At 45.4% G+C, this 230,686-nt stretch carries 211 protein-coding genes, 4 tRNA genes, 7 pseudogenes and 4 riboswitches (1 of these 226 cut by a window edge); of the genes and pseudogenes, 65 read left to right on the top strand and 157 right to left on the bottom strand.

Annotated features, from left to right (window positions below):
- The 7 genes from licH to ICW23_RS07720 form a co-directional block, all read right to left on the bottom strand.
- A protein-coding gene (licH, locus tag ICW23_RS07745) for a 6-phospho-beta-glucosidase LicH (RefSeq protein ID WP_047475960.1) crosses the window boundary here: on the bottom strand, positions 1 to 1,139 show its 5' portion. The gene continues 190 nt to the left of window position 1, outside the view; the window shows 1,139 of its 1,329 coding nt (coding positions 1-1,139); its start codon is at positions 1,137 to 1,139; its stop codon lies off the left edge, out of view.
- A complete protein-coding gene (gene licA, locus ICW23_RS07740; RefSeq protein ID WP_016937491.1) occupies positions 1,136 to 1,468 on the bottom strand; it encodes a PTS lichenan transporter subunit IIA in 333 nt (110 codons plus the stop codon). The genes licH and licA overlap by 4 nt, the downstream gene beginning before the upstream one ends.
- 18 nt (positions 1,469 to 1,486) lie before the next feature.
- Positions 1,487 to 2,845 (bottom strand): PTS lichenan transporter subunit IIC, encoded by a 1,359-nt coding sequence (gene licC / locus ICW23_RS07735; protein WP_016937490.1) that lies wholly within the window; start codon positions 2,843 to 2,845, stop codon positions 1,487 to 1,489.
- Between the two features lie 15 nt (positions 2,846 to 2,860).
- On the bottom strand, positions 2,861 to 3,169 hold the full coding sequence (gene licB / locus ICW23_RS07730) for a PTS lichenan transporter subunit IIB (protein ID WP_003150863.1): 309 nt from the start codon (positions 3,167 to 3,169) through the stop codon (positions 2,861 to 2,863).
- A 98-nt stretch (positions 3,170 to 3,267) separates the two neighbouring features.
- Positions 3,268 to 5,223, bottom strand: a complete 1,956-nt coding sequence (gene licR, locus ICW23_RS07725; protein WP_064779134.1) for a transcriptional regulator LicR — start codon at positions 5,221 to 5,223, stop codon at positions 3,268 to 3,270.
- Between the two features lie 146 nt (positions 5,224 to 5,369).
- A complete protein-coding gene (locus ICW23_RS19095; RefSeq protein ID WP_255034120.1) occupies positions 5,370 to 5,495 on the bottom strand; it encodes a hypothetical protein in 126 nt (41 codons plus the stop codon).
- Between the two features lie 60 nt (positions 5,496 to 5,555).
- Positions 5,556 to 6,146 carry a DNA-3-methyladenine glycosylase gene (locus tag ICW23_RS07720; protein WP_047476042.1) on the bottom strand — a complete coding sequence of 197 codons (591 nt, stop codon included), beginning with the start codon at positions 6,144 to 6,146 and terminating at the stop codon, positions 5,556 to 5,558.
- 242 nt (positions 6,147 to 6,388) lie between these two features.
- Here ICW23_RS07720 and ICW23_RS07715 point away from each other — a divergent pair, with 242 nt between their 5' ends.
- The 6 genes from ICW23_RS07715 to katX all read left to right on the top strand — a co-directional run bounded on the left by ICW23_RS07715 (position 6,389) and on the right by katX (position 12,809).
- Positions 6,389 to 7,387 (top strand): FecCD family ABC transporter permease, encoded by a 999-nt coding sequence (locus ICW23_RS07715; protein WP_050544528.1) that lies wholly within the window; start codon positions 6,389 to 6,391, stop codon positions 7,385 to 7,387.
- Positions 7,388 to 8,401 (top strand): FecCD family ABC transporter permease, encoded by a 1,014-nt coding sequence (locus ICW23_RS07710; RefSeq protein ID WP_060963944.1) that lies wholly within the window; start codon positions 7,388 to 7,390, stop codon positions 8,399 to 8,401.
- 16 nt (positions 8,402 to 8,417) lie between these two features.
- Positions 8,418 to 9,314, top strand: coding sequence for an ABC transporter substrate-binding protein (locus ICW23_RS07705; RefSeq protein WP_016937484.1), 897 nt, complete (start codon positions 8,418 to 8,420; stop codon positions 9,312 to 9,314).
- A 102-nt stretch (positions 9,315 to 9,416) separates the two neighbouring features.
- Positions 9,417 to 9,767: an ArsR/SmtB family transcription factor gene (locus ICW23_RS07700; protein WP_064779136.1), complete on the top strand. Its 351-nt coding sequence runs from the start codon at positions 9,417 to 9,419 to the stop codon at positions 9,765 to 9,767.
- 13 nt (positions 9,768 to 9,780) lie between these two features.
- Positions 9,781 to 11,079: an arsenic transporter gene (locus ICW23_RS07695; protein WP_188154290.1), complete on the top strand. Its 1,299-nt coding sequence runs from the start codon at positions 9,781 to 9,783 to the stop codon at positions 11,077 to 11,079.
- A 116-nt stretch (positions 11,080 to 11,195) separates the two neighbouring features.
- Positions 11,196 to 12,809: a catalase KatX gene (gene katX / locus ICW23_RS07690; RefSeq protein WP_188154289.1), complete on the top strand. Its 1,614-nt coding sequence runs from the start codon at positions 11,196 to 11,198 to the stop codon at positions 12,807 to 12,809.
- A gap of 38 nt (positions 12,810 to 12,847) precedes the next feature.
- On the opposite strand, the gene ICW23_RS07685 is transcribed toward katX, so the two are convergent.
- Positions 12,848 to 13,834, bottom strand: coding sequence for a choloylglycine hydrolase family protein (locus ICW23_RS07685; protein WP_045925522.1), 987 nt, complete (start codon positions 13,832 to 13,834; stop codon positions 12,848 to 12,850).
- A 316-nt stretch (positions 13,835 to 14,150) separates the two neighbouring features.
- Here ICW23_RS07685 and ICW23_RS07680 point away from each other — a divergent pair, with 316 nt between their 5' ends.
- Complete coding sequence (locus ICW23_RS07680; RefSeq protein ID WP_188154288.1) at positions 14,151 to 15,509, top strand: purine-cytosine permease family protein; 1,359 nt, start codon at positions 14,151 to 14,153, stop codon at positions 15,507 to 15,509.
- A 13-nt stretch (positions 15,510 to 15,522) separates the two neighbouring features.
- On the opposite strand, the gene ICW23_RS07675 is transcribed toward ICW23_RS07680, so the two are convergent.
- From ICW23_RS07675 to ICW23_RS07655, 5 genes are all read right to left on the bottom strand, one after another.
- Positions 15,523 to 16,353: an NAD(P)H-hydrate dehydratase gene (locus ICW23_RS07675; protein ID WP_095241141.1), complete on the bottom strand. Its 831-nt coding sequence runs from the start codon at positions 16,351 to 16,353 to the stop codon at positions 15,523 to 15,525.
- Positions 16,354 to 16,443: 90 nt separating this feature from the next.
- A complete protein-coding gene (gene cydC, locus ICW23_RS07670; RefSeq protein WP_188154287.1) occupies positions 16,444 to 18,174 on the bottom strand; it encodes a thiol reductant ABC exporter subunit CydC in 1,731 nt (576 codons plus the stop codon).
- Complete coding sequence (cydD, locus tag ICW23_RS07665) at positions 18,171 to 19,874, bottom strand: thiol reductant ABC exporter subunit CydD (RefSeq protein ID WP_188154286.1); 1,704 nt, start codon at positions 19,872 to 19,874, stop codon at positions 18,171 to 18,173. Before cydD ends, cydC begins: the two co-directional genes overlap by 4 nt.
- Positions 19,874 to 20,890, bottom strand: coding sequence for a cytochrome d ubiquinol oxidase subunit II (gene cydB / locus ICW23_RS07660; protein WP_016937475.1), 1,017 nt, complete (start codon positions 20,888 to 20,890; stop codon positions 19,874 to 19,876). Before cydB ends, cydD begins: the two co-directional genes overlap by 1 nt.
- Positions 20,874 to 22,280, bottom strand: a complete 1,407-nt coding sequence (locus tag ICW23_RS07655) for a cytochrome ubiquinol oxidase subunit I (protein ID WP_188154285.1) — start codon at positions 22,278 to 22,280, stop codon at positions 20,874 to 20,876. Before ICW23_RS07655 ends, cydB begins: the two co-directional genes overlap by 17 nt.
- A 502-nt stretch (positions 22,281 to 22,782) precedes the next feature.
- Here ICW23_RS07655 and cimH point away from each other — a divergent pair.
- A complete protein-coding gene (gene cimH / locus ICW23_RS07650; protein ID WP_045925528.1) occupies positions 22,783 to 24,126 on the top strand; it encodes a citrate/malate transporter CimH in 1,344 nt (447 codons plus the stop codon).
- Positions 24,127 to 24,161: 35 nt separating this feature from the next.
- Here the strand turns inward: cimH and ICW23_RS07645 are convergent, their stop codons facing one another.
- The 4 genes from ICW23_RS07645 to ICW23_RS07630 form a co-directional block, all read right to left on the bottom strand.
- A complete protein-coding gene (locus ICW23_RS07645) occupies positions 24,162 to 25,004 on the bottom strand; it encodes a polysaccharide deacetylase family protein (RefSeq protein WP_045925529.1) in 843 nt (280 codons plus the stop codon).
- A 99-nt stretch (positions 25,005 to 25,103) separates the two neighbouring features.
- Positions 25,104 to 26,204, bottom strand: a complete 1,101-nt coding sequence (locus ICW23_RS07640) for an ABC transporter ATP-binding protein (RefSeq protein WP_045925530.1) — start codon at positions 26,202 to 26,204, stop codon at positions 25,104 to 25,106.
- 117 nt (positions 26,205 to 26,321) lie between these two features.
- Entirely contained in the window at positions 26,322 to 27,215 is an 894-nt protein-coding gene (locus ICW23_RS07635; protein WP_188154284.1) for a PucR family transcriptional regulator, read from the bottom strand.
- A 165-nt stretch (positions 27,216 to 27,380) separates the two neighbouring features.
- Positions 27,381 to 28,217, bottom strand: a complete 837-nt coding sequence (locus ICW23_RS07630; protein ID WP_003150818.1) for a YitT family protein — start codon at positions 28,215 to 28,217, stop codon at positions 27,381 to 27,383.
- Positions 28,218 to 28,282: 65 nt separating this feature from the next.
- Positions 28,283 to 28,384: riboswitch (guanidine-I (ykkC/yxkD leader) on the bottom strand.
- 346 nt (positions 28,385 to 28,730) lie between these two features.
- Between ICW23_RS07630 and ICW23_RS07625 the strand changes: the two genes are divergently transcribed.
- Positions 28,731 to 29,270 carry a DUF4352 domain-containing protein gene (locus tag ICW23_RS07625; protein WP_141228469.1) on the top strand — a complete coding sequence of 180 codons (540 nt, stop codon included), beginning with the start codon at positions 28,731 to 28,733 and terminating at the stop codon, positions 29,268 to 29,270.
- 46 nt (positions 29,271 to 29,316) lie between these two features.
- On the opposite strand, the gene galE is transcribed toward ICW23_RS07625, so the two are convergent.
- Positions 29,317 to 30,333, bottom strand: coding sequence for a UDP-glucose 4-epimerase GalE (gene galE, locus ICW23_RS07620; RefSeq protein ID WP_188154283.1), 1,017 nt, complete (start codon positions 30,331 to 30,333; stop codon positions 29,317 to 29,319).
- A gap of 193 nt (positions 30,334 to 30,526) precedes the next feature.
- Here galE and pepT point away from each other — a divergent pair, with 193 nt between their 5' ends.
- The 4 genes from pepT (at position 30,527) to ICW23_RS07600 (ending at position 34,470) form a co-directional block, all read left to right on the top strand.
- Positions 30,527 to 31,759, top strand: a complete 1,233-nt coding sequence (gene pepT / locus ICW23_RS07615) for a peptidase T (protein WP_045925533.1) — start codon at positions 30,527 to 30,529, stop codon at positions 31,757 to 31,759.
- A gap of 578 nt (positions 31,760 to 32,337) precedes the next feature.
- A complete protein-coding gene (locus tag ICW23_RS07610; RefSeq protein ID WP_003150808.1) occupies positions 32,338 to 32,505 on the top strand; it encodes a hypothetical protein in 168 nt (55 codons plus the stop codon).
- Positions 32,506 to 32,607: 102 nt separating this feature from the next.
- The gene (locus tag ICW23_RS07605) at positions 32,608 to 33,084 is read left to right on the top strand and encodes an LURP-one-related/scramblase family protein (protein WP_188154282.1); all 477 of its coding nucleotides are present in this window, start codon (positions 32,608 to 32,610) and stop codon (positions 33,082 to 33,084) included.
- An 84-nt stretch (positions 33,085 to 33,168) separates the two neighbouring features.
- Positions 33,169 to 33,255: riboswitch (SAM riboswitch) on the top strand.
- A 78-nt stretch (positions 33,256 to 33,333) separates the two neighbouring features.
- Positions 33,334 to 34,470: a 5-methyltetrahydropteroyltriglutamate--homocysteine S-methyltransferase gene (locus tag ICW23_RS07600; RefSeq protein ID WP_188154281.1), complete on the top strand. Its 1,137-nt coding sequence runs from the start codon at positions 33,334 to 33,336 to the stop codon at positions 34,468 to 34,470.
- A 33-nt stretch (positions 34,471 to 34,503) separates the two neighbouring features.
- Here the strand turns inward: ICW23_RS07600 and ICW23_RS07595 are convergent, their stop codons facing one another.
- Positions 34,504 to 35,385: a methyltransferase domain-containing protein gene (locus tag ICW23_RS07595; RefSeq protein WP_188154280.1), complete on the bottom strand. Its 882-nt coding sequence runs from the start codon at positions 35,383 to 35,385 to the stop codon at positions 34,504 to 34,506.
- Between the two features lie 361 nt (positions 35,386 to 35,746).
- Positions 35,747 to 35,847, top strand: a riboswitch (purine riboswitch).
- Positions 35,848 to 35,986: 139 nt separating this feature from the next.
- Between ICW23_RS07595 and ICW23_RS07590 the strand changes: the two genes are divergently transcribed.
- Positions 35,987 to 37,180: a NupC/NupG family nucleoside CNT transporter gene (locus ICW23_RS07590; protein WP_188154279.1), complete on the top strand. Its 1,194-nt coding sequence runs from the start codon at positions 35,987 to 35,989 to the stop codon at positions 37,178 to 37,180.
- Between the two features lie 46 nt (positions 37,181 to 37,226).
- On the opposite strand, the gene ICW23_RS07585 is transcribed toward ICW23_RS07590, so the two are convergent.
- The 4 genes from ICW23_RS07585 to ICW23_RS07570 all read right to left on the bottom strand — a co-directional run bounded on the left by ICW23_RS07585 (position 37,227) and on the right by ICW23_RS07570 (position 41,287).
- On the bottom strand, positions 37,227 to 37,901 hold the full coding sequence (locus tag ICW23_RS07585) for a DUF3298 and DUF4163 domain-containing protein (RefSeq protein WP_188154278.1): 675 nt from the start codon (positions 37,899 to 37,901) through the stop codon (positions 37,227 to 37,229).
- A gap of 141 nt (positions 37,902 to 38,042) precedes the next feature.
- Positions 38,043 to 38,291 (bottom strand): hypothetical protein, encoded by a 249-nt coding sequence (locus ICW23_RS07580; RefSeq protein WP_065982944.1) that lies wholly within the window; start codon positions 38,289 to 38,291, stop codon positions 38,043 to 38,045.
- Between the two features lie 74 nt (positions 38,292 to 38,365).
- Entirely contained in the window at positions 38,366 to 39,049 is a 684-nt protein-coding gene (locus ICW23_RS07575; RefSeq protein ID WP_188154277.1) for a hypothetical protein, read from the bottom strand.
- Between the two features lie 186 nt (positions 39,050 to 39,235).
- Entirely contained in the window at positions 39,236 to 41,287 is a 2,052-nt protein-coding gene (locus ICW23_RS07570) for a catalase (protein WP_016937458.1), read from the bottom strand.
- 199 nt (positions 41,288 to 41,486) lie between these two features.
- On the opposite strand from ICW23_RS07570, the gene citH reads away from it, so the two are divergent.
- A complete protein-coding gene (gene citH, locus ICW23_RS07565) occupies positions 41,487 to 42,767 on the top strand; it encodes a citrate transporter CitH (RefSeq protein ID WP_188154276.1) in 1,281 nt (426 codons plus the stop codon).
- 41 nt (positions 42,768 to 42,808) lie between these two features.
- Here citH and bglS read toward each other — a convergent pair whose 3' ends face one another.
- Positions 42,809 to 43,540: a beta-glucanase gene (gene bglS, locus ICW23_RS07560; protein WP_188154275.1), complete on the bottom strand. Its 732-nt coding sequence runs from the start codon at positions 43,538 to 43,540 to the stop codon at positions 42,809 to 42,811.
- A 194-nt stretch (positions 43,541 to 43,734) separates the two neighbouring features.
- Complete coding sequence (gene licT / locus ICW23_RS07555; protein WP_188154274.1) at positions 43,735 to 44,568, bottom strand: BglG family transcription antiterminator LicT; 834 nt, start codon at positions 44,566 to 44,568, stop codon at positions 43,735 to 43,737.
- A gap of 170 nt (positions 44,569 to 44,738) precedes the next feature.
- Between licT and ICW23_RS07550 the strand changes: the two genes are divergently transcribed.
- Positions 44,739 to 46,025, top strand: coding sequence for an MFS transporter (locus tag ICW23_RS07550; RefSeq protein ID WP_188154273.1), 1,287 nt, complete (start codon positions 44,739 to 44,741; stop codon positions 46,023 to 46,025).
- Positions 46,026 to 46,043: 18 nt separating this feature from the next.
- Here the strand turns inward: ICW23_RS07550 and ICW23_RS07545 are convergent, their stop codons facing one another.
- From ICW23_RS07545 to ICW23_RS07460, 19 genes and pseudogenes are all read right to left on the bottom strand, one after another.
- Complete coding sequence (locus ICW23_RS07545) at positions 46,044 to 47,483, bottom strand: DEAD/DEAH box helicase (protein ID WP_188154272.1); 1,440 nt, start codon at positions 47,481 to 47,483, stop codon at positions 46,044 to 46,046.
- Positions 47,484 to 47,515: 32 nt separating this feature from the next.
- The gene (locus tag ICW23_RS07540) at positions 47,516 to 47,911 is read right to left on the bottom strand and encodes a hypothetical protein (RefSeq protein WP_188154271.1); all 396 of its coding nucleotides are present in this window, start codon (positions 47,909 to 47,911) and stop codon (positions 47,516 to 47,518) included.
- Positions 47,912 to 48,213: 302 nt separating this feature from the next.
- Positions 48,214 to 48,474 carry an SMI1/KNR4 family protein gene (locus ICW23_RS07535; protein ID WP_223152278.1) on the bottom strand — a complete coding sequence of 87 codons (261 nt, stop codon included), beginning with the start codon at positions 48,472 to 48,474 and terminating at the stop codon, positions 48,214 to 48,216.
- Entirely contained in the window at positions 48,417 to 48,578 is a 162-nt protein-coding gene (locus ICW23_RS18940) for an SMI1/KNR4 family protein (RefSeq protein ID WP_223152351.1), read from the bottom strand. Before ICW23_RS18940 ends, ICW23_RS07535 begins: the two co-directional genes overlap by 58 nt.
- 50 nt (positions 48,579 to 48,628) lie before the next feature.
- The gene (locus ICW23_RS07530) at positions 48,629 to 49,090 is read right to left on the bottom strand and encodes a DUF2716 domain-containing protein (RefSeq protein WP_188154270.1); all 462 of its coding nucleotides are present in this window, start codon (positions 49,088 to 49,090) and stop codon (positions 48,629 to 48,631) included.
- A 63-nt stretch (positions 49,091 to 49,153) separates the two neighbouring features.
- A complete protein-coding gene (locus tag ICW23_RS07525; protein WP_188154269.1) occupies positions 49,154 to 50,023 on the bottom strand; it encodes a hypothetical protein in 870 nt (289 codons plus the stop codon).
- Complete coding sequence (locus tag ICW23_RS07520) at positions 50,011 to 50,289, bottom strand: DNA-binding protein (protein ID WP_188154268.1); 279 nt, start codon at positions 50,287 to 50,289, stop codon at positions 50,011 to 50,013. Before ICW23_RS07520 ends, ICW23_RS07525 begins: the two co-directional genes overlap by 13 nt.
- A 17-nt stretch (positions 50,290 to 50,306) precedes the next feature.
- On the bottom strand, positions 50,307 to 50,672 hold the full coding sequence (locus tag ICW23_RS07515) for a YxiJ family protein (protein ID WP_188154267.1): 366 nt from the start codon (positions 50,670 to 50,672) through the stop codon (positions 50,307 to 50,309).
- Positions 50,673 to 50,853: 181 nt separating this feature from the next.
- Positions 50,854 to 51,333, bottom strand: a complete 480-nt coding sequence (locus tag ICW23_RS07510; RefSeq protein WP_188154266.1) for a hypothetical protein — start codon at positions 51,331 to 51,333, stop codon at positions 50,854 to 50,856.
- A gap of 85 nt (positions 51,334 to 51,418) precedes the next feature.
- Positions 51,419 to 51,826 (bottom strand): YxiG family protein, encoded by a 408-nt coding sequence (locus ICW23_RS07505; RefSeq protein WP_188154265.1) that lies wholly within the window; start codon positions 51,824 to 51,826, stop codon positions 51,419 to 51,421.
- 10 nt (positions 51,827 to 51,836) lie between these two features.
- Positions 51,837 to 52,251 (bottom strand): annotated as a pseudogene (locus tag ICW23_RS07500) (WapI family immunity protein).
- A gap of 198 nt (positions 52,252 to 52,449) precedes the next feature.
- Complete coding sequence (locus ICW23_RS07495; RefSeq protein WP_188154264.1) at positions 52,450 to 52,896, bottom strand: hypothetical protein; 447 nt, start codon at positions 52,894 to 52,896, stop codon at positions 52,450 to 52,452.
- Positions 52,897 to 52,910: 14 nt separating this feature from the next.
- Positions 52,911 to 59,870 carry a DNRLRE domain-containing protein gene (locus tag ICW23_RS07490; RefSeq protein WP_188154263.1) on the bottom strand — a complete coding sequence of 2,320 codons (6,960 nt, stop codon included), beginning with the start codon at positions 59,868 to 59,870 and terminating at the stop codon, positions 52,911 to 52,913.
- Positions 59,871 to 60,030: 160 nt separating this feature from the next.
- The gene (locus tag ICW23_RS07485) at positions 60,031 to 61,095 is read right to left on the bottom strand and encodes a polysaccharide lyase family 1 protein (RefSeq protein WP_016937452.1); all 1,065 of its coding nucleotides are present in this window, start codon (positions 61,093 to 61,095) and stop codon (positions 60,031 to 60,033) included.
- A gap of 140 nt (positions 61,096 to 61,235) precedes the next feature.
- Positions 61,236 to 62,165, bottom strand: a complete 930-nt coding sequence (locus ICW23_RS07480) for a DMT family transporter (RefSeq protein ID WP_188154262.1) — start codon at positions 62,163 to 62,165, stop codon at positions 61,236 to 61,238.
- 130 nt (positions 62,166 to 62,295) lie between these two features.
- Positions 62,296 to 62,742, bottom strand: a complete 447-nt coding sequence (locus ICW23_RS07475) for a universal stress protein (RefSeq protein ID WP_016937450.1) — start codon at positions 62,740 to 62,742, stop codon at positions 62,296 to 62,298.
- Between the two features lie 81 nt (positions 62,743 to 62,823).
- Positions 62,824 to 64,221: an aryl-phospho-beta-d-glucosidase gene (gene bglH, locus ICW23_RS07470; RefSeq protein WP_188154261.1), complete on the bottom strand. Its 1,398-nt coding sequence runs from the start codon at positions 64,219 to 64,221 to the stop codon at positions 62,824 to 62,826.
- Positions 64,222 to 64,239: 18 nt separating this feature from the next.
- On the bottom strand, positions 64,240 to 66,075 hold the full coding sequence (locus ICW23_RS07465) for a beta-glucoside-specific PTS transporter subunit IIABC (protein ID WP_188154260.1): 1,836 nt from the start codon (positions 66,073 to 66,075) through the stop codon (positions 64,240 to 64,242).
- A gap of 488 nt (positions 66,076 to 66,563) precedes the next feature.
- Positions 66,564 to 66,989, bottom strand: coding sequence for a very short patch repair endonuclease (locus ICW23_RS07460; RefSeq protein ID WP_045925557.1), 426 nt, complete (start codon positions 66,987 to 66,989; stop codon positions 66,564 to 66,566).
- 177 nt (positions 66,990 to 67,166) lie between these two features.
- Between ICW23_RS07460 and ICW23_RS07455 the strand changes: the two genes are divergently transcribed.
- The 5 genes from ICW23_RS07455 (at position 67,167) to ICW23_RS07435 (ending at position 76,051) form a co-directional block, all read left to right on the top strand.
- Positions 67,167 to 68,960 carry a DNA cytosine methyltransferase gene (locus tag ICW23_RS07455; RefSeq protein WP_064779160.1) on the top strand — a complete coding sequence of 598 codons (1,794 nt, stop codon included), beginning with the start codon at positions 67,167 to 67,169 and terminating at the stop codon, positions 68,958 to 68,960.
- 135 nt (positions 68,961 to 69,095) lie between these two features.
- Positions 69,096 to 70,553, top strand: a complete 1,458-nt coding sequence (locus ICW23_RS07450; RefSeq protein ID WP_064779161.1) for an ATP-binding protein — start codon at positions 69,096 to 69,098, stop codon at positions 70,551 to 70,553.
- Complete coding sequence (locus ICW23_RS07445) at positions 70,550 to 73,231, top strand: Z1 domain-containing protein (protein ID WP_188154259.1); 2,682 nt, start codon at positions 70,550 to 70,552, stop codon at positions 73,229 to 73,231. Before ICW23_RS07450 ends, ICW23_RS07445 begins: the two co-directional genes overlap by 4 nt.
- Positions 73,212 to 74,231, top strand: coding sequence for a PD-(D/E)XK motif protein (locus tag ICW23_RS07440; RefSeq protein WP_045925561.1), 1,020 nt, complete (start codon positions 73,212 to 73,214; stop codon positions 74,229 to 74,231). Before ICW23_RS07445 ends, ICW23_RS07440 begins: the two co-directional genes overlap by 20 nt.
- A gap of 8 nt (positions 74,232 to 74,239) precedes the next feature.
- On the top strand, positions 74,240 to 76,051 hold the full coding sequence (locus ICW23_RS07435; RefSeq protein ID WP_188154258.1) for an AIPR family protein: 1,812 nt from the start codon (positions 74,240 to 74,242) through the stop codon (positions 76,049 to 76,051).
- 85 nt (positions 76,052 to 76,136) lie between these two features.
- Here ICW23_RS07435 and ICW23_RS19215 read toward each other — a convergent pair.
- Positions 76,137 to 76,451 (bottom strand): annotated as a pseudogene (locus tag ICW23_RS19215) (lipocalin-like domain-containing protein); the annotation flags it as partial.
- Between ICW23_RS19215 and ICW23_RS18935 the strand changes: the two are divergent.
- Positions 76,447 to 76,590: pseudogene (locus ICW23_RS18935) on the top strand (amino acid permease); the annotation flags it as partial. The pseudogenes ICW23_RS19215 and ICW23_RS18935 overlap by 5 nt on opposite strands.
- A 72-nt stretch (positions 76,591 to 76,662) precedes the next feature.
- On the opposite strand, the gene ICW23_RS07420 reads toward ICW23_RS18935, so the two are convergent.
- The 7 genes from ICW23_RS07420 to ICW23_RS07390 form a co-directional block, all read right to left on the bottom strand.
- Positions 76,663 to 77,964: a pyrimidine-nucleoside phosphorylase gene (locus ICW23_RS07420; protein WP_045925563.1), complete on the bottom strand. Its 1,302-nt coding sequence runs from the start codon at positions 77,962 to 77,964 to the stop codon at positions 76,663 to 76,665.
- Positions 77,965 to 77,991: 27 nt separating this feature from the next.
- Entirely contained in the window at positions 77,992 to 79,173 is a 1,182-nt protein-coding gene (locus ICW23_RS07415; RefSeq protein WP_045925564.1) for a NupC/NupG family nucleoside CNT transporter, read from the bottom strand.
- Positions 79,174 to 79,265: 92 nt separating this feature from the next.
- Entirely contained in the window at positions 79,266 to 79,934 is a 669-nt protein-coding gene (deoC, locus tag ICW23_RS07410; protein WP_188154257.1) for a deoxyribose-phosphate aldolase, read from the bottom strand.
- A gap of 90 nt (positions 79,935 to 80,024) precedes the next feature.
- Complete coding sequence (locus ICW23_RS07405) at positions 80,025 to 80,966, bottom strand: DNA-binding transcriptional repressor DeoR (RefSeq protein ID WP_004393275.1); 942 nt, start codon at positions 80,964 to 80,966, stop codon at positions 80,025 to 80,027.
- 70 nt (positions 80,967 to 81,036) lie between these two features.
- Positions 81,037 to 81,849 (bottom strand): sugar-phosphatase, encoded by an 813-nt coding sequence (yidA, locus tag ICW23_RS07400; RefSeq protein ID WP_016937439.1) that lies wholly within the window; start codon positions 81,847 to 81,849, stop codon positions 81,037 to 81,039.
- Positions 81,850 to 81,917: 68 nt separating this feature from the next.
- Positions 81,918 to 82,442 (bottom strand): hypothetical protein, encoded by a 525-nt coding sequence (locus tag ICW23_RS07395; RefSeq protein WP_188154256.1) that lies wholly within the window; start codon positions 82,440 to 82,442, stop codon positions 81,918 to 81,920.
- Entirely contained in the window at positions 82,432 to 82,851 is a 420-nt protein-coding gene (locus ICW23_RS07390; RefSeq protein ID WP_045925567.1) for a lipocalin family protein, read from the bottom strand. Before ICW23_RS07390 ends, ICW23_RS07395 begins: the two co-directional genes overlap by 11 nt.
- A 111-nt stretch (positions 82,852 to 82,962) precedes the next feature.
- On the opposite strand from ICW23_RS07390, the gene ICW23_RS07385 reads away from it, so the two are divergent.
- Positions 82,963 to 83,343: a hypothetical protein gene (locus ICW23_RS07385; RefSeq protein WP_016937436.1), complete on the top strand. Its 381-nt coding sequence runs from the start codon at positions 82,963 to 82,965 to the stop codon at positions 83,341 to 83,343.
- Between the two features lie 161 nt (positions 83,344 to 83,504).
- Positions 83,505 to 83,867 carry a hypothetical protein gene (locus ICW23_RS07380; RefSeq protein ID WP_045925569.1) on the top strand — a complete coding sequence of 121 codons (363 nt, stop codon included), beginning with the start codon at positions 83,505 to 83,507 and terminating at the stop codon, positions 83,865 to 83,867.
- Positions 83,868 to 83,918: 51 nt separating this feature from the next.
- On the opposite strand, the gene ICW23_RS07375 is transcribed toward ICW23_RS07380, so the two are convergent.
- Positions 83,919 to 84,311 carry a hypothetical protein gene (locus tag ICW23_RS07375; protein WP_188154255.1) on the bottom strand — a complete coding sequence of 131 codons (393 nt, stop codon included), beginning with the start codon at positions 84,309 to 84,311 and terminating at the stop codon, positions 83,919 to 83,921.
- Between the two features lie 128 nt (positions 84,312 to 84,439).
- Here ICW23_RS07375 and ICW23_RS07370 point away from each other — a divergent pair, with 128 nt between their 5' ends.
- Complete coding sequence (locus ICW23_RS07370; RefSeq protein WP_064779168.1) at positions 84,440 to 85,402, top strand: iron-hydroxamate ABC transporter substrate-binding protein; 963 nt, start codon at positions 84,440 to 84,442, stop codon at positions 85,400 to 85,402.
- A gap of 38 nt (positions 85,403 to 85,440) precedes the next feature.
- On the opposite strand, the gene ICW23_RS07365 is transcribed toward ICW23_RS07370, so the two are convergent.
- The 15 genes and pseudogenes from ICW23_RS07365 to iolA form a co-directional block, all read right to left on the bottom strand.
- Entirely contained in the window at positions 85,441 to 85,788 is a 348-nt protein-coding gene (locus ICW23_RS07365; protein WP_016937432.1) for a YxeA family protein, read from the bottom strand.
- Positions 85,789 to 85,801: 13 nt separating this feature from the next.
- Positions 85,802 to 87,670 carry an ABC transporter permease YxdM gene (yxdM, locus tag ICW23_RS07360; RefSeq protein ID WP_188154254.1) on the bottom strand — a complete coding sequence of 623 codons (1,869 nt, stop codon included), beginning with the start codon at positions 87,668 to 87,670 and terminating at the stop codon, positions 85,802 to 85,804.
- The gene (gene yxdL / locus ICW23_RS07355; protein ID WP_047477474.1) at positions 87,645 to 88,418 is read right to left on the bottom strand and encodes an ABC transporter ATP-binding protein YxdL; all 774 of its coding nucleotides are present in this window, start codon (positions 88,416 to 88,418) and stop codon (positions 87,645 to 87,647) included. The genes yxdM and yxdL overlap by 26 nt, the downstream gene beginning before the upstream one ends.
- A 144-nt stretch (positions 88,419 to 88,562) precedes the next feature.
- The gene (yxdK, locus tag ICW23_RS07350) at positions 88,563 to 89,540 is read right to left on the bottom strand and encodes a two-component system sensor histidine kinase YxdK (RefSeq protein ID WP_045925574.1); all 978 of its coding nucleotides are present in this window, start codon (positions 89,538 to 89,540) and stop codon (positions 88,563 to 88,565) included.
- Positions 89,537 to 90,226, bottom strand: a complete 690-nt coding sequence (yxdJ, locus tag ICW23_RS07345; RefSeq protein ID WP_047477471.1) for a two-component system response regulator YxdJ — start codon at positions 90,224 to 90,226, stop codon at positions 89,537 to 89,539. Before yxdJ ends, yxdK begins: the two co-directional genes overlap by 4 nt.
- A 107-nt stretch (positions 90,227 to 90,333) precedes the next feature.
- Positions 90,334 to 91,206, bottom strand: coding sequence for a 6-phospho-5-dehydro-2-deoxy-D-gluconate aldolase (gene iolJ / locus ICW23_RS07340; protein WP_049627678.1), 873 nt, complete (start codon positions 91,204 to 91,206; stop codon positions 90,334 to 90,336).
- 2 nt (positions 91,207 to 91,208) lie between these two features.
- Positions 91,209 to 92,051, bottom strand: coding sequence for a 2-keto-myo-inositol isomerase (gene iolI, locus ICW23_RS07335; RefSeq protein ID WP_188154253.1), 843 nt, complete (start codon positions 92,049 to 92,051; stop codon positions 91,209 to 91,211).
- A 66-nt stretch (positions 92,052 to 92,117) separates the two neighbouring features.
- Positions 92,118 to 92,987 (bottom strand): sugar phosphate isomerase/epimerase family protein, encoded by an 870-nt coding sequence (locus ICW23_RS07330; RefSeq protein WP_064779175.1) that lies wholly within the window; start codon positions 92,985 to 92,987, stop codon positions 92,118 to 92,120.
- Positions 92,988 to 93,006: 19 nt separating this feature from the next.
- Positions 93,007 to 94,041, bottom strand: coding sequence for a bifunctional inositol 2-dehydrogenase/D-chiro-inositol 1-dehydrogenase (iolG, locus tag ICW23_RS07325; protein WP_188154252.1), 1,035 nt, complete (start codon positions 94,039 to 94,041; stop codon positions 93,007 to 93,009).
- Between the two features lie 22 nt (positions 94,042 to 94,063).
- Positions 94,064 to 94,216: pseudogene (locus tag ICW23_RS07320) on the bottom strand (MFS transporter); the annotation flags it as partial.
- A gap of 56 nt (positions 94,217 to 94,272) precedes the next feature.
- A complete protein-coding gene (gene iolE / locus ICW23_RS07315; RefSeq protein ID WP_188154251.1) occupies positions 94,273 to 95,169 on the bottom strand; it encodes a myo-inosose-2 dehydratase in 897 nt (298 codons plus the stop codon).
- Between the two features lie 15 nt (positions 95,170 to 95,184).
- A complete protein-coding gene (gene iolD / locus ICW23_RS07310) occupies positions 95,185 to 97,098 on the bottom strand; it encodes a 3D-(3,5/4)-trihydroxycyclohexane-1,2-dione acylhydrolase (decyclizing) (protein WP_188154250.1) in 1,914 nt (637 codons plus the stop codon).
- Positions 97,099 to 97,122: 24 nt separating this feature from the next.
- A complete protein-coding gene (iolC, locus tag ICW23_RS07305) occupies positions 97,123 to 98,115 on the bottom strand; it encodes a 5-dehydro-2-deoxygluconokinase (protein WP_188154249.1) in 993 nt (330 codons plus the stop codon).
- Positions 98,116 to 98,138: 23 nt separating this feature from the next.
- A complete protein-coding gene (gene iolB / locus ICW23_RS07300) occupies positions 98,139 to 98,954 on the bottom strand; it encodes a 5-deoxy-glucuronate isomerase (RefSeq protein WP_188154248.1) in 816 nt (271 codons plus the stop codon).
- A 72-nt stretch (positions 98,955 to 99,026) separates the two neighbouring features.
- Entirely contained in the window at positions 99,027 to 100,490 is a 1,464-nt protein-coding gene (gene iolA, locus ICW23_RS07295) for a methylmalonate-semialdehyde dehydrogenase (protein WP_188154247.1), read from the bottom strand.
- A gap of 443 nt (positions 100,491 to 100,933) precedes the next feature.
- Here iolA and ICW23_RS07290 point away from each other — a divergent pair, with 443 nt between their 5' ends.
- The 3 genes from ICW23_RS07290 to ICW23_RS07280 all read left to right on the top strand — a co-directional run bounded on the left by ICW23_RS07290 (position 100,934) and on the right by ICW23_RS07280 (position 104,220).
- Complete coding sequence (locus ICW23_RS07290; RefSeq protein WP_188154246.1) at positions 100,934 to 101,689, top strand: DeoR/GlpR family DNA-binding transcription regulator; 756 nt, start codon at positions 100,934 to 100,936, stop codon at positions 101,687 to 101,689.
- 84 nt (positions 101,690 to 101,773) lie between these two features.
- Positions 101,774 to 102,706, top strand: coding sequence for an aldo/keto reductase (locus ICW23_RS07285; RefSeq protein ID WP_188154245.1), 933 nt, complete (start codon positions 101,774 to 101,776; stop codon positions 102,704 to 102,706).
- 125 nt (positions 102,707 to 102,831) lie between these two features.
- On the top strand, positions 102,832 to 104,220 hold the full coding sequence (locus ICW23_RS07280; protein ID WP_016937415.1) for a sugar porter family MFS transporter: 1,389 nt from the start codon (positions 102,832 to 102,834) through the stop codon (positions 104,218 to 104,220).
- Between the two features lie 43 nt (positions 104,221 to 104,263).
- Here ICW23_RS07280 and htpG read toward each other — a convergent pair whose 3' ends face one another.
- Positions 104,264 to 106,144, bottom strand: a complete 1,881-nt coding sequence (gene htpG / locus ICW23_RS07275) for a molecular chaperone HtpG (protein ID WP_188154244.1) — start codon at positions 106,142 to 106,144, stop codon at positions 104,264 to 104,266.
- Between the two features lie 547 nt (positions 106,145 to 106,691).
- On the opposite strand from htpG, the gene ICW23_RS07270 reads away from it, so the two are divergent.
- Positions 106,692 to 107,513: an SDR family oxidoreductase gene (locus ICW23_RS07270; RefSeq protein WP_188154243.1), complete on the top strand. Its 822-nt coding sequence runs from the start codon at positions 106,692 to 106,694 to the stop codon at positions 107,511 to 107,513.
- 54 nt (positions 107,514 to 107,567) lie between these two features.
- On the opposite strand, the gene ICW23_RS07265 is transcribed toward ICW23_RS07270, so the two are convergent.
- The 4 genes from ICW23_RS07265 to ICW23_RS07250 form a co-directional block, all read right to left on the bottom strand.
- On the bottom strand, positions 107,568 to 108,167 hold the full coding sequence (locus ICW23_RS07265; RefSeq protein WP_016937411.1) for a response regulator transcription factor: 600 nt from the start codon (positions 108,165 to 108,167) through the stop codon (positions 107,568 to 107,570).
- Positions 108,164 to 109,300 carry a sensor histidine kinase gene (locus tag ICW23_RS07260; protein ID WP_188154242.1) on the bottom strand — a complete coding sequence of 379 codons (1,137 nt, stop codon included), beginning with the start codon at positions 109,298 to 109,300 and terminating at the stop codon, positions 108,164 to 108,166. The genes ICW23_RS07265 and ICW23_RS07260 overlap by 4 nt, the downstream gene beginning before the upstream one ends.
- A gap of 118 nt (positions 109,301 to 109,418) precedes the next feature.
- Positions 109,419 to 110,468: a Delta(5) desaturase DesA gene (gene desA / locus ICW23_RS07255; protein ID WP_016937409.1), complete on the bottom strand. Its 1,050-nt coding sequence runs from the start codon at positions 110,466 to 110,468 to the stop codon at positions 109,419 to 109,421.
- Positions 110,469 to 110,688: 220 nt separating this feature from the next.
- Positions 110,689 to 111,846 (bottom strand): TetR/AcrR family transcriptional regulator, encoded by a 1,158-nt coding sequence (locus ICW23_RS07250; protein ID WP_188154241.1) that lies wholly within the window; start codon positions 111,844 to 111,846, stop codon positions 110,689 to 110,691.
- 141 nt (positions 111,847 to 111,987) lie between these two features.
- Between ICW23_RS07250 and ICW23_RS07245 the strand changes: the two genes are divergently transcribed.
- On the top strand, positions 111,988 to 113,325 hold the full coding sequence (locus tag ICW23_RS07245) for an aldehyde dehydrogenase family protein (protein WP_188154240.1): 1,338 nt from the start codon (positions 111,988 to 111,990) through the stop codon (positions 113,323 to 113,325).
- A gap of 37 nt (positions 113,326 to 113,362) precedes the next feature.
- On the opposite strand, the gene ICW23_RS07240 is transcribed toward ICW23_RS07245, so the two are convergent.
- Together ICW23_RS07240 and ICW23_RS07235 are read right to left on the bottom strand one after the other, a co-directional pair.
- Positions 113,363 to 114,583, bottom strand: coding sequence for an outer membrane protein assembly factor BamB family protein (locus tag ICW23_RS07240; RefSeq protein ID WP_188154527.1), 1,221 nt, complete (start codon positions 114,581 to 114,583; stop codon positions 113,363 to 113,365).
- Between the two features lie 130 nt (positions 114,584 to 114,713).
- Positions 114,714 to 115,136 (bottom strand): DUF5391 family protein, encoded by a 423-nt coding sequence (locus tag ICW23_RS07235; RefSeq protein WP_016937405.1) that lies wholly within the window; start codon positions 115,134 to 115,136, stop codon positions 114,714 to 114,716.
- A gap of 142 nt (positions 115,137 to 115,278) precedes the next feature.
- Here ICW23_RS07235 and ICW23_RS07230 point away from each other — a divergent pair, with 142 nt between their 5' ends.
- From ICW23_RS07230 to ICW23_RS07220, 3 genes are all read left to right on the top strand, one after another.
- Positions 115,279 to 115,590 carry an ArsR/SmtB family transcription factor gene (locus ICW23_RS07230; RefSeq protein WP_015240918.1) on the top strand — a complete coding sequence of 104 codons (312 nt, stop codon included), beginning with the start codon at positions 115,279 to 115,281 and terminating at the stop codon, positions 115,588 to 115,590.
- 78 nt (positions 115,591 to 115,668) lie between these two features.
- A complete protein-coding gene (locus ICW23_RS07225) occupies positions 115,669 to 116,835 on the top strand; it encodes an MFS transporter (protein ID WP_016937404.1) in 1,167 nt (388 codons plus the stop codon).
- Between the two features lie 69 nt (positions 116,836 to 116,904).
- On the top strand, positions 116,905 to 117,360 hold the full coding sequence (locus tag ICW23_RS07220) for an RDD family protein (RefSeq protein WP_188154239.1): 456 nt from the start codon (positions 116,905 to 116,907) through the stop codon (positions 117,358 to 117,360).
- Between the two features lie 36 nt (positions 117,361 to 117,396).
- On the opposite strand, the gene ICW23_RS07215 is transcribed toward ICW23_RS07220, so the two are convergent.
- Positions 117,397 to 118,083: a VOC family protein gene (locus ICW23_RS07215; RefSeq protein ID WP_016937402.1), complete on the bottom strand. Its 687-nt coding sequence runs from the start codon at positions 118,081 to 118,083 to the stop codon at positions 117,397 to 117,399.
- A 299-nt stretch (positions 118,084 to 118,382) separates the two neighbouring features.
- Here ICW23_RS07215 and ahpC point away from each other — a divergent pair, with 299 nt between their 5' ends.
- A complete protein-coding gene (ahpC, locus tag ICW23_RS07210) occupies positions 118,383 to 118,946 on the top strand; it encodes an alkyl hydroperoxide reductase subunit C (protein ID WP_004393188.1) in 564 nt (187 codons plus the stop codon).
- Positions 118,947 to 118,959: 13 nt separating this feature from the next.
- Entirely contained in the window at positions 118,960 to 120,489 is a 1,530-nt protein-coding gene (ahpF, locus tag ICW23_RS07205) for an alkyl hydroperoxide reductase subunit F (protein WP_045925591.1), read from the top strand.
- Between the two features lie 473 nt (positions 120,490 to 120,962).
- Here ahpF and ICW23_RS07200 read toward each other — a convergent pair whose 3' ends face one another.
- A complete protein-coding gene (locus tag ICW23_RS07200) occupies positions 120,963 to 122,306 on the bottom strand; it encodes an amino acid permease (RefSeq protein WP_016937400.1) in 1,344 nt (447 codons plus the stop codon).
- Between the two features lie 144 nt (positions 122,307 to 122,450).
- A riboswitch (glycine riboswitch) is annotated at positions 122,451 to 122,531 on the bottom strand.
- A gap of 292 nt (positions 122,532 to 122,823) precedes the next feature.
- Here ICW23_RS07200 and fbp point away from each other — a divergent pair.
- Positions 122,824 to 124,749, top strand: coding sequence for a fructose-1,6-bisphosphatase (fbp, locus tag ICW23_RS07195; RefSeq protein ID WP_045925592.1), 1,926 nt, complete (start codon positions 122,824 to 122,826; stop codon positions 124,747 to 124,749).
- 59 nt (positions 124,750 to 124,808) lie between these two features.
- Here the strand turns inward: fbp and ICW23_RS07190 are convergent, their stop codons facing one another.
- Genes ICW23_RS07190 through ICW23_RS07165 form a run of 6 tightly spaced genes read right to left on the bottom strand, consistent with a single transcriptional unit; the run spans position 124,809 to position 131,138 of the window.
- Positions 124,809 to 125,273: a (2Fe-2S)-binding protein gene (locus tag ICW23_RS07190; RefSeq protein WP_045925593.1), complete on the bottom strand. Its 465-nt coding sequence runs from the start codon at positions 125,271 to 125,273 to the stop codon at positions 124,809 to 124,811.
- Positions 125,266 to 126,108 carry an FAD binding domain-containing protein gene (locus ICW23_RS07185; RefSeq protein WP_064779195.1) on the bottom strand — a complete coding sequence of 281 codons (843 nt, stop codon included), beginning with the start codon at positions 126,106 to 126,108 and terminating at the stop codon, positions 125,266 to 125,268. The genes ICW23_RS07190 and ICW23_RS07185 overlap by 8 nt, the downstream gene beginning before the upstream one ends.
- Positions 126,095 to 128,425, bottom strand: coding sequence for a xanthine dehydrogenase family protein molybdopterin-binding subunit (locus tag ICW23_RS07180; RefSeq protein WP_188154238.1), 2,331 nt, complete (start codon positions 128,423 to 128,425; stop codon positions 126,095 to 126,097). The genes ICW23_RS07185 and ICW23_RS07180 overlap by 14 nt, the downstream gene beginning before the upstream one ends.
- Positions 128,426 to 128,430: 5 nt before the next feature.
- A complete protein-coding gene (locus ICW23_RS07175; RefSeq protein ID WP_188154237.1) occupies positions 128,431 to 129,051 on the bottom strand; it encodes an NTP transferase domain-containing protein in 621 nt (206 codons plus the stop codon).
- Positions 129,048 to 130,061, bottom strand: a complete 1,014-nt coding sequence (locus tag ICW23_RS07170; RefSeq protein WP_188154236.1) for an XdhC family protein — start codon at positions 130,059 to 130,061, stop codon at positions 129,048 to 129,050. The genes ICW23_RS07175 and ICW23_RS07170 overlap by 4 nt, the downstream gene beginning before the upstream one ends.
- A 60-nt stretch (positions 130,062 to 130,121) precedes the next feature.
- Positions 130,122 to 131,138, bottom strand: a complete 1,017-nt coding sequence (locus ICW23_RS07165) for an FUSC family protein (protein WP_188154235.1) — start codon at positions 131,136 to 131,138, stop codon at positions 130,122 to 130,124.
- 218 nt (positions 131,139 to 131,356) lie between these two features.
- Between ICW23_RS07165 and ICW23_RS07160 the strand changes: the two are divergent.
- A pseudogene (locus tag ICW23_RS07160) lies at positions 131,357 to 131,619 on the top strand (fructose-bisphosphatase class III); the annotation flags it as partial.
- 97 nt (positions 131,620 to 131,716) lie between these two features.
- On the opposite strand, the gene ICW23_RS07155 reads toward ICW23_RS07160, so the two are convergent.
- The gene (locus ICW23_RS07155) at positions 131,717 to 134,746 is read right to left on the bottom strand and encodes a DEAD/DEAH box helicase (protein WP_188154234.1); all 3,030 of its coding nucleotides are present in this window, start codon (positions 134,744 to 134,746) and stop codon (positions 131,717 to 131,719) included.
- A gap of 192 nt (positions 134,747 to 134,938) precedes the next feature.
- Here ICW23_RS07155 and ICW23_RS07150 point away from each other — a divergent pair, with 192 nt between their 5' ends.
- Positions 134,939 to 136,585: a DUF2075 domain-containing protein gene (locus ICW23_RS07150; RefSeq protein WP_188154233.1), complete on the top strand. Its 1,647-nt coding sequence runs from the start codon at positions 134,939 to 134,941 to the stop codon at positions 136,583 to 136,585.
- On the top strand, positions 136,582 to 136,887 hold the full coding sequence (locus ICW23_RS07145; protein WP_188154232.1) for a nucleotide pyrophosphohydrolase: 306 nt from the start codon (positions 136,582 to 136,584) through the stop codon (positions 136,885 to 136,887). The genes ICW23_RS07150 and ICW23_RS07145 overlap by 4 nt, the downstream gene beginning before the upstream one ends.
- Before the next feature lie 374 nt (positions 136,888 to 137,261).
- On the opposite strand, the gene ICW23_RS07140 is transcribed toward ICW23_RS07145, so the two are convergent.
- The 8 genes from ICW23_RS07140 to ICW23_RS07105 form a co-directional block, all read right to left on the bottom strand.
- Entirely contained in the window at positions 137,262 to 137,822 is a 561-nt protein-coding gene (locus ICW23_RS07140) for a hypothetical protein (RefSeq protein WP_188154231.1), read from the bottom strand.
- A 557-nt stretch (positions 137,823 to 138,379) separates the two neighbouring features.
- Entirely contained in the window at positions 138,380 to 139,441 is a 1,062-nt protein-coding gene (locus tag ICW23_RS07135; RefSeq protein WP_223152276.1) for a hypothetical protein, read from the bottom strand.
- Positions 139,442 to 139,476: 35 nt separating this feature from the next.
- Positions 139,477 to 140,145 (bottom strand): hypothetical protein, encoded by a 669-nt coding sequence (locus tag ICW23_RS07130; RefSeq protein WP_188154230.1) that lies wholly within the window; start codon positions 140,143 to 140,145, stop codon positions 139,477 to 139,479.
- Positions 140,146 to 140,205: 60 nt separating this feature from the next.
- A complete protein-coding gene (gene rlmH, locus ICW23_RS07125) occupies positions 140,206 to 140,685 on the bottom strand; it encodes a 23S rRNA (pseudouridine(1915)-N(3))-methyltransferase RlmH (RefSeq protein ID WP_188154229.1) in 480 nt (159 codons plus the stop codon).
- An 80-nt stretch (positions 140,686 to 140,765) separates the two neighbouring features.
- On the bottom strand, positions 140,766 to 140,936 hold the full coding sequence (locus ICW23_RS07120) for a CxxH/CxxC protein (RefSeq protein WP_004393147.1): 171 nt from the start codon (positions 140,934 to 140,936) through the stop codon (positions 140,766 to 140,768).
- Between the two features lie 153 nt (positions 140,937 to 141,089).
- Entirely contained in the window at positions 141,090 to 141,260 is a 171-nt protein-coding gene (locus tag ICW23_RS07115) for a hypothetical protein (RefSeq protein WP_004393146.1), read from the bottom strand.
- A gap of 304 nt (positions 141,261 to 141,564) precedes the next feature.
- Complete coding sequence (locus tag ICW23_RS07110) at positions 141,565 to 142,728, bottom strand: hypothetical protein (RefSeq protein ID WP_188154228.1); 1,164 nt, start codon at positions 142,726 to 142,728, stop codon at positions 141,565 to 141,567.
- A 10-nt stretch (positions 142,729 to 142,738) separates the two neighbouring features.
- Complete coding sequence (locus tag ICW23_RS07105; RefSeq protein ID WP_047477375.1) at positions 142,739 to 143,488, bottom strand: YiiX/YebB-like N1pC/P60 family cysteine hydrolase; 750 nt, start codon at positions 143,486 to 143,488, stop codon at positions 142,739 to 142,741.
- Between the two features lie 403 nt (positions 143,489 to 143,891).
- Between ICW23_RS07105 and ICW23_RS07100 the strand changes: the two genes are divergently transcribed.
- The gene (locus ICW23_RS07100; RefSeq protein WP_188154227.1) at positions 143,892 to 144,083 is read left to right on the top strand and encodes a hypothetical protein; all 192 of its coding nucleotides are present in this window, start codon (positions 143,892 to 143,894) and stop codon (positions 144,081 to 144,083) included.
- Here the strand turns inward: ICW23_RS07100 and ICW23_RS07095 are convergent.
- The 6 genes from ICW23_RS07095 to ICW23_RS07075 all read right to left on the bottom strand — a co-directional run bounded on the left by ICW23_RS07095 (position 144,061) and on the right by ICW23_RS07075 (position 149,741).
- Positions 144,061 to 144,534 carry a GNAT family N-acetyltransferase gene (locus ICW23_RS07095; RefSeq protein ID WP_016937383.1) on the bottom strand — a complete coding sequence of 158 codons (474 nt, stop codon included), beginning with the start codon at positions 144,532 to 144,534 and terminating at the stop codon, positions 144,061 to 144,063. The genes ICW23_RS07100 and ICW23_RS07095 overlap by 23 nt on opposite strands.
- Positions 144,535 to 144,580: 46 nt before the next feature.
- Positions 144,581 to 144,715 carry a hypothetical protein gene (locus ICW23_RS19090; protein WP_007407881.1) on the bottom strand — a complete coding sequence of 45 codons (135 nt, stop codon included), beginning with the start codon at positions 144,713 to 144,715 and terminating at the stop codon, positions 144,581 to 144,583.
- On the bottom strand, positions 144,702 to 145,817 hold the full coding sequence (locus tag ICW23_RS07090; protein WP_016937382.1) for a response regulator aspartate phosphatase: 1,116 nt from the start codon (positions 145,815 to 145,817) through the stop codon (positions 144,702 to 144,704). The genes ICW23_RS19090 and ICW23_RS07090 overlap by 14 nt, the downstream gene beginning before the upstream one ends.
- A gap of 130 nt (positions 145,818 to 145,947) precedes the next feature.
- Entirely contained in the window at positions 145,948 to 146,838 is an 891-nt protein-coding gene (gene rocF / locus ICW23_RS07085) for an arginase (RefSeq protein ID WP_016937381.1), read from the bottom strand.
- 73 nt (positions 146,839 to 146,911) lie between these two features.
- Complete coding sequence (locus ICW23_RS07080) at positions 146,912 to 148,312, bottom strand: amino acid permease (RefSeq protein ID WP_016937380.1); 1,401 nt, start codon at positions 148,310 to 148,312, stop codon at positions 146,912 to 146,914.
- A gap of 223 nt (positions 148,313 to 148,535) precedes the next feature.
- Positions 148,536 to 149,741 carry an ornithine--oxo-acid transaminase gene (locus tag ICW23_RS07075; protein ID WP_016937379.1) on the bottom strand — a complete coding sequence of 402 codons (1,206 nt, stop codon included), beginning with the start codon at positions 149,739 to 149,741 and terminating at the stop codon, positions 148,536 to 148,538.
- Positions 149,742 to 149,949: 208 nt separating this feature from the next.
- Here ICW23_RS07075 and ICW23_RS07070 point away from each other — a divergent pair, with 208 nt between their 5' ends.
- Positions 149,950 to 151,365, top strand: a complete 1,416-nt coding sequence (locus ICW23_RS07070; RefSeq protein WP_050544525.1) for a sigma-54 interaction domain-containing protein — start codon at positions 149,950 to 149,952, stop codon at positions 151,363 to 151,365.
- Positions 151,366 to 151,457: 92 nt separating this feature from the next.
- Here ICW23_RS07070 and ICW23_RS07065 read toward each other — a convergent pair.
- From ICW23_RS07065 to dnaB, 16 genes and pseudogenes are all read right to left on the bottom strand, one after another.
- Positions 151,458 to 152,093 (bottom strand): annotated as a pseudogene (locus ICW23_RS07065) (MFS transporter); the annotation flags it as partial.
- A gap of 173 nt (positions 152,094 to 152,266) precedes the next feature.
- Positions 152,267 to 153,691: a sensor histidine kinase gene (locus ICW23_RS07060; protein WP_188154226.1), complete on the bottom strand. Its 1,425-nt coding sequence runs from the start codon at positions 153,689 to 153,691 to the stop codon at positions 152,267 to 152,269.
- On the bottom strand, positions 153,688 to 153,888 hold the full coding sequence (locus ICW23_RS07055; protein WP_188154225.1) for a hypothetical protein: 201 nt from the start codon (positions 153,886 to 153,888) through the stop codon (positions 153,688 to 153,690). The genes ICW23_RS07060 and ICW23_RS07055 overlap by 4 nt, the downstream gene beginning before the upstream one ends.
- Before the next feature lie 450 nt (positions 153,889 to 154,338).
- The gene (locus tag ICW23_RS07050) at positions 154,339 to 155,535 is read right to left on the bottom strand and encodes a S1C family serine protease (RefSeq protein WP_188154224.1); all 1,197 of its coding nucleotides are present in this window, start codon (positions 155,533 to 155,535) and stop codon (positions 154,339 to 154,341) included.
- 86 nt (positions 155,536 to 155,621) lie between these two features.
- Entirely contained in the window at positions 155,622 to 156,416 is a 795-nt protein-coding gene (locus ICW23_RS07045) for an MBL fold metallo-hydrolase (RefSeq protein WP_016937374.1), read from the bottom strand.
- A gap of 14 nt (positions 156,417 to 156,430) precedes the next feature.
- Positions 156,431 to 157,270 (bottom strand): two-component system regulatory protein YycI, encoded by an 840-nt coding sequence (locus ICW23_RS07040; protein WP_016937373.1) that lies wholly within the window; start codon positions 157,268 to 157,270, stop codon positions 156,431 to 156,433.
- The gene (gene yycH, locus ICW23_RS07035) at positions 157,257 to 158,615 is read right to left on the bottom strand and encodes a two-component system activity regulator YycH (RefSeq protein ID WP_045925615.1); all 1,359 of its coding nucleotides are present in this window, start codon (positions 158,613 to 158,615) and stop codon (positions 157,257 to 157,259) included. Before yycH ends, ICW23_RS07040 begins: the two co-directional genes overlap by 14 nt.
- Complete coding sequence (gene walK / locus ICW23_RS07030; RefSeq protein WP_016937371.1) at positions 158,605 to 160,440, bottom strand: cell wall metabolism sensor histidine kinase WalK; 1,836 nt, start codon at positions 160,438 to 160,440, stop codon at positions 158,605 to 158,607. Before walK ends, yycH begins: the two co-directional genes overlap by 11 nt.
- Positions 160,441 to 160,446: 6 nt before the next feature.
- Entirely contained in the window at positions 160,447 to 161,154 is a 708-nt protein-coding gene (gene walR, locus ICW23_RS07025) for a cell wall metabolism DNA-binding response regulator WalR (protein ID WP_004393104.1), read from the bottom strand.
- A gap of 336 nt (positions 161,155 to 161,490) precedes the next feature.
- Positions 161,491 to 161,563, bottom strand: a tRNA-Phe gene (locus tag ICW23_RS07020).
- A gap of 36 nt (positions 161,564 to 161,599) precedes the next feature.
- Positions 161,600 to 161,676: transfer RNA gene (locus ICW23_RS07015), tRNA-Asp, on the bottom strand.
- Positions 161,677 to 161,760: 84 nt separating this feature from the next.
- Positions 161,761 to 161,832: transfer RNA gene (locus tag ICW23_RS07010), tRNA-Glu, on the bottom strand.
- Between the two features lie 8 nt (positions 161,833 to 161,840).
- Positions 161,841 to 161,916 (bottom strand) — tRNA-Lys (locus ICW23_RS07005).
- A gap of 202 nt (positions 161,917 to 162,118) precedes the next feature.
- Positions 162,119 to 163,411, bottom strand: a complete 1,293-nt coding sequence (locus tag ICW23_RS07000) for an adenylosuccinate synthase (RefSeq protein WP_016937370.1) — start codon at positions 163,409 to 163,411, stop codon at positions 162,119 to 162,121.
- Positions 163,412 to 163,649: 238 nt separating this feature from the next.
- Positions 163,650 to 164,063 carry a VOC family protein gene (locus ICW23_RS06995; RefSeq protein ID WP_016937369.1) on the bottom strand — a complete coding sequence of 138 codons (414 nt, stop codon included), beginning with the start codon at positions 164,061 to 164,063 and terminating at the stop codon, positions 163,650 to 163,652.
- Between the two features lie 117 nt (positions 164,064 to 164,180).
- Positions 164,181 to 165,545, bottom strand: coding sequence for a replicative DNA helicase (gene dnaB / locus ICW23_RS06990; protein WP_016937368.1), 1,365 nt, complete (start codon positions 165,543 to 165,545; stop codon positions 164,181 to 164,183).
- Between the two features lie 170 nt (positions 165,546 to 165,715).
- Here dnaB and ICW23_RS06985 point away from each other — a divergent pair, with 170 nt between their 5' ends.
- Entirely contained in the window at positions 165,716 to 165,913 is a 198-nt protein-coding gene (locus ICW23_RS06985) for a DUF2188 domain-containing protein (RefSeq protein ID WP_016937367.1), read from the top strand.
- Between the two features lie 30 nt (positions 165,914 to 165,943).
- Here ICW23_RS06985 and ICW23_RS06980 read toward each other — a convergent pair whose 3' ends face one another.
- Positions 165,944 to 166,153, bottom strand: a complete 210-nt coding sequence (locus tag ICW23_RS06980; RefSeq protein ID WP_016937366.1) for a hypothetical protein — start codon at positions 166,151 to 166,153, stop codon at positions 165,944 to 165,946.
- A 118-nt stretch (positions 166,154 to 166,271) separates the two neighbouring features.
- Here ICW23_RS06980 and ICW23_RS06975 point away from each other — a divergent pair, with 118 nt between their 5' ends.
- Entirely contained in the window at positions 166,272 to 166,415 is a 144-nt protein-coding gene (locus ICW23_RS06975; RefSeq protein ID WP_016937365.1) for a YycC family protein, read from the top strand.
- Positions 166,416 to 166,545: 130 nt separating this feature from the next.
- Here the strand turns inward: ICW23_RS06975 and ICW23_RS06970 are convergent, their stop codons facing one another.
- The 10 genes from ICW23_RS06970 to ICW23_RS06925 all read right to left on the bottom strand — a co-directional run bounded on the left by ICW23_RS06970 (position 166,546) and on the right by ICW23_RS06925 (position 176,664).
- Positions 166,546 to 167,844: a glycosyltransferase family 4 protein gene (locus ICW23_RS06970; RefSeq protein ID WP_188154223.1), complete on the bottom strand. Its 1,299-nt coding sequence runs from the start codon at positions 167,842 to 167,844 to the stop codon at positions 166,546 to 166,548.
- Positions 167,845 to 167,866: 22 nt separating this feature from the next.
- Entirely contained in the window at positions 167,867 to 168,922 is a 1,056-nt protein-coding gene (locus tag ICW23_RS06965) for a phosphotransferase (RefSeq protein ID WP_016937363.1), read from the bottom strand.
- Positions 168,915 to 170,102, bottom strand: a complete 1,188-nt coding sequence (locus tag ICW23_RS06960) for a carboxylate--amine ligase (protein ID WP_188154222.1) — start codon at positions 170,100 to 170,102, stop codon at positions 168,915 to 168,917. Before ICW23_RS06960 ends, ICW23_RS06965 begins: the two co-directional genes overlap by 8 nt.
- Entirely contained in the window at positions 170,099 to 171,427 is a 1,329-nt protein-coding gene (locus tag ICW23_RS06955) for a glycosyltransferase family 4 protein (RefSeq protein WP_188154221.1), read from the bottom strand. Before ICW23_RS06955 ends, ICW23_RS06960 begins: the two co-directional genes overlap by 4 nt.
- Positions 171,424 to 172,080: a PIG-L deacetylase family protein gene (locus ICW23_RS06950; RefSeq protein ID WP_016937360.1), complete on the bottom strand. Its 657-nt coding sequence runs from the start codon at positions 172,078 to 172,080 to the stop codon at positions 171,424 to 171,426. The genes ICW23_RS06955 and ICW23_RS06950 overlap by 4 nt, the downstream gene beginning before the upstream one ends.
- Positions 172,081 to 172,167: 87 nt before the next feature.
- The gene (locus ICW23_RS06945; RefSeq protein ID WP_029575279.1) at positions 172,168 to 172,731 is read right to left on the bottom strand and encodes a protein kinase family protein; all 564 of its coding nucleotides are present in this window, start codon (positions 172,729 to 172,731) and stop codon (positions 172,168 to 172,170) included.
- A gap of 144 nt (positions 172,732 to 172,875) precedes the next feature.
- Positions 172,876 to 173,325 (bottom strand): 50S ribosomal protein L9, encoded by a 450-nt coding sequence (gene rplI, locus ICW23_RS06940; RefSeq protein ID WP_095241068.1) that lies wholly within the window; start codon positions 173,323 to 173,325, stop codon positions 172,876 to 172,878.
- A complete protein-coding gene (locus ICW23_RS06935; RefSeq protein ID WP_016937358.1) occupies positions 173,322 to 175,301 on the bottom strand; it encodes a DHH family phosphoesterase in 1,980 nt (659 codons plus the stop codon). The genes rplI and ICW23_RS06935 overlap by 4 nt, the downstream gene beginning before the upstream one ends.
- A gap of 30 nt (positions 175,302 to 175,331) precedes the next feature.
- Complete coding sequence (locus tag ICW23_RS06930) at positions 175,332 to 176,267, bottom strand: YybS family protein (RefSeq protein ID WP_047477351.1); 936 nt, start codon at positions 176,265 to 176,267, stop codon at positions 175,332 to 175,334.
- Between the two features lie 244 nt (positions 176,268 to 176,511).
- Positions 176,512 to 176,664 (bottom strand): hypothetical protein, encoded by a 153-nt coding sequence (locus tag ICW23_RS06925; protein ID WP_016937356.1) that lies wholly within the window; start codon positions 176,662 to 176,664, stop codon positions 176,512 to 176,514.
- Between the two features lie 133 nt (positions 176,665 to 176,797).
- On the opposite strand from ICW23_RS06925, the gene ICW23_RS06920 reads away from it, so the two are divergent.
- Entirely contained in the window at positions 176,798 to 177,283 is a 486-nt protein-coding gene (locus ICW23_RS06920; RefSeq protein WP_016937355.1) for a spore coat protein, read from the top strand.
- 36 nt (positions 177,284 to 177,319) lie between these two features.
- Here ICW23_RS06920 and ICW23_RS06915 read toward each other — a convergent pair whose 3' ends face one another.
- On the bottom strand, positions 177,320 to 177,691 hold the full coding sequence (locus ICW23_RS06915) for a winged helix-turn-helix transcriptional regulator (protein ID WP_016937354.1): 372 nt from the start codon (positions 177,689 to 177,691) through the stop codon (positions 177,320 to 177,322).
- A 206-nt stretch (positions 177,692 to 177,897) separates the two neighbouring features.
- Here ICW23_RS06915 and ICW23_RS06910 point away from each other — a divergent pair, with 206 nt between their 5' ends.
- The 5 genes from ICW23_RS06910 to ICW23_RS06890 all read left to right on the top strand — a co-directional run bounded on the left by ICW23_RS06910 (position 177,898) and on the right by ICW23_RS06890 (position 184,027).
- Positions 177,898 to 178,827, top strand: a complete 930-nt coding sequence (locus ICW23_RS06910) for a manganese-dependent inorganic pyrophosphatase (protein ID WP_004393053.1) — start codon at positions 177,898 to 177,900, stop codon at positions 178,825 to 178,827.
- 165 nt (positions 178,828 to 178,992) lie between these two features.
- Positions 178,993 to 179,901: a DMT family transporter gene (locus ICW23_RS06905; protein ID WP_223152297.1), complete on the top strand. Its 909-nt coding sequence runs from the start codon at positions 178,993 to 178,995 to the stop codon at positions 179,899 to 179,901.
- Positions 179,902 to 180,248: 347 nt separating this feature from the next.
- Complete coding sequence (locus tag ICW23_RS06900; protein ID WP_045925625.1) at positions 180,249 to 181,670, top strand: glycoside hydrolase family 68 protein; 1,422 nt, start codon at positions 180,249 to 180,251, stop codon at positions 181,668 to 181,670.
- A gap of 60 nt (positions 181,671 to 181,730) precedes the next feature.
- On the top strand, positions 181,731 to 183,287 hold the full coding sequence (locus tag ICW23_RS06895) for a glycoside hydrolase family 32 protein (protein ID WP_395941036.1): 1,557 nt from the start codon (positions 181,731 to 181,733) through the stop codon (positions 183,285 to 183,287).
- 77 nt (positions 183,288 to 183,364) lie between these two features.
- Positions 183,365 to 184,027 (top strand): GntR family transcriptional regulator, encoded by a 663-nt coding sequence (locus ICW23_RS06890; RefSeq protein WP_099744908.1) that lies wholly within the window; start codon positions 183,365 to 183,367, stop codon positions 184,025 to 184,027.
- 72 nt (positions 184,028 to 184,099) lie between these two features.
- Here ICW23_RS06890 and ICW23_RS06885 read toward each other — a convergent pair whose 3' ends face one another.
- Entirely contained in the window at positions 184,100 to 184,609 is a 510-nt protein-coding gene (locus tag ICW23_RS06885) for a DinB family protein (RefSeq protein WP_188154219.1), read from the bottom strand.
- Positions 184,610 to 184,659: 50 nt separating this feature from the next.
- Positions 184,660 to 185,877 carry an MFS transporter gene (locus ICW23_RS06880; RefSeq protein ID WP_188154526.1) on the bottom strand — a complete coding sequence of 406 codons (1,218 nt, stop codon included), beginning with the start codon at positions 185,875 to 185,877 and terminating at the stop codon, positions 184,660 to 184,662.
- Between the two features lie 527 nt (positions 185,878 to 186,404).
- On the opposite strand from ICW23_RS06880, the gene ICW23_RS06875 reads away from it, so the two are divergent.
- Positions 186,405 to 186,545: a hypothetical protein gene (locus tag ICW23_RS06875; protein WP_156524415.1), complete on the top strand. Its 141-nt coding sequence runs from the start codon at positions 186,405 to 186,407 to the stop codon at positions 186,543 to 186,545.
- Positions 186,546 to 186,629: 84 nt separating this feature from the next.
- Here the strand turns inward: ICW23_RS06875 and ICW23_RS06870 are convergent, their stop codons facing one another.
- Positions 186,630 to 187,580, bottom strand: a complete 951-nt coding sequence (locus ICW23_RS06870) for a DMT family transporter (RefSeq protein ID WP_188154218.1) — start codon at positions 187,578 to 187,580, stop codon at positions 186,630 to 186,632.
- A gap of 380 nt (positions 187,581 to 187,960) precedes the next feature.
- On the opposite strand from ICW23_RS06870, the gene ICW23_RS06865 reads away from it, so the two are divergent.
- Positions 187,961 to 188,836 carry a LysR family transcriptional regulator gene (locus tag ICW23_RS06865; RefSeq protein ID WP_016937341.1) on the top strand — a complete coding sequence of 292 codons (876 nt, stop codon included), beginning with the start codon at positions 187,961 to 187,963 and terminating at the stop codon, positions 188,834 to 188,836.
- 116 nt (positions 188,837 to 188,952) lie between these two features.
- Here ICW23_RS06865 and ICW23_RS06860 read toward each other — a convergent pair whose 3' ends face one another.
- From ICW23_RS06860 to ICW23_RS06840, 5 genes are all read right to left on the bottom strand, one after another.
- On the bottom strand, positions 188,953 to 189,321 hold the full coding sequence (locus ICW23_RS06860; protein ID WP_064778469.1) for a DUF1304 domain-containing protein: 369 nt from the start codon (positions 189,319 to 189,321) through the stop codon (positions 188,953 to 188,955).
- Positions 189,322 to 189,351: 30 nt separating this feature from the next.
- Positions 189,352 to 189,990 (bottom strand): nitroreductase family protein, encoded by a 639-nt coding sequence (locus ICW23_RS06855; protein WP_004393039.1) that lies wholly within the window; start codon positions 189,988 to 189,990, stop codon positions 189,352 to 189,354.
- 13 nt (positions 189,991 to 190,003) lie between these two features.
- Positions 190,004 to 190,438, bottom strand: coding sequence for a MarR family winged helix-turn-helix transcriptional regulator (locus ICW23_RS06850; RefSeq protein ID WP_188154217.1), 435 nt, complete (start codon positions 190,436 to 190,438; stop codon positions 190,004 to 190,006).
- A 137-nt stretch (positions 190,439 to 190,575) separates the two neighbouring features.
- Positions 190,576 to 191,454, bottom strand: a complete 879-nt coding sequence (locus tag ICW23_RS06845) for a YitT family protein (protein WP_016937338.1) — start codon at positions 191,452 to 191,454, stop codon at positions 190,576 to 190,578.
- A gap of 184 nt (positions 191,455 to 191,638) precedes the next feature.
- Positions 191,639 to 192,091 (bottom strand): MarR family winged helix-turn-helix transcriptional regulator, encoded by a 453-nt coding sequence (locus ICW23_RS06840; RefSeq protein ID WP_047477339.1) that lies wholly within the window; start codon positions 192,089 to 192,091, stop codon positions 191,639 to 191,641.
- A 120-nt stretch (positions 192,092 to 192,211) separates the two neighbouring features.
- Between ICW23_RS06840 and ICW23_RS06835 the strand changes: the two genes are divergently transcribed.
- The 4 genes and pseudogenes from ICW23_RS06835 (at position 192,212) to ICW23_RS06820 (ending at position 198,153) form a co-directional block, all read left to right on the top strand.
- Positions 192,212 to 192,646: a GNAT family N-acetyltransferase gene (locus ICW23_RS06835; RefSeq protein ID WP_045925747.1), complete on the top strand. Its 435-nt coding sequence runs from the start codon at positions 192,212 to 192,214 to the stop codon at positions 192,644 to 192,646.
- A 128-nt stretch (positions 192,647 to 192,774) separates the two neighbouring features.
- Positions 192,775 to 192,993, top strand: a pseudogene (locus tag ICW23_RS06830) (EamA family transporter); the annotation flags it as partial.
- Positions 192,994 to 193,107: 114 nt separating this feature from the next.
- A complete protein-coding gene (locus ICW23_RS06825; RefSeq protein WP_045925744.1) occupies positions 193,108 to 194,085 on the top strand; it encodes an HD domain-containing protein in 978 nt (325 codons plus the stop codon).
- A gap of 1,998 nt (positions 194,086 to 196,083) precedes the next feature.
- Positions 196,084 to 198,153, top strand: coding sequence for a thioredoxin domain-containing protein (locus tag ICW23_RS06820; protein WP_188154216.1), 2,070 nt, complete (start codon positions 196,084 to 196,086; stop codon positions 198,151 to 198,153).
- On the opposite strand, the gene ICW23_RS06815 is transcribed toward ICW23_RS06820, so the two are convergent.
- Entirely contained in the window at positions 198,150 to 199,046 is an 897-nt protein-coding gene (locus tag ICW23_RS06815) for a CPBP family intramembrane glutamic endopeptidase (protein ID WP_188154215.1), read from the bottom strand. The two genes, ICW23_RS06820 and ICW23_RS06815, sit on opposite strands and share 4 nt — an antisense overlap.
- 216 nt (positions 199,047 to 199,262) lie before the next feature.
- Here ICW23_RS06815 and ICW23_RS06810 point away from each other — a divergent pair, with 216 nt between their 5' ends.
- A complete protein-coding gene (locus ICW23_RS06810) occupies positions 199,263 to 200,594 on the top strand; it encodes an MFS transporter (protein ID WP_045925741.1) in 1,332 nt (443 codons plus the stop codon).
- Positions 200,595 to 200,626: 32 nt separating this feature from the next.
- On the opposite strand, the gene ICW23_RS06805 is transcribed toward ICW23_RS06810, so the two are convergent.
- From ICW23_RS06805 to ICW23_RS06750, 12 genes are all read right to left on the bottom strand, one after another.
- Positions 200,627 to 201,007 carry a VOC family protein gene (locus tag ICW23_RS06805; protein WP_016937329.1) on the bottom strand — a complete coding sequence of 127 codons (381 nt, stop codon included), beginning with the start codon at positions 201,005 to 201,007 and terminating at the stop codon, positions 200,627 to 200,629.
- Positions 201,008 to 201,063: 56 nt separating this feature from the next.
- On the bottom strand, positions 201,064 to 202,002 hold the full coding sequence (locus ICW23_RS06800) for a LacI family DNA-binding transcriptional regulator (RefSeq protein ID WP_188154214.1): 939 nt from the start codon (positions 202,000 to 202,002) through the stop codon (positions 201,064 to 201,066).
- Positions 202,003 to 202,064: 62 nt separating this feature from the next.
- Complete coding sequence (gene xth, locus ICW23_RS06795) at positions 202,065 to 202,823, bottom strand: exodeoxyribonuclease III (RefSeq protein ID WP_016937327.1); 759 nt, start codon at positions 202,821 to 202,823, stop codon at positions 202,065 to 202,067.
- Positions 202,824 to 202,869: 46 nt separating this feature from the next.
- The gene (locus tag ICW23_RS06790; protein ID WP_188154213.1) at positions 202,870 to 203,397 is read right to left on the bottom strand and encodes a methylated-DNA--[protein]-cysteine S-methyltransferase; all 528 of its coding nucleotides are present in this window, start codon (positions 203,395 to 203,397) and stop codon (positions 202,870 to 202,872) included.
- Entirely contained in the window at positions 203,394 to 203,975 is a 582-nt protein-coding gene (locus tag ICW23_RS06785) for a bifunctional transcriptional activator/DNA repair enzyme AdaA (protein ID WP_188154212.1), read from the bottom strand. The genes ICW23_RS06790 and ICW23_RS06785 overlap by 4 nt, the downstream gene beginning before the upstream one ends.
- 190 nt (positions 203,976 to 204,165) lie before the next feature.
- Positions 204,166 to 204,405, bottom strand: coding sequence for a 30S ribosomal protein S18 (gene rpsR, locus ICW23_RS06780; protein WP_004392983.1), 240 nt, complete (start codon positions 204,403 to 204,405; stop codon positions 204,166 to 204,168).
- A gap of 43 nt (positions 204,406 to 204,448) precedes the next feature.
- Positions 204,449 to 204,964 (bottom strand): single-stranded DNA-binding protein SsbA, encoded by a 516-nt coding sequence (gene ssbA, locus ICW23_RS06775; protein ID WP_016937325.1) that lies wholly within the window; start codon positions 204,962 to 204,964, stop codon positions 204,449 to 204,451.
- 39 nt (positions 204,965 to 205,003) lie between these two features.
- A complete protein-coding gene (gene rpsF / locus ICW23_RS06770) occupies positions 205,004 to 205,291 on the bottom strand; it encodes a 30S ribosomal protein S6 (protein WP_004392977.1) in 288 nt (95 codons plus the stop codon).
- A 111-nt stretch (positions 205,292 to 205,402) separates the two neighbouring features.
- On the bottom strand, positions 205,403 to 206,503 hold the full coding sequence (gene ychF, locus ICW23_RS06765; protein WP_045925735.1) for a redox-regulated ATPase YchF: 1,101 nt from the start codon (positions 206,501 to 206,503) through the stop codon (positions 205,403 to 205,405).
- Positions 206,504 to 206,630: 127 nt separating this feature from the next.
- Complete coding sequence (locus ICW23_RS06760; protein WP_188154211.1) at positions 206,631 to 208,634, bottom strand: molybdopterin-dependent oxidoreductase; 2,004 nt, start codon at positions 208,632 to 208,634, stop codon at positions 206,631 to 206,633.
- 45 nt (positions 208,635 to 208,679) lie between these two features.
- On the bottom strand, positions 208,680 to 208,886 hold the full coding sequence (locus ICW23_RS06755; RefSeq protein ID WP_004392973.1) for a DUF951 domain-containing protein: 207 nt from the start codon (positions 208,884 to 208,886) through the stop codon (positions 208,680 to 208,682).
- 85 nt (positions 208,887 to 208,971) lie between these two features.
- Positions 208,972 to 209,976 carry a YkvI family membrane protein gene (locus ICW23_RS06750; protein ID WP_016937322.1) on the bottom strand — a complete coding sequence of 335 codons (1,005 nt, stop codon included), beginning with the start codon at positions 209,974 to 209,976 and terminating at the stop codon, positions 208,972 to 208,974.
- Between the two features lie 163 nt (positions 209,977 to 210,139).
- Here ICW23_RS06750 and ICW23_RS06745 point away from each other — a divergent pair, with 163 nt between their 5' ends.
- Complete coding sequence (locus tag ICW23_RS06745; protein WP_049627743.1) at positions 210,140 to 210,643, top strand: GNAT family N-acetyltransferase; 504 nt, start codon at positions 210,140 to 210,142, stop codon at positions 210,641 to 210,643.
- Positions 210,644 to 210,799: 156 nt separating this feature from the next.
- Positions 210,800 to 211,414 carry a spore protease YyaC gene (gene yyaC, locus ICW23_RS06740; protein WP_049627744.1) on the top strand — a complete coding sequence of 205 codons (615 nt, stop codon included), beginning with the start codon at positions 210,800 to 210,802 and terminating at the stop codon, positions 211,412 to 211,414.
- A 29-nt stretch (positions 211,415 to 211,443) separates the two neighbouring features.
- On the opposite strand, the gene ICW23_RS06735 is transcribed toward yyaC, so the two are convergent.
- The 10 genes from ICW23_RS06735 to rpmH all read right to left on the bottom strand — a co-directional run bounded on the left by ICW23_RS06735 (position 211,444) and on the right by rpmH (position 220,810).
- Positions 211,444 to 212,295: a ParB/RepB/Spo0J family partition protein gene (locus ICW23_RS06735; RefSeq protein WP_016937319.1), complete on the bottom strand. Its 852-nt coding sequence runs from the start codon at positions 212,293 to 212,295 to the stop codon at positions 211,444 to 211,446.
- The gene (gene soj / locus ICW23_RS06730; RefSeq protein ID WP_007409899.1) at positions 212,288 to 213,049 is read right to left on the bottom strand and encodes a sporulation initiation inhibitor protein Soj; all 762 of its coding nucleotides are present in this window, start codon (positions 213,047 to 213,049) and stop codon (positions 212,288 to 212,290) included. Before soj ends, ICW23_RS06735 begins: the two co-directional genes overlap by 8 nt.
- 297 nt (positions 213,050 to 213,346) lie before the next feature.
- Positions 213,347 to 214,198 carry a nucleoid occlusion protein gene (gene noc / locus ICW23_RS06725; RefSeq protein WP_016937318.1) on the bottom strand — a complete coding sequence of 284 codons (852 nt, stop codon included), beginning with the start codon at positions 214,196 to 214,198 and terminating at the stop codon, positions 213,347 to 213,349.
- Positions 214,199 to 214,319: 121 nt separating this feature from the next.
- A complete protein-coding gene (gene rsmG / locus ICW23_RS06720) occupies positions 214,320 to 215,039 on the bottom strand; it encodes a 16S rRNA (guanine(527)-N(7))-methyltransferase RsmG (protein WP_045925731.1) in 720 nt (239 codons plus the stop codon).
- Between the two features lie 13 nt (positions 215,040 to 215,052).
- Positions 215,053 to 216,939, bottom strand: a complete 1,887-nt coding sequence (mnmG, locus tag ICW23_RS06715) for a tRNA uridine-5-carboxymethylaminomethyl(34) synthesis enzyme MnmG (RefSeq protein WP_016937316.1) — start codon at positions 216,937 to 216,939, stop codon at positions 215,053 to 215,055.
- Between the two features lie 16 nt (positions 216,940 to 216,955).
- Positions 216,956 to 218,335, bottom strand: coding sequence for a tRNA uridine-5-carboxymethylaminomethyl(34) synthesis GTPase MnmE (mnmE, locus tag ICW23_RS06710; protein ID WP_014419389.1), 1,380 nt, complete (start codon positions 218,333 to 218,335; stop codon positions 216,956 to 216,958).
- 288 nt (positions 218,336 to 218,623) lie between these two features.
- Positions 218,624 to 219,265, bottom strand: a complete 642-nt coding sequence (jag, locus tag ICW23_RS06705) for an RNA-binding cell elongation regulator Jag/EloR (protein ID WP_045925729.1) — start codon at positions 219,263 to 219,265, stop codon at positions 218,624 to 218,626.
- Positions 219,262 to 220,011: a YidC family membrane integrase SpoIIIJ gene (gene spoIIIJ / locus ICW23_RS06700; RefSeq protein ID WP_014471334.1), complete on the bottom strand. Its 750-nt coding sequence runs from the start codon at positions 220,009 to 220,011 to the stop codon at positions 219,262 to 219,264. The genes jag and spoIIIJ overlap by 4 nt, the downstream gene beginning before the upstream one ends.
- 160 nt (positions 220,012 to 220,171) lie before the next feature.
- Complete coding sequence (gene rnpA, locus ICW23_RS06695) at positions 220,172 to 220,522, bottom strand: ribonuclease P protein component (protein WP_016937314.1); 351 nt, start codon at positions 220,520 to 220,522, stop codon at positions 220,172 to 220,174.
- A gap of 153 nt (positions 220,523 to 220,675) precedes the next feature.
- Entirely contained in the window at positions 220,676 to 220,810 is a 135-nt protein-coding gene (rpmH, locus tag ICW23_RS06690) for a 50S ribosomal protein L34 (protein WP_003178075.1), read from the bottom strand.
- A gap of 619 nt (positions 220,811 to 221,429) precedes the next feature.
- On the opposite strand from rpmH, the gene dnaA reads away from it, so the two are divergent.
- The 7 genes from dnaA to gyrA all read left to right on the top strand — a co-directional run bounded on the left by dnaA (position 221,430) and on the right by gyrA (position 230,482).
- Complete coding sequence (gene dnaA, locus ICW23_RS06685; protein ID WP_016937312.1) at positions 221,430 to 222,770, top strand: chromosomal replication initiator protein DnaA; 1,341 nt, start codon at positions 221,430 to 221,432, stop codon at positions 222,768 to 222,770.
- Positions 222,771 to 222,954: 184 nt separating this feature from the next.
- The gene (gene dnaN, locus ICW23_RS06680) at positions 222,955 to 224,091 is read left to right on the top strand and encodes a DNA polymerase III subunit beta (RefSeq protein ID WP_021494589.1); all 1,137 of its coding nucleotides are present in this window, start codon (positions 222,955 to 222,957) and stop codon (positions 224,089 to 224,091) included.
- A gap of 135 nt (positions 224,092 to 224,226) precedes the next feature.
- Positions 224,227 to 224,442, top strand: a complete 216-nt coding sequence (gene rlbA / locus ICW23_RS06675; protein WP_004392910.1) for a ribosome maturation protein RlbA — start codon at positions 224,227 to 224,229, stop codon at positions 224,440 to 224,442.
- Between the two features lie 15 nt (positions 224,443 to 224,457).
- A complete protein-coding gene (gene recF, locus ICW23_RS06670) occupies positions 224,458 to 225,570 on the top strand; it encodes a DNA replication/repair protein RecF (protein ID WP_013350724.1) in 1,113 nt (370 codons plus the stop codon).
- A gap of 17 nt (positions 225,571 to 225,587) precedes the next feature.
- Positions 225,588 to 225,833, top strand: a complete 246-nt coding sequence (gene remB, locus ICW23_RS06665; protein WP_004392908.1) for an extracellular matrix regulator RemB — start codon at positions 225,588 to 225,590, stop codon at positions 225,831 to 225,833.
- A 56-nt stretch (positions 225,834 to 225,889) separates the two neighbouring features.
- Positions 225,890 to 227,806, top strand: a complete 1,917-nt coding sequence (gene gyrB / locus ICW23_RS06660; RefSeq protein WP_099743883.1) for a DNA topoisomerase (ATP-hydrolyzing) subunit B — start codon at positions 225,890 to 225,892, stop codon at positions 227,804 to 227,806.
- Positions 227,807 to 228,022: 216 nt separating this feature from the next.
- A complete protein-coding gene (gene gyrA / locus ICW23_RS06655; RefSeq protein WP_016937309.1) occupies positions 228,023 to 230,482 on the top strand; it encodes a DNA gyrase subunit A in 2,460 nt (819 codons plus the stop codon).
- The last annotated feature ends 204 nt before the right edge of the window (positions 230,483 to 230,686 follow it).

Genomic DNA, 230,686 nt, shown 5'->3' with positions numbered 1-230,686 from the left:
ACGAGCCCGCGGACGGATACCGGCAGATCACCGACGGCGATCGGTTTCGGTCCGTCTTTCGTTATGACACAGTTCACTTCGACTGCTGAGTCATTCGGGATGCTGGCGATCGCGCTGTTGTTTATCGTATTGACGGGCTGGATATCATGTTTGTCGTTATAGATGGAGCTGATCAGGTTGCAGGCCGCGTCACTGTAGTACGCTCCGCCCCGTTTCTCAAGCTGCGGCGGTTTGATGGCGAGATTCGGATCTTTATACAGTTCGAACAGTTCTTTCTCAACCTTCTGCACGACTTCGGCGCGTGTGCCCTCCGTCTGTGACGCTTCTATTTCATGCTCGAGCATTTCTTTCGTTTTGAAATAATAGCGGTGGTAGCCGCAAGGAATCAGATCGAGCGCCTTCAGGAATTCAGGCTCCCATTCCGCTCCGGAAATGTTCTTCATCGTCATGGCGTTTTCCGGGTCCCCCATGGCTTCGATGACTTTATCCTTTACGCTGACACCGTCTAAGAAAACATCTAATCCGAAGACCATGTGATTCAGCCCGGCAAATTGCACCTCGATCCGGCTGACATCGACATCCAATGCTTTTGCGACGCCCATTTTAATGCCGATCGGCACATTGCAGAGGCCGACGACTTTTGTAAGATTCGAGTAGCGGAGCAAGGCCTCGGTAACCATGCCGGCAGGGTTTGTGAAATTCACGAGCCATGCATTCGGACAAAGCTCTTCGATGTCTTTTGCGATTTCCAGAATAACCGGAATGGTGCGCAGCCCTTTGAATAAACCGCCCGGACCGTTTGTCTCCTGCCCGATTACGCCGTATTTTAACGGGATTCGTTCATCTTTGGCGCGGGCCTCAAGAAGACCGACGCGGAATTGTGTTGTTACGAAATCTGCATCCTTCAAGGCTTCTCTCCGGTCAAGCGTCAGGTGAACCTCTATCGGAACCCCCGCTTTTTCGACCATGCGTTTTGCAAGCGTGCCGACGATATTGAGCTTTTTCTCGCCTTCAGGAATGTCGACGAGCCATAATTCTCTGACAGGCAGTTCATCATAGCGCTTAATGATGCCTTCCACAAGCTCCGGTGTATAGCTTGAACCTCCGCCGATCGTTACAATTTTAATTCCTTTTGTCATATTTTTGCTCCCCCTTGCAGACTCACTTTTTCATAAATCTCGACTAACTCTGCGGCCAAGTCTTTCACGGTCATGGCATTCATTAAATGATCTTGCGCATGTACCATCAAAAGCGTCATGTCTGTTTTTTCTCCGCCGGCTTCATTTTGGATCAGTTCGGTCTGATAATGATGGGCTTCAGTCAGTTCCCTTGCGGCTTCCTGAAGCTTTTCTTCCGCCAGGGCTCTGTCTCCCCGCTTTGCGGCGGCAATGGCCTCCATTGATGCGCTTCTGCCATTGCCGCCATGCAGGATGATCTGAAAAATGGTCTGTTCCATTTTCTCATTCATGTGTTTCACTCCCTTTCTCTAAAGCACGGCTTTTTCGTCTCCCTGTACGGCTGGCGCCTGCGATTGTTCAAGTTCGTTTTCTTCTTTCAGCTTTTGCGAATCCCACATTCTGAAGAACGGATAGTACACGATAAAGGCTGCGATGATATTAATCGCCTGCATGACAGCCCCTGATATTTTTCCGCCTGTGGCCAGATAGCCGGAGAAAATCGGCGGCATCGTCCACGGGACGGCAATGCCGGCAGGTTTGGCGACGAGGCCTGTGCTCATGCCGATATAGGTAAGAGTCAGTGTGACAAGCGGTGTGATGATGAACGGGATGAGAAGCATCGGGTTCATGACGATCGGCATTCCGAAAATAATCGGCTCATTAATATTAAAGACGGCCGGCCCGATGGCGAGTTTCCCAAGCTGCTTCATCTGCTTGCTTCGCGCACGGAGAAACATGGTAACCACGAGCGCCAGTGTCGCGCCGCTTCCGCCGATGTTGATCCAGATTTCAAAGAACTGCTGGGTGAAAATATTCGGCAGCGCATCGCCCGCCTGAAATGCAATCCGGTTGGCATCCATCGCTCCGAACCAGATCGGCGCCATGACGCCGCCGACAATGTTCGCCCCGTGTAATCCGCACGCCCACAAGAGCATTTGAACCGCTTCAGCTACCAGGCTTCCGCCGAGACTTCCGCCAAGAATCGAGAGCGGCGTCCCCAGTACAACGCTTACAATATTATGAAGGCTTTCAAACGGCGTCGCTTCGACGATTAAACGCGCACCCCAGATGAGAAAGACGACGGCAAAACCGGGAATTAAAGCGACAAACGATTTGCTGACCGCCGGAGGCACGCCGTCCGGCATTTTGAAGACGAAATTCCGCTGGATGATCAAGCGATAGATTTCCGTCGACAGCATGGCGATGATCATCGCGACAAACAGCCCTTTGCTTCCCATGAGAGAAAGCGGAATGCCGCCGCCGACCATGATTTCCTCTTTTGCGCCGGACGGCAGAAACGGAACTTTGTACGGCGTTGCCAAAAGAAACGCCGCCAAAGATATCGCACCAGCCGATAAAGCGTCCACCCCGTATTTTTCGGCCAGACGGTAGGCGATTCCAAAAGCGGCGACAAGGCCCATGATTTCAAAGGTCGCATCAACCGGATATTGCAGTTTTTGAGACCACGCGCTTCCGAACGTCTTCGCCATGAAATCCGCGTATCCCGGAATCGGCAGGTTGCCGATGATCAGAAAAAACGAACCGATGATGATAAGCGGCATGGTGAGGATGATCCCGTCACGCAATGCTTGCAGATGCCGCTGGGAAGCAATTTTCCCTGCAATGGGCATGACTTTCTCTTCTAAAAACTGATTCACCTTATTCACACGGCCCGCCCCTTTCTACGATGCGTTTCCGAGCTGTTCTGCTGATTTCAGAACCTCCGCTCCGTTGCATGTGCCGTAATGGACGGTATTAATGACTTCAACCGGCACTCCTTTTGATTCACCCAATTTTTTCAGCTGCGGAAGCAAATAACGGACTTGAGGCCCAAGCAGCAATACGTCCGCTTTATCTATATGCTGGTTGACTGAATCGCCTGACACAGCCCAGATTTTATATTCTTTTCCTTGTTCCTGCGCGCTTTTTTCCATCTTTGTGACGAGTAAGCTTGTTGACATCCCTGCTGCACAAACGAGTAATATATTCATGTAAAAGACCTCCTGAAAGTTTGATATTTTGTATGTCTCGGTGTTAGTACCATCATATTATGAAATCGCTTTCATAACTACTCAGGCTTTTTCCGCTGCTAACGGAAAAAAGGTGTATCCCGGTCTTTCTCTGATCGTTTGTCCCTGAATACTTGTAAAACCTCGTGATAGGCTGTGCATTTTAAGAGACGGCTTACCGCAGCCGGATCATCTAGCATGCCCCCTAGCCATTTGTACATATGCTGGAGGTCGGCTTTGCTTTCTTTCTCGACGCAGAGCAGGCAGACAAATTGGACACGCTTATCCGCCCAGTCAATCGGTTTCTTCAGCGTGCACACCGCCCAAAACGTCGTGTCTGTCTGCGGAACGAGCGGATGCGGAATCGCCGTGAGATTGCCGAAACTCGTAGGAGAAATTGCTTCCCTTTCAAAAATAGAATCGGTCAGAGTATCAGAAGCGAGGCCGGCTTTTGCAACCTGATGTCCGAGAAAACGGATGACGTCCTCCTTCGTCTCCAGATCCTGCTGCAAAAATACCAGCTCCGGTTTCAGAAAGTTCAATTGTTCCCGCTTTTCTTCCAGCATGGCATCGATTTTTGTAAAATCCCCGCCGCCCAACAGTGTATGAACCTTTAATACGGGAACGGGCAGGTCTTTTTTGATCGGCACTGTGCTGACCACAAAATCAATCGACTCAAAAGAAAGCTGGTCAAGGCTGCAGTAATCAGCTGTGCCGACGATTTCAAGGCGCTTTGCGAACCGTGAACGCAGCTTTTCTCTTAAAAGCTGCGCGCTGCCGGCGCCGGACGCACAGACAATCAAGCAGCGCTTAGGCGGCCGTTCTGTCTTTCTCCTTTCGATGGCCGCTCCGAAATGAAGCGCCAAATACCCGATCTCATTTTCATGAATATCAATGCCGGTTTGCTCCTTAATCACGATTCCCGCAATCACTCCCGCTTCAAATGCTAGCGGGTAATTTTCCTTTATGGCGGAAAGCATCGGGTTTCTCAGGTTCATTCCGTACCGGTTTCGGTTAATCGCCGGCTTGATATGGAGCGCAAGACCCGCTTTCAGCTCATTGTCGTCCGTGATTCCGAGCTTCAGCTCCCGCTCAATGGCTTCAATCATCGCCTCTGTCAAACGGCTGGTCTCCCCGTCTATCAGCCTTGTAAGCTCTTTTCCTTCCATTTGTGACTGGGTCATGCGTTTTGTCCCGAGCAGGTGAATGGCGATATAGGCGGTTTCCTGTTCGGGAAAGGTGACGGATAGCGCCGATTCAAGCTCTTTGACGATGGCTTCTGCTGACTGATATTCTGTTTCAAGCTTAATATCATGAAGATCCTCCGGAATGAGAGATACATAGTTTTCTGTCCGGATTCGTTTGCAGGCAATGGCGATATGGATGATGAGATTGTTCAGGCCGAAGAAAGAAAGCGGGATCTTATGGTTTCGAACCTGCTTCATAATGGCTGATCGGATCACTTGAATGTCGTCTTTCGGCAGAATACCGGCCTTCTCACTGAGGAGATCAGGCTCAGGCTCGCGGTCGTCCACTAAGTATTCCGCCATACAATAACGGAGACGGAGCTCTTCGCCGCGCAGCTTAAAGCCGTAGTTCGGCCTTGTTTCCAAAATGATGTCATAGGGGCGGAGCCGTTTTTTTACTTCTTTCAGATCGGATTGAAGCGTGGATTTACTGATGAACAATTCTTCTGCCAAGTCATCCAGCTTGAGGTAGCCGTCGGTCAGAAGCAGTCTTTTCATCAGATAATTTATCCGTTCTTCGGGAAAAATCGGCACGGCGCTGTTCTGCTGGAAATTGTCCTGAAGCCAGTTTTTAAACGGCTGCTCATCCCGGATCAGCAGCTTATAGCCGCTCCCTCTGACAGATTGAATGGAAGCGCCGTGTTTTTCGACAATGGTTTGCAGTTCCTTTATGTCATTGCGGACCGTCCGCGTCGTTACCTTTACTTTTGCAGCGATGACTGAGCTTGTAACCGGTGTTTCAGCAGCTAAAAGCAAGCGCAGAAGTTCACGAAGCCGCCCATGAAGCATGAGAAAAACCTCCTATCAGATCAGATGCAGACGTAAAAAATAGGCAAAAAGGATGAAAAAGGGGTAAATGTATGTAAATTCTATAATGGGGAGGTTTTCAAGTCAATGCAGCAGCCTGAGGCAAAGCCCGTAAAAAAACAGCCGGATCAGCCGGCTGTTCGGGATGCGGACATGCGGTTTCGCTTAGATGACTTCCGTTCTTTTACGATTTTTCTGATGATCGGATAGATGACGGGCGCCCATTTGATAATTGTTTTGAAAAGTTTTTTCAATGTTTGAATCCCCTTTCTTTTACCTTGTCTTTCCCCTGTTATCAGCGGCTGTAAACATGGTCAGCGTGAGACATACCGGTTCCCCGTCACCCAATAGCGCCACGGATAATCCCGAGCTTCTCCGCTGTTGTCAATCCCGATTCTCGGGCCTGTTGATATATGCTCCGGTGTAAAGCCTTCCGTAATATACAGCGGCTGTTCCGTGATCATGCCGCCGTAGTCGTTCATTGAAATGCCCATCGCCTTCGTCAGCTTCCCCGGGCCATTTGTCCACTCTCTCGGGGGTCTGTCCGGTCTCCTGCGCTCCATCAGGAACTGACCTTCATGGGGCTCTGCCGCCCTGATTAACACGGCCTGCGGAATGCCGATGTCAGCGGCGACGACGTTCATTAATGTATGGGTGTGCATGACGTATGTATAAATGCGGCCCGCCTCGTGGAACATAATTTCCGTCCGTTTCGTGCGCCGGTTGCCGAAGCTGTGCGCCGCCCGGTCATCCGCTCCCATATAAGCTTCCGTTTCCACGATAAAGGCTGAAGCCGTTCCCTCATCCGTCTCTTTTACTAAGAGACAGCCGAGCAATAAAGGAGCAAGCTCTACTGACGGTCTTTGGTAAAATTCAATCGGCAAAGGCTTTCGTTCTCCCGCCATTTGTCTCCCCCCTTTCTGATTATATTCAATTTCCTCTTTCACGTTTTTCACTTCTTTTTTACAATATAAACATGAAAGAAAAAAGGGCATCATTGTTGAACACTCTATTGCGTTTTGAAAATCGGCTGGTTATAATATGATGGTTCAAATGAAAATGATTCTCATGTTCAATAAATACCGGACAATGATCATAAAAGTAGGTGAATTGATTTTTGAGCGATTCTGTCACGTCCGCAAGCCGTCTGATCAGCATCTTAAAAAACGGGATTTTCTTCCTGATCGCGGTAATCGGACTGCTTGTGTCTATTTTTTTCGCCGTCTCATTCGGCGCGAAAGACATTACTTTACATACGGTGTGGTCGGCGATTGCTGATTACAATCCAAACATGACGGGCCAGCAGATCATTCATGAATTGCGCCTTCCGAGAGTGCTCGGCGCGGCCGTTACAGGCGCCGCCTTTGCAGCAGCCGGCGCCCTCATGCAAGGTGTCACGAGAAACCCGCTTGCCGATTCGGGTGTCTTAGGCGTAAATGCAGGAGCCATGTTTGTTGTTGCGCTCAGCTTTGCTTTTTTCCCTCATTTGTCATACGCCCTGCTGATGGTAATGTCGTTTTTGGGCGCACTGGCAAGCACAGGCTTGATTTTCTTTATCAGCGCGGCGGGAAAAAGCAGCATGACACCTTTAAAAGTGACGCTTGCCGGGGCGGTTGTAGCCGCTCTATTACATTCACTCAGCACAGGTGTGGCGATTTATTACGATTTAAGCCAGGATTTGGCCTTCTGGTACGCCGGCGGGGTCTCAGGAATCAAGTGGGCTCATTTACAAGTCCTTGCTCCCGTGATTGCGGTCTTCATCATTCTCGCGACATTCATGGGCCGGTCCGTCACCCTTCTCTCAATGGGAAATGACGTTGCGGCGAATTTAGGGGTGAACACTGCTCTGACGCGTGCCGCGGGATTAATGATCGCCGTTGTTCTTGCCGGTGTGTCTGTTTCCGCTGCCGGTGCAATCGGCTTCGTCGGGCTGGTCATCCCCCATATCGCCCGCAAGATCGTTGGCGTTACGTACAGGCTGATTATTCCGATGTCCGCGTTGCTTGGAGCGATTCTTTTGATTTTGGCCGACTTGGCCTCGCGAACGGTCAGTCCCCCGAGAGAATTGGCAATAGGCATCATGGTCGCCCTTGTCGGTGTCCCTTTCTTTCTTTATATTGCCCGCAAGGAAGGGAGAGAATTATAAATGAAGGTGCAGAAGGAAACCAAAAAAGCGGCGGCGGCAGGCCTCATTCTGCTGATCATCGCCGTTTGCATTATTCTGATCGGGCTGCATACGGGCTCATTCCGGCTTTCTCCCTTTACGGTGGGAAAAACGCTGTTCGGATACGGCACGTTTCAAAGTACAACCGTTTTATTCGATTACCGGCTCCCCCGGATACTGGTGACGATGCTGGCCGGTATCGGTTTAGGCGTGTCGGGCGCTATTTTGCAGGGCGTATCCCGGAATCCGCTTGCCGATCCGGGAATCCTTGGGCTTCATGCCGGGGCTTCGTTCGGACTGATGATGTATATCACGTTCTTTCATTCACTTGAGGCGCAGGCGTCGATGTTCATCCCGTTATTTACGTTTGCGGGCGGAACCCTCGCCGCTCTGCTGATCGTAGTGCTCACGTACGACAGGCTGAACGGCTTTTTAACGATCCGCATGCTGTTAGTCGGGATCGCCGTTTCCGCAGGCTTCAGCGCCGTTACATTGTTTATGTCGCTGCGTCTGAATGAAGAAACCTATACATTCGCTTCCCGCTGGCTGGTGGGGAACGTTTGGGGCAGGGACTGGATTCACGTATGGTCTCTATTGCCCTGGATCGGCATTCTCGCACCGCTTGCATGGCTTAACGCCCGGTCTTTGAACATTTTAATGCTCGGTGACCAGGCCGCCGCGGGGCTTGGCGCACACGTGCAGAGAAAAAGGATCATGCTGATCGCCATAGCGGTCGGCCTGTCTTGCGCGAGTGTGGCGATGGCCGGCGGAATCGGCTTTATCGGCTTTGCCGCCCCACATTTGGCGAGACGGCTCGTCGGCACCATGCATCAGCATATCATCCCGATTGCGGGGTTAATCGGCCTCGTCATTCTTGTCGCGGCCGATACCATCGGCCGCTCCCTGTTTCAGCCGAACGCCATTCCGGCCGGGGTGGTTGCGGCAGCCATCGGCGCGCCGTATTTTCTCTATCTGGTTATGAAAATCAAAACATAAAACAAGGAGTCTTCTCATGAAAAAAATAATTGCCCTCGTCAGTTTCATGTGTATTTTTTTATTGGCAGCCTGCCAATCCGATTCAACACAGCCAGAGACAAAAAAGGCATCCGGTGATCATAAAATCGCTTCGATGTCCATTCACCTGACAAATGACCTGCTGGCTCTCGGCATTACACCGGCCGGTTCCGTCGTGGGCGGAGAATTAAAAGATTTTCTCCCTCATGTAAAAAATCAGCTGAAAGACACGAAAAAACTCGGCCCTGCCTCAGATCCGGATATGGAAGCGTTACTCGAACTGAACCCTGACAACATTTATCTTGATAAAGAATTTGCAGGAAAAGATGTGTCAAAATACAAGAAAATCGGAAACACACACGTTTTCGACCTTGATAAAGGCACTTGGCGCGATCATTTAAAAGACATCGGAAAAATCGTCAACCGTGAAAAAGAAGCGAAAACCTTTATTCAAGATTACGAAGATGAAACAAAACAAGTCAAATCTATGATCGATAAGGAATTAGGGAAAAACGCCAAAGTCATGGCGATCCGCGTGAATGCAAAAGAACTTCGCGTCTTCAGCACACGCCGCCCGATGGGTCCGATTCTGTTTGATGACCTGAAACTGAAGCCTGCTGACGGCATTAAAGACATGAACACCTCCCGCCCTTATGAGGTCATTTCTCAAGAAGTGCTGCCGGATTACAACGCAGATGCGATTTTCGTGGTCGTTAACAGAGACGACAAGTCACAGCAAGCTTTTAAAGAATTGCAAAAAAGCGCTGTATGGAAAGGGCTGAAGGCCGTGAAAGCAAACCACGTCTATAAGATTGCCGATCAGCCTTGGCTTGATTATTCGGCACTGGGAAATAAATTAGCAATGGATGAAGCGAAAAAGCTGTTCCAAAAATAAACATGAGCCGGTTTTGCAAAACGTGCAAAGCCGGCTTTTTTATATTGTTATTTACTTATATAAACAGATGCTTATATAATGATGTAAAAAAGGAGTGAGAGCATGCAACGGCAGCATAACGCCTTAAGTTCCGAAGGGGTCAGCCAATGCCTCAAGCTTCTCAGCGACACGACAAGGCTTTTGATGCTGAAGTTTCTGAAGGAGAAGGAATACTGTGTCTGTGAGCTGACGGCCATTTTTGGTATGAGTCAGCCCGGCATCAGCCAGCACTTGCGGAAATTAAAGAACGCCGGGCTTGTGCGGGAAAGGCGGGAAGGCCAGTGGCGGTACTATGCCATTCATCCGTCCGGTCCGGAATACGCGCTGGTCCGCTCCATTCTGCAGCAGATAGACGAAAAGGACGGCGTTTTACAGACATTGCGGCAAAAAGAAGTCGCTGTTTCATGCCGATAAGGAGGATATATTCTTGGGAATTGCGGTTTTATCAGCGCTGATTTTTGTGCTGACACTTGTATTTGTCATTTGGCAGCCGAAACACATATCAATCGGCTGGTCTGCCTGCGGCGGAGCGGTCCTCGCTTTGATTGCGGGGGCAGTCAGCCTGCATGATATCGCGGAAGTGACGGGAATCGTCTGGAATGCGACACTTGCCTTTATCGCCATTATTATCATTTCATTGATTCTTGACAGCATCGGATTTTTTGAATGGGCCGCGCTGCATATGGCCATGGCGGCCAAAGGCAGCGGGCTGCGGATGTTTCTCTATGTTTCCGTCTTAGGGGCTGTGGTCTCCGCCCTGTTTGCCAATGACGGAGCGGCGCTCATTTTGACGCCGATCGTACTGGCGATGGTGCGGGCTTTAGATTTACCTGAAAAGCTGATTTTACCGTTTATTATCGCCGGAGGGTTCATCGCCGATACTACCTCGCTCCCGCTCGTGGTCAGCAATTTGGTCAATATCGTATCCGCGGATTACTTTCATATCGGATACATTGAATATGCATCACGTATGCTGGTGCCCAACCTCTTTTCTTTGGCGGCAAGCATTTTGGTGCTGTATCTCTATTTCAGAAAAAACATTCCGAAACGGTTTGACACCGGCCTTGTGAAACATCCTGCATCCGCCATTAAGGATGAGCGCCTTTTCCGGTTATCATGGGGTGTCCTGGCCGTTTTATTGATCGGGTATTTCGTCAGCGCGCTGCTGTCGATCCCTGTGTCCTTCGTTGCCGGCTCCATCGCGGTTATTTTTCTCATTCTGGCGCAGCGAAGCCCCGCCGTCCCTGCAAAACAAGTCATCAAGGACGCCCCGTGGGCCATCGTGTTTTTTTCTGTCGGCATGTATGTTGTCGTGTACGGCTTGCGGAATGCCGGACTGACGGATCTTCTTTCTCAGCTTATTCAGAAAGCGGCGGATCACGGACTGTTTGCGGGGACACTCGGAATGGGTTTTATCGCTGCGGTTCTGTCCTCCGTTATGAATAACTTGCCGACGGTGATGATTGACGCCATAGCCATCAGCGGAACGGACGCTCACGGGCTGATGAGAGAAGCATTGATTTACGCGAATGTTATCGGTTCGGACCTCGGGCCGAAAATCACGCCGATCGGGTCGCTGGCGACATTGTTATGGCTCCATGTGCTGAGCCGGAAAAACGTGAAAATTTCCTGGGGAATGTATTTCAAAACAGGTCTGATATTAACCGTTCCGACGTTATTCATCACCCTGATCGGGCTTTATTTATGGCTGTTATGGCTGGCCTGAGTATGGAACGGCGGATCTTTAACGCCGATTGCGGAATAACCGCTTCTTTTGAAAACGGGTTTTAAAAAATGGCTCTGCTGGGCATATTGATACCGTTCAAAAAGGAGGGTTCAGCAATGGAAAATAACAAAGACAGCGAAGAAGCGCTTTCCAGTAAGACGACCGGTAAAGGCGAGTCAGAAGACACGCTGACAAACCGGCAGGGCCATCCGGTCACTGACAACCAGAATGTCAGGACAGTCGGCAATAGAGGGCCGACGACATTGGAGAATTATGATTTTTTGGAGAAAATCAGCCACTTTGACCGTGAACGGATTCCGGAGCGCGTCGTTCACGCGCGCGGCGCCGGTGCACACGGATACTTTGAGGCGTACGGAAGTTTTGGAGACGAGGAGATTTCAAAATACACAAGGGCGAAGGTGTTCCAAAAGAAAGGAACGAAAACACCGGCGTTTGTGCGCTTTTCAACCGTCAATCACGGAAAGCACTCGCCGGAAACACTGCGTGATCCCCGGGGTTTTGCCGTTAAGCTTTATACGGAAGACGGCAACTGGGATCTGGTCGGCAATAACTTGAAAATCTTTTTTATCCGTGATCCGCTGAAGTTTCCGGATCTTGTTCACGCATTTCAGCCTGATCCGGTTACGAACATACAGGACGGTGAGCGTATTTTCGACTTCATCTCCCAATCACCGGAAGCGACTCATATGATCACTTTCTTGTTTTCGCCGTGGGGCATCCCGGCCAACTATCGGCAGATGCAGGGCTCAGGCGTCCATGCGTACAAATGGGTCAATGAAGAAGGAAAAGCCGTGCTCGTCAAATATCACTTTGAACCGAAACAGGGCATCCGCAACCTGACACAGAAGGAAGCGGAAGAGATTCAGGGGAAAAACTTTAACCATGCGACACAGGATTTGTATGACGCGATTGAAAAAGGCGATTATCCTGAATGGGAAGTGTATGCGCAAATCATGACTGATGATGAGCATCCCGAACTGGATTTTGATCCGCTTGACCCGACAAAGCTGTGGTATAAAGACGATTTTCCTTGGAAGCCGATCGGCAAATTGGTGCTCAATAAAAATCCGGAAAACTACCATGCCGAGGTGGAACAAGCATCATTCGGAACGGGCGTGCTGGTGGACGGCCTTGATTTTTCAGATGACAAATTGCTTCAAGGGCGGACATTCGCCTATTCAGATACCCAGCGGTACCGCGTCGGCGCAAATTACCTGCAGCTTCCGATCAACTCGCCGAAAAAGCATGTCGCCACCAACCAGGAAGGCGGGCAAATGCAGTATTGGGTCGATCGGGCAGAAGGGCAAAACCCGCACGTCAACTATGAGCCGTCTATTATGGGCGGACTGAAAGAAGCGAAGCAGGATGGGAAAGACCATACGCCTCATGTCGAAGGCGACGTAAAGCGGGAAGCGATCGACCGGTCGAATAACTTCGGCCAAGCCGGAGAAACGTATCGCCGCTTTTCGGAATTTGAACGGAACGAATTGATCACAAACTTGGTCAATACGCTCTCTTCCTGCCGGAAAGACATTCAGGACCAAATGATTGAGAATTTCACAAAAGCAGATCCGGACTACGGAAAACGCGTGGCGGAAGGGCTGAAAAAAGCCTCCGAAAGCAACAGCGGCGGGCCGATCGGCACTACGGATGCGGCACAGGCGGCAAAGCAGGCTGAACGGGAAAGCCATCCGTCAGATCCGTATTAAACAAAAAAACAGGACAATCGCGTCCTGTTTTTTTTGAGCTAATTAAGCTCCTGTATATTCTGCTCCGCCACAGCCGCAAATACTTTCGGCTCCGGACGGTCAAGATCTTCATGGAATAAACTTACTTTATGGATCTGCCGGTTGTCGTACAGATGAAAGTAATAGCTCCCCGTGTCACAGCACATGACGGACGTATACTGCGTATAATCAATTTCATTCTCCTCGGTGATCACCGCGCCTTTTGGAATATTCATATTGGACAGCACATGAAAAGCGGCCGTAACGCCATCTGTTTCATGAGCGGCAGGCTCTAAATGCTCTTTCAGATAAGCGGCCCTGATGAATCGGGATGGCGGCGTGTAGTCACCGGGAAGCCCGATCGTTCCTGACCCTTGGCCGAATGCGGTTAATGTCATTCCGCCCAATGTTTTGCTTTCTGACTGCTGCGGCCTGATTCCGATATAATGGCGCAGATTGGTCACATGCCAAGGAAATTCAGGACTGTTGGTCATCACTCCGGGTTTGTTGTCATAGACTTTCATACCTTCCGGCGTCGGCTCGATCACAATGCAGCCCCCCGTGCGGTCTGATAAAATCCAATGAAGGGGCAGCACCGTATCCAATAACATTAACTTCTTCTCTACAATTGTCAGTGAAGCGAGCTTTTCCTTTACGTCTTCAAGAGATTCACAGTTTGATAAGGCCCATGTGACGAACTCATGAGGAGCGATGTGGCACGTGCCCTCCCGTTCCGCTTTCTCGTATCCCGCAAAGCCCGGAAAATACAGCGTCGCACAAGACAGCCCTTTTTCATTCACGCCGTCGGCAAACAGAATATTGCCGAGATTTCTCCCCATGCCGATAAATGCGTATTTCGTCTTATGCAGCCTGCCGTCAGCTTCGCTTTTCCAGCTGTACTGACGAGGGTACAGCATGACGTCGGTGTCGAGCTGAAAAGCAAAATCCATCGTTCGCGCCAATAGGTGATTACCATCTGCCGTTTTCAATGTAAGACTTGTACACATATCATCAATCCCCTTTTCGTTTATGAAATTTACACAAAGTAAACTATTCTTAAAGCTTAGCGAATAATAGCTCCATTCGTCAAAAGATTGACACATTTCTCCTTCATACATATTAGTCCGTAAGCATCTCCATGCCTTTTAAACCCCCGGTAAATCATTTTGGCGGCAGTGTCTGTTCAGTTTCACAAAAAATTTCAGAACGGCTGTCAGCGAGGCTTTACAATGTTTTTCCTGTGTACTGGAATTTGTAAACGGTAAGTCAATCTGTTAAGCTATGACTTTATGTTAAAAGAAGACATACGGAGGAGATTATCTATTGAAAGTAGAAAGGCGAACGATTGAACATATTCCGCATCACGAAAGACACGGAAAGGCCAAAGATTTATTCCCCGTTTGGTTCGGGGCGAATATGCATATAACGACGTTAGTCACAGGCACACTGCCCGTTACAATGGGACTCGATCTCTTTTGGAGTATCGCCGCCATTATGATCGGAACCTTTATCGGCGCAATCTTTATGGCGTCTCATTCCGCACAAGGACCTCAGCTCGGAATTCCGCAAATGATTCAAAGCCGTGCGCAATTCGGCGTGATCGGAGCGATTCTGCCCCTCTTTTTGGTCATGTTTATCTACCTGGGCTTCTTTGCGAGCAGTACGATTCTCGCAGCCGGTACACTGAGCAGCTTTGTACCGATTCCGGCTTCATGGTGTATTATCGGCTTAAGCGCCATCTGTTTTTTACTCACGATCTACGGTCATGATCTGATTCACAAAATGCAGAAAATCCTCTCTTGGACCTCCTTTGCCGTTTTTTTTGCTGCAACGATTCTTATTTTTCAACTGCCGATTCCCTCAGGAAGCTGGGCGCCCGGCTCATTAGATCTGCCTGTTTTCTTAGTGGCGGTCAGTGCGGTGGCCACATGGCAGCTGGCATACGCGCCATATGTCGCAGATTATTCCCGTTATCTGCCGGTCAAAACACCGGCATCGCATACCTTTTGGTACAGCTACGCAGGTACGTCAGTCAGTTCTATCTGGATGATGTTTCTCGGCGCTATTTTGACGACGGCGCTCCCGGGATTCACTGCTAATGCCGGAAATGAAATTGTCCGATTGTTCGGCCCGTTTTCCTTTATTATGCTGATCATCGTCCTGTTCGGACAAATGGCGATCAACGTCTTTAATTTATACGGAGCCTTTATGTCAACCACGACCACCTTGGAGCCGTTTTTAAAACTGAAGGTGACGCCTAAAACGAGAGTGGTAATGATCCTTTATGTGACGGCAGCGGGTACTGTGTTAAGTCTTCTAGGCCAAAGCAATTTCATGGAACTGTTTTTAAATTTCATCTTTTTTATCAGTTATTTCTTAATTCCATGGACAGCGATCAACCTCGTGGATTACTATTTTGTCCGCCGCGGAAAATACCACGTCAAATCGATGTTTGACGTCAACGGACAATACGGCAGGGTCAACTGGATTACAGCGGCCGCATTCGTTTTGTCGATCATATTAGAAATCCCGTTTATCAATACGTCCTTTTACATCGGGCCGCTCGCTGAAATATTCGGCGGAGGCGACATCGCCTGGGTCGTCGGGCTGGCCGTTCCGTCGCTGTTGTATTATGTTCTGATGAAATCAAGGTTAAAACAAAAAGAGGCGCCTTCCCTATGAAGACGCCTTTTCTTTATTCATATTCCTTCCATACACGCGGCAGCAGTTCGGAAAGTTCGTGCGCCAATAAGGTATGTGCGGAGCGCTCTTCCGTCCATAACTCCGCACATTCGCCGTGAAGGCGGACGGCGTTCAATACGGCATGTTTCGGGTCTTGATGACAGCACAGCATACCGAGGATCATTCCCGTCAGCGTGTCGCCGGTCCCGCCTTTTGCAAGCGCACCGTTTCCGGTTGTATTCCGGCGGCACTCCCCGTCAGGAAAAGCGATAATGGTTTCGTTTCCTTTCAGGACAATCGTGACATGAAGCCGCTCCGCCCATTCCGCGGCATATGCCGCTCTGTTCTGCTGAATCTCTTGAATCGGAAGGCCTGTCATCCTTGAAAATTCGCCGGGGTGAGGCGTCAAGATCACCGGGGCTTTCCTTTCCGGATAGGTTCTTTTCGTTATGGCGCCCGCATCCAGTATGACGGGATAATCGGCAGAAAGCAGCTGGTCAGCCGCCTGCTGCACTTCGTCCGTTTGGGGAAGCCCCGGCCCGATGGCAGCGGCCCGGATGGTTTCTTCCGGCTGACCTGCCGCGGCTTTTTTCCACCCGTCCCGCCAGTACGTCGCTTCCGGCAGCACCGGGACAATGAGCGGGATGACGCCTGCCGATGTACCGATGACGAGCTTGCCGACACCGCTTCTCATCGCGCCCAAACCTGCCAGAAGGGCGGCTCCCGGCATGTCATCGCTTCCGGCCAGCAATAACGCCGTCCCGAACGTCCCCTTATGGCTGTCTGCCTCACGCTTCGGCAATGTATCTCTCACATCCCGTTCCGTCCAATCCAGTATGTTCATCTCTGTACCTCCTCTTCTGTCTCTTATTTATATTCCAAACAAGAAGAGATTTTAAACCGCACAAAAAAACAGCCGCACGTTTGCGGCCGTTTATGTTCTGATCGGAACATCAAGACGGTAAAGCTTCCGGTACCGTTCGTTTTCTGCAAGCAGCTCTTGATGGGTTCCTTCCATTTCTGCTTTTCCATTTTCTAAAAAGACAATCTTATCAGCTGTTTCCACACCTGCTAGATGGTGTGTAATCCAGAGAATCGTTTTCTCTTTAAAAACATCAAAAATCGTATCAAGCAATTCGCGTTCAGTAACCGCATCAAGGCCGACCGTCGGTTCATCAAGAATAATGACCGGCGTATCTTGGAGCAGAATGCGGGCAAGCGCAATCCGCTGCCGCTCCCCGCCTGAAAAACGTATCCCCGTCTCCTGCACGGACGTTTCATACCCGTCAGGCAGTGATTCAATATAGTCGTGCAGCTTCACTTGCCGCGCCGCACGCTTAACATCTTCATCACTCGCCTTTCCGTTTCCGAGCCGGATATTGTTCATAATGCTCGTATTAAAGAGATGAGGCTTCTGATTCAAAACGGCTACCGCTGAGGAAATCTGATCCTGCACGGCCGCAGTTTCCAGCCCGTTCAGTGTCACTTTGCCTGAATCGGGAACTAAGGCGCCTTCAATTAAAGCGAGAGAGGTCGACTTACCGGAGCCGCTCCTGCCGAGCAGCGCCATTTTTTCACCCTGGCGGAGAGTGAAGGAAAAGCGGTCAAGCACATGACTGTGCTGATCATAAGAAAATGACACGTTATCAAACGCCAGTGTCACATCAGTGACATCCAGTTTCTCATCTGACTGCTTCACCTCACGCCCCCGCAGCTCCGGAGCCGCCTTACTCATTCTTCTGGTCGAATCCTGATAAGAAGGCACTTCCGTCAGCGCATCCGAAAGGGGCAGAAACGCCTCCGTCAATGGAAATACAACAAGCACAAAGGCCGCGATCATCGTGTTGGCGATGCTGCCGTCCGCATACTGACCCGCCGTCCAGAACAGCATGATCAATATGAAGCCGCCGACAAGGCATTGTGCGGCGAGATCGCGCAGCCTCGTAAATCGCTGACGTTTGCTCTCAAGGTCAAACCATGCCTTTTCTTTCTCTTCATAAGAGGAAATAAAGGCGGCCTGACGTCCCGAGAACATCCAGTCGCTCACGCCGAGTACGGCATCGGTCAGCCGGCTGTAGAGCGTATTCCGTCCGCTTTTCAGCTTCATGTTTTTCGCTCTCGTCACAAGAAGCGACACAACCGGAAATAAGACAACCAATACAAACAGGTAAATCGCCGCAAGAGCGGCAAACGGCCAGGAAAAAAAGCCGAGCCCGATAACGGATGCCGCATAGAGCAGCAAAGCGGAAACCCCGGGGAAAATCGTTTTTAAAAACGCATCCTGCAAATGCTCAATATCCTCAGCCAAAATGCCGAGCATGTCGCCCGTTCGGAAACGGGAAGAGAGCATGAGAGAGGCCGGCTCCAGCATATTGTAAAGCCGCACCCGCATGTCGGACACGATTTTCAAAATGATGTGATGCCCCGTCAGACGCTCGGCATACCGGGAGACTGAACGGGCGATCCCGAAGGTGCGCACGGCCACAATCGGAACGTACACCAGCAGGATATTCTCAGGCCTTGTCGCCGACTTTGAGATCAAAAAACCGGAAGTAAACATGAGAAAGGCCGCCGAAAAAATCGTCACCGCGCCTAAAAAAATCACAAGAACAAACAAACGGGCATTTTGCTTAATATACGGCAGAATCCATTCTTCTTTCCTCATGTTCTTTCCCCCAGTTGCGCCTCTACAAGTTTGGCGTATACGCCTTGTTTCGCCATCAATTCGTCGTGGGTGCCGATTTCCGCCACCGCGCCGTCATCAAGCACGATAATTTCGTCCATTTCAAGCATCCAGTGAAGACGATGAGTGGCCAGAAAAACAAGCTTATTTTCAAACAGGTCTTTCATCGTTTCTTTTATTTCATACTCTGTTTCAATATCAAGGTGAGCGGTCGGCTCATCCAAAAGGAGAATCGGACGGTTTCCTAAAAAGGCTCTGGCCAGCGCGACACGCTGAGCCTGCCCTCCGCTGAGCGCCCGCCCGCCCTCACCGATCCGGCCGTCAAGACCGCCGGGCAGATCACGAATCAGTTCGGAAAGACCCGCCGAAGCAGCGGCCTGCGCCGTTTCCTCACGGGAAGCATCAGGATGATAAAACCGGATATTATTCAAAAGCGTGTCATCAAAAATGTACGGATGCTGCGGAATATAGAGCAGCTGCTTCTGCCAGCCGTCCGACTGCAGATGCGAGCGGGATTCACCGTTTACCTTGATCTCACCGGACGCAGGCTCTAAAAAGCCGCCCAGCACATCAATGAGAGTCGATTTTCCCGCGCCGCTTTCCCCGATAATCCCGATTTTTCTCTTCCCTTTAAAGGACAGATTAAATTCAGACATCGATTCACGGACGGACAAACGCGTAAGCTGTAATTCATCTCCGTCAGTCCACGTATCAAGCTCGAGCGGCTTTTCTTCTTTAAAACCGGGCTGCGCCAAAATCGCCTGAATGGTTTTTCCCGCTTCCTGCCCGTTTAATGTCGCGTGGTAATCATTTCCCACCTCGCGGACCGGGAGAAAGTATTCAGGCGCAAGAATCAGCGCGGTCAATGCCGGGCCGAGAAGAATATGCCCGTCTATCAGCCGCAAGCCGAGAAACACCGCCACTGTCGCCACCGACAGCATCGTAAAGAAATCAAGGGCGAATGATGATAAAAACGCGACCCGGAGCGTGCTCATCGTCGCCTTGCGGTATCTCTCGCTGACATGAAAAATATTTTTGCTGTGTGATTTGCTTAATCCTAAAAACCGCAATGTCTCCAGTCCGCGGAGCGAATCCACGAAATGATTGGAAAGCGTCTGATAGGACTTCCATTGGCGATCGGCTTTTTTGTGTGCGACAAGTCCGAGCAGAATCATAAATACAATCAAAATCGGAAGCGCAAGAATCAGAATCAAAGCCGATGTTTTATCCTGAAAAAACACGTAAATGACAACGGCAGCCGGCACGATCGCCATGCTGACCATTTTCGGCAGAAACAGCTCTAAGTAGCGGCGGAACTGGCTGATGCCTTCCATCGCCAGCGTCACCATCCGGCCTGTCCCCTCTTTTTTCGCAAAGCGGGGGCCGAGACGGAACAATTGCTCAAGAAATCTTTTTCTTAAGTCTGCGCCGGTTTGCGCGGCATATTGGTACACGATTTTCTGCCGGACCGTTGTCACCGCGTGCCGGACCAAAAACGCAAGCAGGAAAAAGCCGATAACCGGATAAAGAGAAGCAATTCGCTTCCCGTTAAATAATCCGGTTACCGCCTGGCTCAGCCATTCCGCCTGCAAGATAATGGCGGCCGTTTGTATTATCGTTAATCCCGTAATGATCGCAAGAATCCGCTTCATTCCTTTATAAAGAAACAGGTCTTTTCCCATTAATAAGTCATAGGCTCCTTATGGCTGACGCGTTTCCGGAAGACATAATAGCTCCAGATCTGACTGCCGATGACAAACGGCAGCAAAGTCAGTGCAACAATTGTCATGACTTTAAGTGAATAATCACCGGAAGACGCGTTAGCTACTGTTAAGTCATACGCGCTTTTCAGCGAGCTGACCATGACGCGCGGGAACAGGGAGATAAAAATCATCGCGACTGTCAAAGCGAGACCCGCGCCGGTCATACCGAATGCCCAGCCGTCTTTTTTCTTGCTCATGAACACAATGGCAAGAACGTTGCAGATGACAATCAGCACGAATATTGGAATCGTGATGTTTGCCCGGCGTGTAAACATATCCGTATCGTATGCAGACATCGCAAAGAAAGCAAGTACAACAAGAAAGATAACACCGATTACGCGTTTTGCCATTTTTCTCGCACGCTCTTGTAAATCACCGATCGTGCGCAGGGTGATAAACATTAAACCGTGCAGGAATGAAAGAAGGGTGACGGCTGCTCCGCCAAGAACGGAATACACGTTCACAATATCTGAAAAACCCGCGTGAATGTTCATGTGTCCGTCAATCGGCACACCGCGGAACAAGCTTGTAAAGATAAGGCCGAATAAAAACGGCGGGATAAGGCTTCCGAAGAAAATTACCCAGTCCCATGTTTTGACCCATTTCAGATTGTTCACTTGCCCGCGGAATTCAAATGCCACGCCGCGGCCCATCAAGGCAAGAAGAATGATGATAAACGGAATGTAATATCCGCTGAGCATCGTTGCATACCAGTTCGGGAATGCCGCGAAAATCGCTCCCGTACCTGTGATCAGCCACACCTCATTCGCATCCCAGAACGGGCCGATGGTGTTAACCAGCACTCTGCGTTCTAATTCATTATGGCCAAGAAATCGGGTCGAAATGCCGACACCGAAATCAAAACCTTCTAAAAAGAAAAATCCGACAAACAAAATCGAAACGAGTATAAACCAAAGATCATGAAGTGACCCCATGGTAGACCTCCTGACTGAACGGATCTGTTGATACAGGAACATCCTTGTGATCATCATGGTCCGCACCTTTTTTAATTTCACGAACGAATAGGAAAACAAGCAGCGCGCCTAAAATCAAGTACATGACGCCGAAGCTGATAATTGAAAACAGCAGAGATCCCGTCGTTACGTTAGGCGAAACGGATTGTGCGGTCGTCAATTGCCCCATGACCGTCCACGGCTGGCGTCCGATTTCAGTCATAATCCATCCGGCAGAGTTCGCAATGAACGGGAATGCGATCAGTGCGATCATGCCCCGTAAATACAACTTGCTTGTATGAAGCTTTTTGCGGCGGTTCAGAATAAAGCCGGCAATCGCGGCGAAAATCATAAGCGCGCCTGCACCCGCCATGATGCGGAAGCTCCAGAACGTCGTTTTAACAGGCGGGATATAGTCGCCTTTTCCGTACGTTTTTTCGTATTCTTTTTGAAGAGTTTTCATCCCTTTAACACTGCCGCTGAACTTCTGATAAGCCAAGTAGCTGAGTGCGTAAGGAATTGAAATTTCTGATGTGTTTTTTTCTTTATTCGTATCAATGTTCGCAAAAGCCGTCCACGCGGCAGGATCACCGCTGTCATCCCAAAGCGCTTCACTGGCGGCCATTTTCATCGGCTGCGATTCCATTAAATGCTCAGCCTGCATATGTCCGCTGAACGCAACGCCGATACCGGCGATCAGACCGACAACCATAGAAAGCTTGAAAGATTTATGGAAGAAAGGCACTTCTTTTTTCTTCAATAATTTATATGCGCTGACACCGGCGATAAAGAAAGCACCCGTTGCAAGCGCCCCGAAAATGACGTGAGGGAATTCAACCCAAAGCTGAGGGTTTGTCAAAAGCGCCCCGAAATCATTCATTTCCGCGCGGCCGTTTTTAATCGCAAAGCCGACCGGCTCCTGCATGAATGAGTTTGCCGTCAAAATCCAGAAAGATGACATAATCGTCCCGAAGGATACAAGCCAAATGCAAAGCAAATGCACTTTTTTAGATAAACGGTCCCAGCCGAAAATCCATAATCCGATAAAAATAGATTCCATAAAGAACGCCAAAAGCGCTTCAACCGCAAGCGGAGCGCCAAATACGTCTCCGACAAAACGGGAATAATCAGACCAGTTCAATCCAAACTGGAATTCCTGAAGAATCCCTGTGACGACGCCGACAGCAAAGTTAATTAAAAAGAGATGTCCCCAAAATTTAGCCATTTTGAGATAGGTCTCTTGTTTTTTGACAACATAAAGCGTCTCCATCAAAGCAACCATAAACACAAGCCCGATAGACATAGGCACAAACAGGAAGTGAAACAATGTTGTAGATGCAAATTGTATGCGGGCTAAAACCAACTCACTCATGATGTTTTTCCTCCAATCTGGTAAATTGCTCAACATTTCACAAACACGACAAAACCATTGCTCGGTATTTCACAAGAAATGATATATTTGCTCAACGTTTCACAAATTTGTCAAAACTAATGAATTATCAGCCTGCACTCCCTGGGGGGCAGCCGGCTGTCATAGAAATGATTCAATATCATTACTTTACAACGATTCCGCCTAAAAAAAAAGATCGATATACCTAAAAATAGGCTGAAATTGTGACCGATTAATGTCGAATTTGTAGAGATTTTATGTCGGCATCTAGGATTTTTGTCCCTTCCATATCGTACCTCTTTTTTATTCGTGTGGCGAACAAAATGCTTTATTCAGCGGGAAAGGCCGCCAAATCGCCTTTTTAAGAAAGAAAATGAGGTGAAAGTATGTTTTCTAGTAAATTCATAATATATGAACAATTTAAATTTTTTAGTATACTTTAAATGGGGATATTTTTCACTACATAAAGACTGGGGGAACAAGCATGGGAGAACTTCAACCAAATTTGCAAACGGATTCAATTCCAAAACAGCAACGGACTGATAATTGGTTTGCCAGAGCAATGAATATAAGAATCGGCATTATTCCTCTTCCTATCTATATCCTGCTCTTCTTGCTTATTACGGTGTTTGTCATGAAACACGATGTAAAAAGCGACATCCTGACATCGATTGCCGTCATGAGTTTTTTCGGATTTACCTTCGGCCAGATCGGAAAATCCATTCCGATCGTGCGTTCCATCGGCGGCCCTGCGATCCTCGCAACCTTTATTCCGTCCGCTGTCGTCTACTACCACCTGCTTCCGAAAGACATTATTACATCAACAACAGAATTCACGGAAAACTCTAACTTTCTCTATCTATTTATTGCCGGTATCGTCGTCGGCAGTATTCTCGGGATGAAAAGAGAGACTCTCGTCAAAGCTTTCGTCAAGATTTTTATTCCGCTGATCGCCGGCTCGATCGCGGCCGCCATCGTCGGCTTATGCGTCGGGACGCTGCTCGGGCTCGGTTTTCAGCACACACTGCTTTATATTGTCGTCCCGATTATGGCGGGAGGTGTCGGCGAGGGCGCGATTCCTTTATCCATCGGCTACTCCGATATTATGCCGATGTCCCAGGGAGACGCCTTTGCGCTTGTGCTGCCGTCCATCATGCTCGGCAGCCTGTGCGCCATTATGTTATCGGGTTTGCTGAACGTCATCGGGAAACGCAAGCCGGAATGGACGGGCAACGGGAAGGTCGATAAGTCTGATCAATCCGCTCCTGTATTGGAACAGCCGGCCAATGACAATGCGTTTAATCTGTCTTTTTTCGCTTCGGGGGGGATTTTAGCGGTTTCCCTGTATTTGGTCGGCATGCTGGCGCATGATTTCTTTCAGCTTCCGGCTCCTGTCGTGATGCTCGTCCTTGCCGTGCTTATTAAGCTGTTCAGGCTGGCGCCGGCCTCGATTGAAAACGGAGCTTTCGGCGTTTCGCGTTTTTTCTCGACAGCCGTGACCTATCCGCTCTTATTCGCGATCGGCGTTTCAATGACACCGTGGGACAAACTGATTGCGGCTTTTAATATCAGCAATATCATTACCATTTTATCCATCGTCATTACAATGATAGCCGTCGGTTTTCTGACCGGTAAATGGCTGAACCTGTACCCGATTGAGACGGCGGTCATCAATGCCTGCCATTCCGGTCAGGGCGGCACAGGCGACGTCGCGATCTTAAGCGCCGCTGAACGGCTTGAGCTTATGCCGTTTGCCCAAGTATCGACCAGAATCGGCGGGGCGATTACCGTGAGCGTCACCCTCCTATTGCTTCATCAATTCTATTAAACGGGAAAAAGCCTCCGCCATATGCGGAGGCTCTGTTATTTCATCACATTTTGGATATAAGAGCCGAATGCCGTACCGGACATGCCCGGCGACACACGGACACGGTGAAGCGCATAAAGCCCCTGATCTCTTGTTGCCGCTCCCGGCTCCGTCGTGACCGCCATACGGTAGCCTGCAGCAGGTGCGGCTTTTAATGTTTCCTTATTATATCGTCCGACAGGGTAACTGATTACAGACGTCCGCTGCCCGAACATTTGATCAAATAAACGCTTAGAGTCCGCCATTTCGCGTTGCTGCTGCTGAGGCGCGAGCCCGTTCAATTCGAGATGGTTCATCGTATGGCTTTGAATGGAAATGCCGTGTGCGGCCATCTCCTTCATCTGCTTCTCAGTCAGGTGATTTTTATGTCCGATAAAGTTACCGATCATGAAGATGGTCGCTTTCATCTTATATTTCTTTAAAATAGGATACGCCGCTTTCACATTGTCGGTATAGCCGTCATCAAATGTGATCAGAACGCATTTTTCACGCGGCTCTCTATCCTCCGTCAGCATCAGATAGGCTTCTTCCGGAGTCATCGTATAATAGCCGTGATCATGCAGCCACTTCATATGCTGCTGGAATTCTTCCTTCGGCACACGCAGGCTGTTTCCCTCAGAAATGCTGTGGTACATCAGAATCGGCAGCCTCGCCGTTCCCTTCGTTTTAACCCAGGCGGACGTATCCGGCTCCTTTTTGATTTGGCGCTTTACAGACTTTTTATCGTGGTGTGATTCTGCCTTCGGAATGCTCTCTTCGGCACTTGCCTCATGGTCAGAACAGGCGGCAAGCGTTAACAGAGCAGCCAAAAGGCACATGCACGTAATCATGCGTTTCATGGTTTTCCTGCTTTCTGTCTATTATTTACTTTTTATATCGGTCGACGGGCAAAAATTGTTACATCAAAAAAGCCGGACATCCAGCTGTCCGGCTTTGCGTTATGAGCGGATTCTGATTTCTGTTTCACTGTCGAAAAAATGAGCTTTATTCATGTCGAAAGCCACAGTCAATTCCTCACCGGCATGAATGTCGTGGCGGGCATCAATCCGGGCGATAAAATCCTGATCCCCGATCCGGGAATAAACCATAATTTCTGACCCGAGCAATTCCGCGACATTGATCTTAGCTGTGATGGATGAATTCTTATAGGATTCTACCACAATCAGCTCGTCATGTATGTCTTCCGGGCGGATGCCGAAGATCACATCTTTGCCGGCATACCCTTTTTCCCGGAGCATTTTCATTTTCCCTTCCGGCACGCTGAGAGCGGCTGAACCGATCTGAATGGCGCCGTCTGTCAGCTTTCCTTTAAAAAAGTTCATCGTGGGGGAGCCGATGAACCCGCCGACAAAAACGTTTTCCGGATGTTCATAGACTTCTTTCGGCGTGCCGATCTGCTGAATTTTCCCATCCTTCATGACTACAATGCGTGTCGCCATCGTCAGCGCTTCTGTTTGGTCGTGAGTCACATAGATGGTAGTTGTTTGCAGTCTTTGATGAAGCTTAATAATTTCAGCCCGCATCTGCACCCGAAGCTTTGCATCCAGATTTGACAGCGGCTCATCCATTAAAAACACTTTGGCGTCCCTGACGATCGCCCGTCCTAATGCAACACGCTGCCGCTGCCCGCCGGAGAGCGCCTTCGGTTTGCGGTGCAGATACTCTGTGAGCCCCAGCATTTTCGCTGCTTCTTCGACCCGTTTTTTAATCTCCGGTTTCGGCATCTTCCTCAGCTTCAGACCGAAAGCGATATTATCATAGACCGTCATATGCGGATACAGCGCATAGTTTTGGAACACCATGGCGATATCCCTGTCTTTAGGAGCGATATCATTCACCCTCGTGTCTCCGATATAAAAATCGCCCTTCGAGATGTCTTCCAGCCCGGCAACCATCCGCAATGTTGTCGACTTCCCGCATCCCGACGGACCGACAAACACGATAAACTCTTTATCTTTAATATGAAGGTTAAAATCATCGACAGCCGCTTCTTTCTGATCGTAATACTTATAAATATGCTCGAGCCGAAGTTCCGCCATGTATATCCCCCTTTATTTGTAAACGCTTTCTTAAATAGGATTGTAACAGCCTCCGGCGGCGGCGTGTATAGGCAATGTTCATAAAAAAAGCCAGCAGCCTTCGTGCACATTTCCCATTTACTGTGATTTTTCATACTGCAGGCAAATGAAATAAGCCAGCAGGGCGCCCCGATATGTCTTAATATCAATACCTGAGCGTTCCGCAAATTTATCAATCCGATATTGAAGACTGTTGCGGTGCAAATGCAGTTTTTTCGATGTGAGCGACATGTTTGAGTTATGTTCAATAAAAGTCTGAATCGTATGCTTCAGCTCCGGTTCTTTCTGAAACAGCAACACCGCCTCTTCGTGAAGCAATGCAGAGAGCTTTTCTCTGCTTTCTTCCGAGAGCATGGCCGGAAATACCGTTTCCGCGGTCAGCGTGCTCAGCTGCGGGAGATGACGCCTTCCAATCTGAAAATATTGCTGTTCTCTCCGGTAATGAAGGCGCAGACGTTCCCCGGCGCCATAATACCTCCCGATGAAGAAACGGACACTGAAATAAAAATCACATTCAGAAACCTTTACAAAAGATGCGATATCACCCGGATCAGGGGCTTCAAGCTTTTCTTCTTCTACAATCACGCCCTGATCCCTTCCCGTCCGGACAACCGTATACGGCATCGGCCAGAAATGACGCAACGATTCCGTAAACGCCCCCCAGTTCCGTTCCCCCATTAAGTCATAATGAATAAAACGGACACGAGACTCTTTGACGTCAGGAACCAGTCCCTCTTCCAGCAGAAAACGCCGCCACCTCTTTGCTTCCGCCGTCTCCGCAAAAAAAACGCCTTTCTCTTCAGCAGGTGTCAAAAACGATTCCAGAAGCAGTTTCTCCTTCGGGGTGATATCCTCCTTCGGAATGGCGACATAGACCCGCCTCGTCTCATCATAAAAACAAAAGACATCCTCTGCCATACAGCACGTATCAGACAGCACAGCCCTCGGGTAAATTGCCAATAACGGGTTCATATGCGCTCCTCTCTATCGCTCTATTATATTTTCAGTATAAAACGTCCGGCGGGTGGTATCTACTTCATTTTAGAAACAGCTTTCCGGCTATTTCCCGGGAAACGGATCATTACCGTTTCTCCCCGGCATATAAAAAAACCCTCCGCACCGGCAGAGGGATCTTTTTTATTTAGAGATATCGACGAAGCCTTCACCAAAGACGTCCCGCACATCGTGAACAATGACAAACGCCTTTGTATCACAGCTTTTAATAATTTTCTTGAGCATGGAGAGCTCTTGTTTCTGGATGACGATGTATAAAATTTCTTTCGACTGCCCCGTGTAATTCCCTTTACCCGACAGCAGCGTCACCCCTCTGTCCATAAGCGTGTTGACCTGCTCAGCGATTTCGTGCTTATGCTCAGATATGATCGTCACCGCTTTTTTCGTATTCAGCCCTTCAATAATAAAGTCCATCACCTTCGTTCCAATGTACAGCATCACAATGGTAAACATCATTTTTTCCGCACCGATGATGAAATAAGAACTGAAGACGACAATCAGATCAAAGAACAAAAGCGCATAGCTGATATTCCAATCGAGATATTTGTTCGCAATCCTCGCCAAAATGGCAGATCCCGCAGTCGTGCCTCCGACTCGGATAATGATTCCGATTCCGACACCGGCAAACACACCCGCAAAAATAGTATTAATAATGAGTTCATGTGACGGCGAGTGCCAGTCATGCGTCAGATGCAGAAACAGCGAGTTGGCGACAACGGTAATGATCGTATAAAGCGTTGTTTTACCGTCTAAAAACTTATATCCGATGATCAATAAGATCCCGTTCAAAATGATATTCGTCACCCCGGGCGACCATTCAAACACATAATACAAGATCAAGGTAATCCCCGTTACCCCGCCCTCTCCAAGATCATTCGGAATGGCGAATAAATTAACGGCCAATGCGAAGATAAAAGCCCCAATAATCAGCATCAGCACATCCAGCAACCTCTTTTTCATCCCAGACACTCCCTTTTTATAAAATCAAAAAAGCCCGGGAGAGCACTCTTCATCAAAAGAGCAGAAACTCCCGGGCTTTTATCCCACCGTGTCACAGCAAAAAAACTGCTGTGTGTTTTCTCTCGGTCCAGACCAATTCACATTGCGGAACCCTAGAAAACCACTGTTTTTTATGTTCAGTTTTTATATTTCTTTCAAGATTATACGGGAAATCACGAACATGTTCAACCACTCTTTTTTCCATAAACCTATGAAAAATTCGAACGACCTGCCGATACTAATAAAGGCCCTTAAAATATATGACTAAAAAATCATCAAAATACTATTTTTCTCAAAATTGTATTGACTATAGGTTATTTTACAGGCATTATAGTATGTAGTTTTCAAGAAATAGTTTACATAGGAGGAAATATTATGGCAGGCAACTTAGTGTCTTGTAAGGCATGCGGCAAAGAAATCGCTAAAGGCGTTAAAAAATGCCCCAACTGCGGTAAAGATCAGAGAAACTTTTTTATGAGACATAAAATCATCACATTGCTTCTGGCAGTAGTGGTTATTATCATTCTCGTAAATATCGGCGGCGGAGGCGGATCTTCATCATCTAAAACTGCGTCCTCAAAAGCTGCGGAGTCCAAGGAAAAACTGTATAACATCGGTGATACTGTTAAGACTGAAAAAACAGAAGTTACTGTGACGAAAGTGGAAAAAAGAGATTCAGTAGGCTCTCAATTTGTCGAGAAAAAAGCGTCTGACGGCGGCGTTATCGTAGCTGTTCAATACACAGTTAAAAATGTGTCAGACAAGCCGTTAAGCTCTTTCTCCATACCAAGAGCGAAATTAGTAGATTCTAAAGGAACATCTTATGATTCAGATATTGATGCTTCTTCAAGCTATGCAACAGAAACAAAAGTAGACAACAGTAAAATTTTAAGTGACTTGAACCCGAACATTAAAGTTACTGACGTAAAAGCTTTTGAAGTTGATAAAAACGCATACTCTAAAGGCACTTGGAAATTAAAATTCAGCAACGATGTTGAAGTAAAAGTTAAATAATGATCATAACAAAAGAGACCTTCATCATTTGAAGGTCTCTTTCTTTTTACACCTTTTGGTACCCGTTCACATTGGAGGACTGCCACTTCCAAGAGTCGGCGCACATTTCTTCAAGGCCGCGCTTTGCTTCCCAGCCTAATTCTGCCTTCGCTTTTGCCGGGTCTGCGAAGCATTCGGCAATGTCTCCCGGGCGCCGGTCGGCAAAACGGTACGGCACTTCTTTTCCTGATACTTTTTCAAACGCCTTGACCATTTCAAGAACGCTGTACCCTCTTCCCGTGCCGAGATTATAGGCGTCGGCGCCCGTTGTGTCCAGCACCTTTTCAAGCGCTTTGACGTGGCCCTCGGCAAGGTCAACGACATGGATGTAATCCCGCACGCCGGTGCCGTCCTTTGTCGGATAATCATTACCGAACACCTGCAATTGCTCAAGCTTGCCGACAGCGACTTGGGCGACGTATGGCATTAAATTATTCGGGATGCCGTTCGGGTCTTCTCCGATCCGGCCGCTCGGATGCGCGCCGAACGGATTAAAGTAGCGGAGCAGCGCAATGCTCCATTCAGGGTCCGCCTTATGCAGATCGCGCAAAATCTGTTCCAGCATCAGCTTGGTCTGCCCGTAAGGATTGGTCGCGCTTAACGGAAAATCTTCGGTGATCGGCGTTGTTTCCGGAACGCCGTAAACCGTCGCTGATGAGCTGAAGACGATTTTTTTCACACCGTGTGCCTGCATGGCTTCACATAAAATAAACGTCCCCGTCAGATTATTATGATAATAACGGAGCGGAACAGCCACAGACTCACCGACCGCTTTTAAACCCGCAAAATGAATGACGGCTTCAATCTCATTTGCAGCAAACACCCGGTGAACGGCGTCACGGTCAAGGAGATCCGCTTCATAAAACACAAGCCCTTTTCCGGTAATGTCTTTCACACGCTCCAATGCTTCCGGTGAACTATTTGACAGATTATCCAGAACCACGATGTCATAGCCGCTGTTTAACAGCTCGACACATGTGTGGCTTCCGATATAACCCGCTCCACCTGTCACTAAAATCGCCATGAAGAAAGCCTCCCTATTGAATGAATTGACCATATTATATCGGTTTTTTTTTCCTCAATCATCCATTTTCAGAAAGTTTAATCGTTTAGTCATCGTTTCTTCATATTTTGTTTTCATTCGCGTAATTCAAACGGGTTGTGAAATAGAAATCCCTCCCCCGCACATGGTAAGATAAGACAAAGGAGATGACGGTATGAAAAACGAAATCATTGAACGCTTTACTTCTTATGTAAAAGTCGATACACAGTCTGACGAAAACAATGAAAACTGTCCATCCACCCCCGGACAGCTGACATTGGCCAACATGCTGGCAGATGAATTAAAGTCGATCGGCATGAAAGAAATCACAGTCGATGACAATGGATACGTCATGGCGACTCTTCCGGCAAATACGGATAAAGACGTGCCGACGATCGGTTTTCTGGCCCACGTAGATACAGCGACTGATTTCACCGGAAAAAATGTGAATCCTCAGATTATTGAAAGCTATGACGGACATGATATCGTTCTGAATGACAAACTCAACGTCGTCCTGTCGCCTGAGCAATTCCCGGAGCTTTCCCGCTATAAAGGCCAGACGCTGATTACAACCGACGGCACGACGCTGCTCGGAGCCGACAACAAAGCGGGCATTGCCGAAATCATGACGGCAATGGCGTACTTGATCAAACATCCGGACATCAAACACGGGACGATCCGGGTCGCATTCACGCCGGATGAAGAAATCGGCAGAGGGCCTCACAAATTTGATGTCGGCCGCTTCAACGCCGCATTCGCCTACACGGTAGACGGAGGCCCCCTCGGCGAACTGCAATATGAAAGCTTTAACGCAGCCTCCGCAAAGCTTACTTGTTACGGAAAAAGCGTTCACCCCGGAACGGCGAAAAACAAAATGGTCAACGCTTCAAAAATCGCGATGGAATTTCATCACGCGCTGCCGAAAGAAGAAGCGCCGGAATATACGGAAGGGTATGAAGGCTTCTATCACTTAAATTCAATGAACGGAGACGTTTCTGAAGCCGCCCTGTCGTACATCATCAGAGACTTTGACAGAGACCGCTTTACAGAACGAAAAGAATTTATGCAGAAAACCGCCGACGCGCTTGCGGCTAAATACGGCAAGGAAAGCATCAAGCTTGAACTGCATGATCAATATTACAACATGAGAGAAAAAATCGAACCGGTCAAAGAAATTGTCGACATCGCTTATCAAGCCATGAAAAACCTCGGCATCGAACCGATTATCGAACCGATCCGGGGCGGAACTGACGGATCCCAGCTCTCTTACATGGGACTGCCGACACCGAACATCTTCACGGGCGGCGAAAACTTCCACGGAAAATATGAATACATTTCCGTCGATCATATGGAAAAGGCGGTAAACGTCATTATTGAGATCGCCAGACTGTTTGAAGAACGCGCGTGAAACCAAAGCTCCCTGCTTTGGTTTTTTTCTTTCACATGAAACCTTTCCTTCTTTCTTTCCGTATATAAGGTATGAATTGGAAGGAAGGAGTGAAGACTATGGCAAGAGGCACTGTAGCAAGAGAATTGAAAAAAACCTTAAAAGACCCCCGCGTTCTGGAGACGAAATCGAACCCTTTTAAAAAGCTGCGAAAAATGTTCAGACGATTTTTTGTAAGATAACATCTCGTTTTCTTACAAAAAATAAGGAAAGCGCTATCAAATCATAATCTTCCGTTAGAGGCAGTTATTTTGCATATCGCAGGATTTTTTAGGGTACTGAATAACACAAGGCAAACGAAAACAATGTATTAGTTAATTCGGCACTGTAAAAAAATAGTGAAAAAGTTATATAAATGATAATCACTCAGCAGCCGATACAATCTATAGAACCACAACAAGAGCAAAATCAACCGCAGATCATAGTCATTTTTACGGAAAATGTCTTTATTTTTTAAAAAAGTGACAATTGTTTGAATACTTTTCGTTTGTTTTTTCGTACAATAATAATACCAAAACTTTTTTTGGGAGGTATGTAAAATGATGCTACTTATTTTTGCTGCTTTGACAGGATACCTGGTTTTCTCTTTCAGTAAGGACAACCGCCGGAAAACGCCAAAGACAAGCCCGCTGGTGACAGCTGCCGACACGAATAACATCATTGATTTAAATGCGATCCGTCAGAAACGCCGGATGCCGCTATCATAAAAACGACAGCTGCCGCAAAATCGGCAGCCTTTTTTTGTGCGCCCCTCCAATATGAAACCATCCGTCTCCTTTTTACGTACAACATAAAAAAGGAGTTTTTTTATGTATCATTTTTATATCAAAGAGCGGATGTTTACGTTTAAGAATCGGTTTCAAGTGTTTCTTGAAAGCGGTAAAGAAGTCTTCAATGTGGAGGGAAAGCTGTTTTCTTTCGGTGACGAACTGAAGCTGACTGATTTGGACGGCCGCACACTCGCCAGTGTCAGTCAGAAACTGATGTCGCTCGTTCCCCGTTACGAAGTTTCCGTCGGCGGCAAGCCTGTATGCCAAGTCATCAAGAAAATGACGTTTTTCAAACCGAAATTTGAAATTTCCGGAGTCGGATGGGATATTACCGGCGATGTGTGGGGACGGAATTTTCAAGTGACAGACGGGAAATCAAACCGGATGACCGTCACCAAATCATGGATGAGCTTTGGCGATTCCTATCATCTGGAGATTGAAAATGAAGAGGATATTGTTCTTTGTCTTGCGATCGCAATCGTGATAGATATGATTCTATTTGAGGGTGATAAATAAAAATATTTATCAAAATATATTGACAATATAAGATAATATACTAAGATTAAGAGTATTACAGTTTATTCTGAAAAATAGCATATTTCCTTATCAAGAGAGGTGGAGGGACTGGCCCTATGATACCCGGCAACCGCTGTTCAGCAGAATGGTGCTAAATCCTGAAGATAAGGTTGAGATTTGCGGACGCAAGCTCTTCCCTATCCAAGGGAAGAGCTTTTTATATTTCATTGAGGAAAGAAGGAATCGTTCATGTCACAGCAAAACACAGAACAATCATTGCATACTCTTCTTAGAAAAAACCCGCCGTTTCGCGCGGATCAGGTCGGAAGCCTGCTCCGGCCGGCGGCTGTGAAGCAAGCCCGCCTGCAAAGAGCGGCGGGTGAGATTTCGGCAGAACAGCTGCGCGAAATCGAAAACAAAGAAATCATCCGCAGCGTGGAAAAGCAGAAAGAAACCGGCCTCAATGTCGTGACTGACGGCGAATTCCGCCGTGCCTGGTGGCATTTTGATTTTCTCGAAAACTTAGACGGCGTCGAAGCGTTTACGCCTGAAAGCGGCATTCAGTTTCACAATGTACAGACGAAAGCGCGCGGCATTAAAGTAACGGGAGATATTGATTTTTCTCAGCATCCGATGCTCGAAGATTATAAATTTCTTCACAGCATTGCCGGCGATGCTGTTCCAAAAATGACCATTCCAAGCCCGAATATGCTGTTTTTCCGCGGAAAATTGGAAAAAGCGGCGTATCAGAATGATTACAAACAATTTCAGCATGATGTATCAAAGGCGTATAAAAAAGCGATTCAAGCTTTCTATGACGCCGGATGCCGCTATCTTCAGCTCGATGATACCGCATGGGCCGTTTTCTTATCTGAAGCGGGGCTTCGCCAGATTGAAGCATTCGGAACGACGCCGGATGAGCTGCGCAGGCTGTTCGCAGCTTCTATTAATGACGCCATTAAGGATCGTCCTGCCGACTTGAAGGTTACGATGCATATCTGCCGCGGCAACTTCCAGTCCACATGGACAGCTGAAGGCGGATATGATGCGGCGGCGGAAACGATTTTTGACGGACTTGACCTTGACGGATTGTTCTTGGAATATGATGATTCCCGCTCCGGCGGCTTTGAACCGCTCCGTTATGTCAAACGCTCTGATCTTCAGCTTGTGCTCGGTTTGATTACGTCGAAACACGGCGATCTCGAAGACAAGGACGCGGTTAAACGCCGGATTGAAGAAGCTTCTCAATATGTCAGCCTGGATCAGCTTTGCCTCAGTCCGCAATGCGGATTCGCTTCCACTGAGGAAGGAAACCTGATCACAGAAGAACAGCAATGGGCAAAACTGCGCCATGTCGTCGATATTGCCGGTGAAGTCTGGAAATAAAAAAAGACACGCTAAACGCGTGTCTTTTCCGTTTTACAGCGGATCGGTCCCGATTAAAATTTCGATATCTATCGTGATATCAGCCGCTTTCCGGCCGATAAACCGCTGAATGCTTTCTTCAGTGCATTTCCATGTTAGGGGCGTCAATTTCACAAGCCGTTCAAGATCAGGCTGCGATAATGTCTTCGTGTAACGCAGCCGTTTGCGCTCAAAGGTTTGAAAGCCCGCTTGGAAACGGCAGGCCGCTGAAACGGCGGTGTCATTCCGCCGGGGACTGTCTCCGAAAAAGAATTCCCTTACTTCCTTCAAATAATCACGCCGCGGCACCGCTTTAATGACTGTGCCGCCCTTTCGTAAAAGCCTGCTGCATTCCTTGTAATTCCAAGGCGATAAAACAGACATCACGACATCAAAACAGCTGTCATCAAACGGCGCATTCGCCACATCAGCGACGGCAAAAACCATTTGATCTCCGAAGGCCTTTGCCGCATGCAGCACGCCTTCTTTCGAGATATCAATGCCGATTCCCGTCACAGAATAAGCGGGCTGCAGCAATCGGCATACGGCGGCTAAATGGGAGCCCTCCCCGCATCCCGCATCCAATACCGCCGCCTGTTTTTGCGGAGATTGAATGCGGCTGATGATGGCGGCGATCTCTTTTTGAACCGGCGCAAAAAACTCCCGGTTGTCAAACAGCTCGCGTCTCGCTTCAAACAGCTGCCTGTCATAGCGTGTTTTGACCGCTTTATTGAGGAAATTCACATATCCTTGTTTTGATATATCAAATGTATGCCCGTTTCCGCATATCAAGCTTTGATTTTGTGAGACCGCCATGGCCGTACGGCATAGCGGACACCTGAATACGGACTGGCACGATTGCAGTAATTCCGCGCGTTTTCTTTTCATCGACGCCAAAAAAACACCTCATTCATTCGTTATTTCGATGAAATGAAAAAGGCATAGACAAATAAACCTCGCAAAATTGGAAGTTTAACCTATTTATCTATACCTCTCATTATCTGTAACGAATGAACTGGATGATCACGAAAATGACCCCTTTTCTGCCGTCTTTTGAAGGCTGTGCCCTCAGATCCATTTTACCAGCTGCATCCAGCCTTTACAATGAACCGGAACGGTTTTTAGGAGCATATTATACCTTTATTATCCAATTACTTTTACATATCCTTTATTTTCTTTATTTATAATATAAATTTATTATTTTGAAAATATCTAAAAAGGTTGATTTTCAAAAATTGAAACGATAAAATACTGCTATCTCATGTAATATCGTTATTCTTGTATATGATCAGTAATATGGTCTGATTGTTTCTACCTAGTGCCGTAAAAGACTAGACTACAAGAAAGTTTGCATAAATTTGAACAAGTGAAAAGCATATGATGCTGTCAGTCTATTCTTTTCTTTTGGCTCTTATTTATCACACTTTCTGGCTTTCAGGAATTTGTGACGAATAAGAGCTTTTTTTATTTCCATAATACCCTTATAGGAGTTGCTCACATGTACTTTTTATTGAACATTGTCGGTCTCATTGTTGTCATGGCTGTTGTCTTCTTATGCTCTCCCAACAAGAAGAAGATTAAATGGCGTCCGATTGTCATGCTCCTCGTCTTTGAGTTTCTGATTACTTGGTTTATGTTAGGGACAAAAGTCGGCGGCTTTGTCATCGGGAAGATCGGCGCGTTCTTTACATGGCTGATTTCCTGCGCCAGTCAAGGGATTGCGTTCGCTTTTCCGTCTGTCATGGCCAATCCGACGGTTGATTTTTTCTTCAGCGCATTGCTGCCGATTATCTTCGTCGTGACCTTCTTTGATATGCTGTCGTATTTCGGTATTCTGCCGTGGCTCATTGATAAAATCGGCTGGCTGATTTCTAAAATATCCCGTCTGCCGAAGCTGGAGAGCTTTTTCTCCATTCAGATGATGTTTTTAGGAAATACGGAAGCCCTAGCCGTCATCCGCCAGCAGCTTGCCGCCGTCAACAACAATCGGCTTCTGACATTCGGGCTGATGAGTATGAGCAGCATCAGCGGCTCGATCATCGGATCGTACTTGACGATGGTTCCGTCCACTTACGTGTTTACAGCCATCCCGCTGAATTGCTTAAACGCGCTTTTAATCGCAAATATGCTGAATCCCGTGGACGTTTCTAAAGAGGACGATATCATTTACGTACCTTCAAAAGCGGAGAAAAAGGACTTCTTCTCCACGATTTCTAACAGTATGCTTGTCGGCATGAACATGGTGATTGTCATTTTAGCGATGGTGATCGGGTATGTGGCGTTAACCGCCGCATTAAACGGCGTGCTCGGACTGTTCGTGCACGGTTTGACCATTCAAAAGATTTTCTCATACATCTTCAGTCCGTTTGCCTTCCTTCTCGGATTAGGCTTACATGACGCGATGTATGTCGCACAGCTGATGGGCATCAAGCTCGCGACGAACGAGTTTGTGGCGATGGCCGATCTGAAAGGGCAGCTGAATTCACTTCCGCCGCACACGATTGCCGTGGCGACGACATTCCTGACATCATTCGCAAACTTCAGCACCATCGGTATGATCTACGGATCTTATCAATCTCTGCTTGATGGTGAAAAATCAGCCATCATCGGGAAAAACGTCTGGAAGCTGCTTGTCAGCGGAATTGCCGTTTCCTTATTGAGCGCGGCGATTGTCGGATTGTTTGTCTGGTAAAAGAAAAAAAGCGATACCGCTCCGTTTTGGAGCGATATCGCTTTTTTTATTGATAGACGGATGCAGGCACGAAAACATCCCGGATTCCTGCCGCATACGGCCCGAGATCGTATTGTCCGAACACAACGGCAATGCCGTTTTTCGTAAAGAAGAAAGGTCTTTCGTTGTTCAGGATGATCTCCTGTTTTTTGACGTCCTGATCGAACAGATCGTCATGTTTCTTGATGTAGCCGTAAAGATAGTCTCTCGTTTTGTTACCTTTCGTTTTCGTATTCAGCACATCATGGAGTGTGACCCGTTTTTTTGCGGCCAGGTCGTAATTAAAGGTCTGAACGGATGTCAGCCCGTGTGCGCCGCCTGTGTAAATGTAGTTTTCCGTCAGAATGCTGAGCTTTCCGCCTTGATTATACTTCACCTTGAAGTCTGCTTGGTATTCCGCTTTATAGCCTTGTTTCTCACCGTCTTGTTTGTTTTTCACATATTCTTTGTACGAGTTTTCAATATGGCGTTTGAAGTCCTGATTGATTTTCTTTTCAAAAGATGTGTCTCCCGTATTTGTGACCTCGGGGTATGTCAGCTGCTTTACATGCTTATACGTATGGCTTTTGACAACGGGCTTTGCGGTTTGTGCAGCTTCGGCTGAAGGGGCGAAACCTCCGAACGGCGCGGCTGTCAGCACTGCCAAAAGCACAGCAGCCATCATTTTGAATGTCTTTTTCATCACAACTCCTCCTTTTCATTTACCCGTTCCCTTTTTGAAAACGGGTTACACACTATAGACAGCGCAGATCAGGAAATTGTTTCTGGGCCTTCCCTCACATTTTCTCCATAAAAAAAGAGACATGGATCATCCATGCCTCTTTTACCGTGAAGGTCTTTGCGCAATGGCTTCATAAACGGCTTCCGCCAGATCGGAGTTGCCGAACATCTCCAAAACGCCGATGACGGTTTGATCAGGAATCGGTTCTGATTCCTCCTTCGGCACGACAAGCTCTTCAGCCGTTTTTCGCAGCTCTTCGTTTAAAGGCTGTCCGGGGTAGGCCCTGCTGTAAATCGCCATCGGATCAAGATCATGATTGACGCACCATTGGGCAAACACCAAAATCATCATGTTTTCGTCACGCCGGTAATATTCTTCGAGTTGTTTTTCGGTAAACGGCTTCACTATGTATCCCTCTACTTTTATTATTCTTCTACTTGAAGTTCCAAAGTTTCAATCTGTTTTCGAATAATTTGAATGTCTCTCTTAATTAATGTCCCCGGTACTATAATTTTTGCAGATTTGCCATTAGTAAGGGAAAAATCGAACCTTTGCATTTCAATAGGTCCTTGTTCTAACGCTTCTCTTGGAGTGCTGTTTTTTTTATCCATAAATGTTTCCTCTCTATTTGATTTTATTATTTTTTTATTTTTATGTATTATATTAGCGAATAAAGCTGACTCAATGAAAATCCTAGAGGCATATTCACTACTGTTATCTGAAATTTCATGATGTACATTTAAAATCTCAGGTAAATTATCTGGAATTGCACCTTCACTTGAATACTTATTAAAAAGTTCAGCAAATAGTTCTGGTTGAAGAAATGCTGTTCTCAAAGCACTTTGAAAATCCTTCTCACTCATTGAATCAATTATCCTTTTGGAAAGCTGAGTCAGCTTATAATTACCAGAGGAGCTTTCTAATAATCCAAAGTGTTTTAAGGATGCTATTTTGTTGCCTACAGCCCCGCTGTATTTTTTATATCCCAGAGCTTTTGTTATTAAGTCCTTTTCAATATCGCTATCTCCTGAATAACTTCTTATTAACTTAGCAAACTTTAAAGTGTTTTCTAAATTAAATCGCGGAAATCCACGGCTTCTCTTTTTCATAAAACTCTCCTAACTTGTATCACGAGATAATTACTTACTTTAAACTTATGTTAACTTAAAGTTAACTTCAGTTCAAGTAATATAGAGATTAAATTTTTAGTTTTTTCTATCTATTAACTCAACTCTCGTTATTCTACTCTAATAACTTAAAGAGTGCCTCATTTTCAGAGGCACTCAAATATATTCTTATATTTTCCTGTCCCAATGCCGATGCGCTGCCACGGCTTTCAGAAATTGTTCGCAGTTTCCGTCCGGAACAAGGCCGGGGCCGTTTTCGGTTCCGGCGGCGAGGGCGAGAAGTTCTTTTCCTTCACCGGAGGCGCCGATCGCTTTGTAATGGCTGAAGGCTTCACTGACGAAATCTTTAGCCGATTTTTTGGCTTTGAGGCTGTCAGTGCTTTGTTGTCCGCCCGGAATGAAAACAGCGTCATACAGGACGGAATCCGCTGTCAAGAAAGTGGCTGACGCTTCGAGCTCCGTGCCGTTTTCTCCCTTGATCGTTCCAAGCACAGGGCTGATGATATCGGCTCTGACTCCCGCCTGTTTGCATGCGTCAAGCACTTGTTTGACTTCCTCATCGGCAAACCCGTGATCGGCTAAAACCGCGACCTGCCTTGTGGCTGCCGTCTTTACCGTATTTTCCTGGCTTAAGGCCGGAGAAGTGAAAGTTTCATCAGATTCACGGTCCTTTGGCGGCGGGTTCACGCCGATTCCTTTCGCAACGCGCTCGGCAAGATCAGCGTCGACGTGACTGAAGACATCAATCACCTGCTGCTGCACATCCTTGCTTTTCACTTTTCCTACCTCAAAACTGAACGCGGAGATGATATGTTCTTTCTCGGCGGGAGACATGCTGTTCCAGAACATCTTCGCCTGAGAAAAATAGTCATTGAAGCTCTCACTGCGCTGGCGGATTTTTCTGCCTTCTACTTTTTCCTGATAATGAACGTATCCGCCTTCTTCTTCTGAGGCCGGCGACGGATCATTGTTCTGCAGAGAGTTTTTATGATAGGCGACAGGGCCCTTATTAATCGTCATCCGGTGGTAGCCGTCGTATTGGTTGTTATGGAACGGGCAGACCGGCCGGTTGATCGGAATCTCGTGAAAATTCGGTCCGCCAAGACGGATGAGCTGTGTATCTGTATAAGAGAAAAGCCGTCCCTGCAGGAGCGGGTCATTGGTGAAATCAATGCCCGGCACGACATTTCCCGGGTGGAAAGCGACCTGCTCCGTTTCCGCAAAGACATTGTCCTGATTGCGGTCGAGGGTCATTTTTCCGATCAGCTTGACGGGAACCAGCTCCTCCGGCCAAAGCTTCGTCGGATCAAGGATATCGAAGTCAAATTTAAATTCATCTTCTTCGTCAATCATCTGAACACCGAGCTCATACTCGACTTTGCCGCCGTTTTCAATGGTCTCCCACAGGTCGCGGCGATGGAAATCGGGATCTTTCCCGGCAATTTTCTGCGCCTCATCCCATACGAGAGAATGCACGCCGAGAACCGGCTTCCAGTGGAATTTCACGAAACGCGCTTTTCCTTTCTCGTTGACGAAACGGAATGTATGCACGCCGAAGCCCTCCATCATCCGGTAGCTTCGCGGGATGCCGCGGTCAGACATCGTCCACATGACCATGTGCGCGGATTCAGGATTGTTGGCGACAAAATCCCAGAACGTATCATGAGCCGTCGCTGCCTGCGGCATTTCATTGTGCGGTTCCGGTTTAAAGGCATGGACGAGATCCGGGAACTTGATCGCGTCCTGAATGAAGAATACCGGAATATTGTTTCCGACGAGATCGTAATTCCCTTCTTCGGTATAAAACTTAGTCGCGAATCCTCTGGCGTCACGGACTGTGTCGCCTGACCCTTTGGAGCCCGCGACTGTTGAGAAACGGACGAAGACAGGTGTTTTGACAGACGGATCCTGTAAAAATTTCGCCCGTGTATATTCCGTCATCGGTTCGTACACCTGAAAATGCCCATGAACGCCGTATCCGCGGGCATGAACGACCCGCTCCGGAATCCGCTCGTGGTCAAAATGCGTCATTTTTTCACGAAAATGAAAATCCTCCATCAGCGTAGGACCGCGGACACCCGCTTTTAAAGAATGCTCATCCTCAGACACACGAAGTCCCTGATTGGTCGTCATTTTCTTCCCGCTGTTATCAGACCTGTACTGCTCAAGCTGCTCGTCTTTTGAGTGCTCATTTACTCGTTTGTTTTGATCATCACTCATGTCAGTTCCCCCTTTTAAAACGAAACATTCTACAGCACATTTACCCGCGGTGTTCCCTATATAAACTGCTGATCGGCTCAATAGGATTTTAGGTCTATATATAAATATGCGGTCATACACATTTGAAATAAGCCTTCGTGACAGAAAGAAATCATGGAAGCGCTTACCAAAACAGCCGTTGAAAAAGGGAGGTCCTATCGTGCTTGCCATACTCGGTTTTGTGATGATCATTGTTTTTATGTACCTTATTATGTCTAACAGGCTTTCCGCTCTTATTGCCTTGATTGTCGTTCCTGTTGTGTTTGCCCTGATCAGCGGATTTGGCAAAGATCTCGGCGGGATGATGATTCAGGGCGTGACAGACCTCGCTCCTACCGGTATCATGCTGTTATTCGCCATCCTTTATTTCGGCATTATGATTGACTCGGGTCTGTTTGATCCTCTCATTGCCAAAATCCTATCATTTGTCAAAGGAGATCCGTTAAAGATCGCCGTCGGCACAGCGGTCATGACGATGACCATTTCGCTCGACGGAGACGGGACAACGACCTATATGATTACGATTGCGGCGATGCTGCCTCTTTATAAACGGCTCGGCATGAACCGTTTGGTATTAGCCGGAATTGCGATGCTCGGTTCAGGGGTCATGAATATTATTCCGTGGGGCGGGCCGACGGCGAGGGTTTTGGCTTCCTTGAAATTGGACACGTCAGAGGTCTTCACTCCGCTGATTCCCGCCATGATTGCCGGCATTCTTTGGGTGATCGCCGTTGCTTATCTCCTCGGAAAGAAAGAGCGGAAGCGGCTCGGCGTCATTTCGCTTGATCACGCGCCGTCCTCCGATCCGGATGCGACGCCGCTCAAGCGTCCCGCTCTCCAATGGTTTAACCTGCTGCTGACTGTCGCTCTGATGGCCGCTCTGATCATCAGCCTGCTCCCGCTCCCTGTTCTTTTCATGACCGCGTTCGCCATCGCCTTGATGGTTAACTATCCAAATGTCAAAGAGCAGCAGAAACGGATCTCGGCGCATGCGGGGAACGCGTTAAACGTTGTGTCCATGGTATTTGCGGCAGGCATATTCACAGGTATTCTCTCCGGTACAAAAATGGTGGATGCGATGGCACATTCTCTCGTTTCACTCATTCCTGATGCCATGGGCCCGCACCTCCCGCTGATCACTGCGATTGCCAGCATGCCGTTCACCTTTTTCATGTCGAATGACGCCTTTTACTTCGGTGTCCTTCCCATCATCGCAGAAGCTGCCTCTGCTTACGGAATAGACGCCGCTGAAATCGGAAGGGCCTCCTTGCTGGGCCAGCCGGTGCATCTGCTCAGCCCGCTTGTGCCTTCCACCTATCTATTGGTCGGAATGGCGGGCGTCAGCTTTGGCGACCATCAAAAATTCACCATTAAATGGGCCGTGGGGACAACGATTGTGATGACAATTGCGGCGCTTTTGATTGGGATTATTTCATTCTAATGAGAAAAGGATTTCCGCTGGCGGAAATCCTTTTCTATACATTATTTTTTTGTATAACGCACCCAGTCGTAATGTGCGTATAGCGGATTTACGCCATTGTAGGAACCGAGCCAGTCATCAACACCCGTACCATTCCACAAATTCATCATGATTTTCCCCGGTACTGACGGAATTTGGGTGGTCGCAGTATGTTTTAATTGCCCATCGACATACCATTTAATAGAGTTTGGCTGCCAATCGAACGCATACGTATGATAGGCATTGGCTGCATCAAATCCGAGATCCGCCAGCTTCTCATGATTTCCCGCGCCATTTGTATAATAGTTAAATTGAACCTTTGTTGTGTCTTTTCCTAAAAATTCGATATCAATCTCATCCCAAGGGGTCCCATCCGTTGGACCTGTATAAGTAAAGAACGATGAAACGATCCCTGTGTTTTTAGCCGGTTTCATTCTGACTTCATAAAGTCCATAACCATATGTTTGAGCCGAACGGTTTTCCCCGCAGTCAAACTTGTTATAAGACGGACTTGTCAGCGCTAAACGCATTTCACCTGATGACGTCACGGATACGTTATTTGCACGCCAAGTGCAGTTAAACATATCTCCATTCGAGTAACCATTTGCTTTTTGCCATAATCCGGAGTTATAGCTGTTAAATGGTTCAAAAAACGATCCGCCTGTTTGAGCCGAAGCACTAGAAGTGACCGCACACAAACTCATAAACAATCCAGTGACAAGAAGCAGCAGCACCCGTTTCATACGATAAGGCATGTCGGTATTCCCCTCCCTTTATTCGAAAGCGTTTTCTCTTCTGATCATACATCATTCTTTTAAAGGGAACATCGGTCAGAATAATGATAATAATCAATCTTAAAAAACCTAAATTACATTAGCACAGTAAGAGATAATCCGCACTCATTGTAATTTAGGCTCATATGTAAAATGAATAAATGATAACGCTCTCATTATGCTTGTTTGACTACCCTTTCTATATGAATCGTTAAATACAGCAGCTCGTCACTGGTGAGCTTGTGCTCATACTTTCTCTCAATCCAGGTTTGGATTTTCTTCGTGCATTCATACGCCCGATGGTATTTTTCTTTCACTGTCTCCAGCAAAAAATCGTCACGGCTTTCCATGTGCGTGCCGTTAAAAAGACGCTGTGCGAAAAATTTTAAATGCGTGACAAACCGATAATAGTGAAGCGATTCTTCATTGAATTCAATCTTAAAATGGTATTTTACGATACTCAAAATCTCTTTCATGACTTTTGTAATGCTGATGATATTGGGCATCTCCTCATTCAGCTCGGCATTTACAATATGCAGCGCAATAAAACCTGCTTCATCCTCCGGCAGAGACACGCCAGTCTTGTTTTTTACCATGATCAGCGCTTCTTTTCCGATTGCAAATTCGTCTTTGTAGAGCCTTTTTGTTTCCCACAGCAAGGCATTTTTGATATCCAGCCCTTTCTTATTGCGCTGGATGGCAAAGTTAATATGGTCGGTCAGCGACACATAAATGCTGTCGTTGAGCTTTTTGCCGAGCCGTAATTTCGCATAGCTGATAATCTCTTCGGATACTTCCATACACTCGATCGGGATATCATACAAAAGGGTTTTGAACTTTTCGGATACATCTCTGTTATCGAGCGTGAACACTTTCTCAATGCGTGCTTCATCTACAGGGTCTCCTATTTTCTTTTGAAAAGCAATGCCCCGGCCCATGATAACCAATTCCTGATTGCCTTCCTTAAGCACACTGACGACATTATTATTAATGACTTTCGCAATCTTCAATTCTGTCTCCCTCCCGCCTGACCATTACCTGCCACACCTTGATTGTACATCCTTTTTGAACTAGGTCAATATCTCCAGGTCAATCAGAAAACAGGATGCAGAAAACATTGTCCAACGATGCGGATGAGGCGCATATAATGCAGAGAACCGGTTTTTGAGAAGGAGCGTGTGTGATGAAACGGTTTTCGAAAGAAGAAAGCAGCTGGATGCTGTATGATTGGGCCAATTCAGCTTATTCGGTCATTATTATGACGGCGGTATTTCCCCTGTATTTTAAAGCGGCCGCGGCGGAAAACGGCGTCAGCGCGGCGGATTCCACAGCTTATTTAGGCTATACGATTGCCGCCGCGACTTTTATTTTGGCGATGCTCGGCCCCGTCTTAGGAACGATTGCCGACTACAAAGGATGCAAGAAACGGTTTTTTGCCTTCTTTTTTCTGATCGGTGTGGCGGGCACCGCCGCGCTGGCTTTGATTCCCGGTGAATCTTGGATGCTGTTGTTAATTTGTTATACGATTTCCACGATCGGCTTTGCCGGGTCTAATGTGTTTTATGATGCGTTTCTCGTTGATGTGGCCGCAAAGGAGCGGATGAATATGGTGTCGGCCAGGGGGTTTGGGCTGGGCTATATCGGCAGCACGATCCCTTTTCTCCTCAGCATTGCCGTCATTCTGTCAGCACAAGCGGGGGTGATTCCGCTGTCCGCCCAGACTGCGGGCCGCATTGCCTTTTTGATTACGGCTGCTTGGTGGGGACTGTTTTCGATCCCGCTCCTTCGCCGCGTCCGCCAGCGCTATTATATCGAGAGAGAGCCGCGGCTTGTCGTCAGCAGTTTTAAACGGCTGGCCGGCACGCTGAAGCAGATCAGGAAATACCGGGCGCTGTTTTTGTTTCTGCTCGCCTATTTCTTCTACATCGACGGGGTCGGCACCATCATTACGATGTCGACGTCATACGGGGCAGACCTCGGAATCAGCGCGGCAAATCTGCTGATTATTTTATTTGTCACACAGGTTATCGCCGCGCCTTTTTCGATTTTGTACGGGCGGCTGGCCGAACGGTTTAAGGGAAAAACGATGCTTTATGCCGGGATCGGCGTGTATATGATTGTCTGCACGTATGCTTATTTTATGGATTCCGCTTTTGATTTCTGGGTTTTGGCTATGCTTGTCGCCACTTCCCAAGGCGGTATTCAGGCGCTGAGCCGCTCTTACTTTGCCAAGCTTGTCCCCAAACAGCACGCCAATGAGTTTTTCGGCTTTTATAATATCTTCGGCAAGTTCGCTTCGATTATCGGCCCGCTTTTGATTGCCGTGACCGCCCAGCTGACCGGGAATTCGTCAGCAGCCGTGTTCAGTCTGATTTTATTATTTGTGATCGGAATCGCCATCCTTGCATTTGTGCCGGAAGAGAACAGTGCTGATATCAGCCAGCAGCAAAATGACCTGCCCCTTTAACTGGGAGCAGGTCATTCATCATTTATTCGCTTTATTCACCTTCAGCTTTTTCCCTTTGACGGTTGTGTTCTTCATCACTTTAAGAACTTGAGGGCCTTTTCCGTTTAAAATCTCCACGTAAGAGGCGTTGTCCATGATTGTGATAATGCCGATGTCATCAGCTGTCACACCGTCAATTTTGGCGATCGTTCCTACAAAATCAACGGCTCTGATTTTCTTTTTCTTTCCGCCGTTAAAATACAGCTTCATGATGTCTTTGTTTAACTGTTCACTTCTGTCTGTTTTGACGTCTGGGCGGGCGTTCAATTTTTCCGCAAAAGCCGCTTTCCGTTCCGCTATTTCTTTTTCTGACGGTGCTTCCCGCTTTTGGATGCGGAAACCGATATATGTCTCAATGTCATTCAGAAACCGCGATTCAAACGGCGTCACAAACGTGATGGCCCGGCCGCGGTGTCCGGCGCGCCCCGTTCGGCCGGTGCGGTGCACATAGCTTTCTTTTTCTAGCGGAATATCATAATTGATGACGAGGCTGATGTTTTCAATATCAATTCCTCTGGCGGCAACATCGGTCGCAACGAGATAGCGGAACTCGCCGCGCTTGAACTCATTCATGACGTCAAAGCGGTCTTCCTGCACCATGCCGCCGTGAATTTTATCGCAAGGATAGCCCAGCCTGTCCAGCTCATCGGTTAACTGGATGACTCTTTCTTTAGTCCGGCAGAATATGATGCAGCTGTCCGGATTTTCGGTGATCAGGACATCACGCAGCAATGATGATTTGTCCTCTTCTGCTGTTCCGGTGACAAAATGCTCAATATCTTTTGTCGTCAGGCCTTCCGCTTTTACTTCAATCAATTCAGGGTCTTTCATATATGTGCGGCTCAGCTTCTCGACGTCGTCCGGCAGCGTCGCTGAAAACAGCATGGTGACTCTGTTTTTCGGCAGATGCTGAATGATGGCTTCCACCTGTTCAATAAATCCCATATTCAGCATTTCGTCCGCTTCGTCAATCACCACATACGCCAGCCGTTCAAGCGGCAGCGTCCCTTTTTCTATATGATCAAGCACTCGTCCCGGCGTTCCGGCAACAACGTGGCTTTTTTGCTTCAGTTCGGTTTTCTGTTTATCAAAAGAAGCTTTTCCGAAAACCGCCGTGGCTTTTATCCGTTTAAAACGGCCGATATTTGTGATATCTTCTTTAATCTGCGCCGCAAGCTCGCGGGTCGGCGTTAAAATCAGGGCCTGCGGTTTGTTTTCCTCCCACTCCGCAAGCTCGCAGATCGGAATGCCGAAGGCCGCTGTTTTGCCGCTCCCCGTCTGCGATTTGACGACGAGATCTTTTTTTTGCAGCGCGGCGGGGATGACGCGCCGTTGCACTTCAGTCGGCTCGGTGTATTGCAATCCTTTCAGCGCCCGTTGGATATCGGGGCTGATCGCGTATTCATTAAACTCATTCATGACTAAACTCCTTCTCTGTCAGGCTCCCCTCATTATACGCGAAACGCCGCCGCTTTACCCTGACGTTTTGCCGGAACATTCGGGGACTGCTTTTTCTTCATGTCAAGCACGACCCATTTGGCGCAATAAAAGCTTATTCTTCCTTCCCCGTCATCTACATAATAGCGTATCGATTCCCAGCCGCCATCGACCGGGCTGATATCCAGACGGATGTCGGTGATGCTTTCCAGGTCATCCAGCCGGGCAGCACTCACACCTTCAAAACGCAGCACAGCATCATACTGTCCATCAGTCAGCTTCAGCTCAAACACCGGGATTTTATCAAAATACTCGTTATACCCGGTATAGAACATAAACTCCGTCAATTCAAAACAACCCGGCGAATCCGGCCGCAGCATAACTGCTTTCTCATGTTTGTGCCACTCCATTTTGTGGCCTCCTTCTCCTCTGCTGCTTCATATTGACGGCAATAAAAGCGGAACGTTTGGTTCTCCCACTCCTCTACGAGAAAATGCTGTCCCTCATCTCCATCAGCAGCAGGATCAATTGTTACAATGCCTGAACCAGCCGCATGACTCTCCATTTCTTTTATTTGAACGGAAGAAACGCTTTGCATATGAGCCTCAAACAAATGAGCTGATGTTCATACTCGAAGGAAAACGCCAACTCAATTACAGAAATCTCTCGTTCCCGGAAAAGGCGGAATTCTAAAAGCTCCTGAATCAGCCACTTATTCTTTTTCATTTTCTATAAATTCTCCTATAGAACCGGCATACAACTCAACATCGGCAGTCTCATGATCCCACAGATAAACAGTCTCCTCCATTACGCCGTCCGTCTTTTTCAAACACAGCTTATCTCCGGTTCCGTTGTCGGCAATTACGATCATATCGTCGGGCATGCTCTCTTCTCTGCACACACTGTTTTGCCTGATCACATCATCCCAAGTTTTCTGTAAGCGGCTTTGTTCACGTATAGGAAAAAAATCCATTCTCCGATTTCTGCAGGGTTCTTTTTATGAAGCAGCCGTTTATATGCTTTCGGAAAAGACGCTCTCAAGCTTTTTTCTGCAGCTCTGAACTCTTCTTCTGTCATCCTGTTATTCCTCCCCCCGTAAAAGCATGAGATTCATTCGCAAGCTGTCTTCACTTTTGCAATAAGAAAGGAGCGTTTCTCTCTATCGCCTTTATTAGCGGTGAGCCAAATATCGTAATGGTTTGCTGCCGCGGATCCCCCAACAGCCCCCACTGAAAATCCTGTTGAATAAAGAAACAATAGTCTCCGTTTGGAATAACGGGGACAGGCCATTCACCGAATTCATTTTTATCAATTGGCGCATGAGGATTAAATAGATAACATTCATGCTGCCAGTCCAGCGCATACATAAACTCTTGCTCTAACGTACAAGATTGAAATGCCTTTAGTATCTGCATCTCTGCATCTTCCAGAAAACCGATACCATTGAATCCTTGAGATACATCAAAGACCTGAAACGGTTTTGGAGGTTTTATAGAAGCAAATATACTGCCCGGTTTCCATTTCACTGCGCGATTCACCCTGCGCCACAAGTACTCTGTCTCCTCTTCACTCAAATCATGCCAATTCATGTATTTCTGCCTCCCGCAGTTCAAACGTTTCACCTCTGCTCTCCCTTGTTCAAAAGCCGCCTGTCAGCTTAGTAAGTAAAGCCGGTTGCTCTCATCAATCCCCGCAGCCTTATCTTGATACGCAGTCACTCGCGTAAAACGGAGAGCTTTTCTTGAGACTTTATCAGTGAGCTGATATTGCCCAGCCTGTTTTGTCATGTTATGAAATTTTAGTGCTTTGTCAATTCGGCACGAAGCTTCATTCCGAATCAAAAAGTAATATGATGAATCAATCTTGAATTGTGCACTAAAGCCAAAGTCTGCCTTCTGAAAGCTTAACGTTTTGCCTTGCAAATCGACCTTCCGAATATAATCTTCACCAAGTGTATGATAATGAAGAGACAGGGCATTCTTTTCTGCATATGCCCCATAAAAATGATCAATAAGGTGCGGATACGTACAGAAAGACTCACAACGAGATTTCCACGTTCCGTCTGCAAAAGGAAAGCGGGTCATGCCTTTTGAACTGATATCGTCGTCCAGACAAGAAAATATTCCCGCTTCATCGTAACCCAGCCACAAATGATTTGCCGAATCGACTGTCATTGACCGGATATAACGGCCCCCGTAAAGCGAATGACAAAACCCTTTAATCGCGTGCCATACATAAATATTCGGTTCTTCATGAATCATCCCATCTTCATAGTCAATATGAATGAGAAATAAAAATAAATCCCCTGATTTCTGAACATCGGTTATTTTCTTTGATGTTTCAATTTGATAGCAATGACGTAAATATCCATCCCTGTTCCGGAATATGAAAATGCGGTTGATATATTTATCTTTCCGCTTTTCCTGAGCCAGTACGATGAGTTCCGCTGCATTCATGGACAAAATGATTGGGCCGCTTGCGTTTATTTTTGTATTGATTCTTGTAAAGACTAATTCCGACATGAATGTACCCTTTCTTCATGCGTTTTCATATATTCCTGCACCCAATCTCTTAATTCTTCTATCGTATGCAGATACGAATCAGGCGAATCTTTCAGATCAAACCCGCTCAAATATATGAGCATCTCCCAAACGGTTTCGTCCTCAACCGCCGGATCGTCTGCAGCCACATACTCAGACGCCCAATCCGACACCTCTTCCCTCGCCGCTTGACCGTTCAGGATCAGACCAGCCTTTTTCAGACATTCTGCCATTATTGGTTCTTTCACGGTCAGAAGCCTGCCTTTCATTTCTTGTTTAAAATGCTGACCAATAGCCTTCTCACCCGTTCGTGCCGCCCGATTTCCCGGCTGAGCTCCGGATAATCTGTTAAAGCGTTTTTCAGCTGCACATATTGCGGATAAAGCTCAAAAAAGGATTTATATAAGGCTTTACGCTGCCGCGCAGGCATTTGTTTATTCTCCAAAACAAAATCTAAGCTGCCGCAGATAAGCGCAAAATATTCATAAAAATCCCCAGCGCAGGCAGCACCCTCAAAGTCTTCTTCAAATCTTCCTGCATCTGAAGGCAGCGGACCCTCTAATTCTTCTTTGTGTAATTTCAAGTTTCTGATGACGTCATTATTTAAAGAATATCTGTTGGATCTTAACATCTCATTTAGCCGAGGAGAATAATATTATTTTGTAATCGTGCATCGACACAATAAATACCTGATCATCCCGGCCCGCATTGAAATAAATGATATTTTCCCTTTCATATGACCCAACCCGCTCTGCGGTAAGTTCTAACATCAGCAACACTCCGTTGATTAAGAATCTGGAATTTATATTAAATTAAGCAATGATATATAAATCTGCTGCATCGTATTCAAACCACATGATTTTTTCATTATACTCAGTGTTTACATCAACCTTTTGAGTGTCCAGATTCATGTAGGACTTATTGTTGGAAGGGTTTTCTATTATAACAACAAAATCATTGATCGACGCTAAAAAATATAATTCATCTAATAAGTGGTCTGCCATCAATTCTTCTTTTGTCAGACCACATTCAATATGAATTAACTTTTTCGATATCGTATTCATATGTATCATTTTCTTTTCAACCTTCTTCTTCCATCCCTCAATAAAAGAAGGTGATGCCATTACTTCTATCAGAACGGTTTCGAATTCTAAGTCATTCATTAATTGAGAAAAAGTATCTTTACTCCCTAGATCACATGAATATATCGAGTTGAATTTAAGCGGATTAATCACATCCAGATTCCCTATAGCCCTCAATGATTCTTTTTGTAAATTTAAAGGAGTGTTCATGTTTGCCTCCGCGAACGGTTTCCCACGTAAAAGGTGGTTTTGTTTGTAAGAAAAGAGAGGCTGGGAACCTCTCTTATTTGTTTATTTATGATTTCGACTGATACGCATAAAATGATTGATCATCAAAGCGAACGGTTTCAGCTTCTACAGCAATCAGCATTCTGTTCATGTCAATGAGAAAATTAGCATTTGATTGATACTCAGGAATTACAGCATTTGATAGATTTCCGATTCCTTCCGGGTGGTAACTCATCTCAAATACTTGCCAATTGTATTCTTCCGGATCTATTTTTTCTAATCTCATATCACCAATATCTGCACTAAAATAAACAGATGCTACATTTTGAAAAAGAATGTTATGCGTATATTCGGCTTTATTTTCAACGACCTGAATCTTAAGTGAAAGTTCTTTTTTAAACACATGAAAATCAAAATGAAGGACAGCGCACCCCCCATCTATGTAATCTACCCATTCATTTATTGTTTTGTACATCGTTTATCTCCTAAGGAAGTTTTGGAGGATTTTTTGTGCCTTTGAGATCTGATTTTAAAGTCTTCACGAAAAATTCTAGCTTTTCTTCATTACAGTTTAATTTATAGAAGGTTTCATTTGAATGATTTTCCACAAATCTAATGATAAATCTGTAATATTCGTTTTCTTTATCAATACTCAAAATAAAAAATGGTTCGATTGTTTCTAAACGTATCCTGTCTTGATTTGCCTGCTAATAACGCTTCGATCCCTGATGTCAGCATTTTATATTCACTTTCTAATAAAACGGCAGAGTAATCGCGGGCGATTGCTTTATTATGTTCCAACAATTCAAACATTGTTAAGATAAAAGGATCATCCTCCGCCTCATGATATCTTCTCGGTGTTATTTCAAGTTCCAGACAACCGTCTCCGATTTTGGCCATGCTGTCACCTCGTTCTCTACTCAGCAGCTTTAATTTTTTAGTAAATGATTTGAATGACGCTCTAATTCAAGCTAAGTTTCAATCGATTGTTCACCTTTTACTGTCTCGGTTCTAATCACCTACCCACTTATATTTTTTTAAAAAAGCCTGTTGACCAAAAGATGATCAGCAGGCTCATCTATTTTTAATTTAATGCCATTATTTAATAATGTTTATAATATTTTCTCTATGTCTAGATCCTATTCTGATTGTCTCAGAATCTGTTATTTCTATATGATAAAGAACATAATCCAGTAAATCTTTAATAATTGTTTTCTCTGCTAAAGGGGCTCCATTTAATATATCTTTTAACTCAACATCTTTTTCCAATAAGATTATATTTTCATGCGCAACTATTGTATTTTTGTACTCTTCTGCTGAGGTTTTCATAAAAGAGATTTTTTTATTAAACAAAGTAGTTGTTTTTAAGCTCGCTGAGAATATACAAGTATCACTACTTTTATTCGAAACAGAGTAAGAATACATTGCATATTGTTTACTTTCCATATTTTTCAATTTAAAAAATATTAAATCCTCTATTGTTCTATACTCTTTTTCAACCCAATCATAGTCATTGAGAGTTGATATTTCATAAAAATAGTACATTTAATTCTCTCCTTCTATCTTTTATACACTGTAAACCGCCATTGTGCACTGCCCCTTTTCCATTTCCCTTTATATATAGAAAACTTATTACTTTGTAAATGATAACCATGATTGTTATGTGGTGTATGCCACTCTAGAGATCTATATATAGACCTCCCAGTCTTTTTCTTTTTCGAATAGATTATTCCCCAATAACCTCTTCCTTTTTCTCTATCCCCTTTTATACGGCCTACTTTATGAACTCTATATGGAATCCTTTTCGCGATTTTTTTTACGCCTTTTTTAATAACTGATTTAGTCCATTTCTTTGATGCATTATATGCCTTACCAACATTCCTCTTTGCCCACTTTCCTGGAGCACCATTCCATGACCTTTTTATTAATTCCCATAGAATTTTGGCCCAGTGCCCATCCGGGTCAACCTTTATCACCGGATTGTTATTGGCATAAGTATACCCATTCTGATCCAGTGAATCGCCGTCGCTTCCCGGGTCTGGGTCGAGTGATAAGAACACGCCGTTTCTTGGTTCGTAGTAGCGGGCCATGAGATAGTACAGGCCGGTTTCTTCGTCGTATTGGTAGCCTGCGTAGCGGTAGCGGTTGTCTTTTACTTCGTCGCTTGCTTCGGTTTTTGTCGGATTTCCCCACGCATCGTACTGATATTTGGCAACGGTTTTTCCGGTGCTGTCTGAGATGGCGATGACGTCGCCGTGTGCGTTGTAGTGATAGAAATATTTCTTGCCGTTCTCTGTATAGGATAACAGCTGGCCGCTGTCACCGTACGTATATGATTTTGTGACGTTGTTGTCGGCGTCTGTTTCATACAGGACGTTCAAGCTGTCTCCGTCATAGAAGTAGTTCGTAACGTTTCCGTTGACGGTTTTTTGGATTCTGTTTCCTTTTTCATCGTATTTGTATGTTGCGAACGGCTTGTCTTCGCCTTTTTTTGTAACGGCGGTCAGGTTGTCTTCCGCGTCCCACGTATATGTGTATTTGCCGTCGGATGTGCGGTTGCCGTTTTTATCGTAGGACAGTTCTTCGTCATTCACCTTCGTCAGCTGGTTCATGATGTTGAAGGATGCGTTGACTGATTTGCTTGCGCCGTCCTTTGTTGTGGTGACGTTTGTCCGGTTGCCGAAGCCGTCGTACGTATATTGAATGACGGTGCCGTCTTCATGTGTTTCTTTGACGAGCTGGTTGAGCTTGCCGTATTCGTACTGCACCTTTCCGCCCGCTGAGCTGTCGATGACCGTGCGGTTACCGTTAGCGTCGTATTCATAGCTTTCCCGGAAGATGCTGCCGCCGTTTTTCGCTCCGATATGAAGAGAGCTGACGAGATTCCGCTCATCATACGAGAAGCTCGTGCCGACTTCATTTCCGCTGATGAATGTCTGGACATTGCCGTTCTCATCATAATCAAATGTATAAGCTGAAGTGCCGTCTTTCATTTCAATCATTTGATCAAGTTTGTTGTACGTAAAGCTGTTTGTTCCTTTTTGACCGCCGTGGCTCCATGAGAAAGTTTTCAGCTTATCTGAATCAGCCGGATACGTCCAGCTTTGGCTGCCGCCGCGGTCGGTTAATTCGGTCAGTCGGTTTTTGTTGTCAAAGGTGCGTTTTTTCGTTGTATTTTGTTCTTTGTTTGTGACCGACGTTTCATTGCCGTTTTTGTCATAGGTAAAGTTGTATTTTTCAGTGCCGTTATACGCTTTTGACTTAACCCGGTCGGTGCCGTCATAGGTCAGCGACACTTCATTGCCGTTGGCGGAAACGGTTTTCGTCAAGTTGCTGTTGGCGTCATATTCACTCTTCAGTACATTGCCGAGCGGGTCGGTTGTTTTGACGAGCTTGCCCATGACGTCATATTCATATTGATAGGTCTGGTCCGCGCCGGCCCGAATCGTTTTTGTCAGCTCATTTCCTTCCTTGTCATAGCTGTGAAGGATGGATGTGCCGTTTGATAGGGTCAGCTTTGTCAGCTGGTCGGCCTGATCGTATTCGTAGGCGGTTTTTTCGCCTTTCGCGTCGGTTTCAGACATTTTCTTGCCAGTCTCGTCATATGAAGCAGTGCTTGCATACCCTAGTTCGTCTTCTTCTTTTGTGACGTAGTTTCCTTTTTCGTCATAGGTGTTTTTCGTCAGGATGCTTCCTTCGATTAAACGGATATCATCAAACCATGCCGTTCCTGTGGCGCTTTTTTGGAACAGAATGCTGATTTCGATTTTATTGATCGGCTTTGTTTTCGGAATGACTGACGCCGCCCGGTTCCATTCTTGGGTCCCCTGTGGGAATTTGGCGGTGTAGACGCCCGTCGTGCCGTCCGCATAGGTGACGCCGGCCTGAAGCGCGTAATCATTGTCGTTCGTTAATTTTACACCGTCTGCCTTGGACATCCCTGTCAGCGTGATATATACCGGCTTATCGTCCGCGCTTTGGCCTAATGTGATGGTTTGTTTTGCGGATGCATTGGCTTGTGATGCATTTGAGCGGGACGCTTTTAATGAGCTGTCATCATCGAAGCCTTCATCAAGGTCAGCGGCTGCTCCGCTTGTGCTCCAGCCATCTGTTTTGGCCGTGAAACTGCTGTTTTGAACCGGGTTATAGCTTGAAGAGACTTCGCCTTTTTCCAGCTGAACCTGATCAAACCACGCTTTTCCTTTGCCGTCCTTGTCGTTATGATCCACTTCCATATAGACGATGGCTTTTCCTGCATTGGCCGGTGTTGTAAAGGTGATCTGCCGTTTCGTCCAGTCATTCTTTCCGGCTAATGCGCCTGATTCATTGTGAATCCATTGAATTCGTTTTTGGTCTTTGTCACGCAGATCAATGTTGAAATACGCTCTCGCCTTTGTCAGATCTGTTTTGATCTGGCCGCTGAGTGTATACGTCGTATTCGGCTCAAGCTGCACTTCCTGCGTTGCGGACGCATGGCCATGCTCTGTTCCGGCTGAAGCGGATTGTGAGGTGATCTCCAGTGCTTTTTGTCCGGACAGTGCGCCGCTTCTTGCTTTTACAGATGCAATACTTCCGCTGTCTCTCGTAGCAGTGAGATTCCAGCCCAGCTTTGTTCCTTCAAAGCTGCCGTCTTTCAGCAGGCTTGCCGAAGCTGCCAGCTCTTTGCTTGATTGAATGAGGTTACCGTATTTGTCATACACGGCGGCGGATGAGGATTTTCCGCTTTGATCCGTTTCAGAAACGGCATCCAGTCCGTCGTATGCAATATCAGTGACGTTCCCCTCGGTATCCTTCATTTTCGTTACGTCATTGTTTTTGTTGTACTGATACGTTTCGGTGCCGTAGTTGTCTTTTACGGCTGTGACGTTGCCGTCTTTATCATATTGATAGCTTTCTGTCGCTTTGCCCGCATCCGCGTCGTTCGGATCGGTGTCCTGAATGACGTTGTTGCCTTCGTATACGGTGTTAGTCGTGATTTTCAGCCCTTCGGCATCATCGATCATCTGAATCGGGTTGCCCGCCTCGTTATAGCCGTACTGCACTTTGCGGCCGTTCGGCTGCGTCATGAGCAGTGTTTTTTTGCCGGCGTCATAGCTGTAATCATACGTTTCTTTTTTCGCATTGACGGCTTTGGCCAGGCGGTGGCCGCTGTATTGGTATTCAGTGAACAGCGGTTTGTCATCCGTGCTGTTTGCGGAATACTGCTTGACGAGGCGCCCTTCGGAATCATATTCATAGCTTGTGACGCTGCCGTCAGTATCCGTCACCTTTTTAAGAAGATCTTTGTCATATGAATACGAAATCTTTTTGTTTTTCGGTCCTGTTAAAGATGTGACATGACCGTTTTCATCGTAGGTAAACGTCAGCTTGCGCCCTGAGGCGTCTGTTATGGCGGTCAGCTGATTGCTGTCGTTATACTCGTATACGGTTGTGTTGTTGTGTCCGTCAACGATTTTTTGGAGCTTTCCGCCTTTTTTGCTGAAATAAGCGTTCGTCTGATCTTTTGTTTTTAATACAAATTGATCGCTTGTTTCCGTCAGTTCGAGATAAACGCCCGTCGGCGGCTGATACGTGCCGTCAGACTTTTTCGTGAAGACATGTGTTGTCGCGTCCTCATCAATATAAACGGCTCTGCCGTCTTCAGAAAGGATCGACGTTTCCGCATCGGCATACCAGCCTTGGCCGAACATATGGTCAGAGCTGTCAAGGCTGTTGAAGGTCCGGGAGAGTCCGAGCCCCGGTCCGCGTCCGTCGATTGACATATCTTCTTCATTGACGATGACATTTCCCGTCGCGCCATTCAGCTGTCCGTCCGGAATGTCAATAATGGACCAGAATTCTTCCGTTCCGAGGAATTCCGCCCCTTCATGGAAAACAGGGTTAAAAGGTGCCGTCGGTATGCTGTCACCATTTGCGTCATAGGCAGTCAGCGTGAAGGAATAGTTCTTCTTCCCTTTGTAATTGCCGTTTGCGTTTTCGTAAACAGGTGAAGGGTCAAGCGCCAGTTCGCCGCCCTTTCCGTCCGTGTGAAGCTGGAATCTTCCCGCTTTCACTTCTTCGGCTGACGGCCAGATGTTTTTATTTTGGGTCGTCCAATGATCAGTATCCCCGACATCGAATGATTGATAGTCTTTTCCGTTGTAAATGTTGATTTTGTAGCCTTTGGCGTTTTTGACTTTATCCCATATGAGATTGACATAACCCGTTTGGCTCGATTTCGTGTTTGTATAAACATAGCCTGTCAGGTTTTTCGGCTTTGCGATATCAGGCAGCGCCGGACTAGCTTCCGGTGAGGCGATCGCTTCTCCGTCTTTGTTATAGGCGATAACTTTAAATCCGTAGGTTTTCCGGGTTGCGTCTCCTCCGGCATTTTTATAAACGGGGGCCGGGTTGATCGGCAATTCCGCGCCTTTTTTGTCTTTCAGGTGAAGCGCATATTTTCCGGCGCTGATTTCCGCCTTTGTCGGCCAGATGTTTTGATCTTTTGTGGACCAGGATGTTTTATTTCCGAGGTCAAGCGTTTCAAAGCCTTTGCCGTTAAAGACTTGCATTTTATACCCGGCTGCGCCTGATACGGCTTTCCAGGAAAGATCAAACCAGCCTGTTGCGTTGTTGTTATTAAAGCCTTTCGTGCTTGGTTTCTGAACTCTTCCAATATTCGGAATGACGGGCTTGGCAGCCGCAGACATGGCGCCTTCTCCCTGGTCAAACACCGCGCTGACCGCGACCCAGTAATTTTTGCTTGCCGGATAGCTGCCGCCGGAGTTTTTATAGACCGGGGAAGGGTCAAGCGCTAATTCACTTCCGCCTTTTCCGTCTGTATGCAGCTTATATTTACCGGAATCAATTTCCGCTTTTGTCGGCCAGATGTTTTTTCCTTTTGTGCTCCAAGAGGTTGCATTGCCGACAGAAATGGCTTGATATTCTTTCCCGTTATAAAGCCACACTTTATAGCTTTTGGCGCCTTCAGCTTTTTTCCAGCTGATATTGAAAAATCCTGTCGAATCTCCGTTATGATACGCTTTGACTGACGGCGTGTCCGCCTTCGGAATCGTGTATGTCACTTCGATATAAGGTTTTTTATTAGAGTTTGCTGATGACATCAGCTTCTTCCAATATTCTTTTCCGTTTCCGTTGGTGTGAAGCTTAAAGCCGTAATTGGCGCCGCCGCTGTTCCACGACTTGACTGCGGATGTGACATCAAAGCTTGCCCACTGGCCTTTATAGACCTCCGCTTTGCCGATGTTTTTGGAGCCCGGCTTGTTTTTCCACGTGATCTTGGCATTGTCGTAATTGCTGTTTACGGTGTCGAGCCAAAGCCCCGTCGCCTTTGATCCGTAATAGGAGTGGGCTGTGTATGCTTTAAGCGTCGCTTTTGTCACCGTCATGTTTTTGATCGGCTTTAAATTATCAAACTTCATAAATGCGTAGTTCGTTCCGGTTGTGCCGTCATAATAGCCCGTTTTCAGCACGTACGCTTTCAATCCGGCGTCCCATTTCTGCGACGCGGCAGAGTAGTTTGTCGTCGGATACGCGCTCATGACAAAGGTATCGGATGACACAGATACTGATGTTGACGGGTCAATAGATACCGGATAAACCCGCTTGGGATCTTTCAGCCAATTTTCATCGGCCGTTACATGGAGCAAGTAGCCTTCGCTGTTTTTTTCAAGCTTGAAGCTGACATCTTCTGACCTGCTGACTTCACCTGACTTTTCATCGAGATCTGAGTCGGTCATAAAGGGCTTCGGCACGGTGTAGACGACATTGTCTTTATCATCAGAAAACGCGATAGAGCCGTCTTCCTGTTCTTTAGCCTGAAGGTCGGTTTTGATTTGAAAGGTGAAGGAATTGTAGCCTTCATATTTGTGAAGCACAAGGTCTTCTTTTATGTTTTCATTAAATGTGTAGGTTTGTAAATCAATAGCAGGAAATACTTGCTGATACGTAAGCTCGTTGCTGTCTTCCTTGACTCTTGCTGAGGCATCTGTCGGAGTGATTGCAGCCTGATCGGGGCCTTTTGCGCCGGTTAATGAGTATGTGAGCTTATGATCATCGTGTTCAAATGTAGCGTATAATCCGTTTTTCATTTGCTTCAGAAAATCGGAGTTCAGCACTGTATTTTCCGTCCCGACTTCCTTTGAGCCGGTTTTCAATTCAGGAGAAATGTCTTCCCAGTCCGCATTGGCGGTTTCTTTCGTATGAATGGGGTCTGTGTAGATTTCCTGTTTGTATACACCCTCGCCCTCATAATAAAGTTTTGAATTCTCAGTTCTTTCAGACGTGATCTCACCGTCTTTATTGATATCTTTTTGATCAAACGGCATCTGCTCGGATGCTTTTTCCGCCGGAAGATCTTTTTCCGGGTCTGCTGCCGGAATGGCGGCGGTTTTCACTTGATCTTGTTTCTCACGCGTTTCTGCCGCAAATACATCGGCAGGCGCAATGGAAATCATAAGCGATGCCGCAAGAGTGCCGGCCAGCCATTTTTTCCACTTGTTCTTTTTTCCTATTTTCATAGGTTCTCCTCCTCCTTTTGTAATATAGACTTAACAATAGTAATATTATTGAAATTGTTTATCAATATTTTCCTAGGTATTTAAGGTTATTTTAAGGATGACAGAGATTTATGACCTTTGACTCATATAAAAAAACCGCCTGCTAGGGCGGTTTTTCGTATTATGGATAGCGGAGATTTGTATTTTGCGCTCCCGCGTAGGATTGGGCGAAGTTTTTGGCGTCCTGGGCTGAAAGCGTGCCGTAGCTGTAATTTGATCTCGGATTCCAGCCGGTGCGCGGTGATTTCGGGGCTATGAGCGACGGGAATGAACCGATGTCGGTGAATTGGGCCGTCCCGTAGTCGTCTATCATTCCGCCTTTTTCATTTCCGTTGCCGAAGTAGTTGGCTTCTGAGAAGACAGTCGCGTTTGTATGAATGGTGAACCCTAAATTGAAATTGGTTACATAGTTGTTTTTCGCGTGAAAATAGCCGTATCTCATCAGGCCCGGTGAACGGACATAGACGTTATTAAAATAGTTGTTGGTGATCGTCATGTGCGGATAGCCGATATAATTGCGTCCTTCGTTATCATCATTCGGATAACCGAGAATCAGGCCGTACAGATGATCGGAGAATTTAGAATTAGACAGCGTCACAAAATCAGCTTTGGCGCCGACATACAGAAGCTTTCCCAAATCGCTGTGGCTGTTCGGATTGTAGCTGTGCCCTTCAAACCACACGTGGTCAATCCAGTAATTCTGTCCGTTCGCTATGTACATCGGAATGTCGTTGTTGCCCGTAATGGCTGCACTATGGCTGATAATGAGGTTTTTGAAAATCACATTGTTTGAGCCGGAGCCTGTTGTCAGATAGATGTTGATCAGCCTGTGGCTGGTATACGAGCCGACGATGGTTTTATTGGCGCCGACTGTCACAACGGCTTTACCCGGGGAGTAAATATCACTTGTGATGACAATGGTTTTGCGGTCTGTCCCGCCCGCATTGTTTTTCAAATCATTGAGATTGCTGACGTAGACGACGGGGCCGCCCTGGCCTCCCGATACGGCGGGTTTTGCTTTTCCGTTATGATCCTTCGCATTTCCCGCAAACCCGGTAAGTCCCTGCATCACATCCGGATACGCCGCTGCCGCTTCTGCCTGCTTGGATGCGGAACATACGATGGCCAGACAAAGCGCAAAGCCGAGTGCAGCCAAGAAAGCGAGATGACGCGTCTTCTTTTTCATGCCCTTCACTCCTTTAATCTCTTAAATTGTAAACACATGAAGTATTATACAATTACTGTCCTCTTTTTCCATGATCTGTTTGTCTGCTTTTTCGTTATGGCTGAAAAGCCCCAAAATAAAAAAGCAGCCGGTACGGCCGCCTATATTCGGGTGCTGTCTGCCTGAGCCTCCGCAGGCACGGCTTTATGCTTTCGAATCAAGGACAGCGCCATTCCCGCAAAAATCAACACAATCCCCAAAGATTGATAAAGGTCGGGGCGAAATCCCGTAAATACGGTGTCAAGCACAATCGCCACTGCCGGATCAAGAAATACGATGATTGAAATAAACCGAGTGGATAAAAACCGCAAGCTGTCAAAAAAGAGCAAATACACAATCCCCGTATGGATGATACCGGTCGACACAATCATGATCCAGTTCACATGCGACAAATCAGAAAAAGCGCCGAAACGGACGAACGGGAGAAGAATGATGACGCCCAATCCGGTCTGCAAACAGGTGACCGCATATGGGCTGAGGCTGTTGATACCTTTCCCGGCCAGTGTCGTAAAGGCGTAAAAAAGGGCGGCCAGCACGGCCCAAATAATACCCGATCCCATCAGCTGAGAAAGTGATGTATTTCCGTTGATGCCGGAAATCAGAGCGGTGCCCAGAAAACAAATCACGATGGAAGTGACGGACACAAGATGCAGTTTCTCCCGGTATATAAGGCTCCCTAGAAGAAGGACGAGAACCGGAGCCAGATGATAAACGGAAATCGCTATCGTCACTGATGTTTCCTCAAATGATTTAAATAAAAACACCCAGTTCAGCACGAGAAAAAAACCGCAGGCCAGTGTCTGCAGCACCTCACGCCGGTTCCATTGTTCGGTGCGGTACCGTCCGGAACCAAACCAGCAAACGCCCAGAAACAATGAGGCGCACAGACATCTCACAAAGACCAGTTCAATTGAAGGCACATTCGTATGTTCTGAGAAAAAGCCGATTGATCCGAAAATGACCATGGAAATGACCATTTTGATAACGGCATTTGATGTTTGTTTAGCTTGCATTGATTCGCGTCCCCCCATATCATTGACTGTTTATTCAGACAAATACTAACAGCCATTTTACGTGATTCAGAGGAAGATTTCACCCTATTTTTCGAGAGCCGGAGGTCTTTTCTCATAAAAAAAGCCCCGCATCAGCAGGGCCGTCTGTTTAATGAACGATCAGTACAGGGCAAGGAGACAATTGTGAGACTTTGTGGCTCACGCTTCCGAGCATCATTTCTTTAAATCCGCTGATTCCGCGGCTTCCAACGACAATCAGATTGAAATGCTGTTCTTTCGCTATGTTTAAAATTTGATGTGCAGGTTCGCCTTGAACGTACAGGCTTTCCGCGTTTACTCCGCTTTCCGCCGCTTTCTGCTTAGCGTCTTCCAGAATAGCTGCTCCTTTTTGCTCGACTTCATGTTTGATGTCTTCAATGAAGTTTTCCGGAACATAGACAATGCCGGTTAAGGCTGTTGTGGAGACAACGGCTTCACGTCCCGCATAGAGAATGGTGAGTTCCGCCTGTTGTTCTTTCGCCAGATGGATCGCTGCATCCAGAGCTTTGCTGCTCATGTCTGAACCGTCTACTGCTGCAAGAATTTTTTTAAACATATGAATCCCGCCTTTCTGCTTTTATTGTCCTCCTCTCTTTGCTGAATGTCAATCTTGCCGGCTTTCTCCTGAACATTGCGTTTACAGACTTTCTCCGTTTGTGGCGATGACGTCTTTATACCAATAAAAGCTTTTCTTTTTCTTTCTTTCAAATGTGCCTTTTCCGTCATTGCCGCGGTCGACATAAATATAGCCGTAGCGTTTTTTCATTTCTGCGGTTGAGGCGCTGACGAGGTCAATCGGCCCCCACGACGTGTAGCCGATCAGGTCGACGCCGTCTTCAATCGCCTCTCTTGCTTCTATTAAATGATCACGCAGATAATCGATGCGGTATTCATCCTGAATGCTTCCGTCTTCCTCCGGCTCATCAACCGCGCCGAGCCCGTTTTCGACGATAAAGAGCGGTTTCTGATAACGGTCGTACAGCGTGTTTAAGGTGATGCGCAATCCCTTCGGATCAATCTGCCAGCCCCATTCGGAAGATTTCAGGTACGGGTTTTGCACGCCGCCGAGGAGATTTCCCTTAGCCTGCGCCAGATCCTCAGGCGCCGTGCTGGCCGTCATCGACATGTAGTAGCTGAAGCCGATGTAATCCACCGTATGTTCTTTCAGGAGCGCCTCGTCTCCTTCCTTCATCTCGATCGTAATTCCGTTTTCTTTAAAGAAGCGCTTCATGTAGCCCGGATAGCTGCCCCTCGCCTGCACATCAGAAAAGAACAGCGTGCTCCGCTCTTTTTGCAATGCCGCATATACATCCTCCGGTTTCGGCGTCATCGGATATGTCGTCGTCGCGGCGATCATGCAGCCGATCTGTGAATCCGGGATGATCTCATGGCCGGCTTTTACCGCCAGCGCGCTCGCCACAAATTGGTGGTGGGCTGCTTGGTACATCGTGTTTTGCTTATTTTCGCCTTCCCGGAATATAAGACCGCCGCCTGTAAACGGAGCGTGGAGAACGACGTTGATTTCATTGAAGGTCATCCAATATTTCACTTTGTCTTTATAACGGGTGAAAACCGTACGGGCGTACCGCTCATAGAAATCGACCGTTTGGCGGTTTCTCCAGCCGCCGTAGTTTTTCACCAGACCGAGCGGCATCTCATAGTGAGAAATCGTGACGACCGGTTCGATCTGATGTTTCCTCAATTCGTCAAAAAGACGATCGTAAAATTGCAGCCCTTCTTCGTTCGGTTCTGTTTCATCGCCGTTCGGAAAAATTCTCGTCCATGCAATGGAGATGCGGAACGCTTTAAAGCCCATCTCTGCAAACAGGGCGATATCCTCTTGATAGCGGTGATAAAAATCAATCGCGTCGTGATACAGATTCAGCGCATCGTCCGTCTCATGAAACGGAGACATAATGCCGTCCGGGGAGACATCCGCCGTAGAAAGTCCTTTGCCGCCTTCTTTATAAGCGCCTTCAATCTGATTGGCAGCCGTTGCGCCGCCCCATAAAAAACCTTCCGGAAATCTCTTCATGTTTTCTCCACCTCTTTTTCAGGATAACGCCAGAAGCGCTTCGTTCGGTTTGACCATTCCGCGTTTTTTCATGTCTGTAAATAAATATTGATCCGTATTCGTAATGATGACCGGCGTCATCACGTCAAAGCCGGCAGCCTTTATCTCTTCGATATCAAAAGTAATCAGCAGATCTCCCGGCGCGACGGCATCGCCTTCTTTGACGTGCATTTCAAAATGCCTGCCATCCAGCCGTACCGTATCAAGCCCGATATGAATGAGAATTTCGGCTCCCCGGGCACTCGTAATGCCGATGGCGTGGTTTGTTTTAAATACGGCTGTCACCCTGCCTTCTACGGGAGATACCGCCGCGCCCTCTTCAGGCAAAATCGCAAAACCTTTTCCCATCATTCCACCGGAAAACACGCTGTCGTTCACTTCGCTTAATGCTTTCACTTCGCCTTTAATCGGGCTGTGAATGATTTCTCCGCCAGCCGTCACACCCGGCGTTTCAGATGCTTCGTCCCGTTCAGATTGTACATCTTCAAACCCGATCAGCAGTGCCGCCGCCATACCCGCCGCAAACGAGATAAAAAGTCCGATCAGCGCGTAAAGAAACGTCGGCCCGATAAAGACCGGAATGCTCGGCAGACCCGCGTTTCCGCCGACAATGTAGGAAGCGACGCCCGTTACACCGTAAAAAGCTCCGCCTGCCGCGCCGCCGATTAAAGCAGCCGCGAACGGTTTTTTCAATCTCATGTTGACGCCGTACATGGCAGGTTCGGTTATGCCCATCAAAGCCGTAATGCTCGTTGTAAACGCAAGTGATTTGAAGGTTTTGTTTTTTGATTTTAAGAAAACCGCAAATGACGCGCCGGCCTGCCCCATGTTCGCCAAAAACATCGCAGGCAGAATGTAATCACGTCCGTTTTGAGCGATGTTATTGATCATGATCGGCACAAGCGCATAATGCATCCCCGTCATAATGATGAGCGAAAATGTGCCGGCCAGCAGAATCATTGCGGCAATCCCCGCATGACTGAACAAATAATTGACGCCGACAGACAGATCATTTCCGAGAATCGCGCCGAGCGGGCCGACTGTGATCAGTGTGACAGGCACGACGATCACAAGCGTAAGCATCGGAACAGCAATCAATTTCAAAGAAGAAGGAGTGATTCGATCGATTCCCTTCTCCACATAGGACATCAGCCAGATCGCCAGCAAAATCGGAATGACTGTCGATGAATACGTGGCAGCGGTTACAGGAAGACCGATAAAGGAGATGCTTTTCCCAGACCCAAGCAAGGCCGTCAAATCCGGATGCAAAATCGCACCCGCCACAGCAGCCGCCACGTACGGATTACATCTGAATTTCCTCGCCGCGCTTACCGCAAGCAAAATCGGCAGGAAATAAAACGCACCATCACCGACAGCCGTAAGAATGCTGTGAGTCTGGCTCTTCTCCGACATCCAGCCGAATGTCACCGCTAACGCGACAAGTCCTTTTATCATGCCCGCTCCGGCAATGGCCGGCAGAATCGGTGTAAACACGCCGGAAATCACATCAAACACGGCACTCAGCACATTTTTCTTCTGCTTTGAAGTTTTGTTTGTGCTTTCACTGCTGAGCCCGCTGCTCTCCATCAAAGCCTGATACACCTTCGGCACATGATTGCCGATAATGATCTGAAATTGCTCGCCGCTGATATTTGTCCCCATCACGCCTTCCGTCTGTTCCAGCCCGTCCCGATCTGCTTTCGCATTGTCATACAGATTAAAACGAAGCCGCGTCATGCAATGGACGACACTCTGAACATTCTCCTCCCCGCCGACAAGTTGTAATATCTCTTTTGATATTTTAAGATAGTCCATGAGTATACCTCCTTAAAAATGGGGGAACTGCCGGACGAAAGGTGGCCGCCTTTCTCCGGCTTTTTTTATTATGAAATAAGCATCACCTCCAAAAAAGGGTATAAAAAAAACCTAAACTGCACAGCACACGGGAGTCTTCCCCCGTCTGACGCAATTTAGGTTTTGCCTGCGGTTTGCAGTAACAATCCTAGGTGAATGATATTGGGTTTATATGTACACTTTAGCACTGGATTTAAGGGGTGTCAACGCTTACATTTTAATGTTCTTGAAACTTTATTGTTACTTGAAACAAATTAAAGTCTAAGTTATACGCAAAGCTAAGCCTTCCCTTCCACGTATACGGCAACAATGAGGCTAGCTGCTCAAATGGTTAATATCTGAAAACTCAAGGGTCAAATGTGTATTTCATATCTGGTTCGTTTCAGCTTCCAGAAATCAAAAACCCGTTATTATAAATTCAGATTGAGATAGATAGCTATGCTCTGGCCCTATAACTCATTTTTGCCTTTTTTCTCTCTAATAAAGGCTTCAATATGATTAATTGTTTCCGTAAAATTCTCTTTTAATTCATGTTCCCATATTCTTAATACATGCCAGCCGATTACTTGATAATAGGAATTCACTTCTTTATCTCTTTCTTTATTTCTCTGTAGCTTTTTCTCCCAATAAGCTGAATTGCTCTTTGGTTTATTCCCATGAATACTGCAGCCATGCCAGAAACAAGAATCAATAAAAATCACAATTTTGTATTTTTTTATCGCTATATCTGGTTTACCAAAAAGAGATTTTACATTCCTTCTAAACCTTAAACCCCTTCTCCATAATTCTGAAGAAACCTTATCCTCTAATTTAGACTTAGATTTTATTGCTTGCATGTTTTTTCTTCTTTGCTCTCTTGTATGAGTATCACCCATTGGCTTTAACCTCTCTTTTAATAATTAATATATTTCTTCCCTATATTAAGAGAAATAACCGTCAATTTTTTTAAAAAATAAACTTGCAACGTAAGCTTAAAAAAGGGTATGCTGCTATAGAAAGAAACACCCAAAAACAGAGAATATATTTCCTATAAGCAGAAAGAGTTGAAAGAAATGAACAGCAATAATAAGAGATTTAAACTAGTTGATTTATTTGCTGGTGCTGGAGGTCTAAGCAAAGGATTTGAGCAAACTGGCTGCTTTGAAACAATTGGAGCGGTAGAAATAAATCAAGCAGCTATTGAAACTTATGTTTATAACCACCGCGGAAACAGAGACATTATTATTAGGCCGGACGAAAGCGATACCAGTGACATTAGTAAAATCGACTTCCGTAAATGGAAAAAGAGCAAAAACATTGATCCTAATTTATTAACAATTATTGGCGGGCCTCCTTGTCAAGGATTTTCCAATGCTAATAGGCAGAAAAATTACCTGATATCAGGAAATAATCAGCTTGTTATAGAGTTTTTCCGTGCTATTGATGAGATTCGGCCAGCTGCATTTCTTATGGAGAATGTGCCATCGATGAATTCAGATAAACATAAATTTTTCATCACAAGACATTTGGATAATTCGCGCTTTGCATATAGCTCTTTAGAACATTTAACTTGCTTATTTAATACATCAAAAGAAAACTTGATTGAAAATAAGTTTTTAATGGATGATAAGATAATTCTAATGGAGTCAGTTGAAATATCACTAAGTCATATTTGGAGAAAAATTATCGATGGGCCAACTCCCCCTGAACCAATAATTGGGGATCATAACTACTTATCCCGCTTGAGAAGTATATCAAAAAAAATTATTAAGACAGCAGGTAATCCTAGTTTGTCACTTAAGGAAAAAAAAGATATTATTCGAATTATTGAGTTGATTAATCAACAACTGAAAACTTTCCAAACAGATGGAGATCGCTTAAGCACTAAAGATATAGTTTCTCGTGGAAAATCAGCACTACAATTGCTGCTTGAGGATACTGAGGAATTAGATGAATACACTAAAAAAGATATCACTAACTTTATAAGTTTCAATCTGTTACTGTTAAGAATAAAAGAACTAAATGATGAAAAAATTAAATATGAGCTTTATATAGATGATACACTTAAGGATAATATTAAAATCATTGCAAAAGTTTGGTCTTATAATATTGTAAAATATCTTGAAATGGCATTCCACCAAATTGGATATAATACTGATTTCGGGGTCTTAACAGCTACAGACTTTGGCGTACCACAAATAAGAAGAAGGTTTATCATCCTTGGTGTTAGAAATGATTTATTTGAGAATAGTCCGAAACTTCCCGATGCGTTGGTAGACTCAACGCCTTTTACAGTAAGAGATGCAATACAGGATTTAGCTGGTATAACGCCCCTTACAGATATGGAAAAAGCTAAACCATTAGATTATATAGAATCAGATGAGCAGGCATCGCCTATGCTTCGATATTTCAGAAAAGATGCTGATAAAGGGTTTATTGATAATCATATAAATACTGAAAGCCGTCAGCTAAGTAAAACTCGTTTTGAAGCAATACTTCAATCGAAAGGCAAAAATTTTCACAGTCTTAATGATGAGTTAAAAACAACCTACTCTGATGTGTCTAGAACACAGAATACAATCTATTTAAGACTAGACTATGACAGTCCATCTCCTACAGTCGTTAACGTAAGAAAATCAATGTGGAGTCATCCAGAAAAAGCTAGAGCCATAAGTATTCGCGAGGCAGCCCGTCTGCAGTCATTTCCAGACAATTTTAAATTTAGAGGGACAAAAGATCAGCAATATCAACAAGTAGGGAATGCAGTCCCCCCTTTGCTTGCACGTGCAGCAGCTGAGGCATTATTAAATGCTATGGGTGTTGAACCCACTATCTCACTTAAAAATGAATTATTAGATTTAAAATAGTAAAAAGCTTGACGATAAAATCAGTATATCGTCAAGCTTTTTTGATAATTCTTGTTAAATCTTTTTAGAAAGATATACGTTTGAAATAACTTATTTTATTATAGTTATATTAAAAATTGAAAAATAGGAGGATTTATGAACATTATACTAACACGGCCATCAGCTGCACCAGTACTTCATGCACTAAGATCAATAGGTTATAAAGCAAAAACTGCAATTGCAGATATAGTTGATAATGCAATTGATGCTCAGGCATCAAAAATCACATTACACTTTGAATATGATAAACTTAATGGCTATATTAAAATTGAAGATAATGGCAACGGTATGAGCGAAGAAGAAATACAGACTGCAATGAATATAGGAGCAAAAGATCCTAGAACTAAAAGATCACCAAATGAATTAGGTCGTTTTGGAATGGGATTAAAAACTGCCTCATTTTCATTAGGAAAACGCTTAAGCGTTATAACAAAGAAAGACGGAGTATACCATGAGAGATGCTGGGATCTCGATTACGTATCTGAATGCAACGAATGGAACCTGTTAACTTCTATACCTACTCCGGTTAAAGAAGTGGCGGGAGAAATTAATGGATCTAGTGGTACTGTTATAATAATTGATAAACTTGATCGTTATATGCGCAATAAAAAAATACAACGGAAAACTTTTTTTGCCAAAACTGCTCAAATTCAAAAACATCTTGAATTTGTTTTTCATGATCTTATAGACAATAACAAGATTATTATTTCTATAAACGGTGTTGAATTAACTCCTTGGGACCCTTTTATGACTGAACATCCCTCAATAATTGAAGGAGAAGAAACACTATGGAAATTAGATGGACATAAAATGAAAGTCAAGTATACAATTCTTCCCCATGCCTCCAAACTTAATCGCACTGAATTTAAAAAAGCAGGCGGAGAAAGAGGATGGAGAGATCATCAAGGTTTATACATATATAGGGAAAATCGCTTATTACACTATGGAGATTGGAGAAACCTTTTCCCAAAGGATAATCAATCTCAATTAGCCAGAGTACGAATTGACATCACTAATGAAGCGGATTCTGATTGGCACGTTGATGTTAAGAAGTCAATGGTTACAATACCCGAACAAGCCATAAAAATCTTACGTCCAATTGCCAAAGAAGCAAGAGATATCTCTAGAGAGATATATTACTTCAGGACACAGTCTTCAATAGCTGGAGGCAAAATTAAAGGCAGCTTAAATACCTGGGAACAGTCTGGTAAAGATTCAGAATCCCCTTTTGTTTTAAATAAAAGTCATCCAATTTATTTAGAGTTATTAAAGCAGTTGAATGAAGAACAAGCGCGAATGCTGAACTTTTTTTTGAAATTAATTGAAGTAGGTTCACCTGTAAATATTATAGCAGTACCACAATCAGAAAACGAAATTCAAAATTTTACAGACCAACAGTTAGAAATGGTTCAACGCTTTTCTGAAACAATGACACAACTTGGCCTTTTGAATACAAAAAAAGAAATTATTGAAGCACTAATGACTCAACCTGGTTTTGAGATGTTTAATAAAAGCACACTGAAATATATTCTAGAAAAGGAGAGCAAAGAATGAATATAAATTTCAACTTATTGGATTTTCATTTCCAGACAATTCACTCCAGTATGGAAGCTCACGGCCATAATCGAGATCAAGCTGCGGAAGAAGCTTTTGATTATGCCTTAAACATTCTCAATATAAAAGAAATCTCTCAAACTGAGAAAGAGAAAGCAAAAGCAAAAATCTTTTTCAAATACAAAATTGGGATGGAGTTGCCAAATAAAATTAGTGTGTTAGACGGAAAGAACAGAGATAACTGGTATTCACCATCAAAGAAAGCAACTTTTTACTTTTGGAATCGATATAGAAGATATTTGCTCGATAAAAAACAATGGGATTTTGAAACTGTTGATTCTATTGATAAATCAACTGATAAGATACTAGAATTCCTCGGTAATCCTGAGAACCCAAGTCCTTTTGACAAAAGAGGGCTGGTTTTAGGATATGTTCAATCAGGAAAAACTGCAAATTTTACAGGTCTCATAAATAAAGCATTTGATGTCGGTTATAAATTAATCATTGTCCTCGCAGGAATTCATAACGATCTGCGGACTCAGACCCAAATAAGATTAGAAGAAGAAGTTGTTGGTAATCGTACAGATAAGAGCGGGTGCCCAGTTGGCGTAGCTGAAATCAGCCCTAATAATGATGATCATATTATTGGAACATGGACTACCGAAAAGCATGATATATCTGCTCGCACAACCCCTCAAGTGTCCCATCTGAATAAGCCCACTTTAATGGTCGTTAAGAAAAACAAGTCAGTATTGGAAACACTTATTGAACAATTAATCAATCATAGAAGACTTTATCAATTAGATATACCGGTCATAATAATTGATGATGAAGCAGATCAAGCCTCAATTGATACGGCGGACAAGATAAAAGAAGAAGAACCAAAAACAATTAATAAATTAATTAGACAGCTATTAGATATTTTTCCGCGCAGAAATTATGTCGGTTACACTGCTACTCCTTTTGCAAACTTGTTAATCGATGTAACTTCTGAAACAGAGGCTGAAGGCAAGGATCTTTATCCTAAAGATTTTCTAATTGGTCTGCCAAAACCAGCAGGATATTGTGGGCCTGAAGAGTTTTTTAACACTGAAGAAAATTCCAACTATAGTAAACCTAGTTTAATTAAGTATTTAGATAGTGATGAAGAGAAACTCATTGGGTCAATAAAAAAAGTGGACGATATAGAAATATTTGATTCCGTTCCAAAACAAATGAAAAAAGCGATTTTATCCTTTTTAATCACTATTGCGGTAAGAAATCTAAGAGGCCAGAAAAAACAGCATAATTCAATGCTCATCCATATCTCCAGATTAAAGGGTGTTCAAACCTATATTAAAGATGTAATCGCTGAAGAATTCGCGGCTTATACAGATTCTATACTTTATGACCAAAACAGTCCTATAATAGATGAACTTAAATTTATTTATGAACATGAAATAACTAAAACAACGGAAGAATGGGATAACAGTATCAAGGCCTTTGAATGGAACACTGTATTGAAAGAAATAAAAAAAAGCATTATAACGGTACAATTATTTGCAATTAATGGCGACAGTAGCGATGCTTTAGATTATCACAGCTATAAAGAAGACGGACTAAATGTTATTGCAATTGGAGGAGACAAACTTTCAAGGGGCCTTACCCTTGAAGGATTAAGCATTACATACTATACACGCAATACTCTTATGTATGATACATTAATGCAAATGGGCCGTTGGTTTGGTTATCGAGAAGGTTATATAGACCTTTGCCGGATTTATACTTCAGAGACAATAGCAAACCATTTTGAACATTTGGCCATTGCTATGCAAAAGTTGCGTGAGGAACTTGATTATATGGCAGAAAAAAACAAAACACCAATGCAATATGCAGTACGCATGTTAAGTCATGAAACAATGAGATTAACAAGTGTATTAAAAATGAAAATGGCGACTATTTATAATGCTCGTTTTGATGCAAGTCTGCAGCAGACAAGAGTTTTTAATGCTTCTGAAGCTTTCTTTCGCAAGAACATGGAAGCTGTGTCAGATCTTGTTTCTAATCTTACTTTTTCTTCAATTAAGAGAAAAAAGTCTTTATATCACTTAGCCAAAAATGTAAATGTAAATACTATATTGAAATTCTTTCAAAATTACCAAACTAGTGATCATGCAACAATAGTTAAATCAAATTTACTATCAAATTATATAGCCCTAGCCAATAAAGAAAATAATGAACTGGAAAATTGGACAGTAGCAGTATTTGAAGGTCAAATGTCAGATCATATTGTACCTAACCATCCGGTTAAATTAGGAAGTTTATATCTATCAAATACCGTTATGCGTGGAGAGAAAGCACATGAATACAATAAATCCAGAGAACTAGTAGATATACGGGCAATCGTAGCGGATAACCAAGAATTTCTAGATTTGGATGAAAGAAAAACTGTTACCTCGAAATCAAAGAGGAAAATGCGTGAAGAAAGAGACAAAACTCAAGGCTTTCTTATGATTTATCCTTTAAATCCAAACGTAAAAATATTTAGTGATTTAAAAATAAACTTCAGCGAAGAACTCATACCGATAGGAGTTGCCCTTTCTTTTCCCGGGACTAATATTGAAAATGATAAAGTCTATCAAATAAACAGCACAGTACCGCAGGTTCAAGGAGAACAAAATGGTTTCAATAAAAAATGAATTCACAGAAATGTTTAATGAATCAATTCATCCTGTTCAGCCTTCTCCATTCAAACTAAGGCTTGTTTTGGTCGATCCCGTTGCTGTTTTTGCAGGCATCAATCCAAGTTCAGAACAAAGGATTTTATTTATTACTGCTGGTAAAAAAGCATGGGAAAAAGAACAAATTATATCATTACCTAAGTGGAAAGGCATGACTATTAGCTTTGATTTCCACTCTAAGATTGGACCTTTTGAAAACGAATATGTTGTAGCTATCAGCCAAGAAAAAGGGTATGACACAGATGTATTTGTATCTGTTTTGCAAAATGTTCTAGAAACAATCACTTTAAAGGCTGAAACAGAAGAATTATATCCTTTATTATATCGAACTTTAGATAAGTGGAAAGCTTTCTTTTCTAAAGGTGGGTTTAAAAAATTAACAGAGGAACAACAAAAAGGACTTTTCGGCGAACTTTACTATATAAAAAAATGGATTGAAAAAAATCCTGGAATTCCTCCAACTTTAATAAACTGCTGGGAAGGCCCCTTAACAGGTCGTTTGGATTTTAATATGTTACACCACTGTATTGAAATAAAAACAGTAACAGAAAAAATAGGTAAGGAAGTGAAGATTTCCAATGAGAAGCAACTAACCCTAACAGAGGCCGTACAATCTATATACTTGTATGTTTGCTTTATTGAGAATAGCCGGACCCATGGTACATCGCTTGATTCAATGGTTAATATTATTAGAGACTTAATTGAAAGCATGTCTCAAGAAATATTACTGGTATTTAATGAGCTGCTGATAAAGGCCGGTTATCGTGATGGGGAGTATGCTGAGAATCTCTTTGCAATTAACAGCGTTGAAGTCTATGATGCAAATGAGAAGTTTCCCCGTATTTTGCCGGAATCTCTTCACTCTGCTGTATCTCATGTTAGTTATTCTATAGATTTAAAAGCTTGTGAAGAGTTTTTATTACAAGAAAACTGTGCATACAATATAAAATGGAGCTGAATATTAATATGTTGGAACGACAGCTAGAAAGAAATTTTTTAGATAATCTATTAAATGTAGTACTAGAAAAAGCCGCAAAAGAAGGAAATTTTCAGAATGTTTTTCTAAATGAAATGCTTAAGTACATTGATTGCGAAAATGACCCTAATATTTTATATCCTCCCTATAAAAATACACATAAAAAAATTTTAGTAAATGCTTATTCCAACATTAAGGAGGAAAGCAGACTTCAGTTATATGTAGTAGATTATGATAATGAACAAAGTGAAGATGAGATGCTGACTATAACTATGTCTGAAATAAATTCTATAGCTGAAAAAGCAAAACGCTTCTACACAAATGCAAAATTGCTTTTTAACAATATAGATTCGTCTCAAGAATCCCATTCTCTCGCAAGAACAATTATAGAGAATGATATAAATATTATTGATATTATAGTTGTAACAAACAGGTTTTACAGATCAAATAAAATGGTCCAGTTAAACATACCGGGTATTAATGAGGTCCATGTTCATGTATGGGACGTTGAAAGAGCCTATCAACTATACTCCGCCGACAATGGGGATCAGCTAACTTTTATTGATTTTAAAAATCAGTTTGACGAAACTTTTGAAATGATGTATGTACCGGACAATACAGCTAATAATTTTGAATGTTATATTGGTTTTATCCCTGCAGAACTTTTAGCCAAAATCTATAATTTTTGGGGGCCAAAATTGGTTGAAAGAAACGTTCGTTCCTTCCTGCAGGCACGTGCACAGACAAATAGAGGAATTAGAGATACACTCAAAAACCCTGAGGAGCGCAAGATGTTTGTAGCCTACAACAATGGGATATCTTCCGTGGCCAGAAGCGGAGACATTGAAAAATCTGCTGAAGGCATCAACCTCTTTACTATTAAAGGGCTTGACGGATGGCAGATTGTAAACGGCGGACAGACTACGGCTTCTATTCACCGAGCTTATTTGGAAGGTATCGATCTAAGTGAAGTCTACATACAAACTAAATTAACAATATTAAAGGTAAGCAGTAAAAATGAAGACGAGCGAATTAAATTAGAAGATAAAATGGTTGCTAAAATATCGGAATTTGCCAACACTCAAAACAAAATTAATAAGTCGGATCTTCTAGCTAATACTCGATTTATGTCAGAGATTGAAATGTTCTCCAGATGCACGTGGATACCTGTACATGATGGACGTAAAGCGGGTGAAAAATGGTATTTTGAACGTACTAGAGGCCAATATATGGTTGATGTTAACAGATTCAAGAAAGATAAAGGATCTAATAACTTCAAAAAACAAAATCCTTCAGATAAAGTGCTTTCCAAAGTAGACCTAGCAAAGTATTTCATGTCTTGGGAGGGTTTTCCTCACATTTCAAGTAAAGGAGGGGAAGCAGCTTTTAAAGAATTCATGGAACACAATTCGCCTTATTGGAAAACTGAAAAAAATGAAGAAGATAGAAAAAGTTTAAGCCTTGATGATTATAAAAAATTAATAGCGCGAGTTATTATTAACATGCGAGTACATGAAATTGTATCTGAACAAAAACTTAAAGGGTACAGAGCTAACGTTGTTTATTATTCTGTAGCAATCCTGAAAGAAATATATGGTGATCAAATAAACCTAATTAAAGTTTGGGAGAACCAAAAATTATCAGATGTTTGGAACCCTATCATTGCAACTATCGCGAATGTTACTTTAAATTATTTAAGGGATTCTGCTGGAGAACGTAATGTTACACAATGGGCTAAACAAGAAGCCTGTTGGGATGAATTCAAAAAGGAACATAAGTCCACATTACAATATCTAAGATAGATAACAATTAAAAAAACTCTTTTACGTATGAGGAAGATATCAACGAAAAAGAGTTTTTTTATTCTAAATAACGTCTCTGATTAAACTACTCCACTCCCCAATCAGCCTCCCATCACTGCTCAGCACACTAAACGTCACGACTTCTTTCTCTCTCGCTGAATCCCATTCTTTCAGAAAGACGCTGCCATAATTTGTGCCGTTCAGGTTGATTCGGGCTTTGCTGCTGCCGGTTATTGTTCAGGTTCTGGTCATTTCCCCGGAAATGGTGCCGTTGGAGTTAAGCCGGATGGTTTTGATGGCGGCTGTGATGGCTTTTCCGTGCTGGATGAGTTTGCAGGTTCCGGCCGCGGCGGCTGCCGATATGTGTATCCGGTTCTCCTGCGCAGCGGTACGGCGCTGCAGCCAGATTTGCCGGCGTCGTGGTGTGGATGAGCATTGCCCTGTCTCAGCTCTTATTTCGAAAGCATGATGTAAAAAACAGCGGCCGCCTCACAGATCTGACCTTCCGCACGCCGTTATATCCTCTCTTTCCGATCGCTTTCGTGACATTCATTTGGATAAAACTATGCCATAAAAAAAGGCACATACTGATGGGTATGTGCCTTTCTTTCTTATTCCGTAATCAGCGTATGAATCAGCTTCGGTGCTTCCGCTTTTTCTGAGATGCGGATGTTGTTATAGACTTTGGCGGTTACGTCGTCAACGTTTTCGCGGTTGGCGTAAAGGGTGACGAGCGGCTCTCCTTTTTCGACTTTGTCACCGACTTTTTTACGGAGCATGATGCCGACGGCAAGGTCGATTTCGTCCTCTTTTGTCGCACGTCCCGCGCCTAACAGCATCGCTGCGACGCCGATTTCGTCAGCGATGATTTCTGAAACGACACCCGCTTCTTTTGCCGGGACGTCAATTTTGTACGCCGCCTGCGGAAGTTTGGACGGTTCGTCAACGACGGAAGCATCTCCTCCCTGATTGCTCAGGAACTCTTTGAATTTTTCAAGCGCTTTGCCGTTTTTCATGACTTCCTGCAGCTTCGTTCTCGCTTCTTCCAATGTCTCGGCTTTTTTCGCCAATACGACCATTTGGCTGCCGAGCGTGAGGACGAGTTCATTTAAGTCTTCAGGGCCTTCCCCTCTTAACGTATCAATGGCTTCTTGAACCTCCAGTGCATTCCCGATCGCAAAACCGAGCGGCTGTGACATGTCAGAAATCACGGCCATCGTCTGGCGGCCGACGTTGTTTCCGATGCGGACCATTGCTTTGGCGAGGTTTACGGCGTCTTCATCCGTTTTCATAAACGCGCCGGCGCCCGTTTTGACGTCAAGCACGATCGCATCTGCTCCGGCGGCGATTTTTTTACTCATAATGGAGCTTGCGATCAGCGGGATGGAGTTCACCGTACCCGTTACATCACGCAGCGCATACAGCTTTTTATCGGCAGGCGTCAAGTTGCCGCTTTGTCCGATGACGGCTACTTTGTCACGATTCACAAGCTTGATGAATTCATCTTTTGACAATTCCACGTGGAAGCCTTCGATCGCTTCCAGTTTATCAATGGTTCCCCCCGTATGGCCGAGGCCGCGTCCGGACATTTTAGCAACGGGAACGCCGAGCGCCGCGACGAGCGGTGCGAGTACGAGAGTCGTCGTATCGCCGACCCCGCCCGTAGAGTGCTTGTCGACCTTGATGCCTTCGATGGCGGAGAGATCAATCGTTTCCCCTGAATTGACCATTGCCATTGTCAGATCGGCGCGCTCCCGATCTGTCATATCCTGAAAGTAAATCGCCATGGCAAGGGCGCTCGCCTGGTAATCAGGGATGCTTCCGTCCGTATATCCTTTTACGAAAAATTGAATTTCTTCTGTTGTCAGTTCTTTTCCGTTTTGTTTTTTTACAATAAGATCTACCATTCTCATGATCTATCACCTGTCCTTCAATTATGTTCAGTGAATCAATCCCACGATCGCCGCTGTCAGGAAGCTGACGAGCGTTGCGCCGTACAGCAGCTTCAGCCCGAACCGCGCGACGACGTTTCCTTGCTTTTCATGCAGTCCTTTCACCGCACCCGTAATGATACCGATAGAGGAGAAATTCGCAAATGAGACAAGGAATACCGATACCACTGCCTGAGTATGCGCGCTAAAATGGAAATCGCCGGATGAGAGCGTCTGCATCGCCACAAATTCATTCGATACCATTTTCGTCGCCATAATGCTTCCCGCGCTCACCGCTTCATTCCACGGGATACCGGTTAAAAACGCAAACGGCGCGAAGACATAGCCGAGCAGCGCCTGGAATGTAATGCCGAAGACCGCGTTAAAAACGCCGTTGACCAGGGCAATGAGTGCGACAAATCCGATCAGCATCGCCGCTACGACAACGGCGACTCTGAATCCATCCATTATATACTCACCGAGCACTTCAAAAAAGGATTGCTTTTCTTCTTCAGGAACGACAATCAAATCCTCTTCTTTGCTGACGGTGTACGGGTTGATGATAGAAGCGATGATAAATCCGCCGAATAAGTTCAGCACAAGCGCCGTCACGACGTATTCCGGCTTCAGCATCATCATGTAAGAACCGACGATCGACATTGAGACCGTCGACATAGCAGATGCGCAAAGCGTGTATAAGCGCTGTTCAGTAAGATAGCCGAGCTGTTTTTTCAAGCTGATAAACACTTCTGATTGCCCTAAAATTGCGGAGGCGACAGCGTTGTAAGATTCGATTTTCCCCATTCCGTTCACCTTGCTTAACGCAAGACCGATATACTTCGTGATGAAGGGGAGGACCTTCCAATGCTGCAGAATTCCGATTAAAGCGGATATAAAGACGATCGGCAGAAGCACGCTCATGAAGAACGTCGTCTGTTTCGCATTCACAAGTCCGCCGAATACAAAGTTAATCCCTTCTGATGCATATTCCAGCAAATAGTTAAACCCTTTTGCAAAACCGCCGACAAGAAAATTCCCGATACCGGTATTGAGGAGAATATAACCGAGAACCAGCTGCAGTACGAGCATGACGGCGATCGGCCGTATTCTGATTCTTTTTTTGCCATTGCTGGCGAGCCAGGCAAGACCTAAAAACACAATGATACCAATAATTCCGATGAGATACTTCATATGTGTTCTCCTTTTATTTGTATTCGCTTACAATTTTTTATGCATCAACAAAGAAAGAGGATGGCGGAAGCTTTCAGCTTCCGCACTGCTGATTAATAGTCGCTGCTGCCGCTGTCTCCGCCGCTCACGATAGAGACGCCCGCACTTGCGCCGATCCGGCTCGCGCCCGCAGCGATCATGCTGTCAACATCAGCTTTTGTTCTGATGCCGCCTGATGCTTTGACCCCGATGTCCGGTCCGACTGTTTTTCTCATGAGAGCAATGTCTTCAGCCGTTGCCCCGCCTGTCGAAAAACCGGTAGACGTTTTGACGAAGTTGGCGCCTGCGGATACCGCCAAGCGGCACGCGCGCTCTTTTTCTTCATCAGTCAAAAGGCATGTTTCGATGATCACTTTGACGAGCGCTTTTTTATCAGCTGCTTCAACTACCGCGCGGATATCAGCCTCAACAGCCTCATCATCACCGTCTTTTAATGCGCCGATATTGATGACCATGTCAACCTCAGTGGCTCCTTTTGCGATGGCATCCTTCGTTTCAAATGCTTTTGTTTCCGATGTCGTTGCGCCGAGAGGGAATCCGATAACGGTGCAAACGTCAACTCCCGTGCCCTTCAGCTCCTCCGCTGCGAGTTTGACCCAAGTCGGGTTCACACAAACGGATGCGAATTTATACTCTTTTGCTTCTTTTATCAGTTGTAAAATATCTGCTTTTTGTGTATGCGGTTTCAAAGCAGTATGGTCTATTTGACTTGCAATTGACATTGTATGCACTTCCTTTTTCCTAGGATACGTTTAGAATAACCGAATTTTGAACATATGTAAATTGGTTATTGAAATTATGTTCATGAATTGTCACAATTCTTGAATGAGTTTTTTGGCCGTGTGCTGATCGGTAATCAAAACGTTGGCGTACTTTCCTTTCAGGGCCCCGTGAATGGCCTTGCATTTTCTGCTGCCGCCCGCCACCAGAATCGAACGTTCTTTCATTTTCAAGTCGCTGAGCTCGACTCCGATCGTCCGGCCGTTAATGCTGCTGCTGCAGATCCTGCCTTCCTCGTCAAAAAAACGCGAACAAATATCGCCGACCCCGCGTGCTTTCAGCAATTGTTTCTCTTCTTCCCGGAAATAGCCGAGTCTGAAAAGCAGCGCCTCATCCCGGACGGTTCCGACTGTAAACAGCGCGATATTGGCTTGTCTGCCCATTTCAATGATCCGCTTAATATGTCTGTCCCGCTCGACCATCTGTTTCACATCGGCGCTGTCAAATATAACCGGCAGCGGCAAATACCTCGGCATGGTCTGAAATGCTTCGGCGAACAGCTGAATCGTTTCAGACGAATACGTATTGACATTGGAATGACTGATGCCGCCTTTGAGCTGTACGACTTCAACGCTCTTTACCTGCTTCGGCTCCATGCGGCTTGCGATCTGATACATCGTCGTCCCCCAGCTTACGCCGAGTATATCGCCGTCCTTTACGGTTTTATGCATATAGTCTGCGCCATAACGGCTTAAGTAATGTGTAATGGCCTGGTAATCGTCACTTGGAGAAAAGACGACGTGCGCCTCAAGCAGCCCGTATTTTTCTTCCAGCTTCGCGCCGAGCTCGTCCAGATCCTCAAACGGGTCCATGACGCGAATTTGGACATATCCTTTTTCCTTTGCGTACTGAAGCAGCCTCGAAACGGTGGGGCGTGACAGATTAAGCCGTTCGGCGATCTGCTGCTGGCTGTAATCTGATTGATAATATAGTTTTGCCGCTTCTATGCTGAGCTGCTGTTTTTCACGATCCATATCGCGCCTCCCCTCTCCGCTTATCATATCACCAAAACACGCGGTAAAAAAGCACCCTCTGATGGGGTGCCTATTTTTTCAGCACAAGCTCCTGGATCGCATGCGCTACGCCGTGTTCGTTGTTTGATTTTGTTTCAAAATTTGCAATTTCCCTTACTTCCGGGATGGCATTGGCCATAGCGACACCGCAGCCGGCCCACTGAATCATAGACATGTCATTGCCGTTATCGCCGATTGCCATGACGTCTTTTTGTTCAATTCCGAGTTTTTCAGCCAGCAGCTTGACCGCGTTTCCTTTACTGACTTTCGGGTGAAGAATCTCATGAAAGAACGGCGCGCTTTTGACCATTGTGTATGTTTCCGTGAATGATTCCGGAATGGAAGCGATCGTTTTCTCCAGCTTGTCGGGATCGTCGATGAACATGACTTTCGGAATCAGAATATCCTTCGGCACCTCATCAATCGTGCGGAAATGAAGCGGCACTTTCGTGATATATGATTCGTAAACCGTGTATTCACTGATATCCCGGTTCGGCGTGTACAGATTAGCTGTGTCAAAGTAATGCATCGGAGTGTCCAGCTGTAAGCTCAGCTCGTAAAGGGACTTCAAATCCTCATAACCTAATGACTGCTCGGCCACGACACCGTTTGTATACGTATTTTGGACGAGGGCGCCGTTATAAGCAATCACAAAGTCGCCTTCCTCCTGTAAGTTCAGCTCTTCCAAATACCGCCGCACGCCGCCGATCGGCCGTCCCGTGCACAGAACGATATTGACCCCTTCCGCTTTAGCGGCATCAAGCGCCCCGCGGACTTCAGCCGTCACTTCATGATGATCGTTTAATAGTGTTCCGTCCATATCTATTGCGATTAACTTGTACATCCTGCATCTCCTTTGTATCCTTTTCGTCTTATGCTTTCATCATATCGTTTTTTCGTTTCAAAGAAAAATTAAACGGACGGATTTCTCCGCCTTCTCTGCTTATACCGGATCTGTCTCCGGATACGGGGCCGTCTTGTCCTCTTATCGGTTTGTTCTGCGCCGTTATCTGTTTTCTGCTTCAAGAGAATCAGTCCGGCCGCAAAGAAAGGGACGGCCGCTATGTCCAGAAGGGCAAGCTTTATTCCCATCGCTGCGGGAAAGTATGCCCATAATGAACGGCTGTTCCGCCTGATCATGATGTAAGAAACGATTTCCAGCAGAATAAACAGGGCGTTCACCCATAGGTAAATGAGCAGCGCCGCAAACAGAAACAGCAGGAGTGTATTCCGCAGCGTGCCGGAAAACAGAAGAGCGCGCATCATATCAAAGAATGAAAAAGACTGCATGCTGCCGTTGACGACATTGGGATTATAAATGGTAAAACGCCCGAACTGATCTACAAGCATAAAAAATAACCATACCAGTGAAAACCATTGAATGATATGTACGATGACACCCGTCAAAACGAGTCTGTCGGCAGCCTTATTTCTCATGTGCATCCTCCCCGCCTGTTTTTATTCTTGTCATTGTTTTTGTTTCTCCGTATATCTTCCAAATGAGCGTATCGTTTTTTCCTCTTTTCAACGTGCTTTTGACGGGATGCGGACGCCCGAGGTATTCAATCTCGATCGTTCCGTCCGTGTTTTGTGAGATCACCTTGTAAGCATCCGAGGGCATAGGAACCTCGCCGCGGCCTTTAATGACCTGCTTTGTCAGCACGCTGTCTTTCGTAAACGTGACGGTTTCAGATCTGACTCCGTCCATCGGACCTGGTTTCAGCCCCGCATCCCATGTCCCGTAATAAAAAGGGGTCTCGTCCGCTTTCTTTTGCGAGCAGCCTGTTATCATGACGCATCCGAAAACAAGAACCATCATGATGAAAATCCGTATGTCCCGCAACATGATCACCTTCCTTTGCAGCTTTTTTTACGCCTGTAAGTTAGGCGGATGCCGTGGCACTGTGCGATTGACTACATAGTGTATAAAGACTTCACTAGATAAGGAGAATGATGAATGAACCCATATCAGTACTACACCCCGCCTGCCTATTTCCCTCAGCAGCAGGAATACGAAGTGAACCGCGTTGAGTATGAGCCGTATCAGCAGGAAAGCTATTATGCGCCCTACCAGTCCGAAGAGCGGCAGCCGACAGGTTTAGAACGGAGAGTTGCCCAGCTTGAAAGACAAAATGCCGAGCAAACGAGAGAGCTTACCCGCCTCTCACAAGAAGACCAGCGCCAAAACCGGGAAATCACGCGGATGAATGAGCAGATCAGACGGCTGAGCCAGTCCATTGAAATCCATACCCGCCGCTTAAACCGTTTGAATCAGCGCCTGCGTGCAGTCGAAAACAGACTCAATATCCCTTTTCACGCTACAGAAGGCGGCTTCTGAGAAAAAGGGCCGGAATACAAAGCTCGACAGGCCATTCCCGAGCCTTGTATTCCGCTCTGTACATAACAGGTAAATATTTGAATGCCATTCTTGCATGAATGCCTCACATTTTCTTTCACATGATAAATATGTAAAATCAATCACTCCAGGAGGTTTTCATGATGTACCAAAACCAATACAGCGGAAATCAGCTGCAGCAATGCCGCCAAACCGCACAGCAGCTTATTCAGCAGACACAGCAAAGCAGCCAGCAGTACAAGCAAATGCTCCAGCAGGAACAGCAAAACATTCAGATGCTTCAGCAGATGCTGAATCATGAGCAGCATGCCGTTCATACCATTCAGCAAGCGCTGCAGGGTCATGAAATGGCTATCCAAAAATGTCAGCAAATCGTGAATGTGTGCAACCAGCTGCAGCAGGAAGTAAGCGGACACATGACTTCACCGATGACAAACGCTAACGTTTCATCATTCCCGCAAACCCAGCATCACACACCGTTCCAGCAGCATTCATACCAGCAATAGCCCGATCACGCAAATGACAAAGCACAAGGATACCGGCTTTGTCATTTGTTTTTATCTCTGTTTTGTCAGGTCAATGCGCTGAGCGGGTTTTCCGCCGAATTTTTCCTCCGCCTCGTGCCTAACCGCTTCATACGCTCTCGCTTCGACGTTTTGTTTAAACACATCAAGCTGTATCAAATAAGCTGCCCGCACCTTCAGCCCGTGGATGATGGCGATGACCCATAGAGGCAGCACGATATACACGCCGGGTGTGCCCGGCAGCACAAAAGCAATTGCTAAAATAATAAAATAGATAAGTCCGTATTTCAGCCATTTTTTGTTCTTGGCCCGGTAGCCGATATAGAAAAAGGCCAAGAAAGCGGTGAGCGCAAACGGCGCAAAAGTCAGCAGCAGCCACCAGCTGTGCATCACTTCCCACCAAGTTCCTCTCTTCGTAATCAACATTCATTCCTCCTCCTTTACTACTATAACATGGATAATCAAGAAAGGATTTCTATAAAAACATAGACGAAGTACGGTCTTCCTGCTATATTAATAATGATAATCATTATCACTAAAATAGGGGGATCATGATGAAGAAAAGATCATGGCTGATCGGCCTGGCACTTCTGCTTGTTTTCGCCTTAAGCGCTTGCAGCGGCGCGAAGGAAAACAGCGGCTCCGCATCAGGCAAAGGAAAAACAGACATGCGTACATATCAATCAACAAAAGGAAAAATTGACATACCCGCACATCCGAAGCGGATCGTCACTGACTTTTATGCGGGTGAGCTGCTGTCCGTTGACGCAAATGTCGTCGGAGCGGGCTCATGGGCTTTCAAAAATCCATTTATCCAAAAACAGCTGAAAAACACCACGGACATCGGCAATCCCGTCAATGTGGAGAAAGTGATGCAGCTGAAGCCTGATTTAATCGTGCTGATGAAGGATGACCAATACGAAAAACTTTCGAAAATCGCGCCGACGATTGTCATTCCTTTTAACACCGCAAAAAATACGAAAGATACGGTCAGCCTGTTCGGCGATATTGCCGGGGCGAAGGATAAAGCCAAAAGCTTTATGGCAGACTTCAACAAAAAAGCCGAAGCCGATCAAAAGCGCCTCAAACGTGTGATCGGCAAAGACGAGACAGTCGGCCTTTATGAAACGACGGATAAAGGCGAGATCTGGATTTTCAATGACAATTCCGGCCGCGGCGGCCAAGCCGTTTATAACGCACTCGGATTAAAAGCGCCGGCCAATATTGAAAAAGACATCATGAAAACGGGCGCCATGAAACAGGTTTCCCAAGAGGTCATCCCTCAATATGCGGCTGATTATATGTTCATCACTGATTACAATCCGAATGGAGAAAGCAAAACATTTGAGCGTCTGAAAGATTCATCCGTTTGGAAAAATCTCGACGCCGTAAAGAACAATCGTGTCTTTATCAACGACTTCAACACCTTCTATCCGTATGACCCGATTGCCGTCAGCAAACAGATGGATATCATCACCGACATGCTGATCAAACGGGCTGAAGAAAATAAAAAATAAGAAAACGGCACAGTCTGACGCTGTGCCGTTTTGTATGATTACTTTAATTTCGACTGTACGGAGTCCGGCATATCTTTAAACCTGACTTCTTCCCAGGTCTCGACATACTTTCCTTTCGCCTTCACCTTCAAATAGGCATTCTTCCGGAGGTCTTTCCCGGCGAAAAAGGTCACTTCTTCTTTTTTTCCGGATGCGTTGTATCCGTCTAATGTATATTCAGTACCGCCCGGGCTAAGATGTTTGCCATCTCGGTCAATCTGTACATAAACATCTTGCTGGTGAATAAACGGATTAAATCTGTCTGTAACATCGTTATGAAAAAAGAGAAGCCCGCATATGACGGCAGCGGCCGCCAAGACGGCCAGGATTGCCAATGCTTTTTTCATCTTTATACTCCCCTTACTTGTTCAGTTTTTTCAAATAGCTTGACCGCACCGCGAGGAAGAACAGAAGCTGAAAAATGAAAAATCCTCCGATGGTCAGACTGAGCGGCCCCGCTACATCGGAATAGCCTTCCACAGCCAATGTTCTCAAGGCAAACAGCGTATGCATGACGGCAATGACAAATGGAAAGAAGAAGAGAATCGCCAATTGTATCGTCACGCTTTGTGACATTTCACGCTCACTCAGACCGATTTTGGCCAGTGAACGATAGCGCTCCCGATCGTCATCTAAATCGGTGAACAGCCTGAAATATAAGAAACTCGCTGCCGCGACAAAGAAGACGATCGCGATAAACAGGCCGATGAATAAACTCAAGCTCGGCAGCTGCACCGTATCATAGTAGGTGCCCGCTTTTGCCATAAAATCAGAATGCACGTCGATATAGTTGCCGTAAATCTCATTTTTCAAGGATTGGCTGATCCCAAGACTGTCTTTCCAATGATCGTAGCTGTAGCCGTATAATGACGCTTTATCACCAAGTGATTTCAGCCGATCAAAGGTTTGATCGTTCACCGCGATGATGGCATTCAATGAAATCAGCGGTTTTTCGACTTCTTTTACCGACAGTTTTTGGCCGGACGGCTTGCCTTTTTGGTCCAGCAGCTTCAGCTGATCCGGCGCTTCGTTTTTGAAATTGCGGTCATACGTGCCCGGGAAATAGACGGCCTCACCATGTTTCAGGCCGTTCAGCTTAACATGGAAGTACTTCGCCGCCTCCGATTCGCTGATCATGTAAACAGGCGGAACAGTATCCCCTTCCTGATAGCGGACATAGGAAACATCTATTTTGTCTTTCTTATACGTAAAGCCGTGTGTTTTCAATTCATGGTCAATATCTTTCAAATGAGTCTTTTCCTTTGGATTGCTGCTGAAAGATACATACTCCATCTCATAAGCGGACTCTTCCGCCCCGACGGTCGCTTTGTACATCGCGAGCACGCCCGTCGCCGTAAAGGCTACCGCGGAAATAATGCTGACGATAAAGAATAGGCGGGCGTTGTCTTTTAAACGATAGACAAGATCAGAAATCCAAATGACATTTTTCCCGCGCAGATAAAAGGTTTTCCACTTCTTCAGCGCGCGCAGAATCCAGATGCTGCTTTGGCTGAAAAAGAAATACGTGCCGATGACGGTAAGCAGTAAAATGATAAACGGTTCAGTCCCGTGGACATTGCCTTTCAGAACCATGCCGTACCCGCCGCACAGGCAGGCGATGCCGAATAAGGACAGAAGCACGGACGGCTTCGGCTCCGGCTTGATCTTGTCAGTGCCCTTTATTAATTTGATCACCGTATTTGATCTGACAAAAAGGATCGTGAACTGCGATAAAAGGAAAAATAAGAGCAGAAATCCGCCGGCCGTCATGCCGAGCGCTTTCCAAGGCATATACAGAGGCAGCGCGTCCATTTCTAAAATATAAGCGCCGACCGTAAAGAACGTTTTCGAAAAAATGAAGCCTCCGATAATCCCGGCTGCGATCGACATGACGCCGATGATCATGTTTTCCGCCGTAATGAGCTTTCTCAGCTGCACCGGCGTAATACCCTGCATCAGCAGAATACCGAATTCTTTATTTCTCGATTTCAAAAAGGCATTAACCGAATACAGAACAAATAAGAAAGAAAAAACAAAGATCATCCATTCCGCTGCGGTTAACCCTTTTCTGGCGATGTTATTCAGGTAGCCTTCCTTTAATGCCGGATGAAACAGGAACATCGCAAAGGTAAAGAAAATCAACACGGAAAAGGCGCTGCTCAAGAAGAATGCAAGATAGGCCCTTTTGTTTCTCGTGACGTTTTTATAAGCGAACTGAAGAAAGGTCATTTGCGTTTCCCCCCAGCATAGACAGCACATCAAGAATTTGTTCATAAAAGACTTGGCGGTTTTCCCCGCGGTAAATCTCATTAAACAGTTCGCCGTCTTTTATAAAGATGACGCGGCGGCAGTAGCTTGCCGCAACCGGATCATGGGTCACCATCAAAGCCGTGACATGATCATCCTGGTTCAGGCTCTGCATCGTTTCCATGACGTCTTTTGACGCTTTGGAATCAAGGTTTCCCGTCGGTTCATCGGCGAGAATGAGTGACGGCTTATGAATGACCGCTCTTGCGATGGCGGCCCGCTGGCGCTGTCCGCCGGATACTTCAAACGTCCGTTTGTTGAGCAGATTTTCAATTCCGAGCTTTTTCGCGATGCCATGCAGTTTTTCTTCCATGACAGACGGCGCTTCTTTTTCAAGCGTTAACGGCAGCATGATATTTTCACCGATCGTCAGCGTGTCCAGAAGGTTGAAATCCTGGAACACAAATCCGAGCTGCTTGCGGCGGAAATGAGCGAGCTTTGTCCGCTTCAGCCGGTGCGGATTTTCTCCGTGAATCAGGATATCGCCTGAATCCGGACGGTCAATCGTTGAAATGATATTCAAAAGCGTTGTCTTTCCGGAGCCGGACGGTCCCATCACCGCCGTGAACCCGCCTTCTTCTATTGAAAATGAAATTTGTTTTAAGGCTTGATAGGATACTTGTCCTTTATAGGTTTTATTTATCTGTTTGACTTCAAGCATATTCGCCATGAGAATCCTCCTTATGGTTTTATTCTTGTTGATCAGGGCTGCTTTCATGTAGTGCCGGGGCGTTCAGCATAAAAAATCCCCTTGACATGAATCCATGTTATCAAGGGGAAACAAAACGAGCTATGTTGTTTTCTTAACGCAGTCTTACATTTTTGTAAGAAATGAAAATCGAACCGATGTCCCTTCACCGGGGGACGAACTGATGTCCGCCGTATGATTGAGCTTGCCCGTAATTTCTTTGACGAGATGGAGGCCGATTCCCGTAGACTCTTGGAAACGCCGCCCGTTTTCGCCGGTGAAATAAGGGTCAAACACCCGCTTGATGTCCTGCGAGGGAATACCGACACCGTAATCTTTGACTTCAAGCACCGTCCTGTCTTCATCGCGGAAGACATTCAGCTCCAGTCTGTCACTCTTGCCTGCCGAATACTTGACCGCATTTGTGACCACTTGGCCGATCGCAAATTTGAGCCATTTGGCATCGGTGTAAATCTGATGATCATCGCGAATGTCTATTTTCGGATAGACGCGGTATTGAATAAAAAACCGTTTATAGCTTTGAATGACCGATTGGAGCAGCTCTGATAAGGAAACCGCTTCGACTTTAAAATCCCGCTCAAACAGGTCGAGCCGTGATGAATAAAGGAGCGTCTCCAGCCCGAATTCAATCTGCCGGACCTCTTTTTTGATTTGTTCAAAGACGGGCTCATCCTCTTCCTGAATGATTAAATTAATGACCGACAGCGGCGTCTTTACTTGGTGCACCCATTGATTCATATACGTCACCCGCGCGTCGAGCTTGGCTTCGGTCTCATGGAGCTTCTGGTGCTGCAGCCGGATCAGCTCCATCTGCTTTTCATACAGCTCTGAACAAAACACTGAAGAACCGAGATACGGGATGTCCGTCTCTTCCTGGTCCGAGCTGAGCCAATGATACACGCCGCGGTCTTTGTACCAGCGATAGGCCAGGTACCCTGCCAAAATAAGAAGCTGCACGCCCAATATGTAAAACAGGTGGGAAAAAGAATGAAGACCCGCAAACCAGTAATAAAAGAAGACAAACAGCCCTTGAAGGAGAAAAAGCAGAATCAGCACGGCATGAGACCGGAGAAACAGCTTCATGACAGCGCCCTCAGCTGGTAGCCTTCGCCCCGCACCGATTCAATGGAGACAGGCGCATTCAGCTCCCGCAGTTTTTTTCTGAGCCGCGTGATATACACATTAAGTGTATTGTCATCGACGAAAATGTCGGTGTCCCACGTTTTTTCCATGAGCCGGTCTCTCCCCGTCACCTTTTCTCCCCGCTCCAGCAGCACCTCCAAAAGCTTGCTTTCTTTTTTAGAAAGCTCGCTTTTTTCGTCCTGAAAGCGCAGTTCAAACCGTTCGACAAAGAGCTGCACACCGGCATATTCAACCACTTTCTCTCCCTGCTTGGCGGCGTACTCTCCGTATGCTCTGCGGATCTGGCTTTTGATTTTCGCGAGCACAATATCGTAGGAAAACGGTTTTTCGATATAATCGTCTCCGCCGTTTTCAATCGCCATCACCTGATCCATTTCCCCGCTTCTGGCTGAGATGAAAATGATCGGGCTTGTGGAATGCTGGCGGATCTGCCGGCACCAATAATAGCCGTCATAGGACGGCAGGTTGATATCAAGCAGCACCACATCAGGCTTTTCCCGCAAAAAAACATCAAGAACAGCTGTAAAATCATCGGCGGCCACGGTTTGATAGCCGTATTTTTCAAGGTAATTCCGCAATAGTCCGCGAATGTCTTCACTGTCTTCTACTATCATGATTTTATTCAAACTGAACCACTCCCGTTTTTACGCTGTTGCCATCATCATAATCGTTTCGGGCGTACGGACGCAACACCGCACAAAAAAACCGCCATTCCGGCGGTTGGTGGTTTCATTCAGCCGACCTGCTGCTTAGCGGCTTTTCCGGCTGATCCGAACGCTCTCATTTTGCTTCGCACCGTCTCTTCTACAGCTTCAATGCCGGGTATCATGTAGCCGCGCGGCTCATACAGATCGCTGGTTTTCTGAAACATGCGGCGTGTTTCGTCTGTCCAGGCGACCATACATTCCGTGTTGATATTGATCTTCGCGTGGCCGAGCGTGATGGCTTTTTGGATCTGATCCTGCGGAATTCCGGATGCCCCGTGAAGAACGAGAGGAATATCAGTCATGCGGGAGATCGCTTCCATCTCCTTAAATCCGAGATTCGGCTCACCCTGATATTTGCCGTGTACGGAGCCGAGGGCGGCGGCCAGCGCGTCGATGCTGGTTTCTTTGACGATTCGCTCACATTCCGTGATATCGGCATAGCGGACACCGCCGACCAGACCGTCTTCCATGCCGCCGACCGTGCCGACTTCAGCTTCTACTGACACGCCGTGCTTTGCTGCATAATCGGTGACTTCTTTTGTCATCGCAATGTTCTCGTCAATCGGCTGATGGGAGCCGTCAATCATCACTGAGCTGAATCCGGCGTCAATGGCCTGTCTGCAGCGTTCCGCACTGCTTCCGTGATCAAGATGAAGCACGACGGGAACGGTAATCGCCATTTCCTCCATTAACGCGCTGACCATGGCGGCAATCGTTTTAAAGCCGCCTAAATAATCGACCAGACGATCGGAAGCCGCGGCGATGACCGGCGATTGCTCCTTTTGCGCCGCTTGCAGAATCGCCTTCGTCCATTGCAGACCGTTTATATTAAACTGGCCGACTGCATACTGCTCCCGTTTCGCTTCTGCAAGAAGATGTTTCATGGTGACAAAAGCCATGTTCACGCCTCCTTCATGAAGTATTTTGATACGGCGGCTTCCGTTGTTTCCTTTGCCGTTTTGATCGTTTCCTCCGCGGTCAGCTTATAATATTCAGGCCTGAACAGTTCTACGGAGACAACATCATTGAATCCGATATCCCTTAACACTGACAGGTGGGCGTCTAAGTCAATCGCTCCCTTCCCCGGCCAGACACGGTCTTCATCCGTTAAAAAGCCGATCGGGAAATCTTCTGTATCGTCGATATGATAGATGAAAATTTTCTTTCCGTCCGCCTGCCTCAGGCTTTCAATATTGGAGCCCATCGCGTGGAAATGAAAGCTGTCAAACACAAGCCCGACATTATCGCGGCCGACAGCGTTCACGATGTCATACGCCTGTTCAAATGTATTGACCGTGCATTGCGGGTGGCCGACAAATTCAAGGGCAATGTTTACGCCGTACGGCTCCGCGATGTCCGAAAGCTCAGTCAGCACCTCTGCGCTGCTCTTTTTGATCTCTTCTTTCAAGATTTTCCGCTCTGTCACAAGCGGCACGGCCACCACATATTTCACGCCGAGCGTTTCGCACGTTTCCATCATGCTTTTGAATTCCGAAATGATCTCCCTATAGTCCTGCTCATCACGGTTGTTGAAGAAAACTAGTGCGTTCAGGGCAAGCGGTTTAATGTGATGGGTTTGAAAATATTCCGCCAGATCAGCCAGTGAATGATCTTTTAAGTATTCCGGCAGTTTATCCATTGTGCGGATTTCAATATAATCATAGCCGTGCTTTTCGCACAGCTCTAAATCCTGTTTCAAGTTTGAATTCTCCAGCGTTGTCGCTTCATTAAAGCAAAGTTTCATGTCAGCCTCTCCCATCTGCGTTTTAGCTGAGGAGCCTTTCCGCCCCGCCGAACTCCGTACTAAAGCTTATGCCATACCTAATTCTTCTTTTAATTTTTTAAGCATGAACCGGCTTGATTCATCCGCTCTTTCGCCGACCCAAGCGAAAACGGCATTCGTCGCAATTCCGTCGAACTTCATCTCTCTCATTTTTTTGAAAATCGTATCAAAATCAACCTCGCCTTGCCCGATGTCCAAATGCTGATGAACCGTTACTTTCGCGTCAGGCGGATTGACGATGTAACGCAGGCCGTGAGCCGCTTTATGATTAAAGGTATCTGCAAATAAAACATGTGTGAGGCGGCCGCCGGCTTCATCAAACATAGTCGCAATATCGCCTTTGCCGTCATCGTAAAAGAACGTATGCGCCGTCGAGTAGACAAGATTGATCCAATCCTTATCAAGCGCGCGGATCATATCCATCGCACCTTTGTGCGTCTCGATAAAATCGTACGGGTGGGCCTGCAGATTGAGTTTAACGCCTTCTTTTTCAAAGACGGGCAGCAGTTCATCCATGGATTTGATGAATTTTTCTTCACTTGTCAACGGATCATATTTTGAACCGCTGAATTCACTGTTCATCAAATCCACTTCAAGCTCAACCGCAATTTCGATCGCCCGTTTCCAGTTGCGCACGGCGGCCTGGCGGCGGTCTTCATCAGGTCCCGCCCAGTGGTAAAGCGGCAGAAGAGAGGACAGCTTCACGCCTGTATCCTTTAAAAGACGCTTCAATTGTTTGATTTTTGCTGAATCGACTTTCGGATATTTGTAGAAAGGACAAAAATCCTCACGCGGGGACAGTTCGATATACTCGTATCCGAGCTCCGCCGTTTTATAGACCATTTCCTCTAACGTTAAATCATCACGGTACATGGATGGATCTAAGGCCAGTTTCATTGCTTTCACTCCAAATCTATTATTTGTTCACAGTCGTAAAGGATTGATAGAATGCCGGTTTTTCTTGCAGCGCCACTGGCTCTTTCTGTCCGGATTCCTGAGCTTTTACGCACGCGTCAGTTGTCACCGCGGCAATATAACCGTCCCATGCCGTCGGACCGCTGACTTCGCCCTTTTTCCGGATCGAATCAATGAAGTCCTGAATTTCCGCATCATACGCAGCCACAAATCGGCGCTGCCAATCCATCAGGATATCGGTGCTGAGTTTTCCTTCTTTTCTCAAGCTGATGCTTGATGGCTCCGGAAGCTTGATGACACCGTCTTCCCCGACAATTTCACATTGAATGTCATAGCCGTATTTGCAGTTCACGTAGATTTCGGCATTGATGACGATGCCGCCTTTTGTTTCGATGATGACCATCTGCGGATCTTTCAGATGCGGCAGCGCATTTTTTGATTTCTTCGGATAGATGACTTGTACGGATTCATAATCGTCATTGACGAGCCAGTGGAGGACATCAATTTCATGAACGAGCGTATCAATGACGGCCATGTCTGTTGAATAATTCGATGCGACTGTCGGGTTGCGGTGCGCACAGTGAATCATCAGCGGCTCACCGACCGCACGATTGTCGATCGCTTCTTTCAGCTGAACGTAACCGCTGTCATATCTGCGCATGAAGCCTACCTGAACTAAACGTTTGCCCGTCTTCATTTCTTCTTTGACGATGCGCATACAGCCTTCTGCCGTTGTGGCGAGCGGCTTTTCACAAAACACATACTTGCCGTGCTGAATCGCTTTCAAAACGCTGGACTCGTGAGCCGGGCCCCAGCTTGTCACTAAGACGGCGTCCACATTTTCAGCAGCGAGGAGGCTGTCGTCATCAGGATAAACGGAGGCGTTTAATTCGAAATCCTGAACGGTCTGCTGCGCAGCCTCCTGATTCACATCTGTTACAGCGGTAATTTCCGCTCCGGACAGCTTATTTGTGATGCGGTTGATGTGCTCCTTTCCGATAGCACCGGTTCCGATAACACCTATACGTAAGTTCATTGATCGCCACTCCTTCTGATAATCAAATAATGGTTCTCGTCTTTCTTTTGTCGCTGCCGTCCTGAGGAGCACCGTACAGTTCCTGCTGAATCTGTTCAAGCGGATTGCCGGACGTATTCGGTGCGAAGACAAGCCCGATGGCCGTCACACATATGAGCAAAATACCGGCCATAGATGGTCCTTTTGCTGAAAGCTGATTCCGCCTTGGCACGATTCATATAAGCCCCCCCTCTAATTTGCAGGATCAAGCAGTTCACTGTCGATATACTTTCTCGCTATCAGCGCGTACTCAAGCGGATTGGCGATTGCCGGGTCTTGTTCGGCTTCAATGACGATCCAGCCTGAATAATCATGACGGATGAGCGTCCGGTACACTTCGGTAAAGTCGATGCATCCGTCTCCGGGAACCGTGAAAATGCCCTGTAAAAACGACTGCCTGAATGACTTGCCTTCTTGTCTGCACCGCTCCATAATGTCAATCCGCGCATCTTTGAAATGAACGTGTCTGATCCGGTCCATATGCTTGTTGAGAATCGTCATGCAGTCTCCGTCGGAGATATAGGCATGGCCGGTATCATAAAGTAAATGGACATACCGGGGGTCCGTTCCTTCCATCAGCCGGTCAACTTCTTCAGCCGTCTGGACGCCTGTGCCGAGATGATGATGAAAAGTGAGGTTCAGCCCGTATTCCTTCGCGATTTTCCCGAGACGGTTTAAGCCATTGCACAGCGTATCCCATTCTTCATCTGTGAAGTGCGGTTTTTTCTTAAATACATCAATGTCCAAGCCCTGGACACTGTACGTCTGTTCAGAAACGATGGCGGCATCTGCTCCGACTTTCTGCAAATAATCGCAGTGTTCCGTAAATGATTCAGCCGTTTTTTCAATACCGTCTTGAATGATAAAGCTGCTGAACCACTTCCCCGCAATCCGCAAGTTCCGGAGAGCCAGCTCCTTATTCAGGACGGAAGGTTCAGGGAAAAACCCTCCCGCTTCCGTTCCTTGAAAGCCGGCGACGACAATATCGCTCAACAAATGCTGCAGCGTATTCCCGGCTCCGATTTCCGGCATATCGTCATTGCGCCATCCAATGGGAGCGATACCCCACAGAATATCTTGTTTGCCCATCGTGATGCCTCCCCTCTAGTACTGCTTCGCAGACTTCAGCTTCATCTCTTTCGCTTCAAATGCCCGTTGAACGCTTTCTTGCTCAGACACTTCCGCCACACCGACGTGCCACCAGCTGTCATAGCCGTCCGTCATCGTTTTCGGCAGAACCTTCATTTCAATTAAAGTGGATACGTCTTGCGTTTTCGCATCTTCAAGCGCCGCCTTCAGCTCTTCAACCGTATTGGCTCTGTATGTTTTAGCGCCGTAGCCCTCTGCCACCTTCGCGTAATCAACGTTTAAAATCTGATTGTCCCCCGTGCGGAACTCGCAGAAATAACTGCCGCCGCCGTGATCCATCTGCAGGTTGCTGATACAGCCGAAGCCGGAGTTATCAAAGAGCAGGACATTGATTTTTTTGTTATATTGAAGCGCGGTAATCAGCTCTGAGTGCAGCATCAGAAAGCTTCCGTCACCGACGAGTGAATAGACTTCTTTGTCGGGGTGGGCCAGCTTGAGGCCGAGCGTGCCTGATACTTCATATCCCATACAGGAATAGCCGTACTCCAGATGGTACGTATTCGGGACATTGGAATGCCACAGCCGCTGCAGATCTCCCGGAAGAGAGCCCGCCGAACTGATGACGACGCTGTCTTCAGGAATCGTATCGTTGATGGTCAACAGCGCCGTTGTTTGCAGCAGCTCAGTCTCGAGTGCGTCGGCATACTCGTTTAACACGTCCTGTGAGAAATGGTTCTTAATTTCCGGTTCGAATGCGTCACGTGTAAAAGTGACTTTGCCGAGCCGGTCCCGTTCAGCGAGCCATTCATCTTTCCAGTCTTTAATCGCCGTGCCGAATGCACTTTTGTATCCGTCTAATAAGCCGTGCAGCCTGCCGAGCGTCACTTTCGCATCGGCTACGACCTGAAATGCGTCAAGCTTGTAAGCCTGCATGCGGCTGACATTGATATTCAGGAATTTTGCTTTGTCAAAATCAAACGCCGTTTTCGAGGATGTCGCAAAGTCCGTATACCGTGTGCCGACACCGATGATAAGATCAGCCTGACGGGCGGCTTTGTTCGCGGCGAGTGTGCCCGTGATGCCCATGCCGCCCAGATTGTTGGCGAAATCAGCTTCAACCGTTGACTTGCCGGCCTGCGTTTCGACAAGCGGAATGCCGTATGTTTCAGAAAGCGCAATCAATTCCTCGCGTGCCCCGGAATACTTCGCGCCGCCGCCCACTAAAATGACGGGACGGCTGCTCTCCTTGATTCTCTCCGCGGCGCCCCTCAGCTCACGCTCGCTCGGCTGCATCCGGTCCATGTAATGAACGCGTTTTTCAAAGAAGCGTTCATCAAAATCAAATGCTTCTCCCTCGACATCCTGAGAAATGCAGATTGTCGCCGGGCCCGCTTTTGCCGGATCCGTCATCACTTCAAAGGCCCGGATTAAGCTGCTCATCAGCTGCTCGGGGCGGGTGATGCGGTCCCAATAGCGGGACACGGGCTTTAATGCATCGTTTGTCGTGACGGCGGCACTGTATTCCTGCTCCACCTGCTGAAGCACCGGGTCAGGCTGCCTCGTCGCAAATGTATCAGCCGGAAGCAGCAGCACCGGAATGTTATTGGCCAGCGCCGTACCCGCGGCAGCCGTCAAATTTGCGGCACCCGGACCGACCGATGTCGATACCGCGTAAATTTTTCTTCTCAGCATCTGCTTGCTATATGCCATTGCGGCATGCGCCATGCCTTGTTCATTTTTGCCTTGATACACTTTCAGGTGCCCGGTGTCCTGCTCAAGCGCCTGCCCGATCCCTAACACATTTCCATGGCCGAAAATCGTAAAAATGCCCTCAACGAACGGCTCTTCATTCCCATCAACATGAATGTACTGCCGGTTCAAGAATTTAATCAGCGCTTGTGCTGTCGTTAAGCGAATTGTCTTGCCCACAAACGATCCCACCTTTTATACGTTCTATTTACCATTCAGGCTGTGCTGCGCTTCAATCAGCTCGAGGATTTCACCGGCAGCAGGCATGGCTTCTGACGAGCTGTGTTTGCTGACGACGATGGAAGCGGAAGCGCTCCCGTATTTTAAGGCCGTTTCAATATCCCGGCCGCTGACAAGTCCGTAGATGAAGGCAGACGCATAGGAATCCCCCGCTCCAAACGTCTTGAGCACCTTTGTTTTATAGGCGCGCGCCCGGAAAACTTCTCCCGATCTGCTGTATGCGTATGATCCGTCAACGCCGTGCTTAATGACAACAAGATCGGCGGAATGCGCAAACAAACGGCGGACGGTTTCATCGTTCTCTCCGCCGCTGCGGTTTTCCATCACGTCAAATTCGTCACGCGTTCCGATGACGATATCGGATTGTTCCGCCGCCAGCGTGTAATACACGGCGGTTTCTTCTGCCGATAGCCATGTATACGGACGGTAGTCGAGCTCAAAAACGACTTTTACGTCATGTTTTTTTGCGATATGCACCGCTTTTAGGACAGCTTCGCGCGACGGGCTTTTTGCAAGCGCCGTGCCTGATACGAGCAGCATTTTCGCGTTTGCGATGTAGCCTTCATTGACTTCCGACGGCTCAAGATACAGATCCGCCACGTTATCTCTGTACATCAGAATGCTGCACTCTTCGGGACTGAGAATTTCCGTAAAAGCGAGTCCGGCTTTGCGCCCTTCTTTGTCAACGGCCATTTGTGACGTATCAACGCCCTTTCCCTGCATATAGGAAACGATGAATCTGCCATGCTGGTCGTCCGGGATTTTGCCGATAAAACCGGCTTTTAATCCGAGCTTGGCGCTGCCGATTGCAATATTTGCCGGGGAACCGCCGACATATTTAGAAAACGTCATCGTTTCTTCCATCGGCCGATTATATTCCGCCGCGTTCAAATCAATACACGCGCGTCCGATCGCGACAATATCAAACTCTTTTTCTTCATTAAACGTATACTTCATCGTTATCTGCCACTCCTCACTTGTCAGCGTTCCAGAATCCATTCATGGGCCGGATCATTATGAAACTTCCATTTTCGTCTCGGTCCCGCCATTACATTCAGGTAGTAAGAGGTATACCCGTCCGGAACACCAACCGGGTGATAGCCCGCCGGCACGATGACAACGTTTTCATTTTCTGCGGTCATCGTCTCGTCAATCGAGCGGTCGTCCGTGTACACACGCTGGAAGACAAACCCCTGGGGCGGGTCCGTTTCATGGTAATAGGTTTCTTCTAAAAAGGATTCAGCCGGCAGATTGTCTTGGTCATGTTTATGCGGCGGATAGCTCGACCAGTTGCCGCTGTCCGTGTAAACTTCAACAACGAGAAGGCTGTTTGCCGATGGATCTGAATCGGGGAGAATGTTATGAACGGTTCGTTTGTTTGCCAGCTTGCCGCGATGTTCCACACTGTTGTCTTCCGCTTTAATCAGCTTTGTCGGAAGCTGGTGTTCGGACGGAGAGTAGCACAGCGCGACCCTCGCCCCGCTGACGGCTGTGATGTCAAAGGAGCGGTCATTGGACACATAAACACTGTCCGTCGGCTTTCTTTCGAATATGCTTTCACGGGTGCCGATGCTTTCAAATGTCTGATCATGATCCGTGACGGTGATTTTTCCCGTGAGCGCCACGATGCAGCACTCCGTCTTTTTCAAATCTTCTGTATATGTTGAGCCGGGAGCGAGATCAACGACTTTAAATCCGACGTATTTGAGGCCTGAATTGGCTGAAGTGATGTCATGTATAATGTTCACGCCTTGAGAAATCTCATCGGCCTGCGGTTTGCGCAGCAAATGACTCATGTGTATTCCTCCTTAATTGTGGTAAAAGAAAACCCGGACGGAATCACAAAGCCGTCCGGGCCGGCTGTCAGATCAATTGAAGTCAGGAGACGGGTATCGTGCCGTCACGACTTTTTTACGTGTATAAAAGTCAACGCTGTCTTTTCCGTTTGCGTGCAGTGTGCCGAAGAAAGAAGACTTCCAGCCCGAGAATGGGAAGAATGCCATCGGCGCCGGGACGCCAAGGTTGATCCCGAGCATTCCCGCGTCAATATTCTCACGGAAGTAGCGGATTGCATTCGCATTTGACGTGAACAGGCAGGCACCGTTCGCAAATTCAGACTGGTTGGCGATATCAACCGCTTCTTTTAAGTTTTTCACACGCATGACCGACAGAACGGGCGCAAAGATTTCATCTTTCCAGATCGTCATATCTGTCGTCACGTTGTCAAAAATCGTCGGTCCGACGAAATAGCCGTCTTCCGTTACATGTTCACGGCCGTCACAAAGCAGTCTCGCTCCCTCTTCGATACCTTTTTCAATATAGCTGTGCGTACGCTTCTTGTTGTCCTCGCGGATGACCGGGCCTAAGAACACGCCGTCATCCAGTCCGTTTCCGAGCTTGATGTCCGCGGCCTTTTCCTGTAATTTCGCCATAAACTCATCGGCGATTCCCTCTTCAACCGTCACAACCGCGCAAGCCATACAGCGCTCTCCTGCCGAACCGAATGCCGCGCCGATAATGTTTGTGACTGTATCTTCAAGGTGGGCGTCATTCAGCACGATCGTGTGGTTTTTCGCCCCCGTTAACGCCTGCACGCGTTTCAAATGTTCGCTGCCTTTTTTGAAAACATACTCGCCGACAGGTTTTGAACCGACGAATGAGATGGCTTTAATCTCCGGATGCTCAAGAATGCCGTTTACGACGTCATGCGCGCCGTGCACGATATTGAAGACGCCCTTCGGCAGACCGGCCTGTTCAAACAGCTCTGCCAGTTTTTCCGTTAACAGCGGCGTGCGCTCAGACGGCTTCAGAATGAACGTGTTTCCTAACGAAATGGCCATCGGGAACATCCAGCACGGGACCATCATCGGGAAATTGAACGGTGCGATGCCGCCGACCACCCCGATCGGATAGCGGTAGTTCGCCGCTTCTACATCTGTGGCGATAGAGGCAAGTGAATCGCCCATCATGAGTGACGGCGCGCCTGCTGCGAATTCGACATTTTCAATTCCGCGTCCCACTTCACCGAGTGCTTCTGTCGTGTTTTTACCGTTTTCCAAAGTAATCAGACGGGCAAGCTCTTCTTTGTTTTGCTGGAGAAGCTGCTGATAGTTAAATAGAATTCTCGCACGGCGCGGCACTGCCGTCTTTGACCATGTTTTAAACGCTTCTGACGCTGAGCGGACGGCATACTCCACATCCTCCTGCGTAGAAATCGGAACTTGGCACATCACTTCTTTTGTAGCCGGATTGACAACGTCTTCATATTGATCTGTCTTACTTTCAACCCATTCACCATTGATGTAGTTTTTCAGTTTTCTGATCTCTGCCATGCTCATTGCCTCCTTAAATAGTAAACATCCTGTTCAGCTGGGTAATAACGGATGGATATATTCATCTTTTACATACAAAAGACATGAATTAAACGCTTACAAATGCTAAAATGATGGTGTCTCCCATTCTTTCCATGTAAAAGTTGGTCATGTACCGACCCAATCAAACGGTTACATCTATCATTTTTAATTTTACGGGTTACATTTTGGTCATTTCTTGGTTACATTTTAATCCCCACGCCACTCCAAGTCAATCTAAAAAATCAAAATTTTTTCATTATTTTCATCATACCTTTTTAGAGCAGGAAAACAGGAACTTGAAGAACGGTGTCGAATCGTACGGGAGATCCATCTTTTTTATCATTTGTTAAGTAACTATTGATTAACTTTTGGTGTTTATTATATATTTTAATTACTTTAAGAATTCTAGAAGGAGTTTTTTTATGAAACTGATGCGGATTCAGGAGATGGAAGAATACATTCTCAAACACGGAGCCACTTCGCTGGATGAGCTGTGCGAGGTTTTCAACGTCTCTAAAAACACGGTCAGACGTGATATTAATAAGCTTGCGGAAAAAGGGGTGATCAAAAAGGTGTACGGCGGCGTGACGTCAGCAGAAAAATCCATGCTCGTCCCTTTTGAGAACCGCACCATTCAACATCAGGATGAAAAAATCAAAATCGCCCGTTATGCGTCACGGTTTATCGAGGATCACGATCTTGTGTTTATTGATTCCGGCACGACGACCAAATCGTTGCTGGAGACGCTTGATCCGGATAAGAATGTGACGGTGCTGACGAACAGTCTTGATATTATTAACGCCGCTTCATCCATGAAAAATGTCGACCTGATCATCATCGGCAGCAACTACAAGCGGAAGACAAGGTCATTTGTCGGCATTGATGATCCGAGCACCCTCAATAAATACAATATTAACAAGGCGTTCATGTCCGCTACCGGGACAACGATCACCCACGGCCTGACGAATTCCGACTTGCTGGAATACGAGGTGAAAAAGAAAATTTCCGAAAAGGCGAACGAAGTGTATCTGCTCGCGGACCATTCCAAATTCGGCAAATCCACGCTTCTGACATACGCGCCTTTCGACCGGCTTCACAGCATCGTCACTTCTCAGCAGCTTGATGAGGAATATACAAAGTATTGTCAAGAGCACCAAATCGACATTCACTTGGCATAGCGTTACAATTAATAGAGAATGCGCTGCCGTATTTTTCCGGCAGGCGCTGTGATATCCTAATCTACTTTTTCAGGGGGCGAAAACATGAGCAAAGTAACAATCGGCAAAACTGACCTACAAGTATTTCCGATCGGTTTGGGAACAAATGCGGTCGGCGGACACAATCTCTATCCGAATCTGAATGAAGAGACGGGAAAAGAATTGATCCGGGAAGCGATTAAAAGCGGCGTTACCATGTTAGATACCGCCTATATTTACGGGGTGGGCCGTTCTGAAGAATTAATCGGCGAGGTGCTGAAAGAGTTTAACCGCGAGGATGTCTTCATCGCCACAAAAGCCGCGCACAGAAAAGAAGGCGATGACTTTGTTTTCGACAACTCACCGGCCTTTTTGAAACAATCAGTTGAAGACAGCCTGAAACGTCTGCAGACTGATTACATTGATTTATTCTACATCCATTTCCCGGATGAGCACACACCGAAGGACGAAGCCGTCCAAGCATTGAATGAGATGAAAAAAGAAGGAAAAATCCGTTCCATCGGCGTCTCCAATTTCTCTCTGGAGCAGCTGAAAGAAGCCAACAAGAATGGCTTAGTCGATGTGATTCAAGGGGAATACAACCTGCTGAACCGTGAGGCGGAAAAGACTTTCTTCCCTTATACGACAGAACACAGCATCTCATTCATCCCGTACTTCCCGCTCGTATCCGGACTGTTAGCCGGCAAATACGACGAGAACACCACCTTCCCTGAAGGCGATCTGCGCAATGATCAGGCGCATTTCCAAGGGGAGCAGTTTAAAGAAAACATCAAAAAAGTCAACCAGCTCAAACCGATTGCCGAGAAGCACAATGCCGACACGGCGCATATCGTGCTTGCCTGGTATTTGGCGAGACCTGAAATCGACATCCTGATTCCGGGCGCCAAACGCGCGGATCAATTAAAAGACAATATGAAAGCAGCCTCCATTACGCTTTCTGCAGAAGAAATCGCGTTTATCGACAAGCTGTTTTCCTAAGAAAAAAGAAACACGCCTTTAAAAGGGCGTGTTTTTTTTTGAAGGTTTATATTTTTTTCACAGGGGAATGAAATAGTTATCTAAATAAACTATTATGCGTTCCAAAAAGATGAGGAGGATCATCTGTGAAGAAAAACACCAAAAAATACCTGATTTACTTTTTCGGAGCATTAGGCGGGCTGCTTTACGGTTATGACACCGGTGTGATTTCAGGGGCTTTGCTTTTTATCAACAATGATATTCCTTTAAACACGCTGACTGAGGGATTGGTCGTCAGCATGCTGCTGCTCGGTGCGATTTTCGGGTCCGCCTTAAGCGGGACATGCTCTGACCGATGGGGCCGGAGAAAAGTCGTTTTCGTCCTTTCACTCATTTTTATTCTTGGCGCGCTTGCCTGCGCAGCTTCGCAAACCGTCACCATGCTGATCATCTCACGTGTCATTCTCGGATTAGCCGTCGGCGGTTCAACGGCGCTTGTTCCCGTTTATCTTTCTGAGATGGCTCCGACAAAAATACGCGGAACGCTTGGCACATTGAATAACTTAATGATTGTAACCGGAATTTTACTTGCATATATTGTGAATTACATATTCACCCCATTTGAAGCTTGGCGCTGGATGGTCGGTCTCGCCGCAGTACCGGCGGCGCTGTTATTAATCGGAATCGCGTTTATGCCGGAATCACCGAGATGGCTCGTCAAACGCGGCCGTGAACAGGAAGCCAGACAAGTCATGGAAATGACGCACGACAAAGAGGATATCGCCGTTGAATTGGCGGAAATGAAACAAGGTGAAGCTGAGAAAAAAGAATCTACGCTCGGCTTGCTGAAAGCAAAATGGATCCGCCCTATGCTGCTGATCGGGATCGGCCTTGCCATCTTCCAGCAGGCGGTCGGTATCAACACGGTGATTTACTATGCGCCGACCATCTTTACAAAGGCCGGACTCGGCACCTCGGCGTCCGTTCTCGGCACAATGGGAATCGGTGTCTTAAACGTCATCATGTGTATCACCGCCATGATCCTAATTGACCGGATCGGCCGGAAAAAACTGCTGATGTGGGGAAGCATCGGCATCACCTTGAGCCTGGCGTCATTATCAGCCATTCTCCTTCTGGCCGGCCTGTCAGCTTCAACGGCTTGGCTGACCGTGCTGTTTCTCGGAATCTATATCGTCTTTTACCAGGCGACATGGGGTCCCGTCGTATGGGTCCTGATGCCGGAGCTGTTCCCGTCAAACGCACGCGGGGCCGCAACCGGATTTACGACATTGATTCTGTCGGCAACAAACCTGGTCGTTTCACTGGTATTCCCGCTTATGCTGAGCGCCATGGGCATCGGCTGGGTATTCGGAATTTTCTCAGTCATCTGCCTCACATCCTTCTTCTTCGCCGCTTACATCGTTCCTGAAACGAAGGGCAGAAGTTTAGAAGAAATCGAAACACACTTGAAAAAACGGTTCTCCTTAAAGAAGCGCAGCAAACAAAATCAAATTCTTAAACAGCGCACGCTGTAATGAAAAAAGGAATCGCCCCCGCTGGGCGATTCCTTTTTTGGCGTCATACCATAACTTTGCAAATATCATTCGTAAATTCGACCGGATCATGGATCGGCAGCCCTTCAATCAGAAGCGCCTGATTGTAGAGAAGATTTGTGTATAAAGCAAGCTTTTCCCGATCTTGTCCGTGCGCGTTCTTTAACGTCTCAAACACTTCGTGATTCGGGTTGATTTCCAGCACTTTTTCCGCTTTGACCTGCTGGCTGTCAGGCATGGCGTTTAACACTTTCTCCATTTCGATCGTCACTTCGCCGTCTGTCGCAAAGCAGACCGGATGAGATTTCAAGCGTTTTGATGCTCTGACATTCTTGACTTTATCCGCAAGAATGTCTTTCATGCTTTCAAACAGGTCTTTATATTCGTTTTCTTCGGCTTCAGTCTGCTTTTCATCTTCGTCACTGTCGATGCCTAAGTCGGCGCTTGATACGGATTTGAACTCTTTTTCCTCATAGCTTGTCAGCATTTTGATCGCGAACTCATCAATATCTTCCGTGAAATATAGAATCTCGTAGCCTTTGTCCGCCACCATTTCAGTTTGCGGCAGCTTTTCAATCCGCTCATATGAATCGCCGGACGCGTAATAGATATATTTTTGATCCTCAGGCATTCTGGACACATATTCATCCAGTGTGACGAGCTTTTTCTCCTTAGAAGAATAGAAAAGAAGCAGGTCTTTTAATACGTCTTTATTCGCGCCAAAATCATTGTAGACGCCGAATTTCAGCTGTCTGCCGAAAGATTCATAGAAAGATTCGTATTTTTCCCTTTTGTTCTTCAGCAGGCTCTTCAGCTCGGCTTTGATTTTTTTATTGATGTTTTTCGCAATCAGCTTCAGCTGGCGGTCATGCTGCAGCATTTCTCTGGAAATGTTCAGCGACAGATCTTCAGAATCCACCATGCCTTTTACAAAGCTGAAATGATCCGGAAGCAGGTCGGCGCATTTGTTCATGATCAGCACGCCGTTGGAATACAGCTCCAATCCTTTTTCGAATTCCTTCGTATAATAGTCAAACGGCATGTTTTCCGGAATAAACAAAATCGAATTGTAGCGCACCGCTCCATCGACGCTGGTGTGCACGTGGGTCAGCGGTTTATCGAAGCCATAATGCTTTTCAGCGTAAAAAGCCTCGTAATCCTCATCCGTCAGCTCGCTTTTGTTTTTTCTCCAGATCGGCACCATGCTGTTGACCGTCTGTTCTTCCTGAACCTCTTCAAATTCGTTCTCGCTGCCCTCTTTCGGCTTGTTGACCGTCTCTTCCATTTTGATCGGGTAGCGGATAAAATCTGAGTACTTTTTCACGATCGCTTTGATGCGGTAGTTTTCTAAAAACTCATCATAGCTTTCATCTTCTGTGTTTTCTTTTATTTTCAGGGTGATTTCCGTACCGACGGTTTCCTTGTCACACGGCTCGATCGTGTAGCCGGCAGCCCCTTCCGACTCCCATACATACGCCTCGTCACTGCCGAGCGCTTTACTTTTCACCGTGACTTTATCAGCCACCATAAACGCCGCATAAAACCCGACGCCGAACTGGCCGATAATGTCATGGCCGTCTTTCGTGTCATTTTCTTGCTTGAAAGCGAGTGAACCGCTTTTCGCAATCGTTCCGAGATGCTGTTCAAGCTCGTCTTTTGTCATTCCGATACCGGTATCTGTGACAGTGAGCGTTCTTGCATCTTTGTCCGCCGTCACTTTTATGTAGTAATTGTCTTGATCAAACGTTAAAGAATCATCGGTTAGCGCCTTGTAATAGATTTTGTCAATCGCATCGCTCGCATTGGAAATTAACTCTCTGAGAAAAATTTCCTTCTGCGTATAAATGGAGTTAATCATCATATCCAGCAAACGCTTGGATTCTGCTTTAAACTTTTTTTTCCGCACTTCAGATCTCTCCTTTAATTATGCTTTGATGGTATGTAAAATCTTTTCAGCATCTATTTATCATATGCGGTGACAATTGTCAACTGAATCAGCAGATGCATATATTGTAAATTTAACATGTTAATGGATTCATTTCACCCATTTTATCAATAAAAAAGAGAGAATGCTGATCATCCTCTCTTTTCTTCTTCTTTCCAGCGGCCGAATTCCTTCTTCATCCATATGTATGACGGGTAGAAAAACAAACTAAATAAGAGAAGTGATCCCATGTTTCGCAAAAACTCATGCAGAACATTTCTTACGGTGAGAGGAAATGTGATGTCATGAGAAAAAATAGCGATGACGATGGAAATAGCAAACCATATAGGGACAACGGTATAACAATAAAACGCTATCTCCTTCTTATGCTGTATCTTCAAAATATGTAAGCCTCCCAATGATGTATATACATAATATTAACATATTTAATAGGTATTTAGAAATGGAGTTCTATATGTTTATCCCCCTATTCAGCGGGAACAGATATAGAAAAAGGAGGAATCGCAATATGGGAAGATTAACAGACAAAACCGCAATTATCACAGGGGCCGCGACAGGCATCGGACAAGCGACGGCACGGGTTTTCGCCGATGAAGGCGCCCGCGTGATCTGCGGTGACATCAATGAAAGCGAACTGAATGAAACCGTCAGCGCCATCAGAAAAAACGGCGGAGAAGCAGAGGCCTTTCATCTTGATGTATCAGACGAAGAAAACGTAAAGTCTTTTGCAGACGGCATTCAGCAAAAGTACGGAACAATCGATATTCTTTTTAACAATGCCGGTGTTGACCAAGAGGGCGGCAAAGTCCATGAATACCCGGTCGAGCTTTTTGACCGGATCATCGCCGTCGATCTGCGCGGCACATTTCTGTGCAGCAAATATCTCATTCCGCTTATGCTCGAAAAGGGAGGCTCTATCATTAACACCTCCTCCATGTCAGGCCGGGCCGCAGACCTTGACCGCTCCGGCTATAACGCAGCAAAAGGCGGAATCACGAACCTGACAAGAGCAATGGCGATTGATTACGCCAGAAGCGGAATCCGCGTCAATTCCTTATCGCCGGGCACGATTGAAACGCCGCTCATTGATAAATTGGCAGGCACGAAAGAAGACGAAATGGGCGAGGCGTTCCGTGAAGCCAACAAGTGGATCACGCCGCTCGGCCGGCTCGGAAAACCGGAAGAAATGGCAGCTGTCGCGCTCTTCCTCGCTTCAGACGACAGCTCTTACGTCACAGGAGAAGACATCACGGCAGACGGCGGCATCATGGCATACACATGGCCGGGGAAAATGCTGATTGATAAGAAGTGGAAGGAAGAGACAAAGTGACGGCGAAAAAGAAACAAGCCAGTGCAAAAACACTGGCTGAACAAGGAGGGCTGGTTACTTAAACCAGCCCTTTTCCTTTGATCGGGTAATGGCCTCAATTCGATTTTTCACTTCTAATTTATCCAGAATCATCGAAACGTAATTGCGGACTGTACCGCTTTTGATGCTGAGGGCGTTTGCGATTTCTTTCGTATTTTTTCCGTCTGCGACGAGTTCGAGCACCGCTTTTTCCCGTTCAGTCAGCGGGTTTTCTTCACCATAGATGTCCTCCATTAATTCAGGGGCGTAGACGCGTCTTCCTTTCATAACACTGCGGATGGCGCTGACGAGCTCCTCACTCGGGCTGTCCTTGAGCATGTAACCGCTGACGCCCGCTTTTAGCGCCCGCTGAAAATAGCCGGAGCGGGCAAAGGTCGTCAAAATGATGATTTTCACATCACTGTCCTTGAGCTTTTCCGCCGCCTCAAGACCTGATACCCCGGGCATTTCAATATCCATCAGACAGATGTCAGGAGCGTGTTTTTCCACGAAATCGATGGCATCCTGGCCGCTTGTGCCTTGGCCGACAACCGTCATATCCTCTTCTAAATTCAACAGCGAACCGAGTGCGCCGAGCAGCATTTGCTGATCCTCGGCAATGAAGATGTTGATCATCTGCTACCATCCTTTTCTTTTGATTTTGAATCATTCGGGATTCTCATGGTCAGCTTTGTTCCGGCAGCTGTATCGATGGCTAAACTGCCATTCGCGAATTCAAGCCGTTCTCTCATTCCAAGCAGGCCGTTTCCCTGTGAAAAAAAGCGGTCTTCTCTGCATTGAAAGCTGCCGTCATCTTCTACCGTAATGACAACCTCTTTCCAAAGCTGCTGAATGGTGATGCGGCATACTTTGGCGCCGCTGTGTTTCACGACATTGGTGACGGCTTCTTTAATGCACATGCTGACGATGTTTTCGTTCAGCAGAGAGATATGTTTTGGCGCTTCTTTTTCTTCATACACAAATTCAATTCCTGCCGCTTCAAGAATTTGCCGAACATTGCCGAGCTCATCCTTCAATCGGATGCCTTTCATCGACGAGACAATTTGTCTGACCTCATTTAAGGAGGTGCGGGCCGTCTGTTGAACACTTTTCAGCTCAGTGCGGGCCTGTTCAGGGTCCTTGTAAATCAACTTCCGGGCAAGGTCGCTTTTCAGTCCGATTAAGGAGAGCTTTTGTCCAAGTGTATCGTGAAGGTCCCGGGCGATGCGCTGCCTTTCTTCCAGCTTCACAAGATCCGCGATTCGTTCATTTGCATATTCTAATTTCTCCTCGAGGCGCTCTCGTGCCTTTCTGCTTCGAATGCTGAGCGGGAGCAGGATGGCACTGATCAGAGTAATGACGATAAACGGGATTTGCGTCAAAAACCAGTCTTTTTTCAGAACAAGGCTGAAGTTGACGGCAATCGCCGCACTGATGATATGAATGTAATATAAGATGTAAAATGGAACTTTGTCCCGGATATGGCCGATGAAGTAGGCGATAAAGAAAGCGAAATAAATATAGCTGAACAGCATGACTGATCCGGTCGAAATGCCGATCAGAAGAAGCGCCCATAAGTAAACCGGCCAGCCTTTTGCAACAAATGCAAAGCGGTATGCGCCAAAGAAAACAAGCGTGAAAATGATGCCGGCCACGATGACAAAGGTAGAAGAGCTTTTAAAAATAAAATAAAAAGGCAAGATGAAAAAAATCGTCCATATATAAGGAGAAATCCCATTCAGTTTTTGAAATTTAAAATATTTCTTCATCCTTATTCCACCTTCTGCCGCTTGTGTCTACCATCACTTTACCAAAACGCCGCCTTTATTGCATCCTCACACATAAAGAGCAGGCCCTTTCTGATAACAGAAAGAGCCGCGAGCCATATCAGGCATTTTTCTTTAAAGGTTCTTTCGGCACCTGCTGGGGCGGCGGTGTTTTCCGCGCCTCCCGAAAGGTGACAAATTGCTTTTCATCCTCATCCCACAGACGGAATTTCATGGATTCAAGACTTGTTTTAAGTGTAATGGTCGGTACGTTTTTTAAAGGTTCGTGCCCCTCATGAGCCGCTTCCAGCTTGTAATTCGGCACTTTCGGGCTTAAGTGGTGGACATGATGGTAGCCGATATTGCCCGTCAGCCATTGCAAAAGCTTCGGAAGCTTGTAAAAGGAGCTTCCTTCTACCGCGGCCTGCACATAGTCCCAATGCTCATCGGCTTCAAAATAAGAATCCTCGAATGTATGCTGGACATAAAAGAGCCAAACGCCGATTGACCCCGAAATAAGGAAAATCGGACCCTGAACAAGCAAAAAGTTTTCCCAGCCGACAAGCAGGCACGTCGCAGCAGCCAATAAGACAATCGCCGCGTTCGTGAAATAGGTGTTCCAGCGTTCCTTGCGGCGGGCGCCTTTTACATTGAAACGGTTTTTAATCAGAAATACGTAAATCGGGCCGAGAATAAACATAATAAACGGATTGCGATAAAGTCTGTAGCGTACTTTTGTCCAGGCTGACGCTTCGTTGTATTCCTTGACGGTCATCATCCAAATATCGCCTGTTCCCCGTTTATCTAAGTTGCTGCTTGTCGCATGATGAATGGAGTGGCTGCGCTGCCATTGAGAGAACGGAAACAGTGTCAGCACACCTGAAATAAACCCAAACAGCCGGTTCAGCTTCTTTTGTTTGAAAAAGGATTGATGGCAGCAGTCGTGGAAAATAATAAAGATTCTTGTCAAAAATCCCGCAGCTATTACAGTAAAGGCGAGGGTCAGAAAATAGGAGACATCGAGGCTGAAGTAAGCAAGAAACCAAAGGGCAAAGAACGGTACAAACGTGTTGAGAAGCTGAATGACACTATGCTTTGTATCGGCACCGGAAAATGCGGCAACCTGCTTTTTTAAAGACGCTTGTTTTTGAGTTGCGGCGTGATTGATCATGGATGTCACGTCCCTTCTTTTTCATTATGATCCCAAGTATAACGGGGCGCCAGACGCTTTTGTAGTAGCAGCCATCATGCCCCGAATATGACATTTGTCATGTTTGGCAGCAGAATTTCTTTTTTTATAAGGGATAACGCCGGACACTTCATATCGGCACTTCTCAAAGAAAACAGAAAAAAAGAACTCCGCCTGTTTTGGGAGTTCTTTTTCATCATCTTCACAGCAAAATCACCCGATACTTCTTCACATCCAAAAACTGGAGAAATTCCCAGGCCAGCATGTCCGGCGCGTGGTCTTGTCCTTCATGAAGACGATATTGAATCAGACCGACGAGCATGGACGCGACATAGTATGCATAGAGCTTTTTGCCCGCCTGAATGTGCAGAGGCTGATGAAGATAAAACGATTGCAGCGCTCTGAACATTTCCGGGATGACGTCAGGCACTCCGGAACCCTCTCTCAGAAAATGGACGAGCGGCATGCCGTCCGACAGTGCGGAAAAGAGCCGGACGAGCGCAGTTTCCGCTTCTTCCATGGAGCAGTCAGCAGGATCTCCCTTTACCGTCAATAATCCGATCAGCTCCCGGCATGATTGATGGATGATCGTTTTCAGCAACGCTTCTTTGTTGGCGTAATGGTCATAAAAAGTGGCACGGCGCAGGTTGCTTTCACGGGCAATATCGGAAATCGTAATCGCCGCATAATCCTTTTTTTCTGCTGCTAAGCCGATCATAGCCTCTTGCAAGGCCTGCCTCGTCCGTGTCACCCGCCGGTCGGCGGGCTTTTTTTCTTCTTGTTCCGGCACCCGGCGGCCGAACAGCCAGTAAAACCGTTTTTGAGAAATCAAATCCCACACCTGCCCGCTGATCGCTTCCGGTGATGCCCCGGGCTCCTCATTCAGCCAGTACAACACAATGGCATACGTATATAAAGAGCGGTAATGAATGTACATATCCTGTTCGGTCGGTGAGAAATTTGCATTCACCGGTGACAAAAGCACATCATGCCGGAATACATCTTTAAAAAAAGCATGAAAGTGAAAATACGGCATTTTTTGACGATCCATCATCGTTTGGAAAAACGCCCGATGCCGGTCAACAAAAGACAGGGTCGGATGCACTTTTTGCCAGCCGCCATTTAAATGAAGCACATCTTTATGCTTCAGCGAATCATACAGCGCTTCACTCAGCCCGTCCTTCATTTCTTCCGTTATATCTTCTAAAATTGCATATTTATCCTCGTAATAAAGGTACAGTGTCCCCCGGCTCACGTGCGCCCGTTCGGCGATATCCTTCATGGTCACACGGCGGATATCCCGCTCCCCAAGCATAACCAAGAGCGCTTGTTTGATGTCAGTTGTCACAGAATCCGGCATAAGAGACACTCCTTTCATTAGACAGATCACCGCAATTTGTACGGTAACGTATAGATGCGTTTACGCTGTCTTTGCCGCAAAATCACATCACACTATAATAGGCCCTGAAGAAATAAAAAAGCAACCAGAGGAGGAAGACCGATGGATCAGCATATAAAAGCAGACATCAAACGCGTCTTTGAGCTTCAGAAAAAAAATCAAAAAACACTGCGTGCTTCAACAGCCGAGCAGCGCAAAGAAAAGCTTCAGCGCTTTTTAGATGCCGTCACCGCTCATGAAGAAGAAATCATCGAGGCGATCAGACGGGACGTCCGCAAGCCTTATCATGAGGTGAAAAGAGCGGAAACGCAGGGAACGATCAAGGCGATTAAAGATAATATGAACAATCTCGACACCTGGATGGCGCCGAAACGCGTCGGCTCATCCGTCAGCCCGGACGCTGACGGCGTATTAATGTACGAGCCAAAAGGCGTCACCTTAATTCTCGGCCCATGGAATTATCCGTTTATGCTGACGATGGCTCCGCTTGCCGCCGCCATTGCGGCCGGCAACAGCGCGATTGTGAAGCTGTCTGATTTTACGATGGAGACGAGCCATATTGCCGCGACAGTCATTCGTGAAGCATTTCATGAAAAAGAAGTCGCCATTTTTGAAGGTGAGGTTGATGTCGCGACAGAACTGCTCGATCAGCCGTTTGACCACATTTTCTTCACCGGCAGCACGAATGTCGGCAAAATCGTCATGACAGCAGCGGCGAAGCACTTGTCGTCCGTCACGCTTGAGCTTGGCGGAAAAAGCCCGACGATCATTGACAGCGACTATGATTTAATGGACGCAGCGAAAAAAATCGCCGTCGGCAAATTTGTCAATGCGGGACAAACATGTATCGCTCCTGACTATCTCCTTATGAAGGAAGATGTACAGGACACCTTTACAGATCTCCTGCAAACCATTGTCAATGCAGGTTTTATGGAGGATGATCATACGGTTGACCGCAATAAATTCACGCAGATTGTCAATGAGCGCAACTTTAACCGTGTCAAAGCTCTATATGATGATGCCATTGAAAAAGGGGCGAAAACGGCCTTCGGCGGCGTATTCGATGCGTATGACCGCACGATTTCTCCGACCGTGCTGACAAACGTCACGCCTGATATGAAGATCATGCAGGAGGAGATTTTCGCACCGATTCTGCCGATTATGAATTACGAAGATATCAGTGAAGCCGTTGATTACATCACTGACCGGGACAAGCCGCTTGCCTTATATGTATTCAGCCGTAATCAGGAGCTGATCGATTATGTCCTGCAGCACACGACGTCCGGCAACGCTTCTATCAATGATGTCGTCGTTCATTTCACTGACGTTAACCTTCCGTTCGGCGGCGTTAATACGAGCGGAATCGGTTCATATCACGGTGTGTACGGCTTTAAAGAATTTTCTCATGAAAAAGGCGTTTTTATTCAAGCCTCTAAATAAAAAAAGAATCCGCGCAGATGACGCGGATTCTTTTTTATTATTTTTTTGCCCCGAATGCGAGCAGTTTCGTATAAGTGCCGACGTAAAGCGTGCCGTCTTCAGCCAGAACCGGGGAGGAAATGACATTGCTGTCTGTTTGATAGCGCCATTTTTCATTACCGTCAGCGTCAACCGCATAGACGTTTTTATCGTCAGAGCCGAAGTACACATTGCCGTCTGCATCAATCAGCGGCGCCGTTCTCACAGGCCCGTCCGTATAGAAAGACCAGTTCATATTACCGGTTTTGCTGATGGAAAACAGCTCGCCGCTTCCCGAACCAATATACACATTGCCGTTATGGTCAATCGCTAATGAAGAGCTGGAGAAACCGTTTAACGGGAACGTCCATTTTACAGCGCCCGTTGATGTATAGGCGTATAAGCTGCCGTCCTGGTTTCCAGCGTAAACGGTGCCGTCTCTGTCAATAACCGGATAACCTTTAAACCCGTTGGACGTCGTTTTTGACCATTTCACTTGGCCCGTTCCGGAATTGATCGCATAAAAGATATTATTGTACGTTGCCGTATACAGCGTGCCGTTTGATGCTAACACGGGAGCGGAGCCGACCACGCCGTTTGTTTTAAATTTCCACTTTTGCGTCCATGTCGAAGGCGACGTCGGTTTAATCGCATAGATATAGTTATCCAGCGTCGACACATACAGCGTGCCGTCAGAACCGATAGCCGCATCGGAACTCGGCGCTGCGCTCAGCGGAACTGAAGTTAAAATGTTTCCGGTTTCTTTGTCGATGAAATACAGTTTTTTATCGTGAGAAGGAAGATAAATGACACCGTTTGTTCCGAGCACCGGAGTCAGCGTATAGGTTGTCCCGAGGTTTTCCGTCACCCATTTCACAGAACCGTCCGGATGATATGCCGTCAGCTTCCCGTCTTTTGATTGAATAAATACGGTGCCGTCTCCGTCAACCGCGGCTCCCGCACCGTTTTGAGGGTTGGCCGGGACATTCTTTTCCCATTTTAACGATCCGTCGGCAGTGCTTGTGAACCGGCTTTCCCTTGACCAGTTGAACATCGTCGGAGACATGGCCTGCGCGTCATACCGTCCCGTCAAGAAACCAGATGCCGCATGATTTTGTTTAAATACCGTTTCCGCAGCTTGAGCAGCCGCCGGATGCAGCCATTTTGCCCCCGGCAGATCAGAAACCGCTCCCACAGATAAAGCCGCAGCAACCGCAGCGCCGGCTGCCAATGTTTTCATTCGAAGTGAAGCTGTCTTTTTTTTCAATGTAAGTTCCTCCCGTTTCTATTAAAAACTGCTATACCGCTATAATCATACCATAATCATCCTATGAAATATTTGTATTTTAAGTAGATTTATAGAACAAATGTCACATAGACTGCTGCTGATGTTTCGGAGAGGAACGAAACGCGGCAATGTACCACACCACATTGACGATAAAAGCCGCGCCTGACCAAACGAGAAGACCGTAATAAAGAGACAGCTCCTGCCCTAAGGAAATGGCGGTCAATAACGCCACCAACAAGACAGCCGCGCAAATGATAAGCCCGATTCCGCAAAAAACGGCCATGATGATTTTCATGCCACGAACACCGAGAACATACATAATGAGCGGGACCGCATATATAACAAGGATCTGACCGACGGCGGCCCACATGCCCGCGGAGTTAAAACGATTCGCGTTCGGCCCCGTTTCTGCAAGCGGAGAAAGCGAGACGATGACCGGCAACAGACAAAACATCAGAGCGGACAGCAAGGTCACCGTGACCGTACCTTTTTTCTTTTGATTCATGTGAATATCCTCCTGACAAATACCCGGATTTTTTACCGGTAATCTGATAATATGTTATATTTTAACACGATATTTACTTAATTTGAGAATGTTTTACCAAAAACGAATTTACAAATCCAGAAAAATAGATATAATAAACGTTATGGAACCGATATTGATTCATAAAGCGCTATCTAACAAAACACGAAGTGATATTATGACATGGCTTAAACACCCGGAGGACCATTTTGATGAAAGGCCTTATCTTGAGCAGGGCCTCAGTTTCCGCACCGGAATTTGCGTCGGTGATATTCAGGCAAAGTCGGGGCTTGCGCAGTCCGTCATCTCCAGCTACCTGCTGACGATGCAAAAAGCCGGCCTGCTGGAATCTGAACGAATCGGAAAGTGGACCTATTACAGAAGGAATGAAAAACAAATTAAAGCCTTCGCTGACTATGTTCAGCACCAGCTATAACCATGAAAGGAGGGCTTTTTTTGTTCTAACATATCTATTTTTCTGTATATGTAGTTATAAAAGGAGGCATACATAACAATGAAAAAAAGCAGTTCCATCTTCATTCTATTTTTGGCACTAGGGGTTTTCGGGATTATCACGACCGAGATGGGCATTATCGGCGTTCTTCCGCAAGTGGCGGACAGATTTCAAATGGCCGCTTCAAAAGCGGGGTGGCTTGTCAGTATTTTCGCATTCATCGTCGCTGTGTCGGGACCGTTTTTGACCTTGCTTGCCTCAGGTATAAACCGGAAATACATTCTGCTTTTGGCGGTGCTGATGTTTGCCGTTTCTAATGCAGTCTACGCGTATACGGCGCATTTCAGTGTCATGCTTGCGTTTCGGATCATTCCGGCTTTATGCCACCCCGTGTTCTTTTCTGTAGCGCTTGCGGCCGCGGCCCGCCTTGTTCCCGCCGGCCAATCCGGAAAAGCCGTAACGAAAGTCTTTTCAGGCATCACCGCCGGCTTTGCGTTCGGCGTCCCTTTCACATCCTATCTGGCTGAGCGTCTCTCCCTTGAATCAGCCTTCCTATTCGGCGCGATCGTCAGTCTCATCGCGTTCATGGGCATTCTTCTCTTTTTGCCATCCATGCCGGTCACAGAAAAAATGTCTTTCAGAAGCCAGCTCGGCATCCTTCGCAAACCGGCCTTGTGGCTTAATATCGCTGCCGTTACCTGTCTCTTTGCGGCCATGTTTTCTGTCTACAGCTATTTTGCGGAGTACCTCGGACGGGTGTCCAATATGAACGGCACATGGGTCAGCTTCATGCTGATGAGCTTCGGGGTGATTATGATAGCCGGGAATTTCGTCTTCGGCGCTTTGTTATACAAAAATATGAAAAAGACCGTCATCCTGTTTCCGCTTCTTTATACAGCCGCCTACTTGCTCATATATGGGTTTGGGACGTCTTTCGCACCGATGGCCGTCCTTGTCTTCGTATGGGGCGCCGTTCATTCCGGCGGTCTCATTGTGAGTCAGACATGGCTTACTGCTGAAGCAAAGGAGGCCCCCGAATTCGGCAACAGCCTGTTTGTCTCCTTTTCCAACCTCGGCATCACCATCGGAACGGCGGCGGGCGGCTGGTTTATTTCACATTTGGGAATCCATCAGCTGATGTGGTGCGGCATCATGTTTGCCCTTCTGGCTTTCGGGCTGATCATGGGACGCTTAGCATGGGGAAAGAGGCCGCTCGCAGAAGCTTAAGCTCCGTTGCAAAATCCGGCATGATTACGTATAATATGGCAGATTAAAGCAAGGGAGAGAAAAAGATACATGGAAAGACCGGCAGGATTTTGGATTCGGTTTCTGGCGTATGTCATTGATCAGATCATTATAGGAATTCCGATTTTTATCATTCAATTTGCAGTCAGTTTTTTATTTGCGGCAGGCGTTGCGGCGGCTGACCCCTTCATGACCGAAAATCAGTTTAACATCTCTTTTCTGGTGTTCGGCGTCATCCCGATTCTTGTGAGCTCTTTTGTGATCAGCATCTTATATTTCAGCCTGCTCACAGCCTCAAAGATGCAGGGGACACTGGGAAAAGCATTGCTCGGCCTTAAGGTCGTCAATGAAGATGGCGGACGCGTTTCCATCGGCCAGGCCTTCGGACGCGCTTTCGCTTATATCATATCTAAGGTCATTCTTTATATCGGTTTCATTATGGGTGCCTTCGGAGAGAAAAAAGCGCTGCACGACATCATGTGCAGCACCCGGGTTGTTTATAAATAATGTCCTTAAGTCCGGGCCTTTTGAGCCCGGGCTTTTTTATGACGGCTGCGCCGGCTTGATGTCAATGCCGCCTTTTCCGTCAGCCTCAATGCGGATCGTCCCGTTCACAATGACAGACAGCGGATGAAACTCCGCATGCTGATCAGAAAAAATCCAGCGGCGCCCGTTCCGCCCTAAAAGCAAAAACGCCCCATCATTGTAATCACCCATAAAATGAAACCCGTTCTCCTTAAGAGGCGCGCCGTCTCTCACCGGTATACCGAAACGCTGCAGCTCCTTCCCGGTCGATACCACCTCGGCAGCCGTCAGATTCACCTCGCCGATATTCAGGACGGACTCAATCGAAAAACGTTCCGCGCTTGCCGGCGATGTGTCTCTCGCGATGAATTCCGCCAGATTGTTGGACGGATCTTTGAAATAAAAGGAACGCGCATGTATATGAGAGAAATACACCTCATCCTCCCCATCTTCCGTTTGAAAAACGACTTTATCCTTTATCCACGCCTTCGCCTCATCAAAACGATTATTCGGAATGTTAAACGCGAAATGATACGCCGGATGAGATTGAGAATCGGCGCGCCTGAATTCCAATTCACTTTCTCCCGCCTTGATTGTAAACGAATCATCGGACTCACCCGCTAAAGAAAAACCCAACACCCCTACGTAGAAGTCTTTCGTCTCCTCTAAAGCACAACTGTACAAAGTAATGTTATTTATTTGCATGATCATACCCCCTTTGGTTTATACTGCCATATAGAGGGGTTGAATCCCACTATTTCGTTTCACCAATTGAGAATCCCCCTTCCGCCCGGCGCTGAACATGATAAACAGCGCCAAACCGCTTATACCAAGCGATTTTTAACGTCTAAAGCAAAAAAAGCAGAAAATAATACCTCATATAGCTTGACAAAAAATAAATGTTATTTAATAATCTATATATAATTAGAATTATTATTGAAAGATAAAGTGAATGCTTTGTCTTTTTAATATATTTTAAAATCACATTTCAGGAGGAAGATATTATGTCTTTAATCGGAAAAGAAGTACTGCCATTCGAAGCAAAAGCTTTCAAAAACGGTGAATTCATCGATGTAACAAACGAAGATTTGAAAGGTCAATGGAGCGTTTTCTGCTTCTACCCAGCAGATTTCTCTTTCGTTTGCCCGACTGAACTTGAAGATCTTCAAGGACAATACGCTGCACTGAAAGAATTAGGTGTTGAAGTATACTCTGTTTCTACAGATACTCACTTCGTACACAAAGGCTGGCATGACAGCTCTGAAAAAATCGGCAAAATCACTTACGCAATGATCGGTGACCCATCTCAAACGATCTCCCGCAACTTCGACGTTCTTGACGAAGAAACTGGTCTTGCTGACCGCGGAACATTCATCATCGATCCTGATGGCGTCATCCAAACAGTTGAAATCAATGCTGGCGGTATCGGCCGTGACGCAAGCAACCTTGTAAACAAAGTAAAAGCAGCTCAATACGTTCGTCAAAACCCAGGTGAAGTCTGCCCGGCTAAATGGGAAGAAGGCGGCGAAACACTTACACCTAGCCTTGATTTGGTAGGTAAAATCTAAGGAGTGCATTCAATTGGTACTTGATGCAAATATCAAAGCACAATTAAATCAATACATGCAGCTAATTGAGAACGACATTGTTCTCAAAGTAAGCGCCGGTGATGATGACACTTCTAAGGACATGCTGGCTCTCGTTGACGAACTGGCTTCCATGTCATCTAAAATTTCAGTTGAAAAAACTGAATTGAACAGAACACCGAGCTTCAGTGTTAATCGTACCGGAGAAGACACAGGCGTTACATTCGCCGGTGTTCCTCTCGGCCACGAATTTACATCATTAGTGCTGGCATTGCTTCAAGTCAGCGGCAGAGCGCCTAAGGCTGATCAAAAGGTCATTGACCAGATTAAGAACATCAGCGGAGAATACCGTTTTGAGTCTTATATCAGCCTGACGTGCCACAACTGCCCTGATGTCGTCCAAGCATTAAACATGATGAGCGTGCTCAACCCGAATATCACTCATACAATGATTGACGGCGCGGCATTCAAAGAAGAAGTAGAAAGCAAAAACATTATGGCTGTTCCGACTGTTTTCTTAAACGGTGAATCTTTCGGAAGCGGCCGTATGACCATCGAAGAGATTCTCGCAAAAATGGGCAGCGGCGCAGATGCGTCTGAGTTTGCCGAGAAAGAGCCGTTTGACGTTCTTGTTGTCGGCGGCGGACCTGCCGGCGCAAGCGCGGCGATCTACACGGCGCGTAAAGGCATCCGCACCGGTGTCGTCGCTGAACGCTTCGGCGGCCAGGTACTCGACACCATGAGCATCGAAAACTTCATCAGCGTCAAAGCGACTGAAGGACCGAAGCTCGCTGCAAGCCTTGAAGAGCACGTGAAAGATTATGATATTGACGTCATGAACCTTCAGCGCGCGAAACGCCTTGAGAAAAAAGACCTCTTCGAACTTGAACTTGAAAACGGCGCTGTACTGAAAAGTAAAACAGTGATCCTGTCAACAGGTGCCCGCTGGCGCAATGTCAACGTACCTGGTGAGCAAGAGTTCAAGAACAAAGGTGTTGCATACTGCCCGCACTGTGACGGACCATTGTTTGAAGGCAAAGACGTAGCCGTTATCGGCGGCGGAAACTCCGGAATCGAAGCGGCGATTGACCTTGCAGGTATCGTCAATCACGTGACTGTGCTGGAGTTCGCGCCTGAACTGAAAGCAGACGAAGTCCTGCAAAAACGTCTTTACAGCCTGCCAAACGTCACTGTGCACAAAAATGCACAAACGAAAGAAATCACAGGCGACCAAAACGTAAACGGCATTACGTTCGTTGACCGTGAAACAGGCGAAGAAAAACACGTTGAACTTCAAGGTGTATTCGTCCAAATCGGTCTCGTGCCTAATACAGAATGGTTAGACGAAACTGTCGAACGCAACCGCATCGGCGAAATTATCGTCGATAAGAGCGGCGCGACAAACGTTCCCGGCCTATTCGCCGCAGGGGACTGCACAGACGGCCCGTACAACCAAATCATTATCTCAATGGGATCAGGTGCAACTGCCGCTTTAGGCGCATTTGATTATTTGATCCGGAATTAATGTAAAAAGCCGCCATACGAATGGCGGCTTTTTATGTTATCAGTTAGGGTTTGCCCCGCCAACACATGCTTTTCCTCATCGTTTTGCAGCTTCTCCCACTTTTTCGCCTGCTTTCTATATCATTTGAATTTTAAGGGTAATGTTAACATTACCCTTGTTAAAATAAATATATTCCCATTTATATCTATTACTTTTTCCTTTAATTAGAAAGGGGTTATTTGAATTGCAAAGAAAGTCTTTTACTGACTCATCCATTTTCTTTTTTTTAATTTTTATTTTGGGTGGCATACTTTTTCTTTTAACAAAATGATTCGAGTCTTTTTTAGTTGTTGACTCTCTAATCTATTTATACATAAGGCTTGCTCGCTATTAAGGCCCTATATTCGCCTGGTCAACGAAAGAAAAAGACAGCATACTGCAAGCGGTATGCTGTCTTTTTCGTGAAATTCTGATGACCATTTCATTCATAACCTTTATGTCTTGCTCCCTCTCGCCCGATAGATAAGAAACAGTCCAATAAACCACAGCGGCGTCAGCAGCAAAGCCGGGCGCGTCGCATCCGCAAACAGCATAATCACCAGAATGGCGGCAAACAGCGCCAGCACGGCGTAATTGATAAACGGCGCGAACGGCGCCTTGAAAGACGAGCTTGCGTGTAAGTCCGGACGGGTTTTCCTGTATCTGATATGACAGACAAGAATCACGCCCCACACCCAAATGAAACAAATTGCGCTGATAGTGGTCACGATGCCAAACGCTTCTTCCGGTATCAATTTGCTTAAAAGAGCGCCCGCTGACAGCACAATGACCGATACCCATAATGCGCTGCTCGGCACATGGTTTTTATTCAGCTTCGCGAAACTTGCCGGCGCCTGTTTCGTTTTGCTTAAATTATACAAAATCCGGCTTGTAGAAAACATCCCGCTGTTACAAGCAGAAGCGGCCGACGTTAATACGACAAAATTAATGATTCCCGCGGCCACCGGAATGCCGACTAAGCTGAAGGTTTTCACAAAAGGACTTTCCGCCGCATTCAGCTGCGTCCAAGGGTTAATACATAAAAGAATGATCAATGCCCCCACGTAGAAAAATAAAATACGCAATGGAATTTTATTGATAGCGGACGGAATGTTTTTTTTCGGATTTGATGTCTCCGCTGCCGACACACCCACTAATTCCACACCGACATAGGCGAAGATCACCATCTGGAACGACAGCAAAAAGCCTGAAAACCCGTTTGGAAACAAGCCGCCGTGCTCCCACAGATTCGCCGCTGAAACCGTTCCGGTATGCGTTTTGAACCCAATCACCAGCAAAACCACACCGATGACAATTAACGCGAGAATCGTGATCACCTTAATTAAGGCGAACCAAAACTCCAATTCTCCAAAAATCTTGACCGTTAACAGATTAAGCCCTAATAAAATGAGCAAACAGATTAGTGCAGGAACCCACTGCGGAATGTCAAACCAATATTTCACATATACACCGACGGCGATCACATCCGCCATAGCCGTCATAATCCAGCAAAACCAATAAGTCCAGCCGGTGACAAACGCCGCACGCGGCCCTAAATACGCCTCGGCAATATCCGTTAATGATTGGTACCCCGCTTTAGATAACAGCAGTTCTCCCAGCGCCCTCATGACGAAAAAAAGCGCAATACCTACAATAAAATACGCAAAGATGATAGAAGGACCCGCCAGCTGAATCGCCTTACCGGACCCTAAAAACAATCCGGTGCCGATCGTGCCGCCAATGGCGATCAGCTGCACGTGCCGATTCGACAAGTCCCTCTTTAGCTCTCGCTGTTCCACACCTGACTCCTCCTTACTTTTTGATGAACGACGAGAAAATAAAGCCAATAAAAAAAGAGATTGGATGCCCTCCAATCTCATGGTCATAAGAATATCAAATTATATTTGCGCCGCTGACAATCAACAGCATGCCAAATACATATTCGGTACTCTTCTGTCCTTTTGCCTGAGATTGTGAACCCTTCGGCGCCGCGGTAAACCCGCGGTCTCTCCAGAAGCCGCTCCTGCTGTAGTGCGACCCACAGCAATCATAGCCTGCTACGTATTAAGTTTCCGATAGAAATAACTATCAGCTAACTTTTTATTTTAATGGAAGTTTAATCATTTGTCAATAGGGTGATGAGCTGTCTGCGGAAGGTATATGTTGATGCCTTAAGCGCCGCATTTTCTGTTTTGTTTGTCTCAAAAAGGACTTATGAGGTACTATCATATAAGGTCTAATGATTTAAATATCATGTCATACTTTAAATTCACCTTATCATGCAATGGCTCGTAAATAAAAAGGGGATGGACGAGATTGGAAACCAAATATTTAGATCTGCTCGCACAAAAATACGATTGTGAAGAAAAAGTGGTCACAGAGATCATTAATCTGAAAGCGATACTGAACCTGCCGAAAGGAACCGAGCATTTCGTCAGTGATCTGCACGGAGAGTATCAGGCATTCCAGCACGTGCTGCGGAACGGTTCAGGAAGAGTCAAAGAGAAGATCCGCGATATTTTCAGCGGCGTCATTTACGATAGAGAAATTGATGAACTGGCAGCTTTGGTCTATTATCCGGAGGACAAACTGAAGCTGATCAAACATGACTTTGATACGAAAGAGGCATTAAACGAGTGGTATAAAGAAACGATTCATCGGATGATTAAGCTCGTTTCATATTGTTCTTCCAAGTACACCCGCTCTAAATTGCGCAAAGCGCTGCCTGCCCAATTTGCTTATATTTCCGAAGAGCTGCTGTACAAAACAGAACAATCCGCCAACAAAGAACAATATTACTCCGAAATCATAGAACAGATCATCGCGCTCGGCCAAGCTGATAAGCTGATCACCGGGCTTGCTTACAGCGTGCAGCGATTGGTAGTCGACCATCTGCATGTTGTCGGCGATATTTATGACCGGGGACCGCAGCCGGACAGGATTATGGAAGAACTGATCAACTATCATTCAGTGGATATTCAATGGGGGAATCACGATGTTCTCTGGATAGGCGCCTATGCCGGTTCCAAAGTATGTCTGGCCAATATTATCCGTATCTGTGCCCGCTATGACAACCTGGACATTATTGAAGACGTCTACGGCATCAATCTGAGACCGCTATTGAACCTTGCCGAAAAATATTATGATGATAACCCGGCTTTCCGCCCAAAAGCAACCGAAAACAGACCGGAAGATGAGATTAAGCAAATCACAAAAATCCATCAGGCGATCGCGATGATCCAATTCAAGCTTGAGAGCCCGATTATTAAGAGACGGCCGAATTTTAATATGGAAGAACGGCTGTTACTGGAAAAGATTGATTATGACCGCAATGAAATCACGCTGAACGGAAAAACGTATCAACTGGAAAACACCTGCTTTGCGACGGTGAATCCCAAACAGCCCGATCAGCTATTAGAAGAAGAAGCAGAAGTCATGGACAAGCTGCTGTTCTCTGTCCAGAATTCCGAAAAGCTGGGCCGCCATATGAATTTTATGATGAAAAAAGGCAGCCTGTATTTAAAATATAACGGCAACCTGTTGATTCACGGCTGTATTCCTGTTGACGAAAACGGCAATATGGAAACGATGATGATAGAGGATAAAGCTTATGCGGGCCGTGAGCTTCTCGATGTATTTGAACGGTTCTTACGGGAAGCGTTTGCTCATCCGGAAGAAACCGATGACCTTGCGACAGACATGGTCTGGTACTTATGGACAGGCGAGTATTCCTCCCTCTTCGGAAAACGCGCCATGACCACCTTTGAGCGGTATTTCATCAAAGAGAAGGAAACGCATAAAGAAAAGAAAAACCCGTATTACTATTTGCGTGAAGACGAGGCAGCCTGCCGAAACATCCTGAAGGAATTCGGGCTCAACCCGGATCATGGCCATATCATCAACGGCCATACACCGGTAAAAGAAATCGAAGGCGAAGATCCGATCAAGGCAAACGGAAAAATGATCGTTATCGACGGCGGCTTCTCCAAAGCCTACCAATCCACAACAGGCATCGCCGGCTACACGCTCTTATACAACTCCTACGGCATGCAGCTCGTCGCCCATAAACACTTTAACTCCAAGGCCGAAGTGCTGAGCACCGGAACCGACGTCTTAACGGTCAAACGATTAGTTGACAAAGAGCTGGAGCGGAAGAAAGTGAAAGAAACGAATGTCGGTGAAGAACTGATGAAAGAAGTCGCGATTTTGGAGAAACTGCGGGAGTATCGGTATATGAATTGAGGAATATGGAGTTCAGGGATGATTCTCTGGGCTCTTTTTGTGATTCCCCGCAACAACGGCTAATGATCCCCTTTCCCTGTATGTAAAACCGATTTAACCGCTTCTTCAATCTCCTTATAACCCGTACATCTGCAAATATTGGACTCCAGCCAGTTTTTTATCGTTTCATCACTTGCATTCGGCTCAGTATTCACTAAAGCATGACAATTCATGAGAAAACCAGGTGTGCAATATCCGCATTGAAACGCGAATTTTTCAATAAAAGCCTTTTGAATCGGCGTATTGATCAGTCCTTCAATTGTCGTAATGTCCTTTCCTTCCCCTTCTGCCGCAAGCATTAAGCAAGATTTCATCGGTATCCCGTCCGTTAATACCGTACAGGCGCCGCAATCCCCATTTAAGCAGCCCGGCTTTGAACCAGTTAATCCGAGACGAAGACGGAGAGCAAATAACAAAGTATCGGCCGGTCTGACAGTCATCTGTCTTTCCTCGCCATTTACTTTCAACGTAATAGGATCAGACATGAGAACCTCCTTCTAATTCTTGTAAGGCATCTAAGATTGTATGCTGCAAGACAAATATCCGATATTCACTTGAGCCTTCTGCATCATCAAGAACAGGTTTGGGTACATACTGTAAAGATCTGCGCACTCTATCTTCTGCTGTGCCGCTTTTATCGTTAAGCACAGCCTCCATTTCAGCAGAACGAAAAGGAAATGGACATACGCCGCTGAAGGCCATTCTGATCTCATCATCTTTTTTCAGCGCACAGACTGTCACCAATGGATAGCCGACATTCCACTGCTGTCTTCTTTTGATACTGACAAACGGCAAGTCAACATACGCTCGATCGACAACGATATGAAATAAAAAATCTCCTTTTCGCAACTGTATTTCCTTGTTAAATACTTTATTTATGGGACGGTAATGAATCCCCGCTCTCCCTGCAATCCCTAGCAAACTATCAGAAATCAGCAGCGGCAGCACGGCCTCACGGTAATAGATGCCCCCGCAAATGTTTCCGCCCAGGCTGATTTTATTTCGAGACGTCCGATCCGCAATTTCACTTACTGTTTTACTTAATAGCGGAAATGGATTTTCTTCCTCCAGTTTCGTTAGTGACACGCCCGCTCCGATCACCAGATCATGTTCATAAAAACGGATGGCGTGAAATCCCGGAAGTGCGTTCATATCTATCACTGCATCCGTATAGACGATATTCAGCCTTCCTAACGTGATAATTTCCGTGCCGCCGGAAAAATACAATGGTGTTTTCTTTTCGGCCGCAAGCGAGTGAAACAGACGGGTTGTTTCTTGAATGGTCTTCGGTTTAAAATAGTCGAAATCAAACGGTATCATCTTTCCACCCCATTTGCGTCCTCCATAATTGTTCGGGAATGAGAGGAAGTTGATTCAATTGGACTCCTAAAGCGGCGGAAAGGCAATTTCCTAATGCTGCAGGCATCCCCAACAGTCCGTGTTCCCCGCCGCCGCGCGCTCCATAAGGCGCAATCACATGCGGGGTTTCAACAAATTCAATGATATATTCAGGCTGCTCTCCATAGTGAAGGGGTCTGTATGTTCTGAGTTGAGGATTTAATACTCTGCCATACGGATCAAATACAAAGGTTTCTCTTCCTCCAAATGCGATTCCCATACTCATCCCTCCCATCACTTGACCCCTTGCAGCTTTTTCATTCAGTACAGTTCCTATATCTACAACAGAATAGGCTTTTGTGATCCGATACGTATAATCCCGCTTATCCAACTCAACTTCAATTCCCTGAGCACCTACAGCCCATTCGGGTCCCGGCTTTCCTCTTCCCGTTTCCCTGTCTAAATTCGTCATCCGGGTTAATGTGTAATGGCCGCTCGCAATGATTTGGCCGCCGATGGTATTTCCATTTGGAAACGTATATCCGTAAGCAATGTCTTTTATGTCAACATGTACAGCATGATAATCTATAAAATAAACTTTTCCGTCTGCCACTTCCAATTCCTCGACAGGAACCCGCAACACGCATGATGCCACTTCCTTAAGCTTTCGAATGGCTTCTTCCGCTGCATTCAGTACGGCTCTTCCGGCCATTAACGTCCCTCTGCTCCCCACGGTTTTCCAATGCTCGGGCGTTGTTTGGGTGTCTACAAGCATTTTTACGTGAATTTTGCTTATATCCATTTTCATTCGTTCCGCCAAGATTTGGGCTAACACTGTTTTTGTCCCTGTTCCAATTTCCACTACCCCTGACATCAAATTAATGCTTCCATCGGGATTAAAGGTTAAAATCACCCCGGACGTTGCATTTGTATCAAATGTTGAGGTTTTCCAAATACAGCTGATCCCCTTCGCCCGTATCTTCCGGCCGTCGATTTCAATTCTCTGTCCCTCGGACCAATTCATTAATTCCTTCAATCTCTCAATGCATTTCGGCACATTTCCGACCGTGCTTGAATTGAGAAGAACTTGAGTAGGTGTAGTATCACCGGGACGAATGGCATTTTTATAGCGGAGTTCTAACGGGTCCATGTTCAGCTTTTCCGCCAATACATCCATCGTCCGCTCAAAGGCAAATAACACTTCAGCATGGCTGTAGCCCCTGAATGCACTTGGATATGGATGATTCGTATACATACAATATGAATCACACGATATATGATCGATAGCGTACGGACCCGTACAATCAACCACCGCAGCCCGGCTGATGTCCACTCCTTTATCAGAGTATGCTCCGCCATCAAATAAAAGCTGAATGTCTGCCGCCTTTAAAATTCCATCCTTTGTGGCCCCTAATTTGACAATGGCATCCAATCCTATATGACCGGGAGATGTGATCATATCCTCTTCTCTCGTATTAAATAATTTGACGGGCCGGCCTCCGACTGCTTTTGATGCCAAATAGGCAATGACCTCTAACTGAACGGCTGCTTTTCCCCCGTACGCCCCTCCTACTAAAGGGGTTTTGACGATAACCTTTCCGGGTTCAATTCCAAAGTACCACTCCATTAATTTTTTAATGGCAAAAGGAGCTTGGGAGGATGTAGTAATGATAATCTCCTCATCAGCCCGAATTTCAACAATCGAGCACCTTGTCTCCATAGCCGCATGATCAGAAGGGTTAAAGGAAATTTGGAATTCTGCTGTCACATCACTTTCCTTAAACCCGTCTTCAATATTTCCTTTTCTGATTTTATCCAGGTTCGCAATATTTGTCTTCGGAACCGGGAATACACCTGCCTTCTTCTCATAGCGGTCAACATGTTCATGGACGAGGGGAGCATCTTTTTGAAAAGCCTCACGGGGGGAATTGACGACGGGAAGAGGTTTATAGGACACTTTAATAGCATCCGCGGCCTTTTTGGCTATGATTGGATTTTCCGCCACAACTACAGCAACCGGCTCACCGTGGTACCTGACCCTTTTATAAGCAATCGGCGGCCTGTCTTTAATTTCTTCACCTGCAAGCGGAAAAGGTTCATCGCCCAATATCGCTTTCACTCCGGGAATCTTCCAGGCTTCTGAAAAATCAATAGACGCAATATCGGCATGAGCATATGGGCTGATCAGCATTTTTGCGTGTAATGTGCCTGTTGCATGTAAATCATCAGTATATTTCGCCTTACCCGTCACTTTTTCAAGAGCCTCTTTCCGAATGACACTTTTCCCGATATACTCCAACTTATTCACTCCCCGAATTTATTCAGCAGGAAAGTATAATCTTCAACCGTGTCTACGTCATAAAAAAGCAAAGGGTCTTGAAAGCTGATCATTTTTCCCGTCTTGATCATACTTTCACGGATCACGTGCCGGGCGCCCTGATCTCCCTTTAACTGATGCAAGACTGGAAAACATTGATTTGAGAATAAAATGGGGGGCATAGGAAGATGCTGATTTTCAGCGGCGATAAATGAATAGCGGCGCTCCTTTTGATAAGAATCAATCAACGTATTGATGATATCTGCGGTGACAAACGGCTGATCTGCAAGGAGAATGATAACGGCGTCAGCCTCGTACGCTGCCGCTTTTTTCAAACCGCATTGTATAGAATGGCCTTGGCCCTTACCCGCTTGCTCACATTCTGCCTGGCTCCACTTATTTGAGATGGGATTTAAAAAGAAAAAATCCGAAAGCCAATGCAGTGAATCTCCCTTTCTCGTTATAACGAAGATATGATCTAATTTAGATAACAGGGCATGTTTAAGCGCCATACTTCCGAGGGAGACTCCATTGAGAAATAAACTGCGCTTATCCGTCCCCATGCGTCTGCTTGTACCGGCTGCCAGGTAAATGCCTGCTGTTTTCATAAGCGAGCCCTTTGTTTTCGCATTTCTTTAATCATCTCGCCAACAATGCTTACAGCAATCTCCTCAGGCCCTTGTGCTCCGATGGAAAGCCCAATGGGGGAATGAATATCCTCGGGAATCTCAGCTCCGCCTAATAGCCGCTCGGTGCGCCTTCTGGGGCCTAATACACCTTTATAAAACACATTCTCGTTTTTTAATGTATGTAAAATGATCTGATCTTTTTGAAAGCTGTGCGTCATAATGACAACAAAATCCCTTTTTGTCATGCTCAGGCCTTCTATGACCTCTTCCGGTGCTCCTATTATCAATTGGCCGGCTTCAGGAAAATGGCCGTGATGACATAAAGCGGGACGCCAGTCAATCACCGTCACATGAAAGCCCGCACGAGCCGCCAACGAAACGAGCGGCCTTGCATCTTCTCCTGCTCCGAAGACGTATAGACAAGGTTTTGGAACCATCTGATGGATAAAAAATAAATCAGATGTATGTTCATCCCTTTTGATTCCCTTTTCTGTCTGTCTCAGTTTTTGAATACAGCCTGGTTCCATATCCCCGCTTCCAAACACTGTGCCGTCTTCAGCTATATACAGATCTTCCTTCGGCTCTAATGTTTCAGTGAATCGTTTCACTCGGGTCACAGACTTTTTTTCATCTAAGCATGTCTTGACTGTTATCAGATTTCGTTCCAATTCCCCTTTTACAGGCTCAAGCAACACCGTCAAAACACCATTACAGCCAACGCCCTGCCCCCAGGATAAATCGTCCTCCGCGCTCATATCAAAGCGGACAATCAACGGCTCTCCCGCAGCCCAGATCTGCTCTGACCTTTCAGCAAGATCTTCTTCCAGACAACCGGCGGATAACATTCCGACTCTTGTTTTGTCCCCTAAAATTAACATGGAGGCCCCTTCCTTCTTATAAGCGGACCCCTCTGTTTTAATGATGGTAGCCAGTACCTTAGCTTTCGCAGAAGCCGCGATGACATCCAAAATCCGGTGTATATCATCCATTTGATTTCCCCCGCTTTTACCTGATCATCTGTATATCCATATTCTTTTTTCCAGAGAACATTACAAACTCTTCAGCAGTTTCTTCGTTTCTAAAAAAAAAGAGTCTTTATAGACCTTATGACCGGGCAGCGGGTGTGACTGCATGCCGGAACGGAGAGATTCCAATAACATGTTCTGTTCCTTCTGTTTCCAATTGTCTGTTTCACCCAGCTGTATTCCTTTAAAACCCGCAAAAAATTCACTTAACACTTGTAAATCATTGCCCAGCTCCCTTTTGTCACTTGAAGATAAAGCTCCTTCCCTTTCCCATTCTTTTAACGTTTTCACGACATTGGATATATACTCATATCCAGCATTCATCTTTTGCATCTCTGTTTGATATCTTGCAAGAATGATTTTATGTTTTTTTCTGATGGGGTTGAATTTCAAGCTCTCAGAGGCTGTTTGCAGCATCTCTTTTGCCGTATGCAGCTCCTGCAGAAGGTTATTCACTCTATCTTCCATGAGCGTCCCTTTTCCTTGTCCCCACTCTGATTGCACCCATTTGGAAACGTCTGAAAGTGTGTCAGAAAGCTGATGAGCCAATGTTTGAAATGAGTCCGCTGCCCTTTTTGTATAGTCCGGCGGAAAAAGAAACATATGAACCAGAATCGCGATGACGACGCCGATCACCGTATCGATGATCCGATCCATTGCATAATCTTTAGAGTGTCGTTCAAACGTAAATACCAATAAAATGGTGAGGGCTACCTGATGCAAAACCGTTTCATCTATTCGCAACCACTTTGCAATGTAAGTCCCGCCTAATAGTAACAGCCCCAGCATCCAGCCATTCATGTGTAAGTAACTGACAAGATAAGAGGTTAACATGATTCCGATGACCGTTCCCGCAATCCGATGAAAAGAAAATCGAACCGACTGATCTATGGTCGATTGCAAACATAAGATAACGGATAGAGGCGCTAAATACGGGTGTTTAGAACCCGCCAGTTTTGCCGCTTCCCAAGAAACCGCAGAGGCAATCGCCATCTTCCAAACCAAGGATGTTTTGTTTTGGTTTTTTTTACTTTTCTTCATCATACGCCCCCTCCTTTCAGAAACCTTTTCAACTAGGTTTCCGTTGCGCAAAGGGATTTATACTGTTGTATGGAAAAAGCGGAAGAAGCTGTTGTTCAAAGGGGGATTCTTGAATGATGGATTCTTTTTGGGGTTGGGGAAACATTAGCTTAAGAACCATGAGGCGTAAGATTTGGCTAGAGGAGAATCCTATTCCATTTAAAAAAAAGTGAAGGTAAGATCCGATTAAGGCAAACGGAAAAATGATCGTCATCGTCGGCTACACGCTCTTATACAACTCCTGCGGCATGCAGCTCGTCACTGATAAACACTTTAAATCAAAAGCCGAAGTGTTGAGCACAGGAACCGATGTCTCTTAACGGTGAAACGATTAGTCGACAAAGAGCCAGAGCCAAAAAAAGTATAGAACAAATGTCGGCGAAAGAACTGCTAAAGGAAGTGGATACTTTAGAGGCTGAGAGAGTACAGGTATATGAAGTGAGGGATATTTAGGGTTCAGAGATGATTCTCCGGGCTCTGTTTTACAATCGAATATAAATCATCAAAAACCTCTCAAATAAAGTTTGAGAGGCTCGCTATCAAACATGAAAAGTATTCATATTGCGATCAGACCTTATGATTCCGTCTACATTCTCGGCAATCGATTTATAATTTTGTTTTTTTGATAAACGATCATAATCCCCAACAATATAAAACTCTTTTTTTGCACGTGTAACTGCAACATTAATTAAATTAGGCTTTGAGCACGACCAATTTGCCGCTCCATCACTATTTTGATCCGTCCCCACTACAAAATAAACAGTGTCGGCTTCCTTTCCTTGAAAAGTATGAATAGTTCCTATTGAACTACGAATCCAATCATTCACTATTTTCTTTGGTACTCCCAATTCTGCCAACCGCTTTTTAATCGTTTTTTTGAGGCCATCTTTCACTGCTGTAAAAGGAGTAATAACATATATATCAGGAGCATTTGATGCATTTTTCCATTCAGAATAAATTTCCTCCGCTACTAAATCTGCCTGTTCTTTTACAAACTGTTTATTAGTTGCTACTCCCTTACAGTCAAACCATCCGCTTCTCCCTTGTTTCTTTACAGCTAAAACCATTTTATTATCATAAGCAATTTGATTGGAGATTGTAAACATCGGATCTAAGCATCTCCTGTGAACCCATAAAGGAGTACCTATCCACTGTCCTTTACTGTTATACATTCCAAATGGATTCGCCACATCCGCCAGTGACTGTACAGAACTCCCTATTTCAATAAACCTATCTTCAATACCATAATATTTTTTTATATCTCCTAATATTGTTCGATCAATGGTGACAACCGGTTCTATCTGGATTGGATCACCAACAACGATAGCTTTTTGAGACCTCCATAATGCACCTGCTGCTTGTTGCGGAGTAGCCTGCCCCGCTTCATCAATAAACAAGTAACGAATAAAATCACGTCCAATTCCTTTATACATTGTTCGAACGCTGGCAAAGGTTGTACTGATTACTGGTGTGATTAAATGGATTACTCCCCACATATGTTGTAAACACATTCTATGCTCAGTCTGATTTAAATCTAACTTACTTCGATAATTTAACAAACGCAGACTTGATTTTATCGCGCTATAATTAAATATCAAAAACATTTTGTGAATCTTCATACCCTTCAAAAAAAGAAGTCCTCTTTCAAAATTCAATTCATCTGTTAGCCAGGGAGTATTTAATTGCCTATATTCGTATGTACTTTGAGTGTCACTCCAATAGTGATCATCGGGTATTACTAATCCCTGTTTATTGTATTTATTGTTGATAGAATCCCGAAATTTGTTTAACTCCAACCTCATTTGATTTGACCTCTTTTGCAAGAGACTTATTTCTTTCTCTTCATTTTTTATTTTCATAGTTAGTTCTTTCAATTGACTCTCTAGCTGTAATCTTTTATCTCTATTTTTGCGAAAAACTTTTTGCAAAAAGGTTGGTTTAGATAGTGATAACCCGTAAATTTCTTGCTCTAATAGCTGCTTCTTCTGTTTATAATGATCTGCCTTTAACACCGACTTTTCTTTTTCTGCCTCTAACAACAATAGCTGATTATCTATATCCCTAATTTTTGTGAAATTTTCGCATAAAGATTGCAACTCTGCTTTTTTCTTTTTTACTGACTTCAATGTTTGTTGGAAATCTGCTACAGCATCTTTCCAATCTGTCAAACTTATTTTTTTATTTTCCTGTTCCAATTGTTCAATAAATGACAGTTCACACTCGTCATTATTTCTATAATAGAGTTTTTTATAATAATGCGAGATATTCCCTGATTTTCCTAAAGACGCCGAAAATAAACCCCAAGTATCTGTATTTTCTCGGAGAAGAGCCTTTGCAGCAAAGGGATACAATGATAATTCCTCTGCTTCTAATGCATATGCTTCTTCATAATAGGAGAATTTACTTTTATCCGTAACTTTTCGTATTATTTCATCTTTTTTTGGAAGGTCGTTTGAAATATTTTCAACCGCACCGTTATTACTTGAAGCCACTACCATAGAATACTGATTAATAGATTCATTTATTTCATAAATAGTATATGGATAGCCATCTAAATCTAGTCTCTTCACCTTTTTCAGAGCTTTTTCAGGATGTTCAAAACACGCCATTTTTTCTGCTTTTTCAACCATAAGATTTGCAAAAATATCTTTTAACAGTGTCGTTTTTCCTGTTCCTGGTGGACCATTCACAGAACTTATCTTTTCATTGTTATTTACAATTTGATTTACAGCTACTTGCTGCATTAAGGATAATCTATGTTCTACAGGGGACGGCCACCTGCCGTTAGGTACATTTTTAGGCTGCAAAACATCTTCAATTACAACTCTATTTTCATCAATGTTCGTTCTATTATCAACCCCTTCAATAAATTTCCGTAGTGTCTCATTTTCTCCTTGCGAGATGATGTCACCCAAGTCATCTAAGAAAAAACTATGAAAATTATTTATCTCTCCATTTTGCCCAACCTTCAATATTTCTTTCTCAAAATAGTGAAGTGCTAGGTTATCTATTCGTAAAAAATACCGTTCGTAAACTTCAAGTACTTTCATAAGGGCTTTCTCTGTTACTCCATTTACAAAAATGACATCAACCTGTTCCTCAAATAACTTCAACTGATCTCGAAATGTAGTCATTAAATCATCATATGTCACTTCAAGATGTTCGGTTATTAATTTCATCACATACATAAGTACAGGTACAAATACAGAATCCTTTATATAATTGCCTGTTTGGTCAATTAAAAAAGACACGCTAAATAGCATTTTCTGGCCTTTATTAATCATTTCTTCATTATTTCGGAATAGATCACGTAGATAGCTAACAAGTTTATGTTGCTCAAAGCAACCTAAATAGTAACGAAATTGAATAAATTTATTATCAGAATCCTTCAAATGATGCCTCTCCCAAGGCCTTTCAGAAAAAAGAACTTGTTCTGTTTTCTTTCGTTGTTGACCATCTAAAAAATAGCTTCTGCCCAATTCATCTCCTATACCATTAACTCCGCTTGGTGATAAAGCCTCAACTAAATGCCATGCCTTTAATACCGAATTTACATCTATCTTTCTCATAATTGCCTCCTATTTTGTCAACGTTAATCGGTTATTATTCTCTTTATATTGATCTAACTGGAACCATCTCTCTTCTCTTTTTTCGACACAATTGAATATATATTGAATAAATACTACATCTTACTTTTAATCTAAGATTACCTTGTCAATTTATGATACGATGGAGTAAAAAGACAATACAGGGGTAGTCATATGAGTGAACTTGTGTTTTTAAAAAAAGATTTTAATACAGAACAAATCCTCGCCTTAAAGGAAACTCAATTAGATAACAAACCGGTTGTATACATTCTTTATAACGAAAAAAAGAAACCGACTGCATATATTGGGCAGACTGTACAGGCCACACGACGATTGAAAAATCATTTGAGAGACAAGAAGCGAAAAAGTTTAACGCAAACCATTTTCATTGGTCATGAGAGATTTCACCAGTCCGCATCCTACAATATTGAGACAAATCTTATTAATTACTTTATTGCTGAAAATCACTATCAATTGCAAAATGTTAGTCAAACTAGATCGAGAGAAATGCATCATTATTATCAAAAGAATTTTTATAACGAACAGCTTTTTGAGGAGATATGGGATCAGCTTCGGAAAGAGAACATTGTCAACGACACTCTTGAAAACCTCAGAAATAAAGACATTTACAAACTATCTCCGTATAAAGAGCTCTCTCCCCAGCAGGTGGAGATCAAAAATGAAATTCTTGATTTTTGCAAGGTGCATATTGACAAATCAGGTAACCATGTCATTTCTATAGAAGGAGATGCCGGAACAGGGAAAAGTGTCTTACTGAGCTCGCTGTTTAACACGGTTCAGGATTTATCTAAAGATGAAAGTTCACATTTAAAAAACAAGAACAATTACTTACTTGTAAACCATGGTGAAATGCTGAAGACGTATAAAAGCATCGCAAACAGCTTACCAAATCTAAAGAAAAAAAACTTAATGAAACCGACCTCCTTTATAAATCAAATGTCAAAAACAGGGGAAACAGCTGATATTGTATTAGTAGATGAAGCTCATCTGCTTTTAACAAAAGAGGATAAATACAATAATTTCCACTATCAAAACCAGCTTGAGGAAATCATTAAACGCAGTAGAATCACTATTGTCATCTTCGATCCTAAACAAGTGTTAAAAATTAAAAGCTATTGGAATGAAAGGTTGCTTGAGGAGATCACCAATCAATATCATGCGAAAACAGTAAAGCTCACGGAGCAAATGAGAATGAATGCAAATCCAGATACACTAAAGTGGATCAACCATTTTGTCTCAAAACAATTGCTCCCTCTGCCACAAGAAAATAATGATACTTTCCAACTCAAAATCTTTGAGAACCATGCTGACTTTAAAGCTGCAATTGAGAAAAAGAATAATGAAGTGGGTCTATCACGTATTGTCTCGACCTTTGATTATATCCATAAAAAAGATGGTGCTACTTATATGGTCGATGAGGAAGGCATTAACATGCCATGGAATTCTACAAATGACAAATGGACTTGGGCAGAACATGCAGATTCGATTAAAGAGGTCGGTTCCATCTATACTGTTCAAGGCTTTGACCTAAATTATGTTGGCGTCATTCTAGGACCTTCTGTCAGCTATGATTGTGAAAAGGATGAGCTTTTCATCGACACTGCAAAATATAAAGATACAGGCGCATTCACCAAACGAGATGACATGTCTGCCGAGAAAATTAAGAAAATAAAGGAAGAGATTATTCTAAACTCTATCAACGTCCTCATGAAACGAGGCATCAACGGTCTTTACATTTACGCAACGGATGTAAAATTAAGAAATAGATTGCTAGAGTTAAAAAGGAGCAGGAAAAAATGAGCGAAATCAAAGATTTAATTAACACGATTAATGAATTTAGAGACGCACGCAAGTGGAGACAATACCACAACCCAAAGGATCTTGCCATCTCCATTTCAATTGAAGCAGCCGAGCTGTTAGAAGACTTCCAATGGAAAAGCAGCGAAGAAGCACTCAAAGCAAACGAGGAAAACATTCGTGAAGAAATTGCCGATGTTCTTATCTATTCGCTGATGCTTTGTTCAGATCTTAATATGGATGTGAAGGAGATTATTGAGGAGAAGGTTGTGAAGAATGGTCGGAAGTATCCGGTCAAAGCGTAATTATATTTCCTTTCCATTTAGATCGTCATGCATCAGAAAATAAGTGCATGACGATCTTTTAATTATGTGCTTGGGAATGGTTAACAAATGATTGGACACTACTCTTTCTAATTTTAAACAAAAGAAATAATTTTGAAGTTGATGAGAAAACCTTAAATAATACTAATATTTATATCTAAATGTCCGCGCTAATTCAGCTCAGGATTTTTCCAAACTTTTTCCTCCTATAAATTGAGTGCGACTCAAGATAGTCAATAAATTTAACAACAAGAGTTTTCTCATTAGGAACTTTGAATACATTTCTTTTTATTTTTCTAATGTTGTTATGTTATAAATAATAATTCGCACTTTAAATAAACATATTAATTTTGAATCTAAAAGCTTTTTTTCAAAACCTTATCATTAAGTAATTCTATAAGGTATGGTTTTATAGAAGTAATAATGATAGCTCTTATTTTCTTTAACTGCTTTTCAGATGGCTCGCCTCTCATATTAAACATTTTTAGCATAAAATTGTAATCATTATCTCCATTAAAATTATTGTACTTATTAGGCGTGAATACACCTTGATCAAAAATGTACTTTAATATTTTTCTTGAGAAGTATTCAGAATTTAATGTGATAAATTCATTTGCTTTAACAGCATGGAATAATTTAAACAATTTTTCGTTAACTAATGTAAGTTCATTTAAATCTTCACGATCAAACTTCTTAATACAAGAACTTCCAATAGGAAAAAGTGTGTTTTGATTATTGATATTCTTAATTGTAAATAAATATCTAATATTTTCTTTACCACATATACAAGAAGATTCGTTATCTTCATCTTCAATAACATCATCAATTTCCCATTCTAATACAGCAGTATCCCATGACTTACTTACCGATTTTTCAATGACTGTTTTAATTAAATTTTTTACATAAATTGAACTCATATTGCCCTCCTCTTATTTAATATTTTTTTGATTGATAAGATTCATATGTCTCATTGATCGTATACAAGCTACATAGAATTTAGATAATGTTTGAAGTACACACTCATATAATTAATTTGGGGTGTTTTGTGACAGGTGAATATTTAGGATAAAATGACTTTTTGAGCCAGTTCATTCAAAAAACTCTCTTGAGGTCTGTTTGTTCTTTCAAATATATCTTCTTTCATTTTAGACAAAATAGAAATAAAATCTTTGTCCTGCATTGGTAGTATTAAGTTCTTGTTATCTCTATAATAGTCAGCACATCTCTGAAAAAGTACTTCCTCGTTACTACAAGTACGGAATACCATAAAACCTACTTTTCCTCGATTTGGAGAAAATCTTCCGTTTAACTGATCCAGTTCAGGGTTAGCAACATCCTTCGTGTAATTTTTACATTCAACAAAAATGTATGCTGAAGGAATATCCTTAACCGTTTGTAAATTAAAGAAGAATCCTTCTTCTGCAGCATTGTTATAAGATAGGTCTATTCTCTTTCTTCCTTGGTTTATCTCTTTTTATTTTACAGGATTTGTTAGACTTGGATAAAATAAAAAATTCATACAAGCAATAATTTGATTATGAAATTTGTTTGCCTCATCTGTTCCTGGATTGATTTCAGAAAAACCTGTAATCAGTCTATCGATAATATCTAAGTAAAATTCATCCCTATAATTCTCAAGTATATCTTCGTTAGACAATGATGATACTTTTCTTTTTGCAGATGCCTTAAATGACTCAAAGAAAGCAGGATGCTGCTTAGTGAACTTTCTCAAGTAATCTTTACTATAAGCATTATACTTTTTGGCAACTTCCTCTTTAACTACAAAAGTTTTGATTTTTCCACTTTTTAATTTCTTTCTTTTAACTAAACTTGTATTTAATCGTGACTCTTCACTTACTAGGAAATTCAATACAAAATGACGTGCATACTGCTCTGAATCATAATAGTAACCCCTTTTTCTGCACACAATAGACTTAGGTACTAGAAGTATGGGTTTATCATTTATTACTAGCATTTCTTCATAGCTTGCCGTCCATTCCAAATTTTCGGGATCCCAGTACTCCCTTGTTGCAATCCCGTTCTCTAACTTTATACCATATAGCTCACACTGGCTTTTAGTATATTCAATTAGGTGTTTTCGGATTACATTTGTACATAGATCAGATATTTTATCATGAGAAATATTATCAACAAATATTTTAATATCTTTAACACTGGAAATTAAACCATCGTCAAGCGCGTTACTATCCAAAATGTACTGAAATAGTTCTGAAGCATCATCGCCCCCTATACTTTTTCCTTTTACACCTGTCTTAGATAACCCTAAGCATGTTTCATATGGCTCCGTAAATCTAAAATTCCTTCGAGCTTCCTCTATATCTCCATTTTTGAATTGCGATAAGGTATATTGAAAGAAGTTTTCGAGAGTAGCATGTGCCTGTTGAGACCATCTATCTTCTCTAATAGATAGAAAATATGGATCTAGAAAAAGTGGCATATCATTTTCATAATCAATATCTACAAAATCTAGCTCATTTTGTTTTCTATTGAGATTAAAGTATTCACTTATTTTCATTTATTACACTCCTAAACTGATAAAATAATTTTTTTCTAAGAAATTAATATATGGGGATAAAGCCACAAGCCATTTATTAAATTTCTTATGTCCGGAGCATTTTTCCTATTATCTTCAGTTGTCCATGCAACCGTACTGTTCGTTTCCTTTAAACGTTCTATAAACTCCTCAATTACCTCTACCTCACTGTCTGTATAAACATAGAGTTTTCGCAATGTTTTATCTTGTGGTGTGCCAATCGATAAATGCCTTGTTCCAATGAGTATAATTTTATCATTCTCATCAATACCTAATTCACCAATTACACCTTTGTTAGCCCTTATCGTTGCTATTTTCTCTTCCTTAGTTATTGAATTAGGGATTTTGTCGTTAAGTTGCTCAAGAAATGATTTGAAATCAAACATGGTGCCATTCTTTTGTAGATCGAGTTCAGAAATGATATCCTCTTTATCTTTCTCTTTTATCCAAACTACAAAATTCCCCTTCAAATGATTTCCATATGTTTTAAGTTTGATAATTTTGTTAATTCGTCTCAAATGTATGTAAAGTTCGTCTCTTCTGGCTGAATCCTCTTCCGAAAGAAACATCATAAAAACAAATCTCCCGTTATTAATTTTGATCTCAAAAGCGGTCATTTTATCTTCTGAGTTTAATCCTTCTAAATATACTCCTAGAAGATTAGTAAAATTGAATTTAGTTTCCACTCTAATTATTCACTCCCATAATTTTTTTAGACTGTTGTAATCTATTTGTTCATCTTGGCACTACTTATGATACGGCTCCCCACGATTAATCCGAAAAGCCCGGTAAATCTGCTCCACTAAAATCAGACGCATGAGCTGATGAGGAAATGTCATTTTTGAGAATGACAGTTTGTCGTCTGCGCGTTTCATGACGGCGTCGCTTAAGCCGAGTGAGCCGCCGATGACGAAGGTGATTTTGCTTTTTCCATAAGTCGCCAGCTTATCTATTGTATCGGCCAGTTCTTCGGATGTTTTCATTTTTCCTTCGATGGCGAGGGCGATGACGTGGCTATCCGGGCTGATTTTGGCCAGGATGCGTTCGCCTTCTTTGTCTTTGACGATTTTCATGTCTTGGTCGCTCAGGTGTTCCGGCGCTTTTTCGTCCGGGAGTTCAATGATGTCGATTTTTGCGTAGGCTGAGAGTCGTTTTTTGTATTCTTCAATGCCTTGCTTGAGGTATTTTTCTTTTAGTTTTCCGATGGTCACAATATTGATATTCACAGGTCATCCCCACTTTAGAAACAAGTTATTCATATATATTGTCCACAATTGTGGATATCTTTTCTGTATTTTGTGTAGGATCATTCGTTCCCTACTAGATATGTTGCAGTGTCCCCACATAATTCACAGGCTGTGGATAAACTGTTAGTATGTTCGATTTTTCTGATTTCGGGCGGAAGCTCATGATCATCTATGTACATGTCCAGCACGGTTTCGATATGTTCTTCACAAGAATAATAAGCGGTTTTCATTGTTACATCCTCCGGTTTTCTTTTGCACGCGGCAATTGTTCTCTTCTCAATATAACCTATTTATACACATGTTAGTAGTGCTTCGGGCTGAGTTTTATCCACAATTCGGCAAATCACGCGCAAAAAGAGCCGGCGTTTGCAGCATCCGGCTCTTTACGTGTTTTCTCTTTTTTCTAAGCGAAGGACGAACAGAATTCCTAATAGACACGCCAGCAGCGTACAGCATACATCAATCCAGTCCGGCTTTCCGCCGTTTAGAAAAGAGTTGGTTATCACGGAAACCAGGAGAATGGTTACGGTCACCGCGGCAAGCTTTTTCTTCATCGGCTCCCTCCTTCATCTGACTGTCTTCTGCTTTTACGGTGCAAATTCCTCTATTTCTTTTTCTTGCTATATAGCCTTATCATGAGGGTCACAACGATATATACAATCATAATCAATGCCCCGTTACTCACATCAGGGTATCCAATCAACATATTCATTATGACAAAAACAATGGTTATACAAATGACGGACAACAATAAGAAGAGACTGAATGATTTCAAATGAACACCTTCTTTCTTGCAGTAACGTTTCATTATAAAAAGCTTACCAAAAGCGGCAAGCTCTTCCCACATGTTCATACTCTTCAAAACCCGCCCATCACCTGCACATCGTACAGTTTGAGGTGGCTTTTCGGCGTGATGATGTCTTTCAGGCTGGGAATGGTCCGGTCGTTCAGTTTTTTGCCCGTTTTCAGATCGAAGGATTCGATTTTGGCGGACTTTTTGTAGCTGTACGTGAACAGATACAGCTTTCCGTTTTGATGGGTCAGCTCCTTGAAGTCGGCTTTCATTCGTGATACGGGGAGGGTGAAGGCCTTTTTGCTTTTTCCGGTCTCAGGGTTGATGCGGTACACGTTTCCGAAGCCGTCAACGAAATAGAAGCTGCGCCGCTCCATGAAAAAGCTTTTTTTGAAGCTGAACGGCATGGAGTCATAGATAGTCTGTTCGTCATTTTTATAAGCGGCGATGTCATATGTTTTGATAGTGCCGCTCTTTCTCATAACTTTCACCATTTGGTAGATGTGTTCTGCTTTTTCCCCTCTGGTGACAAAGCAGACGGCGCCGTCGTCCGCAGCGAGCTGGGATTCGACTGACGTGCCTTCTTTATACGTCCATGTCGCAATTGATTTTGTATGGAGCTTTTCTTTATCGGCCTGAATGTCTTGTATGTGATAGCCTTTTTCGTCATCTGTCGGCGTGAGCGCGAAAAGATGATCTTTAAAAAAGCCTGAAGCGCGGATATAGTGCGGGATGACGTCTTGCTTCCACCTGCCGTCAATCTGGCGGTACAGCTCTGAGCGGTAGCTGCCGCCGCTCTTGTCGTAGCCCGAATTGTACAGCGTGTAAAAGCCTTTCGTCCGTTCGATATACCCGGCGCTGTCTCCCGTATGCTGGTACGCTCTTTTATACGTGTGAAGACCATTTTGAACGGTGTAGATTCCTTTTTTGTCCTCCAGCAGCACGCTGCCGTCATGCACTTTGGCCGATCCGAGCTCAAGCCCATTCATTTGATAAGAAGAGAGCCGCCCCTTTTTATCGGCGAAGAGGGCATAGCTTTTTCCGCCGCCGAATGTGTCTTGATCAGCCGCAGTGGAGAAATACAGCAGCGCTTCTTTATCTTTCAGAAAATCAGGATCATTTAATATTTCCCTATCAACCTCCGCAGGCTCTTCCGTGCGGAAATAGAAGAAGCATAAGACCGCTGCAGCAAGGATGAACACTAAGGGTATCCAGATAATTTTTTTCACGTTGTTCCCCTTAGTGAATGGTCAGAATCGTGGTCGTGTAAGACGAGCTTGTGATGTCGCGCGGATATACGCCTAAGCCGCCGTTAGAGTCGATATCAATCCCGGCTTTTAAAAGGAATGCCGACCACAGCAGTTTTGAGCAGTTTTTGGCGCCTTCATGGCCCGTATTTCTGTTATTGACGAAGTTGAAGGAGTATTCATCACCCACTCTTGATACGGCCCAGTCAGCGGCGGCTTGTTTTTGGGCATCAGTGACTTTCACGGTCTGGACGATTGAATTGTCTTCGACTTCTCTTCCGTTATAAGCGATCTGGCGGACGCCGTCTCCCGGCACGGATTCGACAATTTTATCAGCGGATGAATACATGCCGACATGCCCGTGGTTGTAAAAAGCCGTGTATGAGTTCGTGTAATAAATATTGCCTTTTGTGCTTTTCGGAAGTTTTTTTGTGCCTGATGATCCGCCCATTGCAGAGAGTCCGTCTTTGGAAGCGATTACATTTCCTTGCACCTTATCTGCTGTGATTTCTTGATGAAACTGCTTGAGAATCGCTTCTGTTGAAACGTGTTTCTGCTCAGCAAGCTCTTTGGCGGATCGGAGAACGTCTTGCGGGGTTGTGCCCTGCTGAAGCTCTGCGATTTCTTTTGCGTAGCGGGCTGCTTCTGTTTCTTTCGCTTTGACATTCATACCGGAGAACGACAGAACCATGGTGAACGACAGGGCAAACGGGAGGACGGCTTTGAACAGCTTTTTACACATATTACTTCGCCTCTTTTCTCAAAGTATAATTTTTCCACATTTGCATTATATGACGGAATTGTGATAAAAAAATAGCCAATTTACAGATTTTTAAAAATTTTATAACAATAGTAAAAGATATGCATAATCGTCTTATCAAATACATAACAATCGGGTCGTTGCGGTTTTCTCATTGGGGTTAGGGTGCATGGGCATGCAGGAAGGACTACGGCAGCCAGAGGGAGTCATGCCGTTCCTCTCGGGGTGATCAATGTGGATTGGATCGAATGAAGAGCTTGTCGGAAAAGCACTCGGCGCCATACAGAAAAATTCTTTACCTCGCGATGCAGGCCCGCTCAGAAACGATCTGCATAGGTTGATCCGCGGGTGCCGATTGAAGAGACCGGCGGCGCCATGAAGGAGGATGGCTGATCAAAGGCGTCCCCCTGCCGTGAGCTCGGTAAAGGCGGATCAGCTTGATGCCGATGAAACGCCGCGATTTCATTTAGCTGCCAATACGGAGCCCGTCCAAAAACTTACCGCCATTGCCCGGGAAATGAATAACAAAAGAGGCCCATCGTGCGGGCCTCTTTTCATGACAGCTTTTTGCTCATAATCACATCGGTCTCCAGGAATCCCGTCTTCTCATACAGCTTCCGCGCCGTTTCGTTATGAGCGAATACATGGAGAGAAATCTTGCGGACACCCAGATCTTTGGCTTTGTCCTCCAGCCTTGCGAGTGCCTCTTTTGCATAGCCTTTGCCGCGGAAGGGCGGATGAAGGCCGAAATCATAAATAAATGCGTCGTGCTGCGGGTGATCCGGATCGGCGTGCAGCCACAGCCAGCCGGCATTTTCCTTACCGTCTAATGTCAGCGTCCATAAATAGTGATCGGCCGTTTCCAGGCCGTCAGGAAGCAGGTCTTCAAACGCCAGCTCCGCTAATTCCGGCGCTTCATCAGGCAGCCACGTTCCTGCTTTTACCTTATCTTCAGCGTAATGCTTTGTTGAATGAGCGAGATAGGACTGAAATTCTTGTCCTGTCATCGGCTGCAGCGTGATAGCCATTGAATCACTCCTTACAAAACACAGACTGAAAGCGGTTCATGAAGTATTATCCGAAGGCTCCGTTTTCCGCCGGTTTTATGATTTGTTCGGCTTGTGCCGTTGAACCAGTTTGCGCAAATAATCCAATCGAAATGAGACTTGCTAAAGCTGCTGAGAGTACAATGAATTTACATGTTTTCATTACGAATCCCCTCCGTCAATCTCAAAATTTGGTCATTGGCATCAATTGATTCCTGAAAATACTTCGCCGCCAGTTTGTAATTCTCCTGTTTTTTAAAATGCGTTGCGGCTTGATACGATAAATCGGAAACGTCACTCCACAGCTCTTTCCTTCTTAACTCGGCGAAAGCTGATTCAAGCGCTTCTTCACTGTGGTCAATAAATACATGCTGTAAGATGCGCAGCTTTTGGGTATATACGGGCTCGTTTTTGTCTTCTGCGGCATTCAGCGCTTTATGCAGCCAAAACCGTCCCTCATCCGTCTGTTCCTGCTTCAATAATACTCTGGCCAGCATGTACAGACTCCGCACCGAATACGCTGATCGCAAATGCTCCTTTTGATCGAGAGCCATTTCAAATTCGACTCGCGCCTCCTCCAATTTCTCCTGTCTTTCATAGCAAATGCCTGCGTTAAAGTGGGCGAGCGCTTCAATGTGCGGATCGCCCGCTTTGGCGGCTTGATGGACTGCCGTCTGCAGGAGCTCTTCAGCTTTCTGGTAGTGAAACAGGTCCATTCTGTTACAGCCGATCACCATTAAACACTGTGCTTCTCTGACCGCGTACATTTCGTTCGCTTTGTAGATCTCTAATGCTTTTTCCGCATGGTTCATCGCAAAGTAGTTTTGGCGGATTTCATAATAGGCAATCGCCACTTGATAATTAAACTCGGCTCTTTCAATCTCATTCGGTATGTGCCGGAGCCTGCTTTCAGCAATCCGGTAAAAATTAATGGCGTTCATGAACCGTTTTTGGTAAAACTCGTGCATTCCGGAAAAAAAGTAATAATAGTATTGAATCATCTGGTCTGTTTTTTCTTTATCAGCGGTCAGCTGGATCGTTTTTAAAATGCCGTCTGTTTTCTCATACTCTTCCATCAATAGCTTATAGCGGGAATCAATTAAATTAAAATAAAGGAGCACCGTTTGATTTTGTGTCATATTTTGCAGATCTGTAAGCAGTTGTTCTCTTAATGCCTCAGCCGATTCGGTGTTGTGCTTTTTGATTTCTTCATACCAGTCACTGATTTTTTTCGCAACAGTTTCGTGGGCCATCACCTCAGCCATCTGTCAGGACACCTCCCTTTCCCATTTTGTGTAATAAATATATCATATTTACAGGGTCAAAAAGAGGGTGACAGCCGGCTAGTTTCCTCGTGGCAACAAAAAAACCTCCGCAGGTGCGGAGGCGCATATTTTATAATAGTTTTTTTCCCAACAAAGATTCCACCAGCTCAACCGCTGTTTTGCCGGTTTTGTTTTTGTGATCGAGGATCGGGTTGACTTCGACAAATTCAGCTGAGGTGATAATGTCGGCATCATGCAGCATTTCCATTGCCAAATGGCTTTCACGGTAGCTGATGCCGCCGACGACAGGCGTCCCTACGCCGGGCGCGTCGCTCGGATCGAGGCCGTCGAGATCAAGGCTGAGGTGAACGCCGTCACAGTCTGACAGGTAGTCAATGGTTTCTTCAATGACCTTCGTCATGCCGAGGCGGTCAATCTCATGCATCGTATAAACCTTCATGCCTGTTTCCTTAATGTATTCACGCTCGCCTTCGTCAAGCGATCTCGCGCCGATGATGACGACGTTTTCCGGCTTGATTTTCGGGGCATAGCCGCCCAGATTCACCAATGTGTCGTGCCCGACGCCGAGGCTGACGGCCAGCGGCATTCCGTGAATATTGCCTGACGGCGATGTTTCCAGCGTATTTAAATCGCCGTGCGCATCGTACCAGATGACGCCGAGCTGTTTATAGTGCTTGGCCGTTCCCGTCAGCGTTCCGATCGCGATGCTGTGATCGCCGCCCAAGACGAGTGGGAACCGCTCATTCTCAATGACGCTGTCCACCTTGTGGGCGAGCTGCTCGTTCCCCGAAAGCACAGAGTTCAGATTTTTCAGCTCTTCATCATTTTTGAGTTTTTCACGATTGACGGGGATGTCGCCTAAGTCTTCCACCGCATACCCCATGTCAGATAACCGTTCAATGAGATGCGCGTAGCGGATGGCGCTTGGGCCCATGTCCACTCCGCGTCGTGCTTGTCCTAAATCCATCGGCATTCCAATAACTGAGATATTCTTGTTCATCCGTTTTTCCACCTCAACATGTTGTATGTTGTCCTGTGCGGGTTTCTCAAAGATGACTTGGACACGAAAAGATTTAAAGCTCTATCTGTTTTTCTGACTGTTTATGCTTTTTTACATACAGATGATAGACGATAACGCACACCGCCATGAACGGGATGCCGCAATAAAGGGCGAGCCGCTGTTCTGAATCAAATGCGAGACTGATCAGAACGACCGTATTTAACGTCAGCCCGACAATAGGCAGCACCGGGTACAGCGGTGTTTTAAACTTAAGGTCTTTCACTTTGCCGCCTTCGCGGATGTATTTCCGTCTGAACATCAGCTGCGACAGAGAAATCGTAATCCAGCCGACCTGCGCGCTTAGTCCGGCTAATGATAAAAGAAACATATAAACGGTTTCCGGCGCTGCCACTTTAGACAGCAGCGACAGGCAGGCGACGGCCAGCGTCACAATCAGCGCGTTCATCGGCACGCCGCGTTTATTTGTTTTGCCGAGCGCTTTAAAAGCTTGTCCTTCGTTCGCCATGGCATATAGGATACGCGTCGATGCAAACAGGCCTGAGTTGGCCACTGACAGCAGCGCAATTAAGATAACAAAGTTCATGATATCAGCGGCATACGGGATTCCGATTTGTTCAAACACCACGACAAACGGGCTTTCGACCACTCCCGCCTGCTTCCACGGAATCATGCCGGCAATGACGATGATAGAGAGAACGAAGAAGACAAGCGTTCTCCATACCGTCTGCCGGATAGAGCGCGGAATCGTTTTCTCGGGGTCTTCACTTTCTCCCGCGGCAACCCCGATCAGCTCCGTTCCCTGGAACGCGAAGTTTACGGTAATCATCGTAACAAGCATCGCCTTCATGCCGTTCGGAAACAATCCATCCTCATAAAAATGAGAGAAGAAAGGTGCCTGCTCGCCGTGTTTCAGATCGATCAGGCCGAACATGGCGGCGCCTCCCAAAATAATAAACAGCAGAATGACTAAAATTTTAATGCCGGAAAACCAAAATTCCGACTCAGCGAACGCTTTTGTGGTAATGGCGTTCAAAAGAAACATCAGCCCGACAAACACGAGGCACCACACCCATACGGGAACATGCGGAAACCAGCGGAGCATCAATTGTCCCGCAGATAAAAACTCAATGGCGCATGTCACCGCCCAGCCGAGCCAGTACAGCCAGCCGAATGCGAAACCGAAAGCGGGGCTGATAAATTTGGTGGCGTACGTCTGAAACGACCCTGATACGGGAAGGGCAACCGCAAGCTCGCCTAAGCAGAGCATTGTCAAAAACATAATAAAACCGCCGACCAGATAAGACAGAACCGCGCCCAGCGGTCCCGCCTGGTTGATTGTATATCCGGTACTCAGGAAAAACCCGGTGCCGATTACTCCGCCCAATGAAATCATAAACAAATGGCGCGATTTCATTGTGCGCTGAAGCTGATTCTCTTTTTGATTTGTATTCACTATTCTGCACCCCTTCAGCAACTTGTATTGGAACCAAGCCGGTGCTTTGAAACCGATTTGCTGTCCAAAGAGCCTCTATTTGTATATGAAAGTTATATGAAATTCATTTTCGTACATAAAGATACATTATACTAAAATACTGTCGCCGCGCAAATAGAGTGTGCTGAATTTTTTATTTGTTAATTCCATACAAGCTGAGGGAAAGCGTTTCCACATCAAGTTTTTACGCGTTTTGAAGCACGTTTGTGATCTTTTGGACCGCCCAGTCCAAGTCTTCCTGGGAAATCATTAACGGCGGTGCAAACCGGATCACGGTATCATGTGTTTCTTTGCATAAAAGCCCTTCGCCTTTCAGCTTTTCACAGTACGGGCGGGCCGCTTCAGTCAGTTCCACGCCGATAAACAGGCCGCGGCCGCGCACATCTTTTATGATCGGGTTATCGATTTTCTCAAGCTCTTCTTTAAAATACCGGCCAAGCTGAAGGGAACGCTCTGCCAGCCCTTCTTCCTCTAGGACTTCAAGAGATGCGAGCGATACCGCGCAAGCGAGCGGGTTTCCGCCGAATGTCGAGCCGTGGGAACCCGGATTAAACACGCCGAGAATATCACGGTTCGCCGCGATGCACGAAATCGGGAAGACGCCGCCGCCGAGCGCTTTGCCCAAGATAAACATATCCGGTACGATATTTTCCCAGTCAACCGCGAATCTTTTCCCTGTCCGGCCGAGTCCCGTCTGAATTTCATCAGCGATCAGGAGCACATTTTCTTCCTTACAAATAGCGGCCGCTTCTTGTAAAAATCCTTCCGGCGGAATGACGATGCCCGCTTCTCCCTGAATCGGTTCGAATAAGAAAGCGGCTGTGTTCGGCGTAATCGCCCGGCGCAGCGCTTCCGCATCTCCGTATGGAATTAATTTTATACCAGGAAGCATAGGTCCGAAACCGCGTTTATACTCATCTTCTGAAGAAAGGGATACCGCAAGCATCGTTCTGCCGTGGAAGTTGCCGATACACGCAATGATTTCCGCCTGATTATCTTCTACTCCTTTGACCTCATATGCCCAGCGTCTCGCCGCTTTGACAGCGGATTCAACAGCTTCCGCCCCCGTATTCATCGGCAGAATCATATCTTTTCCCGTCAGCTTGGCTGTTTTCTCATAAAACGGGCCGAGCTGATCGTTATGGAACGCGCGTGACGTCAAAGTGATTTTATCCGCCTGATCCTTCAGCGCCTGAATAATCTTCGGATGTCTGTGTCCCTGGTTCACGGCAGAATAAGCACTGAGCATATCCATATATTGATTGCCTTCAGGGTCTTTTACCCAAACACCCTGCGCTTCAGAAATAACGATCGGAAGAGGATGGTAGTTGTTCGCACCGTAGTGTGAAGTTTGGCTGATAATCTCTTGAGATTTTGTGAAAGCTGACATAATCTGATTCCCCCTTGTTTTGTATATCATTCAACATAAGATCTTGCTTTCCCTTTTTATAAAGCAAGTTCCGTGCCAATCCGAAAAAACGGGATATTTCGCCAGCATTCTTTCTCTTCCTGCAAAATTTTCCGGCAGTTTGCGTGCAAACTTCAGGCAAGCGCAAAATTTTTTTGCGTTTCCTGATCAATTTATTTTAAAATAATGAATGTTACGACGATTGGGAGGGGGAATTGACCTGCACACAACCAGCGAATTTTTCACACTCGTGTTACAAAGCATTCTGGAAGAGATTGATGTCGGGCTGCATGTGGTGGACGAAAAGGGCAGCACCGTCATTTACAATAAGAAAATGATGCAGATTGAAGATATGGATGAACGGGACGTCCTGCATAAAAACCTGACTGATGTATTTATGTTTTCCAGTCAGCAGGACAGCACACTCGTCCAAGCCCTTCAGGAAGGCAAAACGATTAAAAATGTAAAGCAAAGCTATTTCAATAACAAAGGCCAGGAAATCACGACGATCAACCACACCTTCCCGATTGTGCAAAACGGCGAGATCAAAGGCGCCGTGGAGATCGCCAAAGACGTCACTAAGCTCGAACGGCTGATCAGGGAGAATATGCACAGAAAAGAACAGAACAGCTACACGTTTGACAGCATTCTCGGCAGCAGCCCGGTCATTCGGGAAGTCATCGAAAACGCGAAACGGGCAACCCGCACGTCATCGTCCGTGCTTTTGGCCGGTGAGACGGGAACGGGCAAGGAACTGTTCGCCCAAAGCATTCACAACGGCAGCCAGCGCTCAGGCGCCCCGTTCATATCACAAAACTGCGCCGCCCTGCCGGACAGTCTGGTCGAAAGCATTTTATTCGGCACGAAAAAAGGCGCCTTTACCGGAGCCATCGACCAGCCGGGCTTATTTGAGCAGGCGCAGGGAGGCACCCTTCTCCTTGATGAGATCAATTCTCTCAATCTCAGCCTGCAGGCAAAGCTGCTCCGCGCCCTTCAGGAAAAGAAAATCAGGCGCATCGGATCAGCGCAGGACAAACCGATTGACGTCCGCATCATCGCCACGATGAATGAAGACCCGATCACCGCCATTTCAGAAGAGCGGCTGCGCAAAGATTTATACTACCGATTAAGCGTTGTCACGCTGATCATTCCGCCGCTCCGGGAGCGCAAAGAAGACATTCTGCCTCTGGCCGAAGTCTTTATCCAGAAAAACAATCACCTGTTTCAAATGCATGTCGATTCGATCAGTGACGATGTGCAGCGATTCTTCCTGGAATATGACTGGCCGGGCAACATTCGCGAGCTTGAACATATGATTGAAGGCGCCATGAACTTTATGACGGATGAAACGACGATTACGGCAGCCCACCTTCCTTATCAGTACCGCATGAAAATCAAACCGGCTGACACGGATGCCAAAGCCGCCGCAAGCACCCAGCCCGGCACCGATTTAAAAGATAAAATGGAGAACTTCGAAAAATATATGATCGAAAAGACCCTGAGAAAACACGGCAATAACATATCCAAAACAGCAAACGAGCTCGGAATCAGCAGACAAAGCCTGCAATACCGCCTGAAAAAATTCGGTCTGGACCGGATGAAATGAATCCAACTGAAAAAAGGCTGAGATGCTCCTCAGCCTTTCGTCAGGTTATGTCTGATTGGCGAGCCGCTCCCCGGTAAACCAAAAGTTTTCGCTCACTGCCAATGTATGTTCCGTATTCTCGACTGGATGGCGACGCTCGCTTTCAGTTTGTAAAAGCTGCGCATCATAAACAGCGACAATAAGATGGATAACACCCCGATTGCGGTCAGCAGCAAGGCTGAATCAAAATAGTCGTTAAGAATCGGATAAACGGAAAGGCAATGAACATGAAGAGCGATGTCAGCAAACTGATAATCGACAGCAGCGCGGCTCTCGTTCTTGACGGAATCTCATTGTTCACCACCTGACTGAAGACGGGTTCTATCACGTCATAGAGCGCGTTAATGACGACAAAAGCGGCTATCGTCACGTACAGGCTGCCCAAAGGTATAAACAGATAGGCTGCCCCGATGATGCAGAATGTCAGCAGAAGCACGCGCCTCGGCGTGAATTTTTCCGCCGGCTTTGAAGAAAAGATGGAGCACAGCGCCTGTAAGATGGACAGTCCCGCAAAAATAACGGATATGTGACGCACGGACAGCCCTTCCGATATAAAAAACCGATGTAATCGCAAAGAAAACAGAGAGGGACAGCACCAAATATTTAAAGGCTTTGTTCAGCCTAAAGAAGTCCTTGACTTCCTTTAGGATGTCACCGACCGTCTGCGTTTCGTGTTCACTGTTTTGAAATGGCTGACGCGGGGAACAGCTACGTCCGCTCCGGCCCGCGTTCGGATAATAATCGGCATACACGATTCGGATCGGTTCTTCCTGCGGCTTCCGTCCGTTTTTCCTATTCTAAATAGTCCGGGTGAATTTTATTAATCTTCTTGTATGAGCGGGATCTTTTTGGATCAACAGGCTTACCCCGGCAGCCGGATTACGAACACGGAGCCTTTTCCCTGCTCGCTTTTCACTTCAATTGTTCCGTTATGGCTATCGATAATGGTTTTTGTAATGGCAAGACCCAGCCCGGTGCCGCCGTATTTACGGGATAGGGAGGTTTCTGCCCTGTAAAACCGGTCAAACAAATGAGGCACATGCTCCGGGGCGACGCCCGCTCCGTTGTCCGCCATCATGAGCATGATTCCGCCGTCTTTCTGCAGGGAGACGGTGATGACGCCCGTTTCTTCATCCGTATGCTGCACCGCATTGTAAAAAAGATTGAGAATGACCTGCTTCATTTTGTCTTTGTCAAAAACGGCTTCAATCTTTTGATCGACAAAAAACTCGAGCTTCCGGTTTCCCGCCAGCAGCCTCAGCTGAGCCTCCATTTCCAAAATGACGTCTCCCAGCGCGCCTTTTTTCATTTCAAAGCTCGGCTTCCGGTCCATCTTCGCGAGAAACAGAAGGTCCTCTATCAGCTTATTCGCTCTGGCGGATTCCGCGTACAGGCTTTGAAGCGCTTTTTCTTTCTGCTCCGGCTTCTCCGCCGCTCCGCGCATTAAAATTTCGATAAAACCGTGAATGGAGGTAAGGGGTGCTCTCAGCTCATGTGACGCGTCTGATACAAACTGCAGGATGCGCTCCTTCGCTTCTTTTTCCGCCTGAAACGCGGTTTCAATCCGTCCCAGCATCTGATTGATGGAGATGCCCAGCGACTCCATTTCTGCCTGCCTTTTATCAATCGGCAGCCGTTTATCGAGACTGGCGGCATTGATGTCATCCACCATACGCCCAATGCGCGATAATGGCTTGAGTGTGAGCCGGATCATCGGTAAGAAAACAAACAGTCCGATGACCAGAGCCGCAAAGGAAAGCACCGCAAAAATGCCGATCTGGCGGAAAAGCGAAGCATTCAGAGGCTGGGTCAGCGTACTCATTTGCACAACTCCCGCCTGTCTTCCGCCAACGGAAATCGCCTGAAACACGACGATGATTTCCTTACCCGCTTTATTGTGAGCCACCTGATAGTGAAGCGCCATGGGGTCTGTCAGCGCATCCCGATACACGTTTTTCGGAAAAGATGGGGCGGCTCCCGCTTGCGGGTCTTCTGATAAAACAGACATCTTGTATGATGGATTGATAAAAGCAGCCGTCATCCCGGGGGAAATCAAATTCGGGTGAGCCGGTGTTTCGGAACGGGCAAGGGTTTTGATTGACCTCCATACACTTTGATCCATTGAATGGATATAGCTCTGGATGCTGATCGCCTGATTTTCATACATCGTCCGTGCCATAAACATGTACTGAGTGCCGCCGATGAAGCATAACAGCAGGGCCAAAATCGCCAGTGACCTGAACAGGAGCTGGAATCGCAGGGTTCTGAACAGCTTTCTCCGCTTCATCCCAGGTCCGCCCTGCATTCGGCGCCCCGCACTTTGTGCTCTTTGTCCTTCAGCTTTTCGCGTAAAGAGCGGATATATGCCTCGATGATATTGTCTTCCCCGAGAACCGTTCCATGGTAAAGCCCCATCGTTATCAAATCAATGAGTGCAGACCCGCCGTCTGCACTCAGCAGCCGGATGCCTTTCAACTTATTCATGATGCAGTCTCTCCTTAGATGTATCAGCCTGTGTTTATTTTTTTCGCTTCCTCTTCTATTATTCGCTTTTATCTGAAACAAAACGGAATCTAAGCTGAATTGGTTAAAGTCAACGCCTAAAAACGGTGCAGTCTGCACATCACAATAATTTCACCTGCCGCTTCAATTTTGCAGCATCAGTCTGTTTCTGCCTATTATCAATTGAGCGTGTTGCGGCCCGCCTTCAGGAAAAAACGGCATAAAAAAAGCGCCCTGAAAAAGGACGTTTGATATGACATGGTTCATTTTTTTAAATTCTGCATTCTAAAATAATTCTTCCTTCGCATTCACCCTCGATTTCGTTCAATACGATGATCACATCAGCCGTTTTCATGTGTTTCACCTCCCCTTTTCTTCATCATATTAACAAATAAAACAATAAAAAACAGCCCGGATGTCCGGGCTGCTTTTTTATTTCTGTAATCGATCTGCTTCTGTCAGTTTGACTTCCGCTGTTTTTTTCTTTCCTGAACGGTAGAACGTGATGTTCACACGGTCGCCGATCTTTTTGCGATACAGACGTTCACGAAGATCCACAATGTCGTTGACCTTATGACCGTCGAAACCGGTGATCACGTCAAGCTTTTTCAGCCCTGCTTTGCCGGCCGGTGAAAACGCGTCGACACCCATAATGACCGCCCCGGTTTTAACACCTTTCGGAAGTTTCAGCGTCTGGCTCCAGTGGTAGCTCGCAATATCCGTTAAAGATTTCATTTCGATACCGAGGAAAGGCCGTCTGACTTCTCCGTATTTTTCTAAATCCTGAATAACGGGAATGACAAGCTTTGAAGGGATGGACAGGCCGATTCCTTCAACGGCGGATTCGGCGATCTTCATTGAGTTGATGCCGACCACCTTACCCGATATATCCATCAAAGCGCCGCCGCTGTTGCCGGGATTAATCGCGGCGTCGGTCTGCAGCACTTCCGCATTCCAGTCCGGCTGTCCGTCTCCGTTTGAGTCAACGGGCACCGCCCTTTCCTTGCCGGAAATAATTCCCTGCGTCACTGAGCCTGCAAATTCAAGCCCGAGCGGATTTCCGATCGCCACGACCGGTTCTCCGACTTTGACTTGATCGGAATTGCCGAACTGGGCGGCCGATTTGATTTTATCAGACTTCACCTTCAGCACGGCCAGATCCATCAGACGGTCGCTCCCGATCAGTTCGGCAGGCACACGCGAGTCATCTTTCAGGCTGATCTCAATCTCAGTCGCACCTTCAATGACATGATGATTGGTTACGATATAAGAAGTGGTTCCGTTCTTTTTGTAAATGACACCGGACCCGCTTCCCGCTTCGCCGCCCTCTCCCCAAATATCGGTCTTTTGGATATTGAGAACGCCGACTACCGAACCTGATACACGGCTGACCATATTCGTGACAGCGTCGTTGACATTTACGTTGACTGTTTTCACTTGTTCGCTGCCGATGCGCTGATTGGCGCCTCTGCTGCTTTCACCATGGTCTCCGCCTGTCCAGTACGGCAGCAGTAAAGCCATGAGCGCGGCCCCGACGATGACGCCGATCAGACTTGAAAGGAAGTATCCTCTCTTACTGCGGCGGGGCTGTTCGGGGGCGTACTGTTCATCATCGCGATTATAATCCACCCTATCTCAAATCCTTTCAAGAGAACTCAATTTGCTTATAGTGTGGGTTATATCGCGGATTAATAATCATGATTCATTTGGAAAAATTACACGGCGCACAGCGGCGTCGGGATTTTCGGATCGGTATCAAATAATTGAAACGTTTCCCCCGCGACAAATCCTTTCGCAGCCAATGTCTGCTGCACGGACATTCTCGCCAGTTCCTTCATATTGTTGTCTTGGCTCAGATGCGCCAAATAAATGCGTGATGTGCCGTCGCCGATGACATCGGTCATGGCGAGCGCCGCGTCTTCATTTGAGACGTGGCCGACATCGCTTAAAATCCGCCGCTTAATGCTCCAAGGGTATCTGCCCATTTGCAGCATGCCGACGTCATGGTTGCTTTCAAACACAAATACATTGGCCGAACGGATAATGCCTTTCATTCTGTCGCTCACATATCCGGTGTCCGTCATCAGCGCGAGCTTTCTGCCTTGGTAATGGAAAACATAAAACATCGGCTCGGCCGCGTCATGAGAGACGCCGAATGACTCAACATCAAGCCCTCCGAAAGATTTCACGCTTTCCATCGGGAACAAAAACTTTTGTCCGGTATCCAGCTTGCCGATCTGATTCTCCATCGCTTTCCACGTCTTTTCATTGGCGTAGACGGGAAGACCGTACTTTCTCGCAATGACGCCGAGCCCTTTAATATGGTCGCTGTGCTCATGAGTGACAAAGATGCCGTCCACGTCGTCTATCTTGCGGCCGATTCTCTCCATCAGCCCGTCCATCGCTTTACCACTCAGGCCGGCATCCACCAGAAAAGAGTGCTCCTCTGTCTCCAGATAAAACGCGTTTCCGGTACTCCCGCTCGCAAGAACGCTAAATTGCAAGCTCATTTGTTCTCACTCCATTATTTATTTTGATTGTTATCAATGACTGTGCTTTCCAATGCATTCACAGTGTACGTTTGCTGTGTCTTTTTCTTCGTCCCTTTTGACTTATCTTCAATTGTAATTCTCCATACCGGCGCCAGCACCTGCGTACTTGTCAGCGGGTATTGGGCAATATAGCCGAACTTGACGCTTTTGACGGCGCAATTCGCTTTTAAGTAATTTTGAGAATACAATAATTCGACCGCATCCAGCTCAGGAATCAGGCTTTCCGTCTGGATTCGCTTGAATGACTCCAGCATGGTCTGCTCGTAAGACACGACCTCGTTTTTATCGTTCAGATGCAGAATCACCTGTCCGATCGCATCAGTGGACGAGTCAAAATCCTGATAAATAAACTGTCCGTCATACGTCTGGTAAAAAATGATCTGTTTTTGATCCTTGTCGACTTTCCACAGTTTATATTTTTCACCGCCGGTTATTTTAGAGCTGACAAGCGATTCCGCATCATCCTGCGGTTTTTGCTTCGATAAACCGACCGGATCGGTAAATTTCATTTTCAGCGTCGTGACCTTGTGATCATCCGCCGGCATCTCCATTAAAGGCTTTTGATCCTTCAAGGCATCAATATCTTCCGCGGTGAATACCTTTTGGCCCGCCGTCAGCCGGTAGCCCGTCGCGGAATCAGAAGACAGGTTGCCGAATGTGATATGATCCATCTCCATGTCTTTTTCCACATTTGAATTTTTAATCACTTCGTATTCACTGCTTGAGCGTTTTTCAAAAAACTGATAGCCGAGAAAAATATCGAGGATGAGGAAGGCAATGATGAAGATCGTTTTTGTCTTATTCCACTCCATTATCGTCCTCCTCCTTCCCCAGCAGATCTTTCGTAATCGGAACGATCTTCCCGTTGATTTTCATACTCCAGACGGGTTCCAGCTCAACAAGATCATTCGTTGACGAAGATACCATTTGATAGGACAAGAAGATCTGGTCGATTTTGTTCACATCGTATTTATCCTGCTGCTCCAGCAGAGACACAATCTCATTGCCGCTCATCATTTTTACGTCTTTTGTTTTAATCGGATTCGGCCCGAGAACATAGTTCGGCCGCTTGTAGCTGAGAACTTCGTCATTGGCCCATTGCAGGGTCATAACAGGCCCGGACCCGAAAGGCTTAGACATGCTGTTGATGACGGGCATTTGATCTTTAAACATGTAGAAACTCAGCTGCTGGTTATCACTCACATTGAAAAATTGATAATGATCCGTCCAGCTCCCCGTATCCTCTAAATATTTATAGCTTTTCTTAATCAGCTCTCCCGTTTGGTAAGAAGCACTTTGCGCCAGGTTCCGGTGCTGGAACTGAATCTGCCGCTGCGTCGAATTGATTTCCAGACGGCTGATTCCGTCAGTCAGCACGTTCCGATTGTAATTCGGGTCCTCTCTGACCGTGCTCGGATCATTAAAGAGTGTCTGCTTAAACAGGTTCGTCTTAATGGTTTCAGTGATAAATTCTTTTTCCTTCATATTAAACCGCGCATTCGGCATGAGAAATTCTTTGCTTTTTCCGACCGAATAGAGGTGGTATAACGGCATACTCGATTTTTTGCTGTACAGCTCATTCATCAGATTGCGGTAATTTGCAGACTCGACAGTCACTTCCAGAATCAGCTGTTTGCTGTAAGAGACCATGTAAATCTTCTTATTCGGCTTATTCTCATTAAACGGAATGACAATATGGTCAAATGAGCTGTATTCCATTGACGGATTCGACCATTTAAACATCGATTGGAAGAAATCAATCGGAATGGTGTCATTGAATTGCAGATCGAGCTTTGCCGAATTCCCATTTCTGCCGTAAAGCCAATTTTTAAAACCGAGTTTGTCGTATTGATCAGAAATATCCTTCATCCCTTTTACTTCCCATTGCGGCAAATCCGCCCACAGGTCATTAAAGAGCGTTTCATCAACCACTTTATAATGAGAGCCGTTTGTATGAATGAACATATCCCGGGGTTTTACCGTTTGCGACATTTTTTGGCTCGTTTTATCAATTTTATGCTTTTCCCGGACAGTCGATTTGGTTGAGGCCGTGCCTTCTGAGAAATTGGGCTGGAATGTCCAAATTCCCCATGTTAAAACAAGACTAATGACGACTAGCACCGACAGTATGACTGTTTTTATATTTTCACGCCTCATCCCAATCATCCTCTTGCTCTTCTTTATATGGAAGAGTAAATGTAATCTTCGTGCCTTTGCCTTCTACACTGTCGGCCCAAATGTCACCGCCGTGCGCCTGAACCATCTCTTTTGCAATCGCAAGGCCGAGTCCGGTGCCGCCGAGCTTTCTCGTGCGCGCCTTATCCACCCTGTAGAAACGGTCAAATACTTTTTCCACATCTTTTTTCGGAATGCCGATCCCTTCATCTTTTACACTGATGTAGAGCAGCTCTTCTTTCTCATTCACATCAACTGAGAAGGTGACATGTCCGCCTTCCGGTGAGTATTTCAATGCGTTAGAAATGATATTATCGAGAACCTGCGTCACTTTATCCTGATCAATCTCCACGTACAGATTTCTGTCCGGCAGCTCGCGGATAAATTCGACATGCTGTTCTTTCGTCATTTCAAAACGATCGATAATCAGAGACATAAAGCGGATCATATGAATCCACTCTCGATTAAACTGATAATCTTTGCTGTCGAACTTAGAAAGCTGAAGCAGATCATTCACCAATCTGATCATGCGCTCAGTTTCATTTTGGGTCACCATTAAGAAACGCGGAGCGATCTCTTTGTTTTCCCACGCGCCTTCTGCAAGCGCCTCTAAATAGCTTCGCATTGTCGTCAGCGGTGTCCGAAGTTCATGGGACACATTCGCAACGAATTCTCTGCGCTCGCGATCGAGTTTTTCCTGCTCGGTGACATCATAAAGAACCGCGATTAAACCATCAATTTTTCCGTGCTCTCTCTGAATAACGGAAAAATTGACCCGCAGCACAGTCGTTTCATCGTCACGTTCGATCTCCAGCAGCATGGAGTCCTGCTGTTCTACTAAATCCTCAAATGTAAAGTTCTCTTTTATGCCCAATAAAGACGTAATCGGCATCTCTAAAGCCGTTTCACGTGAAACATTCAGCAGCTCAAGCGCAGGGCTGTTTAACAGAATAATAGCCCCGTTGCGATTCGTGGCGATGACGCCGTCCGTCATATACGCGATAACGGAAGAAAGCTTTCTTCTCTCCCCTTCCGTCATGGCTTGGGCATCTTCAAGCTCTTTCGTCAGATGGTTGAAAGTCGTTGCGAGCTGACCGATTTCATCATGCCCGTATTTTCGAACCTTTCTGGAGAAATTCCCTTTTGCCAGTTCCATCGCCTGCTTACGCATATCCGACAGCGGATGGGTAATGGTCCGGGCGAGAAATATACCGAGAAGAGCCGTCAGAACGAGGGCTAAGCCTGTTCCTGAAGCAAGGATCGAGTTGACGGTTTTCATTTGGTTAAAAGTATCTTCCATACTGGCCACGACATATATCGCGCCGACAACTTCCTGATTCTCTGTAATGACCGGTTTTGCCGAAATCAGCACTCTGTTTTTGCTTTTAGGATCATAATATTTTTTTGAATAGGCCTGTTTTGTAGAGAAAATCCGTTTAAAAATCGGGTCAGTCGTCTGTTTCCCCGCTATTTCCTCGCCATAAGGCCTCGAAGAACCGACGACCTCATAGCTTTTATCAACAAAGGTAATTTCCCGTATTTCATTGTTTTTCGTAAAATCATTCAAAATACGCTTGACGTCATCCTTAATGACGGTGCCGTCATTGTCCCCTTTATATTCCTGCTCAATATAATAGGAAAGGTTGTCAATCCGCTGATTTAACGATAATTCATAGGACTTGAGAAGAGAATTCTCCACCTGTTTCACAAAGTACACGCCGATAATCTGCATGGCAATGATAATAAGAAGTACATAGATCAGCGTGATCTTAAATTGAATCGACCGAAAAAAACCAACCTTATTCATCGCCGGTTAGTCCTGTTCAGGGTTTCTCAAGTAATAACCGACACCCCGTCTTGTGACGATCCAGTTCGGATGGCTCGGATTATCCTCGATTTTCTCGCGAAGGCGGCGAACTGTCACATCCACCGTTCTCACGTCACCGAAATAGTCATAGCCCCATACAGTCTGCAGCAGATGCTCGCGCGTCATGACCTGTCCGATATGTTTGGCTAAGTAATGCAGCAATTCAAATTCACGATGGGTCAGCTCGATCGTTTCTTCTCTTTTTGATACGACATAAGCGTCAGGGAAGATGACGAGGGAACCGATATGAATGTCATTTGAAGCTGATTCTTCCTCAGCCGGCGCAACCGTAAGCTGGCGGCGCAGGTTTGCTTTGACGCGGGCCAGAAGCTCACGCGTGCTGAAAGGCTTAGTGACATAGTCATCCGCTCCGATTTCAAGTCCGATGACCTTGTCAATCTCCGAGTCTTTTGCCGTCAGCATAATAATCGGCATATCATATTTTTTCCGGACTTCCCGGCACACTTCAACTCCGTCTTTATTCGGAAGCATAATATCTAATAGAATTAAATCGGGCTGAAGCTCCTCCACCATTTCCACGGCTTCGTTTCCGTCATACGCACAGTGCACGTCATAGCCTTCTTTTCTTAAATTAAACTCTAATATATCTGCAATCGGTTTTTCATCATCGACTACAAGGATCTTCTTATCCATCATCTTGATTTTCCTCCTGCCAGAATGACTTCATTTCATCTATTGATGTTTCATGATGATCACAATTCGGATCGTGAAAAACGTTCCCCGTCTATTATAACGGTTTCAGGTCAAAAGATAAAAAAATTAAAGAGAACAGCGCAAAAACGTATTGAACTGCCATCCTTTTGTCATGTTTTTTATTTTCTTTTAAAAAATAATATTTTTTTGAAACCTCACGAAAAAAAACGCCGTCTACTTTTTGACGTCTTCTTCTGGGCCGGCTGAAAAGCCGGCTCTCCCTTTTTTTATCACAAAGAAAAAACGCACCTACTATTGCAGATGCGTTTGGGTAAGTGGCTCGGGACGGAATCGAACCGCCGACACACGGATTTTCAGTCCGTTGCTCTACCAACTGAGCTACCGAGCCAGATGTTTCTTTTCTATACTATAAAGTAAAGTAAAATGGCGGTCCGGACGGGACTCGAACCCGCGACCTCCTGCGTGACAGGCAGGCATTCTAACCAACTGAACTACCGGACCTTACAGTAATTTGTCCGGGGAACCGTATCGTGGCGGTCCGCCCAGGACAAATAAGGAATTAGCAATAACGCTAAAGTAAATCAATGACCCGTACGGGATTCGAACCCGTGTTACCGCCGTGAAAGGGCGGTGTCTTAACCGCTTGACCAACGGGCCATAAAAAGTGGTGAGCCATGAAGGACTCGAACCTTCGACCCTCTGATTAAAAGTCAGATGCTCTACCAACTGAGCTAATGGCTCTTGATGTGTCGGATTATGTATCATAGAGCATTCAGACAAAAGCTTTCTTGCAGTACTCTATTGAAGCTGTTCCGTAACAACGAGATTTATAATATCATAGAATATTCGAAAGTGGCAACTACTTTTTTGAAAAAAATCTATTATTTTTTTCCTACATGAAAAAACAAGCCTCCGGTCACGGAGGCTTGTCTGCTGCAAACCCTTAGTTAGCACGGTATACACTGCGGATGACGTTCGTTTGTGAACGGTCAGGACCGACAGAGAAAATAGAAAGCGGAATACCTGTCAGCTGAGACACGCGTTCCAGATAATGGCGCGCATTTTCAGGAAGGTCGCTTAACGTTTTTGCGCCTGTAATATCTTCCGTCCAGCCAGGCATTTCTTCATATACCGGTTCACACTCAGCGAGGGCTTTCAGGCTTGCCGGGAATTCTTCAATCACTTCACCTTTGTAGCGGTAAGCGACACAGATCTTCAGCGTTTCAATGCCAGTCAGCACATCAATTGAGTTCAAAGAAAGATCTGTGATTCCGCTGACGCGGCGGGCATGGCGGACAACAACGCTGTCAAACCAGCCGACTCGGCGAGGGCGTCCTGTCGTTGTACCGTATTCGCGTCCGACTTCACGGATTTGATCTCCGATTTCGTCTTTCAGCTCAGTCGGGAAAGGACCGTCACCCACACGGGTTGTGTACGCTTTCGATACACCGACGACGTGCTGAATTTTTGTCGGGCCTACGCCTGAACCGATCGTCACCCCTCCGGCGACCGGGTTGGATGAAGTAACAAACGGGTATGTCCCTTGGTCGATATCAAGCATAACCCCTTGAGCGCCTTCAAATAAGACGCGGCGGCCTTCATCCAGCGCGTCATTTAAGACGACGGATGTATCGCATACATACTTTTTAATCTGCTGGCCGTATTCATAATACTCATCCAGAATATCTTCAATTTTGAAGCCGTCCGTTTCATACATTTTTTCAAGAAGACGGTTTTTCTCTTCAAGGTTCCGCTCAAGCTTTTCTGCAAACACGTCGCGATCTAACAGGTCTGCGATCCGAATGCCGATCCGCGCCGCTTTGTCCATATAAGCAGGTCCGATGCCTTTTTTCGTTGTGCCGATCTTATTGGCCCCTTTGCGTTCTTCCTCTACTTCATCCAGTTTCAGATGATACGGAAGAATCACGTGGGCTCTGTTGCTGATTCTCAAGTTATCCGTGCTCACATTGCGTTCATGAAGATACGCAAGCTCCGTTACGAGCGCTTTCGGATCAACAACCATTCCGTTCCCGATGACACACGCTTTTTCTTTATAAAAAATTCCTGATGGGATTAAATGAAGCTTGTACGTGACGCCATCAAACTTGATGGTATGTCCTGCATTGTTTCCGCCTTGATAACGTGCGATCACTTCTGCATTTTCTGATAGGAAATCTGTAATTTTACCTTTTCCTTCATCGCCCCACTGCGTACCTACTACGACTACTGAAGACATATATCCGTGCACCTCCGTTAACCTTTCAAAACGATATCTCATTCAAACAAATTAAGTGTATCAGTGCCGAAACAGAAAGTCAATCGTAAATCCGAACATTAAAATCTTATCATTCTATATTTGTTCGCCTTAACTCCGTTTAAAAGCGTTTTCTCTTTCATTTGTTATCTATTACTCCCGAAACTTTCATACTTTAACATAACAAAGAACCCGTATCCCGGGTTCTCCAGACAGTCATTTATATGCCGCTTGTATTCATTAGAACGATCCGCCAGCCGTCGGGATCTTCGATGGTCACGCCTTTTTCTTCCCAGTACGGATTTTCGGGTTCTTTCTCTTCATATCCCATCTGCTTTAACCTCGTGCTGATGCGAATGACCTCCTGAGAATCCGGGATGTAAAAGACAAGCAGGCTGTCGCCGTGCGGAACGGGCGCCGGCTGAGACGCGCCCGTTTCTTCGGTAAATTCTAAATGATATTGCGTATGAGGCAGGCCGAACATGACGCCACTGTAGCCTCTATGTCCGGAAAAGCTGCCGACCCTCTTCAGTCCGAGGCCCTCTTCATAAAACCTGATGATTTCTTTGAGCTGTCCGGTCGGCCGGGCAATCCGGATTTGCGCCGCTTGGAATTGCGAAAATGCAATTGTCATCATCATTCCTCCCTTGATGCTATTATATAAAAGCGCTTTCTTTTTATCGACTGCAGAACGGACGGCATTCTCTCATTCTTTCGGATGAAAAAAAGCCTCAAGACATCGCTTGAGGCTTTACGCACCTGCCGGAACACCGCCGTCATCAAAGCGTCTTTCCAGGTTTACGAACTTATTGTATTCCTTCACAAAAGCCAGTGAGACGGTGCCCACCGGGCCGTTACGCTGTTTGGCAATAATGATTTCGATGATGTTTTTGTTTTCCGATTCTTTATCATAGTAATCATCACGATACAGGAAGGCGACGATGTCGGCATCCTGCTCAATACTTCCTGACTCACGGATATCTGACATCATCGGACGTTTATCCTGCCGCTGCTCAACACCCCGGGAGAGCTGAGACAGGGCGATGACCGGAACTTCAAGCTCCCGTGCCAGCGATTTTAGCGCCCGTGAAATTTCCGATACCTCTTGCTGGCGGTTGTCGCTTGAACGGCCGCTTCCCTGAATGAGCTGCAAGTAGTCAATTAAAATCATGCCCAATCCGTTTTCCTGCTTCAGCCGGCGGCATTTTGAACGGATTTCGCTGACGCGGATGCCTGGGGTGTCATCTATAAAGATACCGCTGTTTGACAGGCTTCCCATCGCCATCGTCAGCTTGCCCCAATCTTCTTCCGTCAGATTTCCCGTTCTGAGATTTTGGGCGTTAATATTCCCTTCGGCACAGAGCATACGCATGACAAGCTGCTCGGCTCCCATCTCAAGACTGAAAATCGCGACGCTCTCATCCGTTTTGGTGGCCACGTTTTGCGCAATATTTAAGGCGAACGCCGTTTTCCCCACGGACGGACGGGCTGCGACAATGATCAGATCATTTCGCTGGAAACCCGCCGTCATCCGGTCAAGCTCAATAAAGCCGGTCGGAATCCCGGTAATATCGCCTTTCCGGTTGTGAAGCTGCTCAATATTGTCATATGTTTGCACAAGCACATCTTTAATATTTTGGAAGGCGCCCGAGTTTTTTCGCTGCGCAACCTCCATAATCGTTTTTTCCGCATCGCTTAATAGATCTTCAACTTCATCCTCGCGCGTATACCCGTCTTGGGCGATCGAGGTCGCCGTTCTGATTAAACGGCGGAGAATTGATTTTTCCTCAACGATTTTCGCGTAATATTCTATATTAGCCGCTGTCGGAACGGAATTCGCGATATCCGTCAGGTAAGAAACGCCTCCCACCTCTTCTAACAAATCGGTATTCGCAAGCTCTGACGTTACCGTGATCAAATCAACCGGTTCGCCGCGGTCTCCGAGCACGAGCATGGCATTGTAAATTTTTTGATGTGACATTCTGTAGAAATCATCCGGAATCAACACTTCAGAAGCCAGTGTCAACGCAGACGGCTGTAAAAAAACAGCACCTAACACGGCCTGCTCAGCTTCTATGTTTTGCGGCGGCAGCCGATCATTCAGAAGGTCTGTCATGCTAAGCACCGTCCTCTCCTTAAAAAATATCCAAACTCCATTTTACCATTTCTCATGAAAAAGAATAGAAAAATATCACTTTCCCTGTATTTGTCAGGAGAGGGTTATGTGTTTTGCCGTTCCGAATGCCGGGAAACAAATAAACAAACCAAACCCAGGAGGGAAGAAGGATGAAGACATATGCAGTAACGCCAAGTATTGATGCAGACGGATGGTTTGTGAAGGCAGAAAATGTGGCGCCGACGGCTCTTTGTACATCAAAGGACGCGGCAATCGAAAAAGCGGAGCAGATGGCGAAAGAGAACAGCCCGGCTAAGCTTGTCATTTATGATCAGCATAAAAACATTGAAGAGGAACGTTCCTTTTAAGAAAAGCCTTCGCCCGCGCGAGGGCTTTTCTTATTCGATGAAGCGGATCTGCAGCACTGTCTGCGCCATGAGATCAGCCGTTTTTTGATACAGATCCCATTCTTCACAGGCGGCAAATACTTTCATCATTTCCTGCAATGTCTGTTTAAGTATGATAAATTCGTCAATTGTCCGCAGTTCTGCGGCCTTTTTCTGATAATCAGCCAGCTTCAGCTGTAATAACATCAATGGCGATTGCATAAAAAACCTCCCCCATTCTGTTATAAAGCCAGGCTTATCAAACCTCCATTTCTTTGTCATATCCTCTTACGATAGAATTTTGATTTTAGTACAATAAAGAAACGGAAGGAGTGATCACATGAAACCGCTGCAAATTTCCGCTGAAACGGCGCAAAAGCTTGCAGAATCACTGAATATGCCGCTTGAAAGAATCATGCACATGCCTCAGCACATTCTGCTTGCCAAATTAGCTGAAGTCCAAAAAGAGAACGATCAAAAATAAAGGCTGTTCCCTCATATATATGTGCGGGAGGCGGAAGCAATGGCTTTCCGCCTCTTTTTCTTATAGGTAAATAAGGAATGGCGGCCGGACGAGACGAGATCAAAACCCAGTCTCTTTGCTTTGCTCTTAATCACTCATTTAAAAAAAATGTTTGATAAATACTGTCTATTTGTGAAACCATGTTCTCCTGACGCAGATGCTGGCCGGCATAGGTCTTTGCTGCTTTTCCAAACTGTTCTCTGAGAGCTTGATCCGTAATCAGTCTTAAGAGGGCATCGGCAAGCTCCCGTATGCTGCCGGGCTGACAGATAAGGCCTGTTATCTCATGCCGGATCATCTCAGGGATCCCCCCGCAGTCAGTTGCGACAATGGCCTGACCTGAGAACATCGCCTCGATGATCGCTATGGGAAAATTATCATTCAATGTAGGCAGAACAAAAATAGACGATTCAGCCAAAAGCGCCGGCACATCACGCCGTTTTCCGAAGAAAAACACATTTGAAAGACCCAGTTTCCGTCTCTTCTCTTCAAGAAAACCCCGCATTTTCCCGTCTCCGATTATCCATATTTCAACTCCGGATAAGTGCTGCCGGATTTGTGCGAGAGCGTCCAGCAGCACGTCATGTCCTTTTCGTTCTGTCAGGCGGGAAACACACGCAATCACGAGCTTCTCAGCACGTTTTGGCTCGGGTGCATCCCGGATGTCAATGCCGGTATAAACAGTCGTCAGCTGTGTTTCTTTTGCACCGTACTCCAGAAGAGGCGCATGAAAGGAGTCGCTGATGGTAATGATTTTATCCGAAGCCCGAATGCCCTGTCTTTCTATCTCAGAGAAGTATGCCTCTTCAATTGAGCCCTTTTGGATTTTATGAAACTTCATCCGGCTTTTCGTAAAATGTCCATGCGGCGTGAAGAAAAGAGGACGCCGAACCGTTTGATTAAGATGTCCCAGCAAAAATACCGCAAACAAATCCTGCGCATGAAACAGATCGTATTGCTCTAAATCCTTTTCCATCAAAAATCGTTGAAATACATGTAAATAGCTGAGATTTTTGACGAGTTTTTCGTTTGCGGCGCCGTATCTGCCAAGAAGAAACACTCTGACTGCATCAGCCGCACGCGGAATATCTTCCTGAAAAAACGATGGCGGCATTTGAAGGGGCGAGATGACATCCGCCTGATGACCGGCGCGCTCAAAACCTGTCTTAACTGACGTGATATAGCTCGCCAATCCTCCGACATTCGGGTACTTGAGAAAAGTTGCGTACAAAATACGCAACAGCCTTTTTCGTTTGGGGGAGCTTTTTCTTTCCGCACAAAATGAATGCAGCTCTTGTTCATCTTGATGGCCGATGCCATAAAATTGATCCATGACGCGCAATAAGGCAGGAGGCACCAGACTGCACGGCCTCCCGATCTCTTCTCTCAAACCCGCTCCCCCTCTCTCAAACCTATAAACCTAATTCCAGTCCCCATTGTGACACTTTGTCTGCATGATAGGGCAGCAGCTCTCCTCCCCGATTGTCGAATATTCTCCGCAATTGGGTATGAAGCCCTTTCTCAAGGGTTCTCTGCACATAAGCCATTTTATAAAGCGTCATAGGGGGCGTCTCAAAATGAATGCCCCGCTTTTTCATTTCTTTCGCATACACTTTTACACAAAACGTCCGAATGTCTTCTGCGTGGCGGCTCCAATCTTTTCTGAAGCCGAGCAGAATCTCAACCAGAACCGTCATATCGAACCAAACCGGCGCGTATTTTGCTGATTCCCAATCGATGAATTGAATGTCCCACGGTTCATGGCCGGACGCGTCATGGGTGCAGATATTCTGCATATGAAGGTCGCCATGTGTAATGGCCGAGCCGTTTTGTATCAATTCAGGGAAAAAATCCGGTCCTTTTTGCTCCAGCAAGTGAGAGATCTGCCGATAATGAGGCTTGACGATATCTTTTGTACGTTCATCTTTAAGGGCCCTATCCAATAATTCCGCTGTCTTTTTGATCTGCTTTTTACGCCCCTTCCTCATCGTTTCCGATTCATATACCGGGAGCCATGACCGCCATTTTCCGTCAGAAATTTTCTTGTTTTCAAAGGTGCGGCTGTGCAGTTCTGCGACAGACGGAATAATATATTTGAAATGCTGAGGATGAAATGTAAGCTGTCCCCTGATCTGGCTGACAAACTCCATAAATATCCATGTTTCATGATTGCTTTCTTCGATAAGATAGATTTCCGGCAGCAAATCCCCTAAGACAGAACGGGCTTTACTGTATATATTAATCTCGACCGCGTTTTTTTCACGGGAAGATTTATACACCTTCAAAATCAGCGGTACGGTCCCGGATTTCTTTTTCACAAGGAGTTTATAAATGGCGCTTCTGTCCGTTGATTTCAGACATGTGATGCCGTCCGGATTCACAGCCGCCTTTTCGCCAAGTGAATACGATAGTTTTTCGTCAATTCTCAGTTTCTGAAACGCAGCATACAAACGATCCTTTTCATACATGCCGATCTTCCTTCCGCTTCCGTTTCCAGCTGTTTTTGAGATGGGACCAAGTGTTTCTGATAAACGGCATCGGGTCATTCCAAGCAAAAAGGGCATATTCTTTTTTTCCTTTAAATCCTCTCCAAAAATGCCGTAATGTCATTTCTCCTCTTTTTCGTTTCTTCAAAAACGTTAAGAAGTAACGCACCTCATAAATCCAACTGATTCCTTCTTTTTGTTCGAGCTGAGGCTTTACATTTTGTCCGGTCAAATACAGATAGTACATGTAAACGAAATGAACGCCTGCAGATTCCGTCAGGCTATGGCTGAGCCAAAAGCGCGGATTTATTTCTATAAACTTGTAAACATTGTCCCGCGGATCCTTTTTAAATTCCGCCATGCCTACTCCTTTGAGCTGAATCGCTTCAAAAAACGGCAGGGTCTTCTCAATTAATTCAGGAACCCGTTTGCTCACGACATGAGCCCCAGCGCCAAAATCAGCGGGAAATTGATGGTTTTTTTGCAGAGAAAACAAGCCCATTAATTTCATTTGGTCATCATAAAAAGTCGCCACTTTATAAAAACATTGATTGTCTCCGGGAATGATCTCCTGCACGAGCAGTTCTCCATTTTTTCTGTAGGAGCTGAACTCCCTGCGCAATTGTGCGGCATCCTTCATCACTATTGCTTTTTTGTTTACTTTTTTTCTGTATTCATGGCCGGCCACCGGTTTTAAAATACACGGGAAGTCAATATTGGCGATGGCCTCTTCCAGTTCATCCTGATTGTTCGGAAAAAAGGTTTTCGGGCAGGGAATGTTGTGCTTCATCGCTAATTCATATGCTTTGCTTTTATCTAAAACCGTCTCTAACAGAGAGCGGCTCGGGAGCAAAAATAAAAAAAAACCGGCTAATGTGTCGCGGAATTTGGATATGAATCCCGCATAATCATCAGATCCTGCGTACAGAACCGGTTTTACTTGAAATCGCTTCCCGAAATCAGTCAGAAATGTCAGCAGTTCTTTCTCTTGTGTTAAAGGGCTGGGACAGACCCCGCAATCTGCCAATCTTGATTTTCCGATACGATAAGGTTCCTCCGTGTCAAACGCGTAAACATCTATTCCTCTTCGGGCCAGGCTTCGAATCATCCCGATCCCGTTTGCACTGAAATCAAGTACAACGGCCGCATGTTCGTGTTTCATAATCTCCCTCCGAGCTTGATGGTATTTTGATAAATGGATTCAATATTTCTGATCATCGTCTCGCTGCTTAAATGCTTCTCTGCGTAGGCCTTTGCATTTAAAGCAGCTTTTTTCCGCGCAGATTTGTTAGAGATAAAAAACGTTAAAGCCCGGGCTAGCGCCTCTGCATTTCCCGGCTCGACAATCAGCCCTGTTTTGTTATGGCGGATGAGATCCGGGATGCCCCCGCAATCGGTCGCGATGATAGCCGTGCCGCTGAACATCGCTTCAATAATCGAAATGGGCAGACTATCATTAATGGTCGGCAGTACGAATATGTCCGTCATATTCAAAATAGCGGGAACATCGTCTCTTTTTCCTAAAAAGGAGACCATTGATAGTTTCAGTTTTCGAGCCTGTTCCTCCAAGGCGCTCCTAGTCTCTCCGTCTCCTGCGATCAGCACTTCTACATCATCAAGTACATGAGACGGAATTCGCGAGAGTGCCTCCAGCAAATACTTATGTCCCTTTCTCGGGCCTAATCTTGCAATACACGAGATGATAATCTTATTTTTCGGTAACGGGATTTTCTTTTTCCAGCCTATTTTTGTATCGTAATCAATTCCAGTGACCACCGTTGTCATGTCTTCCTGTTCGGCCCCGAGCTTCATGAGCGGCCTGCGGAACGTATCGCTGATAATAATCAGGCGGTCTGCGTATTCAATGGCTTTCATCTCTAATGTTTTATAATAAATCTCTTCTACCGAGCCTTTTTTAAATATGTGAAATTTAAGTCTGTTGAAAGTAAACATGCCATGCGGTGTGAAAAATAAAGGTTTCTTATAGATTTGATTGAACCTGCCTAACATATTGGCTGTAAATAAATCTTGAGCGTGGAACACATCATATCTTTCCAAAGGAATCTTTTGAAGCATTTGCTCGTATACAAACATCAGCCGATTATTTCTCAAAATATGATCGTTATAATCCCCGTATCTGTCTTTAAAGAAATCTTTTAACTTCGGAATAACAGCATCCCGCAGTTCTTTTACTTTGTCGGATGGAAACAGATTAGGGGATATGACATCTACCTTATGGCCTCTCTTTTTCAAGCCTTCACTAAGCGTTTTAATATAGTTTGATAAACCGCCCGTGTGCGGGTAGTCCCAAAACGTGGCAATCAAAATGGATAACTTCTTCTTTTTCCTGTATACCGGCGGAATTTGATCTGCATGTTTCATCTGTGTCTTTATGGCTTTCTTTTTTTGCGGGCGCGTTTTGACCCCGTAGTAGCGGTCAAGCGTCTGGACCATATACGGATAGGGGACGGAAAATGTCTTGTTCATTTCCAGATCCTCCGCACCACTTCAAATGCTTCGGCGTATTCCACACCCGCTGTCATCCCTCTGACTCTTCCTAAATGTTTAACGCCTTCATATGAACGGGGATGAGGGTAATCCCTCATTTCTACGTCGTAGTGGTGAAGCGCCGCGAGTTTGGCATCCATCGTGTCTGTGATATTGACGAAGTAATTGGGCTTGAAGAGTTTATCAGCCGTATTCCTCTCCCACTCGCTTGAAGACAGCGTTTCAAACGTAAGCAGTTCAATCGGCTTTTGATCCGGAAGAGGTCTGGCGGCTGTTAAAACTGCTTGGAATGTTTTCTGATGGTCCATATTGATATCGCCGTAATGATGAGTAAAGATTTTATCAGGCTGATAGACGCGAATGAGCTGTTCTAATTCTTTGACAAGCTTATGAAGAGGGATACATTCCAATTCTAAATTCGTATGCTCCAAAAAGATGACTTTCTCAATTCCAAGCTCTTGATTCGCACGTTCGCCTAATTGTTTAATATGATGAGCTTCTTCTTTTCTTCCTAATGCCGTAATAACGGAAATTACTTTATATCCTTCATTGATCAGCCGTTTTATGGTGCCCGCTGATCCCAATAGTTCATCATCAGGATGAGCGCCGATAACCATAATGTATTCTTCCATTTTTTCCACACTCCACCAAACAATTGTTACAAGTATCATATGACGACCCTAAAAAAAGGAAACTTACATGTGCGGATTTTCAGAAACTTACATGTGCAGCTGCCATTCCAGGTAACGTGACGGATTTAATTTTTTTATGGTGTCCAAAAACTCATCCGCCAGGCCGTATTGGTTCAATCCTTTTAATAGTTTTACAGGAAAGCGGGCAATTGCGGAAAAGGCTCTTTTATGATCGATGACTTTAAGATTACCGTGTTCGTTGATTAGAATGTGCCTGATTTCGGCGTCCCATCTGGTAAAACCGATTTTCTTTAATTCATCCAGCATATTTAAAATATCAGCCGCCAGTTTTTCGGAAATGGATTTTTCTGTTTTAATATGGCGGGCAAGGGAGGTGCCTTGAACATATTCCATCACAATATAACGATCTCCGTATTCATACAGTTTTGGAATCACTGGGGAACCTTGTCCGATTTGCAAAGCTGCCAATTCCTTCTCGCATGTCTCTATTTCAAAGAAATACTTTAAGCATTTGTTGTGTGTTAAGCGGTAGACTTCCCCGTCTTTTCCGTTCCCGATCAGCGGATAGTGTTCCAGCGTCTTTTTATTTTCCGGATCATTAAAATATGTTTCAGAAAAAAATCGCATCATACCGACACATCCTTCGTTATGTTGTAATATCATATGCAATCTGATAAGCATCGGACATGAAACATTCTCATCATTTTCTTACGCCGCATCTTATGCTGACATAAAAAAACCCGCCGGATCGGCGGGTTTTTCTATTATTATATATTACGCTTCTTCTTTTACGTGAACCTTCAGCACAGCCTGAACTTCAGGATGCAGCTTTACAGGAACGTTTGTATATCCCAATGTGCGGATACCGTCTTGGAGTTCCAGTTTCCGCTTATCCACTTTAATCTTGTGCGACTTTTGCAGCGCTTCTGCAATCTGCTTGCTTGTGACAGATCCGAACAGGCGGCCGCCTTCACCGGATTTGGCACTCAGCTCAACAGTCAGCTGTTCAAGCGTTTCTTTTAAATCTTTCGCTCTTTCAAGCTCTGCAATCGCTTCTTTTTTCTCTTTTTCTTTCTGTCCTTTCAATGCGCTGATGTTTGTCGCATTTGCTTCGACAGCGAGGCCTTTTTTAATGAGAAAGTTATGTGCATAACCGTCTGCTACGTTTTTCATTTCGCCTTTTTTCCCTTTACCTTTTACATCTTGTAAGAAAATAACCTTCATCTCTGAACGCCTCCCTCAAAATATTCATCAATGGCTTCCTTCAGCCGGACAAGCGCTTCTGAAACAGAAATGCCTGATAACTGGGTTGCCGCATTGGTTAAATGCCCTCCGCCGTCCAGCGCCTCCATAATAATCTGCACATTGACCTCGCCAAGCGATCTCGCACTGATGCACACCGTATGCTCATCCCGTCTGGCTACGGCAAATGAAGCTTCCACTTCACTCATCGACAAGAGGGAATCAGCAGCCTGCGCAATCAGCACCTGGTCAAAGTACTCCTCTTCATTTTCAGGAAGAGAAGCAATCGCGATATTTTCTTTATAAAGAGTTGTATGCTGGATCAGCTTCGCCCGCTTGATATAAGAACCGACTGATTCTTTGAGGACTTTCTGCACCAGAACCGTGTCTGCGCCTTTCGCTCTCAAATAAGAAGCAGCGTCGAACGTCCGCGAGCCCGTGCGAAGGGAAAAGCTCTTCGTATCCACTATTATACCAGCTAACAGGGCCGTCGCTTCAATCATATTGATTTTGAGCCGCTTCGGCTGGTACTCAAGCAGCTCCGTCACGAGTTCTGCGGTGGATGAAGCGTATGGCTCCATATAAACGAGCAGCGGGTCTTTAATAAATTCCTCGCCTCTTCGGTGGTGGTCAATCACAACGATGTGCTCGATTTTGTTCACGAGACGCTCTTCCATCACAAAGGACGGTTTATGTGTATCCACGACGACAAGCAGCGTGTCATCATTTGAAATTTCCATCGCCTCTTCCGGCGTGATAAACCGCGACCACAGCTCTTCGTATTTTTTAATTTCTTCAATCAGGCGCTGAACACTTGATCCGATCTGATTCGGATCAATGACGATGTAGCCTTCCTTGCCGTTGGCCTGCGCCACCTTTAATATTCCGATTGCGGCTCCGACTGCGTCCATATCAGGAAATTTATGACCCATAATAATGACATTGCTGCTTTCTGAGACAATTTCCTTGAGCGCGTGGGAAATCACCCGGGCGCGCACCCTTGTTCGCTTCTCCATCGGATTCGTTTTGCCGCCGTAAAATTTCACCTTGCCGTTCGGCATTTTGATCGCCACTTGGTCGCCTCCGCGGCCGAGGGCCAAATCGAGGCTAGACTGCGCCAGATCTCCAAGCTCCTTCAAGGAAGAAACCGATGCGCCGATCCCGATGCTGAGGGTCAAAGATACCGTATGAACAGATGTTTTTTCACGGATTTCATCCAAAATCGAAAATTTCGCGTTTTCAAGCTCCGTTAATATGTGCTCATTTAACACCGCGATAAACCGTTCCGAGGACGTCCGCTTCAGGAAAATGCCGTACTCTTGCGCCCACGCATTTAATAATGAGGTGACCTGGCTGTTCATCGTGCTTCTCGTCTGGTCATCCAGCCCCTGTGTGACATCATCGTAGTTATCTAAAAAGACATATGCCAGCACGGTTCTCTCATTTTCGTACTGCTTTTCAATCTGAATCTGTTCCGTCACATCAAAGAAATAAAGCAGGCGCTCATCTCTTTTAATCACCACTTTAAACTTCCGCTCATTCAAGGTGATCGTTTCCGAATCGACCTCCTGCTTGATCAGCGGCACGACGGCCTCACATGTGTCATACAGCGAGCGCCCGACGAGCGTGCTTTCATTAAAGCAGGAAGACAAAAACGGATTCGCCCACTCAATGTAATATTGATCATTAAACAGCATAATCCCGATAGGCATTTCCATTAATGCCTCTTCGCCTACTTTTTTCAATCTATAGGATAGCGTGGAAATATAATTGTCAATTTCTCTTCTGATCAAAGAATCCGCACGCTTAATGAAAAACAAGATCACGGCGAGCAGCACAACGCCGACGGCTCCTATCAGCCAGTTAAAGTAAATGCTGATGAGGATTACGATGATTGACAATGCAATCAATGCATAGATGGGATACCGAAACAACGGCTTTTCATAAAAACTAGGCATTTCTATCAACTCCCCACCTGTAAGTCACACTCAATTTCGCGTCACCTTATTTCTTATGTTAAAGCCTATGTCAATGATGCCTAAGAGGAGATACACGGACATGATGAGCGGAAAAAGCACACCCAGCACAATCGCTAATACAGGAACCGCTTTTGGCATCTCCATCTCATGGCAATAGAAAAAAATAAACGCTAACCCTTGAATACAAATCAGCAAGTTGAGAATATATCCCCCATTCAATGAAACCGAATACATCATATGCCCTTTTTCTAAATGCAGAAACCCTAATATTGTCACAACAAAGTACAAAATAACAACGACTTGCGGGAGTCTGAGCTCTCTAAAAGGCTTCATCTTCGGAAGATCAGGGAAAAACCTCCTTAAAAACGGCCTTGCCATAGCATAACTGAGGAAAGCAGAAACAATGCTGGTCAATATAAGCGCAGTCGGAAAAAGATATTGAAGCGTGCTCAGCTGTCTTTCCATCAGCTTGGTCTGCTTCCCGAACTGATCTCCGTAACCCAGCTGTTTTGACATGGTTTCTGCTAAAGACAGCGACTCTCGAAGCTGGGACATCGTGTTATCAACCACGTTCATATTAAGAAACACGATGCTGAACACAAAAATAACGACACCGCACAGCATACACGCAATAGCGCCGGCCGCAACCGCATAACCGGGCTGTTTCTTTTTAAAGTAATATCCCATAGCAATCCCCGTACAGGCCGCCGTAAACGCGCCTGTAAGCCCGGCAAACGAACTCACAATAAAACTGACAGGGAGGCTGGCAAGACCCATCCAAATCCCCGGCTTCAAACCGTGCCGAATAGTATAAAGAATGATCGGCAACGGCAAAGCAAAGAGAAGAATCGCCCCCAGTAAAGGGAGATACACGACCAAAAGGGAAATGATTGCAAAAATACTGATCAAAATGGCGCCTTCTATTAGAGCCCTTGTATTCTTCACTTACTCACCTCAAACCTTGTATCATTCAGAACATACGAATAGAAAAGAGCAGCTTAGACGACTGCTCTTTTGACGCCGCAATGTCTCTTCCAAGACCTGAATTTTCCATAAACTCTCCAAAATACACGTATTTATTCTAACATAAGTCAAAATCGTAAGTAAAATGAGCACAGACGGCTCCAATGTTCCATGTGAAACATGAAAACAGACAAACGGACATCCTAGTGAAAGAATGCCCGTTGTATCAATGATCCTGATCGTCCATGAAACCAGAAGTATCTCTGTTTTTCTTTTTGGTTTTCCGTACAAATAACAAGACGATAACGATAAGTAAGAGAGTGGTTGCCTGTAAAACACCGCTGCTGAAAAGGAAGAAGTTCTTTATCATGTCCCACATATAGTTTCACCTCTGCTTCGTATTTCCTTTACATTGAGTTTCCCTTTCTGGAAACTTCAAAACATCAGGAACAACATCGGGACCGGGGCATATGCTGATAATGAAAATGAAGGATAAAGGAGATTCTCACACCATGACTGAGCGGAGAACATTAGCATGGCATGAAACGTTAGAACTGCACGAGTTAGTGGCTTTCCAGGCAAACGGGCTTGTGAAATTAAAAAGAACCGAACGTGAAGTAAGCGATGCCAGATTAAAACAGCTTTACAGATTTTCCATCCACTCGCTGGAACAAAATCTGCGTGAACTGCTTCCCTTCTTCCCTGAAGCCCCCGGCTTTCGTGAAGATGAGACAGAAGAGCGGGCTGATTCCTCCTTTTACAGCGGCGGCCTGCTGAGCATGGCCAAAACATCTGTCCGCAATTACGCCGGAGCCATTACAGAAACGGCCACACCTCAATTAAGAATCGTCTTCGTCAAGCACTTAAACGCGGCCATCAAGTGGCACCAAATGGTCTTTGAGTATATGGAAGAACGCGGTCAATATCCGGCTTATAACTTGAGCGAATTGCTGAAAAACGACGTCCGCAACGCCAGAAAAGCCATTGCGATGAAATAAAAAAAAGCAGCAAGGACTCTCATCCTTTGCTGCTTCTTATTTTTGAGCGGACTGATCTTGAGCCGACGTTTTTTCCCGGTATGTTTCGAGAAATTCCCGGTTGGCGTCTCCCCATTTCTTCATTTGCAGCACGATCGGTTCAAGCGACCTGCCGAATTCGGTGAGTGAATACTCAACCTTTGGAGGCACCTGCTGATACACCTCACGATGCACGATGCCGTCCGCCTCAAGCTCCCGAAGCTGAAGCGTCAGCATACGCTGCGTAATGCTGGGACAGATGCGCCGAAACTCATTAAACCGCTTTTTTCCGCCGATCATATGATAAAACAAAATACCCTTCCACTTTCCGCCGATAACGGAAAGTGTCAGCTCAACCGGGCAACCTTCTTTATTCGGATATATGTTCATAATTCATCCTCCATAGTACCTTTTTTGATACTACATGCTGATTAGCATCTGACTTACCCAGTATTTTACTCGCAATCTGCTCCCACTCTCAACAAAAATGCTTCTTTTTCACATCAATTTTTAAGGTTTTGAAGATTACACCCTCCGCAAGACGTGTTAAACTATAAAAAGATTGTTTACACTACAAAAAAGGACAAGGAGTTATTATGGAAAAAATTCTTATTTTCGGACATCAAAACCCAGACACAGATACCATTTGCTCTGCCATTGCCTACGCTGATCTAAAAAACAAACTCGGCTTCAATGCTGAGCCTGTCCGCCTAGGACAAGTCAACGGCGAAACACAATACGCGCTTGATTATTTCAAGCAGGAAAGCCCGCGCCTCGTGGAAACAGCCGCAAACGAAGTAAACGGCGTCATCCTTGTTGACCACAATGAACGCCAGCAAAGCATCAAGGATATCGAAGACGTTCAGGTTCTTGAAGTCATTGACCATCACCGTATCGCCAACTTCGAAACGGCGGAGCCTCTTTACTATCGTGCAGAGCCGGTCGGCTGTACGGCTACGATCTTAAACAAAATGTACAAAGAAAATAACGTGAAAATCGAGAAAGAAATTGCCGGTCTTATGCTGTCAGCGATTATTTCCGACTCACTTTTATTTAAATCTCCGACTTGCACAGAGCAAGATATCGCGGCGGCAAAAGAGCTTGCTGAAATTGCCGGCGTAGATGCGGAAGAGTACGGCTTAAACATGCTTAAAGCAGGCGCCGACTTAAGCAAAAAAACGGTGGAAGAGCTGATTTCCCTTGATGCGAAAGAGTTCACGCTCGGCAGCAAAAAAGTCGAAATCGCCCAAGTCAACACAGTTGATATTGAAGATGTCAAAAAGCGTCAGCCGGAATTAGAAGCGGCCCTTTCAAAAGTCATTGCTGAGAAAAACCTTGATCTGTTCCTTCTCGTGATTACGGACATTTTGGAAAACGATTCCCTTGCGCTTGCCATCGGCGATCAGGCTTCAAAAGTGGAAAAAGCATTCAACGTCACTTTAGAAAACAACACGGCTCTTTTAAAAGGTGTTGTATCCAGAAAGAAACAAGTCGTTCCTGTTTTAACAGACGCGATTGCAGAATAACCAAAACACCCCGGGAACCCGCCGGGGTGTTTTTTTTACGGCTTTTTTTGTAAGCGCTAACCAAAAAAATCGCTTTGACGCATTTTGATATGTGATATATAATATATCACATGAAAGGCGTTTTTTCTATTCATTGTAAATCAATACAGCAAGGGGGGTTCTGCGCTGGAAAAACACGCTGCTCTTTCCTATTCACGAACAACAGGAATTTGGCTTGTGCTTACAGGAGCTATCTTATGGGGTGTCTCAGGAACAGTTGCCCAGTATCTGTTTCAGGACCGCCATTTTAATACAGAATGGCTGACCTCTGTACGGCTGCTGCTTTCAGGGGCGCTTCTGCTCGGAATCGCGTACCGCAAAGAAAAAGGACGCATATGGGCTGTTTGGAAAGACAGACGGGACATAGTTCCCCTTCTTTTATTCGGGATTTTCGGAATGTTAGGCGTTCAATACACCTATTTCGCGGCAATTGAGTACGGCAATGCGGCCACCGCTACCGTTCTCCAATATTTAGGGCCGGCCATTATTACATGCTTTTTAGCGATCCGCGCAAAGAGAATGCCTTCAGGAAAAGAATTGCTCGCCGTCTTATTAGCGGCTGCAGGCACATTTATTTTGGTCACGCACGGGAATGCCGGCAGCCTGTCCATATCCGGCCTGGCCGTCTTTTGGGGTATCAGCTCAGCCTTTGCGCTGGCGTTTTACACTCTTCAGCCGCATCGGCTTTTGAAGAAATGGGGATCCGCCATTATTGTCGGATGGGGCATGCTGATCGGCGGAGCCGCTCTCAGCTTAGTCCGGCCGCCTTGGAAGTTTGAAGGCCAATGGTCATTATCCGCTTATGCCGCGATTGTATTTATCATCATTTTCGGAACGCTCATCGCTTTTTATTGCTACTTGGAAAGCCTGAAATATCTGAGTGCCTCTGAAACCAGCCTGCTCGCCTGTGCGGAGCCGCTGTCGGCAGCTTTTTTAGCGGTGATCTGGCTGCATGTTCCCTTCGGAATATCAGAATGGCTGGGTACTTTATTGATTTTAGCCACCATTGCTTTATTATCTATCAAGAAAAAATAACCTCTCTTTTTTTAGAGAGGTTTTTTCCTAGGCCTGGAGCACCCCTTAGTCTCAATTACCCATATATTAAAGGGCCTTTTTTCATTTTACTATCTTCCAAAAGAGGAAATTAGACCAGTTGTCAATAGATTCAGAGTCTAATAGAATGATGTCGACAAGTAAATCATGCAGGATTGTTACTGATAAAGCAGGCAAGACCTAAAATGTGTTAAGGGCAAAGTGTATTCTTTGGCGTCACCCCTTGCATATTTTAGGTCTTTTTTTCTGTAACAAACCTGCCATTCATGAATGCGGGAGGATCGAATCGGCAGATCGCAACAAAAGTACATACAAAAGGAGACATGGACATGAACATCAAAAAATTTGCAAAACGAGCCACAGTTCTAACTTTTACGACTGCACTTCTGGCAGGGGGAGCCACTCAAGCCTTCGCGAAAGAAAATACCCAAAAACCATACAAAGAAACGTACGGCGTCTCTCATATCACACGCCATGATATGCTGCAGATCCCTAAACAGCAGCAAAGTGAAAAATACCAAGTGCCTCAATTCGATCAATCAACGATTAAAAATATTGAATCTGCAAAAGGACTCGATGTGTGGGACAGCTGGCCGCTCCAAAACGCTGACGGAACAGTAGCTGAATACAACGGCTATCACGTCGTGTTTGCACTTGCAGGAAGCCCGAAAGACGCTGATGACACATCAATCTACATGTTTTATCAAAAGGTCGGCGACAACTCGATTGACAGCTGGAAAAACGCGGGCCGTGTCTTTAAAGACAGCGATAAGTTCAACGCCAACGATGAAATCCTGAAAGATCAGACACAAGAATGGTCCGGTTCTGCTACCCTTACTTCTGACGGAAAAATCCGTTTATTCTACACTGACTTTTCCGGTAAACATTACGGCAAACAAAGTCTTACAACGGCGCAGGTAAATGTGTCAAAATCTGATAGCACGCTCAACATCAACGGAGTGGAAGATCACAAAACGATTTTTGACGGCGACGGAAAAACATATCAGAACGTTCAGCAGTTTATCGATGAAGGCAACTATACATCCGGCGACAACCATACGCTGAGAGACCCTCACTACGTTGAAGACAAAGGCCATAAATACCTTGTATTCGAAGCCAATACAGGAACAGAAAACGGATACCAAGGCGAAGAATCTTTATTTAACAAAGCGTACTACGGCGGCAGCACGAACTTCTTCCGTAAAGAAAGCCAGAAGCTTCAGCAGAGTGCTAAAAAACGCGATGCTGAATTAGCGAACGGCGCCCTCGGTATGATAGAGTTAAATAATGATTACACATTGAAAAAAGTCATGAAGCCGCTGATCACTTCAAACACGGTAACTGATGAAATCGAGCGGGCGAACGTTTTCAAAATGAACGGCAAATGGTACTTGTTCACTGATTCACGCGGTTCAAAAATGACGATCGACGGTATTAATTCAAACGATATTTACATGCTTGGTTATGTATCAAACTCTTTAACAGGTCCTTACAAGCCGCTGAACAAAACAGGTCTTGTACTGCAAATGGGTCTTGATCCTAACGATGTGACGTTCACATACTCTCACTTCGCAGTGCCTCAAGCCAAAGGCAACAATGTCGTGATCACAAGCTACATGACAAACAGAGGCTTCTTTGAGGATAAAAAGGCAACTTTTGCGCCAAGCTTCTTAATGAACATCAAAGGCAAGAAAACATCCGTTGTCAAAAACAGCATCCTTGAACAAGGACAGCTTACGGTTAACAACTAATCATAATAAAAAGAAAATGCCATATTTCATTGGCATTTTCTTTTATTTCTAAACAAGATGGTGAATTCAATCATGGCACGAAAATGGCCCATTGCAATATTGCTCATTCTGGGTGCGTTCCTGTTTGTCGGCTTACTGCCGGACAAAAGCAACAATTCCTCAAAAACAAACACGAAGAATAAACCGGATTACCGGGCGGCATATCATTTCACAACCCCGGACAAATGGAAAAACGACCCTCAAAAGCCCATTTTTTTCGATGGGAAATATCATTACTATTATCTTTATAATCGGGATTATCCGAACGGCAACGGCACAGAATGGCGGCACGCTGTATCAGAGGACTTGGTGCACTGGAGGGACGAAGGCACGGCTATTCCGAAATACACCAACCCAAACGGCGATATATGGACCGGTTCTGTCGTCATTGATAAACACAACACGGCAGGCTTCGGCAAAAACGCACTGGTCGCCATCACAACGCAGCCGACGGCCAAAACCGAAGCACAGGAACAATATTTATGGTACAGCACGGATAAAGGAAAAACATTTACATCCTATAGTGATCAGCCCGTCATGAAAAACCCGGGCACTAAAGACTTCCGGGATCCGAAGGTAATCTGGGATGAACAGGATAATAAATGGGTGATGGCCATGGCCGAGGGCGAAAAAATCGGCTTTTATGAATCACCCGATTTAAAGAATTGGCATTACACGGGCGGTTTTATCACCCAGCAGATCGGCCTCATCGAATGCCCTGACCTTTATATGATGCGTGCAGATGACGGAACGGCCAAGTGGATTCTCGGCGCAAGCGCAAACGGCAAACCTCAGGGCAAACCGAATACGTACGCTTATTGGACCGGAAACTTTGACGGAAAAGAATTTACTGCCGATCAAGCGGAACCGCAATGGCTCGATTACGGGTTTGACTGGTACGGCGGCGTCACATTTGAGGACGGCAATAGCAAAGATCCGCTGACAAAACGCTATGCGCTGGCATGGATGAACAATTGGGATTATCCGAACGAAACTCCGACACTAAAGAACGGCTTTAACGGCACGGATTCTATCGTTCGTGAAATCCGCCTTCAGCAGCAGGATGGCGGCACCTACAGCCTGATGTCAGAGCCGGTTGAAGCATTGAACCAATTAACCTCTTCAACGGACGGCACTGAAGACAAACAGGTGAACGGTTCTGAAACACTGCCGATCAAGGGTGATACGTATCAGCTTGACATGGATATTTCTTGGTCCGATATCAAAAATGCAGGCGTCAGACTCAGAGAATCAGCAGACCAAAAGCGGCATATTGATGTCGGTATTTCAGCAGAAGACGGCTGTGCCTATGTGAACAGATCATTTACAGATCAGCCTGATAAAACCGGGACATATACTGAAAGCAAAGCGCCATTTGACGGAAATAAAGGGCGCGTTCATCTGAAAATTCTCGTGGATAAAACGAGTATTGAAGTATTTGCAGATGACGGAAAAACCGTTCTCACAAATGAAGTGTTTCCAAAACCCGAAGATCAGGGAATCACGCTCTATTCTGAAGGCGGTTCCGCTGACTTTCAGCATATTGAGATAAAGCATCTCGGTTCCATTCATCCTTAGATCACTCTTCATTTCTAACCGGCGTTCATACTGTGTTAAAATGCTTGTATGTATACTACGATTCATGAGGTGTTCCATTGGATAATCAAAACAAAGAACCTGTGCTGAAAAGAACCATCATGCGGGACGAAGTGTATCACACGCTCAGAAACTGGATCATAACGGGCAGGCTCAAACCTGAAACAAAGTTAAAGGACAAGGAACTGTCGGAAACATTGGGAATCAGCCGCACTCCGATACGGGAAGCCTTATTGCGCTTAGAAGATGACGGCTTGGTCATGACAAAGGCAAACAGATGGACGCTTGTCGCTCCGATTGAGTTAAAAGAAGCGGAAAACTTGTATTCCATTGTCTGGACGCTTGAAAAACTCGCGTTGCAGCAAGCCCTCCCGCATGTGGACGCTGCAGTGATTCAGGAATTGAAACAGCTTAATGAAGAGCTGCTTCAAACGGTGAAAGCCGGCGATAAAATGGCCATTCTGGAAGCGGATAATGCATTTCACCATCGCATCATTCTGCTTACAGACAATGCCGAACTCTGCAAATTGCTTGTGGGCCTGAAGGTGAAAATCCAGAGAATGGAGATCCGCTATTTCAGCGAAGATGATGCATTGACCAGATCATACAATGAACACGCTGCTATCATTCACGCATTAGAACAGCAGGATGACGCCGCTGCCCTTGCAGCGCTTGAAGCGAATTGGAAAAACAGTTTAGAACGTCTGCAGAACATGTCTTAGCAAACGAAAAAGCCAAATCATATGATTTGGCTTTTTACGGATATAACAAGGCAGCCGACTTGGCTGTCTTGTTTACTTTTTGTTTATATATAAATAAATACCGTAATCCGTCGGCACAGAAGCATACCCCATCTGTCTGAGCATGGCTGTTATATTCCCGCGATGATACGTTCCGTGATTCACAACATGGAGAATCATATCGGCCGCCGTGGTTTTCATGATGTCACCTGACGGATGTTCTATTTCAAGGGAGAGATTGATATTTTCCTCCTTTTGCAAAAATAGTTGATATTGGTCTGATAATTCCAAAAATAGATTTTCCAGCTCTTCTATCTCTTTAGACAAGATGTCCTCTTTTTGCTGTTCAGCTGATTTCAGCGTATCCTCCAGACGCTCTCCGGAGAACACATCAAACCACCCCTTATCCGACAGATACACATGGGTCAATACACCGGCTATCGACGGAAAGACACTTTGAATCTCTTTACGGTACACATCCTCCGGAAGCTCTTTAAGCCGGGTGAATATTTGCTGATTTGCCCAAAGATGATAATCATACAATTGCATTGCCAGATGTCCCACAAAACCCTCTCCTCTCTCGATATAGAACGTACGTTCCTGATTATACCACGCTACATGCGGCTCTGTACCGTTTTCTTCATTTGCAGCTGAGAAAACCCGATAAAGGCTGAAAATAATAAAAGAATCCCCGCGCTTATATAAATAAACCGCACGCCGAATACATCCGAGATCATTCCCGTTCCAATAATGGAAAACATAAAGATCAATTGAATGAATGCTGATCTCGCCGCTAATATATTGACCCGTGTCTGTTCAGTCGTGATGTTTTGAAGAAAGGTTTCCTGCGTCAGATCTCTTAATACGCAAGCCGGCCCCATACACAGCACCAGAAAAAGGGCCAGAACGGCACTGCTGGTCAATCCATAAATAAAAGTGAGCATTCCATATGCCAAGGCTCCCGTCAGCATAAGCGGAATGAGGCTTCGCTGAAACTTACCGGATAACCTATAGATGATCAATCCGCCGATCATCGTCCCTGCATAATAGGCTCCGTTCACATATCCCCACCACGCTTCTCCTTTTTGAAGGACGTCATGCACATAAGTTAAGGACACAGATCCGATCCATATCATGCCTGCCCACGATTCGATCACATCCATCACCATCAGGGCCCGCAGCTGTTTTTGCTTAAATAAATACACCCAGCCGCTTGCCGCATCTGCAAAAAGTGAACGTTCCCTGACTGCTGCCGTCGCACAGATGCGTACTTGAAGAAACAGAATGATGCCCAAAACCGAAGAAACCAGTAACATTACAGTGATGATTATTGTATAGCTTTCTCCCAAAAATGCGATGATGACGCCGCCCAGAGACCATCCGGCAAACTGAACGGTCTGATCCGCCGCAGATAATAAGCCGTTCGCCTTCGCCCTTTGATCAGGAGGAATGATTTCTCCAATCAGCGCGCTTTTTATCGGAGCGAACCAGCCGTTGCAAAAAGAAATTCCTCCGACCAGACAAAACAGCAGAAAAAAGAAAGCCGATGAACCAGCTTGGATTACATAAAACAAACAGACTAACAGTGTCACCTGTATCAATTGAGAACCGATCAACAAAGACCGAAGCGTAAACCGGCCGGTGACCAGCGGCAAAACGGCGCTTCCCAATACGCGACATACAATGCTGACGAACGTCATGAGAGAGGCCGCCGCCGTCGAACCGGTTTTTGTAAACAAAAACAAGATAACAGCCATTGTATAAAGTGAGAATCCTAAATTGATAGCGGTCTGGCTGTATAAAATAGAGTAATACGCCCTCTTCAAATTCATCTTCTGCAAAAGCTTCACTCCCTGATTATGTAAATCATACCATATTTGCCGATCAGCTCTCTTAAAAAACAGAGTTCACTCCATCTATTAGTCTTTATGAGCAGAAAGGAAACTTTCAGCAAATAACAATTAAGAAGGATGGAGTGACACATATTTAAAATCATCAGTGCGATTATCATCGTTACGTTCGTGCGGGGTATTTATGGGCGCCTACAAAAATCGGACTCGGCTATATTTCACCGTTTTTCTTTACGGCCCTGCAGCTTTTTACAGGAGCTCTTCCATTATTCCTTATACAATTCATACGTAAGAAAGATTGGCTTCCGGCTAAAAATACTGGAAAAATTTGATAAATATACCCTTCGTTATTAAAAATCAGCTTGCTGCCCCCGCCGCAAAGAAAAGAAAGCGGTGTACGCATTTACTTTCAAAAAGACATCGACACCCAATCCTTTTTACAAAGCTAAAAAAGACGGGGCTCTCTATTGAAGAGATGACTGAATTTTATTCCCACCAGAGACTTTGCTTTGGCTCAAAACGAAGGTAGAGATCTTAACGAAACACGTCAGCAAGCTGGAAAAACAGCTGGCCGACATCGAAAATGTTATTTCGTTAACGAAAAAGAAATCGGCACTTATCGTGATATTTTGAAGGCGATGAAAGATTAATTAACTCTGTGATTTCGGAACAAAACAAGAGCCGATGCTCGCAAGCATCGGCTTTTTTTCTCCTTATATGGGAGGCTCCGCATGTCAGGTTTTCATCTTTAATTTGATTTTCCTGCCTTCCGAAAAAGTAATCATACTTAGGACAATGAAACAGCCTATCCACTGTATCCATGTTAAGCGCTCCCCCAGGAAAAAGGCGCCAAAGATGATTGTGATGATCGGGCCCATCATTGAAATCAAAGACCCTCTTACTGCCCCAATCCGTTTGATACCTTCCAGCATAAATAAAAAAGGAACGACTGTTGTAAATACAGCAATGATTAAAAAAAGGAAATATACGGGTGGCTGAAACGACCATAACTCTGTCTGATAGCCAAAACCCTTTCTGATGATTAAAAAAAGCACCATGGCAATGCTTGCTAAGGACATCCCATATGCATTCATACGGATACTGCCTACTTTGCGAACAAGCTGACCGGACAGGACCAAATAAAGTCCGTAAACCGCGGACGACAGAAGAACGAGAAAAGCGCCAAATATATTCGCACTCAATTCGTGCAGATTCCAGCCGCCAATGGAAAAAAAGATTCCTATGCTGACCACAACGACAGAAATGATGTCTGCAACGGTGATTTTCTCCATTTTTCCAAAAAACGAGATAATCATGACAAAAATCGGATAACTCATAACGAGCATCCTTTCTACAATAGCTGAAACATAATGCAGCCCGATAAAGTCCAACAGCGGAGATAGAAAAAAAACGAGCAGACCCGTGATTCCTGCTCTGACTATATCAGCCTTTGCCGGTTTTTCAGATAATTTAGCACGATATGTAAGAAAAATGATGCAAAAAAGAGGGGTTGCAATCACTTGCCTGAAAAATAGCGTTGACTCCGGAGTGGCTCCGAATGAGTAAGCCCACTTAATAAAGATCGACTTTGAGGCAAAACATAGCGTACCAACAATCATAAACAACATTCCGGCGAGAAACGGGTGATTTAGTTTTGGCGGAGTATTCACTTCGATTTTGCTCATAGATTTACACCTTTCCTTAGTATGAAAGAAATGAAACACCCTGGCTCATAGCGCAAGGTGCTCAAGGTTATTATTTATATCATACATTTAATTTAATATTATTTATTTCGATTCTGTAAGCAGTTTCCCTTTTTGTTTTATATACCATAATGCATTTCTATCAATAATTTTAGACATACTGGCGTCTTCAGGTTCCGGCCTTGGCATGGCAATGGGGCTGATTTTTTTATCATAACGAAGGATATCAATAGAAAAAACCGAGATTTTCGGTTGTGTACATACATGCCATTGCCATACTGGCGCCTGTCCCTTATGATGTATAATGCATAATAAATATATCTATAATGCTTATCAGTAATAAAATGAAAGAGGTGACATTGATGGAATGGGAACAGCTTGAATATTTCCAAACGCTCGCACAAACTGAGCATGTCACAAAAGCCGCAAAGCTATTGTCCATATCACAGCCCGCACTCTCCCGCTCAATTTCCCGATTGGAAACCCACTTAGGCGTTCCGCTGTTTGACAGACAGGGCCGTTCGATTACATTGAACAAATACGGAGCAATGTTTTTAAAACGGGTTCAGACCATGATGAAAGAGTATACTGACGGCCGAGAGGAAATTCAGGCTTTATTGCAGCCGGATCAAGGAGAGGTTTCTCTTGGATTTTTACATACACTCGGGACAGCCATCGTTCCGGATGTCATCAAGACCTTTCAGCAAAAACACCCCGCAATCAGCATTACATTAAGACAAAATCATTCCTATTGGCTGCTCGATCAGCTGAAAGAAGGTAAGCTTGATCTCTGCCTTCTCGCATCCACTAAACCTGAAAAGTCGATTCGATGGGTGCAATTATGGAGTGAGGAACTCTTTTTATATGTACCGAAAGGACATCGCCTGGCACATCGTGAAACCGTCACTCTGGACGAACTCGCCGAAGAACCTTTTATATTGCTGAAAGAGGGGTATGCGCTCCGAATGACGGCTGATCAGCTATTTGAACAAGCAGATATCCATCCGAAGATTATGTTCGAAAGTGAAGAGGCGGCAACTGCGGCCGGCTTCACGGCCTCCGGTCTCGGTGTTTCCATTCTGCCTGATTTAAAAGGATTGGATCAAAGCAACCTCTCAAAAATACGCATCAGCTGGCCAAAATGCCAGCGCGTGATCGGCCTCGCCTGGATAGAAGGCAGATTTTTATCTCCTGTTGCTGAAACGTTCAAACAGCATGTGATTGAACATTTCGGCTGAACAATGCCGTCCTGACGAAAAAAAAGCCGATGCGCACAAGCAACGACGGCCGAACCTGTTCTTCAAAACAGAATAAAAAAAGAGGGCTTCCGAGAAGGAAGCCCTCACTCCGTCTGCTACGCCAATAAAAGAAAAATAAGCGCTAAAACAGCCGGAAGTCCTTGTTTTACGATAATTGATTTGTTTGAAGTAAAGCCGCCGAAAAGAGCGGCGATGACCACGCAGATGACGAAAAACAATTGAATCATATGGCCAATCGGATCAGCTCCGAGGATCAGCCCCCAAATGAGGCCGGCAGCCAGAAATCCATTATACAGACCTTGATTTGCAAACATGACCGCCACATTCCGATCACCTTCTAAATGCTTCGGCAATTTGAAGGACCGCTTAGCTGCCTTCGAATTGATAAAAAACATTTCAAGTATCATGATAAATACATGTTCTAAAGCTACAATTCCGACGAAAACAGCTGCAATAATGTCCACTGTCTCTCTCCTCTCAGCTTCACTTCAACCTTATTTCCATTGTGCGATTGTTTCGATAGGAAGACGGTAGGAAGCATATCCTTCGTCCGCCGCTTTTCCGATTGATAACAGCATGACCGGTACATAACGCTCTTTATCCATTCCGAAAACCTCGGCGATCTTTTCTTTATCGTAGCCGCCGATCGGGTTTGTGTCATAGCCGTGCGCGCGTGCCGTAAGCATCAGCTGCATGGAAACAAGGCCTCCGTCGATCAGAATCGTTTCACGGTTCACTTGCTCCGGAAGTTTTTCAAAATGTGCCGTCAACGCAGCGATTTGTCTGTCTTTTACTTCCTGCGGCATGTAGCCCAGTTCGACCGCTTTTGAATAAATTTCTTCTAAATAGTCATCACTGTTCATATCTGCGAAAACCGCGATCACCGCAGATGATGTGCTGACTTGTGTTTGGTTAAAGCTAGCAAGCGGCGCGAGTTTTTCTTTTCCTTCAGGGCTGTCAATGACAAGGAAACGCCATGGCTGCGCGTTAACTGAAGACGGCGCTGTCGTTGCTTCTTCCAAGATTTGAGTCATTTCTTCTTTGCTGATTTTTACAGCCGGATCGTAATTCCGAATGGAACGGCGGCCTTTCATAATGTCCATAAAGTCGTTTGTTTTCAGTTCTGTTTTCATGTGTAATACACTCCTATGCTTTCATATTTTCTATATTATTCTGCATCTGCGACAATACGTTTTTTAACATACTGCGTTCTTCCGCGCTGACACCGGCAAGCATTTCCTTTATGAAACGCTCCTTCTCTTTTTTGGAAGTCTCAATTCTCTCCCGTCCCTGTTCAGTAAGCCGGACAAGTATAATGCGGTTGTCCTCAGGTTTGCGTCTTCTTGTGACCATTTCTTTGGTTTCAAGCTGTTTCAAGTGTCTTGTAACAGCCGCCCCATCAATATTCACCTTTTTCTGAAGATCGCTTTGACTGATCTCGTCGACGTGAAAGAGCACGGCGAGAAGCTCAAGACGGGATTGGCTGATTCCGGTGCACGCTTCAAACTTCGCTCCGATTATTTTATGCAGTGATTGAAGCTGATATAAAATCTCGCCTTCCTCTGAACAACATGCTGTCAAAACCCATCCCTACTTTCTTTTGCGCAATTAATTGACTAGTCAATGTTTGATATATCAATAATATACATCCGTTATTCTTTTTTTGCAAGTGTTTTCTCCTTTTTAAAAAAAGCTGCCGGTGAACGGCAGCTCGCTTCTTAATGATTATGAACTTTTCTGAAATTACTGCCTTTTACTTCAGCTACATCATATACCGTTACAAAGGCGTGCTTATCAATGTCATTAATAATTTCCTTCAGTTTGGTCTCTTCCAAACGGTTGATGACACATGTGATTTCTTTGAATTTTTCATGAGAAAAACCGCCGTATGCTTCTTTATACGTAGCGCTTCGGCCTAATTCCTCACGAATGGTTTCGACCATTAATGCAGGCTCGTTGGTGATAATCTGAAATGTTTTCGAACCGCTTAAGCCTTCCTCAACCACATGAATCACCTTAGACGCAATGTAGTAAGCAATCACGGAAAGCAAAGCGCCTTGCAGCCCGAATACAAAAGAAACAAAAATAAACACAAAGATATTTAAAAATAAAATGAGGTCGCTCGTGCCGAACGGCAATTTCCGTGACAGCAGCACGGCCAGCATATCAATTCCGTCTAATGCGCCGCCGTTACGCAGTGCCAAGCCCATTCCCAAGCCAAGAATAATCCCGCCTACAACGGTGATTAACAGGGTGTCTCCCTCGATGATAGCCGGCGTGTGATGGAAAAAGCTTGTACCCGCGGCAAGTGAGACAATGCCGATAATGGATAGAAACGCAAAGCCTTTCCCGATTTGCTTATATCCCAACCAGACAAATGGTATATTGATCACCGCAATTAAGATCCCAAGAGGCAAATGAAACAGCTGCGAACCGACAATGCTGAGTCCGGTCACTCCGCCGTCAGATACACTATTCGGAATCAATACGGTTTCCAGCCCATACGCGGCAATGATTCCGCCGATGATGACCATGATGGCCCGTACGATGGATTTTGCTTTAAATTTCTTACGTTTTTGTTTTTCGATTGTATTCATATCATTCCCCGCTTCAATTATTTTATCTTATTTAAATATACCATAATTGATACTTTTCGTTAAAAATAAGCCGATCAGCCGATTGTGAAGCAGGAACCGAGGAAGGTGATTTTACAGATAAAGTATCCATTTACGGCTTTAATCATTCAAAACACCACCACACAGTAAAAGGAATTATTATCCATTAATAATCCCTTTTGTTTCCCTTCTTCACATATTCCCAATCATGTTCTATATTTTTTCTCACCCGCTGAAGAAGGCTGGAAATGGTTTCTTTTTCTTCAGATGTAAAGCCGGCCAAGGCTACTTCCGCAGAGTGCTCTCCTTCTCTTTGCAATAACGGATAAACCTTTCTTCCTTTTTCGGTCGGGAACAGTTTTTTTATTTTTTTATTTTGATCATCAGGACGCTTTTCAATAAACCCTTGTATTTCCAGTTTTTTTATCGCTCTCGCCGCTGTTGTTCGGTCAACTTTAATCATTTCCGCCAATTTTTCCTGTATCATTCCCGGGTTTTCACATATACGAACAAGATAGAGATACTGCCCTTTTGTTAAGTCTAATTCTTTAAATTCTATATTGCTGATGGAATCCAATGCCCGGGCAATCATGCCGATTTCCCGCAAAATATCAGTCATATCTTTTCAAACCCTTCGTATTTTTGTTGCATTTACAATATAATTGTTTTATCGTTACTTCTATAAGACCACAAGCAAGCCGTGCAGTCCAGACTAATATGTGAAAAGGATTGGTTAATGATGAGGGTAAAAAGAATAACGACGGAAATTGATTTACAAGCAGCGCTCGAGATTAGAAAAGCAGTATTCATTGAGGAACAGCAAGTACCCGAATCCGATGAGTTTGATCAATTTGATACGCTTCAGGAACAGTGCGGGCATGTCTTGGTTTATCATGAAAATCAGCCTGCCGGCACAGGACGCGTCCGCATCGTAAACCATACAGGCAAGCTCGAACGAATCTGCATCCTGAAGCCTTACCGCAAATACGGGTTGGGCAAAGTAATCATACGCGAATTAGAAAACATGATAAAAGAAAAAGGCATCACCCAATGTAAACTGCATGGACAAACACAAGCGGAAGGCTTTTATCACAAACTGGGATATCAGACAGATTCACCGGAATTTATGGAAGACGGTATCCCGCATGTTTTAATGACAAAAGAGTTGGTTTAACCGAATAACAGCAAAACGGCTGTATGAATTATTTACCGAAAGCCTTCTATAAAGGCTTTTTTTCTTATCCTGAAACCCACAACTAAAAGGAATGTATTCGCAGCCGGTGCTTGTCACAAATGGCCGCCCCAACGGTTATCCCATACTTTGCACTTGCATACGTCACTTCAATCGTCGGCGCTTCAGAAGCAGCCATTTCACTTTACGCAACACCCGCTTTATCCTTACTTATTTCCTGGTTTTGGATAGGCGAAGCGCCCGCCTTTATTTCTCTTTTAGGCGGAACAGTTACAGTCGTCGGGGTGTGTTTTATCTATTTGGAAGCAAATAAAATCAGGCTTAACTGAATTTTTCAGAATTGTGATATGTTAAGTATATCAATATTAAAAGAAAGAAAATCCATGATGCGATAGGTTGCAGCTTCTTTGCCATGCTTGGCGCATAAAAGGGGTGTAAGGAAAATGAAGATAACAGATAGTATTTATGGCGATTATGTTGTAGATGGAATTCTTGAAGAGCTTATTTTCAGTCATCCAGTACAAAGACTAAAAGGTGTTTACCAAGGAGGAGCAAGTTATGTTGTGAATCAAAAGTGGAATGTCACGAGGTATGAACATTCCATAGGCGTAATGCTTCTCATAAAAAAATTGGGCGGCTCTTTAGAAGAACAGATCGCAGGTTTACTTCACGATGTATCTCATACTGCATTTTCACACGTTATTGATTTTGTATTTAACAATAAAAATGAGGATTATCACGAAAACATTTATCATCAAATCATAACTGATTCAGAAATCCCCCATATTCTCAGTACATATGGATTAAATTACAAAGACATTCTATTAGACAACTCTAATTGGAATTTGCTCGAACAGCCAGCTCCTGAGTTATGCGCTGACAGAATCGATTATACCTTAAGAGATATGTATCGGTACGAAAACATCACAATGGAGGAAGTTGATCATTTCTTAGATCATCTAATAATTAAAGAAGGAAAAATATACTTAAAAGATATAAAGACTGCTGAATGGTTTGTAAGAATTTATTATAAAGAGGTTATTGATTTCTTTATGAATCCTCTTAATATTTACGGTTATGATTATTTGGCTAAGACTTTAAAAACCGCCTTGGATAAAGAAATCATTAACATAAACACACTGCTCGGAACAGATGAAGAAGTAATGGACATCTTGCGTTCTTCCGGGGATATGGATGTTAAAAATCTTGTTAGCCGCTTACATCGAAGAGTCATTGTTAAAGAAGATAAGGCTGATTATCATTTGCATCGTAAGAATAAAATGAGGATTATTGATCCGTCTGTATTCTATGATGACAAACTTATCGCTTCCTCTGCATTATCAAAAGAAATTAAAACGATGAACGAAAATGCTAAGAAAAAAGCTGAAGAAGGGATGTATGTAAAAATAATTTCAAACTGATTTACCTCTTGAGCCTGCTTCAATCATTAGGCAGACGTAGGGAACAGTGAAAAAGTAAAACACGAAACAAGCCCATCCTTGTCAGCATCGGCTATTCGACTGTCATTGGTGTCACTATAACTAGAAAGTTACAATAAGTGTGTGAAGCTGTTTCTTAACGCATATGCGTTTCCGTTCCAAAATCGGAACCATTGCCAATTTACATTTATCTTTAAATTATTTATTAGTAAGAAACAATTCTCTTTTTTATTAGAGGGGAACCAGCATGCCTGTTTTTAGGAATTCCTTTCTGCACTGGCCCCCCTCAAAGATTAACTCTCTGTCATACCTAATGATAAATAATTCTTAAATTCCTTCTATTAGAGAGTATTGGAGTTACTGGTATGATCTCGCCATTAAATGGATCTCTCAGTTTAAAAACATAAATTCGGTGCTCATTTCCAGGAGCCCCTCGCCCTCTTGATTTTTTTTGATCAATAATATCCGCAGGATTATTTGGATTAAGTATCCAATGAGAATACCAGATCTGTCTTACATATCTTCTGTTCGTACTCTGAGGGCGTTCATTGAATCTACAGTGGTTCGTTGCCCCTTGCCAATATAGGTATCTGCCATTACTGATTTCATAACGATTATTTACAAAAAACCTAATTCCGACACATTCACCTGGATAAATGATGTCAGGTATATTATAATGACTTTCCCGGTGACAATTGGCATCTCTATATTTCGTATAAGGAGTTACTCTAACGCTTTGTAATCGGTTTCTGTTAATGAATAAATACTGCTGGGTGACTTGACCAGTTATAGGATTAACCGCTAAGTGACTGAGAAGAATGCCCTGATAAGCCGACAAGTTTGTGTTTTGAACACTTGTGGTTACATTGATGGTGTTGTTCGTTATACTTGTGACGCCACCTACCAATCTTCCGTTATGAACACAATAGCCATTCCTGCATGAAGCTCCGCTGCTCGCTCGGTATGACACTCCTACGCATGTTCCACGTACGATAACAACCAAACATACCACTTCCTCTCATTTAATCTGCTTACTAACTATGAATATCAGGATCTGTTTGAATAAATAATTATTTTCTCACACGCCCAATTTTTTACTTTTTCCATTCGTTACTGTTAAAAACCATCAAGTGGTTTCCCGAGGTTCCATACCGAAAGAACTGGATCAATTCACTCCTCTTCCTCAATGAGCAAAAAAAAAGGAAAACAGCATTGGAATGCCCAGTGTGCCCAATCTGTAAGAACGGCGAACCTAGCCATTCTCTCATTACCGTAACTAGAGTTGGCAACACGCATAACATTGTTAATACAGTTTCAGGATATAGTTCAGTTTTTTGCAATATTCTCAGAAACAGCAACTCATTTCTTGACTCAAGCGGCTGCTTTGAATTCTTGCACTGAATTAAGTGTATGGACGGGCTATTTCATCTATTTTATATCTCGCTTCTTATGCAACTCTTAGATTAATCCCTCGTACCAACTTGACAAAAAATACACCTCCAGTTTTTTTATAGAATATGAAAAAACGATCTTAACGAATTGGACTTATGTTTCTTTTACTAAAAATGTGCTATTCAATATTATTGTTTTTTGACAGATTTTAAGCACAAAAAAATGAGCAGACATAAAGTCTACTCTTCCAACTTTGTTTCTTTTCCTTTAACCAAGTCGGCCGCCGTCACCAAAGGTTTATTAAATCAATTCAATACATATAATCTCCTTCAGTTAAATCATATATCACAAAAGCTCAAAGCTAACAAAAGAACAGAATTAGTAATTTGTTTATTTGCAACGTAACTTAACATAACCACTCTTTCCGGAACACACCACAAAAAAACTGTCGCAGACCAGTGGGGACTAACCCATAATATGGGATAAATGAAAAACACCTTCACGTTTGAAAGGGGAAATATTTAAAGTATTTAATTTTATACTTGTGGTACAGTAAGAATGAAAAACAAATTGAAAGCGGATGATCCCATGCCAAATAAAAGCAAACCCAACAGTTTAATCACAGAGAAGTCTCCATATCTCCTCCAACACGCCCACAACCCCGTAAACTGGCACCCTTGGGGAGAAGAAGCCTTCGAAAAAGCGAAACGCGAAAACAAGCCGGTTCTTGTCAGCATCGGCTATTCGACATGTCACTGGTGCCACGTAATGGCTCACGAGTCCTTTGAAGACGAAGAGATCGCCGGTATTCTAAATGATAAATTTATAGCCATCAAGGTTGATCGTGAGGAGCGGCCTGATGTGGATTCCGTGTATATGAGAATCTGCCAGCTGATGACGGGGCAGGGCGGGTGGCCGCTGAATGTGTTCATCACACCTGATCAGAAGCCGTTTTATGCGGGGACGTATTTTCCGAAGACGAGCAAATTTAACCGCCCTGGCTTTATCGATGTGCTTGAACATCTGTCCGAAACGTTTGCAAACGACCGGCAGCATGTCGAGGATATTGCTGAAAACGCCGCCGCTCATCTTGAAGTCAAGGTTCACCCGGCTGAGGGCATGCTTGGCGAACAGGCGGTCCATGACACGTATCGCCAGCTGGCCGGCGGGTTTGATACGGTGTACGGCGGGTTCGGCCAGGCTCCGAAGTTCCCGATGCCGCATATGCTCATGTTTCTGCTTCGCTACTACAGCTATACGGGTAAGGAACAGGCATTGGCAGGCGTAACCAAGACACTCGACGGCATGGCGAACGGCGGTATTTTTGACCACATCGGGTTCGGATTCGCCCGCTACTCGACTGATAATGAATGGCTCGTGCCGCACTTTGAGAAAATGCTGTATGACAACGCCCTTCTCCTGACTGCATATACCGAAGCCTATCAAGTCACGGGCAACGAGCGCTACAAACAGGTTGCGATGCAGATCGTGACGTTTATTCAGCGGGAAATGATGCATGAAGACGGCAGCTTTTTCTCAGCCTTAGACGCTGATACCGAAGGCCGTGAGGGGAAATATTACATATGGTCAAAAAAAGAAATCATGGATCTTCTCGGTGATGAACTCGGCTCGCTTTATTGCAAGGTATATAACATCACAGATCAAGGCAATTTCGAAGGAGAAAACATCCCGAACCTTATTTTCACGCGGCGTGAGGCCATCCTCGAAGAGACCGGCCTCACCGGACATGAGCTGACCGAACGTCTTGAAGAGGCAAGAACAAAATTGCTGGAGGCGCGGGAAAACAGAAGCTATCCGCACACAGATGACAAAGTGCTGACCTCATGGAACGCGCTCATGATTGCCGGACTGGCAAAAGCCGCAAAGGTATTTCACGAGCCGAACTTTCTCAGCATGGCGGAAACAGCGATCCGCTTTCTCGAACTTCACCTCATGCCGGACGGGCGCGTCATGGTCCGCTACCGTGAGGGCGAAGTGAAAAACAAAGGATTTATCGATGATTACGCTTTTCTCATCTGGGCTTACCTTGACCTGTATGAAGCGAATTTTGATGCGTCTTATCTGCAAAAAGCGAAAACGTTATGTACAAGAATGCTGGAACTGTTCTGGGATGAAGGACACGGAGGTTTCTTCTTTACGGGGAATGATGCCGAGACTCTTCTTGTCAGGGAGAAAGAAGTTTATGACGGGGCCGTGCCTTCCGGAAACAGCGCGGCTGCCGTACAGCTGCTTCGCCTCGGCCGCCTGACGGGTGATGGATCACTGATCGAAAAAGCAGAAGCCATGTTTTCTGTTTTCAAACGGGAAATAGAGGCCTACCCGAGCAGCAACGCTTTCTTCATGCAAAGCGTACTGGCGTATACAATGCCGCAAAAAGAAATCGTTGTGTTCGGAAGCAAAGATGATCCGGACAGAAAGCGTTTCATTGAGGCGCTTCAGGAACATTTCACTCCCGCCTATACGATTCTCGCCGCGGAACATCCGTCAGAGCTTGCAGGCATTTCTGATTTTGCCGCGGGTTATCAAATGATTGACGGTAAAACGACGGTTTACATTTGTGAAAATTTTACCTGCCGCAGGCCGACGACGGATATTGATGAAGCGATGAACACATTACAAATCAGCAGCAGAGCCTAGGCGGCCTGCTGCTTTTCTTTTTTCACAAAACGGAACGCGAGCCATGCGAAGATGATATTAATCACCAGAGTCGATATGCAATCAAATATTTCATAGCCGCCGGCAGCTGTTGCAAATAGCGACGGAATACCGCTGTACACCGAATGATCCTCTGTGAGAAAGATAAATAAAAACATATTATTGGCAGCGTGACCGCCCAAGGACATCTCCAGACTGCCTGTTTTAATCGTGATAAAGGTCCAGATCATGCCGATGGTGACATATCCGATTCCCGCCCAGAGCGCCCCGTTTTCCATCTCCGGATTTCCGAAATGAAGTGCGCCGAATAATCCGCCGACGATGACAGTCAAAACCACCGCATTTGCCGTCAGTTTTCCGGCGAACTGAAGCAGAAAACCCCGAAAGAGAAATTCCTCCGCGGAGGTTTGAATCGGCACCAAAAAGATGGCTGCCGCTAACAGCAGCAGAAAGCGTGAAGCATGGAATTCCTGAAGCGAGAAGCGATCCGGATGGATTGAAAAATCAATCAGCCCCGCCATAAACATCAACAAAAAGTAAGTGCCGAATCCAAAGAAAATCCGCTTCCAGTTCAGCGACTGATTCGGTGTAATGATGGATAAAAACCGCCGTTTCATAATGAAACGAACTGCTATCCAAATGCCCGGGATGGCTATGAAATAGACGATATGCTGTAAATAAATATCCGCCAGCGGGTCACTTAATGCCGCTTCATCCCAATCTATCGTCAATGAAGGATTGAACTCGGACGTGAGAAACATATAAAACACGGTCAATATGCTTCCAAAAAAGAACAAACCCGCAATGACCAACAGAGAAAGGAGATATCTCCACACACTATTTCTTCCTTCTGCGGGCCTTATAAACATATTCATTTTTATGCATCAACTTCCTTTCCTTCAACATTTTACAATATAAACAGAATCAGATATAGAAAATGTTATATATTTTTAAGAAGAAAGCGCTATGCCGTTTCCTTCGGCTCTGGTTATTTGCACTCTGTTTTTGCCATAAAAAGACCTTTATAATGTATTTGTCAGATAAATTTACAGTATTTTCTGATTACATTTTGCCAAGTCAGGGGGTTTTTTATGAAACATCAGACATTCTCAAATGTGGCGAACCGATTAGACCGTCTCCCCATTTCGCGTGTGCACTATCAAGTATTAACCGCTCTCGGAATCATCTATTTTTTCGATCTCGCTGATCTGTTTACGCTCAGCAACGTCGCTCCTGCGCTGATTGAGCATTGGGGCGTGAAGCTGTCCACCATTGCCGACATCACGGCTGCATCCTTCCTGGGCATGTTTTTAGGCGCCTCGCTCGGCGGCAGGCTGTCTGATCGGATCGGCAGGAAAAAAGCGCTGAATTGTTTTGTTCTTATCTTTTCGATCTCATCTTTTCTGAATGCGCTGGCATGGGACATTCCTTCCTTAATGATTTTCAGGTTTTTGACAGGTCTCGGCGTCGCGGCCGCTATGATTGTCACTAACAGCTACTTGGCGGAATTCTTCCCATCCTCCGTTCGGGGAAAATACATCTCCTTTTGCGCCATGATTGGCTTAATCGGCGTTCCCGTGACAAACGTCGTATCCGCTTTTGTCATTCCGTTAGGCTCATGGGGATGGCGGCTCGTTTTTGTATGGGGCGCGGCCGGTCTCATTTATTTCTTTTTTATCCGCCGGCTTGAGGAATCGCCGCGCTGGCACGAAAATCGGGGGGCATATGATCAGGCAGACGCCATTATGAATCGGCTTGAAGCCCGCGTAGAGAAAGAAAAAGGTCCGCTCCCCGCGCCAAAAGAAGCAGCAGAAGTACATACAGTGAAGCACGCCGGCTACTTAGGGCTGTTTCAGGGCAGGAATTTAAAGATCACCATCATCCTGTCTGCAGTATGGATTCTTGAAACCTTTGGCTTTTACGGCTTTGCCTCATGGGTGCCCAGCCTGCTGAAAAGCAACGGCATCACCATGGAAAAAACGCTGTGGTACAATGTGCTTCACTCTGTCGGCGCCCCGCTTGGCGCGTTGCTCGGTTCCATGATATCCGAGACGTTCCAAAGGAAATGGATTCTGGCCGCAAGCGCTTTTCTGACCGCCATTGCCGGACTGTTGTACGGCATGACGTTTATTCCCGTGATGATTATTGTGTTTGGATTTGTCGTCAACGTCACGGAACGGGTTTTCACCTCAAATTTATACGCATACACATCAGAGCCGTATCCGACGGAATATCGTTCGGCGGGCAGCGGGCTGGCGTACGGGCTCGGCCGTTTTTCCAACATATTCGGTTCCCTGCTCGTCGGATTTATTGCCGTAAAACTCGGATACATCAGTGTCTTTTTGTTTATCGGCGGCTGCTGGCTTCTATGTTCCGTTCTGTTAATCCTCTTCGGCCCGAAAACAAATGCACAGCAAATATAATCAATAAAACAGTGCGGGTTCACCCCGCACTGTTACACTGTGATTTCTATCAAATTGCCTTCCCCATCCTCTATCACGCTCTCATAATATCCGTCACCCGTTACGCGCGGGCCGCTTACAACCTGAAATCCGTCATTTTTAAACGTCTCCGTCAGTTCATTCACCCGCTCCTTGCTGCCTGTAGAGAATGCGAGATGCGCCCATCCGGTCATATTCTGTGACGGAGTTTCATCAATGCCTCCTTTTTTCATAAGTTCCAGCCTGCATCCGGAGTCAAATGACAGAAAGTACGATTTGAAATCCTTTTTCTCATTATGGTAAAGGTCATTGGCCTTTGCCCCGAAGTATTTCTCATAAAATTCTTTCATCCGTTCTAAATCTTTGACCCATATCGCTGCATGTTCAATTCGCATATGTCCGCCTCCCTTTTTTCCTCAATCTAGTTATAAGGCATGAAATCCATTTCAGCTCAAGACTTTTTCCTCTGAAATTGATGCATAATTTGTTTTTTAGCCGTTTCTCCGTGCAAAAACAGCAAAAATGCTTCTTTTCCGACACGTTCTAAATGAAGTTCCAGGGATGGAATATTCAAAACCCGGCTAACGCTTAAATTTCCTTCACCGATGATCTCCGCGTCCCATTTCTGTTCTTTCGCAAATTGGTACAAGCCGGCAGCCACATCATCACTGTGCGCATAGACGGCCGTCGGCGGCTTGCTGAAACCCCAGAGATGCTCACCCGCACGCTTTCCATCGTCCATATCATGGCAACCGACCATAATGCGGGTTTCATCCAGAGAACCGAAAACCGCCTTATATGCATTTACCTTGTCGGCCGTACTCGGGCTTTTTTCCGCTTCCCGCACACATGTAAAAGCAACGTCTTGATGCCCGCGGTTTTTCAAATACATAAAGCTCTCTCTGTAAGCCGCCTGCCTGTCGTTATAAGCGCAGGGAATCTCTTCGTGCTGTGTATATTCACAAGCGACAATGGGGCCGTATTCAAGGTAAGGCACGGCTGTTTCCCATTCATTCGCGCGGGAGGTGACAATCAGCCCGTCAATCTTTTTCATTTTCAGAAGTTCGAAATACGTCATCTCTATAGCGGGGTCATAGTTGGTGGGGAGAAGGGTTGTCACGTAATCATGAGCAAATGCTTCCTTCGTGATACCGTTTACAATTTTGTCAAAGCAGGGATGGTCACTGTACGGCAATATTACGCCGATCGTATTGGTCTTTCCGCGAATCAGATCAATGGCAGTTCGATTAGGAGTATAATCCAGCTCCTTCATTACTTGATTCACAAGACGCCTTTTCTCCTCAGATACATACGGGTGTTGGTTTAACACGCGTGATACGGTGGCCACCGACACATTCGCCAGTTTCGCAATCTCTTTTATATTTGCCATGTGCTCCTCCATTTTCGATAATAAAAAAGCAGCAAGAGTGGATTTCTCTTACTGCTATCTCATCATAAATCCACTGTCATTTCAACAGGGCAATGGTCAGAACCCATGATATCGGCACAAATGGCCGCTTGGCTGATCCGGTGCTTCAGCCTGTCTGAAACAATAACATAATCGAGCCGCCAGCCGATATTTTTCTCGCGTGCATTCGTCCTGTAAGACCACCAGGAATACGCGCCTTCCTGATCGGGATATAAATAGCGGAACGAGTCGGTAAATCCCGCGTTCAGCAGAGCGCTGAACGCTTCCCGCTCCTGATCCGAGAAACCGGCGTTCTTTCGGTTGGCTTTTGGATTTTTCAAGTCTATCTCCCTGTGTGCGACATTCAAATCGCCGCATAAGATCACGGGCTTCTTCCGGTCAAGCTTCTGCAGATAATCCTTAAAATCCGCTTCCCATTGAAGACGGTAATCAATTCGCTCTAATCCGCGTTTGGCATTTGGCGTGTAGCAGTTGACGACGAACACATGCTCAAATTCAAGCGTGATCACCCGTCCTTCTTGATCATGGCTGTCAATTCCCAACCCATAGGACACGTGCAGCGGCTCTTCTTTCGAGAAAACAGCCGTGCCCGAGTAGCCTTTTTTCACCGCATAGTTCCAATAGGCGTGATATCCTTCAGGCTGTAATGATACTTGTCCGTCCTGTACTTTTGTTTCTTGCAGGCATAAAATATCGGCTTTCGTTTCCTGAACGTAAGTATTGATATCTCTTTTTTTCATCACGGCACGCAAGCCGTTTACATTCCAAGAAATCAGTTTCATGTGTTCCCTCCCGCCGGCTCAGCCGGTATTAACATTCAGCATGTGTCTATTTCCATGTTTTATTGTGCCTGCCCTCTAATGCCAACAGCTGTTTTTTCATTTCTAAACCGCCTCTGAATCCGGTCAGTTTTCCGTTTTTCCCGATGACACGATGGCACGGAACCGTAATCAATACCGGATTTTTCCCGATTGCGGCGCCCACGGCTCTTACGGCTGACGGTTTCCGGATCATTTCTGCTATATCCGAATAGGAGTATATCTCGCCGTACGGTATGTCCATAAGCGCTTTCCATACAGCAAGCTGAAATTCCGTCCCATAAAGATCGAGCGGGACGGAAAATACCGATCTGCCATTTTTGATGTACTCGGACAGCTCTGCTGTGTAAGGCGCCAGTTTTTCATCATCACGCACCAATCGGTATTCCGGCATGGCTTTTCCTGCCCACTGCACAAGTTCTTCAAAGTTACCATGATTTGAACCTATGAAGCAAAGCCCCTTAGAAGTAGCGGCTGTATACAGTCGCCAATCATTCCACGTGAAGCGTGTCCAATAGATCATCGTCTCTTTACTCATAATGACCCTCCCTGTCTCGTTCCGGCAGTTTTTCTGTATTCTGTGGGCGAACTTCCGGTTCTCTTTTTGAAAAGGGTCGCAAAATGCGCTGTGTTTGGAAATCCGACAGTCAGAGCGATCTCCATAACCGTCTTATCAGTATGCATTAAAAGATCCCCCGCCTTCGCGAGTCTTTTTTTCTGTATATACTCAATCGGAGATATCCCTCTGATTTTTTTAAATGTCCGCTGTAAATGATAAGGGCTGCCGTGACACATATCTGCCAATATGCTCAGAGTCAGGGGTTCGTGATAATGGCCGTCAATGTACTCAGTGATTTGCGCAACCCATTCTTCATCTGGGAGACGAAGGCCGTTTGGCCGGCACCTTTTACAAGGACGAAAATGTCTCTTTATCGCTGCTTCAGCCGTATCAAACACCAGTACGTTTTCCTTATTCGGAACTCTCGATTTACAAGAAGGGCGGCAGAAAATCCCCGTCGTTTTTACTGCATAATAAAACACCCCGTCATAGGAAACATCATTGTGTATGATTGCGTTCCACTTCTCATCTGTCAGGATATTTCTTTCCGTTTCCATCTCAGTCACCCCCTGTTCTTCAGTATAAACAAATTCATTTTATAAGTACGCATATTTGAATAGGCGAGCAAGATAACAAAGACGGATGTAAGAAGCCCTTCCATGTTTCATGTGAAACATTTCGGCAGGATGGGGACGGAATAATAAAAAAAGAGCAGGAGCCCGCAGGCTCTTGCTCTTTTCTTTCGGCTTACTCGCCAGTTACGTATGGAAGTAAAGCCATTTGACGTGCGCGTTTGATCGCGATAGTCAATTTACGTTGGTATTTCGCATTTGTTCCAGTTACACGGCGAGGTAAGATTTTACCACGCTCAGAAACAAACTTTCTAAGAAGATCTACATCTTTGTAATCGATGTGCGTAATGCCGTTAGAAGTGAAGTAACAAACCTTACGGCGTTTCGCACGACCGCCTCTGCGTCCTCCTGCCATTGTCATTTCCCACCTTTCTTGTTATGAATATAGCGATAATCTATTAGAACGGAAGATCATCATCCGAGATGTCAATCGGCTTGCCGTCGTTGGCAAATGGATCATCATTAAAGCTGTTCCCTTGATTTCTTCTCTGGCTGTTCTGATTTCCGCCGAACGGATTATCATTTTGGCCTCCGCCAAAGTATTGGCCTCCGCCGCTGTTTCCTTCGTTGTATCCGCCTGAACCAGAACCGCCGCTTTTAGGCTCAAGAAATTGAACACTTTCAGCTTGGACTTCTGTCACGAAGACACGCTGTCCCTGCTGATTTTCGTAATTTCTCGTCTGGAGTCGGCCGTCTACGCCGGCAAGACTTCCTTTTTTAAGAAAGTTTGCAACGTTTTCGGCTTGTCTTCTCCAAGTGACACAATTAATGAAATCGGCTTCACGTTCTCCGGACTGGTTCGTGAAAGTACGATTCACAGCAAGAGTAAACGTGGCGACAGCCGCACCGCTTGGCGTATAACGAAGCTCTGGGTCTTTTGTTAGTCTTCCGACTAATACAACTCGGTTAAGCATATGAAAGACCACCTTTTAACATTATATATTTCAAATTGCTTATTCTTCTTCTTTAACAACGATGTGGCGAATGATATCGTCACTGATCTTAGCTAAACGGTCGAATTCAGCAACCGCTGCAGCTTCAGACTGAACGTTTAAGATTTGGTAGAAACCGTCACGGAAATCGTTGATTTCGTAAGCAAGACGACGTTTACCCCAATCTTTTGTTCCAGTGATCTCCGCTCCGTTAGAAGTCAAAACGTTGTTGAAACGCTCGATAACTGCCTTCTTTGACTCTTCGTCAATGTTTGGACGGATAATGTACATAACTTCGTACTTTTTCATCTGTTTGCACCTCCTTTTGGTCTAAGCGGCCCTTAAATGGGCAAGGAGCAATAATTCTATTACTCACAAGTTTATATTATACCAAAGCTCTTGTCCCTTTACAACTGTGTCCTATACATTAAATCGGAAATGAATGACATCTCCGTCTTGGACGATATATTCCTTACCTTCCAGACGCACTTTTCCGGCTTCTTTGGCTCCGGACATTCCGCCGCCTGCCAAGAGGTCTTCATAAGCAACCGTTTCAGCGCGGATAAAGCCGCGTTCAAAGTCAGTGTGGATGATACCCGCACACTCAGGAGCTTTCATGCCTTTTCTGAATGTCCAAGCGCGCACTTCCTGTTCGCCCGCCGTAAAGTATGTCGCGAGGCCGAGAAGAGAGTATGACGCTTTAATCAGCTGATCAAGGCCTGACTCTTCAATGCCGAGCTCTTCTAGGAACATTTGTTTTTCTTCGCCTTCCAATTCAGCAATTTCAGACTCAATTTTCGCGCAGACGACGATGACTTCGGCATTTTCACCCGCGGCGTACTCACGGATTTTCGCAACGTATTCATTGTCTGAAGGATCAGCCACTTCATCCTCGCTTACATTCGCCACATAAAGCACGGGTTTTGACGTAAGCAAATGCAGCTGCTTCACAAGCTTTTGCTGTTCTTCCGTAAATTCAACGGAACGTGCAGGTTTTTCTTGTTCGAAAGCTTCTTTTAATTTAGATAGAATATCAAATTCAAAAACCGCTTCTTTGTCTTTTTGCTTCGCAAGCTTGCTTACCCGTGTGATGCGTTTTTCGACTGTCTCCATGTCGGCAAGAATCAATTCAAGATTGATCGTTTCAATATCATCAATCGGATCGACTTTCCCTGACACGTGCGTAATATTGTCATCCGCGAATGCCCGTACAACGTGACAGATCGCGTCTACCTGACGGATATGAGAAAGAAACTTATTTCCCAGCCCTTCACCTTTAGATGCGCCTTTTACGATCCCCGCGATATCAGTGAATTCAAACGCAGTCGGCACCGTTTTTTTCGGGTTCACCAATTCAGTCAGCTTTTGCAGACGTTCATCAGGCACTTCCACGATTCCCACGTTCGGATCAATTGTACAGAACGGGTAGTTGGCTGATTCGGCACCAGCCTGGGTAATTGCATTAAATAACGTCGATTTTCCCACATTCGGCAAACCGACAATTCCAGCAGTTAAAGCCATTCTTTCATCTCCTCTATATCAAACCATCATCGTATTAAACGTATTGTAAACCTAGAGCAATTATAAGGAGGTTCATAGGAAAAGACAAGCTGAGAAAAAAGCATTTCCCGCCCTCTCTCTCCTTAGATTATCCTTTTTTAACCGCTACCAGACAGTCAAAAAGCGTACTTCCCATTCCATTATCGGAATTTGAATCTTTTGTAAGCATGTTGACCGAGCCTCCGAATGCCGACCACATGCCTTCATCTATATTCACCGTCTTCGGGTGAGCCTGCTTCATGATTTTCACCCTGCCGCGCAGACGTCCGCGGTCATTGTATACCTCTGCCATATCTCCGTCCTGAAGAGAAAGCTCCTCGGCGATATCCGGCGACAGATCCACCTGAATCTGCTGAAGCTTTTCAATAAACGGCACGTGCTGTGAATGATTGGAGCGCTGCGGGTGAATGGACAGCAGCGTATACGGATATTTCCCGGCCAGCCCGGCGTCGTGATAAACGGATTCTTCCGGCACTTCCAATTGAGGGAGGCCGCTGTATCCTTTCTGTTCTGCCAATGACGAGACGAATTCAAACTTTCCGCTCGGGGTTAAAAATTGGAAATCATTCCACGGAACCTGTTTGACCGGAAGCGGCATATGGCCTTTTTCCTTTAATCGCTCAAGGGTGATTCCTTCTTTCTCCAAAGAAGAAAGCCCCATTTTCAAGAAATCTTCCGTACTGTAATCAAACAGCTCTCCGAATCCGAGACGCTTGGCGAGCTCCGTCCAGATCCAGCGGTCTGATTTCGCCTCTCCCTGCGGTTCCGCAAGCTTTCTGCCATACTGAACATAGTGATGGTACATGCTGGAGTAATAAATATCTTCTTCTTCAAAAACAACGGCCGTCGGCAATACATAGTCACAGAGCTTCGCCGTATCGGTCATGACCGAATCAATGGCCACTGTGACCGGTGTTTTTTCAAACGCTTCCTTCACTTTTTTTGTATTCGGCACCTGTGTCAGCGGATTGCCGCACGTCACGATAATCATCTCAATCGGCGGGTCGGCTGCGTTCAGCGCCTCTTCGGCCTGTGTCATCATCGAAAACGTTCTCGTGTTTTTCTTCAGATCAGGACGGGTGAGTTCGGTCTTTGCAAAGCTTTCACCGACTTGGACATTTCCAAAGTTGGCTCCGCCGCCTTTAATACCGACATTTCCGCTCGCTGCCGCTAGAGCGTCAATCCAGCGTATCGTCCCGCCTCCGTTTTTATATCTCTGCATCCCAAGACCCATAAAAGTAGAAGCGGGACCGTCAGCATATAGATCAGCAAGATATTCAAGCACTTCTAAAGACGTTTCGGTTTTCTCAATGATCTCATTCAAAGAAATCGTGTGCAGCAGCTTTTCTATTTCTTCAAAACCGATCGAATGCTTTTGAATGAAATCGGCATCCGTTCTGCCGGTTTGGCATAATATTTTCAAAACACCCGCCGCAAGCCAGCCATCCATTCCGGGTTTAACGGATATATACCGGTCGGCAAGCTTTGCAGTCGGGTTAAAAATAGGGTCAATGACCGTCAGTGTCGCTCCTTTTTTCTTCACCTGCTGTAAATGATGATAGAGGTGCATATTCGTCCGTGACACGTTTCTGCCCCATACGATCACATGCTTGCTGTGATAAATATCAAGCGGTCCATGCCCGTAAGAACGGCCGAAATCCCAGTGCTGCGCCTCAATTCCGGATCCCCAGCAAATGCTGCCCGCAATCTCCGTCACACCGCCGTATCCATTGAAAAAACGCTGGTCGAGCGCTTTCAAAAGACCGTTATTGGCGTAATCATGACTGTGCAGCACAGCGGCAGTGCCCAGCGTTTCCTTAATCTCCGCCATTTTTTCCGCAATTTCATCTAACGCCTGCTCCCATGAAATGCGGACAAATTCGCCGTCTTTCTTTTTTAAAGGAAAACGAAGCCGTTCCGGTGCATTCGTTTTCGTCTCCAGCATTCTGCCCCGGCCGCAAATTTTCCCTTCTGTGATGGGGTGACTCGGGTCTCCGTCTACTTTCGTCACCTTTCCATCCTCAACTGTCACCAAAAAGCCGCAGCTGTCCCAGCAATTCAGCGGACACGCTGACTGATGCACTTTGCTCATCTTGCCTCTTCCTCTCCTCTATATGAAAAAGCATGAGCGTCAGCCTTATGATGTAGGCTCCTCATGCTTGACGAGTACTTTTTTCAGCTTTCTCTCAAAATCTCTTCTCGGAATCATGACACTGTGGGAACAACCCGTGCATTTGATCCGAATATCCATTCCCATCCGAATGATTTTCCACCTGTTTTCACCGCAAGGGTGCGGCTTCTTCATTTCAACAATATCATTCAGGCCAAAGTCTTTATCCGCCAAGACCCTTCACCTCTCTCCATAGACTGCTTTATTCATTGTACAAAAAAAGTCAGGATAAGAGCAACGGCCGCACTCAAAATGAGCATTATACTTTTTTCCATCTCCCTAATACAGGGTAAAGAAGAAGACATACCAGCAAATAAAGACTTAAGAGCCCGTAAATGGGATACAAAATGGCGATTAAATCTGAAAAGCCGATTGTCGTAAAAGGCACCATCACAGCTAAAAGAAGAAGAACGAGCGTCCATCTCGGCAATTTCACAAAAACAAGCATGCGGCTGGACAGCCCGAACAGACCGGTCACGGTTGTCGTATAAATGGCTAAAAAAAGCACGGCTGTCATACAAAGAAACAACGGATAAGGAGCACCTTCAAGTACAGCAAAGAGAGGAATCTCATAATGTGTGAGACTGCCTGAGAGCTGTACAAGCGTTTCATTGTAGACAAATGAAATCACACCGAAAATCAGCCCGCTGACAACACTGGCGATTTTCGCTTCCCCAAGTCCTTTCATATCCTTCCCGACAGAAGAAAGAACCGCCACAACAGAAAGGATATTTAATGACGTAAAGGTAATGCTCGCCGGCCAATTATATTGACGGGTTAAATCTATCGTCCACGTATAGTGATGGGTTGTCTGAAAAAAGATCAATGCATATAACAGCCCCGCTACAAGAATCGGTATCAAAATGCTATTCAGAGATAATATTCCTTTTATATCCCAAAAGAATAAACAGATGGTCACAATGCAAAGAAGAAAAATACCGATCCAAAACGGCAGCTTGTACATTTGCAGCGTCACACCGCCGCCGGCAATCATGACCGTCGTCGTTGAAAATAAATAAAACATGATAAGAATATCATAGATTTTGGCAAGAGCCGGCCCCATCAAATGCTCAAGCACAGGTAAAAAGTGCGTTGATTGGACCTGATAGCTGATCTTCAGCACAATATAAGCCGAAATGGTGAACATGACTGTAAACAATACAATGGCCAGTCCGCTTTCAACACCGAAAAACTGCCATATTTCCTGCCCGCTTGCATACCCGGCTCCAATCTGGCTGCTTAGTATGAGCAGCATCCACCTCATTCCGGCTCTCCACAACCTTATCACCTCATAAAATTTCTGATAATCCCCGCATATTGCTACTATATTGAGCGACAGCGGCAATCATTCATACAAACGGGACAAATATGGTACGATGAAGATAATTGACTACTCAGAAAATTCATTCGTGTAAGGAGCTCAAATCATGTACATCAGGCGTTTAACCGCAAGTGACACCCAGCTTTACTCCAGCATCAGGCTCAAAGCATTAAAAGATCACCCGGACGCATTTGCGGTCAGCTATGATGAGGAGAAAGAATGGCCGCCCGAAAAATTCAAAGCCAGGCTTGAAGCCGACAATGCTATAGTGCTTGGCGCCATTGAGAAAGGCAGTCTTGTAGGCATCATTAAAATATCCAATCACCCGCTTTATAAACTAAGACACATTGCAGTTATCGGTTCTATGTATGTTTCTCCTAAACATCGAGGATCAGGCGCAGGAAAAGCCTTAATGACTGAAGCCATCAGCCAAGCAAAAAAGATGAAAGATACGGAACAGCTCCACCTCTCGGTTACTTCAACCAATGAACCTGCAAAAAAACTCTACGCTCAGTTAGGTTTTATCCTCTTCTCTACAGAAAAAAGAGCGCTGAAATTAGATCACCAACAATATGTCGATGTAGATCATATGGTCTTATACCTTTCATGAACTTGAAGAACAACAGCTTCAGGTTCATTTTTTTACCCGGCAGATTGATTATGACATAAGCATAAAAAAAGACAGTGCTGGATATACTGTAAACAACCATACATCACCACAAACATCAGTGTAATACTCGTATGACATGACAAGGAAGTGAACCCTATGAATCGAAAAGGCGGGCTTTTTTCTCAGGAACGGGCAAAACAATATGTGTCCCACACGGATTCCTCTGCCGCGAATCAAATACAAGCGATCCTTGCTTCATCTTTACGTAAAGCAGGCGGCAGGCCGTTAGTCACCGTGTGTATCGGTACAGATCGATCAACCGGAGATTCATTAGGTCCGCTTGTGGGAACAAAGTTAGAAAACATGAAGTTAGGCAGATTACACGTTTACGGAACACTGTCAGACCCCGTTCACGCCGTAAATATGAAAGACAAACTGAAACATATTCAACATATACATAAAAATCCGTTTATTATAGCGGTTGACGCTTGTTTAGGCCGCGTTAAAAGCGTAGGGTCATTTCAAATCGGCGATGGACCGCTGAAGCCCGGAGCCGGTGTTCAAAAAGACCTTCCTGAGATCGGTGACGTTCATATTAATGGAATCGTCAATGTCAGCGGGTTTATGGAGTATTTTGTCCTGCAGAATACGAGGCTTCATCTTGTGATGAGCATGGCGAATGTTTTGGCAGAGGGATTACAGCTGACGGATAAATCAGAAGGACGGCAGGAACGTCTCAGTCCGTTTCATAAGCTGACAAGACGTATATAAAAAAACCATCTTTTATAAAAAGATGGTTTTTATGCTTCTCTTTCTGACAACAGTTCGAGGATACGTTCAAGGTCTTCATTTGAGAAAAACTCAATCTCAATTTTCCCTTTTTTCTTTTGTCTCTTAATATTGACTGTTGTTCCGAAGTAATTTTGCAAATATGATTCCCGCTCTTTTAACACCACGTCTTGTACAGGTTCTTTTTTCTTTGTTTCACGTGGAACATTATTGTTTAACTGCTGAATGAGCTGTTCAAGCTGACGGACGTTCAGCTGTTCTTCAACCACTTTCTTCACCAGCGGTTCAAGCTTGTTTTTATTTTTCAAACCGAGCAAGGTTCTGCCGTGCCCCATGGATAACGTACCTTCTGCAATAAGGTTTTGGATGCTTTCAGGCAGTGTCAGCAGTCTCAAATGGTTGGCAATATGAGGTCTGCTTTTCCCGAGCCGTTTAGCGAGCTGTTCCTGGGTAATATCCAAATGTTTCAGCAGTGAATCATATGCCAGAGCTTCTTCAAGCGGTGATAAATCTTCACGCTGAAGGTTCTCCAAAAGAGCGATTTCCCGCATCAGCGATTCAGATAACTCCCGCACGATAGCCGGCACTGTTTCTTTCCCGGCAAGCTTTGCAGCGCGATAACGGCGTTCCCCGGCTACAATATCGTAGCCTTTCAGTGATTTTCTCACGATAATGGGCTGAAGAATGCCATGCTGAATGATGGATTCCTTCAGTTCAGCTAATGACTCATCATCAAATTGTTTTCTTGGCTGATAAGGATTGGGGCGCAAATCACTGATTTTAATCTCTTCCACTGTCTCTTCAGACAAATCAACTTGATTAAACAACGCATTAATCCCTTTTCCGAGCCCGCCTTTAGCCATTCGCTGCCACTTCCTTTGCTAAATCTAAATATACTTCCGCACCTCTCGAACGCGGATCGTATAATATGATCGGCTTGCCGTGACTCGGCGCCTCACTTAAACGGACATTACGAGGAATAATGGTTTGATACACCTTATCTCTAAAGTATTTCTTCACCTCTTCTATCACTTGAATGCCGAGATTCGTTCTGGCATCAAGCATCGTCAGAAGCACTCCTTCTATCATTAAGTCTGTATTTAAATGTTTTTGCACAAGCCGAACTGTATTTAATAATTGACTCAATCCTTCAAGAGCGTAGTATTCGCACTGAACCGGGATAACAACTGAATCTGATGCGGTAAGCGCATTAATCGTTAATAACCCGAGCGACGGAGGACAATCAATAATCATGTAGTCGTAATTTTGTTTCACTGATTCTAATGCTCTTTTCAGCCTTACCTCCCGTGAGATCGTCGGAACCAATTCGATTTCCGCTCCCGCAAGCTGGATTGTGGCTGGAATGACATCTAAGTTCTCTACTGAAGTCGGTTTAATAATATCTGTTACATCTGCGTCATCTACTAAAATGTCGTACACACAATGATCCACATCGGCTTTTTCAATCCCTAATCCGCTCGTTGCGTTGCCCTGCGGATCAATATCAACAAGAAGAACCCTTTTACCTATGTAAGCTAAGCAAGCCCCCAGATTAACAGAAGTCGTTGTTTTCCCGACTCCGCCTTTTTGGTTCGTAATTGCTATGATTTTTCCCACGATGTCACCTACCTTCACATGAACATGTACTGTCTTGTTTCTATCTTATCAAAAAAAGAGTAAAGCGTTTTATTTTTTTCATAATTTGTTTATCAGCAAGTGAAAAAAATGCAAACAAAAAAGACACTTTCTCTTATAAATTCTCCGATAAAGTGACTTTTTTGACTGTAAAAAGACAATTCGCAACACAAAAAGATAAATTTTTACATTTATAATACATAGTGCAGAATACATCTATTATTATCTCAAAATAGTTTTTTGACTAAAATAAAAACTCCCCTGCTGATCAGGAGAGTTTTATTTAGGTATCCGAATGGTAAGCTGAATGTACTCTTCGAATTCTTCTTCCTCAGTATTCAGTCTGACACCGCTGTCTTCCACCATGGACAAGGACTGGCGAATCGTATTCATCGCAATTCTTGTATCCCTGCTGAACGCTTTGCGTCTCGGCTTCGGTTTCTGCTTATTCTGTTCAAGCATTTTCACCACTCGGTCTTCCGTCTGCTTGACGTTTAAGCTTTTCTCGATGATTTCCGCAAGCAATGTGACCTGAAGCTCCGGCTGTTTGAGCGGGATCAGGGCTCTTGCATGGCGTTCCGTGATTTTTTTCTCCATAATTGCATCCTGGACGGGTTCAGGAAGCTTTAACAATCGGAGCTTGTTCGCAATTGTTGACTGGCCTTTTCCTAAGCGCTGCGCCAAGGCTTCCTGTGTTAAATCATGAAGTTCTAACAGCCTTGCGTACGCATGAGCTTCCTCAATGGAGGACAATTCTTCTCTCTGCAGGTTTTCAATCAAAGCGACAGAAGCTGTTTCCGTATCAGAAAAATTCTTTATAATCGCGGGAATATTTTCCCACTCAAGCGTCTGTACCGCTCTCCAGCGCCTTTCACCCGCAATGAGCTCATATTGTCCTTCATCTTCTGTATGTCTGACAACAATCGGCTGAATGATGCCGTGTGTATGGATAGTCATTGCTAACTCTTTGATCTTTTCATCTGAGAAAATGGTGCGTGGCTGAAAACGGTTGGGAACGATAGCATGTACCGGTATTTCGAGTATCTCTTCTTTGTTTGTATCATGCTCTGCTATCTCCGGTTCCTCTTCCTTCTCACCAAACCCGAAGAAACGAGAGAATGAATGCTTCATGTACCTACACCACCTTTAAAAACTGCCATTTTTATAATTCTATTTTCTCATGGTTTTTCCTGCTGTATCTTCATCAATTTTGCAGAAAATATGATGGAATTGTCACATCAGGCTGTCTAAATTACCCTTCAATTGGCGATTTATTCGGAGTACCCGGTTTTCTCGGATATTTTTTCGGAGTGCTTTTTGTCTTGCGAATGATCATAATGTTCCGTTCACTTTCTTCGACGGGAAGTGTAAAGGAATGAACTTGTTCAAGCTCTCCTCCCAATACTTTAATCGCCTTTTGCCCCGCTTTCAGCTCTTCATCAGCGGCTGCTGCTTTTAGTGCCGCAAATACGCCGTTTTTCTTGACAAGCGGCAGACAAAGCTCACTGAGGACTGACAGACGCGCCACCGCACGAGCGGTCACGAGATCAAAGCTTTCCCGGACGTCCTTCCGCTGTCCGAATGTCTCTGCCCTGTCATGGACAAAGGTCGTATGCTCTAATTGTAAAGCATCAGAGAGAGTTTCCAAAAACGTAATCCGCTTATTCAGTGAATCGACGATGGTGACATGCAGATGCGGGAAGCAGATTTTGACGGGCAGGCTTGGAAAACCGGCACCTGCGCCAACGTCACAAAGAGTGGTGACCTTTTCAAAATCAATATAAAATGCCGCCGTAATCGAATCATAAAAATGCTTAAGGTATACTTCCTTTTTCTCAGTGATGGACGTCAGATTCATTTTTTCGTTCCATTCCACGAGCATCTGGTAATACAACTCGAATTGCTCCAGCTGGCGGTCAGAAAGGGAAATCCCTTTCTCCGCTAAACTGGATGTAAATTCCTCTATATTCATGCCGTCATCCTTTCTATTCAGCTACCTTGGCAATACGGCCCTGCTCCAGGTAAACCAGCAGGATTGAAATGTCTGCCGGATTGACCCCGGAAATACGGGACGCTTGAGCAACTGATAAAGGACGCACTTCTTTCAGCTTTTGACGGGCTTCAGTAGCAATTCCTTTAATGGCGTCATAATCAATCCGATCAGGGATTTTTTTATTTTCCATTTTCTTCAGCTTCTCCACTTGCTGCAAGGATTTTTCGATATATCCTTCATATTTCACTTGGATTTCCACTTGTTCCGCCACATCTTGCGGAACCGGAGAATCAGCAGGCGCAAGTTTTGTCACTGTTTCATAGTTCATTTCCGGACGTTTCATTAAATCTGTGCCGCGCACTCCGTCTTTCAGCTCGCTTCCGCCGAGTGAACGGATATATTCCTGATTCTCAGGAGACGGCTTGATAATAACAGACCAGAGACGTTTTTTCTCAGCCTCGATCGCCGCTTTTTTCTTTTCAAACGCTTCATAGCGCTCATCCGAAATTAAGCCGATCTCATGGCCGATTTCCGTCAGACGAAGATCCGCGTTGTCATGGCGGAGCAGCAGTCTGTATTCCGCCCGTGAAGTCAGCAGACGATACGGTTCATTGGTTCCTTTCGTTACCAAATCATCAATCAATACGCCGATATACGCATCGGAACGGCTGAGGATAACCTCTTCTTTTCCAAGCGCTTTGCGGCCTGCGTTAATTCCTGCCATAATTCCTTGCCCGGCTGCTTCCTCATAGCCTGATGTACCGTTAATTTGACCGGCCGTGTACAGGTTAGGGATTTTTTTCGTCTCCAGTGTAGGCCAAAGCTGCGTCGGTACGATCGCGTCATACTCAATCGCGTATCCGGCTCTCATCATCTGCACCTTTTCCAGTCCCGGAATGGTCGCCAGCATCCGCTGCTGAACGTCCTCAGGAAGGCTCGTGGATAAACCTTGAACGTATACTTCCTGCGTATTTCTGCCTTCCGGCTCAAGGAAAATCTGGTGACGCGGTTTATCATTAAAGCGAACGACTTTATCTTCAATGGAAGGGCAATATCTCGGTCCTGTTCCCTTAATCATACCGGAATACATTGGTGAACGATGCAGGTTGCTGTCAATGATCTCATGAGTCTCAGGACTCGTGTAAGTCAGCCAGCAAGGCAGCTGATCGGTAATGTATTCAACCGTTTCATATGAGAAAGCGCGCGGAACCGGATCTCCCGGCTGGATTTCTGTTTTGCTGTAATCAATGGAATCGCTTGAGACGCGAGGAGGCGTTCCCGTTTTAAAACGAACGAGATCAAAACCAAGCTCCTCTAAGTGCTCAGAAAGTTTAATAGACGGCTGCTGGTTATTCGGGCCGCTTGAGTAAGACAGATCTCCGAGAATGATCCGCCCTCTTAAATACGTTCCGGTTGTCAGCACGACCGATTTTGCCTTATATTCAGCACCGGTTTGCGTAATGACACCGCGGCACTCACCGTCTTCAATGATTAAACGCTCGGCAATCCCTTGAAGAAGTGTCAGATTCGGTGTTTTTTCCAGTGTATGTTTCATTTCATGCTGATATTGGAATTTATCCGCCTGCGCACGCAGCGCCCGTACGGCCGGACCTTTCCCTGTATTCAGCATTCTCATTTGAATATGAGTTTTATCTATATTTCTAGCCATTTCTCCGCCGAGCGCGTCAATTTCGCGGACGACAATCCCTTTTGCGGGGCCGCCGACAGACGGATTACATGGCATAAACGCAACCATATCAAGATTAATCGTCAAAACAAGCGTTTTAGCTCCCTGGCGCGCGGATGCGAGGGCAGCCTCAACACCGGCATGCCCGGCGCCGATGACGATCACGTCGTATTGGCCTGCTTCATACCCCATGGTTTTTTCCTCCCTTTTATTTACCTAAACAAAATTGTGAAAAGAGCTGATCAATTAAGCTTTCGTGGACGGCATCACCGATGATTTCGCCCAGCAGCTCCCAGCACCTTGTCAGATCAATTTGCACCATATCAATCGGAACATCCTGTTCAATTCCGTTCAGCGCATCATCAATCGCTTGCTTTGCCTGATGCAGAATCGAGATATGACGGGTATTGCTGACATATGTGAGATCTCCGCTTTCGATCGCTCCTGTATAAAATAGCGACTGGATCGCTTCCTCTAAGTCTTGTATACCTTCTTCTTTCAGCAATGAGGTCGTGACGACAGGCCGGCCTTTCGCAAGCTCCTTGACGCGCTCAGCGTCAATCTTAGCCTCAAGATCCGTCTTATTCATAATGACTATGACGTCCATTCCCTCCACAGCTTCAAATAATTTCACATCTTCCTCAGAAAGCTCTTCGCTGTGGTTAAGCACAAGCAAAATGAGATCCGCTTCCTTCAGAACCTGGCGTGAGCGTTCTACGCCGATTCTTTCGACGATGTCTTCGGTCTCACGGATTCCGGCGGTGTCGACAAGCCGGAGCGGCACGCCTCGGACATTGACATATTCCTCAATCACATCACGCGTCGTTCCCGGAATATCCGTTACGATCGCCTTCGTTTCATGGACAAGACTGTTAAGCAAAGAAGATTTCCCGACGTTCGGACGACCGATGATTACGGTAGACAATCCCTCGCGTAAAATTTTCCCCTGCTCAGACGTACGAAGCAGCGCTTCAATTTCTTTCTTCACGCCGCCCGCCTTCTCCACTAGAAGCTGATGCGTCATTTCTTCGACGTCATCATATTCCGGATAATCTATATTAACCTCAACATGGGCAAGTGTTTCTAACAATTCATCCCGAAGACGGCGGACTAGTGCGGAAAGCCGTCCTTCCATCTGGTTCATGGCGACATTCATGGCACGGTCCGTTTTGGCCCTGATCAGATCCATCACCGCTTCCGCCTGTGAAAGGTCAATCCGTCCGTTTAAAAATGCGCGCTTCGTAAACTCACCGGGTTCCGCCAGTCTCGCACCTTCTCTTAAAGCAAGCTGGAGTACCTGATTAACCGTCACAATTCCTCCGTGACAGTTGATTTCAATGACATCTTCCCTTGTGAATGTTCTGGGCGCTCTTAAAACAGACACCATCACTTCCTCAATAATCCGTCCCGTCGTGCTGTCTGCGATATGCCCGTAATGAATGGTATGCGATTCTGCCGAACTGAGCGTTTTGCCTTTCGGACCCTTGTACATTTTGTCGGCAATTTTCACGGCTTCCGGCCCGCTCAGCCGAACGATCGCGATCGCGCCTTCACCCATCGGAGTTGAAATCGCTGCAATTGTATCCATGCTGTTCACCTCTCTTTATCTCTGTTTCCATCTATATAAAAAATTGATTTACGCCAAAATTAAAAGATAACATAGTTTGGTTTGAAGTGGAAGATACGTTATCCACAAAGACAGAAATTCATCCCTTATTACTTTAACTTATCCACATGTGAATAACAATTAATTTTATTTCCTAAAACCTTTTTTATCAACAGCATACACCGAAAAAGAAAAAACTTAAACGCAAAAAATGCGATTCTGCTTAGGAATAGAGCCATTTTCGCCAATAAAAAAACCGAAGTTCCGATTTTACCCGGACTTCGGTTTTCTGCTATCTTTATGGGAAATAACGAGATGGCGGTACCGGCCTTCACCGGTAGAAAAAGTTTTGATATTTGGGTGTCTCGACAGAGCGTCATGGATGATTTTTCTTTCGCCTGACGGCATCGGTTCTAAATGCACATCTTTTTTTGTTTTCGACACCTGCTTGGCCAGCCTGTTTGCCAGCTGGTCCAGAATTTCTCTTCTTTTCAGTCGATAATTTTCAGCGTCGACAACGGCGTGGCGATACTGGCCGGAGCCGCGGTTCAAAACAAGCTGCGTTAATGTTTCCAGAGCATTGAGTGTTTGTCCTCTTTTGCCAATAAGCAGCGCTGCTTTTTCACCTTTAATATGAAAACAAACTGTTTTTTTGTTTTCTTCCGTAACAATCTCAGAAGGCCCCGCAATGGAATTGATGATTTCTTCCAGATACGCTTTCGCTTCCTGAACAGGATTTTTTTTCTCTTCCAGTTCTACGATCGCATTCTTTTTTCCGAAAATACCCAAAAATCCTTTAGATTCTTCCTGCACCACCGTTATTTCTACTTGATCTTCCGTCAGTTGAAGTTCCTGAAGGCCTGATTGAACTGCTTCTTTGACATTCCGTCCCGCAGCAGTCACCTTCTTCACTTTTTCTTTCCTCCCGCTTTCTGCGTTTCCGGATCGTGTTTAATGTCAGGCCCTTTAATAAGGAATGTCTGAGCAATCATAAACAGGTTTCCGACTACCCAATAAAGAGAAAGCGCACTCGGGAAGTTGATCGCAAATACGATGATCATGATCGGCATAATCCATACCATCATTGCCATTTGAGGATTCTGAGATGGATTTCCGGCCATCATCAGCTTCTGCTGGACAAAAGTGGCCACACCGGCAACGATAGGAAGAATATAGTAAGGATCTTTCTCTCCTAAATCAAACCATAAAAAGCTGTGCTGTGAAATGGCTTGCGTACGCATAATCGCGTGGTAGAATCCGATCAAAATCGGCATTTGAATCAGGATCGGAAAACATCCCGCCAATGGGTTTACCCCATGCTTTGAAAACAGGGCCATTGTTTCCTGCTGAAGCTTCTGCTGCGTTTTTTGATCTTTTGAGCTGTATTTTTCTCTAAGCTTCTGCATTTCCGGCTGAAGCGCCTGCATCGCTTTTGAGCTTCGAAGCTGCTTGATCATCAGCGGCAGAATCAGCAGACGGATTAAAATCGTAACGATGATGATCGATAAACCATAGTTATCGCCCGTCAGTTTCGCTACGTACGTAATGACTTCTGACAATGGGTACACAACATATTTGTCCCAGAAATGCGGACTATTCGCCGTAATCGGCTCTTTTACACTCGAGCATCCGGCCAGCAGGACGAGCATACCGACCATACTCAGTAGTAACCATATTCTCCTTTTCAAGAACGTTTCCTCCTATACCATTCTTTATAAACCTTGTATGTATTTTAGCATCTTTCAGTTTTAAATGGCGGTCATTTTTCGCCAAACAAAAGGAAGCGCTTTTAAAAACGTGAAGAAAACAAAATATGAGCTATTTTGACGAAGATTTCTTATATAAAGAGGTTTTTCTGAATAAGTGCTGCAGACTTTTTTTTGTTTCTTCAAAACTGAGGTCGGCGGCGGGTTTTCTGGCGATAATAATAAAATCTTTCGGCTTGAGGAGCTCTTTTTCCTCCTGAACCGCCTGTCTGATTAACCGCTTCACCCGGTTGCGCACGACGGCGTTGCCGATTTTTTTACTGACAGAAAGCCCTACCCGGAGCTCTTCCTGCTGCGGCTGATCAAGCGTATACAGCACGAACTGGCGGTTTGCCATAGACGTTCCGCGTTTAAACACTTTTTGAAAATCTTCATTTTTCTTTAACCGATTTCGCTTCTTCACTTTGATTCACTCCGATATTCACTCGCAGAAACTTTTATTACTATCTAAAAAAAACGGGCCGCCGGAATACTGAAGAAAATTTCTCCAGTACCGGGCGACGCATGATCTCTTTTCTCTTAATGTGAAAAAAGACCACTGACATTATTCAGTGGCCTAAGCTGATAATACTTTTCTGCCTTTGCGGCGACGGCGTGCTAATACTAGACGACCGTTTTTTGAACTCATACGGCTTCTGAAGCCATGAACTTTACTGCGTTTACGGTTATTCGGTTGGAATGTTCTTTTCATTTATGACACCTCCCTCGAGGAATAGCTGTTAAAGACAGTCTTACTTATTATATTTGTGCTGCCTATTCATTGTCAACTTCAGCAGTGCTTTTATTTCTTACAACCATAATAGGATAACATACCTTAACCAGATTAGAAACCTTAATTTTCATATTCCTTTTTTTAACGCAAAAACGCCGCGCGCCTTCCAGAAAAAATGGTATGTGGATAATTTTTTGGCCTTTTTTTAATATCCACAACCGTTATCGACAACATTTTCACATTGCTAACCCCTGTGGACAAAGATTTTTCAACAAGTTGTCAGGTTTGTGGATAAGATTACGAGAACCATTGCAAGTCCTCGCTTAATTTGATATTATATTTGTGTTTTAACTCTTAATTACTTCTTCACTCCGTTCTCTTTATCCACAAAGTGTGGATAAGTTGTGGATTGTTTTCACACAGCTTGTGTAGATTGTTGTCCACAACTTGTGGAATTTGTCGAAAAGCTATTTTTCTACTATACTATATGTTTTCAACATTTCGTGTGTACGAATGGTCAGAGCCATATGCTCTTTTTTTGTGTTCTATAACAGGGGAAGAGCGCTGATTTTAAAGAAAAGGAGGGCTGTGCCGGATAATGGAGAATATATTAGATCTTTGGAATCAAGCTTTAGCTCAGATAGAGAAAAAGTTAAGCAAACCGAGCTTCGAAACTTGGATGAAGTCGACGAAAGCCCATTCGCTGCAAGGAGATACCTTAACCATCACCGCTCCCAATGAATTTGCCAGAGACTGGCTGGAGTCCAGGTACTTACATCTCATTGCAGATACCATATATGAATTGACCGGGGAAGAATTGAGCGTCAAATTTGTCATTCCTCAAAATCAGGATGCAGAAGACTTTTTGCCGAAACCGCAAGTGAAAAAAGCGGCAAAAGAGGAACCGTCTGATTTTCCCCAAAGCATGCTCAACCCGAAATATACATTCGACACATTTGTCATCGGATCGGGAAACCGATTCGCCCATGCAGCATCACTGGCTGTAGCGGAAGCACCCGCTAAAGCGTACAACCCTTTATTTATTTACGGGGGAGTCGGTTTAGGAAAAACCCACTTAATGCACGCAATCGGCCATTATGTCATTGATCATAATCCTTCAGCCAAAGTGGTGTACCTGTCTTCTGAAAAATTCACAAATGAATTCATCAACTCAATCCGCGACAATAAAGCCGTTGATTTTCGCAACCGCTACCGGAATGTTGATGTACTTTTGATAGATGATATTCAATTTTTAGCCGGAAAAGAACAAACACAGGAAGAGTTTTTCCATACATTCAATACGCTTCATGAAGAAAGCAAACAAATCGTGATTTCCAGCGACAGACCGCCGAAAGAAATTCCGACCCTTGAAGACCGTCTGCGTTCGCGGTTCGAATGGGGATTGATTACGGATATCACGCCGCCTGATCTGGAAACGCGGATTGCCATCCTGAGAAAGAAAGCGAAGGCGGAAGGCCTTGATATTCCGAACGAGGTCATGCTTTACATCGCGAATCAGATTGACAGCAACATCCGTGAACTGGAAGGGGCATTAATCCGGGTTGTTGCCTATTCATCTTTAATCAATAAAGACATTAATGCGGACCTGGCTGCAGAGGCATTGAAAGATATTATTCCTTCCGCAAAGCCTAAGGTCATCACGATAAAAGAGATTCAGCGGATTGTCGGACAGCAGTTCAACATTAAGCTTGAAGATTTCAAAGCGAAAAAGCGTACGAAATCGGTTGCGTTCCCAAGGCAGATTGCCATGTATCTTTCCAGAGAAATGACAGACTCTTCTTTGCCTAAAATCGGGGAAGAATTTGGCGGAAGAGACCATACAACCGTCATTCATGCTCATGAAAAGATTTCAAAACTGCTGATTGATGACGAGCAGCTTCAGCAGCAGGTAAAAGAAATAAAAGAACAGCTTAAATAAAAGAGCCCTCGGATGAATCGGGAAAAGTGTGAATAACTTTTCGCTAGCCATGCACAGTCTGTCCACATGTGGATAGGCTGTGTTTCCTGTCTTTTTCACAACTTATCCACAAATCCACAGGCCCTACTATTACTACTGCTATTTTTAAAATATATTAATTATATTATCCGTTAGGAGGATAAACATGAAATTTACGATTCAAAAAGATCGTTTAGTTGAAAGTGTACAAGACGTTCTAAAAGCCGTTTCATCCAGAACCACAATTCCCATTCTCACCGGTATTAAGATCGTAGCCTCAGATGAAGGAGTATCTTTTACGGGAAGCGATTCTGATATTTCAATCGAGTCATTCATTCCGAAAGAAGAAGATGACAAAGAAATCGTGACGATTGATCAGCCGGGTAGTATTGTGCTGCAAGCGCGTTTCTTCAGCGAAATCGTTAAAAAACTGCCGATGGCGACGGTTGAAATCGAAGTTCAAAATCAATATTTAACAATTATCCGTTCCGGAAAAGCGGAATTTAATTTGAACGGTCTTGATGCAGATGAATATCCGCATCTTCCGCAAATCGAAGAGCACCATGCCATTCAGATTCCGACGGATCTTTTGAAAAACTTAATCCGTCAAACCGTGTTTGCTGTGTCCGCCTCAGAAACACGACCTATCTTGACAGGTGTAAACTGGAAAGTGGAAAACGGTGAATTATTATGCACTGCCACGGATAGCCATCGGCTCGCTTTAAGAAAAGCAAAGCTTGATATTCCGGAAGACAGCTCTTATAACGTCGTCATCCCCGGAAAAAGTTTAACCGAGCTGAGCAAAATTCTTGATGACAATCAAGAGCTGGTGGATATCGTCATTACAGAAACCCAAGTTCTGTTTAAAGCGAAAAACGTCTTGTTCTTCTCAAGGCTGCTTGACGGAAACTATCCGGATACGACAAGCCTAATTCCGCAGGAAAGCAAAACAGAAATCGTCGTGAACACAAAGGAATTTTTACAGGCGATAGACCGTGCTTCCTTATTGGCGAGAGAAGGCCGCAACAACGTGGTAAAGCTTTCTGCCAAACCGGCGGACTCGCTTGAAATTTCATCAAATTCTCCTGAAATCGGGAAAGTGGTCGAAGCTGTGCTCGCTGACCGGATTGACGGTGAGGAATTAAATATTTCATTCAGTCCAAAATATATGATGGACGCACTGAAAGTACTTGAAGGAGCGGACATCCGTATCAGCTTTACGGGAGCGATGAGACCGTTTCTTATCCGTACGCCGAATGATGAAACCATCGTTCAGCTCATCCTTCCGGTCCGAACGTATTAATCAAACAGAATGTGCTGCCGGCTTAGTTCGGCAGCTTTTCTGTTCATCAGCCTGCTCCCTCAAGTTTTCCCTTTCCTTATTTCAGGATTTTTTAGTACAATTAGATATTAGTGATATTTGAAAGAGGTCGATATTATGGCAAATCCGATTTCGATTGACACAGAAATGATTACGCTTGGCCAGTTTTTAAAATTAGCCGATGTGATTCAGTCCGGCGGTATGGCGAAATGGTTTCTGAGCGAGCATGAGGTGACAGTCAACAATGAACCTGACAATCGCCGCGGCAGAAAGCTTTATGTTGGAGACGTGGTCGCGATTGAAGGATTTGGTTCATTTCAAGTCGTCAATTAAAGCGGGTGACAGCGGTTGTATATCCAAAATTTAGAATTAACATCCTACCGTAATTATGAGCGCGCTGAGCTTCAATTCGAAAACAAGGTGAATGTGATCATCGGAGAGAATGCCCAAGGCAAAACCAATCTGATGGAAGCCATCTATGTCCTTTCGATGGCAAAATCACACCGCACCTCAAATGATAAAGAACTTATACGGTGGGACGAAGACTATGCTAAAATAGAAGGAAGAGTGATGAAGCGCAACGGGGACATCCCGATGCAGTTAGTCATCTCCAAAAAAGGTAAAAAGGGCAAGGTCAATCACATAGAACAGCAAAAACTCAGTCAGTATGTCGGAGCGCTGAACACCATTATGTTTGCCCCGGAGGACTTAAATCTCGTCAAAGGCAGCCCGCAGGTCAGGAGGAGATTTCTTGATATGGAGATCGGGCAGGTTTCTGCTGTTTATCTGTATGATTTATCTCTTTATCAAAAAATCCTTTCCCAGCGGAATCATTTTCTGAAACAGCTGCAAAGCCGGAAACAGACTGACCGGACTATGCTTGACGTTCTCACTGATCAGCTGATTGAGGCAGCCGCAAAAGTTGTCGCCAAACGTCTGCAGTTTACGGCGCAGCTTGAAAAATGGGCGCAGCCGATCCATTCGGGCATTTCCCGGGGGCTTGAGGAACTGACGCTTAAGTATCACACGGCGCTTGATGTATCAGATCCTAAAGATTTGTCGAAAATAGGTAACAGCTACCAGGAGTCTTTTTCGAAATTAAAAGAAAAAGAAATAGAACGGGGCGTCACCTTATTCGGACCGCATCGGGATGATGTCCTTTTTTATGTGAACGGACGCGATGTGCAGACTTACGGTTCGCAGGGACAGCAGCGTACGACGGCTTTGTCTTTGAAACTGGCCGAAATAGATTTGATTCATGAAGAAATCGGAGAATATCCCATTTTACTTTTGGATGATGTACTAAGCGAGCTGGATGATTACCGCCAGTCCCATTTGCTTCATACAATCCAAGGCCGTGTGCAGACATTTGTCACCACGACGAGCGTGGATGGCATTGACCACGAAACCTTACATCAAGCAGGAATGTTCCGTGTGGAAAACGGTGCGTTAGTGAAGTGAAGAAATGAGGTGAGCGATTGTATATTCATTTAGGTGACGACTTTGTCGTTTCAACACGCGATATCGTCGGCATTTTTGACTGCAAGGTCAATGTATCGCCGATTGTTGAAGAATTTCTGGACAGACAGAAAGAAAAAGTAGTGCCGTCCGTAAACGGCACGCCAAAGTCTATCGTAGTCACGACTGAGAATATATATTACTCTCCCTTATCTTCCGGCACACTGAAGAAACGTGCGCAATTTATGTTAGAAATAGATTCTTAGCGGATCTTTACAATGAATATATCGTTTAAGAAAAGTGTAGGTGAATGTGCATGGCTATGGAACAGCAGCAAAATAGTTATGATGAGAATCAGATACAGGTATTAGAAGGTTTGGAAGCTGTTCGAAAGAGACCGGGGATGTACATCGGATCAACTAACAGCAAAGGCCTTCACCATTTGGTATGGGAGATCGTCGACAACAGTATTGACGAAGCTCTGGCCGGTTATTGTACAGATATTAACATTGTGATTGAGAAAGATAACAGCATTACTGTTACAGACAACGGGCGCGGAATTCCGGTCGGTATCCAAGAGAAGATGGGCCGCCCTGCGGTTGAAGTCATCATGACCGTTCTTCACGCCGGCGGTAAATTTGACGGAAGCGGATATAAAGTATCCGGCGGTCTTCACGGTGTAGGGGCGTCTGTCGTAAACGCCTTGTCGACCACTCTTGATGTTACGGTTCATCGTGACGGGAAAATCCATTATCAGGCGTATGAACGCGGTGTTCCGGCGGCTGATCTTGAAGTGATCGGTGACACTGACAAGACCGGGACGATTACGCACTTCGTTCCCGATCCGGAAATTTTCAAAGAAACAACTGTATATGACTATGATCTGCTTTCAAACCGTGTCCGCGAATTGGCCTTCCTGACAAAAGGCGTAAACATCACGATTGAAGACAAACGTGAAGGACAAGAACGGAAAAACGAGTACCACTACGAAGGCGGAATCAAGAGCTACGTTGAGTACTTAAACCGTTCCAAAGAAGTCGTTCACGAAGAGCCGATTTATATCGAAGGCGAGAAAGACGGCATTACGGTTGAAGTTGCATTGCAATACAACGACAGCTATACAAGCAATATTTATTCTTTCACGAATAATATCAACACATACGAAGGCGGCACACACGAGGCCGGATTTAAAACCGGTCTGACCCGTGTCATAAACGACTATGCAAGAAGAAAAGGGATTTTCAAAGAAAATGATCCGAATTTAAGCGGGGATGATGTGAGAGAAGGGCTGACTGCCATTATTTCAATTAAGCACCCTGATCCGCAATTCGAAGGGCAGACGAAAACGAAGCTCGGCAACTCTGAAGCGAGAACGATCACTGATACGCTGTTTTCTTCTGCGCTGGAAACATTCCTTCTTGAAAATCCGGATTCAGCCCGCAAAATCGTTGAAAAAGGCTTAATGGCCGCAAGAGCGCGGATGGCGGCGAAAAAAGCGCGGGAATTGACCCGCCGCAAAAGCGCGCTTGAGATTTCCAATCTGCCGGGCAAACTGGCGGACTGTTCTTCTAAAGATCCGAGCATTTCCGAGCTCTATATCGTAGAGGGTGACTCTGCGGGCGGATCAGCGAAACAGGGACGGGACCGCCATTTCCAAGCCATTCTGCCGCTGCGCGGTAAGATTCTGAACGTTGAGAAAGCCAGACTTGATAAGATTCTCTCAAATAATGAGGTCAGATCAATGATTACGGCTCTCGGCACGGGTATCGGAGAAGATTTTAATCTTGAAAAAGCGCGTTATCATAAAGTGGTCATCATGACGGATGCCGATGTTGACGGCGCCCACATCAGAACGCTTTTATTAACGTTCTTCTACAGATACATGCGGGAAATCATCGAAAACGGCTATGTCTACATTGCCCAGCCGCCGCTTTATAAAGTGCAGCAGGGAAAACGGGTGGAATACGCTTATAACGATAAGCAGCTTGATGAGCTTTTAAAAGAGCTTCCGCAATCGCCTAAGCCCGGCCTCCAGCGTTATAAAGGTCTCGGAGAAATGAACGCGACTCAGCTTTGGGAAACGACAATGGATCCGGCGACCAGAACGCTTCTGCAAGTCAATCTTGAAGATGCGATGGATGCTGATGAGACGTTCGAAATGCTGATGGGCGACAAAGTAGAACCGCGCAGAAACTTCATAGAAGCAAACGCCAGATACGTGAAAAACCTTGATATTTAACCATGAAAGCCTTATTTTCGTTAAGAAATAAGGCTTTTTTCTCAAAGCGGCTTCAAGCAGCCTCTGCAAACCCGCAAAACCCGTATATTCTGCTAAATTAATGTGTATAAACACAAGTTTATTGATATAATGGAGAATAGTGAAATCGTATTGAAGATCATAATGGACAATCTACTCCCACATTATTTCATGTGATACTTCAGGGAGGTTTTTTTAATGAGTGAACAAAACACACCACAAGTACGTGAAGTCAATATCAGCCAGGAAATGCGGACATCCTTCCTGGACTATGCAATGAGCGTTATCGTATCCCGGGCGCTTCCGGATGTGCGTGACGGTCTGAAGCCGGTTCACAGACGGATTTTGTACGCAATGAATGATTTAGGCATGACCAGTGACAAACCATATAAAAAATCTGCCCGTATCGTCGGCGAAGTTATCGGTAAGTACCACCCGCACGGTGATTCAGCGGTTTACGAATCAATGGTCAGAATGGCGCAGGATTTTAACTACCGCTACATGCTTGTTGACGGACACGGCAACTTCGGTTCAGTTGACGGCGACTCTGCGGCTGCGATGCGTTACACAGAAGCGAGAATGTCAAAAATCGCAATGGAAATTCTGCGTGACATTACGAAAGACACGATTGACTATCAAGACAACTATGACGGTTCAGAAAGAGAACCTGCCGTCATGCCTTCGAGATTTCCGAATCTGCTCGTAAACGGAGCTGCCGGTATTGCGGTCGGAATGGCGACAAACATTCCCCCGCATCAGCTTGGAGAAGTCATTGAAGGCGTGCTTGCCGTAAGTGAGAATCCTGAGATCACAATCCAAGAGCTGATGGAATATATTCCGGGCCCGGATTTTCCGACGGCCGGTCAGATTTTAGGCCGGAGCGGCATCCGCAAGGCATATGAATCCGGACGGGGATCAATCACGATCCGGGCTAAGGCTGAAATCGAAGAGACATCCTCGGGAAAAGAAAGAATTATTGTCACGGAACTTCCTTATCAGGTCAACAAAGCGAGATTAATTGAAAAAATCGCAGATCTCGTCCGGGACAAAAAAATCGAAGGAATCACCGATCTGCGTGACGAATCCGACCGTAACGGAATGAGAGTCGTCATCGAGATCCGCCGTGACGCCAATGCTCACGTCATTCTGAATAACCTGTACAAACAAACGGCCCTGCAGACGTCTTTTGGAATCAACCTGCTGGCGCTCGTTGACGGACAGCCGAAGGTATTAAACCTGAAAGAATGTCTGGAGCATTATCTTGATCACCAAAAGGTCGTGATCCGACGCAGAACGGCTTACGAACTTCGCAAAGCGGAGGCGAGAGCTCACATTCTGGAAGGGTTAAGAATCGCTCTCGATCATTTAGACGCGGTGATTTCTCTTATCCGTAGTTCTCAGACGGCTGAAATTGCGAGAACGGGTTTAATCGAACAATTTTCACTGACTGAAAAACAGGCGCAAGCCATTCTGGACATGCGTCTTCAGCGATTAACCGGTCTGGAGCGCGAAAAGATCGAAGAGGAATATCAATCACTTGTTGCGCTTATCGCCGAGCTGAAAGATATTTTAGCCAATGAAGAAAGAGTGCTCGAGATCATCCGTGAAGAACTCAACGAAATCAAAGAGCGGTTCAATGATGAGAGACGCACTGAAATCGTTACGTCCGGTCTTGAAACAATTGAGGATGAAGATCTCATCGAGAGAGAAAACATCGTCATCACGCTGACTCATAACGGCTATGTTAAGCGTCTCCCAGCGTCCACATACCGCAGCCAAAAACGGGGCGGAAAAGGCGTGCAGGGAATGGGAACGAATGAAGATGACTTTGTGGAACACTTAATTTCTACATCGACGCACGATACGATTCTATTCTTCTCTAATAAAGGGAAGGTATATCGTTCAAAAGGATATGAAATTCCTGAATACGGCCGTACCGCAAAAGGCATTCCGATTATTAACCTCCTGGAGGTTGAAAAAGGCGAATGGATTAATGCCATTATTCCGGTCAGCACATTTGATGAGGAGCTTTACCTCTTCTTCACGACCAAACAAGGGGTGTCGAAACGTACGGCACTGTCCCAGTTTGCGAATATACGGAATAACGGACTGATCGCTTTAGGTCTTCGGGAAGACGATGAACTGATGGCCGTCCGTCTGACTGACGGCAAGAAACAAATCATCATCGGAACGAAGAACGGCTTGCTGATCCGTTTCCCTGAAGAAGATGTAAGACAAATGGGGCGCACCGCTGCAGGTGTCAAAGGCATCACGCTGACAGATGATGATGTCGTGGTAGGCATGGAGATTCTTGAAGAAGACTCCCATGTTCTCATAGTGACAGAAAACGGCTACGGCAAACGTACGCCGGCCTCAGAATACAGAGTCCAAAGCCGGGGCGGAAAAGGCCTTAAAACATGTAAAATCACTGACAGCAACGGTCCGCTAGTAACAGTAAAAGCTACAAGAGGCGAAGAAGACTTAATGATTATTACGGCAAGCGGCGTGTTAATCAGAATGGATATTAACGATATCTCCACTACGGGACGTGTAACACAAGGCGTCCGTCTGATCCGCATGTCCGATGAAGAGCACGTGGCCACTGTGGCACTAGTGGAAAAGAATGAAGAAGAGCCGGAAGAAATGGAAGAAGAATAGATGAAAAAGCGCAGCTGTAACAGGCTGCGCTTTTTCTATATATAAAGAAACGAAAAAAGCTTTGACACACAGCGATGATGCTGATATAATTCTTTTTGTTGTCTTTTCAACATAAAGACAGTCTGCTAAAAAAAGTTTTTTCGAAAAAGTATTGACCTATCAAACTGAAAATGTTATGATTAAGAGGTCGCTTCAAGAGAAGTA

The organism is Bacillus sp. 1021, assembly GCF_014534735.1.
Taxonomy (GTDB): domain Bacteria; phylum Bacillota; class Bacilli; order Bacillales; family Bacillaceae; genus Bacillus; species Bacillus siamensis.
This window is presented reverse-complemented; position numbering and strand designations above follow the sequence as displayed.

Coding starts and splice junctions, on each gene's coding strand:
- licA (WP_016937491.1), bottom strand. CDS start 1,468: ATGAATGAGAAAATGGAACAGACCATTTTTCAGATCATCCTGCATGGC.
- licB (WP_003150863.1), bottom strand. CDS start 3,169: ATGAATATATTACTCGTTTGTGCAGCAGGGATGTCAACAAGCTTACTC.
- licR (WP_064779134.1), bottom strand. CDS start 5,223: ATGCTTCATGGGCGGCTTCGTGAACTTCTGCGCTTGCTTTTAGCTGCT.
- ICW23_RS07720 (WP_047476042.1), bottom strand. CDS start 6,146: ATGGCGGGAGAACGAAAGCCTTTGCCGATTGAATTTTACCAAAGACCG.
- ICW23_RS07710 (WP_060963944.1), top strand. CDS start 7,388: ATGAAGGTGCAGAAGGAAACCAAAAAAGCGGCGGCGGCAGGCCTCATT.
- ICW23_RS07705 (WP_016937484.1), top strand. CDS start 8,418: ATGAAAAAAATAATTGCCCTCGTCAGTTTCATGTGTATTTTTTTATTG.
- ICW23_RS07700 (WP_064779136.1), top strand. CDS start 9,417: ATGCAACGGCAGCATAACGCCTTAAGTTCCGAAGGGGTCAGCCAATGC.
- katX (WP_188154289.1), top strand. CDS start 11,196: ATGGAAAATAACAAAGACAGCGAAGAAGCGCTTTCCAGTAAGACGACC.
- ICW23_RS07685 (WP_045925522.1), bottom strand. CDS start 13,834: ATGTGTACAAGTCTTACATTGAAAACGGCAGATGGTAATCACCTATTG.
- ICW23_RS07675 (WP_095241141.1), bottom strand. CDS start 16,353: ATGAACATACTGGATTGGACGGAACGGGATGTGAGAGATACATTGCCG.
- cydC (WP_188154287.1), bottom strand. CDS start 18,174: ATGAGGAAAGAAGAATGGATTCTGCCGTATATTAAGCAAAATGCCCGT.
- cydD (WP_188154286.1), bottom strand. CDS start 19,874: ATGGGAAAAGACCTGTTTCTTTATAAAGGAATGAAGCGGATTCTTGCG.
- cydB (WP_016937475.1), bottom strand. CDS start 20,890: ATGGGGTCACTTCATGATCTTTGGTTTATACTCGTTTCGATTTTGTTT.
- ICW23_RS07655 (WP_188154285.1), bottom strand. CDS start 22,280: ATGAGTGAGTTGGTTTTAGCCCGCATACAATTTGCATCTACAACATTG.
- cimH (WP_045925528.1), top strand. CDS start 22,783: ATGGGAGAACTTCAACCAAATTTGCAAACGGATTCAATTCCAAAACAG.
- ICW23_RS07645 (WP_045925529.1), bottom strand. CDS start 25,004: ATGAAACGCATGATTACGTGCATGTGCCTTTTGGCTGCTCTGTTAACG.
- ICW23_RS07640 (WP_045925530.1), bottom strand. CDS start 26,204: ATGGCGGAACTTCGGCTCGAGCATATTTATAAGTATTACGATCAGAAA.
- ICW23_RS07635 (WP_188154284.1), bottom strand. CDS start 27,215: ATGAACCCGTTATTGGCAATTTACCCGAGGGCTGTGCTGTCTGATACG.
- ICW23_RS07630 (WP_003150818.1), bottom strand. CDS start 28,217: ATGAAAAAGAGGTTGCTGGATGTGCTGATGCTGATTATTGGGGCTTTT.
- ICW23_RS07625 (WP_141228469.1), top strand. CDS start 28,731: ATGAGACATAAAATCATCACATTGCTTCTGGCAGTAGTGGTTATTATC.
- galE (WP_188154283.1), bottom strand. CDS start 30,333: ATGGCGATTTTAGTGACAGGTGGAGCGGGTTATATCGGAAGCCACACA.
- pepT (WP_045925533.1), top strand. CDS start 30,527: ATGAAAAACGAAATCATTGAACGCTTTACTTCTTATGTAAAAGTCGAT.
- ICW23_RS07610 (WP_003150808.1), top strand. CDS start 32,338: ATGATGCTACTTATTTTTGCTGCTTTGACAGGATACCTGGTTTTCTCT.
- ICW23_RS07605 (WP_188154282.1), top strand. CDS start 32,608: ATGTATCATTTTTATATCAAAGAGCGGATGTTTACGTTTAAGAATCGG.
- ICW23_RS07600 (WP_188154281.1), top strand. CDS start 33,334: ATGTCACAGCAAAACACAGAACAATCATTGCATACTCTTCTTAGAAAA.
- ICW23_RS07590 (WP_188154279.1), top strand. CDS start 35,987: ATGTACTTTTTATTGAACATTGTCGGTCTCATTGTTGTCATGGCTGTT.
- ICW23_RS07585 (WP_188154278.1), bottom strand. CDS start 37,901: ATGAAAAAGACATTCAAAATGATGGCTGCTGTGCTTTTGGCAGTGCTG.
- ICW23_RS07580 (WP_065982944.1), bottom strand. CDS start 38,291: ATGATGATTTTGGTGTTTGCCCAATGGTGCGTCAATCATGATCTTGAT.
- ICW23_RS07575 (WP_188154277.1), bottom strand. CDS start 39,049: ATGAAAAAGAGAAGCCGTGGATTTCCGCGATTTAATTTAGAAAACACT.
- ICW23_RS07570 (WP_016937458.1), bottom strand. CDS start 41,287: ATGAGTGATGATCAAAACAAACGAGTAAATGAGCACTCAAAAGACGAG.
- bglS (WP_188154275.1), bottom strand. CDS start 43,540: ATGCCTTATCGTATGAAACGGGTGCTGCTGCTTCTTGTCACTGGATTG.
- ICW23_RS07545 (WP_188154272.1), bottom strand. CDS start 47,483: ATGAATGAGTTTAATGAATACGCGATCAGCCCCGATATCCAACGGGCG.
- ICW23_RS07540 (WP_188154271.1), bottom strand. CDS start 47,911: ATGGAGTGGCACAAACATGAGAAAGCAGTTATGCTGCGGCCGGATTCG.
- ICW23_RS07535 (WP_223152278.1), bottom strand. CDS start 48,474: ATGGATTTTTTTCCTATACGTGAACAAAGCCGCTTACAGAAAACTTGG.
- ICW23_RS18940 (WP_223152351.1), bottom strand. CDS start 48,578: ATGACAGAAGAAGAGTTCAGAGCTGCAGAAAAAAGCTTGAGAGCGTCT.
- ICW23_RS07530 (WP_188154270.1), bottom strand. CDS start 49,090: ATGAATTGGCATGATTTGAGTGAAGAGGAGACAGAGTACTTGTGGCGC.
- ICW23_RS07525 (WP_188154269.1), bottom strand. CDS start 50,023: ATGTCGGAATTAGTCTTTACAAGAATCAATACAAAAATAAACGCAAGC.
- ICW23_RS07515 (WP_188154267.1), bottom strand. CDS start 50,672: ATGTTAAGATCCAACAGATATTCTTTAAATAATGACGTCATCAGAAAC.
- ICW23_RS07510 (WP_188154266.1), bottom strand. CDS start 51,333: ATGAACACTCCTTTAAATTTACAAAAAGAATCATTGAGGGCTATAGGG.
- ICW23_RS07505 (WP_188154265.1), bottom strand. CDS start 51,826: ATGTACAAAACAATAAATGAATGGGTAGATTACATAGATGGGGGGTGC.
- ICW23_RS07495 (WP_188154264.1), bottom strand. CDS start 52,896: ATGTACTATTTTTATGAAATATCAACTCTCAATGACTATGATTGGGTT.
- ICW23_RS07490 (WP_188154263.1), bottom strand. CDS start 59,870: ATGAAAATAGGAAAAAAGAACAAGTGGAAAAAATGGCTGGCCGGCACT.
- ICW23_RS07485 (WP_016937452.1), bottom strand. CDS start 61,095: ATGAAAAAGAAGACGCGTCATCTCGCTTTCTTGGCTGCACTCGGCTTT.
- ICW23_RS07480 (WP_188154262.1), bottom strand. CDS start 62,165: ATGGGGGGACGCGAATCAATGCAAGCTAAACAAACATCAAATGCCGTT.
- ICW23_RS07475 (WP_016937450.1), bottom strand. CDS start 62,742: ATGTTTAAAAAAATTCTTGCAGCAGTAGACGGTTCAGACATGAGCAGC.
- bglH (WP_188154261.1), bottom strand. CDS start 64,221: ATGAAGAGATTTCCGGAAGGTTTTTTATGGGGCGGCGCAACGGCTGCC.
- ICW23_RS07465 (WP_188154260.1), bottom strand. CDS start 66,075: ATGGACTATCTTAAAATATCAAAAGAGATATTACAACTTGTCGGCGGG.
- ICW23_RS07460 (WP_045925557.1), bottom strand. CDS start 66,989: ATGGGTGATACTCATACAAGAGAGCAAAGAAGAAAAAACATGCAAGCA.
- ICW23_RS07455 (WP_064779160.1), top strand. CDS start 67,167: ATGAACAGCAATAATAAGAGATTTAAACTAGTTGATTTATTTGCTGGT.
- ICW23_RS07450 (WP_064779161.1), top strand. CDS start 69,096: ATGAACATTATACTAACACGGCCATCAGCTGCACCAGTACTTCATGCA.
- ICW23_RS07445 (WP_188154259.1), top strand. CDS start 70,550: ATGAATATAAATTTCAACTTATTGGATTTTCATTTCCAGACAATTCAC.
- ICW23_RS07440 (WP_045925561.1), top strand. CDS start 73,212: ATGGTTTCAATAAAAAATGAATTCACAGAAATGTTTAATGAATCAATT.
- ICW23_RS07435 (WP_188154258.1), top strand. CDS start 74,240: ATGTTGGAACGACAGCTAGAAAGAAATTTTTTAGATAATCTATTAAAT.
- ICW23_RS07420 (WP_045925563.1), bottom strand. CDS start 77,964: ATGAGAATGGTAGATCTTATTGTAAAAAAACAAAACGGAAAAGAACTG.
- ICW23_RS07415 (WP_045925564.1), bottom strand. CDS start 79,173: ATGAAGTATCTCATCGGAATTATTGGTATCATTGTGTTTTTAGGTCTT.
- deoC (WP_188154257.1), bottom strand. CDS start 79,934: ATGTCAATTGCAAGTCAAATAGACCATACTGCTTTGAAACCGCATACA.
- ICW23_RS07405 (WP_004393275.1), bottom strand. CDS start 80,966: ATGGATCGTGAAAAACAGCAGCTCAGCATAGAAGCGGCAAAACTATAT.
- yidA (WP_016937439.1), bottom strand. CDS start 81,849: ATGTACAAGTTAATCGCAATAGATATGGACGGAACACTATTAAACGAT.
- ICW23_RS07395 (WP_188154256.1), bottom strand. CDS start 82,442: ATGAGAAATAAGGCTGCCGACAGACTCGTTTTGACGGGTGTCATCGTA.
- ICW23_RS07390 (WP_045925567.1), bottom strand. CDS start 82,851: ATGTTGCGGGACATACGGATTTTCATCATGATGGTTCTTGTTTTCGGA.
- ICW23_RS07385 (WP_016937436.1), top strand. CDS start 82,963: ATGAACCCATATCAGTACTACACCCCGCCTGCCTATTTCCCTCAGCAG.
- ICW23_RS07380 (WP_045925569.1), top strand. CDS start 83,505: ATGTACCAAAACCAATACAGCGGAAATCAGCTGCAGCAATGCCGCCAA.
- ICW23_RS07375 (WP_188154255.1), bottom strand. CDS start 84,311: ATGTTGATTACGAAGAGAGGAACTTGGTGGGAAGTGATGCACAGCTGG.
- ICW23_RS07370 (WP_064779168.1), top strand. CDS start 84,440: ATGAAGAAAAGATCATGGCTGATCGGCCTGGCACTTCTGCTTGTTTTC.
- ICW23_RS07365 (WP_016937432.1), bottom strand. CDS start 85,788: ATGAAAAAAGCATTGGCAATCCTGGCCGTCTTGGCGGCCGCTGCCGTC.
- yxdM (WP_188154254.1), bottom strand. CDS start 87,670: ATGACCTTTCTTCAGTTCGCTTATAAAAACGTCACGAGAAACAAAAGG.
- yxdL (WP_047477474.1), bottom strand. CDS start 88,418: ATGGCGAATATGCTTGAAGTCAAACAGATAAATAAAACCTATAAAGGA.
- yxdK (WP_045925574.1), bottom strand. CDS start 89,540: ATGAAGCTGTTTCTCCGGTCTCATGCCGTGCTGATTCTGCTTTTTCTC.
- iolJ (WP_049627678.1), bottom strand. CDS start 91,206: ATGGCTTTTGTCACCATGAAACATCTTCTTGCAGAAGCGAAACGGGAG.
- iolI (WP_188154253.1), bottom strand. CDS start 92,051: ATGAAACTTTGCTTTAATGAAGCGACAACGCTGGAGAATTCAAACTTG.
- ICW23_RS07330 (WP_064779175.1), bottom strand. CDS start 92,987: ATGAAACTGGCCTTAGATCCATCCATGTACCGTGATGATTTAACGTTA.
- iolG (WP_188154252.1), bottom strand. CDS start 94,041: ATGAACTTACGTATAGGTGTTATCGGAACCGGTGCTATCGGAAAGGAG.
- iolE (WP_188154251.1), bottom strand. CDS start 95,169: ATGGGCAAACAAGATATTCTGTGGGGTATCGCTCCCATTGGATGGCGC.
- iolC (WP_188154249.1), bottom strand. CDS start 98,115: ATGAAGTATACGTTTAATGAAGAAAAAGAGTTTGATATTGTCGCGATC.
- iolB (WP_188154248.1), bottom strand. CDS start 98,954: ATGAGTCATTTGCTGCGCAAACCGCAGGCCGATGAGATTTCTCAAGGC.
- iolA (WP_188154247.1), bottom strand. CDS start 100,490: ATGGCAGAGATCAGAAAACTGAAAAACTACATCAATGGTGAATGGGTT.
- ICW23_RS07290 (WP_188154246.1), top strand. CDS start 100,934: ATGAAACTGATGCGGATTCAGGAGATGGAAGAATACATTCTCAAACAC.
- ICW23_RS07285 (WP_188154245.1), top strand. CDS start 101,774: ATGAGCAAAGTAACAATCGGCAAAACTGACCTACAAGTATTTCCGATC.
- ICW23_RS07270 (WP_188154243.1), top strand. CDS start 106,692: ATGGGAAGATTAACAGACAAAACCGCAATTATCACAGGGGCCGCGACA.
- ICW23_RS07265 (WP_016937411.1), bottom strand. CDS start 108,167: ATGATCAACATCTTCATTGCCGAGGATCAGCAAATGCTGCTCGGCGCA.
- ICW23_RS07260 (WP_188154242.1), bottom strand. CDS start 109,300: ATGAAGAAATATTTTAAATTTCAAAAACTGAATGGGATTTCTCCTTAT.
- desA (WP_016937409.1), bottom strand. CDS start 110,468: ATGATCAATCACGCCGCAACTCAAAAACAAGCGTCTTTAAAAAAGCAG.
- ICW23_RS07250 (WP_188154241.1), bottom strand. CDS start 111,846: ATGCCGGATTCTGTGACAACTGACATCAAACAAGCGCTCTTGGTTATG.
- ICW23_RS07245 (WP_188154240.1), top strand. CDS start 111,988: ATGGATCAGCATATAAAAGCAGACATCAAACGCGTCTTTGAGCTTCAG.
- ICW23_RS07240 (WP_188154527.1), bottom strand. CDS start 114,583: ATGAAAACATTGGCAGCCGGCGCTGCGGTTGCTGCGGCTTTATCTGTG.
- ICW23_RS07235 (WP_016937405.1), bottom strand. CDS start 115,136: ATGAATCAAAAGAAAAAAGGTACGGTCACGGTGACCTTGCTGTCCGCT.
- ICW23_RS07230 (WP_015240918.1), top strand. CDS start 115,279: ATGGAACCGATATTGATTCATAAAGCGCTATCTAACAAAACACGAAGT.
- ICW23_RS07225 (WP_016937404.1), top strand. CDS start 115,669: ATGAAAAAAAGCAGTTCCATCTTCATTCTATTTTTGGCACTAGGGGTT.
- ICW23_RS07220 (WP_188154239.1), top strand. CDS start 116,905: ATGGAAAGACCGGCAGGATTTTGGATTCGGTTTCTGGCGTATGTCATT.
- ICW23_RS07215 (WP_016937402.1), bottom strand. CDS start 118,083: ATGCAAATAAATAACATTACTTTGTACAGTTGTGCTTTAGAGGAGACG.
- ahpC (WP_004393188.1), top strand. CDS start 118,383: ATGTCTTTAATCGGAAAAGAAGTACTGCCATTCGAAGCAAAAGCTTTC.
- ICW23_RS07190 (WP_045925593.1), bottom strand. CDS start 125,273: ATGTCTGATCCTATTACGTTGAAAGTAAATGGCGAGGAAAGACAGATG.
- ICW23_RS07185 (WP_064779195.1), bottom strand. CDS start 126,108: ATGATACCGTTTGATTTCGACTATTTTAAACCGAAGACCATTCAAGAA.
- ICW23_RS07175 (WP_188154237.1), bottom strand. CDS start 129,051: ATGAAAACAGCAGGCATTTACCTGGCAGCCGGTACAAGCAGACGCATG.
- ICW23_RS07170 (WP_188154236.1), bottom strand. CDS start 130,061: ATGGATGATATACACCGGATTTTGGATGTCATCGCGGCTTCTGCGAAA.
- ICW23_RS07165 (WP_188154235.1), bottom strand. CDS start 131,138: ATGAAGAAAAGTAAAAAAAACCAAAACAAAACATCCTTGGTTTGGAAG.
- ICW23_RS07155 (WP_188154234.1), bottom strand. CDS start 134,746: ATGAGAAAGATAGATGTAAATTCGGTATTAAAGGCATGGCATTTAGTT.
- ICW23_RS07150 (WP_188154233.1), top strand. CDS start 134,939: ATGAGTGAACTTGTGTTTTTAAAAAAAGATTTTAATACAGAACAAATC.
- ICW23_RS07145 (WP_188154232.1), top strand. CDS start 136,582: ATGAGCGAAATCAAAGATTTAATTAACACGATTAATGAATTTAGAGAC.
- ICW23_RS07140 (WP_188154231.1), bottom strand. CDS start 137,822: ATGAGTTCAATTTATGTAAAAAATTTAATTAAAACAGTCATTGAAAAA.
- ICW23_RS07135 (WP_223152276.1), bottom strand. CDS start 139,441: ATGAAAATAAGTGAATACTTTAATCTCAATAGAAAACAAAATGAGCTA.
- ICW23_RS07120 (WP_004393147.1), bottom strand. CDS start 140,936: ATGAAAACCGCTTATTATTCTTGTGAAGAACATATCGAAACCGTGCTG.
- ICW23_RS07115 (WP_004393146.1), bottom strand. CDS start 141,260: ATGAAGAAAAAGCTTGCCGCGGTGACCGTAACCATTCTCCTGGTTTCC.
- ICW23_RS07105 (WP_047477375.1), bottom strand. CDS start 143,488: ATGTGTAAAAAGCTGTTCAAAGCCGTCCTCCCGTTTGCCCTGTCGTTC.
- ICW23_RS07100 (WP_188154227.1), top strand. CDS start 143,892: ATGGCTGATCAAAGGCGTCCCCCTGCCGTGAGCTCGGTAAAGGCGGAT.
- ICW23_RS07095 (WP_016937383.1), bottom strand. CDS start 144,534: ATGGCTATCACGCTGCAGCCGATGACAGGACAAGAATTTCAGTCCTAT.
- ICW23_RS19090 (WP_007407881.1), bottom strand. CDS start 144,715: ATGAAAACATGTAAATTCATTGTACTCTCAGCAGCTTTAGCAAGTCTC.
- ICW23_RS07090 (WP_016937382.1), bottom strand. CDS start 145,817: ATGGCTGAGGTGATGGCCCACGAAACTGTTGCGAAAAAAATCAGTGAC.
- rocF (WP_016937381.1), bottom strand. CDS start 146,838: ATGAACAAGAATATCTCAGTTATTGGAATGCCGATGGATTTAGGACAA.
- ICW23_RS07075 (WP_016937379.1), bottom strand. CDS start 149,741: ATGTCAGCTTTCACAAAATCTCAAGAGATTATCAGCCAAACTTCACAC.
- ICW23_RS07070 (WP_050544525.1), top strand. CDS start 149,950: ATGTTACGACGATTGGGAGGGGGAATTGACCTGCACACAACCAGCGAA.
- ICW23_RS07060 (WP_188154226.1), bottom strand. CDS start 153,691: ATGAAGCGGAGAAAGCTGTTCAGAACCCTGCGATTCCAGCTCCTGTTC.
- ICW23_RS07055 (WP_188154225.1), bottom strand. CDS start 153,888: ATGAATAAGTTGAAAGGCATCCGGCTGCTGAGTGCAGACGGCGGGTCT.
- ICW23_RS07045 (WP_016937374.1), bottom strand. CDS start 156,416: ATGAGCTTGCAATTTAGCGTTCTTGCGAGCGGGAGTACCGGAAACGCG.
- ICW23_RS07040 (WP_016937373.1), bottom strand. CDS start 157,270: ATGGAGTGGAATAAGACAAAAACGATCTTCATCATTGCCTTCCTCATC.
- yycH (WP_045925615.1), bottom strand. CDS start 158,615: ATGAGGCGTGAAAATATAAAAACAGTCATACTGTCGGTGCTAGTCGTC.
- walK (WP_016937371.1), bottom strand. CDS start 160,440: ATGAATAAGGTTGGTTTTTTTCGGTCGATTCAATTTAAGATCACGCTG.
- walR (WP_004393104.1), bottom strand. CDS start 161,154: ATGGATAAGAAGATCCTTGTAGTCGATGATGAAAAACCGATTGCAGAT.
- ICW23_RS07000 (WP_016937370.1), bottom strand. CDS start 163,411: ATGTCTTCAGTAGTCGTAGTAGGTACGCAGTGGGGCGATGAAGGAAAA.
- ICW23_RS06995 (WP_016937369.1), bottom strand. CDS start 164,063: ATGACAATTGCATTTTCGCAATTCCAAGCGGCGCAAATCCGGATTGCC.
- dnaB (WP_016937368.1), bottom strand. CDS start 165,545: ATGACAGACCTTCTGAATGATCGGCTGCCGCCGCAAAACATAGAAGCT.
- ICW23_RS06985 (WP_016937367.1), top strand. CDS start 165,716: ATGAAGACATATGCAGTAACGCCAAGTATTGATGCAGACGGATGGTTT.
- ICW23_RS06980 (WP_016937366.1), bottom strand. CDS start 166,153: ATGCAATCGCCATTGATGTTATTACAGCTGAAGCTGGCTGATTATCAG.
- ICW23_RS06975 (WP_016937365.1), top strand. CDS start 166,272: ATGAAACCGCTGCAAATTTCCGCTGAAACGGCGCAAAAGCTTGCAGAA.
- ICW23_RS06965 (WP_016937363.1), bottom strand. CDS start 168,922: ATGTATGAAAAGGATCGTTTGTATGCTGCGTTTCAGAAACTGAGAATT.
- ICW23_RS06960 (WP_188154222.1), bottom strand. CDS start 170,102: ATGAAACACGAACATGCGGCCGTTGTACTTGATTTCAGTGCAAACGGG.
- ICW23_RS06955 (WP_188154221.1), bottom strand. CDS start 171,427: ATGAACAAGACATTTTCCGTCCCCTATCCGTATATGGTCCAGACGCTT.
- ICW23_RS06950 (WP_016937360.1), bottom strand. CDS start 172,080: ATGGAAGAATACATTATGGTTATCGGCGCTCATCCTGATGATGAACTA.
- ICW23_RS06945 (WP_029575279.1), bottom strand. CDS start 172,731: ATGATGCGATTTTTTTCTGAAACATATTTTAATGATCCGGAAAATAAA.
- rplI (WP_095241068.1), bottom strand. CDS start 173,325: ATGAAGGTTATTTTCTTACAAGATGTAAAAGGTAAAGGGAAAAAAGGC.
- ICW23_RS06935 (WP_016937358.1), bottom strand. CDS start 175,301: ATGCCTAGTTTTTATGAAAAGCCGTTGTTTCGGTATCCCATCTATGCA.
- ICW23_RS06925 (WP_016937356.1), bottom strand. CDS start 176,664: ATGTGGGACATGATAAAGAACTTCTTCCTTTTCAGCAGCGGTGTTTTA.
- ICW23_RS06920 (WP_016937355.1), top strand. CDS start 176,798: ATGACTGAGCGGAGAACATTAGCATGGCATGAAACGTTAGAACTGCAC.
- ICW23_RS06915 (WP_016937354.1), bottom strand. CDS start 177,691: ATGAACATATATCCGAATAAAGAAGGTTGCCCGGTTGAGCTGACACTT.
- ICW23_RS06910 (WP_004393053.1), top strand. CDS start 177,898: ATGGAAAAAATTCTTATTTTCGGACATCAAAACCCAGACACAGATACC.
- ICW23_RS06900 (WP_045925625.1), top strand. CDS start 180,249: ATGAACATCAAAAAATTTGCAAAACGAGCCACAGTTCTAACTTTTACG.
- ICW23_RS06880 (WP_188154526.1), bottom strand. CDS start 185,877: ATGAATTTGAAGAGGGCGTATTACTCTATTTTATACAGCCAGACCGCT.
- ICW23_RS06870 (WP_188154218.1), bottom strand. CDS start 187,580: ATGAGCAAAATCGAAGTGAATACTCCGCCAAAACTAAATCACCCGTTT.
- ICW23_RS06865 (WP_016937341.1), top strand. CDS start 187,961: ATGGAATGGGAACAGCTTGAATATTTCCAAACGCTCGCACAAACTGAG.
- ICW23_RS06855 (WP_004393039.1), bottom strand. CDS start 189,990: ATGAAAACAGAACTGAAAACAAACGACTTTATGGACATTATGAAAGGC.
- ICW23_RS06845 (WP_016937338.1), bottom strand. CDS start 191,454: ATGAATACAATCGAAAAACAAAAACGTAAGAAATTTAAAGCAAAATCC.
- ICW23_RS06840 (WP_047477339.1), bottom strand. CDS start 192,091: ATGACTGATATTTTGCGGGAAATCGGCATGATTGCCCGGGCATTGGAT.
- ICW23_RS06835 (WP_045925747.1), top strand. CDS start 192,212: ATGAGGGTAAAAAGAATAACGACGGAAATTGATTTACAAGCAGCGCTC.
- ICW23_RS06825 (WP_045925744.1), top strand. CDS start 193,108: ATGAAGATAACAGATAGTATTTATGGCGATTATGTTGTAGATGGAATT.
- ICW23_RS06820 (WP_188154216.1), top strand. CDS start 196,084: ATGCCAAATAAAAGCAAACCCAACAGTTTAATCACAGAGAAGTCTCCA.
- ICW23_RS06815 (WP_188154215.1), bottom strand. CDS start 199,046: ATGAATATGTTTATAAGGCCCGCAGAAGGAAGAAATAGTGTGTGGAGA.
- ICW23_RS06810 (WP_045925741.1), top strand. CDS start 199,263: ATGAAACATCAGACATTCTCAAATGTGGCGAACCGATTAGACCGTCTC.
- ICW23_RS06805 (WP_016937329.1), bottom strand. CDS start 201,007: ATGCGAATTGAACATGCAGCGATATGGGTCAAAGATTTAGAACGGATG.
- ICW23_RS06800 (WP_188154214.1), bottom strand. CDS start 202,002: ATGGCAAATATAAAAGAGATTGCGAAACTGGCGAATGTGTCGGTGGCC.
- xth (WP_016937327.1), bottom strand. CDS start 202,823: ATGAAACTGATTTCTTGGAATGTAAACGGCTTGCGTGCCGTGATGAAA.
- ICW23_RS06790 (WP_188154213.1), bottom strand. CDS start 203,397: ATGAGTAAAGAGACGATGATCTATTGGACACGCTTCACGTGGAATGAT.
- ICW23_RS06785 (WP_188154212.1), bottom strand. CDS start 203,975: ATGGAAACGGAAAGAAATATCCTGACAGATGAGAAGTGGAACGCAATC.
- rpsR (WP_004392983.1), bottom strand. CDS start 204,405: ATGGCAGGAGGACGCAGAGGCGGTCGTGCGAAACGCCGTAAGGTTTGT.
- ssbA (WP_016937325.1), bottom strand. CDS start 204,964: ATGCTTAACCGAGTTGTATTAGTCGGAAGACTAACAAAAGACCCAGAG.
- rpsF (WP_004392977.1), bottom strand. CDS start 205,291: ATGAAAAAGTACGAAGTTATGTACATTATCCGTCCAAACATTGACGAA.
- ychF (WP_045925735.1), bottom strand. CDS start 206,503: ATGGCTTTAACTGCTGGAATTGTCGGTTTGCCGAATGTGGGAAAATCG.
- ICW23_RS06760 (WP_188154211.1), bottom strand. CDS start 208,634: ATGAGCAAAGTGCATCAGTCAGCGTGTCCGCTGAATTGCTGGGACAGC.
- ICW23_RS06750 (WP_016937322.1), bottom strand. CDS start 209,976: ATGAGGTGGATGCTGCTCATACTAAGCAGCCAGATTGGAGCCGGGTAT.
- ICW23_RS06745 (WP_049627743.1), top strand. CDS start 210,140: ATGTACATCAGGCGTTTAACCGCAAGTGACACCCAGCTTTACTCCAGC.
- yyaC (WP_049627744.1), top strand. CDS start 210,800: ATGAATCGAAAAGGCGGGCTTTTTTCTCAGGAACGGGCAAAACAATAT.
- ICW23_RS06735 (WP_016937319.1), bottom strand. CDS start 212,295: ATGGCTAAAGGCGGGCTCGGAAAAGGGATTAATGCGTTGTTTAATCAA.
- noc (WP_016937318.1), bottom strand. CDS start 214,198: ATGAAGCATTCATTCTCTCGTTTCTTCGGGTTTGGTGAGAAGGAAGAG.
- rsmG (WP_045925731.1), bottom strand. CDS start 215,039: ATGAATATAGAGGAATTTACATCCAGTTTAGCGGAGAAAGGGATTTCC.
- mnmG (WP_016937316.1), bottom strand. CDS start 216,939: ATGGGGTATGAAGCAGGCCAATACGACGTGATCGTCATCGGCGCCGGG.
- mnmE (WP_014419389.1), bottom strand. CDS start 218,335: ATGGATACAATTGCAGCGATTTCAACTCCGATGGGTGAAGGCGCGATC.
- spoIIIJ (WP_014471334.1), bottom strand. CDS start 220,011: ATGGTCGGTATGCTCGTCCTGCTGGCCGGATGCTCGAGTGTAAAAGAG.
- rpmH (WP_003178075.1), bottom strand. CDS start 220,810: ATGAAAAGAACATTCCAACCGAATAACCGTAAACGCAGTAAAGTTCAT.
- dnaA (WP_016937312.1), top strand. CDS start 221,430: ATGGAGAATATATTAGATCTTTGGAATCAAGCTTTAGCTCAGATAGAG.
- dnaN (WP_021494589.1), top strand. CDS start 222,955: ATGAAATTTACGATTCAAAAAGATCGTTTAGTTGAAAGTGTACAAGAC.
- rlbA (WP_004392910.1), top strand. CDS start 224,227: ATGGCAAATCCGATTTCGATTGACACAGAAATGATTACGCTTGGCCAG.
- gyrB (WP_099743883.1), top strand. CDS start 225,890: ATGGAACAGCAGCAAAATAGTTATGATGAGAATCAGATACAGGTATTA.
- gyrA (WP_016937309.1), top strand. CDS start 228,023: ATGAGTGAACAAAACACACCACAAGTACGTGAAGTCAATATCAGCCAG.